The organism is Sapientia aquatica (assembly GCF_004358105.1).
In the GTDB taxonomy this organism is placed as follows: domain Bacteria; phylum Pseudomonadota; class Gammaproteobacteria; order Burkholderiales; family Burkholderiaceae_D; genus Solimicrobium; species Solimicrobium aquaticum.
Map to the genome: position 1 here is coordinate 173,015 of NZ_SMYL01000004.1, position 172,719 is coordinate 345,733.

Here is a 172,719-nt window from a genome sequence, read left to right on the forward strand (position 1 = left end):
CTGAACACGCCGTCCACGCCAGCGCGATAAAAGGCGATGTATTCGGCTATCGGGTCGCCTTTGTATAGTCCGGCTAAATACTTCGCCTCATTGCGGAAGGTAAACACATGAACGAATAGGCCAAGTTTGTGCGCGTCATTAATTACCGTACTTGGTTTGATGAGATTTACCTCAGCTAGCCCAGTCTTGTTAGCAGCGCTATTGCTTGGCACAATAAGGTGCAACATTGCCTCTGGCTTCCAGATCCCAATCCCATCGGCATACGTTTTCACTTCAGCCAAACCTGCTGGTGTCAACATCACGCCAAAGGTACGCGGGTCGCCTGCCAAGGTCCAACTATAGGGACGCCCGCTGACGAAAGTATCTGGGGTTGGCGTGATAAAAATGGTTTCCCCGGTTTGAAAGTTAACCGCGTTTCCATCGACGAGTTGCACTACTTTTGTGGCCAGGCCAACCGAACGTAGGTATTTCAAACTGGCTGGGTCAAAACTCTGAACGAACACCGGCGCATTTTTATGATTAAGTTGATTGTGAACGATCACTTGCAAAATCGCGTCTTCAAACGGGTGTCCACCGGGGACGCCGCAGCCATTAGCGATGGCTTGCGCGTTATTCCAAATCGGGTTCTTACTTTCGGGATAAGTACTAATTACTCGTCCGGTAGCGACACTTTTCGCTTTGGCGATATCGATGACTTCTTGAAACGTCAAAATCGGCAACTTACCGTTAAACTCTGCCGGACGTTCGTCACGCGCATCATAAGTGGTGCCGCCTATCCATTGCTTTAATTCAGCGAGCGTGAAGTCGCTAATAGACCAATCGTTAATGTGCGCTTCACCATCAACAATTAACGCCTGTAATGGCGACTTTGGGTCGTTAGGATTAGTTACATCAGTCAGATATTGCGCTGGTCCATTCTCGGGCAAATTCGGATAAGCCACGTCCCGCAGCACGCCAGTACCGATGCGCTTGCGCGCAGCAACGATGGGATTCGTTTTTGCCACCTCTGCCACGTTGGTGTTGTCGCTCATCCACGGATTATGGCGAGCCACCAAAACGCAATCCTTGGTCATGTGCAAATCTAACTCGAGTGAATCTGCACCAGCATCGGCGGCCTGCGCATACGACATCCGCGTTTCTTCTGGATACAAACCGGGCAAACCACGATGTCCAATGACTAGCGGAAGATTTCCATCTAATGTGTTCCACGCGGTCGGTAAAGTCTGAATGGGATGAGCGGAACCAATGCTGACACTGCCACATCCGCTGACAGCTAAAGAGCCAGCAATCAACGTGACTTGAGTAATTAATTTGAAAAATAATGAAGGACTTGGGCGTGGGGACATAAACAGCCGATTGAAGTGATAGGACATACTAACTACGCGTACAGCACTGCGGGTAAAACATGGCCGGAACCAATCATGGCTCCGGCCGATGAGTTTACAACTTACCGCTAAACGTCAAGAACAACTGACGTGGAGCACCTGACAATATGGTCTGGTTAGTTCCATTTGGATCGGTTTCAGGGAAACCGTTTGAACCGATTGTGGAATAGTATTTTTTGCCCAATACATTATCCACATTGAGTTGAATCGTCACATCGTGCAAGCCAACCAACGATGCTTGTTTGTAGCCACCCGATAAATTGGTCACCACAAACGAAGGCACTTGACCGTCATTGGTATAAGTGTAGAAACGCTTGTCAGTGAACTTGCTTTCTACGCGACCAAACCAGCCAGCCTGTTCGTACGACAATTCTGTCGTGAACATTTTCTTTGGTGAATCCACGACTTGCTTTCCGCTGACAGGAACAATCACGCCGCTATCGGAGTAGTTGTCTTTGTATTTGGAATCGTTGTAAGTAAAGGAGTTGAACCACGATACTTGTGGACTAATTTTCCACACTGCAGCTGCTTCCAAACCATTTGTTCCGACTGAACCAACGTTGACGAATGTGCTTGGGCAGCCAACGATACCGGCGCAAGTTGCTACGCTGATCAGACGATCTTTAAAGTCGGCATGGTAGACGGTCAACGAGCCAGACAAAGTGCCGCGGTTAAAACGATAACCTAAATCAAACGTGGTTGAAGTTTCTGGTTTGATCGAACCTTTGCTCAGGTTGAAAGCAGTTTGTGATTGCGAAAACGGACCACTTACACCTGGTTGAAACGCACGCATATTTTCCGCTACCGATGCAAACAATTCGTCTTGCTTATTCACGGCATAGCTCAAACCCAATTGCGGCAAAAAGTTCTTCGAAGCGGTCAAAGTACCTGCGGCGCGAGTTCCAACGATGTCAGTCGCATCGATAGTAACCCTCGGCGACTTAAAGCCGAAGTTTGCAGTCAAACTGTTGTTGAGCATCGAAACCGTGTCTTGCAGATAAAACTGTGTTGTTGTCGTGGTGAAGTCTTGTTGGAAAGCAGTCGCCATCGGGTTCGACAAGAAAAAGTCGGAATTGTCAGGGCCTGTGATGGCGTAGTAATTACGTGTCAAGGTGTGCAGACTGCGTTCTGCCCAGATACCACCATTAACGGTGTTTTGTCCTGCATACCAAGTCAAATCACTCGTCACACCATCGCGTCCGATTGAGTATTCGGTAGTACGAATTGAAATAGGAACGGTTGCAGACGATGGTGTATAAGGCGTGTACCAATGTCCTTGACCTTTGTCGCTGTGGTGATAGTAAGTCGTTTTTAAATCGGTTGATTCGGTTAATTTATTATCCAGTGACACACCACCTAAGTAGTCTTTGCGCAGACCACGTCCCAAATAATAAGCGTCATCCAAACTATTTACACCGCCAGTGAAGATGCCTTTAGCTGCATTCACCGCACGTTGCCAATCCGGCGCGTAATTGTCCCAATTCCAGCCCAGACGACGTGTCATGTCGAGCGACATATCTTGGTAATCTGTTTCATCGCGATTGGAGTAATCAAAGAACACGCTCAGTTTATTGTCGCCAAAATTGTGTACCAATTTAGCGTTAACCATGTCTTGATCTTGCGGACCATCGCCTTTCCATTTTTCGGCGCGTTGACGTGTCACGCTGATGTAGGCCTTGGTACCCGAATCCAACAAGCCAGTATCATAACGTGCGAACGTGCGATACGTGCTGTCGCTACCAAATGTTTGCGCGCCAGTGAGTTCCATTTTATTGCTAGGATCGCTGGAGAAAAATTGCACAGTACCACCCAAGTTACTCGTTGATGCTGTACCTACAGCACCAGCGCCTTGGGACAAGGTGACACGACCAATGTTTTCAGATGAGATTGCGCGGCTGATGTGCAAACCGTTGTTATTGCCATAGCTCATATCGCCCAACGGAATACCATCGAGCGTAAAACCCATTTGATTTTGGTTAAAGCCACGCACGCTAAAGCGTGTAGACCACTCATACGATCCGAATGGATCGGCTGAAGTAAAGCTCACACCAGGCAATTTTTCCAAGGTCTTTAACGGGCTAGTTCCTGGCAGCGCTTTAGCTAAATCTTCTTGCGTAATATTTTGAACTTGGCGAGTTTGTCCTTCACCAAAAACAGTAACAACTGCTGGCGCATCGACAGCAGTATTGGCATCGCTATTAGCATCAGCTACTGGTGCGGAAAACGCATAGCCAGCTAAGGCTTGCAACACGCAGAAACATAGCGTCTTTAAACGGTATTGATTGACCATAGTAGAAATCTCTCAGTAATTTTTTTAAAAAATTGACGAATAAAAAGTAGGAATAATTTGACTGTCGAAGAAATGGTTCACACATTGCAACTGTCAAGGCCGCGACTATATAGAAGAAATATGACGATAAGATGAATGGCGAATTAACGACTGTGTACTTTTTGCGACGGTATGCGCTTAAATGTCAATTCGACGCATTCGATGTATTAAAGGAGTGATCGCCAAAAGCATAAAGCGTGAACTATTCGAAAAACATTCCGCGTTAAGAAAAGATATTTAACAGTTGACCAGCATGTCAACGCGCATAAATTTATCGTGATCAGCGAGGGAAAAATCGAATAGCCATGCGGCACAATGCGCAGTTCAGTGACGAATTTGGTAGAAGCAGATGCAGTAATTCGAATTCATTTTTTATTCGCAGGATAAATTTAGTTAACCCAATTACTCGAAAGCCGAATTGATCGGCGCAGTAATTAACAAACATAGGACATCAATTAAAAAGGCACCCACAAGGGGTGCCTCTACAAAATTCGCGTTAATCAACCGTTCGACGATTACGTCAGGCTTGCACCGTTCACACCGCAATCCGCGTCTCGAACTTGCTGCGCAAGATCGAAAAAAAACTTCGCACATTACGCACATTGGCGTGAGCAGCAAATAATCGATGTGCCAGCGCGTGGTAGGCCGGCATATCGGCCACCTGCAAAATCAACACAAAATCCGGTCCGGGCGATACGCGATAACATTGCTGTACCGCCGCTTCCTTGGCGACCAATTGTTCAAACTCGATTAGGCGCTCAGTACTTTGCACATCCAAGGTAATTTCCACAATCGCACTCAAGCCCGCACCGACTTTGTCGGGATTCAAAATCGCGACTTGGCGCGCAATCACGCCTTGCTCGACTAATCGTTTAACTCGACGCAAACAAGTTGGTGCTGAAGCATGCACTAATTCAGCTAATTCATGATTAGTGCGCGCCGCATCGTCTTGTAACGCGACCAAAATACGCTTATCCAAATCGTCCAATTGCCAGTCATCGTTTTGCATGAATTTATATTCCATATTTAATCAACCAATGAAATTATATTCCATTACCTTTACCGTTCGATTATGTATTTCATTTGTATCAGAATTTCGACCAAAAATTTCATTTTACATACATTAGGATGCACACATTCTCTATTTTTAATGAGGTTCACTATGTGTGGCATCGTCGGCGCAGTAGCACAACGCAACATCACCCCAATTTTGCTGGAAGGCTTAAAACGGCTCGAATACCGTGGCTATGACTCCTGCGGCATCGCCTTGCACACCAATGGAGAGCTGCAACGCTCGCGTAGCACAGCACGGGTAGCGGAACTAGAAAAGCAAATCGAGCAATCCGGCTTAAGCGGCTACACCGGCATCGCGCACACGCGTTGGGCTACCCACGGCGTGCCATCGACCGACAACGCGCACCCGCATTTTTCACGCGGACGAATCGCGCTGGTACACAACGGCATCATCGAAAACCACGACGAACTACGCGCCGAATTACAAGGCTTAGGCTATGTATTTGAAAGCCAAACCGATACCGAAGTCATCGCCCATTTAGTCGATCATCTGTACCAAGGCGATTTATTTGAAACGCTGCAACAAGCAGTCAAACGCTTGCATGGCGCCTATGCCATCGCCGTCTTCTGCCGCGACGAACCGCACCGCGTAGTCGGTGCTCGCCAAGGTTCGCCCTTAATCGTCGGCGTAGGCCAAGGTGAGAACTTCTTAGCCTCAGACGCCATGGCTATCGCAGGCACAACCGATCAAATTATTTATTTAGAAGAAGGCGATGTCGTCGATTTGCAATTGCAACGCTGCTGGATAGTGGACGCCAACGGTCAAGCAGTACAACGCGAAGTACGCACCGTACACGCGCACACCGGCGCAGCCGATTTAGGCCCATATCGCCACTACATGCAAAAAGAAATCTTCGAACAACCACGCGCCATCGGCGACACGCTCGAAGGCGTCACCGGCATCATGCCTGAACTATTTGGCGACAAAGCCTACGGGATTTTCAAAAAAATCGACTCGCTATTAATCCTCGCCTGCGGCACCAGTTACTACGCTGGCTTAACCGCCAAATACTGGATTGAATCAATCGCCAAAATCCCCGTTCAAGTCGAAGTCGCCAGCGAATACCGCTACCGCGACAGCGTGCCAAATCCGAATAGTTTGGTCGTCACGATTTCACAAAGCGGCGAAACCGCCGATACCTTAGCCGCGCTCAAACATGCGCGTTCGCTGGGCATGGAACACACACTCACCATTTGCAACGTATCCACGAGCGCAATGGTGCGCGAATGCGAATTGGCCTACATCACCCGCGCTGGGGTTGAAGTCGGCGTGGCATCCACCAAAGCCTTCACCACCCAATTAGCCGCCTTATTTTTATTGACGCTAGCACTGGCGCAAAGTAAAGGCCGCATCACCGAGCAACAAGAAAGCGATCACTTAAAAGCCATGCGCCACCTGCCCGTTGCAATCAGCGCAGTGCTAGCGTTAGAGCCACAAATCATCGCGTGGTCAGAAGACTTTGCGCGCTATGAAAACGCGCTGTTCTTGGGTCGCGGCATGCATTACCCGATCGCATTAGAAGGCGCATTAAAGCTCAAAGAAATCTCGTACATCCACGCCGAAGCCTATCCCGCCGGTGAACTCAAACACGGCCCGTTAGCTTTAGTCACCAAAGAAATGCCGGTCGTCACGGTCGCACCAAAAGACTCGCTGCTAGAAAAACTAAAATCCAACATGCAAGAAGTCCGCGCCCGCGGCGGTGAGTTATACGTCTTCGCCGACGCTGATTCCAACATCATTTCTAGCGAAGGCGTGCACGTCATTCGCCTGCCAGAAAACTACGGACAGCTCTCACCCATCCTGCACACAGTAGCGCTGCAATTGCTGGCTTATCACACAGCATTAGCAAGGGGAACGGATGTAGATAAGCCTCGAAATTTGGCTAAGAGTGTTACGGTGGAGTAGGGATTTGAAGCGAGGAATTTAATATTCCTCACCATTAAAGTCGTAAATTAATGAAAAAGAAAAATGCCCAACTTAAATCCCTATTTGGGCATTTGCATTTGCTGGCCGTCAAATGAAGGTGAACTGACACATCAACGTCTTGGACAGTCCGCTACTGCGATGTTCATTTTTGCTGTCTAGATCCTGATAGGCATCATCAAAATCATGATGCTAAATTCTTGGAAGTGATGCGATACCGAAGGACCGTTGTGTGCCCATACGCGACGGTCGATGTTCTACAAAGCAGACTGTCAAACACTATCTTGGACGCAAACTTGCGATGTCGTCCCTAGAATTTTTTTCCTATTTTAAATTTAATTTCTGCATATCTAGAACAAACTGGTGGATGTTCTCTAACCAATTTTGCTGAACAACGATGGAAGTTTCAGAAACCTTTAAGAATACATAGAGGGCATTTTCCCCGAATGCTGGCAAATTACGACCTCGAAGCTTTTTAAACGGCGTTGCAAGCAAATATGAACCATCGACCTTCAAGACCGTTCCACCGGAGAGCCTAACAAGAAAAATTTCATTGAGGCACTCAATTTCAATTAGTGAATTTGTACTGGCAAATCTGAGTTCCCAAAATACAAAAAAAATATGAATAGTTAAGATCGAACCCAAAAGTCTTACAGCCACCTCTTTGTTCGCCAGTCCAAATTGCGTTAAGGGTGCAACCAATGTCGCAAGGCAAACTAATAACATCAGTGCTGTAACCACCAGCAAAAAAGTTGCTTGAAATCGACTTTGTTTCATCGCGCCTTTATCGTAGGGGCTAATCGTTAGTTTATTGTTTTCTGTAAGCATTGAATATTAGCTTGTTAAAAATTGAGGACGCTGTGTCCGCTTCAAAACCTAAGTACTTCAATTTATGCAAATTAGCTGACTCGCTCGCCGGCCGGATTGTGCCGCCAAACGACATTTTTCAACTTTACCTACATGGAACCCAGTCAGGCGGAAGCTGGTGATACGGCATGTTTGGAGCCCGCCTCGCTGATTCCTCCTTTAACCGGCGCTCTCGTCTAATTGGACCACCAATCATTGTGTTTGAATCATCACCCTCAAAGTCAACTCTTAGTCTTCCCGGAATATGATAGAAAGCGTCCCAGCCTGCGATAATTTCAAAATCCTGAATCTTCGGGTCTTCGACCCTTGTTTCACCACTTTTCTTGCCGTCCGTCCAAATTGTCACCGTCAATGTCCCAACAGGCCACTGAACGACCGAAAGTGAATGAAGTAGTTCTTTGTGAATTGCGCCAATTCCGAGAAGCTTCCAAGAACCTTTACGAAGCGCGGAACCAATCGATGAATACACGACATTGACCCTCGACATTACTGTGTTGGTAAGAATTTCTTCATTCAAGACGAGTTGCTTTGAACGGAATCGAAAGAAACCTATTTTCTTGCCTTGATCCACTTGACCGTAATAGATCCAATCGTCCTCACCAGCAATTGCATATAGTGTTCCCGGCTTTAAACTACCCCGCGCATTTGGTGCTGGTGAAAACATAAAATAGTTCCCAATATTTTGTGAATCAATTTAAGTAAAGAAATTTTTCAATTGAAATTTTTGATGAGAAATCCAGTTTTTAAGCCCGAATTGGACGATCCTTCGAATGTCGGTTACGTGCCGCAAACTGCCATCTGCTGAAGCGGCGCGAGATAAAAGTGGTGTTTTTTGTGTGATATTCGGTTATTAGTAAAGTTACACCTACCGAAATTTAATTACAAAACGTGGATGGTTCGTACAAAGAGGATGCATTTGCATGCTCTTTTAGGTTCTTAGTCGAATTGTGTTTGGGATTTGTCGGCTTTAATTAGCCGCCTTCATTAAGACTTTATGGCTGTCTTTGTTGACTAGGACGAATTCGTTTGGGCACGTGTCGAAGGTCGCTTTGTACAGTTTCGCGCATTGGTCTACCTTTGGTTCGTCCCATAATGATGTCACGCTGTCTAGAAATGACATTCTTGGTCCCATATTTTTTCCCCTGCTGACGTCGAGCACTAAATCTATTGAGTCATTTGTCGATTGGGTTGAGCAGGCGTAAACGCCGGCTGTTGAGATGTTTTTTATTTTTTCTGGGAACGGGTTGCAGGACTCGTTTAATTTAAAAAGTAGGTTCACTGCTTCTACGTGTGCTTTTTGTAAATCATCATCCGCTGCCCTACTCGCGAGCATTGTTGATCCAAAACTGACGGCAGTCAAAAGTGTCGCGACTAGTTTTAATTCTACGGACGTTAGTGATTCTACAAAACCAATTTGAATGCACAAACTGACAAACAGTCCCCAGCTCAATGTGTTGTAGGCACCAATATAGTTACCCGAATAAAGATAACAAGCGGTAACAATAACAGTTAGGGCTAATACTGAGAGCGAAAAATACAGTTTATTCATTTAATGTGGATTTGGCCGCCGTTGGAATTGTAAAGAACAAGGCCGACTGCTGCGGCCTTGAATTACAGCTTTCAACTGAGTTGGCTAGTTGTACCTTTCAGTCAATATTAATATTCACATAAAATTAGAATTCATGCTTTAAATACCTAGCGATCCACGCCACGACTTGCGGACAGACGGCGTTTCCAGCAGCGTGAGTTTCCGCAAAGTTGGACGCATCCAGTCCGAGGCAAAGCCCATGATCGTCAGTCGCTCGCTGCCGGTTAACCATCTGATTCCGTCCGTAGGCTTGAGCTGCGAGGCTCGAACCACTGATGTCAATTTGGCTGACAGCCGATCCTGCGAGTAAGGTAGGACTAGGCCATAGGTCGATTTGGCAAGGGAACTCTGACGGGCCCGTCGTGCCAGAAAATTGTCCCACTGTCGCGGCGTCAGCCAGCAACTCAATGGGAGGATGTCGACCTCTACCGGCGACCAAGAAAACGCGACGACGTTTTGTGGGGACGCCGAAATATTGAGCATTAAACACTCGCCAGTATCCCAAATACCCGCGCTCGGCAAGGGATTGGATGACCGTCTGGAAGTCTGTGCCATGGTTGCTATGTAGCAGCCCTGTGACGTTCTCAAGCACCAGCCATTGGGGCCGTAGCTCGTCGATGATGCGGGTGACTTCAAAGAATAATCCGGTTCTGTGTCCGGCAAGCCCACGCTGTTTTCCCATTGTGCTGACGTCTTGACATGGGAAGCCTCCAACGAGGACGTCAACGTAACTGAGGTTATGTTGACCGCAGGTTCGCACGTCGCCGAATTGCTGGGCGTGTGGGAAACGGTCGGCGAGCACGGCACGGCATATTGGGTCGATTTCGACTTGCCATGCGGTGGTGAATCCTGCGCTTTCAAATCCAAGGTCGAATCCGCCGATACCGGCGAACAGGCTTCCGACTGTGGGTGTTTTAGGTTCTTTGAGTGGTGTTTGGTTGGCATACATGGGCATCCTCTAAAGTTGCGTTTAGGCGGGATGCGCGGTGGCATGCTGGGGGTGTGCTCTTGGCACCGATGTGGTTATAGGTGTTCATGGTTTTGCAGCGTGGACATTTTATGGAAAGTTGAATATAAATTCCTTCACCTAGTTTTCGATGGCAATTGCCACAGCGAATTTCCTGCATTTTTTGTAACTTTCTTACAATTATGCTACGCTTCGTGCGCCCTCCGGAGGGTGGCGCGGCCTTGGCTGTAGCTGGCAGGTGTTGCTGCTGGTGCGGGGCAAAAGCGGTGTTGCTGCACCGGTTTTGTCGCCGCGTCTTTTTTACTGACGTTAGCCTTTGTTGGCTAGTGCTGGTAGGCCAGTGGCTAGGGCTAGTAATTGGTTGCTGGTCTGGTTGGCTTGTACCATCTCATTTCTGAATGATTCTACCGCGGCGCTGGTGTGGTGTTGCTGCTTTGAGTTTTCGATTAGCAAAATGGGTATCCAACTCATTGCGCAGCCGCGCTCGTTGACTTGCTCGCCTGTATTGGGATTGGTGCCGGCGAGTTCGATAAACCATGCGCATCGCTGCATCACTGCGTCCTTAATTTGTTCGCACTCGGACCCGAGAGGGCAACTGGTCACGGTCTTAATTGCCATCGATTACTCCTTGTTTAACTTGCAGTTCGGCTTGCTGCATTTCTTGTAATTTGGATTGTTCAATTTCCTCCTTGCGTCTGGTTTCCTCCAACGCATAAGCTTCCATCGCGGCAATTTCCTCGGGGCTGGGAATTACTCGGTCTGGTAAATACGACAGCGTTAGGTTTCTTGTTGCCCATTTTGCGCCGTCAAAATAGGCTTCTTGATCAACAGGGACGTCTAGCGGTGGCGCAATTAAGGTGATTCCTTTTCGTAAATAGACTTCGTCGCTGTCCATATTTTTCTCGAATTGATAGGGGCCGACATAGGTGCCCTCGTCGTTGTATTGGTAGCCTGTTAGCAGAATGGGGACGGCTCTTGTGCTCCGTTGTGGAGGTGTATTGGTTGGCTTGCTGTCCGCTGCTGGATTCGTGTTATTACTAATCGTGGTCATGTTGGGCCTTTACTGTTTTTGACAGATGATGAGGTTGATATAACGCGGTTCCCAGTTGGTTTGGGATGAGCCGTTGTCGGTGGCGCCGTCGTGCGTGTGGTTGCTCGATATACCGCCTGTCCATATGCCAGTGGTGTTGCCGATGATGCCGATGCCGGTCTGGGTGCTCCCGATTTTTCTGCCGGTCATCCCATTGACGAATTGTCTTGGTGGCCCAACTGTGTAGACATAATTTGCACCATAACCAGTGTAATAGTCCGATGACGTTGGCAATCCAAATTGATGATCATGCCCTGGGTCGTACACGCCATGCGAGTGGCCCGGATCGCCGATGCCGTGGGTGTGGTCGTTACTGACGTGTCCGGTTCGAAACCAGTGGGTATGAGCAGGAACAACATTATTGACGACCGGATCGTGGTACCCGCCAGTGTCACCGCCGCCGCCGTGAACGACCTTGAGCATACGATTATTGGTGCTATCGTCTTGCACGGTGAACCATCCTGTAGGCGCCCAATTTTGCGCAAAAGGTATGCGGGTTCCGGGTGGGAATCGGTCTTCTTTGCTCCTAAGAAGGTCACCTAGGGTAAATAGTGTGCCTTCGAAAACGCCTGCTTTCACACCTAATACGTAATAGGGGACTTCATTTGGATTTTCGTCAAAACGTAAGGGCAGCCCGTTCCATCTCTCCGAACTTACCGAGGATGAAGCCCAGTAAGCACTTTCAGCACTTTTGGCTGTTCTGGCATGGCCAACGCTTAAATTACTCGTGGCGCTCAAACGGGCCGAGCCAGCGTCGTCACTTCCCCAAACGTATCCAGTTTGTCCGCCGGGGTCATGCCAATAAAACGCCATGAGCTCAGTGCCGTTAGTGATGCGTGCCGCTATATTTGCCGTATTGGCGTTCTGCGCGTAGTAGGACCTTTCGGCTGATTCGGCGGTTTTGGCGTAACTTACTCGCAAATCTGCCGTTTTGACTAACCGCACTTCACTGCTGTCGTCACTTCCCCACAGGTAGATGGTCTGGTCGCCTCGATCAATCCATTTAAAACTGGCGTAGTCTTGTCCGTTATGAATAGTGCCCGACGCGTAGGAGTAGGCAGCGGTGTTTGCGTACTCTGCTACGTCAGACTTCCATGCGTACGTTGCGTGATTTGCCGATTCAGCGATCGTGGCGCTGTTGGCGTGGTAGGCGCTTTCGGCGGAGGTGGACGTGTCTGAATGGCTGACGTGAAAGTTCGCCGGATCATAGACGCCGCAGTCGCCGGGGACTAGGCCGCCAAATAGCCAAGGCGGCTGGCCGGTGCGGCCGACCCAGTTCAGCCAGATGTCATTGCCCTTAGCTTGCCTTACGTACATTGGGTGTGGGTTGGGGTCTTTGAGGTGGTCGAACATGACCTGATCGACATACTCGCGCGATGCCAGCGCGATGCTGGAGTCGATCAACAGGTTAACGGCTGCGGTGTTGGAGACGGCTAGCACCATGCGCACGTAGAGTTGTTTGTTGGAGCCGGCTTGCAGTGTTGGTTTATAGCTGTCGGGGAAATTGCCGACCGCAATGAGCGCGTCAAATTCATCGAATAAACCAACTTCGCGTATGGTGAAGCCGCCGACCTCTAAGGGAATAATCAGCTCTGCGACGAGACGCTTGGGGTCGTCGCGGTCGACTTGCAGGCTATTGATGTTGCCGCGCCAGCGCTCTGTTTTTAATTGCTGTTGGTCCTCGGTGGGAATGTAATAACCTTCGCGTTCGCCGCTACCTACGGCCATTTTGGTCAAGGAGAGCGGCGTGTTGACGGCCATTGCGCTTGCTAGTTTAGCGCGACCTGTTGCTGTTAGGATGGTAGAAAATTGCGCCGCCATGCTGTGTTCCTTTTGTGGTGAATCTAGTTGATTTTGTCGATTAGTCGCGTGGATAAACGGCGGCAATTTCGCCGACCATGGTGCACAGCCCTACGATGGGAATTTGGCTACTGACTGAGAGTGTTATTCGCAACTCTTGCAAGACCGAGCGCACGTTTTTGTATTCGTTGATGAGTAGGACCAAATTGTCGAACGTTTGCGCGTCGATGCCGCGATCTGGAACCGTAATATTCATCTTGAAGTGGTAAGGCTTGCCGCCATAGTCAAACCATTCGCTAATGTTGCCCTCTAGCGCTAGGGTTTCTAGCACTTGGAGGATGGCCCAGCGCGTGCCTTTGTGACGGTGCAGCTCCATGCCGCGCTTGAGGATGGCGCGCTGCTCGGCCTCATTTTGCGCGAACTGCCAGCCTTCACCGAGTAAATGAAATTGGTCAGCTAACTGCGCTAGCGCCGACGTCGGGACGGTGTCGATCATATAGACTAGTAAGGGCAACAAATCGACATTGCTAATACGTGCGGCGATTTGGGCTAGCGCGATACAGCGTGGGTCACTGGCTAATGGCGGCGGCAAAAGCGCGTCGACCAGTGGCGCGGATGTCATGCGATTATCCATGTACCATCCCAGTAATGTGTAGCCGGATCGATGTGCATTGCGGCCATTCGTTTTCGACTAACACGCGGTGTTGGGGCGCTAGGACTTTGACTTGATAGACGCCCGATACCGATAAGGCGCTGCTAACTTGACTTGGCACTAGGTCGCGTCCTAGGCCGGCCGCGCGTTCGTCGCGGTAGGCTTGCGCGGCCGATTGCGCCATCATCAATACGCTGTCGGCGTCGGTATTGTTATAAAGCTCTAGCTGCGCTTCGATCTGGTATGGAACCGCTACCGGCGCAACTACGCGCACGTAATCGGTGAGCGGCCGCACCCGATCGCTGTTTAATTTGGTCGTGATGACGTCTAAAAGATTGGCGTCTGGCAGTCCTGATTTGGTTAGCGGGTAGACCATGACAACGCCGGGTGGCGTGTCGTTGTCCGACGCTAATTCTCCATTCAATAGCGTTAGTTGCGGGCCAATAACGCCTACGTCCGCTACGGCTTGGTGCGCGCTTTTGGCATGGAAGACGTAAGCCAATTTGCTGCCCGCCGTGCTGAAGGCTTCGGGTGCTAGTCGAATCCGTTCGCGCAATGAATCGTCTTGCTCTTCCATGTCGCCGCCGCTCGTCGTGGTGATGTTGGTCACTTGCAGGCCGGCTGCGCTCATGACTTTGGAGACTAATTTTGTAATTTTATTTTTGGTGTAATCGTTGCCGCTTAGGCCGATTTGTTCGCACGTCGCGGTAAGGTCAATGGATGATTGACCGGCTCCCAAGATAGCGTCGATATCGGTGGCAAAAGTTGCGGTGCCGTCGTCGCTTTGGGCTAAGGTGCCCGCTGGGATGGCGTAGGAAGTGGATGCCGGCTTGGGGAAACTAAAGCGCAGAATGGTTTTGGCTGGTTGCTCTGGCAGACGATACACGCCGACTAACTCGCCTAAATAGTCGAGCATAGGCGCGCGCGCGAAGGCTAACAGGTTTTGCTTCGCGGCTTCTTGGATGCCTACCCGTACTAGTGTTTCGCGGTAGGCGATGATGTCGATTAATAGGCGCTCTACCTGCGCGGGATAGAGCGGCTTGCCGGTCGCGGCTTCGTATTGCGCGACCATGTCGTGGACGATGGTATCGGGGTCCCGGTCAATAAAAGCGGGTTCTGGCAAGGTGTTGAAGATGGTCATAGCGTGACCCGCGTTTCTAATTTGACGCCGTCGGCTAAGCGCGAAATTACGCGTAAAACGGCGTGGCCGATGCCGATGGCGTCAACTAGCACGCGCTCGACCGTTACCCGCGGCTCGCCATGTATCGGGTCGTTAATAGCTTCAACAACTTCGCGCACGATATGGGGGCGCGCGCGGTCGATGGGACGGTCTAAATAGTTGTAGAGATAGCAGCCGAATAGCGGGCGTAAAGGCAATGCCCCTTTGGGTGTGCCGATGATGGTGCGGATGCACTGGTTGATGTCGTCGTAGTTGGTAACAACCTCATCGGCGCCTAGTTTTGGCTGCCAGTGGATGGAGGTAATATCGGATAGCTGGGTCATGCGGCCAGAGTAGATTAACTCTGGCTTGGGGTCGTTTGCCCTAGTTCAAATTGAAATCGATAGTTAGTCGATTCATTGAGTATATTCACTGCGAGCGCTTTGTCGTGGCGCTCATTCGATGTCAATATTCTGTTCCGCTACGTGTTTCTTTAAATTGTCCGGCAAATTAGGTAGTTGGGCAATTGCATGTCTTTCTTGGATGACTATTTTCTGCACTTCATAATCTGGGCAGAAGATTTCCACAAGGACCCTATTCAACGATTCGAATGCTTTTATATATCTACTTTCATCGTGGGCTAACTTAACCACGATACCTCGCAACTGGTCCCTAGTTCGCGCCACCAACTCCACGCCAATATACCTTTCGATTTCACCTAAACTAGCGAAATTATTCTCTCCTAATTGGGATGTCGCCATTTTTTTTTGCTTTTCTAACGCACTTTCATTAAATTCTGAAAGGCCAGACATTAGGTCTAAATAGGCGCGTTCTGCAAGCTGCAATCGGGTAAAAACCTCTCTGCCGCTTTGTATCGATAAAAGAAAAGCCAATGATTTGTAGTCAAATACATTGGATGAGTTGAAGTCATAACTAATCGGTTTGGCTAGCACCCATTCTGGTTCGCCATTCAATTTGGTATTGATATCGTCGAGAGATTTATACATTGCTCTTCGAACGTTAAGAAAGTCGTCTAGCTGGGACCGAATTAAGAACAGAGCGCGGTATCCGGCGGATAGGTTGTCTCTGCTAATTGCTTTGTTTTGAAAGTACTGATTCGATATAAATGCGAGGAATGCACCGGCAAAAGACCCAATTAAGGTTTTTATGACGTCCCACTGAAAAGAGCTGGGCAAATTATCTTGTAGGCCCAACATGGATTGCGACAGCGTTAATATCGTCAGCGAATCAATGATCGCGCAGATGCAGAAAAATAGAAAACACGATACCTCGATAACTTTCATATGGCCCGATAGTCTCGCTGGATAAATTACTGGTTTTTATTAAATGGGAGTATGAAGCGCTTTCATGTTACCGCGCCGCGTTTTGTTATTGGATTGTAACCCGCAACATTACAAAATGGAAACTATACTGGTTAGCTCTTATTTGCCGCCCAGGTATTTTCACTACCAGACCTAACCCCGCCATGGGAGTGCTTGGAAACGCTCACGCCATTTGCCACGACATCGCCGTTAGGCGCTTTTAGACTGCCGTTGGCGATGGTAATGTCACCTTTTTCGATGGTGACATTGCCAGTCACTTTAATGCCGCCGTCTGCGGTAATTGACATCGTCGCGCCTGCCGGTAGTCTTAAGTCGAAATGATGAGTCTGGCGGTCATATTCGATTACTGCGCCGTCGGCAAAGGTCACGTTGCGTTTGTCTTTGGAGGTGACGGATGGCTTGTCGATGTCAGAGAAGACCGCGCCTAGGACCCAGCCGTCTTCGCCAAAGGCGTCCATTAACACGGCTACTTGCTCGCCTACGTCGGGTAACCAGTAGTCTTTATCTTTTAGTGATTTACGCGCTAGGACGCTAAGCCAGAACGATTCTAGGTTGTCTAGCTCGGGGAATATAACGCGGACTTTGTGCCGCGCTGGGTCGATGTCGCTGACGAGGCCGTTGCGGGCGGTGACGCCGAATTCTTGTTGGGTTGAGCTCATTGTTTCCTGATTAGTTGGTGCCGCACTTGCTCGACAATTATTTTTTGACCTTGGCGATTTGGTCTACTACTTTGACCTCGCCGCCGGATTTACCGTAGACCTTGAGTGTGTTTTTTGCGCCTGCTTTGCCGGCGGCTTCGCCGGGTACGACGCGCTTTAATTCCAGCGCCATGGTGTAGCCGTTACTGCGGCTAATCGTGTGGGCGGCTTTGGTGCAGGTGTATTTACCTGAAAGGAGGCCTAGTCCATGTAAGCCGATCGCCATACCGGCGCGCAGCAATGGGTCGCCCGGTAAGGTGATGTTGGCGACGGTGCGCTCTAGTTGTTTGAGTTCCAGGTGAGATTGGGCTAGCGATGCGGCGACTTCTTTGGTGGTGGCACGTTGTTTTTTTTGCGCGTGGTCGGCGCTGCTGGTTTTGCCGGCGGATTTGTCGCCGAGGACTGTAGTCTGGCCATCTTTGACGCCGTAGGTGACTAATTTTTTGCTGTTGGGGTCGTGATAGCTGGTCGAGCCGCTGGCTGGGACGTCGCCGACTTGGTCGGTCACGTTCCACGTTGTGAGGTCACTAAGCGCGTAACTGCGCAGCGCGTCTTTGGTGTGCAGCGCGGAGCGCTTGATAAAAATGAGTTCTTTCTCCACCGCTTGGACGCGCACCGCGTAGCCGTGTTGGGTGGCTATTTTTTGCAAGAACGCCAAATCAGTTTGACCATATTGGGTGACCCGATCTAATGGCAAAGGGTCGATTTCGCCGATGAGTTTAAAGCCGTGTTTTTGGGCTAATTGCTCAGCAATTTTCTTTAGCGTGGTGTTTTCAAAACCCTGATTGCTGCGGGTGCGCACGGGTGTTTGTGAGGAGGCTGAGCGGGCGCGAATGGACACCGTAGATGGCGGGCCAGATAGACTAATTTCGTCAATGGTGGCGCTGGGGACTGGTATTAATGCCTCGCCAGCGTAGCCAAAAGATAGCTTTAGAGCTGCGCCTTTTTGTGGGTAAAACGGCGTATTGAGCCAGCGTCCGTCGACGTCTTCTAGCTCGACTTCAAGTTCGTCCGACTCGCCCGATAGTTGATGCGTCCACGTAATTTGAATTAAGTTACTGGAAATATCCTTGGTCATGTTTTTGCCGTTATAGAGCAGCAAAAAATCTGGCGCTTTGGGCTTGGTATTGTTGCTCATTAGCGCGCCCATTCGGGGATGTTTTCCGCGGTTAACTCTTGTTGCTCGACGATGGGAATGGATAGGCTCAGGCCCGCGGCTAAAGTGGTGCCGATGGGAATATGCGGGTTAGCTTCGATCAGTAATGGCGTGAGGCTGACGCGTCGGTAATAGTGCCACGCTAGTTGGTCCCAGCGTTCGCCCTCGATGGTGATGTGGGTTAGCTTCATGATTAATGGCGTAGGATGACGTGGGTGGCTAGTGCGGCCAGCGGGGATTGGATTAAGGCCCCTGCGGTATTGAGTTGGCGCGTGATTGCGCCGATCTGACCGCCTAGTGACGCATTGAGACTAAGGCTTTTAATTGCGCCTAGGCCGCTGTTGATATTGGACAATTGCTGGCTGATGGTGCCGGCGTCTGCGCCGATGGTGGATGCGCTGCCGAGCTGCGCAAACGCGCCGATTGTCGCCGTGGCCGAACGACAGGTCGTTTGAAGGTTGCTGCTCCATCTTTGAACGTCAGATAATGCGCCGCTGGCGCTGGCGAGTTGATTTGTGTTGGCGGCGGCTTGTTTTAATTGATCTAGGCTGGCGCTGATCGCGCCCGCGCCCGATAGCGTGGCTTTGGTTTGCGCGATACCTAGTGCTAAGCCATCTACGCGTGGCAGCGGCGCGCCCGGCGGTAAGCCCGCAAGTGATGCACTAATTTGCGGTAACGATGGCGGCGCTGGCCGCCTGGTTAGTTCGGTTGGCAGCGGTAATGGCGTGCCGGCGACGACGACGGCTGGCGGAGCGGCGCTGCGACCGTCGCCGACAAATTCGCGCAAGGTGAGCGTCGCCTCGACGGATTGGAGCGTGCCGCCCATATCGGTTTGACGCGCCGTGGCGGGCAGTTCGGTGATCACAAAACGGCCTTTGTAGTCGCCATTGCCGAAGGTGAGCGCCATGGCTTCGTGGCTGGCTTGCGCGGCTTTTAGTCGCAGTAGCTCGGCTTCCGGGTTACAGAAGCCGATGTCGAAGCGGCAGTCTAGTTTGATTTCATCAAGGGCGTCGCCGACAAATTGCAAGCGTGGCTTGCGGCCGATCAACGCATGCTCGGCGTAGTTGGCGGCGAACTTGATTTCAAAGCCGTCAAAATAAGTTAGTAGGTCAAATTCAATATCGCCCAGGGTTGCGTAGAGCGCCATTAGGTTTCTCCATAGCCGCGCCGGCGGTTGCGGGTTTCGTATTGCTTCATCATGGCTTCGAATTCAGCAAACGAGATCGCCATGGCGGATTTGACTTGATCTGCCACGTCCGCGCCGCCGGGTATGTTGATGACGGGGGCAAAGGTAATTTGAGTCGCGCCGCCTGCTGGGGTAGCGTCGGGGAAATTAAGTGCGTCATTAGCCGCGCCGTAAGGAACGGCGGTTAAGGCGGATAGATCGATGCCTGGGGTGTCTGAGTTGGGCTTGCTGAATTTGGTCACTTCCGTTTGCGTATACCGCATTGACGGCGGGTTCAGCGCGCCCAGATCGTTGCGCTTATCTACGTCTAGATTTGGCGCGATCGGTTGACCGTAACCATCAAGCGTGGCTTGCGCTAATTGCGCCGATGCCGTGGCGGCTAGGTCGATGCCGTCTCGAATGCCAGCGGCCGCGCCTTGAGCGATAAACAAGCCTAACCCGGTAAAAACGACCGATGGCGACGCAATACCTAGGGCAGATTTAAAGGTACCGACTACGCTGTCGGCTAGGCTCGACAACACCTCACCGACGCGCGCAAAACCGGACGTGATCCCGCTAATGAGCCCGTCGATAAGCATGCCGCCCATGCTTTGGAACTTGTCGGGAAGCGAACTGAACCAGCTCATTAGATCGTTGAAGCCAGTTTTTAGGCCGGCCCATAGGTCGCTAATTAAATTGATCGCGCCTTTGATGACTATGCCTAGGCCGATAACGGGGCTCAGTAATACTTTAAACGCCGTGCCTATCCATTGTCCTACTGACTTCCCTTGTTGGCCAAAAGCGGCCAGTTCCTCGGTCGCGTATTGGGTCGGACCAAACAACTCCTTAACCCAATTGATTACGCTAGAAAATAGTTCGCCTATCGGCGCTAAGGCGGTGCTGATGTCCCCAAATAGATCACTAAAGATGGCGGACACAGGCGCTAAGGCTTCGCTGATGCCGCTCATGACGCCGCTAAAAAATGCCTTGATCGGTTCCCAATATTTATAAATTAGGAGCGCGGCTGCGGCGATGCCGGTGATCATGAGTCCGATCGGATTTAGGCGGAAGATGTTACCGACCTGCGCCATGGTAGTGCCTGCGACCTTTAATCCCGCGGACAAGGAGCCTGAGGCGGCCGCGCCAGCGCGTCTCATTATGTCGCCCATACCAGCCCATTGTTTGGCGGGCGCGGCTGTGCCGCCTAGCGAACCGAACCCGCTGGCGGCGATGCTTTTGGCCTTAAATAAGTTGGGGATAAGGTCAGAGCGCAGCGCGGTCGATGAGGCTAGTGAGGCTGCTTTAAACGCGACTATGCCTAGCGTTAGCGCGGCAATGGCAGTGACGCCGCCCTTATGCTGATCAACGAAGCCAATGAGTTTTTCTATGCCGGCCGACAATAGGCCAGCTATCGGCGCTATGGCGGGTAGAAAGACGTCGCCGACGGTTTTACCGAGATTGCTTAATGTGCGGCCAAGTTGTCCTATTTGCTCCGAGGCCGATTCCGTGCGTAGGTCAAAGATACCGTCCAACGCGCCTTTGGATTGCTCTGGCGAGGCATTGGCTAGTGCTTTGGCCTGGTCTTTTTGACCGTAGTTGGAGAGCGCGAAGCGCGCGGTATCGGCGTCCCGAAAAATCTCACCTAAGCCTAGTTGTTCGATTTGGCGTTTGACTGAGCCGTCTTTGTCGCCTGCCATTAATTTTTGTTGCTGGGTTTTGTCTAGCTTATCGCGCAATACCGAGCCGGCCAGCTCAATTGAGGCTTCGTATTTCGACATGCCGTCGGCTTGCAGCGTCGCCATGGAGCCGGCATAGTCCACGCCAGTGTTAGCGTAGGAGCTGGCGACGCGGGCGCTGTCCATGCTCTCTAACCAGCCTTTTAAGCCTGCTTTGGCGCTCTCCGCGCCCATGGTTTTTTCCGCGATTTGCAGACCTGCTGCTAACTCGCCTACCGCGTTCTCGCCGGTGATGCCAGATTTCTTAATGGTTTCTTCTAATTCGGCAAAAGTAGAGACCAGCATCGACGGCGAGAATACGCCTTGCTGACCGATGTGGACTAACTTGTCCATGCTTTCTTGCATGGCGACTTGGCCCGAGACGCCCATCGTGCGCATAGTAATTACCGCGCCGGCGGCCTGATCCATGGTAGTGCGTAGCGCGGTGGTGGTCTTACCCAGTAGGCCGATGTAGGCGGCGTTTTCTTCGGCTGAGCCGCCGTCCTTGGTCAGCGCATTCACGCCGCTCGCTAGCTTGTCGCGGTCTTGGTAGGTGGCGGTAGATTGAGCCGTGATGGCGTTGCCAATCATGGCTTCTTGCTCAACGCTGATTTGGCCGTTGATGCGAATGTCGCGCAATTGATCGGCAAAATCCACAGACGCGCGGATTGCGCTGACTAGAGATAAGACCGACGTTAAGCCGGCAATTAATGGCGCGACGGTATTGCCGGCGAATGCGTTTTTTAGACTACTGCCTAAGGCCGTCGATTCGGCGCTAACGCTGTGCATGGTTGCCCCGACGTCGGCGACTTGGCGTTTGACGCCGCCCAAGGCACTGCCGACCGATGACGCTGTTTTTGCGCCTATTGTTAGTCCGACGTTGAGTTCTTTGGTCATGGCTTTTGTAGGGCTCTCACTTGTTGAGTTAACGCGGGCAAATTGGGGGCGATGCGCTTTGGCGTGATGCGTAGTGAAGCTAGTTTTTTATTTCGCGGGAAACTAGCAAAACCCTCCTCGCGGTTTATCTGCGGCAACCAAATCACTACTGAATGCGTTACTTTTGTTTTGCCTTGGTAATGGCTTTTTGGCGTGCGTCGTTCTGTTGTTGCGCTACGCTAAACCAATGCCAATAATCTTGCATATCGAGCGCGTCAATTTCCGACGGCATCAGTTTGAGCACTAGCAGAAGCCATTCGTCCATCAGTTGAAACGTCTTTGGGCTTTTCAGTTTGGTCACGCATTTGTCGAAACGTTTTGGCCAAGACTTCGTTATCGGCGACATCGAGTTTGTCTAAATCTTCGGTGACGAGTCCGGTCAAATTCATAAATAAAATGTCTTCTTGATCGATGGCATCTTTGCCACTGCGCTGGGCTAGTTTGATGTCGCGTCGCGTCGGCCGGCGCATGGTGACTTCGTGGATCATCTGGCCTAACCCAGAGAGAAACGGATAGTGCAATGGGATGGTGATGGCCCCGGCTGGCTTGGGTGGATTGGCTGGGTCGTACATAAAAAAAGCTCCCTTCAATAAGTGAGCTTTGATGATGCCGCAATGAACGAGGCGCGTCGTTTGAACGCGGGCAAATTTGGTTCTTACCTATTACCCGCCGATATTATTGCGGTAAGCGCCTAATTGATCGACGCCGCCTACCTTGTAGATGTTGGATAAAAAGTCGATTTCTAAAATTTCTTCGCCGTCGAAAATTTGCTTGACGAAGGTCGCAGTATAGGAGGACGAAAACTCGGCATTCTCTAAATGTTTAAAGTCGCCTAGCGGATTTTTATGAAAAGACACAGTCATGATAGTGACGAGTTCTTTTTCGGCGCTGCGTCCAGTGGAATCGAATTTGTCGACGCTGGAGCGGCATTGAAGTTGGACGCTTTGCATTGGGTTGGCCATGTGCTTGGCGGCTTCAGGATAAAAACTGTTCCAGACGATGTCGCCTTCTAAAGGCTCAAAGCCTCCCGATGGTAGTTTGAGTTTGCCGATCATACCCAGGCTTTTGCGCTCTGCCATGATGGCGGTCACTTCGGGTAGTTTGATCGAGGCGGCGCGACCTAAAAGGTTGACGCCGTCGATGTAGACGTTGGCATTACTAATGTTGTTGAGTGAAATTTTTGACATGGTGTCTGTCCTTGATTAATGGTTGGTGCGTAGCGTCATCGCCGCGTCGATTGTTCAAGACGCCCGATGGGGGCGTCCCTTTTGTCATTCGCCTAATGAGGTAATTTTGACCAAGTATTCGTCCGTGATTTCGCTCTCATAACTGAGCCGCTCTAACGCCGGAGGTGGCGTGAATTTATAGCTGACCAACAGGTGGCCCTTGGAGAGCTCTATGGGCGGGTTGCGGTCTTTGTTCATCCATGCTTTAAAGCCTAGCACCGCGCCGTCGCCTTCTAACTTGCGTCCGAATGCGTTGACGCTTTCGATGATGGAGGTAAACAGCGCGGGCGTTAGCGGCTTATCGATGAATGGCAAACTGGCGTAACGGATGGACTCGTTGATGATGTCGGCCGTACGTCGAACCGCCTCGAAGGTTTTCATATCGGCTTCTATTGGGAAGGCGGCGGTACGATTGCCCCAAAGTCGCAGGCCAGTGCCGTAGCTGCTAAATACCGTGGTGATGCCTTTTTCGTTGAGCAAATTGACTTCGGACTGCGGGTCATCAATGCGGGCCGACAAGGGGCGTTCTAGACCCAATACCCCGACTAATTCATGGTTGGAGGTGGAGTACCAAAAGCCTTCGTTTTGATCGACGGTGGCGCGTAATGCGGCCGCGTGAGTAGACAGCGGCGACAAAGTAACGCCGCCGCTAACGCGATGAGCCATCTTCACATTGGGGTAGCACAACATGGTGCGCGGGTGCGATGTGTTGAAGTTGTTGATGCCGGATGGACCGCGCCCTTTTAGCGCGTCGGAGAATAAGGTTCCAGTTGGCGCGTCAATGTAGGCGACGGCGCCAATTTTACTTGCCATCGCCTGCAGCGCCTGCGCATTGGGCGTGTAGTTGGTATAGCTAGGGATCACTAAGATTTTGGCGCAAAAGCCGAAATCGTTGTACGTGTCGGCCAATAACTGTAAGCCAGTGCGACGACCGCTGGCCTCTACCTTTCCGATGATGTCGCTGGAATCGACTTTTTTATAATCAGCATAGTAGTAACTCGCATTGACGGTGGCGCCGACTGGAATGCTGCCATTGGGTAAGCGCTGACAGTGGCCCGTTAAAAGATTGGCTTCGTAGTCTTTACCTTCTTTGAGTGCTTTGCCTTCGTAGGTCAATACCAAGTTCGATAAGCCGCCCCGAAGCATGCCGCGGTCGTTGTCGGCGCTAAAGGTCAATGTCGCGCTGGGTTCTTGTGTGCGGTGAATGGCGGGGTCAAGCACATTGACGGCGATGACGGTTACGTTGCCGTAGCCATATATGGTCGTTAGCGCTTCGGTTAGGGAATACCAGCCGCGTACTTCGGGACCAAAAACGGCGGCGTCGCGGTCCGACAGGAGCAATGTTGGCGAGTTGACGGGTCCCGTCGGAGCGCAGCCTACAATGCCGATGACGGCGCTTTTAACGACGTTGATGGGTCGCGCGCCTCTGGATACTTCGATTGTCTCTACGCCGTGCAAAAAGTTAGCGGCCATGTCAGGTTCCTTTCGTTTTTTTCTCGGTGGCTGGGGCTGGCGCTGGCGCTTCGCGCACTGGCATCGAGTTTTGAGTTTCTTCGGGTGGTAAATAAAAGAGTCGCATCAGTCCGAGATCGATTAAGTTTTGGACGGTGGGATGATCGGACGGCAGTTCTACCCGACTATCGGGAAATAGGATTTTTTCGGTGACTTTTCCATCGACCTCGATGGGGACGCACGTTAAGGGGCCGTGGTAGTCGTAGAGCATAGTTGTCATGGTTTAAGACTCCTTTATGTCAATCGGTGAATCATTATTGGTGCAGCTCGCGCACGGCGGACGCTGCGGATTGGTTGGCTGAGTTGGCTGATTTGGTTCGTCTGCGCTCTCTACCCATGTGATCTGGGTAAGCCGCGGCGCGTCGTCCACAATGTCGTCTTGTACCAGCACCGATTGCGCGCCAAAGCTAATTGCGTATTGCGCCGTGCCGGCGGTCGCGCCTAAAAAGGTATCGGACATGGCGGCTAATGGAGTGCGACAGAACGGCAATTTAACGCCGACCAAACTGTGGCGCACCTTGTCCAACACGTCGACCGCGCCGCCTTGGCCGTTTAACTGGCGCAGGACGACCGTAACCGTGATCTGGAGTTGGCGCGCCTGGGCAATAATCCGCGTGTCTTGGGTTCCGTCGTAGGTGCTGCCCGCGTAGCCGACTAATAGCGCGCCGGCCGGATGATTGAGTCGATAGGTTTCCGCGTTTATCGGAAAATACTCAACGGCCAAGGCCGGCAACTTTTGTTTGAGTCGTTCAATGACCGCTTCTAAGATCCGTAGTGTTGTCATGGTCTGTCCCCAAAGTTGCTCTTTTTTGCCGCGCGTACTTTGAACACGCCCGGTTCCGGCTGAGCTTGGCCGCTGTCTAGTCCTATCGTTAAGCGACCGTCGCGGATGTCAGCTAATACTTTTAAGGTGGCTTGGTAACTATCCGAAATCGCTTTCGGCAAATCGGCGCCTTCTGGACGACGACTGTAGAGCTGATGGCGCACCAGCACGACAGTGGAATCGCGTATCACTGTGGGGACGTTTGTTAATGGCAAAACGTAGCGGCCGCGCAGGTGGGCGTCGATTAATTCCTCGGTCGACGCGGCAGCGCGTTCGATGACCGCGATGTCGATGTCTTGCGCCAATGGGTCATCCGACGATAGCGCGATGAGTGTCGCCGTTGGTATGGCTAAGCGGATGTCGTCTATTGTTAGGTAGCGCAAGGTTAATCCTGTTTTTTGCGATGATCGTTGATCGACTATGAACGCCCGCTAGGGGCGCTCCTATGGGTTGATTAGGTTAGTTTTAATTCCACTAATGCTTCTGGATAAAGGCATAAGGCTAGCGGATTCGATTGGGCTTCTAAGTCCCAGCCTTTGCCTAGACGGCGCTCTTGTGCTTTGGCGTAAAACGGTAGGCCAATGGTGTTGGTCGTTTCGTTGTAATTGGCGGGAGCGTTGTACATGCGGAAGACGTTTTTGGCGTTGGGGAGTATGCGGGCTACGTCAGGACTGATGAAGGGTTGGCCGTTGACTTCGCCTGCGTATTCAATAAACGTGATGCCGCCGAACGTAAAGCCGCTGCGCATGTCGCCGCCCAAACGGTCTTGGGCGGCTTGCCAGTTGGCAAAGGCCGCGCGCACGCGGTCATGACCGACTAGCGCGTCATAAAAATCCGCGCCCACGAAGGCTTGCACGCCGTTAAGGATCTGGCCGCGGACGTTTTTTTCTACATGGCGTTTGAGGTTATTACATTCTTTGAGTACGTCAGTATTTTTATTGGCTAAGGCAATATTGACGCGGTGCTGTTCGATGTCGAACTCTTTGTATAAGTCATAAATAATGGAGCCGTCGGCGTCCAAAATCTGGCCTTTGATTGCGCCGATGCGCTGCCATTCGCGGGTCGCTTCTAGGCTGGCCTTCATTTCTTCTAATTTGTCATTGATGATGGTGGCTTGCGGCATTGCGCCGCCGTCTGCGCCAAACGGGGCAATGTCTTGCAGCTCAGACGGTAACAGTTGACCGGCGACCGGCAAATGCGGAATCTCAAACGAGCGGCGTTGGCGTTTGCCGCTTTTGACGATGGTTGGGTCGGCATTGCGGTCTATCGATTGGACTAAGTGCAGTTGCCCCGCGCGTTGCTCGACGACAATCGAGCTGGTGGTGACGCCTTTTTCTTCAAACAATCCGGTGGCGCCCGCCAGACCTGGCACGCTGGGTAATTTGTTGATGGCGTCGGTTAAGGTGGTGACGGTAAATAAATCGGCTAAGTTCATGGGAGTCCTCTAGTAATGGTGTGGGTGGCCGCGGTTACTTAGGCGTTAATTACAGTAGCAGCGCTGCGCGCGCGTCGATGCCGCGTTCGTCGAGTTCTGCTAGGGCGTTGGCTTTTTGCGCCGGCGTTATGCCGTTAGGCCAAATCAGTTCGTCGATGGCAACCACCGCGCCGCGAGCGATGACGATGGCCTGCGTGTCGGTGGTGCTGGGTTCGAGGGATTTTGCTAAGACGGCGGCCGCTTTTTTGGCGGTGGCTGATCCAGCTAAGTCGAGCGGCGCATAGACGCCATTGGTGACAGATAGCACCGTTCCCATCGGGTAGCGCGGACCGGCTTTGATTGGGGCGGTTTTTTTAGACCAGCCTGCCGAGACTTCAATGAGCAATAGATCGGCAAGCGTTTTGGGTTGAATTTGAGTAACCATTATTTAAGCTTTCTTGGTTGGGTGGCGGCGTAATGCGTCCGCAGCCAGCGGGTTGGTTGAGGTTTCTAATACGCGGTCCTTGGTGACGTTCTCGCCAAAGGACACGACGGGCGGCAATTGCGTTAGGAACGATTTGAGCGCGTCGGATAATGATTGCTGTTGGCTGCCTTCGCTGAACGATGCGGTGCCCTTAGCGTCTAGCGCTGCGGCGTTGTCCAATAAATCGATGACGGTGTGTTTATGTTTTGGTGCTAGCTTGCCCAAGGCGAGTTGAGATTCGGCAAAGGCGACGTGTTGGGCGTGACGGGCGGTAATGTCGCGCTGTGCGTCGGCGTGCTGTTTATCCTTGAGGAGTTTTTTTAGGCGGTTGATTTCGGTGGTTTGGGTGGCGTCGTTGACGGACTGGGCCGTGTTGGTTGCGCTGGCCGCGGATTCGGCAAAGGCGTTGTTGGGCGGTTCGTCAGCGCTGTCGGTATTGTCCGTATTGACGGCGTCCTGCGCTGCGACGATTTCGTCGATGACTTCGGCGTTGTGCTTTTCGTCCTCTTGCATGTTTTGTAGTTGCCACTCGGGGATGAGGTTATCGGCGACTTCTTGGCCTTCGCGACCGATGAGCCATTCTCTGAGGCGACGCCAAAGGGATGATTGCATTGCTACTCCTTGTGATGTGGGTGCTTCGTTAAACAGAACGACGCCGCTGTCGGTCTCATTAAATGCGGCTTGGCGTAGTCCTTTGATGGCGGGCGGCATGGCGCCTAGCGCGCCGATGTGGCGCAAATACCAGACGCCGGGGACGGGATTGCTGGGCGAGTTGGGTTCGTAAAAGCAGGCGGAAATTTTCTTGTAGCGGCCTGCGTTGAAATTCTCAGCAAAGGCAACATCGACTTGCGCTGGCTCGGCGTACAGGTCGCCGTTATGGACTCGCAAACTCTGGGCCCAGCCCCATGCTGGCGCGTTGTGGGCCGGATGACCGATGACAATTGGCGCTTCGTGCAGCGCGGCGTTGTAAGCGGCGGCCGATGCGTTGAGATCGTCACTGGTGATGGTGACGGCGCGACCCGATGTGTCGGTGTGAGTGCCAGCGGTAAAAATGTGGATTGGGTTCATGTCGCCATGATGGCGCGCGGTTGACGTGAGGTCGTTTGAACAAGGGCAAAATGAAAAATGGGCCGACGATCTGTCAGCCCATTACGCAAATTGGAAGCAAAACGCGCTTACTTCCAATCTGTAGACCAGCGCTGTTGGTCTTTGTTGAGTACGCGCGCGATGATGGGCGTTGGAACGTTTTCTGCGCGCATGAGATCGATGGCCGATTGTAGATTGGCGAGGATGGCAACGGCAAGTCCGCGATTAATTGCGCGCGATAAATCCGTATCCGTGCGTCGTGTTGGCGTATGGTCTAAATGGTGATTGGTCATGGCGTTCCCCAGCAATAAAAGTGTCTTGTTTGATTAGCTTGGGCGTCAAAGTTCCTTTTTTGTGCGTGCTCGGCCTAGCAAACGGTTATCTGTCGGGGCGCTTGCGCTAATGGTGGCGCTGTAAAGGTTTTACGGGGCTTTACGGACGTTGTTGGGTGACTAGTTGCGGCAAGGTTCCCAATACGCGATTTAAAAGGCGTGGTGGGCGTATTTTGGTGTTTGGGGAAATACCCGGATGCTGGTTGACTTTAGCATCCGGGCAATTGGTGGACTAACGCAATGCGTTGTGTGCTTCGACTAAAAATAAAATGGTCGTTGCGGTGAGGTTGAGAACGTAACGCGCGTAGTAGGCGGGAACCTCAACCGGATCGGGGCCTTGGCCGTGGCCGCCGTTTTTGTTGCGTAATGTAGGGATGCCGCTTTCTAAAAGTATTCTGATTGAGGAGGCTTGGGTTTCAAAGTAGTCAGGTAAGAGCCCATTGCTTAGACAGGTTGCAATGAGTGCTTTGGCCGTGTCGTTGGGCTTGGTCTGCCATCGGCGCAATTGAATGATGGCTTTCATGGTGCTTTCAAACGCTTTTAATGCGTCGACCAAAGATTCTTTGTGACGGCCGTGACGGTAATGCTCATGCGCGGCCAGAAATTCTTGATTGGCGCCCGCGAATCCTTCGCCGCGCAATACCGTTAAGGTCGGCTTCACCGCCTCAGCATGCAAGAACTCTGAATCAACTCGGATTAGTTCATTGGATTCAAATTGGTAGCCGATGCCGTGTTCTTTGAAGCGGTTGTTAAGTTCTACTATTGCGTCTTCTGGGGAAATCGTTCTAATGGTATTACGTGCGTACTCTCGATTGTTTTGAATATTGCCCACCATAACTCTAAAGGAAAGTTCGATTACATCAAGTGCGCGCTCGACGGATTGTTCCGCTAAAAAAAACTTGAAGACTGAATCCTCATCAGATCGCGGGTGGGGAACCAGTTCAAATAACCCATATTCTCTACAAAGTATGTCCTTAACTAGTTGATAGCTTTTTTTCGCATAGTTTGATGAATAATGATCTATGCCGAAGGCATCGCGAATGATGTGAACTACTTGAACTCGGAATGGTTGAGGTAGTGAATCGTAAGTATAGACATCCGGCACCTCACCCCTAGCTTGTTTCTGCCGCTTAGAAAATAAATTGAATACCGCCATGATTCCCTTATTTAGCGAACTGTTGATTAACGTTAATTTTAATTCTATCAACTATTCTTGCATTAAGGTAAAAACTTGAAGGGAACTTGTGTGGCCCGCGGCCGCTTGCCGGTCGGCGCTAGTTAACCAGCTGTTGCAGATAGTTGTGCGCTAGGGCTAGCATGGCGGATTCGGTTTTGGGCGGCAACTTGCCGTCGGCGTCAAATGGCAGGTATCGACGGGCTGGGATGGTGGCTGCCCGACCGCGTCCAGCTGTGCCGCCCAGTTGATGGATGGCCGCGTAAATCACGCCGCCTACGCCGATGGTGGCGCTGCTGTGGGTGGATTGGGCGATTATGCCGCGACCGATGCTGCCGTCGACTTGCAGTTTTTTACCAGGCCATGTCCCAACGCGAATGCGTTGCTCTAATGTGGCGGCGGCTAAATCTTTCCATGCGGAGCCGGCAAAACTTTCTGCTTCTAGATTTTCTTCGGCGGCGCTGCGTAGTTCTGCGCCGATACTTTTCATTAACGGCGTGAGGTCGGTAGTGCCAATTTGTAGCGTATTGAGCGCCTTGGTGAGCGCTTGGCTTTCAATTTTTATCTCGATCATTTATGATGTTCTCATAGAGAGCGTGCTTAGTTTCCAATTGGAATGGTTAGGGGCCTCGGTCGCTATTATCCGGTTCGAATCCGGCGTAGCACACTTTCTACCTTATCCTCGTGTACATTCCGCTTTTTAGTCCGCTTTGAATATCTGCGTTTTGTACAATAAACACAGTCGCGGCATCATCAATTTGTTGGCCTCCCATTTTGTTTTTTGAAAACCTGACCACTGTTTTGGTGGTTTTTGTTTGACTGTTGCCGCCCGCTGGACCTATCACATAAATCATCGTCTGGCCGTACCTATCCCATAGCACCATCGCTGGATTGGCTAACTTTGCAGGCAGTGCCTTCCATTCTGCGGCAGACAGCGCATTGCCCGCGGCGGTATGACGGGCGGCTTTGGCGCTAGCTAACAATCGATCCCCTACGTAAATAATACCCGACGCCACGTCGGCGCCCTGGGCTTTGGCGTAGGCGATTTCTGCCGGATGCATGACGCCTATGCTCATGGTTTGGCCGCTGGCGAATCCCGTTTTAAGACTACGTTCGATAAGGCTTTCCCACGCGGCTTGGCGAACTGGCGATAACAACGTTTGCTCAATGGCGGCGAATACTTGGGCGTCGTTGGCTAGTGCTTCTTGGGCGCGTTTATAGAGTAATTCATCCATCACGTGCGAGGCCATCGGGCCGCTGTTGAAGCCGGCGTCGGGGCTGAAGATGCGGAATTTACGGCCCTCGGTTGGTACGCGCACCCGGGTGATGGTGTCTTGGTAGGTCGCGCCAGTTTTGGGGTCGCGGCCTATCGGGACGATGTCTTCGGTGATTTGACCGGCGCTGGAATTGACCGTCCAGCCATTGCGCTTGACTGCGTCGGCCGAGACCGCCACGAAGCGGCAGCGGCAGTTAAACCCGTTGGGGGGCGCAATGCTATCCCAGACGGGGTCGTCATGTCGGTAAATCTTGTTATGCAGCGCCGCATGACTGCTACGGGTGCGACCGTCTAATACAGCGATGTAGCGCCAATAGGGGTGCGTGTCGGTTTCCTCTTTCATTTCGGCGTAGCGACCGGCCATGTAGGCCGATTGCAGATTGGTTTGGTAGATCGTTGCTAAGCGTCGTGGGCTGCCTAATTGCACCGGTTGGGCGTTACCCGCGCTGTCAACGACGATCTGTTTGCCCCACCAGCCTTTGGCTTGTAAGATGGGGGCGATATCTTGGATGAATTGCTTCTTGGGGTTGCCGTCGGCCATGGCGTTGGTTAAGCCGTTACGAATGTCGCGCAGGATGTCCATGCGCGTAACTTTGGCGACGGTGAAGGCGCGTGCGTGGGCGGCGCCTAACGTTTCGCGCCAGTCCCAGCCGATGTGGTAGCCTTTGCCGCGCAGATAGCTAATCGCGCGCTCTGGCACCATGGTCAGTACGGCCTTTAAATCGGCTGGATTGATTGTATTAGTCATCAGTCAATCCGATTGGCGTTGGCGGACAGTCGGCCCCACGTATCGGCGATGAATAGCATGTTGGTGAGCGTGTTGACTAGCGCGTCGTCGTTCATGTGCGGATAGGCTTCGGCTAACAAGCCTAACATTTCGGCCTCGGATTGGCCGCGTTGCATGGCCGTGATCACGGGCGTTAATAAATCGCTGGCTTGGTCGTTTAATAGCACGTTCGAAAGTCCGCCTACGGCCGCGTCGATGGCTTCTTGGTCGGGGTAGCTGTTGGGTTGACCTTCGGCGAACGCAAACGGGGTGTTGACGCCTTGGGCGGGGGCTTCGCCAATGTCGTCGTCCTGCAATTGGTAGGCGCGCTTGAAATATTGCCGCGTCAGATTGGCGCCGGCGTTTTTTAAAATGGCGTCGCGCTCGGCTAAGGTCTTGTCGACCGATTCTGGTTCCCAGAAACTAAAGACCGGTGGCGCGTCGTTGAAGTTGAGTTCCGCTATCCAGCCGATGAGTTGATTAATGGTGGCGGCGACTAAGCCTGCGTCAGCGTCTCTGATGTCGGCCGAGACGTCTTGCCCTGCTTGGGCGCTGGCGTTGGTGGTGTCGGCTTCGGTGGTTTGGTTTTGGCCTAGCAGCGCAATCGATACCTCTGAGCGCAAGTGCATTAAAAACTTTTCAAACACGTCGGCGGACGATGATTTGCCGCCGGCTTCGACGATCTCGACCGAGGCGTCGTCGGGGATGACGGCGACGGCGTCTTGCACCATGGCTTCTAACATATCCAGTAGGCTGTCGATTTCATGGTCGGGCGTGCTGCGGGGAGCTTTGCCGACCAGCCACGGTGTGCCGTATTTTTCGACGAATTTAAACCAGAAATCGATGCCGCCCTGTTTAAACTTGGTCGGCCAGAAGCAGCGCGCCAAGTCGGGGACGCCGTAGGGATTGTCGTAGCTGGCGTCTTGGCGTGGTAGCAGGTGGCTGCGCTCTGGCAGCAGTTCGCCGTCTTGGCCGGCGCTTTTGGATTTAAAGCGAAGCCGGTTTTGTTGATCGAAGAAATACCACTCGGCCGGCTTGCCGATTACATCGACCGGTACGATGTAGTTGCCTACTTTGCCCCAGACGACCTCTAGTGGCTGGTAACCGTAGAGTGGCGCGTCGAGAATTTCGGAGACGATGCGGCCCATGTCTAGGTCGGCCAAGATGTCGGTGATGTCGTCAGCGTGGCGGCTCGGTTCTAGGTTGCGATCTAGCCCGCTTTGCAGGCTTTTGACGGCGGCTTTGCGGCGGCGAATACAGCCGCCTACGTGTCCGTCTGAGCGCAGGTCGCGGTAGGCTTGAATGCTTTTGCCTAGCTTGCGTAGAACTGGGTCGGGATTGGGTAAGGCGCTGCCGACGTTGCTAATGCCTGCGGCGGTGGCGCGGGTGGCAATTTGTTTGCCCTGTTTGGGGGCGGTTTCGGCAAAGCGTACAAAGCCGCCGTTGGGAAGGTAGATGCCGGTGGCGTTGGATTTCATAACCATTTGCTTCCTGTGTTTTGTTGACGTGGGCGGCGCGATTTGACGGTGATGGGACCGCTGGGGCCGTCGCTGGCAGACAGCGCTAAGAAGCATGCCCAAGTTCGGTCGGCGTGGCCGTTGGCGTCCGATTCAGCGATGAAGCGCGGTGCCCCAGTGGGGCCGGAAATCTTTTGCAGTTTGTGTAAATCGGAACGTAGCGCGGTGTCGCCCAAGGGGATGCGAATTAATTTATCTTCGAACATTTCTTTACCGCGGGTGGCTAGTGTTAGCTTGCTGGCGACGCTGAAAATCACGCCTTCTACGCGCAGTGAGCCATAGCGGGCTTTGGCGTCTTCGACGGGCTTTTCGCCCATGCCGGTTTGATCCATGCACATGCGCAGAACGCGATAACGGGTGAACACGTCGTCTAACAAGGCGTCTTGTTGCGCAAACTTGGCGCGCTTGGCGGTAATAATTTCGCGCGTCCAATAGACGTCGCCTACCTGCTCAACTACCCAAATCACAAACAAGTCATTGCGTAGGCCGATATCGACGCCTACAAAACAAGGCCCGCCCGCGTAGTGGGTAGGATCGCCAGCGCGGTCATGCTCTACGCCGTCGATGAGGTCAAAGGATAGCCACGCGCTGGCTTCATCTAGCCATCTGAGTTCAAATTCTTGGCCCCACGCGTCTTCGTCATTTAAGGCTAATTTCATGGCGTCGATGTCACGCGGCAGGCCGTCTTTGACGGCTTGGTAAATATCGACGACGTGACGTGACCAGACGCTGTCTAACTTTTTGTCGGTCATTAGTTCATAGAACTTGTTACCTTTGCCGTTGGGCGTGGCGGTGACGCGCAGCTTCCAGCCGTTGGATATGACGGGGAATAGCGCGGTCCATATTTTGCGGCTGTCGGCGTGGAAGGCAAATTCATCTAAAAACACGTTAGCGGAAAATCCGCGCGCCGTGTCGGGATTAGCTGGTAAGGCAGTGATGCGAGAGCCGCCGGGCAGCACAACATCGAGCATAGTGTAGCGCTCGCCGCTGGCGCCTTTGAATTCGCCTTCGATTTCTTTGACGCCTAGACTGTAGGCTTGGCAGTGCTTCTTAACGCCTTCCTCAATCGCTTCTTTGGCTTGGCGTTCGCCGCGTGACAAGATGACCCAGCGCGTGCGACCGCCGGCGGCTTCGGCGGCAAAACAATCGTCGACCAATTCCAAGGTGCTGGTAAAGGTCTTGCCGGTTTGACGAGCGAACATGCCGATCTTAAATCGGCTGGGGTCGAGTAGCCATTTCTTTTGGTAGGCGTAAAGTGGGACGGCTGCGCTGGATTTGGGTGACATGTTTTATCCTGTGATGCCGTAAATTTCTTCACGTATGCGTTGCAGTGTCTCTGGCGCTAATGCGCCTGTTTTTGCTAGTGTGTCTAGCTTATTTTGTTGGGCTTTGAGTAGTTTTAGTTCGGCGGCTTTCTCAATTTCTTGGCGCTCTTTGATGCTCATGGTGCGGGCTTGCATGGCGGCGCGCGCGGCGCGGGCGAGTTCACTAATTTCTTTGACGCTGACGTCGTCGCGGTCGTGCGCATTGAGGGCGGCGTTGGTAGCTAAGGTGGTGACCGCTTGGGCTAATAACGCGCCGGCTTTGTCGCCCATGCCGTCGCCCAATTCATCGACTAAGGCGCCGGCAGCGGTGTCGATTTCGCGCATGCGGCCGACCATTTCGTCAAAGCCTGCTTTGTAGCGGTGGATGCTGGAGCGGCTGGGAGTGTCGACCTCGGGAAAGGTTTGCCGCAGGTTGGCGATGAGTTCGTCTAGCGTGAGCCGGTCTTGGCGTAGTAGCTTTTCTAGGTGGGCGCGGACGTCGGGCGCTAGTTTCTTGATGTTGGATTTGCGGCCCACGGTTATGCTCCGGGCTTGGCCACGCCGGGGACTTGCGAGCGGCCGCGGGCTGCGTCGGTGCCGCGCTCGGTCAACGTGGCTACTAGCACGGCGTCAAGGTCTTCTATTGTTACGAGGCCTTGCTCTTCTAGCCAGCGCAGTTCGGTTTTGACTTGATCGCGGGTGATGGCGTGGCCAAAGCGCTCTAGGGCCATGCGCAGTACGCTGGAGTTGGCTTTCATGGCGGGTAATTCGGCGAGTACGCGTAGAATCAATAGGCGAATATCGCGGCGTAAATAATCGGCAAAATTAGGCATGGTGGCGTCTCTAATTGATGGGGGTTACTTGTGGTTAAGTAGGTAGTCATTGACGCGGTCTACGCTGCGAGTGAGCGGCGTGATGCTGTCGCGCAAGGCTTGCAGTTGGCTTTGCATGGACTTCATATCGCCGGCTAATTCTTGGACAACGTTAATGTCGGGCAGATGGCGGATTTTTTCCTCTAGGCTCAAGATGCGTAATTGCAGCTCCATAACCTCCTTGGCGGTGGCCGAATAACGGCCGATCACCCACGTATAGATGCCGATGACTAGCATGACGCCGGTTTGCATTTCTTGCAGGCCGAACTGGAGTTGGTCTAGCGTCATTAGCGGTTCCAGATTTGAGTGCGTTGGCGTTCTAATCGTTGCTGGCAATCGACGCAATGGCGACAGCCTGGCACGGCTTGGCGGCGGGCCTCGGGTATGGGCGCGCCGCATTCATCGACGGTGCAAAATTCGGCGGAATCGGCGGCCGTTTTGCCGGCGGTGTGGCTGCGTTGGCGTTGGGTGTCTAGCGCCAATTGGCGGATAAATTGCTCTCGCTCAGAGGCGATGTCTAGTGGGTCACTCACGGTCTATCCAGTTCAAGAAATCAATCATCCTGCCGGCGCAGATGCCGTACAGGTCGTAGGTTAGTTTTAGCGCTAGCGCGATGTCGTCGGCGTGGTTACTGGCTGGCGCTGGTGGCGTTGGACAGCGGGTAGCGTATTCCGCTGGCACTGCTGGTGGCAGCGCGGTCACGGGCGGCGTTAAGTTGGCGCATGACGTTGTCATCAAAGCGGCAATCAACACGGTTGGCGGCAGTTTGTGTAAGCGCATTGGTTAGCTCCTTTGTTGCGTCGTCGTCGGTGGCGCTGCGTGCGGCTAGCGCGGCGCGCATGGCGCGACTGGCCGCGTTGGCGTCGGCGATTAATTTTTTATGCGCGTCGACGATGGCGGTAATGTCGGTGATGGTTTTGCTCGATTGGTCGGCGCGTTCTAGTTGGCGTCCGACGGCGCGGCCATCGATACTGCCGGCGACCCAACCTGCGCCGGCTCCTAGGCAAAATACGATCAGGGCCGCGGCGATGGTGATCCAAAATGTTTTGCTCACGATTGACACGCTCCTTGGCCCCAGCCCGCGGCGTAATAGATGGGCTCGTGCTTGAGCAAGATACGCCGCGGGTAGTGGCGATTTTCTTGCCAGTTGGCGGGCGATCTGCCTGCGTTGACGAGCTCGACGGCATTGAACCATTGCGATGCATTACGCCCTTGGGCTGCGGCTAACTTGGCGTCGCGCTGCGCCCAGCCTAGGCCGCCGTTATAGGACGATAAGGTAAAGGCCATGCGGTTGCACTCGTCGGTGCCAGTGACGCGTTGGTAGAGCCAGCGGTCGTAGTGCAGCATGGCGCGCATTGCCCATGCTGGGTTGAACGGTTGCGCGTTGGCTAGGGATTGCGGATAGAGCGCGGCGATCCATTGTGTGGTGGCTGGCATAAACTGCGCCATGCCTTGCGCGCCAACGCGAGACACTGCATCGGGTCGCCACGCCGATTCTTGGTGGATTTGGGCGGCGAAGGTGGCGACCGGTGCGTCCATGCCCCATACCATGCGCGCGGTACGGGTTAGTTCGGCGCGGTATGGGTTGGCGGCATGGGGGACCTGAGCAAAAGAAGTTGCGGGGATCAGCAGTGCAATCAGGATGCGCCCTAACTGGCGGGATGAGGCGTTCATTACAGCCCTAACGCTACGCCAATAACGACGGCGGCAACGACGATGGCGCGCCTAAGCATGGCGGCGGCAAATACATATCGGTAGCCGTCGACGACGGCGAAATCGACTTGGTAGGCCGGTTCGTCGGTGCCGTAGCGCCAGTCCTCTTGCAGGTAGCCGTCGGGTCGGCTGTAGGGGAAGATTGAGCGATCGACCCAATAACCCACCGCCGCCGCTAACGAGATCAAGGATAGCTTGTATAGGGCGACCGGAATTTGGACCGGTGACAGCAATGCGACGGCAGTTAGCAGCACTGATGCGACGAGAAGCCAGCTTGTGGCGCGCGGTGCGCGCCGATATAACGGGATGGTTGGTGTGGTGTAGGAAAACATGACAGCTCCAAATCGCTCGATGGGTTACGGTGATAAGCCATTGTGCGATTTGGGTGCTGGGGTGTCATATGAACGAGGGCAAAAGGACTGCCGCTCGTCGCGCTTGGTGGTGCTTAAAACTCGGTAATGGCGTTGTGTAATTTGTCTGCGGTGGCAGGCGCCAAGCCGCTATTGAATTGGGCGACGAGTAAGCCGCTTTTTGATTGGTAGAGATAGGGACCTGCAATGCCTTTGAGGCTGTTGAAATAGGCAAATAAGGCGTCGCAATGGGCGCGCTCGGCACAGGTGAAGACTTGGCCGCCTTTGGGCGCGGTTTCGGTCACGCTGAAGGTAATTTGCTCTTTGAAGGTTGACGGCATGGGGCCTTTGCCGTTACGCGGTGGCGTTTGTATGTTGGTCACGCTGACGTCGGTTTGGGTTAATTTGGCGATGACGTTGTCCATCACCGGGACGGTTGGTTTGTTGCAGGCCGCGAGTGCTGCTAATGCGGATAACGAAATTAGTTTGGTTAAGGTGGGGCTCATCTTTTCTCCTAGTACGCGCCAGTGCGATGTGGTGATGTGAAAAGGCCACCCGATTGGGTGGCCTTAGCTGGTGTTGGGATAGGTGATTGGTGGGAAAGTTCAATATAGCCTTTTGTGAGCCCCGTGTTAAATGTTTAACCTATCATCAGACGCAGAGCGCTTTTTAAATTAATTTGAGGATTTTCATATTGGTCTCAATATCCTTTAAACCAGCGTAAATGTCATTAAGATACGACATGGCGACAGACGGAGCGGCAAAGCCAGGCCCACTTGATGGGTTCTCAACATAAGTATGAGCAAGCGAATCTCTGGCGGATTTAAGTAAGTTTATAGCTGCCAACATTTTTGCGTGTGTCCCAGCGTTCAATCGGCCTTCCAATTCTTCAACGCTTACTAGACCAATGACCCTCATCAACATTGAGCGAAAATGCTTGTCATATTCGAATCCATATGTCCTTTGTATGATTTGGGAATCGAGATGCTTGATGTTTAAAGGCTCTTTGATAGTTTTTCCAGCTCGCTTAATTAGCTCGTCCATAGACATTTCAACCCATCCAGCCACCTCAATGACGACTAACTTTGCGTACAGGATAGTCATTAGTTGTTTGGTAGATTTGTTGTATTGCTTCTCCAATGCAGCGGCGTTTCGTTTTATATAAGTAACCGGGATCATGAGATTTCATTGAAAAGTAACTATCGCTGCATTTAGGCGGCCATGAACCCGTGCTGTCTTGGAAAGGCCCTCCACAAGCTTTGCCTCGGCGAATTCTTCGTGTGACCTAAGAGCTTGAAATTTTTCAACGACTTCAGCTTCGGTTAAGGTCTCAATCTTGTCAAGATTGCGGGAAAATCCAACCATAACTGCCTCAAATAGCGATAAATTTAGGCGCTCATTTTTTATGGTATTACCTAATTTTTCTCGAATCGCTATTACGACTCTTTTGAATAATCGTTTTTTCTCGTCAATCGAGTTTTGACCCAAATTGCGGTTTAAGCGCATGTAGTTATTTAGAAATTTAGCTAATCCGACCGAATAATTTTCGAAGTTATCGGAAAAGGAGAAAAATCTAAGAATCATCTCTTGCCTTTTAAATCGATCATCAGTTGGTGCCGTTAAGTTATTGATCGACAACCAATCTTGATCTGAGTCTAATACTCTTAAGAGCTTATTGAATTCCCCTGAAAAAATACAATTCCGAATCTCCTGATTATTTAATTTTGTTCCACCAGTGTTTAAGCGATGGAAAATCGTAAATAAATAATTGCTATGCGACTCTAATGAAGGGTCGCAACGTAAAACTGTTATGGGCAGTATTGCATTCTCAATCCGCCGTTTAAGTTTATTTAAATCAGTTCCCTTTTTGTGAAACTCTGCGACACTCTTATTGGCTATCCGTTGATCGACGTCTTCTAAGGCTGACAACACCCATTCAGAGTCTTTGGATAAAAATTTAATTACGCTAGAAATTCGTTGGAGACCATCAATAACTTGCCAGTCTTCTTTTTTGTAATCGTAGGAAAAACAGAGACTAGGGATTGGAAGTTGTTTAATTAACGAATCAATAAACCTCGTCTGCGCTGGCCCTTTCCACACGACCTCTCGTTGAAAAGCTGGACTAATATTTAATGAATCATCTTCGTACATGCGGAACAGATCTGCACAAGATCGAAGTTCATTATAGGCGACGATGTCTTGTGGCGGGACATCTTGAAAGTCATCCTCTTGGAAACTTTTATTTTCGGCTTCTTCCAGAATATTTAGTGGCTCCAAAGTACCTCCGGCGTATGTGATGACTGCTTAATGAGTAAGTAGATTTCAAGCAAAAAGTTTGGGTTACTTCGCGCTCGACACTGATTCAAATCCAAGGCGATGACAATAATTTAGAACATGACAAATTGCAACTTTATTGTTTATAGACGCAAGCCCAAGTGTTGAGAATAATTAAAAAGCGGAATGCAAGTGATTAGCAAACTAAGCAGCGTCTTTTGATTTTTTCGATTGCGCCAGCGCAATCCCAGTCGACATTAATGCCGCTTGTCCCTCCTTACTGGAATTCCGAAAGTGGTCGACTAATGCTGCCTCGCGTTGGGTAAGCTCGGTAGTGACCGATGTTTGTCCTAGCGCGACTTCTTGCATTATTTGTCCCGGCAATACGCCGTCTGCTTGCATTTCATTGATAACGTTGGTGCTGATGACGCCGCTACGGTTGCCGGTCAACAGATAGTTGGCGTCGGCGCCGGCGTAGGTGAAGGCGATTAATACTTCTGTGCCTGGCATGATCTTGCCGGACTCATACCGTCCCCATGTTTCGCGATTGACGCCCACTAATTCGGCCGCGTTGGCTTGCGTTAGTCCCAGGCGCTTGCGCTCCTCTTTCAAACAGTTAGCAAAAAGTGATGTATTAATCATAAAAAATGGTTGACTTAGTGATCTATAGATCACATAATTACTGCAACAAATAACAAATTAACCACAAATTACACCGCAACAACTGTTAAACAACTTGCACAAAGGAGTCGACGCAATGACACCCGAAAAACAGGCTAGAGCCGATTCGATTAAAAAGAAATTCCGTGAGCGCGGGATAACACTGACGCAGTGGGCGAAGGAAAACCAGTTTCGACCTAATGCTGTGTCACGCGTACTCAATGGCTTCGATAAAGCGCACTACGGTATTGCGCACGACATTGCGGTCAAGCTGGGCTTGAAGCAGTCGCCCGACCAATCCTTGTGATCGCGTTGATCATGCCCATCGGCAACCTGCTCCCTGCCGCGCGCTTACCCTTGCTCTGCGCTGCCGACTGTCGTTTAGCGCTGCCGCAATTTCTTGCATTGTTCTTTTTGCGGCGGGCTGGCTGGGTGCGTTGTAGGCCAATTGATCTGCAATCCGTGCGACTGTGGCGGCGTAGCGTGGTCCGTCTAAAACGCCGCTCATCTCTAGAGTGGATGCGAGTAACAGTAAAGACCGCACGGCGCCCTCAAGTCGACCGGCTAGTTCTGCAAAATTTTGTCCGTGGTCACTCATCTTTCGCTCCTAGGTTGCTTGGTTTTGGAGCTGCCAGATTAGGTGTCGGACATCTGTTTGCATAGTACCAGAAGCAATATTTGTTTGGAAACATTAGTTAAGAGAAATAGTTTATGAGCGCAAAACTACGACGCAATTGGAAACGCCTGCAGCCCGATACGTTACGGCAATCGATGTTGCTTTGTAAGGAGTATGCGCAGCAGCGACGTAACCTTTCGGTCGAGGGTATCGCGGCGAAGATGGGTCTGGCCGATCATTGGTCGCTCTATAAGTGGATTGAGAACGGTCGTATGCCGGTGGTGTTGATTCCTGCTTATGAGAGCGCGTGTGGGATTAGTTTTGTTACCGGTTGGTTGGCGGCTAACGACCATAAATTGTTAATTGAGATGCCGACTGGACGTGATTTATCGACCGACGATGTGGTGGATTTGCATGCGGGCTTTGCGACGGCGTTGGGGCTGTTGACGGACTTTTATTCTGGCAAGGCGGAGTCGGTGGCGACGCTGGAGGCGTTGTACGCGCATTTGCAGACGGTGGCTTTTCATCATGCCAATGTGCTTAAGTACGGTCAGCCAGAATTTGAATTTGGGGAGTAGGACATGGGACAGAAGACGGATTACACCAACGCGGGCCAGCAGCGGATTTTGAAATTGGTGGTGCTGCTATTTGGCCATGAGATGCACGGGGCTACATTGACCGACGTGGCGAAGTGGATGGGCGTAAAAGCGCCCGTTGCCTTGCGTGATTTAGATAATTTGCAGACGGCGGGGTTGGCTGAGCAGACGGAGACGAATCGATGGCGGCTTACGCCGCGTCTGCCGCAAAAAGCGCTGGCGATGTTGGAGGCAATGGAACGTGCGCAACAGCGCATTAGTGAGACGCGGCAGCGTTATACGCGCGGCGGTAATTAATTAGGTAACGGGAGAAGATGATGGGACGTAAGACAAGTAAGCCGACAGAAATCGAACAATTGGATGCGCACATTGATGACGAGCAATTGGCCGCGGGAGCTAGTGCGATGTCGGTATTGGGGCGGCAGTCGCAGCAAGTTAGCGATCAATTGGGCTATGAGTTGCCGTATGAGCGTGAGCGCGTTTTTCAGGAGGCGCAGTTCTTTATGACGCAGAGTGCGGAGGCGATGCTAGAAGCTGGCCAGCGCGTGATTCTGATGAAGGAAAACGAGCCGCATGGAACTTTCTTGGAGATGCTGGACCGTTTGGGTCTACACGAGCGGACGGCGCAAAAAATTATGCAGGCGACGGCTAAATTTTGGTCGCCTAAATTGAAATCAAATGCGAAAGCGATTTCGCATTTGGGTAAAACCAAGTTGTATGAGTTGATGCTGGAGGACGACGACGAGCTGATTGCGTTGACGCAAGGCGGCACGATTGCCGGTCTGACCTTGGACGAGATTGATCGAATGACTAGTCGCGAGTTGAAAGAGGCGTTGCGTGAGGAGCGCGCTGAGCATCGTGCGACGGCCGAGGTGCTAAATGAGACGACCTCGAAATACAACAAGCTCAAAACAAAACAGGCGCGGATTGCGCCGCCTAATGAGGACGATATTGCGGCGCAGTTGCGCAGCGAAACGGGGGCGCATGCGTTGACGGCGGAGTCGTACATACGTGGTTCGGTTCGCGCTGGCTGCGTGGCGCTGCAGGAGCACGCGCTGGAAAACGAGACCAATCACGATGAGGTGATGGCCGGCATCTTTGCTCAGTTGGAGCGGGCTATTGTTGAGGTGCGTAGTGAGCTCGGTATTAAGGCGATCGCCGACGGTAATCCGTTGCCGGAATGGGCGCGCGATGCGTCGGTGCCCTTAGCGGAGCAATGACATGAGCGCGGCGATGATTGAGCGCTTGGTCGCCACGGCGCAGTCTGCGCGCGCGGCGCCTAAAGGGGCTAAGGGGGAGATCTATGCCGCAGCGTGTGCGGAGTTGGGTATTTCACGCAATACCTTGCACCGTAAGTTGAAGGATGTGGCGGTGACTGGACGCCGTAAGCAGCGCTCGGACTCGGGCAAGACGGCATTAACGCGCGATGAGGCGGTGTTGATTTCGGCGGTATTGATTGAGCACATGCGTAAGAACGGTAAGCGTTTGAAGTCGGTTGAGGAGACGATTGATATGTTGAGGGCGAATGAGTTGATCGTGGGGGCGCGCACGGATATGTCGACCGGCGAAGTGGTGCCGTTATCGACGGCGGCGATTAGTCGGGCGTTGCGCACGTATAACCTGCATCCGGATCAGGTGTTGCGACCGGAGCCTGCTATCCGGTTGGCGTCTAAGCATCCTAACCATGTGTGGCAGATCGATGCGAGCCGCTGCGTTCTGTATTACTTGAGGGTAGCGCAGGGCGATAAAAAGGCGGGATTGCAGGTGATGACGCACCATGAATTTTATGCCAACAAGCCGGCGAATTTGAAGAAGGCCATGGACGATGCGTGTTGGCGTTATGTGGTTACTGACCATACTAGCGGGGTTATTTTTGTGATGTATGTGACGGGCGGCGAGACCGGGGCGAATTTGGCAGAGGTGTTGAATACGGCGATGGTGGCGAAGGATAGCGACCCTTTTCATGGAGTGCCGTTCATGGTCATGCTTGATCCTGGGTCGGCCAATACCGGGGCGGTGTTTAAAAATCTATGCCATGCGCTACAAATTCGGGTGCAAATTAATAAGCCGCACAATCCGCGCGCCAAGGGGCAAGTTGAGAAGGCGCAGGACATGGTTGAGCGGTCGTTTGAGTCGGGCTTGCGCCTGTTTAACGTGGAGTCTTACGAGCAGTTAAATGAGTTGGCGTGGCGTTGGATGCGTCATTTTAATGCGACGGCGATTCATTCGCGAACGGGTAAGACTCGCTATGCGGGGTGGATGCAGATTCGACCCGAGCAATTACGCATTGCGCCGCCGCTCGAAGTGTTGCGCGAGTTGGCGGTGTCGGCTCCCCAGGAGCGGATTGTTTCGACCTATTTAACGGTGCAATTCCGTGGCGCGGAGTGGGACGTGGCTAAGATGCCGAATGTGCTGGTGGGGCAAAAATTATTGATCTGTCGTAATCCGTGGCGCGCCGATGGGGCTCAAGCAATCGGTATCGGGGACGATGGGCATGAGGTGTATTTTGTGTTGGATCGGGTGGAGAAAAACGAGTATGGCTTTGATGTGAATGCGGCGCTCATTGGTGATGAGTATAAGCGCCACGCGGATACGCCAGCGCAGTCGGCGCGCAAGGAAATGGAGATGTTGGCGACTGGTACCGAGAGTGTGCGGGCGGCCGAGGCGGCGCGTAAGGAGATGGCGAAGTCGAAGGCGTTGCCGTTTGGCGGGAGGATTGATCCGTTTAAACGTATTAACGACACGCCGATGCCGGCGTATTTGCCGCGGTTGGGTGAGGCTCTAAAGGTGACTAATCCTGTTCAATTTGATGTGCCTGTGTTGTCGGCGACGGCGGCGATGTTGCGGATTGTGCAGTCAATCGGGCGGCATTTGTCGGAGGAGGAATATGCTTTTATTTCTGGGCGTTATGCAGATGGTGTGCCGGAGGATCAATTGGACGCGTTGATTGAGATGTTGTTGAAGCCGGTGGCTGTGCCGATGGCGGTCGGCGGTGGGCTGCGGGCTGTTTAGTTGAATTAGTTGGGGTGGATTGGGGGTTGTTATGGCGTTGAAATTGAAACGGGTATTGAGTCGGCTTAGGTTGCCGCAGGCGGCCTTGGCGTCCAAGGTGATCTTGGCGAATGGGCGGCCGATGAGTCAGGGGACGCTGTCGTTGATTTTGAATCACGATGAGTGGCCGCGTTTGACTGACAAGGAAATTATGACGTCGCAGATTATTGGTTTTTTGTTTGCGCATGGCGCGACCGATGACGACGTCGTTGATGTATTTAAAGAATCCGGCGCGCCGACAGACTTGGCGGAACGTGGCACGCTGGATGAGCACGATTCCACTATTGAAAAGGAGCCTTCCGATATGTTACTACGAAAACACACGTTGAACGCTGAGGCGCGTCGACGTTTTAAGATTCCGCGCGACCCGTTTACGGATGAGATGACGTGCGATGCCGATGTTTTTTTGTCCGAGGACATTCGGTATGTGCGGGCGACGATTCGCCAGACGGCCAAACATGGCGGCATGTTGGCGGTGATTGGTGAATCGGGCGCGGGTAAGTCGACGTTACGCCACGATTTGATCGAGTGGATTAATGCTAACCATGAGCCCATTACGGTCATTGAGCCTTATGTATTGGGGCTGGAGGATAACGACGCTAAGGGTAAGGTGATTAAGTCGATTGATATTGCGGCGGCGATCATTACGACAATCGATCCGAATGCGAAGCCGCGTCGCGGCGGCGAAGCGCGGGCTAAGCAGATGCATGAGTTGTTGAAGGCGTCGGCGCAAACCGGTCGCACTCATGTGTTGATGATTGAGGAGGCTCACGGCTTACCTATTCCTACGTTGAAGCATTTGAAGCGCTTCTTTGAGTTGCAGGAAGGTTTTAAAAAGTTGTTGGCGATTGTGTTGATTGGTCAGACGGAATTGCGCTGGAAGTTGAGCGAGAGCAATCCTGAGGTTCGCGAAGTGGTGCAGCGCTGCGAGACGATTGAACTGCCGCCTTTGGATAATCATGTGGAGGCGTATTTGCGTCATAAGTTTGCGCGCGTGGATGTGAATTTTGATGCGCTGTTTGAGGCGAGCGCTGTCGAGGAGATTCGGAATCGGTTACGTCGCGCAGATAAGGACGATACGCGCAATGGTCGGTTGGCTAAGTCGAAGTCGCTTTGTTATCCGTTAGCCGTTAATAATTTGGTGGCGGGCGCGATGAATGAGGCGGTGAAGATTGGGGCGTCGAAAATTACGGGCGAGTTGATCGCCGCTGCTGTGAGGGCTTGAGAATGAAGAGAATGATGAAGCGTTGGTGGTTGACGTGGCGGTTGAATAGTTTGGTGCGACGTCAGGAAAATATGGATGCTTTGCTGCTGGCGGCGGAGTTGGAGACGATGAAGCTACGCCGCTTGCATCGGGATTCTTCTCAGGTGTTGGGGCAGCGCCGTACTGAGCTGCGCACGGCGTTGATTCGGTTGGCATGAATGGTTGAGAGGTGAATATGGAAGTGGATAAGGCGGCGTTAGAGAAGTTGGTTAGTGCGGCAATCGCTTGTGCGTCGGTGGTCTATTCGCAGGGGATGTTTGATTTGTCGGAGCAGCTTGCGTTTGAGAGCGCTGAGGAGGCGTTAAAGCCATTCGGTGGCATGCCTTGGACGCCGGCAATGATTGAGGCGGATACGTGGACGAAGGTGGACGGCGAGAGCATTGCGGCCAGCGATGCTGATTCGATTGGTTTGTAGTAGCTAGTGCTATTTTTTTAGGAGGTATTTATGGATGCTGCGTTGGAAACACAAAGTGGGTATCGAACCGATGCGCAGGGCCGGCTGGTGCCGGAGTCGCTGATTAAGCCTGTAGATAAAATTCGGGATGAATTGGTGGTGGATATTGTTGAACGGGCGAAGGAGTTGAGCATCAGGTTGGCGAAATTTAAGGTGTCGGTGCTGCAGGATTCGCGGGCGTTTGTTCAGTTGTCGGCCGAGCAATATGGGGTGAGCTTGGGTGGGAAAAAAGGCAATGTGACGCTGTATAGCTTTGATTCGAAATACAAGATTCAATTAACGGTGGCTGAAAATATTCAGTTTGATGAGCGCTTGCAGGCGGCTAAGGCGTTGATTGATGAGTGTATCAATGAGTGGGCGCGTAATAGTAGCGATGAGATTAAGGTGCTGGTACAGGATGCTTTTCAAACGGATAAGGAGGGTCGGATTTCTACTGGTCGGGTGCTTGGCTTGCGCCGCTTGGAGATCGTCGATGAGAAGTGGTTGCAGGCGATGCGGGCAATCGGTGAGTCGGTGCAGGTGATTGGGTCGAAAGAGTATATCCGTTTTTATGAGCGGGTTGAGGGAGCCGATCAGTACTCGCCTGTTAGTTTGGATATTGCGGCGTTGTGATGCGAAGCCGTGCACAGTTGATTCAGTTGATCCATATTGCTAAGTCGCAGCTCGGCTTGGATGACGCGACGTATCGGGCGGCGTTGGCGGGCTTGGAACTGCCTAGTTCTAGTAAGCACATGACGTTGCCACAATTGGAGCGGGTTTTGGAACACATGAAGCGGTCGGGCTTTAGGGTGCGTTCCAAGGCGAAAGATCGGGCGCAGGCGGATGATTTGCAGTCCAAAATGTTGCGCGGGATGTGGATTGAGATGCATAAGTTGGGCTATGTGGATGACGCCAGAGAGGCCGCGCTGGCCGCTTGGGTGAAGCGGGAGACGGGTGTGGATGCGTTGCAGTGGCTTGATGCTGAGCAGGGGCAATTGACGATTGAGAAGCTTAAGCAATGGCGTTGGCGTGATGAGCGCCGGGCTAAGCGGTTGGCGGCGGCGTTGCATGCGGGCGGCCGTTTGGCGTCGCCTGATATTGCGGTGCTGGCTGAGCATTGGTTTGGGGCGGCGGTGCTGACTAAGGCGGTTGTTAAGCAGCTTTTGGAACGTTTGAAGGGGTTGAAATGAGCGTAACTCTGAGCAGAATGGAGCAAAAGCGCCATGAGTTGTTATCTGACTTGGCGTCGCACGGGACGGCTATTTTGATCGAGCACGGTATTGACGATGCCGTGGCCGATCAGGTCGCTACGGCGATTGCTGATTTTTTGGCGCAGCATTGGGGCGGTCAGAATATTACTATTCCTAAGGATTACCACTTTAAGTTGAGTAATCGCGATATGGTGATTTATCAGGAGTTCGCGCGCGGGGTGCCGTATGATGCGCTGGCAATTAAATTTGATATGACCGAGCGTGGGATGCGGAAGTTGATTGAGCGGGTTACGAAGCGGGAGATTAGTAAGCGACAAGGGAAGTTGTTTTGATGGACGGGCTCTAAGTTTTGCGCGCTTTGGTATTTCAATTGAGATATTATTTTAATATGACAATACTATCGGCGAGGATTTGGTGATTTTTGATATTAAGGAAATTGGTCCTTGGGGGACTTTTGTTGGGGCGATCATTGCTGCCCTCTGTTCGCTGGTAAACCTAGTTTGGACCTATAGGGCTAAGGCCGATAAGATTAAAGTTAATTTTGGTTATCTGCGGCCACAGACAGGACCTGGCGAAGGCTTATGTCACTAGCTGTTGCGACCATAAGGTGACGCTGAGCGACTACGGGTTTGTCGACAAATTGGGTCGACGAATCTCGCTTCTGGATGGTTATAATGAAATTTACCCTGATGAAGGTGATATGTGGAGCATCATCGGGAAAGCAGAATTCGGGCAGCGCGGCGATATATTTTCGGTCTCGGAAGTAAAGCTAAAGAATCGCCAAATAGCGGCCTACGCCGTAACAGCCGGAAGTGAAACCTGCGTCATCGGGTTTAACAGCGACATATCGAGGATACGACGAATTTACTTGCGGCTAAAAATTAAGCTGGTTCGGCGCTATCAATAATGTAATCTTTTTACAATTCATTTCGATACGTGCCGATATTTACCGTTTAATTTCGGTATTTATATCGGCAATTAATATCTGTTTATCTCAGTTCCTCTCAATCTGCCAGGCTAAAGACTGTAGTTACATTTCGAGTTCTTTAATTACGTAATCTGTTTTATTCTGACCAATGCTGGAACTAGTCGTAAAATACCATTTGTAGTCTTCAAGAAATGCATAGTTACGGACCAAATCATTGCCATTGTCCGCTTTACCGACGCATGTGATCAACTGGGCACTACCTGAAAAACTTGGATGAATAGTGCTAGCTTCCACCTTTTCAGTTGTTTCGCATTCCATAGATAAATGTTGTGAAATTGATTTATGGCCCGGTTCGATCCGAATGTCTTTGGACGTGGAAAATCGCCATTGTTGGCCGACTGCAGGGCTGGCTGCCTGCGCTAAATTAAGGTCCAACGTTTTTAATCCCTCGGTGTGGGCAAAAGTCTTTGTGTTGGAAGTTGAGAATGGCATAGGGATCTTCGGAATCCCAAGCAATGCCCCAATCAACCCGAACGCTTGGAGTCCATTATCGACCTTAATTCCTGAAGTTACCGAAGTTCCAACTACAACCAAACCAAGGTAAGAAATGTTTTGCATGTAAATTGATATGCCGGACGGTATGTTTGGTGATGGAATATGGACCATTACGGCTGAGTATATTAATCCGCCTTGAAGCTGCGAAATTGTCTGTTCCTCTTTGCGAACGTTCACGTTGCCTAGTTGTGGCGAATTCGTGTAAGCAGTAGCTTCAGTTACGATTTTTCTTGGTAGCTGATTGCGCCGCTCGATTTCTGGTGACTCTTTGGAAATTTTAGTGGTCACGCTTTGATCTACGCCTGTATTCAACAGGAAATCACTAACGCTGAGATTTTCTTGCGCTTGGCACGGTGCAACACCCCAAAAACTGACAAAAATAAGAAGTACGAACAAATACTGGATTAATTTCTTCATTAAATTAAAGTTCCTCAAATTTAAATTGGCTGCAACTATATGGCAGCTTAGTGCAGTTAGGTGACTCGCATGGATTCCAATTCAACCGTACACTTTCTCGTCTCGCACCACGCCGTCAATTTTTCTGAGAGTACGGTGACTGTCTAAAAACAAAATATCTCGATTGTTTTATAAAAACTCGCGTTTAGGCAGACCATTCCCACGCTCTACGCCGATGTTGATTTCTACGTTTAAGGTCAACCTAGAAGTCAACATCGGCGTCACTGGACTGAAGATGATTTATTTAAACAAACAGCTCCTACTTTGCTCTTGCTTGAATTCCATTCGCGTTGGTGTGCCACCCGGCTCACTTTGGAACATCTCCAACTTGCATTGCGATCCGTTGAGCGTATAGCGCACGACATGCAGCAGGGCAGGCGCTGGCATAAACGAAAATTCGCCTTCACAAGTATAGGTGGCGCTAGGCGTTCTAAATTTTGCTTGTATATGGAAAAAGGTTGTCTTACCCGATTGAACTTTGACCTGCTTCCCACTCGGCGAAGCAATCTCGGTGCGGGTGCCGCAGTAGTCTTCCTGTCCAATATTAAACGTATCCGCATCACCCACGACGGCTACGATTGATTTTGGAATCTCTTCGGCGCTGAAGACGGTCGAGAAAATTAGTGATAAAACGACTGCGATTGCGACCGCCCATTGTCGGCGCATGGAGGTTGCAGCAGGTGCTTGGACGCTTCGATTACGTCTGATTTGGAGGTAACCATTAGTCAAATAATTATTCATCTTTTCCTTTGAGCCTTAAGGTACGAAGCTGCTGTGTTTTGACGTGCGTGAATGAATGGAGTCGCATTGCTAACAATTGCTGTGCCCGATTTATATCGCTGTACCGAACTTGCTGGGCTTAATCGTCAGATCTGCTTGACCAATACCGGAATTCTAAAAATTGTTCTAACCAAATCCAACGCGCTTCTCATCGCTTTACAAAGTTGCGTATCAGAATCTTTTGCCACACTATAGATTAAGCAACAGTTTGTAAATGCCCTAAATAGGGCATAGGCGCGAGTTGATTCATTCAATCGGTTTCGTTACTGAATCCCGCGCATGTCTGCCGTAACTTATCTTGATCAAAACAACTGCTGCTGCCGACTAATCAACGCATCAAAATCATCCTGCAACAGCGGCAAAATGGCATCGGCAATCGGTTTAAGTTGGGTGGAAATATAGTGCGCGTAATCGATGTTGGCGCGTCGCGTTTCTAGTGGTTCGGGGCCAGTTAAGGTGATGACGTAGCTAATCCAGCCGCCTTTTTGGTATTGCAGCGGTCGCTGATGTTGGCGGTTAAATTCATCTGCCGCACGCGCTGCGCGGACATGCGGTGGCACGTTGCGTTGGTAGTCGGTTAGTGGTCGGCGTAGGCGTTTTCGGTAAACCAGTAAGTCGTCAAATTGACCATTTAGTGTGCGGTCAATATAGTCTTTAACGAATTCTTTGTAAGGCTGTTTTCTGAAGATGCGCTCAAACAGCGACTGTTGAAAGCGCTGAGCCAACGGCGTCCAATCAGAGCGCACTGTTTCTAAACCTTTGTAGATAATTTCATCGCTACCATCAGCGCGCATAACTTGGCCTGCGTAGCGCTTTTTGCTGCCCTCTTCGGTGCCACGAATGGTCGGCATAAAGAACTGGCAAAAGTGTTTTTCAAATTGCAGTTCTAGCGCGCTGGTTAAATTAAATTCTGATTGCAGATGTTGCGCCCACCATGCATTGATGTGGGTAACTAAGCTACGCCCAATGTGCGCGGCTTGCTCTTCGCTGTGAGCGTGCTTTAACCAGACAAAGGTGGAATCGGTGTCGCCATAAATCACGACGTAACCTTGTTGCTCAATAAGTTCGCGCGTCTTGTGCATGATCTGGTGGCCGCGCATTGTGATTGAGGATGCAAGCCTTGGGTCGAAGAAGCGACAACCGGTGGAGCCAAGCACGCCATAAAACGAGTTCATGATAATTTTTAGCGCTTGGGATAACGGCGCATTGTTATCGCGCTTTGCGGCTTCGCGAGCTTGCCAGATTTGATTGACGATGGCGGGCAAACAGTGCTTGGTGCGCGAAAAATGGGCGCCCAAAAAGCCCGGCACCGACTCGTCAACATCAGGATGCTGCATGCCTTCAATCAAACCAACTGGATCAATTAAAAAGCTGCGAATAATCGATGGATATAGGCTTTTGTAATCCAGCACCAACACCGATTCGTACAAACCCGGTTGCGAGTTCATCACAAATCCGCCCGGACTCGATTCCGCCACCACATCACCAATATTGGGCGCGACATAGCCGACGCGGTGCATCAAAGGCAAATAGCGGTGGGTAAATGCAGCCACCGAGCCGCCGCTGCGATCGGCTTGTAGGCCGGTAACTGTGGCACGCTCCAGCAAAAACGCGATGAGTTCCGTTTTAGCAAAAATGCGCGTCACCAGCTCGCAATCTTTGAGATTGTATTTGGCCAGTGCTGGTTTATCTTCCTCAAACCGACGTTGGATTTCATCCATGCGCTGATAAGGCGTGGCGCTGTCTTTGCCTTCACCCAGCAAGGTTTGCGAGACGTATTCCAAGCTAAACGATGGGAAATTCCATGTCGCCGATTTCAAGGCTTCAATTCCATCGATAATTAATCGCCCCGCGATGCTGGCGAAAAAATGTTCTTGCCGATTGTGCTTGCGCCATTCCATCGCGCTGCCATCGCGCCCCCACGTCAGCGGGATTTTATACAGATCGGAATGCTGCGCCAAAATACGTAAATCGAATTGCACCACATTCCAGCCAATGATGGCATCCGGATCGTGCTGCTGCATCCAGGTATTAAGGCGCTCTAATAATTGCTGCCTTGATTCACAATATTCCAGATCGAAATTAAGGCCACTCGCGTCGCCGTTTTTGGGGCCGAGCATATAGACTTGGCGCTGGCCGCAACCTTCTAAGGCAATGGAATACAATTCGCCGCGAATACTGGTTTCAATATCGAGCGAGACTAGACGCAACTGAGGGCGATAGTCGGTGGCGGGCTTTAAATCGCTATTTTCAGCATCGTTCAACAAAACCGGAGCGGTGATAAAACGCTCCATCAAATAGCGATCCGGCGGCAGAATATCGGCTTCATACACGTCAACGCCCGCCTCGCGCAAACGTCGCTCCAGCCCGATTAAATGCCGATATTGTTTGCAATACAGACCAAGTACTGCGCGACCTTGAAAATCTTGTAGCGCTAGTTCACGCAGCTCGCCTTGTTTGTGGGTGGATAAAACCAACTCAGCCTGCGCCCGTTGATTCGCGGGGATGAAGGCAATCGACGGTTGCTCATGCAAATGCACATGGCGCGGCCCATCTTCGGTAGCTAACCAAAAATCCAGTTCCGTTCCGTTGTGGGTATCGCGCCATTGGCGTGTGAGTAAAAAGCCCTGCGCTGCCATGCTGAAATTATGGTCTTTCTGTGATGAAGATTGTGACGCCCTCAAGGGGCTGCATTGACTGGTTTGAGGCCAAGCACCGCAATTATAACGGTCATAGCGCTCAATATTTATTTGCGAGACATCCGGTTTATTAAACACGACAAGTTTGAAACTGCTCGCTTCATCGACTAAAGTAAATCAGTGGTGTCAACAGTCCATGCGTTGGATAACTAATCGTTTTGTCATGGTTTTTTGCTCACCGATTCCGCAATACGCTCAGCACTATTAATTTTATGGAAAGCACTATTAATGACTCGCTCACGTACATTACTTATTAACGCCATCGCAGCGATTGCAACACTGACTGCGGTCAGCGCTTCGCCCCGCGCTTTAGCCGACGATGAAAAATGTTTTGGTATTGCTAAGGCCGGTCAGAACGCCTGCAATAGCAATCCCAACCAACATAGCTGCGCGACACGCTCCAAAGCCAACAACGACCCGAGTGATTTTGTCTTGACGCCTAAAGGGACCTGCACACAGCTAGGTGGCAAATTAGAATCACTTGATGCCAAAGCGACCACCACTAAAGCGAATTAAATTGACGGTAGCGTTGGCAGGCTTGGTTATTGTGTGCCGCCATAGATTAAAAAAAAGGGCATGTAATGCTGCAACGTAGAATCTGGTGGGCCTTTGTTTTGGTACTCGCCGTCGGTATCGGCATCTCGGTGAGCATCGTGATACTGGGTGACAAGGTGCAGGCGATCAATCGCATCTTTATTGCAGAAAAGCTGCCGCAGTCCCGCAGCCTGGGCGAATTGCGCGGCGCGATTGGGGACCAAGAGCGAGTTTTATACGAATACTATTCATTCACTGCGACCAAAGCATCGTTCCAATCTCAACTAGCAAGCAACAATCAACATTTAGCCAAGATCCTGGCTGAACTCGATAAAGACAAGAGCGCGGCTCAACAGGTACAACAATTGCGTGTTCAATTAGGCGCACTCGATGATTTGTCCGAAAAACTGGCAACCATTCTTGGCGCAGCCGACATTGATTGGGACGGCGCGCGGGTCATTCTGGCCTTAGTCAAACTCAAAGTGCGCGAGATCGAAGGCACCCTCGGTAACATTGCCACTGCCAACCAAACAGCGGTCGATAAATTGTCGGAGGATTCCCAAAATATCGTCGGTATGATGGTCAATTGGACGGTAGGATTTTCAGTATTCGTATTTTGCGTGTCGTTTTTTGTTGGGTACTATGTTGTGGCAATTTTGCGCGAAGGACTTGAGCGCCGCCGATTGTCGATGTTCCCAGAGCGTGATCCCAATGTCGTGCTGCGACTCAGTCAAAGCGGCGATATTTTATATGCCAACCCATCGACCTTTCATCTGCTCGCTGAACTGCAACTCGACACTAAAGATGCACGGAATTTGCTCCCCGCTGATTTTTGCAAAAAATTAGATGAAACCGCATCGTCACCGATTTCTAACTCGCAGTTTGAGCAAGCGCGCGGTCAACATACGTTTGAATATACGGTGTCCTATCTCAACGATTTTTCGGAGTTTCACGTCTACGTGAAAGATGTGACGGCGCGGAAAAGGGCTGAAGCAAAACTGGTCTATCAAGCTTTCTTTGATGAAGAAACTGGCTTGCCGAATCAATACAAACTGCAGCAAGAATTAACCATCGCGCTGAGCAATAAGCACTCTGGAACACTATTGATGATCGTGGCCGATCATGAGCAAGAAATATTTGAAACCTACGGCGCCGCCATTACCGCCAATTGGTTAGCCAAAATCGCGCAACGACTTAGCACGGTATCGCAGCAGTCGGAGCTTACTCTGTACCGCTTTAGTAACAATGCTTTTATCGCTGTGATCGAGAGCGACGTACTCCATGTTGCCCAAGAGCGCGCGCAGCAATTTCTGTCGGCATCTGAACAACCGCTGCAAGTGGATGGTTACGAACTACTTTCAACCCTATCAATTGGCGCGGCTGTCTTACATTACGACGACGCCCATGCTCCTGATGTGGTGGCGGAGGACACCGTCAAGCAAGCAGCAAACGCGTGTAACCGTATCCGAAGCAGCGGTGGCAATGGCATCGGGCTGTACGACGAAGCGATGGGCAAGGCGGCGGCACATTATTTGAGCCTATCCACTGACTTAAAATACGCGGTGCAAAATAACGAGCTGCGATTACATTATCAGCCCAAGGTAGAAGCAGCCACAGGCCGCTTAGTTGGCATGGAAGCGCTAGTGCGTTGGATGCATCCTAAGCGCGGCATGATTTCTCCTGCGGAGTTCATTCCTATTGCCGAAGACACTGGCTTAATTGTAGAAATTGGGCGATGGGTTTTGCATGAAGCCTGCCGTCAAAATGCCGCGTGGCAGCGCGATGGATTGCGCGCATTGCGGGTTGCCGTTAATTTATCAGCACGCCAATTCCGATCAACCAATCTATTAAGTGAAATCGACGCTGCGATTGCCCAAACAGGATTGCCGGTCAATGCGTTGGAATTAGAAATTACCGAAAGTATGGTGATGGACGATCCGGATACTTTGATTGAACTACTTAACGCGATCCGGCAACGCGGTATTTATCTGGCCTTGGATGATTTCGGCACCGGTCATTCCTCGTTATCGTATCTAAAGCGCTTTCCAATTGATTGCATCAAAATTGATCGGGCCTTCATCAAAGACTTGCCCGACAATCTTGACGACGTCGCCATTGTGAAAACTATCGTCGCGATGGCGAAGGCTTTGGATATGTCCACCGTTGCGGAAGGTGTCGAAACTGCCGAACAATTAGCGCTATTGAACACCATCGATTGCGATCAAATTCAAGGATTTTTCTTTAGTCGCCCTTTAGCCGCCGACGATTTTCTGGCCTTCTATCGCAAGCATAATTAGGCCACGCAATTAATAATCAATGTACAGATCAACGACTGAGCTAATCGGTCGTTATTGCAACCAAAAAGACTTCGTTAGTCACGAGTCACCTGCGCCATAAAACAACCGCGGCGCGCTGTGTGAACTTGGATAAAGGCAACCGCACTGTGCGCCAGGGCGGCTTCAATCCAACGCGCTAATTCGATACCTTCCAATACCTCGGCGTCGAGCATCAAACAATCGTGGTCAAATGAGCGCACCGAGAGCAGACGGTTTTTGAGCGCATCGGGAATCGTGTTGCTAAAAATGGATGCCTGCGCAGAACGTTCTGCCACAAAAATCGCATGTTGGCTGCGATACGGACCTGAGCTGGGCAGATGTTCATAATTGACTAACAGCGCAGTATCACCGATGGCCAAATCAGTCACGCTGACACGATCAGGATACGCATTGTCAGCGTCCACGATATAACGCTTCGCGCCATGCTGCTGAAGTTCTTGGTCCGACAATCCAAAGAGATGTTCAAACGGTGCGGAATCGATTCCGCGAATAATGTAGCTCATGCTCGCCTCGCTTAACAACTTTGTTTAGTAGGCGCGCATCGTAGCTGAACGCGGGTCGGGGCGTTAGCCGTTTTGCGACGTGACATGCGCGCGCATAGCCATGCTAGGTGAAGCGACGCTTGCTTGCCACATTAAAATTTATAAAACCCAATCCCGGCCAAAATAATTCCGCATAGGTCTGCAAGCAATCCGGGCAGATACCATGGCTATAAAAAAACTTGGGCTAGGTGATTCACGACATAATCATCGTTCCAACACAGATAAACGTAGGCACACCAATTTCCTATGAAGCAGAATGCAGTAGTCAATACAAATCTATTCCAGAAAATCAGAATGGTACAAAGTGCCAAAACGAACGCCACAATAAAACTAGACACACTTTGCTTGCATTTACGAACAACAAAATTAAGTCGACCGATGTTCCGTTTAATTCAGCTAAAGCGACTACAGCGTCGCTAGATTGCAAAGATTGCCGCCAAGCATTTTCCATAAAATAAGCGTTACCCTGTGGCTTGTAAATGCCCTAAATTGGGTATTCGCCGCGCGGCTCGTTGCCTTAGCTGCAGCCTATCGACTCTTCTAGCTATTCGCCAACCGATGTAGTCGTCGCATATTTCCACCAACCAACAGCAATCAAATTTACTAGCCAAATTAGAACGCGGTTACCACTTGGAATTGATCCGCAGCGCGTTAGACGGTTGCACATCAGCGAGTGGCGCCCGCGAAGCCCCTACACCGATTGTGGGCTCTGTTAATTTTTAAATATAACCTTTGGATTTTTTCAATCTATTACCTATAAAGAAAGCATGTAACAGTTCAAGCGAACGTTGTTCAAACAATTGATGTGCATGAAACGCCCTGCGCGCCTAGCGAATCAGTTTGGCGTCACCCTCAGCTAACCGGAGTAGTCAGATGCATTCGAACATCGTGTTATGTGTTGATGATGACAGCACAGTCCTTGCAGCACTGCGTATCGTATTGGGAAAAATATTGGGTAGCGAAGTCATTGTTGAGATCGCCAGTAGCGGGAAAGAAGCGCTGCTTTTGTGCGCGGAATTGGAGGCCGAAGGGCGCGAAGTAAGCGTGGTGGTGTCGGATTTTTTGATGCCACAAATGCGCGGTGACGAATTGCTGGTGCGAATACATCAACAGTATCCCAACACGGTCAACATCATGCTCACGGGTCAAAGCGACTTGGAGGGCGTCAAGCGTGCGATTAACCAAGCCAATCTGTATCGCTTTTTGGAGAAGCCGTTTAACAACGCTGATCTGGTGCTGACGGTGCGCTCGGCGTTGAAGTCGTACAACCAACACAGAGAACAAATTGAGAAAATCGACACGCTGCAACGCCGTATTGCCGAATTAGAGGCCAAGCTGGGTGTTGGCGTCGGTGATCAGTAACAGCACGCACCAGATTAATATGTTGGCTCGAGCTGCGCTGTTCATCGTTCTGTTTTCCTTCGCCCCGTGGCAATTTGCGTGCGCTAAATCTGCGCGAGCGCCGCTGGAAGTCTCGACCATCGCCCAAGAACCGGCTGATCTGACCGATCATTTTATGGTGCTGGAAGACAAACAGCGCACGATCCAATTAGAACAACTATTAACGCCTGAAGGCGCGCAGCAACTCAAGCCCGCTGTTGCGGTGGGCGGCGCATTAAATTATGGCGTGACTCGCTCCGCTTATTGGTTGCGCTTTGAATTGAGTAATCAGTCGGAAGCGCCAGTGACTCGCATGTTAGAAATTCACTATGCACGCATCGGTGAAGTGGATTTTTATCAAACGAATTCGGATGGTCATTATTACAGCCAAGCAGCCGGGCTGGAATTTCCCTTTTCCTCACGCGCCTATCCGAATCGTTATGTGGTTTTTCCGATTACTGTCGCGCCACATTCAACGCAGATTTATTTCCTCAAAACGCAATATCGCTCTGCTGGTTCTATCGTCATTCCCGCGCGATTATGGGAACCGAATGCTTATCATTATTACGAGCGCAACGATTACTTTAATCAAGCGTGGTACTTCGGCATCGGCTCGGCCTTGTTGCTGTTTAATTTGCTGGTGTATCTAATTCTGCGCGAACGCAGCTACTTGCTCTATGTGCTGTATGCGGGCAGCACGATCTTGGCGATGTTTTCTGAAGGTGGCTTAGGGGCGGAATTTTTGTGGCAGGAGGCAACGGCGTGGTCAGAGATTTCGACCATGGTGTTATTCGCTTTATTACTGGGCACCTCGTATTTATTCATCCGCGAATTGCTTGGCATACGCAAGTTTTCTAAGACGCTGGATCGCATTTTGGTATTCATTTGCGCGGCGCTTTTCCTGTGTCCAATTGCCTTTGTTATCGACTTTGGTGATGCACTCACGCCGGCTACTCTGCTGTTTATTGTGTCGTGTTTGTATGCGCTCATGTTAGGGATTTATGCTGCCTATAAACGTCAACGATTTGCCTATATTTTTCTACTGGCTTTTGGCACATTGATCGCTGGTGGCATTACCTATGCCCTGCTGGTGTTAGGAGCAGTGCCGACCAACTTTGTCACACTGCATGGGATGCAAATTGGTTCAGCGATTGAAATGATTTTGCTGGCCTTGGCACTGGCGGATCGTTTTAACGAAATTCGCAAAGCCAGTGCGCGCGATCAAGACGCTTTATTGGCAGCGCAAAAGCAATTAGTCGAATCGCTGCAATCGTCCGAAAAAGTATTGGAGCAACGGGTCGAGCGTCGCACCGTGGCTTTGGAAGCAGCGCGCGCCGAAGCGCTTAATTCCTTAGCCACGATACAAGCCATTTTGGACACCGCGCCGGTTGGGTTAATTTTGTTGGATACCAATGGTAGGCACACGCAAGTCAATAAAAAATATCAGCAGCTTGTCGGCTATAGCGCTGAATCACTTTTGGGTACAACCCATGAGCGATTTTTTGCCAACAGTGCGGATTATCGGGCTTTCTTGCAGCGTGTGGTTGCCACGATTGCGCAAGGAAGCCTGTTCGACGAAGAAGTGCAAATCAAGCGGAGCGATGGCCAATTGCGCTGGGTACATTGTTTGGTCGATACCATCGCCGTCGGTGAACCGAATAAAGGTTTAGTGGTAGCGATGGAGGATGTTTCTGACCGAATTCAAAACGAGCAAACGATTAAAGAAGCGAATCTCAAATTGGAGCAACTGCTGCGCGATTTGCAGACCTCGCAAGCCTACATCATTCAATCTGAAAAAATGGCCTCGCTCGGCCAATTGGTCGCTAACGTGGCGCATGAAATTAACACGCCTATCGGCGCAGTCAAATCGAGCGGAGCAAGTATTGCCGACGCCATGGGGCAAGTGCTCACCAGCTTGCCCGATGTACTTGAACTACTCAACGCTCAACAACGCACCATTTTTACCCAATTAATCGCGCAAGCCAGTAACGCCGCAGCCGCATTAGACAGCCGCGAAGAACGCGAATTAGTGCGCGTCGCTAAAACGGTGTTGGAGCAAGCGGGCATTGCTAAGGCCAGATATTTCGCTGGTCTGATAGTGCAAATGGGGCTGCATCGCGAGATCGATATTTATCTCCCCTTATTAGCCCATCCCGAAGCAGAAGTAATTTTTGAAACTGCCACCGGCATCGTTTCGATTATGCACAGCACTAATAACATCAATACGGCGGTTGAACGCGTTTCCAAAATCATCTTCGCGCTCAAATCGTATTCACGCTCGCCCGAAGAAGAACAGCGCATCGAATCAAGCGTGCGCGATAGTATCGAAACCGTCTTGACGATTTATAGCAATCAATTCCGTCACGGCGTGGAGATCGTGCGCAATTATGAGGACGTGCCAACCATCCAATGCTATCCCGATGCGCTCAATCAAGTGTGGACTAACTTAATCTATAACGCGCTGCAAGCGATGAACAATAGCGGCACGCTAACCATCGGTATTCGACGGGTTGCGGATAACGTTGAAGTGTCGGTGCGTGATACCGGAAGTGGGATTCCGGAGGATATTCGCTCAAGAATATTTGAAGCGTTTTTCACCACTAAACCTATCGGTGAAGGCAGCGGATTGGGCTTGGATATCGTCAAAAAAATCGTCGAAAAGCACAACGGCACGATATCCTTAGAGAGTGAAGTCAACGTCGGCACCACATTCTTTGTGCGTTTGCCGATCTCATAAAAAACGGGAGCCATTAATGTGCTCCCGCTGTCCGAACCTCACTAAAACCAATCTATCTTACTTAGCGGTGCGCGCTAACCACGCCTTGACGCCGGCATGATCGGCCACCGATTGATAAACGCGGTTCAGTTTTGGGCAGTCATCAAAAACCGTCGTCACCACATGATCCAATACGCCCGATTTAAACCAGCGCACTATCATGTAGAGCTTGATATCAACAACGCTAATCGTTGCACCGCCAAAGAAAGGCTGATCGCCCAACATTTTTTCGACATTACTGCCCCATTTAGGCAAATAGTCGCTGCCAAGCGCTCTGCGTTCGGTGATTTTTTTAGCCTCATCGGTGATACGCAAAATCGCGCTAACGTGATGACGCAAATCTTCAACATAGTTCATCAGCGCCAGATGCAAGGCAGCTTCGTAATCCTCTTTCGGCAGCATGCCAGCTTGGCGACCGACATAAGTCAGAATGGCATTAGAATCAGCAATCGGCGCTTTGCCCGGCAATTCAAACACCGGCAACGCGCCGGAGGGAATTTGCGGTTTGAGTGCGGGCCAATCGGCTCCGGCAACACGCACATCGTCAAAGTCAATACCAGCTAAATGCAAAGCAATGCGACATTCTTCGCCGCGGCTGCCGGGAAAATCAAAGTAAATCAGTTTTGGTTTGGTCATGGTATCTCTCGCTATTCTTTGGTTTTAGTCAACTAGGTAAAGGATGGAGTGTTCATTGCGCAGAACTACTTTTAGCCATTAAAAATAGAGCTGTTGCGGCACAGATGGTAACCTAAATTGCGCCTTGTCCAGCGCAGCTTACGCATTTGCGCGCAAACGTTTTGCCAAGTTTTGTTCACGAAAGGCGCTGACCATAAAATCCACAAAGGCTCGCGTTTTTGCCGGTAATAATTTCGTCCCCGGGTAATACAACGAGATTGCACCAGCGTTGCTATACCAATGGGGCAAAATGCGCACTAATTCGCCAGTTTGCAGATACGGCAACGCATGCAACATCGCCACCAGCCCGACACCCAATCCTTGCGTCACCGCTCGGCATATCGCCTCTGGATCGCTCATCGTCATGCGCGGTTTCAGTTGCACGGTTGATTCTTGCCCCTTGGTGGTTTGTAACCGCCAAGGACGAATCCGACCCGTCGTGGGTGAGCGCCAGACGATGCCGTCCATGCCCAGCAACTCGTCGGGATTATTGACCTTGGCGCGTCCCGCGAGGTAGCCGGGCGTTGCGACCAAGACCAAATCCAAACTGGCTAATTCTCTGGCAATCACGCCCGGTGCCAAGGTAATCCCACCGCCGATGGCCGCATCGAAACCGTCATTAATCAAATCAACCTGCCGGTTATCGAAATGCAAATCCGGTGTGACGCCGGGATAGCGCGCCAAAAATTCATTAAGTAAGGGCAGAAAATAATCCCGCCCAAACGCGGGTGCCAAACTCACTTTGAGGATGCCAACAGGCTTGCCCACCGAGTCCGCCAAATTGGTCATCGCGCCTTGCAAGATACTGAGTCCAGACGTCGCTTCGGCCAAGAACTGCTCACCCGCTTCCGTGAGCGCCAAACTGCGCGTGCTGCGCTGAAAAAGTCGCACACCCAGGCTGGCCTCAAGACTGGCGACATTTTTACTCACCGCCGCTGGCGTCACCCCCAAACGACGCGCCGCTGCAGAGAAACTGCCGTGCTCGGCACTGCGTACAAATGATTCGATACTGGCCAGTGTTTCCATAATCCCCCTAACTTTCAACCATTAGTTGAAAAAGATTATAGCAATTACCCACTTATAAGCAGTAAATTATTCACCCATAATGCACTCCATCAACCAACTTTAAAGGAGTAAATCATGTCAAATTCAATTCTCATCACTGGCGCTTCTGGCAACATCGGCACGCAACTCGTTCAACAGTTAAGCGCCGATGGCATCAACGTCATCGCCGGCTCATCCTCTGGAAAATCGATCAACGGCGTGCCAACTCGCCATGTGGACTTTGCCGATGAAAAAAGTCTAGCAAGCGCTTTTGCTGGTATCGATACCTTATTCTTGCTGTTGCCGTTAGTTCCAGAAAAATTGCAGTTAGCGCGCAATGCCGTAGCAGCCGCCAAAGCCGCTGGCGTTAAACACATCGTGCGTTCGTCCGGCGCTGGCGCTGATCCGCAAGCGGGCTTTGCGTTACCGCGTTTGCAAGGCGAAATCGACCAATTAATCATTGATTCGGGCATTCCATTTACCCTGATTCGTCCTGCAACCTTCATGCAAAATTTTGCGACCTACTTCTCTGGAATGATCAAAATAGGCGCATTGTATTTACCGCAAGCCGATGGGCGCGTGAGTTTTATCGATGTACGCGACATCGCCGCTGTAACCGCAGCCGTATTAAAAAATCCAGCCGCCCACGATGGCCAGATGTACACCTTAACTGGCGGTGCAGCAGTATCGAATGCGGAAGCAATTAGCTTGATCGCGCAAGCCACAGGCAAAGCAATTAGTTATGTCGCCGTGGACGATAAATCGGCGATTGAGTCGATGAAATCAATGGGGATGGACGACTGGTCTATCGAGCAAATGATGAGCTTGCACCAACTAACCGCCGCCGGTTATGCCGCTGGTACGACAGACACTGTGCAAAACATCCTTGGCCGCGCACCAATTACCTTTGCAAGCTTTGTGCAAGATTATCGTCAAAGCTGGTTGTAAAAGTAGGCGGTTTGACTCACCGAGAATGTCGATAAACAGCAAGGCCCAACCTGCAAAACAGGTTGGGCCTTGTACCATAGTCATTGCACATATCAGACAGCGCCCCGCGCCAATTCCGACTGCCTGACTCGACCCTTCGAATACCGGACTACATGCGCCTTAATGCAGCGCCCAATGATTAAAACCCAGTATTGCCAACAAGCCGTAAATAATCAGAAAAAATGCAACGATGTAATGGAAGGCTTTTGGGACAACCAAAATCAAAATTCCAGCGATGATGGCCAAAATCGGTATCAAGCTCAAATGCAGGTTCATGTTGGGGGTTTCTTTATGTTGATTTAAAGAAATAAATTTTACCTGACAATCCGATTCAGAGGTGCGTAAATTAGCTTATGTTGAAGTTGATCAGGAAGGTTTCTTGAATCCGCTTGGCAATGTCAACTCTGGTTCGCGCATCAACTATGTATCCAATTTCCGCAAACTGAACGCCGCCGCATCGGCGACCATTTGCGAGATTAAATCAATCGCCTTAGATTCAATTCTCCAGCGATGCCAATACAACGGAACATCCAAAAAATGCTGCTTGTTTAGTTGTACCAATTCGCCCGAATCCAATCCTTGGTTCGCGATTTGTTCTGGCATCATGCCCCACGCTAAACCGCGTCGCGCTGCTTCGTAGAATGAGCGGGTTGTGGGGATTGCGTGGATCGGCGGCTCGATTGCTTGGTCGGTGAAGCGCGCAATAAAGACTTGTTGCAGCGCGTCTTTGCGGTTGAAGGTCAGCATCGGTGCGGCATTTAACGCTTTGGCAGTCACACCGCGTGAAAAATATCGTTTGCGAAAACTGGGCGCGGCTACTGCCAAATAGCGCATTACGCCTAAGGCTTCAACTTTGCAGCCTTGAATTGCGTTGGGGCTGGTGCTGATGCCTGCCATCACGTTACCTTCGCGCAGCATGGCGAGCGAATGATCTTGATCTTCGGCGCGAATATCCAAGACCATCGTTCCATCTAGCGCAACTGATTCCAGCACCAGCGCGAACCAGCTATCTAACGAATCAGCGTTGACCACAATCGGGATACGCACTTTGGTCGATTGAAGTTCTTTCTCAATTCCCAGCGCGGAAAACACTTCGGATTCGAGTAACGCTACTTCTTCCGCGTAGCGCCACAGCATGCGACCGGCGGCGGTGGCTTGGCAGGGAATGGTGCGTTGAATCAGGATTTGGCCGATGCGATCTTCTAATAATTTAATCCGTTGACTGATGGCAGATGGCGTCACGTTGAGCTTGCGCGCTGCTAGATCAAAGTTCCCTTCGGTGAGCACGGCGGCAAAGGCGGCGAGTTGGGCGTTATCGATTTTCATGATTAGCCATTCTAATGGTTCATTAGAAAGATTAGTTTTACTAATTTTAACGCAGGAAATACAATTTGCTAAAACTACTAACTTATTCACATCATGACTAACGATATTATTGCTGGCTTCCTCTCGGGCGCCGTTCTCATCATCGCCATCGGCGCACAAAATTCCTTCGTACTGCGCCAAGGAATTCGGCGTGAGCATGTCTTGCCCGTAGTGCTGATTTGCGCGTTGGCGGATGCCTTGTTGATCGCAGCGGGGATTGCGGGAATGGGCGCCTTAATTCAATCTGCGCTGATGGTGGTGACAGTTACTCGTTATGGCGGTGCGGCATTTTTACTGGCTTATGGCTGGATTGCGGCCAAGCGCGCCTTGCATCCACAACCGCTGACGGTTGATGACAAAGTGGGCGCGTCGCTCGGCGTGGCGATCGCGACCTGTTTGGCGTTTACTTTTCTTAATCCGCACGTGTATTTGGATACGGTGATTTTGTTAGGCTCGTTGGCGAATAATCGTGGCGCGGGTAAATGGTATTTTTGGCTGGGTGCGGTGCTGTCTAGCTTTACCTGGTTTTTCTCCTTGGGATTTGGCGCGCGTTTGCTGCGCCCACTATTCAACCGCGCTGCCGCTTGGCGCGTGTTGGATACGCTGATTGCAGCGACCATGTTTGGGCTAGGAATTTTGCTGCTAACCGGCGCTTAAAAATCAATCGGGCTGCTGCGACGAAAAGCCGATACGTCCTGCTCATCGCGCAATTCGCTCGCCGTCTCTATTTGAATACTTTGCTCGACACGTTTCACGTCAGCGATATTAATGGCGGCTGCTTGCGCCATCGTTGTAATCAATTCAGAGCTAACTATTCCCGTTAAGGTCACCACTCCATCTTTCACAGCGACCTCAATATCGCTGCCTGCTAACAGCGCATCGGCTTTCAATGCGGCGATGACATCTTGCTGAATTTGCGGATCGGTTTTCATGGTTATTCCTTTTGTTATCGCGTTTACGATGCGATAAGTAAGCCACAAGGTACGAAACTGATCGGTGTGTTCGGTCACATTGGAAGTAAAAATAACTGCGCAATATCGCGCCGAAACTAATTTCTGCAAAAACCCTTAAACTACGCCTTTCACATTTGAGCCCCTTTCGCCGCCCGTCGGCTTTTTGAACATTGCGAGAAATACCATGACAGATTCCGTAGAATACGTCCCACCAAAAGTATGGACTTGGGTAAAACCTAACGGCGGCACGTTCGCCAGCATTAATCGCCCGATTGCTGGCGCAACCCACGACCAAGAATTGCCGATTGGTCGCCATCCGCTGCAACTCTATTCACTGGCCACACCTAACGGCGTCAAAGTCACCATCATGTTGGAAGAGTTACTGGCGCTCGGTCACAGCGGCGCAGAATACGATGCGTGGTTAATCAAAATCGGTGACGGTAATCAGTTCGGATCAGGCTTTGTGGACGTCAATCCTAATTCTAAGATTCCCGCACTAATGGATCGCAGCAGCGACAAGCCGATTCGGGTATTTGAATCGGGTTCGATCTTGCTCTATTTAGCTGAAAAGTTTGACGCATTTTTACCGAAAGACATTGCCACTCGCACCGAAACCTTAAATTGGTTGTTTTGGCAGATGGGCAGCGCACCGTATTTAGGCGGTGGCTTTGGTCACTTTTACGCTTATGCGCCGACTAAGATTGAATACGCTATCGACCGTTTTGCGATGGAAGTTAAACGTGAACTCGATGTACTGGATCGCCGTTTGGCGGACAACCAATTCCTAGCCGGGGACGAATACACGATTGCGGATATCGCGGTGTTTCCTTGGTACGGCGGATTGGTCAAAGGCTGGGTTTATAATGCCGCCGAATTTTTGAGCACCCATGAATACAAACATGTGCAGCGCTGGGCCGATCAAATTGCTGCGCGTCCCGCGGTCAAACGTGGGCGCATGGTCAACAAGGTCAATGGCGAGTTGTCCGAGCAACTGCATGAACGCCATGAGGCCAGCGATTTTGACACCAAGACGCAAGACAAGCTCAATCCAGCGTCATAACATTTAAATTTTGGCTTGATGAATTTCGTCAACCGACTATGCATTAAAAAATGCCCGCTGCAGTTTTTTTGCAACGGGCATTCTTATTGATTCAAGCAACAGTCAGACCACGAAAAAGCAGCAGGTTAATCCGCCAACCTTTCCTTCGCCTGACGCACCTTATATTTATACAACGCACCAATTGCCGCGGTAATAAAACCCGCCGCTGCGCCGACGCCTAATGCCCAACGCGGCCCGAACGCGTCAGCCACCCAACCCACCAGAGGTGCGCCCAACGGAGTGCAGCCTAAAAATATCCCCATATATATCGCCATCACGCGCCCACGCATGGCGGGGTCGGTTGAAAGTTGCACGAAGCTGTTGGCCGTGGTGGTAAACATTTGCGTGGTCAGCCCAAGCGCGACCAAAAAAGCACCGAACAACATCGCGTTCGGCATCACGGCAGCTAGCGCCGCGACCACGCCAAAACCAAACGCACTCAGGGTTAAAAACGATAAACTAGGCGCAGATTTACCCGCCACATGCAGCGCACCCATGACAGAGCCAATGGCCATCATTGACGACAACATTCCATACAAGTGCGCGCCACCATGAAAGGTCGTGATCGACATCGTGGAAATAAATACCGGAAAATTCAGCCCGTAAGTTCCCAAAATGAATAGCATTAGCAGGGCCATGATTAATTCTGGCTTGGTGCGAATGTAGGACAGTCCAGCGAAGAAGCCGCCGCTGGAATTGAGCTTGCTCGATTTTTGACGTAGCTCGCTGGTACGCATTTGAGTTAGCGACGCAATCACGCCAATAAACGAAGCGGCATTCAACACAAACACCCAACCAACCCCGATCAACGAAATCAACACACCGCCGATAGCCGGTCCGATCAATTGAGCGCTATTAAATAAGGAGGAATTGAGCGCCACCGCATTCGGCAAATCGTCGTCGCCCACTAATTCTGCGAGAAAGGTTTGGCGCGCCGGGGAATCAAACGCGGTGATGCAGCCCATGATTCCGGCAAAAGCGTACACATGCCACAAGGCGACATGACCGGATAACACCAACAACCCAAGCGCCAAGGCAGTCAAGCCCAATGCCGACTGAGTGATGATTAACAATTTGCGCCTATCGTATTGATCTGCCAAACGTCCCGCTACCGACATCAACACAATCGGCGGGCCAAACTGCAACGCCATTACTACTCCAACCGCGGCCCCGCTGTGATTGGTTAGCTGAGACATGACCAACCAATCTTGCGCGATGCGTTGCATCCACGTGCCCACATTTGAGACTAACGCACCCATGCACCAAATGCGGTAATTGTAGGTGCGCAGGGAGCGGAAGGTATTTCTAAAGCGTGAAGTTGGCATTAACGAGTTTGGGCGGCGAACCAAGGTTGAAGACGTTCAATCGCTTCGACGACTTGTGGCGTCGAAACAGCAAAACTAATACGGAAAAAATGCCGGCCATCGACCGGATCAAAATCAATACCGGGCGCGGTGGCGACTCCGGTTTCGCGCAATAATTTTTCGCAAAATTGCAAGCTGTTGTCGGTCAAGTGACCGATGTTGGCGTAAATATAAAATGCGCCATCAGGCGGTGCGATGGCAGTTAAACCTAAGGCGGGTAAGGCATTCAACAACAGGCGGCGATTTTCGGTATAGACCTTCACGTGTTCATGCAACTCGTCTTGGTTATTCAATGCGACCAATGCCATGTGCTGGCTTAAGGTCGGCGGAGTTAGATACATATTGCTGGCAAACGCCGCCGCCCGTTCGGCCAATTTTGGCGGCGCTAATAACCAACCTAAACGCCATGCCACCATGCTAAAAAATTTAGAAAAACTATTGATCACTATTGCGTTTGGTTCGAACTCCAACATTGACCGCGCAGGACTTGTGTAAGACAGCCCATGATAAATTTCATCCGAAATAATTTGTATTCCACGCTCGCGGCACACAACGGTGATCGCCGCCAATTCGTCGGCCTCGATAATCGTGCCGGTGGGATTGGCTGGGCTGGCAATAATCACACCAGCCGGTGCAGGAATGAGTTCGGCTAAATGCATGGCAGTGAGTTGGAAGCGGGTGGTCGCATCGCAGGCGATTTCGACCGGAACTAGGTTGACTGCTTTGATTACGTTGCGATAAGCCACATAACCGGGGCGCGCTAAGGCTATTCGGTCACCAGGTGAAAAAGCCGAACTTAGCGCCAACACTAGCGCAGGCGATGCGCCACAAGTCAGCACGAATTGCTCAGCACTGACCTGCACTCCATAGCTATCCAAATAATGCTGCGCCAGCCGCGTTTTTAACGGCACGCTATCAAAATAGCCCATTCCGTCGGTATCGAGAATGTCATGCGCGCGCGCAATTGCCGCTTGTGGCGCACCGGTCGAAGGTTGACCAAATTCCATGTGAATGATGGAACGCCCCTCGGCTTTTAGTTGGTGTGCGATTTTGCTAATGCCAATGGCGTAAAACGGATCAATTTGTGCGCTCATGCTGGTGCTTTCCAACTCATTAGTTATTGCCAGTTAAGTACTGGTGAAGTGTTTTGGTGTTAGTGATTTTTGGTGAGATAAAAGTAGTGCTTGAGCTACGCATCCCAAAAAACAAGGCTGACATAGTAGCACTCACAAATAAAGCGTGTTTATAGCACGAGTTAAAGCCGAGCTGAAGCTAGTTTTAAGCACAACCAACGCGCAAGCAAAGTCGGCACCGCACTTAATCAGAAGCTAATTTTCGTTCCCCTATTTTTTATCTCTCGGGCAAAGGAATAAAGTCACTTTCACCCGGCACCATCGGGAAAGTACCGGACTTCCAGGCTAACTTCGCCGCTTCGATTCTGTCGTTAGAACTCGCGACCAAATTCCACCAAATGAGTCTTGGACTCGCCAACGGTTGACCACCGAATAACACCAAGCGCGAACCTGCTTGCACCGTGACTGCGCCGATATTGCCATCGTCAAATACCAACAATTCATTGGTCACCAGCGATTCGTCAGCATGACTTGCCTGACCAAGCGCCACATACAAGGCCAACTCAAATCCAGGGTAAGAGAAATTCAATGCAAAGTCTTGCTTGGCGTCGATGATAGCCAACACCAAAGGCGATGTCGTGACAACTGGCGACGTGAGCCCAAAGGCGGAGCCAGCCACGACCGTGATCGTCGCGTTGATCGTGTCGCTAGTTGGAATATCCGCCGCGGCATAATGCTGAAAGCTTGGCGTAATATCCTCCTGTCCGTCAGGTAGAGCGACCCAAAATTGCAGTCCCTCCAGCATACGCGCCACCGATTTATCATCAGGGTGGGTGCGTTCGGAATGCGCGATGCCATTCCCTGCGGTCATCCAATTCACATCGCCCGGACCAATCAACACTTCATTACCAAGGCTGTCGCGATGCACCATGCGACCATTGAACAAGTAAGTCAGCGTGGATAGGCCGATATGCGGATGCGCCCTGACATCGGCATCTTGATCAGGCTGCGCGATTGCGGGGCCCATGTGATCTAAAAAGCAAAACGGACCAAGCAAGCGCTTACGGCGCTCAGGCAAAATGCGGTGCACTGTTAATCCGGCGGCGATATTGGCATTACGCGCTGCAATTTTTAAAGTCATAAGGCCTCACTAGGGATGAGATTTGACATAAACTCGCGGTTGCAAAACTAGTTCAACAAAAGCAAACGGCGACACGCATTGCACTCCAGCGTTAGCAACAATATACAAAGGGCTAAACATGGTCAACGGAAAAAGACAAACTAAGCTAGTGGCCGACATGACGGCTGGAATTCACCGCATTATCGCCGATGCGCCAGTGGCACTCGGCGGCAGCGATCAAGGCCCCGGTCCGCACGAAATCTTTGAGGCGTCGCTGGTCGCTTGCACCATTATCACGTTACAAATGTATGCCGACCGTCATCAATGGAATTTGGACAGCGCCGAAGTGACGGTGAAGATTGATAAAGAAGGGGCGGAATCGCATTTGACGCGCGAGGTGAAATTAATCGGTGATTTAAGCGATGAGCAGCGCGACAAGTTGTTTGAGATCGCGGATAAATGCCCGATTCATAAACTCATGTCCAGCCACATTTCTATCTCAACTGTTCGCCATTAAGCGTCAGTTTGAATGCATTATTGATCGTATTCAAAGCCATCGGATTTTGATTTTTTGCTCGCTCCAAACGCGTAATTAAAACCAACATACGCGATACGTCCATATTGAAAACGGTTATAGGTTTCTTGCAGGGTGGGCGTATTGACTGTGCGGATTGAACGCTGACAGTTGAACACATCAGAGACGGTAACCACCAACGCTAAATTAGACTTGAGTTGGCGCTTATAGCCCATATTGACCAAATTAATGGCAGCAATCGTGCCTTGCGGGGTGAGCTGTTTATCGGTGCGATTGAATGAAATCTGCGCGGTGTCGATGGCGCTTGGTCGGTAATCCAAACTGGCCTTGAGATTAATGCCCGTAGTTGAAGACAGCGAACTGCTGGCGCTCTCGGTATCAACTTGGGTGTAGTACAAATTGCTGCTAAATCGATAGCTCAGCGCAGACAGCAATGCCCCGTCGCTCATCAATTCCAAGCCACCCGAGCGTAGCAATGGAATATTCGTCTTTTGTGTCAATACCACATTGGGTGCGACCAAACTCGTCAATACGCTAAAGCCATTGTTGATTTGCTTCACATAGACATTTACACCAACACTGCGCGCTTCTTGCTCGACGCGATAACCGGCCTCCAGCGTTTGGCTTTGTTGCGGCAACAAATTAGGATTGCCGCTTTGCAGATTGTGCGGATCGCGGTAGTCGATGTAGGGATCTAAATCATCGGGATCGGGCCGCGCTAGCCGCTTGCTGTAGGCCAGCGACAAAGTCGCTTGCTTGTCTAACTGACGCTCGATATGTACGTTGGGATAGAAGCCCGAATAATTATGCTGATTAATTTGATTGGATGTGATTTGATCGCCTTGGCTTTGTGTCAATTCGGCGCGCAAACCGGCCAAGATTTGAACGACGCCAACCGTTTGCTGATAAGAGCTATACGCCGATGTGATTGTGCGTTGGTAGCGGAACTGGCTATTGAGTGACGGACTAGCCTCTAATTGGCCGTTAGCTGGATTGATGTCGCTACCGGTATTATCGAATTGATCGTGATCGCGCTTAACGCTAATACCCAATTTAATCGTTTGCCGTTCCGAGATCGCGTTGCGGTAATCGGCACTAAAATCCCCGGTAATAAAATGATGATTTTGGTAGAGCTGATTGCCGCCAAGTTTGCCCGCAGGGATAGTAGCCATGGTCGTTAATAAATAACGCTCGCGCTCCTTGTCGGTGCTGCGATGCAGGGTCAATTCCAACACTTCATCGGACGACGAGAGATTGTTCTTCACATTTAAGCGTTGCTCGCCGCTCAAACTCCATTCATGTCCATCGCTGTGCCCCAATGTGTCGCCCGTTATGCTGCCATCGGACAGGCTAGATATATCTTGCGAGTTATAGAAACGATAGCCGCTGCGTTGGCGCAGTTTGAAATCAAATCCAACTGATTGATCTTCATCGACGCGGTAATTGAGAGCGCCTTTTAGCGATGGAATTAAGCGACGGGCATTTTCATTTAAGGTCTCGGCACTGTTGCCAATATTCACACCATCAACGAGCGTAGCAAAATTGGTTGTGATATTGCGCTGCCTATCATCTTGACGCAAACCTAGGCCACCCGACAAATTAAGCTGCGAGGTATTGAGCGCGCCGCTCAGATCGGCCACATAGCGTCGGACATTTCCCGCGTTCAAAGCTAGCGCGCCGGACGAGCCGGGTTGGCGATTGCGCTTGGTAATAATGTTGATCACGCCGCCTGTGCCATCCGACATGTATTCGGCGGGGGCGTTGGTCATCACTTCCACCTTTTCAATATCGCTGGCGGAATATTGCAACAAACCTTGACCCGCATTGGCGCCCGATAACTGCGCCGATGGTTTGCCATCAATCAGAATCGTGATCTTGTTATCACCACGCAGCGCCACGTTGCCGTCGCCATCGACTTGGACTGATGGAATCGAATTAAGAATATCGGCAGCCGTTCCCGTACTGCTTTGCAGATCGGCCGCGACGTTGTATACCTTGCGATATAAATCAACCCGGGTCGGTTTGATTTTTGAACTAACGGTAACGGTATGCACCGCTTTATCGTCGGCACTAGGTTGATCGATGATGGGTTTAACTGCTGGGCTTGACGCGGATGGAACTTGCTCATCCGCTGCCCAAACGTACTCAGAACAAACCAGCAATAACGCTGCTGGCAAGGCTAATAATTGAAGTGGCTGCACGTTAAGCAATCTGTTTTGCCTGCGGTATTTTGACGCTAACAATCGTGCCGGTTTGCGCCACCGGATCAGAGAACGCTAAAGAGATGTCACCGTGCACGGTTGTGACAATACTTTTAACGATTGACAAGCCCAAACCAGAACCGGATTGCTCGGTACCCAACACACGGTAGAACGAATCAAACACACGCTCACGCTCTTGCACGGCAATGCCGGGACCATTATCGATGACGTCAATCGTGATTTGGTTTTCATCGGCTGCGACCGCGACTTCGACTCTTCCTTGCGCGCTGCTATAACGGATGGCGTTGTCCACCAAGTTGCGCACCAAGGTAATCCAATCGGTTTGGGTTGCGCCGCTCAGCACGGGCGACATGGTGCTTGGTTGGGTAAAACTTAAACGGATTTTTTTGGTATCTGCGAATGGGATTAATTCTTCAAACACGACTTTGACGATCTGCTCTAACGATACCTGAGCGATACGCTGCGGCTCGGCTAATTGGGCGCGTGCCATGGTTAATAATTGATCGACTAAATCGTTGGCACGTTTTAAACCACGATCAAATTCTTCCACCCGCTGATGCGCTTCATCCGACATTTCCTGCAGCGTTAAATTTTTGGTCTGCAAGGTCAAGGCTGTCAGCGGTGAGCGTAATTCATGCGCCGCATCGGCCACGAAACGGCGCTGCTGCTCTAACACCACCGCAATCCGATTCAAGACGGTATTGGTGGAGGAAACAAACGGTAGCAATTCTGTCGGCAAACCTTGATCGGAAATGGCGCGTATATCTTCTGGCGAGCGGGAATTGAGCTCGGCGGACAATTTGGAGAGCGGCGACAACATCCAGCGCAACATCAGCACCAACAAAATAATCATGAATGGAATGACCGCCAAAATTCTGTGCAGCGTATTGTTGCCAGCATGACGCGCAATTTCGTCGCGCGCTTCGGTTAATTGCGCGACCACCAATTTGCCACCGGCGGGCCACGCTTGGACAAAGGCGCGCCACTCGTTTTGTTGGACTTGCAAAGTCTGCAAACCATCCTTGAGATCGCTCGGAAAACGTAATTCTGCGTTGGCACGGTTGTCGGGTTCATCGGTCCCGACGAGTTGTACCACGACGTGCGAATCGGGGTCTTCTAACGGATCGACTTTTAAGCCATGCGTTTGATTGACTGCCACGCGACCGGTGTTGACCATGGAAGCAATGTCACGCAAATGATCATCCTGCGTTTGATGCACGTCGCGCATGGTGGAATCGTAGCCAATGGCGCTAATGGCGATGGCCGCGATAACCATCGTGATCGACAAGGCCAGCGCCAAGCGGAACTGCAAGGAATTGATCAAAAAAGTCGCGAGCGACTTCAGCTTTGCTTGGAGACCATCCATCCCAACCCTCGCACATTTTTAATCGATTGCGCGCCCAGCTTTTTGCGCAAACCGTGGATTAAGAATTCAATCGCATTGCTCTCGACTTCTTGGTCCCATTGATAAACCCGTTCTTCCAATTCGCTGCGCGACAGGATTGCGCCGGGTCGAATCAGCAGCGCTTCTAGCAAGGCGTATTCACGCGCTGACAAACGCACCGCAACGCCATCCACCGTCGCTTCGCGGGTAGCGAGATCTAAACTTAGATTGCCGTTTTCTAATACCGAATTCTTGTGTCCACTTTTACGCCGCACCACCGCGCGGATACGGGCCGAGAGTTCATCCATCTCAAACGGTTTAAGCACATAATCGTCCGCGCCCAAATCCAGCGCGGCAATGCGGGTCGCCACCGCGTCGCGTGCTGAGACCACCAACACCGGCGTGTCGTTACCGGATAGCCGCAAGCTACGCAGCACTTCAATTCCGTCCACCTTTGGCAAACCCAGATCGAGCAGCACGGCGTCGTAATGTTGTGTTTTGGCGGATAGCAGGGCGCTGTTGCCGTCTTTGACCCAATCCACGGCGTAATGCAATTTATTGAGGGAATACTGCAGCGCCTCGCCTATCATGGCATCGTCTTCGACCAATAATATCTTCATGGCTTACTGAGCACAGTCGTTAGGAAGGCTAGATTTTATCTGGGATACGAACGAATCTAACTCGCACGATGAAGAATTTTTGCACAACGCAGGATTTAGCTCGACACTATGCAACGGCTGGTCCAAGAGTTGTCGAACTTGCTCCAATCCCTGATAAAACACCCGCATTTTTACAACTACCTGACCCGTTTTCGCATTGCGCCAACGTTCAAACGCCAACGTAGTGCCGGGCGCGGTGCTGTCTGGTTGATCGGGCAATTGCCAGGCTAAGCCGAATACTCCCGCCAAGTTCGACAAATTAGTGTCGTGTCCCGCTAAGAGAATCAAGTTTTGCTGCGCGGTGATTGCGGGCGTGGTTGAGCTAACACTTTGCTCGCTGAGTGCGGCTAAGATAAATTGCACCAAACGAAAAGCGCGACGCTGCGCGATATAGGGCGTGCGGCGGGTTAAATTGGAGGTGTGTTCGTGGATGCTGAGTAACTGACCAATATCAGCGGCATTGGCGCGACCAAAGGCCACTTGCTCCATCGGCAAAGCGTTTTCATATTCCAGCAAAAACGCTTCGGTTACGGTAGCAGCGGTGGATAAGGGGCCAGAAATTTTAACTTCGCGCTCAGTCGCGACGAGCTTATTGGGATTAGCGAAACAGGTTCCTGCGCCGCCTTGGCAGGCTTGTGGCGCCAAGATCGTTTGCAATTTAGCTAAGTCGGCGCTGAGTTCTGGCGCATCTACCGCACCTTGAGCTAGCACTGCTTTTTTCGCGTCATCGGGATTTAATTTGCACACTTGCGCGCCCAAGCTATCGATCATTGGGTCGATTTCTTGCTCTGACCATCCAACGGAAATCGGCGCACCGATTTTTGCACTACTCGTTTGATTTAGCGCCACAGCAAAAGTCTTGGCGGTTTCGCGCGTGCGTTGATCGGCACCATCGGCCCAGATTACTGTTTGATTAGCAATCGAACCTGCAACGGGCAGCAAACCAGCTTGGGCGTAATAGTGACGCAGTTGGCGGCCCAGTTGAGCAATAGCGAGCGCACCGTGCGGCGTCAACTCTGCTGGCGCAGCACCCCACGCTTGATCGTCGGGCCAAGCCTTGTCCGAATACGCGCCCATGGCTTGTGCTGATTTAGTTGGTGGGCGTACGCCATGACGGGCGAACAATACTACCCGTTCGATCGCAAATCCGCCTTGTTCCGATGAGGAAGTCATTGGCGCTTCGCTCGCCTCGGCACTACCGAGCAACAGCCCGAGCAACAACGCGGCACAAGTTTTAGGCATGAACAGCATCATTTTTCTCGCCGTGGAAATATAAAATGTCCCACGTGGATTAAACCACTTCGCTCAAACCCAAACGAAGTCGTTCAATCCACGGGAACTAGGACACCAACAACGACTTTTATTGTTTTTGTAAAACTAAAACGCGGAATGAATCAGCGATACCTTGACGCTTTTCTTTACCGACCGCTGGCTGAAAATCGGCCGTTGGCAAATACAGTGTGTGCGTTGCTGGATCAGCGGCAATCGTGCGTGCGCCAAGTTGGGTTGGAATCGTCGCAACCACGTCAAATTTGCCGTTGACTAAACCAACCACGGTCAAATTAGCATCCGCGCCGTTAGCACTGAATGCATAACCGTCCATGTACGCCACGCCGTCTGGGCCACTACCGATTTTGAGCTTAGCGATATTTTTACCCGCGGTGCTGGTAATCATCATCAAGTTGTTTTTGCACACCGAGAACAAGTTTTGCTGCTCATCGATAGCCAAGCCAGTCGGCTCTTCGCAAGGCTTTAACGAATGCACAGCGCGCAGCTTATTGGTACTCAAATCGATGGAAGTCAGTTTGCCGGAGTCTTCCAAATTGAAGTACACATTGCCATCCGCGCCCAAGACTGAAAACTCTGGGTTACTAGGCAGGGCAACAGTAGCAACAACTTTCAATGTAGTTACATCAATGATGCTGGCATTGTTGGAGTGGCCGTTAAATACCACGACTTTATGTGTGGCTTGCGAGTAGATCACCGCGTCTGGCTTGGAGCCGACTTTGATCGAGTCTTTGATTTTTAATGTCACCAAATCAAAAATGCCAACGCTATCGGTACCGCCTTGGGTGACAAAACCTAACCCGACATCTTTGGCGATCGCCACGCCGTGCGAACCGGCGGTATTAGCGATGGTGGCAGCGACTTTATTGGTGGTTGTATCCACTACTTCGGTCTGGTTGCCGTGAGTGACATACAAACGATGTGCTTCGCTATCCACATACAGATAGTCCCACTTTGCTTCGCCACCAATTTTGATGGTATCGACCAATTTGTAATCTGGCGCAGCAGCAAAAACGGAGCCGCTTAAGGCCAACATTACAGCGGAGAGTGTTAAGCTGAGTTTAGTCATGTTATTCATGATTCATTCCTTTAATTGAACTTCACTAGGAGCGGTTGCGGCATTCAACATGCGCCTTAGATCAACCTATGCCGCTATCTTAGTAAGCGAAACTTAGGCCGTACTTAGGCATTAGTCGTAAAAATTAGGACGAAAAAATACCTAGACAAGGCAATTGCGGCACTTATCTAGGTATCGGTACTTACGTACTATTAGAAGCTAAAGTTCACGCCAGCTTGAACAGTCGCACCATAATACTCACGCTGAATAACACGGTTGCTGTAACCTTCGTAGAAAGTCAACGGTGTGTTGGTCAGATTTTTTACGTTGGCATAAACCGACCAGTTTGGATTGATCGCATACGAGCTACCCAAATCCATGGTGAAGCGACCATCGTTGTACACGTCAGTATCTTTGCTGCCGCCCACTGCCCACAAATCATGCGATACATAGTAACCACCCAAACGCACATTGATGCCGTCACGCTCGTAGAACAAGGTTACGTTGGCCGTGTTTTTCGAGGTGGATGGCAACAAGGCTGTTTCGCCCGGACGAATCTGGAAGCTTGATTTAACGTAGGTGTAGTTGAATCCAGCACCTAAGCCACCCCAAGCACCTGGCAAGTAGTTGTTAAAGCGTTGTTCGTAGTTGAACTCCGCACCGCGTGCATACGATTTATCCGTATTGGTGAATGTCTGTACGTGCACCGCGCCGACTAAACCTGCGAACAAACCATTGTTTGGATAGGTCGTGGTGGTTTGGTTGGTGATGATGTAGTTCGACAATTCTTTGTCAAACAAACCGAAGGAAATAATTCCGGCATTTGGCAAATAATGTTCGTACGACAAATCCAAGTTTTGTGAGGTGATCGGCTTCAGATTTGGGTTACCGGTAGATACTGTATTAGCACCAGTATCGACTTGCAACGATGGATTAACTTGTGGGAAGCCTGGACGTGCAATCGTGGACGAGAACGCCGCACGCACTTGGGTATTATCGTCTTGCTTCAAACGGCCTTGTAACGATGGGAACCAGTTGGTGTAGGTTTTGCCGCCTTCGACTGGAGAGAACCCGATATTGCCGCTTGCGTCGGTTACTGAAGCGATACCGTCGTAGGTTCCTGAAGTATGTTCTGCGCGCACACCGCCGACCATTTCTAAGTCGCCGCTTTCCCATTGATACTGGCCATACACCGCGCTGACATCTTCTTTATCACGCGAATAAGCGAGCTGGGTATTTTTGTAGTTCGATGCAGATTGAACCATGTCTGCGCCATACAAACCTTGTAATTGACCGATATTAATTTGCGGTAAATTTTGGTATTGGCCGTGATAGAAACTCACATTGTCGCCCGAGATTGCCGAAGTCAATGGCAAGCCCAAGAAGCTCGATGGTAACGAGTATTGTGGGTTGTCCAATGAGCGATTACGGTCACGAACCGACGCACCAACTTTCATCGATTCTTCTTCGCCGCCAAACCATTTGGTTGGGAATTTGAAATTCACGACCGCCGATTTTTCGTTATCGCGAATGGTTTCGGTCGAGTTGCGGAAGCTCACTAAATTGTAGTTAGCCGGATTCAAATACGCTGCATTGGTAACGCTAAACAAGGGCGTTCCACCAGCGCCACCTAGGTTGTAATTGATGGTTGGGTTAGCACTTGCTGCTGGTGTGAAATTGAAGTCGGAACTGTAGTCATACAATTTATCGAACGTGCCGCGGGTATAGCCTACGCGGTAGTCCAGCACGCTGCCGTTAAATTTATTTTTACCGCCAACCATGAAGACATCGTTACCGATTTTTTCTTTTTCGTCGCGCAATGTTTTATCAAAGCCGTTAGCGCTCAATCCATCGGTGAAGCTATTTCCGTTTTGGGTTGGATTGCCATCTGGCGTAACAGTCAAACGTTGACGGTGCACTGTCTCGGTGTAACCCGCATTAAAGCCACGCACGTAGTAGCTGTTATTGGCATCGGGCTGGTAACCAAGATCGAGTCCCAAACCGTGACGTTGACGGTGGTATTGATACCAACGCTGATCCCATCCACCCAAGGCTTGCGAAGGCGACACGAAATTGCCCGAATCTAAAAACGCTGGTTCCACGTCATTGATACCGCGCTTGTCTTCGTAATACGCCGCTGTCGCAACAACCGAGAATGGGCGATCTTTGTATGCGCTGATTGTGGAATCAGTTGGGCCACCGCCACCGAAGCGACCACCAGCCGAAATCGTCAAATCCGTAATTGGTGTACCGCGCAATGGCTCGTAACCTGTTCCTACGTGACCTTCAACAAACGAGCGACCGTTGGTTGGCGCTGTTTTAGGTGTGATCTCAATCGTGCCGCCAATTGCTTCTGCATCTTGTTCGGGCAAGTTGGATTTGGTTACTGTCAACGCACCAACCAAACCGTTAGGAATTGCATCCATCGCGACAGCGCGGCCACCAACTTGTGGTGAAGCGTTGTTCGAAGCGGGCAAACGCATACCGGCAAAAGTTGTGCTGTTCAAATCGGAATCGATACCGCGAATATTGATGTAGCGACCTTCGCCGGTATCAGTTTCCAAGGAAATACCAGGAATACGGCGTAACGCTTCACCGGCGCTGACGTCTGGTAATTTCTTGATATCTTCGGCGGTCATCAAGTTAATTAAGTTAGCCGCTTCTTTTTGCGCGGCACGTGCCAACGCGTTGGAAGAACGTTGGGCTTGAATGACGACTTGTTCTACTGCTGATTCAGTTTCTGTTGCAGCAGGTGCGCCGGATGCTGCGGATGCAGGCGCGTCGGCTAACACTTCTGGTTTTTCGGATGCAACAACAGGTTCGCTAGCAAAAGCGGCGAACGGCAATGCCATAGAAAAAACTTGGGCAATCGAGAGCGCAATCATCGTCTGCGCGAAGCGTGGGGATTTCATTTAAGCGTCCTTTGATCGGATTAATTATTAATAGGGTTTCGGTCTAAATTAGCTTGCATTTGGTCGCGCCAATTTAGTTAAAAAATTAACTACATGCTTTAGCAAGGTCGTACAACAACAGGCGGTACTTTGACGTCCGTATGTGACAGATTGATGTCAAATCGGCGCATGATATGAAAAAGCGACAGTTTTAAAAATATAGTTGAGCGCTAAGTTTTGGCTAATTTTTGTGCGGTATTTACGCAGGCTCGAGGCCCCAAATGCGGATTAATTTGTGCTGAGTTAGTTGGCCAAAAACGCGCCGCGCCAAACCGAAGTATCAGGATGTTGTATCCTAGGCGACTTTCAAACCGACGCGCTTATTGCCAAGTTTGTACGCAATTTGTAGCCACTTTCCGCCGCCCATCAAGGCGCGCCTTCCAATGTCTCAATCCGTCCGTCTCAGTACCACTCAACTCAGCAGCACGCAACGCAGTGCGCTCATTGCCGTTTTATTGGGCGTCATTCTTGCCACGCTCGATACTGCGATCGCTAACACGGCCTTGCCGACCATTGCCACCGATCTGCATTCCAGCGAGGCACATTCAATCTGGATTATTAATGCCTACCAATTAGCAGTCGTTGCGACGATGTTGCCGTTTGCTGCGCTGGGCGATTTAGTTGGTCCGCGTAAGGTATTTATCGGCGGCATCGGGCTGTTTGTGGTTTCTTCCTTGGCTTGTGTTTTGTCCGACACGGTGCCATTACTGGCCGCGGCGCGCGCCATCCAAGGCATCGGCGCAGGTGCGATGATGAGTGTCAATATTGCGCTGATCGGCTTGATTTACCCGGCGCAACAATTAGGGCGCGGCGTTGGGATGAACTCGTTAGTGGTGGCCTTAGGATTTGCTATCGGGCCATCGGTCGCCTCGTTGGTTTTATCGGTGGCGTCATGGCAATGGCTGTTTGGGATCAACGTGCCGCTCGGGATCATCGCGATTGCTTTTGCACTTCCGGCACTACCGCGCCGCGCACCGATTTTGCGGGAATTCAGCTATTTGACCGCATTACTGACCGCGCTCACCTTCGCCGGATTGATTTTTACCTTGTCTAGCGTGACGCAATTTCAACCGATGTCGGTGGTGCTGCCGGCGCTAGCGCTGACCATCGTGAGCTTAATTACCTTATTGCAGCGCGAAGCAGGCAAGAGCGCGCCGATGCTGCCGGTCGATTTATTTCGCCGTCCAATGTTCGCGCTATCGACCATCACCGCGATTGCGGCGTTTGCTACGCAAGGTTTGGCGTTTGTGTCATTACCTTTTTTCTTTGAAAAAGTCTTGCACTGGAATCCGATAAACACCGGCTTCATGATTACCGCTTGGCCGGCCTTGGTTGCTGTGTCTGCGCCGATTTCTGGCCGCTTGTCGGACAAATATCCGCCTGGTTTGTTGGGCGGAATTGGTTTGGCGATTCTTTGTATCGGCATGGGATTATTGGCCTTCTTTCCTGCCGCACCGAGTAATCTGGCGATCATTATTTATCTAGGTTTATGCGGAATTGGTTTTGGTATGTTTCAAGCACCGAATCTAAAAGCCTTAATGTCGAGCGCTCCACCGGATCGTGCGGGCGGCGCCAGCGGTGTGATTGGCGTCGCGCGTTTATTGGGACAAACCAGCGGTGCGGCATTGGTGGCGCTATGTTTTCATCTGACTGGAATGCAAGGTGCGGTGCTTGCGCTGGAACTAGGCGCGGTGTCAGCGGGCATTGCGTCGATTGCTAGTTTCTCGCGGCTTTGGGTTTAGTACGGGCAATTACTCCAACGCGCTTTGTTCCATCTCAGTATTTTTTGCCAAAGCTTACGTACAATTGCGCTTCACACTCATCGTTACGTTTCTATGACTACCTTGCGAATTAGCGCCCTAGTTTTATTCCTATACGCAGCCCAAGTCCTTGCCGACCCTGCGCCAGAAATTCCGCCATCGAATTCAGCAATGGACAGCGACACGGCGATGAATAGCCACATGATGTCGGGCATGTATGGCAACCATCCTATGTCGCGTGAAGCATCGGGCACCAGTTGGCAACCAGATTCATCGGTGCAGGAAGGCATCCACAATATGGATGGCGATTGGATGACAATGGTGCACGGCTTCGCCAATGCAATTTACGACAACCAAGGCGGGCCGCGCGGACAGGCTAAATCGTTTAGCAACAGCATGTTGATGGTGATGGCGCAGCGCGATGTTGAAGGCGGCACGATTGGACTACGCAGCATGGTGTCGCTCGATCCCTTAATGGGTAAAAGCGGCTATCCAGAATTATTCCAAACCGGTGAGACTGCCGACGGCAAAACATATCTGATTGATCGCCAGCATCCACACAATCTGTTTATGGAATTGGCAGCCACCTATTCCACCCCGATATCAAGCAGTAGTTCGATATTTATTTATGCGGGATTGCCGGGCGAGCCAGCATTGGGGCCAGCAGCGTTTATGCATCGTTTTTCGGGACAAGATAATGTGGAAGCACCGATTACTCATCATTGGTTAGATTCCACGCATGTGACCAACGGCGTGGTAACGGTAGGCTATGTGGTTAAAAATTGGAAGTTAGAAAGCTCGGTGTTTCATGGGCGCGAACCAGATCAGTACCGCTATCAAATTGAACCCGGCAAACTGGATTCCAACTCCGTGCGCCTGAGCTACAATCCGACGCCCAATTGGTCTATGCAAGTCAGCTACGGCCACATCACCAGTCCCGAAGCGCTCGAACCAGACGTCAACGTCAATCGCACCACCGCATCAGTGACGAGCAATATTCCCGGCGACGACACTAACTGGCAAACCACCTTGGCGTGGGGTCGCAATGCGCCCAGCGCGGGACTCAGTTCCAATGCATATTTAATCGAATCGGCGCTTAGCCTAGGTCACACGCATACTTTTTTTGGACGCGGCGAACTCGTTGATAAAGACGAATTGTTTGCTAACACACCGACATCGCCCTTAGCGGGAGAAAATTTCAGAGTGGGTAAAGTTAGCGCAGGTTATATCTACGATTTCCCATCCGATTTCAATTACAAAATCGGCGTTGGCGGCTTACTCAGCCGTTATTCCATACCGACCGAATTAACGCCGACTTACGGTGCTAATCCAAGCTCGATGATGCTGTTTGTGCGGGTGAAAATTCAATAACCACAACCCAACATCAAGCGAGATAAATCTCGCCTTCAAGATACTTTTTGGCATAACCCGAAACAAATACGCGCTCAACCTCAACCCGGCATTGCAACACACCGCCGCGCTTAGAGGCTTGCAGCGCGATTAAATTAAGCGAACCAATTTGGGACGACCAATACGGCGCCAGCCCCGCGTGGATGGAACCCGTTACAGGATCTTCTGCACCACCATTGGCAGGCCAAAAATAACGTGACACAAAATCAAACTTGCTGCCACGCGCCGTCACCACCACATCGAGTGGCCCTAAACTAGCGATCTGTGCCAGATCAGGTACAACGTCCAACACTTGCTGCTCGCTGTCGTAAATCGCAAAGTAGGCTTGCTGATTGACCAACACCTTGGCTGGCGTAATGGATAAGCCATTGAGCAAAGGTAGCGGAATCGTCTCGACCGGCACTGGATCACGCCGCGGGAAGTTCATTTCTAAGCGACCATCGAGCTGCTTTTTAACACTCAAATTGCCCACCGCTGGCGCATGTAATTTAATCTCGGTAAGGTTGAGATTCTGTTCAAAAATCACAAAGGCACTGGCCAGCGTCGCATGACCACAAAATGGCATTTCGGTCAGCGGAGAGAACCAACGAATGTGATACACACCGTCGCTGTCTTGCACAAAGAAAGCCGTCTCGGATAAATTGTTTTCGCTCGCAATCGCCTGCATGGTTTGCTCCGGCAACCAATGCGTCAACGGTACCACTGCGGCTGGATTACCTTTAAATAATTCCTTGGTAAAGGCATCGATAATGTGGAGCTTTAATTTCATGATGGTGGATTTACCGTGATTCAATTAGGTTGGTTCGGTTCAGCGCGTTATGCTAACACCGCTTAACTTTTTCCGGCGCGGTCACGCTTCTTAATTGCCTTGCTCTTGCGCGGCTTGTCTAAAGCGCTGAATGCGTGCCTCGTCAGACGGATGGCTGGCACTAAAATCGGTGGCGACTCGCATCCAACTGGGCATGTCGCCTAAATCATCTTTCGCTGATTTTTTATGCAATAGCTCAAATAAATTCGCCATCTGAATAGTTGAATAGCCAAGCTCGTGGAAGCGCTTGATCGCGAATTCATCCGCTTGCGCTTCCATATTGCGCGAATATTCACTATGAATCAACGCGACCGGCATCGCCGTTATCACCGCGCTAAAGTCACCGAATAGACTAGCCGAAATCACCGCCAAGGCCGAATTGGAGAGCAACGCTTTGAGCGTATGTTTGTTCTCGACATGGCCTATTTCATGGGCAAAAACACCGGCTAATTGAATCGCTTGATCGCCTTTCAAATTGCCGGTCTTGGCGGTAATAGCGGCAATCATTTGATCTGTTACTACTATCGTGCCACCCGGCAGAGCGACGGCATTGGCGCCCAAACTAGGTGCTCTGCGAAATAACAGCTTCATCGGAACGCGTGGGTGCGCGGGCGTAATGGCATCAAAAATTTTCTGTGCTTGCTCCATGCGCTGATCGCTTAAACCGCTTGGCGTAAAAAAGCCATTTTCGAGCGTGGGAATCAACTCTGCGCCAAGTTGTTGTTCGACCGAATCAGGAATGCGAGCCACCACTATTTCGGTCATTTTTGGGATACCCCAAAAATAAGCGCTCAACAACAACCCGATCATCACCCCAGTGGCGATTAACGCACCGACCCATTTTTGCTGCCAGCGCACGATTTGCGATGGTTGAAAATCGAGCGCCTTCTGCAAAGCAGCTTTCCCTTCGCTCGAGGCGACTTCAATATGAGCACCATTGCCTAATTCTAAAAAACTAGGCGCAGCCAAAAATGGCTCGTTTAAGCGGAGCTGATCGATAGTGAAAAAGAGATTTATACCCTTTCCCAACAGATTAATAACATCATCTTTTATGTGCAGTTCAACCGATTGCGCTGCGGCACTTCGACCATCAAAGTAAGTTGCTGAAATCATAGTTAGCCTTAAAAAGAGAGATCGATATCGAATAAATCCGCTGCGCTGTCACCGCTGGCGGCCACGCTTTGCGCATGGTGCGATTGTGTGACCAAGTCGAATGAACTACCCGTCAACGACATGTGCGCTAGGCGATATTGGTAGGTGCGAATCACAGCGAAAGGGCGATACAAACCCAAGGTCAATAAAGTCAGGACGAGGTTGATGGTTTGTAACCATAGGAACGAACCAAACTTTAATTCCGAGCGTATCGTAAAGCCCGGAAACTGGGTGTTATTCCAGACCAAATTCCAAATCCGCACTTGCAAAAATGGGCCTGCAATTAAATACATTGTGTAGGCGCAGAGTAGACCAAATCCGAATCCGCTGACCATCATCCAAGTCGTCGACGTATTGACATCTTTATGGAAAATCGCGCTCAGAATTCCGATTGATACGAAGAATAAAATAAACATCCCAATGAGCAGGCCGATGCCAAAACCAAAGGACACCAGATACGGTTTGATCAAGGAGAAAATAGAACCGCTATAGCTAGCCGGTTGATCGCCATACGCCAGATAAGACTGTTGAAACCGCTTCATGCTGGCATGAATGATAGGCCACGACAGATACAACACGATCAGCATCGATCCCAAAACAATTGGCTCTTCGGGAAACAGCGCTCCAGCCAAAGCAGGCAATAAAAATATCGCTAGCAACGGCGCATAGCTCACATACGCGCCCGATAAATGACCGGTGAAATCAAATCGTACTCCGCGATAACTGGTGTTGCGCAAACGGAAGCGCAAGGCATTGCGCAATAGCCAAGGCATGATAACGAACAACACGCTGATCACGACAACGCCAAAAATTTTTGAAAATCCAAATGCGTAGTGGTAGGCAACCAACAGCAGCACTGCGATTAATCGGCCTTTTAAAATCGCCATCGGGTTACCGTGGAAGTTCATCACCGCGCCAGCGATTTGCGTGTTGCGATCAAAATATTGCAGCCTTCGGACTTTGGCCCATGCGGAATAAATTCCCAGCGTTGCCAAGGTCAGGCACAGATTAACTATCCAAATCTTAAAATATTCGGCACCCGAACCGGTAAAGTGAAAACGATGGATATTGGATGGGGCAGGATTCGTCGCTTCCTGCTCGGCCGCTGGATCAGCCACCGGTGTCATAGGCGGCGAATTTTGAGAAGAATCATTCGTAGTGGCCTCCAGCGTGTCGGGCCGCAAAAATTGAGCGACTTGCTCGGGCGATGCATCCGCGGGACATAAACAGACTAAACAGTAATGGGAATCTAAATTATTGGATTGGCCGCACGCAGCACATTTCCAGTCATCATTTGGCATGAATTTATCCTATTCGAATAGGTTGTGAACTATTGGGCAGAAACGACTCGGTGCTCGGTTAGACGCACTGCTGTTATTAGCGCGGCAGTACTGCTTTAGAACAAAAGTTGCTATTTGGCATCGTCATCGAGCGTAGCGAGTAAATATCGGCTTGTAAATGCCCTAAATAGGGCATTAGCGGCTAGCAGGTCTTGATGTACCGCTTATTGTTTAAACGGCGCGGGACGAAAATGTTATCTCGTTAAATTCAAGGCATAACAATTCCAATAAAGCTCTACAATATCGCCCGAACGCGCCCCGCACCATCGGGGCTGCTAACAAAATAACAACCCCGCCCATAACGTGGAGATAGCATGATCCCATCGGATATAGACATTGCCCAGGCCGCCAGCCTTACACCGATTTTGCAGTTAGCCCAAGACAAACTTGGCATTCCACCCGAAGCGCTTGAGCCCTACGGCCATTACAAAGCCAAAATTGACTTAACTTGGCTAGATAAGCAAACCGCGCCGCAAGGCAAATTAATTTTAGTCACCGCCATCAGCCCAACTCCGGCGGGCGAAGGTAAAACCACCACGTCGATTGGATTAGCCGATGCGTTGAACCGCATTGGTAAGCGCACATTGGTCGCGCTGCGGGAGCCGTCGCTCGGGCCGGTATTTGGTATGAAGGGCGGCGCTGCTGGTGGCGGATATTCGCAAGTCGTTCCGATGGAAGACATCAACCTGCATTTCACTGGCGACTTCAACGCGATTGCATTGGCGCACAATTTATTGGCGGCGTTGATTGATAACCACATCCATCACGGCAACGAATTGGGGTTTGATTCACGCCGTATTGTGTGGCGGCGCGTGATGGACATGAACGACCGCGCACTGCGCTCAACAGTCGTGTCGCTCGGTGGCCCGGGTAACGGTTTCCCGCGTGAAGATGGTTTTGATATTGTGGTCGCCTCCGAAGTGATGGCGATTTTTTGTTTAGCCACATCGCGCAAAGATTTAAAACAACGTCTAGGCAACATCATCGTTGGCTACACCCGCGCACAAACGCCGATCCGCGCACGCGATTTACAAGCCGAAGGCGCGATGGCGGTGTTGCTCAAAGACGCGATCAAACCCAACTTAGTACAAACTTTAGAAAACACGCCCGCTATTATCCACGGCGGCCCGTTCGCCAATATCGCGCATGGCTGCAATTCCGTTACCGCGACCAACGCGGCACTCAAATTAGGTGAATATGTCGTCACCGAAGCAGGTTTCGGTGCGGATCTAGGCGCGGAAAAATTCATCGATATCAAATGCCGCAAATCCGGTTTGCGTCCCGACGCAGTCGTTGTGGTTGCCACCTTGCGCGCGCTGAAATACCACGGCGGCGTGCAAGCCAACGATTTCAACACGCCCAACCTCGCCGCGCTACAGCAAGGCGTGAGCAATCTAGAGCGCCACGTTAACAATATGAGGGAAAATTTTGGCTTACCGTGCACCGTCGCCATCAATCACCGCACCACCGACACCCAAGAAGAATTGGATTGGCTGATTAATCACATGGGCCAACTTGGCGTGCAAGTGGTCGTCACGCGCCACTGGGCCGAGGGTTCTGCCGGAGCGGTTGAGCTAGCCAACACCGTGGTCAAATCGATCGAATCCAAGAGCGCCGATTTACAATCTGGCCTGAAATTTCTGTACCAAGACAGCGACACACTGTGGGACAAAATGCATACCATCGCTACCCGCATTTATGGTGCCGCCAATATTTCCGCCGACGCCGCCGTGCGCGCCAAAATCGACAAGCTGCAAGCCGACGGTTTCGGCCACTATCCGGTATGCGTCGCCAAGACTCAGTATTCGTTCTCGACCGATCCCAAACTGATCGGCGCACCAAGCGGCCACACGATTAATATCCGCGAAGTGCGCCTAGCTGCCGGTGCGGAATTTGTCGTGATGATCTGCGGCGATATCATGACCATGCCCGGTTTGCCCAAAGTACCGGCGTCGACTCGAATTGATATTGATGACGAGGGACGGGTTACTGGCTTGTTTTAACTTGGACTATTGCAATGAGCGATTTAAATCACGACACCTTACCAACTGACACAGACTTTGCTGTCGCTGCCATCAAAAGCACGCGCAAAGACACCAAGAATTTGCCCGCCAAAGCCGTGTGGCAAATTCAGTTTGATGCGGATAAGGTCGATGTGCAAACCTTCAAACCCAAAGACTTTGTGCCGACGCTTGATCACCAAGGTACTCAGTGGTTGCACTTTGTGGGTATACACGATGGGGCAACGTTAGAACGCGTATTGCAGCCTTTTCAAATTCACCCGCTGGTGATTGAGGACATTCTTAATAACAAGCATTTACCCAAGATCGAAGCCTATAGCGACTTTTTGTTCTTTGTCGGCCAAGCGCTGATGTATCACAAGCAGCGCTTGGTGGTCGATCAAATTTGTATGATTGTTGGCAAAAATTATGTGCTGACTTTTCAGACTCGACCCTTAGGGATTTTTAGTTTGGTGCGAGAAAATTTACAAGCCAATCATGGAGCGCTGCGCAGCAAGGGTGCAGACTTTTTGGCTTATACCTTGATCGATTGTCTGGTCGATGATTATTTTGCGGTACTGGGGCAATTTGAAGGCAAAGTAGAAGAGGTCGATAAGATTTTGTTCGAGCCTAAGCAGGATAAAATTTTGCAGCGTATTCATAGTTTAAAACACGAAACCACGCGTTTTCGCCATGCGTTGTTGCCTTTGCGTGAAAGCCTTAATCAAATTGTGCGCGGCGACTTTAATATGTTTAACGCAGAAACCCGTTTGTTCGCGCGCGATGCGTATGACCACACGGTGCATTTGATCGAGTCCCTGGACAGTGCGCGCGAGATGGTGTCGAACATGACCGATTTGTATTTATCGTTTCAATCGCACCATTTAAATATTCAAATTCGCTTGCTGACCGTGATTACGATCATGATGATGCCGCTGACCTTGATTGCGGGGATTTACGGCATGAATTTTGACAATATGCCAGAGCTGCATTGGAAATATGGTTACTTCATTATTCTCGGCGTGATGGCATTAATTAGCAGCGCGATGTGCTGGATTTTTTATAAAAAAGGCTGGCTGTAAGCGGCTTTAAATATTAACTGCACAAATAAAAGGGCGACCTCAACTGGGCCGCCCTTTTACTTTTTTACTCAAGAGTTTTTAACTACACTAATCTTTCTCAATATCCTGATTCGCATCGTTCTTAATAAAGCCCTCGTCATTAATCACAAAGACTTTTGGAGAGATCGGATGACGCTCTACTTTGGTTACTGTCCAGACTGCTTTGCCATCTTGATCCAAAATCAACAACGGAATGCGGGAACGCTCGCTCCAGCAAATTTGGGTAGTGCGGTCTTGCTGAGTTAAGCCGTACCACTTGCACGCATCCAGCGCCTTGGGAGCGTTGGCAGGTGCAGCAATCGCAGCCAATTGGTAATCGCCTTTGGGATGACGCAGTCCGTGCGCTAAGTCATACCAATCGGTGAAGTTACCGATGCGATACAAGTTGGTGCGATCAACGCGCGTATGGATTTTCTTTTTTAAATCCAAGACCGACATTTGAAACTCCGCCTCGCCCGCAGCGCGGGTCGCGTAGGTTTCTAAACTATCGTCGGTGCGGCGTTTTAAGCGTTGCTGTCCGTCGCGCCAGACTTCCAATTGATGCTCACCGCTTTGGTTCTGGTAAGTTGCTTGATAATGAATCGAGCTTGGTTCGGCTTTGTCGCTAAAGACTTTATCAAACGTGAGATCTTTGGCAAACGCTACGTGGGCTACACAGCTCGCCGCACACAACACGGCGAGCTGGCCTCCGAACGCTTTTGCATTACTGAGGAAAGAAAACTTCATTATTGACGAACCGCCTTTGCTGAATCGAAGTAACGGTAGGTCTTACCATCGATGGTCAAATCTTTGACATTCAAGTTAATGGTGTAAGAACCGACAGTCAACGCTGAATCGGCCGTCGCACCTGTTGGGTCGGTTGGCAATTCAAAGCGCAGACCAGTTGCCGCAGCCGTTGGCGTGACGACCGACGGTACTACTGTGGCTGCCGACTTGCTCGCTGGCGTCACCAAGGCTTCGTTCAAAATACGACCATCGGCTTGTGGCATGGACAAACCTAACAAATACGCCACTGTTGGCGCAACGTCCACGTTACCCGATGGATTGCTGATTGTGCCAGCAACAAACGATGGGCCGTTAGCGATCAAGGTATTGTGTACGTCAGTCACACCGAAACTACCGTGCATACCGTGCTGACCTGCGCCGAAGCTTTCAAACTCGATACCTGGGTAACCTTGGATTGAGACTGTGCTGTCCCAGTTGAAGCTCACCACTACGTCAGGTTGGCCGTTGTTTTGGCGGGTCGTATTTTCTAAATTGACTTGCGCCATTTGCAATGTACCTGGGATGGAACCGTAACGGCTGTCGACAAAAATCGCACCGTATTCTTCACGTTGCTGCAAGAATTTAACCAAGTTCTGCACCGTCGTTGCATCGTGACCTGGGACGTAGAAGTAGTCCGAACCACCGTTAGCAGCAACAACGATGCCGTTAGTTGGCAAGCTACCTGGGGCTGGTACTGGGAAAGATGCGACGGGTGTTGCTAAGGTTGAGCTGATCGCTTGGTATTTAGTACCGGCTGTGCCGCATAACGCGCCAGTGGTATCAATCTTGACTGGCACTGTTGGTACACCCGCGGCGTTTAAACCGTACATGGAATCGGTGGCGCACTTGCTACCGTCGAATGCTTTGAAACCACGGAAGGTCAACAAATCTGCTGAGCGCACGTCGCCAGAGAATGAATAACCACCAGAGGTAGCTACCGCGCCAATCGCAGCGGTGTTGGTACCGCTAGTCGAGCCGTTGACCAGCGGGCCGTTTGGCACTGTGGTCGAGGCTGTGATGTTACGCAACGGGTACAAGCTCAATGGGCCAGATACGCTGCTGTGACCGTGATCGGATACAACGATGATGTTCGTTGTGCTATCCAAACCATTGGCGCGCAACGCGGTAATCAATTCACCCAAACGTTGATCTTGCGAATGCAAGCCGGCTTTCATGTTAGCGGAACCTGGGCCATAACCGTGTTCGACGTTGTCTGGCGTACGGAACCAGATCAAGGACAACATTGGTTTTTTGACTGGCAGGATGTAGCTAGTAAAGACCGACATCATGTATTTGTTGGCCGCATCTTCTGGCGCACCTTGTGTGGTATCGCTTGCATCGCGCGCTGGAATCGTGATCACGCCATTTGGATCGTAAGCTGCTGTATTGAATTGGATGTAACCTGCGCGGCCAGTTGGATTACCGTTAGTAGAACTCAGCGTTACCGTGTTAGCACCGCTATAACCATGCACCACGTTAGTTGGCAGAGCGTAGCCGTTGGTTTGCAAATCCGTTACCAAGCTGTAAGGAGCTGCGGTGTTTTCATCTAAGAAGTATCCACCTTGGGCCAAATCTTGGATGTAGGCGGCACCGGATTTACCGATAGTCGCGGTCACCAAGCCAGCGCTTTGCGCCGTAGCGAACAAGGATTTAACTAACAGCAGTTGGCCGCCGTAGTAGGTATTGAGTGTGGAGAGGACTTGATAGTCTTCGGTAAATACTGGATCGACGTAGTCCTGAGCTGCGCCATTCGCACCGGCACCAGCAGGAATCGTGTTACCGGAACCTTGTGGTGGAGTCCAGAACGTGTTGCCGTAGAAGCCGCTAGTTTTTGGGAATGAGCCAGTTGCAAACGACGAACCATTCATCATGGTGAACGTTGGGTAAGTCGAATGGTTGTCCGAGAAATTCGCACCCGATTGACGCAAGGCGTACAAATTCGGTGTATCGGTTTGATTGATCGCGTCTGGGCGCATACCATCCCACACCATCACGATGGTACGCACTGCCGCAGCCGCTGGAGTTGATGGAACTACCGGTGCGGTATTGCTGGAGCTGCCACAGGCGCTCAGTAGAACGCTGCCGCTGAGTGCGGCAACAAGAGTAATCATAGATTTCATTTGCTAGTCATCCTGAAAAGTAAGTAACACCATTAATGAACGAACGAAACATCGGCGCAGATCGAGGATTTGCAACAAGTTCCGACCATCCCTAATCCACATTATCGAGACCCATTTACAGCGAGCTAGTTGGATCTCATCTAATCTATTTAAAACAAAAACTACTTCTGCCACTCCACCAATCAAAACCGATGAAGCAGTCAGATTGGGCTGGAATTAACCGCCTTACTTCTTAGTGGTCTCGCGTCCTGTGGTGTAAGGACGATTGCCCATCAAACCTTGCCAGAGGATTTTGTTGTAGGCCACGGCATCCAACTTATCTTCTTCAGCAAAATTAAATTTCTTGGTTTTTTGCGCCCAATATTTACTGTCATGGGTTGGCTTCAAGGCGAGCGCAGGCGGGTTGCTAGCTGCCAGCGGCAGCGCCGAGCCGACTAATAAAGCAGAAGGCGTGGCGGTGAAAGACCAGGTTGTTTGGGTTAAATCAAACACGTCTGTCATCGGGCCTTGGGTCGAATCAAACAAACCCAAATGATCGACGCCAAGAATGTCAGTAATGGTGCGCAACATATTGACGGTGGTGTAGTGCGTACTGACGAGTGCTGCTTTCTTCACATACGGACCAACGACATAGGCCGTGCTGCGATGCGCATCCACATGGTCAGGGCCATCTTGCGCATCGTCTTCCACGATAAAGATCAAAGTGTTACTGGCGTAGGGGCTATTAGCTACAGCTTGGATAATGCGACCAACCGCATAGTCGTTATCGGCCACTTGCAATTCTGGCGTGTTGATACCATCAATGGCTGTTGCGAAACTACCAGTGTGGTCGCCCATCATGCGCACCAAACTTAGGTTCGGTAAATTGCCGTTAGTGACGTAAGCACTAAATTCCCGCTCCCATTCCTTTTCACGATAGAAGTCAGGGAAACTGGTATCGAAGCCTCGGAAATATTGATCGGTCAGGGGAGCCAAATCTGGGTTGGCAGCATAGGCCTGCACCTTGCCGTGTTCGAACGGATTACGATCGATTGGAATTCCTAAGGCAGCGTAAGGAGTGCCGCCTAATGCATAACGAGTGAGGTCAATAAAGAAGCCATAATTACGTACCGTTTTACCAGCACGTAATGCCGAGTTCCATAAATAGCCTTGTTGCACTTCGCCATCCGGCCCGTCTGGGGCAGCCACGTTGCTCACTCCGGGCAATACGTCGTCATCCAAATCCTTGGACAACGGATTGGCTGCCACTCGCGCTGCTCCTGCTAAGCCCACGTTGACATTACGGTTGGTGCCTTCCCAATCGTAGGAACCACCGCCGCCGTTTTCTGCATAGTTTGATGGCAGCATGCGCGCGCCAGCATCCGATTCACGACCTGTCGTACTCCACGGCCAACCATTGCCGCTCACATCCGCTGGGTCGTAAAAATTGTCCAGCGCCACGAAATTATTCGCTAAGGCATGCAGATTAGGCGTGGTTGCTTTCGGAAATTCCGTCAACGCTGGATTGCCATTGCCTTTACCCAAATCACCGAGGACTTGATCGTAGGTGCGGTTTTCTTTAACGATGTAGATGATGTGTTGAATTTTGCTGCTCAGTACCGCCATCGTTTGCGCATCGGCTGCACTAGGCAGCTTACCGAAGCTATTGTTGCTCGCGACTTGGTCGGTCAATAAACTCAGATAGGCAGCATTTGGCGTTGGCACGGCTAACAAGGCTGAGCCAGTGATATTCAAGATGTATTCGTTCGGTGCGAAAGTAACTGGAGAATTTTTTACTGGGCAAGGCACAGTTGCATAACCCAAGCAACTACCAACGTTGGGGCCAGGAGGCGTTTTCTCGTTACTGACGTAAATCATTGTTCCATCTGGAGAAACGCGCACATCGGTTGGATACCAGCCGGTTGGAATCAAACCCGTTACCGTTGGTGTCGAGCCGGCTAGTGACACAACCGCGACAGAATTGGTACCGCGGTTAGCGACATATAACGTTTTTTCATCGGGCGACAACGCCACTGCGGAGGGCGATGCACCTTTGTATCTGGCTTGCGCTGCGGTCAATACAGAGCTTGGTGCAACGGTGGACACTGTGCTGGTTACGGCATTTTTGGTGGTATCAATTACCGAGACAAGATCAGCAAAATCCGAGGCGACAAATAACCTTGATTGCGCTTTGTTCAAGGTCATCTTATTTGGGCTGCCTTGAACTGGAATACGTGCTTTAACCGACGGGGACGCGGCTGAAATATCGACCACCACAATTTCACGATCACGTTCGCTGCTGATATAGGCTGTGTTGTTGCCGACGATGGCGATGGAATTCGGATATTCGCCACCGGCTTGACCGCTGGTGCCGCCGCTCTTACCGGGACGCAAATCTTGTTCCGCAATGACCTTCCCGTTAATCAAATCGACCAAGGTAACCGAATCGTTGTAACGGTTGGCGACCAATGCGCGCTTGCCATCCGCGGTGATAGCGATGGTCGTTGCCGTTGGCTTTTGCGCCAGTCCATATCCCGCGGTGTGACCTAAGGCGATGGGCGCACCGGATTCAGCCCAAGTGCCGTTGGTGAAGGCGAACACATGGATGTTATCTTCGCCAGCACCGGGTACATAAAACTTCGTTCCATCAGGCGAAAACGCGATGCCGACATAACTATTGGTGACCGACACAACTTGTTTTTGAACAGGCTTGTTGGACGATACGTCAAACACAAAAATAAATTGGGTTGAATCGGCGGGCACTTTTTTACCGTTAGCATCCACCACTAAGTTATAACCGCTAGTAAGTACCAACAAGGTTTTGCCATCCGGACTAATGGTCTCTGATTGGGCGTAACCAGCGGGTATTGTTGGATTGGTTGTTAAGCCAGGCACTAATGGAATATAGGTTGAACCGGGCATGGCGGTCGGCGACATTGCTAAGCCTGTTGGCAACAGCGTAGTAACTACTGTACCTAATGACGCTGGTGGGGTTGGCATAGCAATGTGTGATGTGCTCGATGAACAACCCGCGATGAGCGCTGCTAGGAGTAACGGCGTTGCTGCGGCAGAGAAATTTTTTACCACGATGGCTTTCCTGAAATTAGACCCGCAAAGAAAGAAGTTTGGGAATCAATACAACACCGATCTCAAACAAATATAGCGAGACACATTGACTCACCTTTTGGTAGAGCGGATTAAGTGGGGACCGCAAATCCAGGCGTAAGCCCAGGCCGTCGATTCGATTTGCTTGGCGCTATCCGAGCGCAAGCTAGCTCGGACTTCCACGCACTTCAGAGACCGAATTTGGCATCGGAAATCTGTTGCATTAATTACTTTGAACGAAGCAGAGTTTAGTGTTGGATTGTTACGATAGGATGACGACAGCGCCGATCGAAATCGGGTCAGGAGTCATTGAATGAACCGGAATTATTTATTCACATTTGCGCGCCGGCAACTTGGTTGTTGAAAAAAAGCGGACGTAAAAAAACCAAGCAGACTTGTGGTGCTTGGTTTTGTGTTGACGGGGATCAGGCAAGTCCAGCGCAGAATTAATTTTCTGCGCGACTAAACACAATGAAGCCAGTTTGCTTAAGCTTCGTCGCCATCGTGGGCTAAGGAATATTTACTACGCAAATCAATAATGAACGGACGAATATGATCGGCCGCGGATTCCCAGTTCTTGCTGCGTTCAATCGCAATACTCCAATTGCAGCCGGTCTCATCGGGATTCGCTAAATGAAAGATTTTGCCAAGTTTGGTCTTCTTGTGATCTTTAAATTTTTTGTATTCGGTCTTGATCAATTTTTGCAAAGCTTTACGTTTTAAAGTAGCGCGACTCATAGTTACATCCTTACAAATTGGTTGAACACCTAGTAAGCATAATCCTATTTCGCTCGTTGCACCGCAAAAATTTTACCCACAGCAATAAAGGCTAGTTAAGCCCGCTTCGTGGCTCCGGCTTCACCGCCCAAAGGGAGCTAGCCCACAAAATCAATCCTGTGGCTAAGCAGCCCAACGGATTTTGTGGCCCATTTTGCAATACCAGCGGATAAACGGCGGCAACCAACATCAGCGCAATGCCAGTTATATAGTGCGGTGGATTAAAAAAGATGGCGGCCAAAGGAATAAAGTGCAAGCCGATAATGAATATCGCTAACGGAATTGCCCAGTGCGGATAACCGAGATTATTGAGTACATTGACACCCAGCACTATGAGAATCCACTGTCCAGCATTGACCAGATTAAAAAGCTGATCTCGGCGTCTTTTGTCTGGGTCGTCTGGTTGCGCCGCCAACGCGGGTCGGTAACGTAGATATCGCCGCAAGACTACGATAAAAAGAGCCAGCGTAATAAGTGCAATCACCGCCCGATAGAGCACAACATGAGGAAAAGCTTGGTAACTCCACAACCCAATCCAAAGCCCACCAAAAATCGTGAAAAACATTGCACCGATTGCTCGCGATGCGCGTTTTGCGTCGTCGGGATTAGCTTGTTGGGTCGTTGGCATAGGGTAGCTCTGTTTGGGCACAGCACAATGTGGACTGGCAATTAGCCAGTCCAATTCAGTCAATTAGTGCGGACTAACTGACACACCTGGAGCATTAAAGGTTGACAAGGTACTGACCTCTGGGCCGACCAATTCCGCGTGAATTGGTAACTTCATTGCGCACGGTTGGCCAGAGCAAACTGCAGGCTTATATTTTTGGTTCATCAGCGCAAAAGTAGCTGCTTTGGAAATATCTTCGTTCGGTGAATTCATGACATCAACGGATTTTGGATTGCCTTCACCATCGACCAGCACATACAAGGTCAAGCTGCCTTTATAGGCCAATTCGAGATTTTCGTGTGCATGAGCAATAGCGCGGTAAATCGGATTTAAGCCTTTGACTGGAAACGGTGGTTCGTCGCCCTCAGGCATATTGTCGTATTCCGCTTTAATCGTGTTTTTTTGGTCTGCTGTTAATTCATTGTAGGGTTTATTCAACGGTACAGTGCCAGCTTTGACGATCTCTTTAGTCATGTTGGTGCCGACCGAAGGATTAGTTTGTTTAATACCGTAATGTCTAACTTCGTCGGCCAATGCGCCTTGCTGCACAGCCGCGACAAGCATGATAATCAGTAACGAGGAAGCGATTTTTTTATTCAACATTCTGGTAATCCTTGGCAATTATTATAAAAGGCAGATATACGAATCTGATCGAAATACGATAATTTATTAATCGTTCACAATTAAATAAATGCGGGAAAGTGTATAGACAGAAACATTTTTTTACAATGCCCTAAATAGGGCATTTTTGTACTTTCGCGCCAAATATGGGCTGATATACAACAGATTGGCTGGGACAAACGCCGTTTTGAAAGCGATTGAACTAGTCAGAAGTTACAAACGGCCAGCGCAAATGGAAGCTGGCCGTTAAGGAAAACTAACCGCCGCGAGAATTATCGGCGAGCCCGCATGCTATAGAACAGCACCGGCATCACCAACAAGACCAGCGGTAATTGAAAAATCAAGCCAGAAATAATCGCAATAGCCAAGGGCTGCTGCATTTCCGAGCCTTGCCCAATGGCCAGCGCCAGTGGCAACAAAGTCAGCATCGCTGCGGTGGTGGTCATCGTGATCGGTCGCATCCGATTGATGCCAGCATTGACGATTGCGTTGGCTAAATCGTCGTGCTCGACTAATTCTTGTTGTTCGGAAAAATAGAAAATCGCCACTTCCGTCACCATACCGATAATCATCGTCATGCCCATCATGGCCGAAATATTTAACTCGGTTTTGGTCACCCACAAACCAATAAACACCGTCGATACTGCCAACAAAGCCGTGACCAAAATCGAGATCGCCAAGCGGAAGCTTTCATACATAAATAGCAGTAACAGGAACACCAACGCGCTAGCCGCTGCAAATACCGCCATCAAGCCTTTAAACGCGATTTGCTGTTGCTCATACAAACCACCGAGTTGGTAGTACACGCCCGCCGGTAACAACTTATCCTGCGCCATGACTTGTTTAACATCGTCAATTACCGAACCCAAATCGCGCCCGCTGATGCGGCCAGTTACCGCCACCATGCGCTTCAAATTCTCACGCGCAATTTGCGGCTGACCGATTACCGGCGTAATGCTAGCCACCCGTTTAAGTGGGAACAAATGTCCGTCTGGGGCACGCACCATCATATTGGCCAAATCGGTATCGGACGTGCGTAGCGACTTGGGCACCCAAACCCGCACGCCCACCATTTTGATGCCGCTCACCACTTGGGTCGCGACATTGCCGCTTAAGATGCTCTCAATGTTTTTGGTAATGGCATCGACTTCCATTCCCTCTAGCGCCGCTTTAGTCGGATCGACGTGAATCTCTAAAGCGTCGCCAGCCGGATTAATGCCGTTCTTCACATCGACCACGCCAGTAATCTTAGCGATGCGCTCGGCGACTTTATCGGCCACGGCAGACAACTGTTCGGGATTATCGGAAAACACTTTGACTTCAATCGGCTGCGGCACGGCGGTTAAGTCACCGATTAAATCTTCCATCAATTGCGCCATTTCGATTTTTAAACCGGGCACATTGGCTTCAACCTTGGTGCGGATATCGTCCATCACTTCATCGACCGGGCGGCGCGGAAAGCCTTTTAGGCGGATAAAAAAATCGCCTTCATTCGCTTCACTCAATCCACCACCCAAGCCGCTGCCAGTGCGACGTGAATAGGTTTCTACATCGGGCGTGGCTTTAATAATGGCTTCAACTTGGCGCAACAAGCGGTCGGTTTCCGACAATGCCGTGCCCGGCTCGCTGCGGTAATCCAATACAAAACCGCCCTCGTCCATTGATGGCATAAAACCGGAACCCACTTGCTGAAAAGCGAACAACCCCACTAACAACATCGGCACCAAGCCAAGCAATAGCAAAACTGGACGCGCTAATAAACGCTGCATCAGCGAGCGATAGTTGCGATGCAATGCTTGCAGCAATTTGCTCTCGGTTTTTTCTTCGGCGTCTTGCAACGTCAAAAACCGATCAGCCAACAACGGAACCGCCAACCAAGTAATCAAAAACGAAATCAACAACGCCGCCGCCATGGTGAGCGACAAGGCTTTAAAAAACGCACCCGTGACGCCAGTCAAAAACGCTAGCGGTGCAAAAATGATTAAGGTTGAAGCGCTGGAGCCAACCAAAGGCCGCATAAATTCTGCCGCCGCTTTTAGCACCCGCTCATGCATCTGACCCGCGCCACCTTGCAAGCGCCGCATGATGTGCTCAATCATCACAATTGCGTCATCGATAATTAAACCGACCGCCGCCGCCATGCCACCCAAGGTCATAATATTAAAACTCATCCCCAGCACGTATATCAGCACAACCGTGGTCGATAACACTGCTGGCACGACCACAATCGCGATCACAGTCACTTTGAAATTGCGCAAGAAAAACAGCAACACAAGGGCTGACAATACAATCCCGATTAACACCGCATCCCGCACGCTAGAAGCCGATTGCAACACGAGTTGGCTCTGGTCATACCAATTCGAAATCGTCACACCAGCAGGCAATTGGGCATGGGCGGCGTCCAGTTTTTTCTTAATATCGCTAACAATTTCCACGCTGTTACTGCCGGGTTGCTGATAGACCGAAAACAGCACCGCGTTTTTACCGTCCGCTGTCACGCGCGTCCATTCGGGCGCAGTAGCTTGTTCCACCGTGGCGATGTCACCCAAGCGCACCACACCGTTACCTTGATTTTTAAGCGCCAGTTGGCGAATTTGATTCAGGTTTTTTAAGCGGCTGTCCGAAATCGCCAAAAACAATTTGTAATGATCTTCTAACTTACCGACTGCGGCAATCACGTTGGCATTGGTCAGCGTGCGTGCTACGTCGTCGAGCGTTAAATCCAAGGACCACAGTTTTTTCGGATCGATCGTGACGCGGTATTCTTCCACTGCGCCACCTTGGACTTGAATGTACTTAACGCCGTCAATACTGGATAACAAAGGTCGTAGTTGATACTGTGCCAAATCACGCAGTTGAATCGGCGTCAAACTATCGGACGTAATGCTGTACGCGGTAATTGGGAAAACAGTCGGGTCCATTAACCGGGTCGTGACTTGCATGCCCGCAGGGAGCTGCGACTGAATCTGGGCGATGGCAGCATTAATCTGTAAGGCCGAGGTCGCCATCTCGCGCCCCCAATCAAAATTGACCGAGATTTCGGCCGAACCGCGCGACGTCGTTGAGCGCACCGTGCGCACACCCGGAACACGGCGCACCGCATCTTCAACGGGGCGAGTTACTTGCATTTCCATTTGCTCAGCGGGTTGATCGCCTACATCAATCGACACCACCGCGCGCGGAAAATCAACCGTTGGAAACAGCGACACCGGCAGCTTTAAGGCCGCCACAACGCCGGCCAAGGCCAGCATCAAAAATAGAAATAAGACCGAGCGGCGATGCGCTTGAATCCATGAGCCGATAGTCATTTACCTGACTCCCGCACAGCCATATCGTCTTCCAGTTCGTAATTACCTAACACAACAACGGGGAGTTTTGGATCAATCTCCCCGTCGATGCCAAAGTGGGTTGCGCTCTCGTTGACTTTGGCCACTTCGACGCGATGCGCTTTACCGTCAGCGACTTGGAAAATAAACGTCCCTTTTTCATCCGACAACACCGCTTGACGCGGCACTAACCACGCTTGTTGCTGACCTAGATGTATCGTCGCTTGCACATGCATGCCCGCGACCAATGTCGGCGCGGCTGAAGCCGGCAGCAGCACAATCGCGCTGACCAATTGTGTTTTGGGATCCACGACATTTTGCACTTCGTTGATCTTGGCGTTAATAGTCGTACCGGCATCTTCGACCGTGGATAGAATCACCTTCATCCCGGCATGTACCATGCGGCGCTGCGCTGGCTCAATTCCTAGCGCAATGCGTAGCGTGTTGGTTTCGCCTACTTGTACAACGGTCGCACCAGCGGCCAAACGATCACCTTGCGCCGCCACCAAAGCGGTAACGACGCCATCCACCGGAGCCAATATCTTAGCCGCTTCGGTTTCGCCGCCCAGTTTTTTTTGCGAAGCGAGCATGGATTCCGCGTCTTGCAATTGCTTTTTGGCTGTATCAAGCTGTGTTTGGGTGAGCAGTTTTAAGGCGAACAATTCTTCTTCGCGCTTTAATTCGGCACGCGCAAAATTAGCCGCCGTTAACGCTTGTACGTAAGCGGTTTGCGCGTTGGGATCGCTCGTTAATATTGCCAAAGTCTCGCCGCGATGGACTTGCTGTCCGGGCAAAACCGATAACAAGGTCAATTGACCGGCTTGCGGAAAGCTCAAGGAATTAATCTTGGCGCTAACTACGTCGCCATAGGCGATCAAATTGCTTTCCATCGCTTGCTGACCAATTGGCTGTGTTTTAACCAAGGCACTCACTGCTTCGGCGGCGGGCTCGGCGCCATCTTTGGCATCGGAGGCAGCGCTGTGCTGCTTTTTCCACCAATATGCTGCGCCCAATATCAATGCCGAGCCGACGATCAGCGCCAAAATCAAACTTAGTTTTTTTTGTTTCATGATGAATGATTTTCTAAAGAACGTTGAGCAGGAGTTGGCGGTACCAGCACATCTCCACCAAGTAACAGTTGTAGCGCAATGCGCTGTTCAAATATCGATTGCTGCAGATTAAGCTGTTCAAGCTGCTTGGCTAGCAAGCTACTGTGTGCATTAGCCACCACAAGGCCATCAATCGCATTGTTGACATAGGCGCTATCGGCGTTGGTCACCATCAAATTAAATTGGGTTAGCGCAGTTTGGATTTCAGCGAGTTGGCGCAGATTCACCGCTTGATCCAAGAGTAATTTATGAATGTCGCTATTGGCAGCGTTAAGGCGTTGTTGATAATCGTTGATTAGTTTTTCGCGCGTTGCTAACTCAACGGCGATAGCGCCGCGATTGCGATTCAACAGCGGCAACGATAGCGTCACACCCACGCCGTTGGAATAAACGCTACTGGAATCGCGCGCACGCGTGAAGCCAATATTAAACGATGGAAATTGCGATAACAGCGCAGCGCGGTAACGCTGATCTTCTGCTTCAAATCCCGATTGCAGCGCAATCAAATCAGGACGCCGTTGCGCAAGCTGCTTGGCATCGCGCACGATCAGGGATTCGTCCAATTGAATTAAGCTCGCAACGTTGGGTTCTTGCAGTTTGACCTCCGCATCGGGACTCAGGCCCAACAACGCAGTGAGTTCATGTTGTAGCTGGTTGACCTGGCGTTCGCTATCGTTGCTTTGGCGTTGCAAATCTTGCAGGGCAGTCAGGTCAGTTAGATAGGCATCGTTGCTAATGTAGTTTTTATCGAATGCTTGTTGGCTGTTGGCGACGCGTTTGGCAAAGAGTGCGCGATTGGTTTCGATTAGTGCGGCGGCTTTTTTGGCGAAACTCAGCTTCACGTAGGTCAAGCGCGCTTGCGCAATCAACTGCCATTCTTGCCAGAGCAAATTCATGTCGGTTTTTTTAATCTCAGCCTGCGCTGCGGCATCCACCGCGCCGTAAGTGACGATAGAGATTACGTCGTAGCTCAGTCCTGCGCTGAATGCCTTGGATGAGCCAGGACCGCCAGTGTTGGACAAATCGCGGCTGAGCGACAATTGCGGATCGGGTAGCAAGCCAGCGGCAAATGCTTGGGCATGCGCCACTCCGGCATCGTCACGCGCGAGTTTGATGTCAGGATTATTCAGTACCGCCAACATCGCAACTTGGTCCATGTCCAATCCAGCGCTCAGATCAAGTTGATGCGGCTGCGCTGAGATACGCGACCACGTAGCGTCCGACGATGTTTGCTCCGGCGTTTGCCCCTGTGCACGGTCAAGCACTAAATGGGACACATTATTGGGTAGCGAAAACTCGGTTGGCAGCGTTTTAGGTTGGTACAACGCGCACGACGCCAGCAGGCAGCTTAGCGGCAAAACAGCATATTTTTTCAAACCAAGCATGATGATCCAAGCGGGTAATTTGTCGTTTAATTAGGAACTCGGCAACAGAACAACGGACTCAAAAAAACGGCGACCCACTGTACATGGGTCACCGTAACTCACTCATAAACCGTTTTGACAGCACATCTGAACGACAAAATCGTTATCTGCCCAGTATAGGATAGTTATCAATCCTTAGGACAGACTTAGACAGACTGCCTATCGGCGGTCCTCAAAAACGGTTTGAGTTACACCAATTTACATTAAGCAGCGCAGGGCGCAGCAAGCGTCAACCATTGTTACGGCGCGACAAAGTAGGCTTTACTAATTTGCACAAAACCAAGCGTGTTGCTACATTAGCGCTCTGTCGCCCACCTATTTTTGACGCTCGCCATCGCCTCCCAACCCAAATCAATCATGCTAACCATCTGTCCCGATTGCGATCTAGCGCAAGAAGTTGACGAACTGCAGTCCGGTCAGCAGGCGCAATGCGTGCGCTGCAAGGCCGAATTAGCGGCCAGCTTTGGGGATCAATTGGATATCGCGCTGGCGATTCTTTTGACTTCGGCCATTCTATTATTGCTGATGAATGTGTTCCCTTTGCTGGAGATGCGGGTTCAAGGCGTGTCGCGCCAGACCACGATCTTGGGCGCGGCCTATCAGTTATATCTGCAAGACATGGCGCCGCTAGCATTGCTGGTCGCCTTCACCACCGTGATTGGCCCGTTGGTAGAGATTATTTTGTTGGGCATGATTTTGCTGCCGGTCAAAGTAGCTAGGTTTGAGCGCGCCAGCACAGGACTGGTGAATTTGGTGCAAAACATTCGCCCTTGGAGCATGGTGGAAGTGTTCATGCTGGGCGTATTGGTATCGCTCGTGAAGCTGGCTGCGCTGGCTGAAATCATCACCGGCCCGGCGTTATGGGCCTGCGCTGGTTTAATCGTAACGATGTCGTTTCTTAAAGCGATGATACGACCAGAAGATTTGTGGGTCTGGTCAAGGAAAGATCAGCCATGAAACCCGCCACCGGAAAATCCCTTGGGGTAGGCATTTGCCATCGCTGCCGCCAAGTGGCGCGACTACCTGAGGCCACAGAAGATGCCAGCGAAATCGATTGCCCAACTTGCGGCGCGCCCATGCACCAGCGCAAAAATAACAGTTTGTCGCATTCCTTGGCCTATTTAATTGCAGCCTCGGTGTTGTACATACCCGCCAATGTATTACCGGTGCTCCGAACTCAAACCATTCTCGGATCGGAAGACGACACCATCATGAGCGGCGTGATCGTGCTGGTTGATTCTGGTTCGTGGCCTTTGGGCGCGTTGGTATTTTTTGCCAGCATTGTGGTGCCCTTACTCAAGCTAATTTCGCTGAGCTTGTTAATCGCGACGGTGAAAACCAAATCGCGTTGGGCGCCGCTGCAACGTACCCGTTTATATCGTTTGGTGGAATTCGTCGGTCGCTGGTCGATGCTCGATATTTATGTCGTCACGCTGCTGGTTGGTTTAGTGCAGATTCAATCGCTAGCCATTATCAAGCCGGGCGGCGGCGCGCTGGCGTTTGGGGCGGTGGTGGTGCTATCCATGCTCTCTGCCATGAGTTTTGATTCACGATTAATTTGGGACCCAATACAAGAACACGATGAAGGAAATCCATGAGCGATAAATCAGGTGTTGACGCGCCTGCAGCGCAACCAGCAGCCTCAGCACAAATCCGCAAGGCGATCATCAAACTACCCAGCAAACGCAAGCTACCTTTGGTCTGGATTGTGCCGATGGTGGCAGCCATTATCGGCATCTGGTTGGTCGTGCTCAACATCATGCACGAAGGCCCAACGGTGACGATTCGATTCAACAGCGCCGAAGGTATTGAACCAGGTAAAACCAAAATTAAATACAAAGACGTCGATATCGGCGAAGTGAAATCAGTCGGCTTATCCAAAGACCGCAAGCAAGTTATCTTGACCGCCAAACTGATCAAGGAAGCGAGCGACTATTTACATCAAGACACGCGCTTTTGGGTAGTGCGTCCGCGGATTTCGGCGGGAACGGTGTCGGGCTTAAATACCTTGTTATCTGGCGCATACATCGGCTTAGATATTGGCAAATCCGACGAATCAGAACGCGACTTTGTGGGGTTAGAAGTGCCGCCTATCGTTACCGGCGATTTGCCGGGGCGGCAATTCATTTTGCATAGCCCAGAAATCGGCTCGCTCGATGTGGGCGCGGTAGTGACTTTTCGGCGTTTAAACGTCGGTCAAGTCGTGGCCTACAGCCTCGATCCAGACGGTAAAGCAATTACGCTCAAAGTTTTTATCAACGCGCCTTACGATCAATACGTGACCGACAACACGCGCTTTTGGCACGCTTCTGGCATCGATTTATCGTTGGATGCCAACGGCCTTAAATTAGAAACCCAATCGCTCGGCTCCATCATTCAAGGTGGGGTGGCATTTCAAACGCCGCCCGACAGCATTCCCGGATCACCCGCACCCAAAGACGCGGCATTTAAACTGTATCGCGATCGAGATTTAGCGATGCGCTTACCGGACAAAAACGTCATTCCCTACACCGTGTATTTCAACGATTCGTTACGCGGTTTAACACCGGGCGCGCCAGTGGATTTCCACGGCATTGTGGTGGGTGAAGTCAAATCGATTAACGTTGAATATGTGCCGCAACATGGCGTGTTTCACTTCCCAGTGGACATTAATATTTATCCTGATCGCATGCGCTCGTATTACACGCCCGGCTCCAAACGACCTGTGGAACCAAGTCCGGCTCAGAATCGTGAACTAGCTAACCAATTGGTCGCAGCAGGAATGCGCGCGCAACTCAAAACGGGCAATTTATTGACGGGTCAGTTATATGTATCTTTGGATTTTTATCCCAAAGCACCCGCCGCTTCGGTGGATTGGAACCATGTTCCGGCCGTGCTACCGTCAATGAATGGCGGCTTAGGCGAAATCCAAAATTCGCTCGCCAGCATTCTGTCCAAAGTGGACAAAATCCCATTCGATCAATTGTCAGGCGAATTAGTCACGTCGCTTAAGTCGCTCAACAAAGCACTGGACAATACCGATCAATTAATCAGCAAATTAAATAGCGACGTCGCACCAGAAATCAAAGCCACGCTGACCGATGCACGCGGCACGCTCAACGCTGCGCAGCAGGTATTAAACAACGACGCACCGCTGCAACTCGATTTGCGCGAAGCTCTGCGTCAAGTCGCCAAATCAGCACAAGCGGTAGGCAGTTTGGCCGACTATCTTGATCGCCATCCTGAAACCCTCATCCGTGGCAAACCCGCACCTAAACCACTCAACAGCGAAGAAGGAAAAGCGCCATGACAATCAAGCGATATTATTTAATAACGATTGCTGCGCTGGCGCTGTTAGCCAGCAGCGGTTGCGGCACCGTCGCGCCAGAACAGTTCTATACCTTGGCTACCGCGCCAACCCAAGCAGCGCCGTTAAACAGCACCTTTAATCGCGACATCGTAATCATGGTGAGCGAAATACCGGAAGTCATTAATCGCCCTGAGTTAGCTATTTTTACATCACAAAGTCAACTCGCCATTCTGGACAACGATCGCTGGGCGGAACCGGTCAAGGGCGCGATCAACAATGTATTGGCGCGCAATATCGGCAGCGCATTGCCGGCAAGTTGGGTCGCCAAAAGTACGCTCGATCAAAAGAGTAATCCCATTAAAGTCATGGTCAGAATTGACGCCATGGACGCGCGCCTGCAAGACAAGGTGCGCCTAGAAGCCAGTTGGGTCATTAACGATGGCGATAAAAAACCAGCACGCAAAGGCCGATTAACGCTGGAGCGCAAGGTCGATCAAAACACCAAACCGATAGACATCGTCAACGCATGGTCCGATCAATTAAACCAACTTAGCACGGCAATTGCTCAAGATATTATTCAATAGTTAGCCGCTACCAAGTCGCCAGTTTGGGCCAAAACTGGCGGCAACGTTGACGCTGATTCTTCACAAGCCAATCTCCCGCACCACACAACTGCATTAAAAACAACATCGTTAACAATTGTTTGCACAATTTGTTAAATGGCGTTTTGTTGGGTTAAATCGCTTGATCTAAAATACCAAGCGAAAAATCGCAACTCGCCATTTTTCAGCCTTCTGCCCGTGCGCGTTGGGCGCAAGGGCGTCGCCAAATTCATCGCACTAATCTGGCTGACGCAAGCCACAAAACTACAGCAAAAATCACTTCAAAAAGGGAAACGACCATGTCAACCAAGCGCCGCATTACGCTCTTCGCCGCCACACTATTTAGCCTCGCTACGGCTCAACTCGCGCATGCCGCCGACCCAGTTTTAGACGACCAATGGCGCGGCATCGGCACATTAAGCTTTGTGAATGCGTCGGGCAATACCGAATCATCGAGTTTAAATTTTATGTTGAACATGGATCGTCAATCGGTGCAGGATAAATGGTCGTTTTATCTGCAAGATTTGAATTCCAAATCCAGCACCACAACCAACGGTGTCAAAGAAACCTCCACCACCGCCGCAATGTGGCGCACCGGCGGTCGCTACGATTACAACTTCGACGGCAGTTTATTTGCCTTCGCTGGGCTGGCCTTAGATCACGACAAAATTAAAGATTTATCGCTGCGTAAAGCCGTCAATCTGGGTATCGGTGACCACTTAATCAAAGACAAAGAAACCACCCTAGATATCTACGGCGGTTTGAGCTTACGTAACGACAAATACAGCGATCCGGGCGTCGTTGTGGGCAACGAATTAAAGACTTCGTATAACGCGACCGAAGTCATCTTAGGTGAAGAGTTAAACCACAAATTTAACGAATCCACCACCCTCAAACAAAGCTTGGTGGCCTACCCCAACGTAACCACAGGCGGCAAATTCCGCTCGGTATTGGATGTCGCGTTATCGGTTGCGATGACCAAAACATTGAGCTTAACCGCCAGCTTCCAAGATCGTTACGACAGCTTAGCGGTAGAGCCAGTGAAGAAGAACGATACCTTGCTCATGGTTGGTATTAGTGTGAGTTTGGGGCCGAAGTAAGTTGGGATGATTAATGGATGAAACGAATCACTGTGCTAGCGATTCGTTTTATTGCAATCTAAAAGTCAACCTAGTAACGATGATCGACACTGCGGCATACTGAACTCGGCCCAAGTTCAAGGTACCGCATCCAAATATGCATACACTTTTGGAAGTCGCTTGCGCCAAATACCGGACGCGAGATCAGCGAAATATTTTCTGCAATAGACTTGAGCAATTTTCTTTTGCCCCGGATTAGCCGAATCGTGAAAAGGCAATTGGGGCAATGTGTTAATGAGCGCCAACGATGACAAAGAGGGGGCTGTCTTGCTTAATTCATCCCATTTTTTTTGCGCTTTATTGATCGCTGCTTCCTCACCAGTTTTCCACTTCAGCAGATTTAGCTCGACGTCCGACTGTAGCTTGGGATCAAGCTCACTACAGGTCGATTTTAGGTGATCGGCAATATGCAAGGTCGTGATCATCATCGCCACGGCCTCCAACTCAGAATTTGCATCGGGCTGCGGATTGGATTCGTACTGCTTGTCCACGGAATCTGAGATAGCTTTCTCAAACGGCTGCAATGGTAGCTTACTCTTAGCAATCGTATCGCCTTGATCAGCGGCCAATTGCAGCCATTTTGCCGCTTGCGCATCGTCCTGCTCGACTACCTTGCCGATGGCATACATAAGACCAAGCTGCCGTTGGGATTGCGCATTCCCTTGATCAGCGGCGAGGCGCAGCCATCTCAGAGCTTCTTGATCATTAGCAGTCACACCTCGACCGACTAAATAAGCGCCGGCCAATTGGCTTTGTGCATGAACATTACCTTGCTCAGCCGCTAAGCGGTACCATTTGACCGCTTCGCTCTCATCTTTGGGGACGCTCCGACCAAACCAGTACATCGCGCCGAGGCTAGTTTGGGCATCGGCATTACCCTGCAGCGCCGCCAATTGCAGCCATTTAAGGGCCTGCTGATCGTCCTGTTCCACGCCGATACCATTGATATACATTCGCCCAAGCTGATTCTGCGCACGCGCATCACCTTGCTCAGCCAAGGGCCGCCATTCTTTTAACGCGGTCGCATAATCTTTACTTTTTGCCGCAGCCATTCCCGCTTCAAAATCGGCGTTAGCCATAGATGAAATCAATATTAATGGAGCGAAAATACAAGTCGAAATAAGACGCACAGAAGAGACTTTACAAAAGAAAAATAATGGGATTGAATGTTTGCGCTTGAGCTCAGAACTTAGTTCTTCGCTGATTTAAATGAACGATTAATCCACAAATTACGCCACAAAATTAAGGGCTTAATAATTAGTGCGACGAGGTGCCCGATTGCAAACAAGCACAGATAGCCGATCACGAATTGATAAATATTATTAGTACCAAAGTTAAATTCAGCGGCGATCAGTAATTTGTAATGCAAAAAAACAGTCAGCCCACCAACTAATACGATGTACCACCATTCACGTTCTGGGTTCTTCATTAAATCTCCTTGCGATACTAAATGAATTCAATGCTTGGCCGATCGGATTTGATCTTAAAAGGATACTATTGCAAGCTTGTGACCGCTCAACAGGGTCACCCTCAACGCTTACTCAACGTCATATTCCCACTAGCCGTCGAAATAGAAAGCTGGCTTAACGCGCTCATGCCGATGAGTGTTGGCACGTTCGGCGTGATGGAAATTTCGACGTTGTACAGTTCGATATTGGCGATCTTTAAGATGGGTACTACTTTGTTGGCGGCTCGGACCATGCCGTTGGCGGTGTTAATTAATCTGGGCTGGAATTCGCCCTCCAATAAATGCATTTTTTGCGCGAGGTCAGTGGAAATCGCGACATAGGTTGCGCCGGTATCGATCATGGCGGGAGCGCTCACGCCGTTAATGGTGACTGTGGTGGTGTAATGATTGGCGCTGTTGGCGACCAAGATGACATTACCGGGGCCGATGGGATTCTTGGCAACGGTGCGGCTTTGCGTGGAGCCGGGGCAGACGTCCTGTTGGTAGGTTACTTTTCCGTCGGGCGCGGTGCATTTTTGAATGGTGGAGTCGGCGTGGGCTGGCAGGGCGTTGAACAGCAGCAGACTAACCAAGCTGGCGCTAAGCACTCCATTGGCTAACGAGTTTGGATGAATAGTCATGCTGTTTTTCCTGACAGGTCAGGACTTGGTCGTCAATTTTGCGTTACTGCCATTAACGACCAAATCAGGTTTGTTCCGATTCAACAAGGTTAGCCAACAGCGCTACCACTTCACGCCATAACGCGCATATTCTTGCTCCACACGCGGATCGAGCAGACGCGCTCCGGCGATGGCTTTGGCGCTTTCGGCCTTCTTGCCTAATTCACGTTCGACGACGGCTTTCATAAACAAGGAACCTGATTGGTTCGGGTTTTCTTCTAGCGCGGCGTTGATGTCGGCGATGGCATCGGTGTAGTTATGCTGCTTGTAGTAAATCATGGCGCGGCTATCCAACGCGGCGGCTGCGATCTGGTCGCCTAATTGGATGGCGTGCGCGCAGTCGTTTTTGCCTTCGTCTAAATCCACGTTAGCAATTCCGCGCAGCCAGCAACGCATGTTGTAGAGCGAGGCGTTGCGCGGCCATTTTTCAATTGCTGCATTGACTGATTCGATGGCTTCGTTCGATTTATCGGCAAAAAACAAAATCTCTGCCTTGCTTTGCACCAGCGCGGCTTCTTGCGCGCCGCCGTTGTCGATGGCGGCGTCCATGCGCGTGATGGCCGAGTCGAATTGATACGTTAAGGCTTCCAAGCGCGATAAGCTGGTGATGGCGGCATCGTCCACGGGATCAAGCTCTAAGGCGGCGTGCAAATCGGCCATGGCTTTATCGTCTTGACCAAGTTCGCGATAGAGTTCGGCGCGGGCTAGGTAAGTCGGTTTGTCTGCTTGCAGCGTGAGTGCTTTGGTCATGTCGGCTAATGCTTGTTCGCGCTCAAAAATGATGGTCAGGAATGCCGCGCGCGTTAGGTAACGTTTGGCCTCGTCCGGTTTGGCTTGGATAGACTGACCCAAGATGCGCAATACCTCATCGTATAAATGTTCTTTCTTGGCCTTTTCGACTTGCGCCCACGGTTGCGGATAATCGGTGCTGGTGCGCACTTTGACGGGATGGCGCGCTAACTCAGCGATTTTTTTGCGTAGATCAGGCAGATCGGCCGCGCTGATTTCTCCGCCTGCGTGATTCAATTTGAAATTAATATCGAGCACGCCGTCTTTGATACTGACGTCGTATTGATATCGGCGATTGCCGGGTAACTCGATTTGTTTTTGTTGATCGCCATCCAAACTAATGCCCTTGCCTTTATCGGGTAAAAGCATGACCATTCGGCCACTCATAAAAGGCGTTGGCGGGATGAAAACGGGAATGTCTTTCCAGATCGCGCGTGAACGATCGGGCGGTGGCGGCGCGGTGAAGCCAACTGGATCAAACTCGTAGCGGTTATTGGAGCGGCTCCAGTTTTGTTGGAACACGCCATCGACCGTAATGGTGGCGGTGGCTTTGGCTTCGTCGAATTCAAATTCGGGCGAGGTTGCGCCGTTAAAATTAGGCACTTGGCGGATCGCACCGATCAAAAATTTCTCCCGACCTTCTTTATCCAGTCGGTTTAAATTGGTGTTCATCATGCCAGCCATTGGACCGCGATAGGTGAACTTGAGCTTGGTCGCTGCGGGCAAATTAATGCCGCCGCGCATATCGATGGTGGAAATGAATTCAATCATTGGTCGTGCGGGATATTGATCTGGTACTTTCAATAAATCCGCGCCATTGGCGCTCACTGGCAGCACCCAATATAGATGTGGAACATCGTTGAGATCTTCGGGCATGGAACCCAAACCGGTGCCGTCTAAATACAAATCTTGTCCATCAATATGCGCCAGCACCAAAACGTGATTAAACGCTGCCACCGAAGGAATGCGAGCGGGGATCATATCGCCATTATTTAAATTCGCGATAATCGGTTCGGCCTCCACACCAAGTTGATGCAACACCGCTAACAATAGCAATGATTTCGCTTTGCAATCGCCAAAACGCGTAGCCCAAGTTTGTTCCGGTGCTTGCGGTACGTAATTGCCGCCATCCATCGCTTTTAAAAAATACCGGACTTTGTTCTGCGCCAGTTGCAACGCTAGAGCCGCGCGTTGACGTTTGTCGTTAGTACTTTGAGCAATCTTTTGCACTTCTTGATCTAATGAACCGCCGGGCTGAATTAGGCCATCGGTGACATACAGCGGTGCCATGATTTTGGACACCGTTTTCCAGTCAGCAAAGCTAGATAATTCAATCGCCTGCGGCTTGTAATAGCGCCCCGGTGCACCAGCGGCAGCATCGGGCTGCTTGGCAATTGGCAGCATCACACTGATTTCGTGCCAATCACCCATGCGCGATTCTTTTGGCGTTGCGCCTGTAAGATACAGCTTCCAATTAATTGCATCGCTGTCTTGCCACAACGCGCGCACTCGACCAAAACCAACTCGCACAGGCTCCACCACCAAACCCGCGCTGGCCGAAACGTTGCCTTGCAGCGTTGCATCACTAAACGTCGTTGAATAACGCAGATCCAGTATGTCACCGACCCGCAAACCCTCGGCTGCCAAGGTCGCGGTTAGCAAGCCATCCAACATCAGGTTTTCTAAATTCGCTTCGCGCCGCAACACGGTAAATTTTTGCCCTTGCGCTAAAACGTCGATCCGATGTCCGTCACGAATAATATCGACGCCATGAATAATCAAATCCCCATGATCGGGCCACCATTTGAGCACGATCGAACCCATCTTATTAAGGGCATCGGCTGAGGTAACGCGCTGCGCGGATTCGCCGTAATTCCAAACAATACCGTTTTGAACACGAATTTGATTATCCAACACCACCGCTTGTAATTTGTCGTCGCTGGCGGCGATTTTCTCTGGCGGGGTCGCCATAAGCACCCAGTCTGGCGTGGGCTGATACAGCGGCGTATCGCCCGCATAACTCGATCCAAATCCAGCCAGCAAAGATAGCGACAACAAAGAACAACTGAGGAATTTACTCATAAATAACGATCCATCCTTGGCCAGATAAAGCGAGTGTGTCAAACCCGAATTGGGTTGAACCCGATGTAGAAATAGTTGTGCCAAAACCCAAGCAGCGCGCAGCGAATTTACTTAAAAACAGCGCAAACTCGGCGGACATGTTGAATCAAAAAGTTGCCAATAAACATCGTTTAGCAGCCTATAGCTTTATGACCCATTTGTAAATGCCCTAAATAGGGCATCGGTATAGGTAGGTTTATTGAAAGGAGGATTTGGTGCGGAAAACGATCAACTGGTTAAATTAATCTGATCGCCAGATGGTAACTGAGTCAGCGCAGGATCAATTTATCAGCACGTTCTGGTCGGGTGACAGCGCTGCGTTAGCTTGCTCAATGCGCGATTAAATGACGCAAACGAAAACGGCGTCGCCAAGAAAATTCCGGACGACGCCACTAGCAAATTAACAACTAGTGAATCCCGTTAATCGGCCCTGTCACCGTGGTTGCAGCGGTTCCACCTAGTCCGGTTCCTGGCGCTGTTTTGGAGTTGAACAGGAAATACATTTCGCGGCCATAGAAGAACGATAAACCGTAAGCGACGTAGGAGCCGTTGCTCAAGGTTGAGCTACCGCTTGTTTGACCTGCGATATTGCTGAACGCCATCGCGCTAACGGTGTTGATTTGATCGGCATTACCGACTTGGTAGTTGAATGTACCAGCAGTGACTTTTGAGCCAGCGTTAGCCACAATTAGCGGCACAGTCACCGGCGTTGCGGGACAATAAAATCCGGAGTTAGCATTACTGGTACACAAGGCTAGATTGGCTGCTGGGTCGTTGAAGAACATCACAAACGTACCGCTATCGATATAGGCGGGATTCCACGTACCACCAATTTGAGTCTGGAACGAGCCCGTGTTGTCGTTCACGATCGCCACCGTGCTGGCAGCAGGCGTGTTGTTGGCTTGCGTGCTAACACCGAAAGTTAATGTGCCCACGACAGGGCTACTTAATCCAGCGGATGAAACCGAAGGTAAAGCGATCACAACGCCGTTGTTGTCCGAGGAAAATTGGGGAACGATGTTGGGCACTCCTGCATAGGCGCTAATGGGAGTTGGTGAACAAGTATTAATTGCCGAATTTTGACAGTCATAAAAATCACCTTGATCAAGAAGATCAAAACCCACACCGATTAGGCCATTACCGCCAAAGGCTTGAATGGTGTCAGTCTCGGCACCGCCTTGACCGATGCATGAAGTAGGAGGTGTATATCCCGACGCACCAAAGACCTGCATATTGGCATTTTTTACCTGCTTGCCTGCGATATAAATATCCGCGGAAACTACCGGCCCATAGACATAGGAAGAAACATAAATCTCGCATTCAGTGAGTGAATGTCCTGCTGTACTTCCCGCCACTAAAGGCAGGCCGTTACTGCCCGGTTGCAAACTAGCAGGCAGCGCAGCGGCCGCCATCCGGATTCCGCTCGAGCCAGTATCCACGCTGACGTGATCGATAATTTGGCAATTGGTCGTGCTGCCAGGAGCGCAAATTTTTACGGTCACGTACGGGACGTTGGCATTATTGGCCGCCCCCGCCGTGCCACCAGCAGCGCAAGGAAACCCATCAATCACTAAAGGCGCAACGTTACCGGTGCCAATCGACGTGGCGCCACCACATGCCATTGCCACTTGTGGCACTAACGCACATGAAACGGCAACATTGCTTACATTGGCGCTCGCCACTGAACCAGTGCCATTGGCGACAGAACAGGTGTAGTAATTCGGTAGCACGTTGGTCGCGGTAACCGAATACTGACCGCCCGAACTTAAGGCCGTCGGGAAGGTGAATGATCCATTGGCAGAAACGGTAATCGTATCGCCGCTATTGTTTTGTAAGCTCACCGAGCCATTGAGTCCGGTCACCGTGCCGCCTACCGTAAAGCTTGTCGCTGGAGGTGTAGGGGTTGGCGTTGGTGTTGATGAGCTACTTCCGCCGCCCCCGCCGCCGCAACCTGCGATTAAGCCGCAAGCGATCAATATCCATGCATATTTATTCATTTTCGTGCCTCGAAATCGTCAGAATTTAATGTGTACTTCAAGCATTATTGAGCTTGATTTGCCGCTTTAGGAATGGGCGATTCCATCGGAACTCCGATTGGGCCAGTCAATGAAGCAGGTAGCTGCGAAGGCAGGTGGGCAGTGCCGGTAAAGATGCGGTTGTGCACTGCTGAATGCATTTCAAAATCGGCAGCAACTCGGTCGGCACGACGCGCGGTGGCGTGTTTATCGTTGCGCGCTTTTTGACTGACTGGCGCGTTGAATTTATCGAAATGGGTACCAAGAATTTGGCGCATATCTGGGCGCTTGCCCTTGCCGTTCCAAGTCACTTCAAATACTTGTCCGGCTGGGTTGACGAACTCATGTACGATGATGCCGTTTGGTAGAGTCAAGGCGTAATCGGTATAGCCGGCGTTGGCCGTTTTGACCAAGGTTGCGTTCAGGGCGGCCTGATCCGCAATGACGCTAGCCTCATCACCGCCCAAGGTTGCCCAAGCCGGCAGTGCTACCAATACGGCGGCAGCGAGCGCTACTTGGGTCGCTGTTCTGGCTGCGCGATGACGGGAATGTCCGATAAGTTGTACAAAGTTGTTCATGTTTTATTCCTAATTTGCATGTTACAAAACTGGACTGGTATTACAGCGTATTGACCTCGTTGATTTTACATTGGCGTGAATTACGCGGGCTTTAATTCACAAATTGCCACAGGTATTGCAATACGAAACGTCTTCAAACGGCCCTTACACAGAATTTAACTATTGGTCTTGGTTCCCCAAATTCGCACATTGAGGCCTAGATCTTCAACTAGGCCTGTGATCATCTTCAGATTAGTCATTATTTTTTTAATTTGCTGAGAATCAGCTAACGATTCATTCATCGCGGGCTCAAAAAAATTCTGCGGCAGATTAATCGCCATGAACAAGCGACCTTGAATAAAGCACGCTTGGAAATCGCCGACTTTGTCGTGCAGCAGTTTAAATTTATCCATCAAGGATGGCGTCATGATGTAGCGCCCTTCGACTTGGTCGGTCGATTGCACGGTGAATAATTTGTTAAATTCAGGGTCTTCTAAGGTCAAGGTTGAACCGAATAATTTGTCAAAAATATTCCAGCTATGCGGTTTGACTAAGGTGCGACCAGCGAAATTTTTGTTGAAGTCGGCGATGAAAAACAAGCCTTTAAAAATCGTCACATACGTGGTCGTGGTCGATGTCCTGCCATCGGAATCGGTGCTGGTGTGCTGACGTTCTTCTTCGGCATCCACGAGCGAAAATTTAATCGCCGTTTGCCCTATCGTGCCTTGCACCACATCTTTGCCCGAGAACCGATCTGGCTGAGTAAACATACCCGGTTGGTTGAATTCGTCCAAATCGATGCTGCCGTCAAAGTAGTAACTCAACGAAGGATCAATGTCCTCTAACAGAATCGGCATGATTTGTTGTTTAAAGCGTTTAACTACCTTGCTAATTAAATAGTTGTACACGATGGCGGCAAGGATGATCCCGACCACCAATGCCATGATCGTGCCGCCGGTGCTGTGATGACCGTGGATGACCAAGGCGGCAAAGCCCGCCAGCAGCAAAATCGGCGCGGCCCAAAAACGGGCTTTGGAAATCGATGCATGACGCTCTTCTTCTAACGTGACCAGCGTGCGTAACAACTCGTTGGACATCGCCATCGTTATCTCCAGATTTTGACGGCTTCGCGTTCTTCTGGCGCGGCTTCAAACCACGTGCGAGTTTTGTAGCCCATGATGTTGGCGGCGATATTGGATGGGAACATTTGCACTGCGTTGTTGTAATCCGTGACGGCGGCGTTGAAGGCGCGGCGCGAAGCGGATAATTGTTCTTCGACTTCATTCAACGACATTTGCAATGTGGTGAAAGAGTCCATCGCTTTCAGGTCCGGGTAGTTTTCCGCCAACGCAAATACCGAACGCAGTTGCGAGGTGATTTTGCCGTCCATAGCGACTTTGGCGTTATCGCCGCCGGACATCGCTTGCGAGCGCGCCTCGGTTAATTCTTTCAAGACCTTTTCTTCATAGCCCATGTATTTTTCGCATGAAGCCACTAAATTAGGAATCAGATCAAAACGTTTTTTGAGTTGCACATCAATTGAAGCGAAAGCGAATTCAACTTGATTCTTTTTCCCAGTTAATGAGTTGAAAAGCACAATAATAAACAGCACTACTAAACCTAGTACTAGCCAGCCGATCGGTCCCATGATTGTTCCTTTTGTTTCGTTACTTTGATTAACGCTAGCGGCACGGCTAGCTGATTGTTTTCAAACGAGCACAACTTTAATTTAACCTTTCGGCCCAAGAAACGGTAATCGCATTGGCTTATTACCGTGCGATTGGTGTAAAGCGACTCAGCTTGCTTTGTCACTTTATGGGCCACTGACAGTAATGCAAATATTGAAATTAAGCAACATTATGTCCGCGCTTGTCGCGCTTTTGTTACGACCAATAGCCAACTAAACGTAGGGAGTTGATTGTGGCAGCGCGCAGAACAACGGCGCTTAAGCAGTCTTGGCAACCAGTGGAATCGAGACATAGAACGTCGTGCCGACGGCCAGTGCGCTTTGAAAACGTATCCGTCCGCCCAATAAGCCAGTGACAATATTGTAGATAATGTGCAAGCCCAAGCCGGTGCCGCCCAGATTGCGTTTCGTGGTAAAGAACGGCGTATACACTTGCGCTTGATGTTCCTCAGAGATGCCGTTGCCATCGTCACTAACGATTAATTCCAACCAACCGGGTTCGGCTTCGTGCGCGGAAATATGAATCGTGCCGGTGCTGCGATCCTCAAACGCGTGGATCAAGGCATTGTTAATTAAGTTGGTCACTACTTGTCCCAACGGCCCCGGATAGCTGTCCATCATCAAGCCAGGCTGAATCCGTTGCACTACGTTGATCGAGGTGAGTTTGAGCGAAGGCTGGAGCGTGAGCAAAACATCGTTCAGATAATCTTCCAGCGCAAAAACCCGTCGTTGCGAACTGGTTTGATCGACCGCGACTTGTTTAAAGCTGGCGACCAAATCGGCGGCGCGTTTTATATTGTGTAGCAACACAGTGCTAGAACTTTCGACGTTCTCGATATAGTTTTCCAACTGCGAACGCTTCATGCCGGTTTTATAAGCAGCGACAAAATTCTGCGTCTTATCTGCCATGGTGCTCGCCGCTAACAAGCAATTGCCGATGGGCGTATTCAATTCATGCGCCACGCCCGCGACCAAGGAACCGAGTGCAGCCAGTTTGTCGCGCCGCAGCAGTTCCTCTTGGGTCACGCTCAAATTGTCTAATGCAGCGGCCAGTTCTCGATTCGCACTAAGTAGTTCGCTAGTGCGCTGCGCTACCAAGTCTTCTAAGTTCTCGCGGTGGCGGGTTAATTCGCGTTCGCGTCGCTCGCGCTCAATTGCGATGCCCGCAATGTGGGTCGCGAATCCGATTAATTCCATGTCTTCGGCAATCGGGCTGCGGACTTCGCGGTAATACATCGCAAACGCGCCCAAGACCTTGCTTTGATCTAAAAAAATCGGTGTGGACCAGCAAGCCCGATAACCGTATGGTTCGACCAATCCTTTATAGGGCGCCCATAAGGGATCGCTCATCATGTCGGTCACGATGACTTGTTTTTTGAGGTACATCGCGGTTCCGCACGAACCAACCATGGGCCCAATCGACAATCCGTCGAGCTTTTGGCTGTATTCGTCGGGCAAATTTGGCGCAGCTCCAGCGCGAATATGGATTCCATCTTCATCAAGCAATAAGGTGGAACAGGTTACGCCATTGGATTGCGATTCGATCAGCAGCATCAAGGCCGACAAGGTCGCTTTCAAATCGACACCTTTGGCAATCATCTCCAACAGCTTGCTTTGCCCAGAGTTAAGCTCATCCGATTTGCGCCGCCCGTATTGTTCTTTCTCCAATAAGGTACTTTGCTTTTCAACCAAAGTTTGCAGTTCACTGATCACCACAGCCGCGTCACTACCGGCCACATAATCGGCACTGGTATTCGTTAAATTACGCTGATCATGCAGGGCTGACATGACTTTCTCCTAGGGCGCAAGTAACGGGAATGTTACTTTGGCACAATAAGAATAAGCCATATTCTTGAAAACACAATGACATTGCAACGTTAAATGCGTGAAATAGGCACACTAAAATCTAACATCGCGCTTGGGGCGCGCATAAGCGTGGTTATGTTGGCAATGCAGATGGTAATACGTCGACGGCAAAAACGGCAAAATCGGAACACGAGGAGCGGGCCGATAAATAGCGCTCATGTTTAGCGCAAATTCCATCCTCTCCGCGCACGCTGGCATAGGCCGAACTCATGCTGGATAAACCGGGAATGGCGCGCTCTAAATATTCCGGTTGGTTACGAAAATGAGTGCAATGCGCGCAGCTATTATTGGTCGTTGAATTCGTTAGGCTGCTCATGCTGTTCTCACCGTTGATTGCTGTGCAAATTAACTGGCTATCCTTCCCTGATTTGACTATCAGGGAAGAGCCAGCAACTCATCAATGCACTAAATTAGTCCAGTGCGATGCAAACACATAGACCGACAAAATAAAGCCCAAAATCACATTAATCACCACACCAGCGCTAAAGGCCAAGAACGGCTTTTTACCCGCATGCGCCAACTCGCTAAAGCGGGTCGTCAAACCAATGCTAAAGAAGCAGAAAATGAATGACCAGGTACGCAGATTTTTAATCGGATCGGATAAATTCGGCGCAACCAATTTACCAAAATCGGCCAAGCTATAGTGCTGCGCTACCCAGGTAATAATCAGTGAAGCGATCACAAAACCAATCACAAATTTAGGAAAGCGCCACCAGATTTCGGCGGCATCGGCCTTGCGACCGGATTCGCTTTTCTCCCAACGCGTGGTTGCGATCACGGCTAGTACAAAAGCCCAAATCCCAATCCACACATCGCGCCCTACGACCTTCATCAAGGTAAATGCCCAGACCGCTTGATCGGCGTTTCCGGTAATGCCCGGCGCCTGTCCTGCATAGCCACCGTACGCTTGCGCTGCGGCGAAACCGGCGGCGTCAGCAAACTCTGATGTGCCTATCCACGCACCGGCTACGCCGGTTGGTAATTCCAAATAACGGGAAGTTAGCGGCAACACAAAAATCATCACAATCGCCCAAATAATGACCACCGTAATCGACACCGAAGCGTGTTCTTTTTTGGCGCCCACGGCACCCGCAATCGCAATCGATGCCGACACACCGCAGACCGCACCACCGGCGGCCAAGGTCGCGGCAAAGCGGCGATCTAAACCTAAACGTAAGGCCACATTAAAGATCACCAAAAACGTCACGATAGAAACGATAGACGCTTGGAAAATCGCCACTGGCCCGGCCCACAACAACAAGGTAAACGGCAAGGTAGCGCCCAGCAAAATAATGCCGACCTTAACGTAAAACTCAACCCGAAATCCACTCTTTAACCACGCGGGCAAAATCGCGCTATTCGAGATAACCAAGCCCAATAACAACGCCACCAAAGGCGGTTCCAGATTGTATTTATTGGCTTGCGTCCATTGACCAATTGCAAAAATCAGAATCGAAAAAGCGTACAAGAAAATAAACGAAGGAATGAATTCGCGCAGCTTGGCTCCCAAGGTTTTTAGCGCTACCGAAAACAGTACCAGCCACAACGCAAACTGCGCCACATAGCGATCCGCATTGCCCGCAAAGTGCTTACCTAAGTCTTCAAAGCTGGTCCATTTGGCGGGCGTGACGGCAATCCACTTTAGGCTGCTGCCGTTGAGGAATAACAAATAGCCCACCAGTACCAAACCAACACCGACCCAAATCGCCCACCAATCTTCTTTCAGCCACAGCTCGCGCCAACCCAATGCTTTGGCTGGCGCGGGCTGCGCTGCTGCATCTACCGCAATTGAACTCATGTTGCTTCCTTCTCTTTTGTTGTTGTCACTTCAAATTAAACAGCCGCTAAAGCTTGTTCTAAATCGGCAATCAAATCGTCGCTGTGTTCAATCCCAATCGACAAGCGCACGGTGTCTTCGGTCACGCCTGCTTTCGCCAATTCTTCGGGATTGAGTTGGCGGTGCGTGGTAGAAGCGGGATGGCAAGCCAAGGATTTGGCGTCGCCGATATTGACTAGGCGGGTGAACAATTGCAGCGCATCTTGGAATTTGGTTCCGCCCACGATGCCGCCTTGGACACCAAACGTTAAGATGCCGGATGGACGTCCGCCTAAATATTTTTGCGCCAAGGCGTGATCGGGATGATCGGGCAGTCCAGAATAATTCACCCACTTCACTTTGGCGTGGCCTTGCAAATACTTGGCAATCTTGATCGTGTTTTCAGTAATGCGATCCATGCGCAGGGCTAAGGTCTCGATGCCTTGCAAGATCAAGAAAGCATTAAATGGCGAAATGGCTGCGCCGGTATTACGGAGCGGGACAACACGGGCTCGACCAATAAAGGCAGCTTCGCCTAAGGCTTCGGTGTACACCACGCCGTGATAAGACACATCCGGTTCATTTAAGCGGCGGAATTTTTCTTTGTGCTTGGCCCACGGGAATTTGCCCGAATCGACAATCACACCGCCAATCGAATTACCGTGGCCGCCCAGATATTTGGTCAGCGAATGAATCACAATATCCGCGCCGTGTTCAAACGGACGCAACAAATAAGGCGTAGGCACGGTGTTATCGACAATCAACGGAATCCCGTTGTCATGCGCAATCGCGGCAATGGCAGCGATGTCGGTCACATTGCCTAAGGGTTTACCAATCGATTCGACATAAATTGCTTTGGTTTTATCGTCGATTAATTTTCGAAACGACTCCGGATCACGTTGATCTGCAAAGCGGGTAGTAATGCCAAATTGCGGAAAAGTGTGGGCAAATAAGTTATAGGTTCCGCCGTACAAGGTCGCAGCAGAAACGATATTGTCGCCCGCTTCCGCGATCGTTTGAATCGCATACGTGATCGCTGCTTGACCGGATGCCACCGCTAACGCGGCGATGCCGCCTTCTAATAAGGCCACCCGTTTTTCCAGCACATCTTGGGTCGGATTCATGATGCGCGTATAGATGTTGCCCGCGACTTTTAAATCAAACAAATCCGCGCCGTGTTGCGTGCTATCAAATGCGTAAGACGTGGTTTGATAAATCGGTACCGCCGCTGCCTTAGTGGTTGGGTCAGGTGAATAGCCGCCGTGAACAGCAATCGTTTCAAGCTTCATGTCTGTTTCCTTTGTGAGCACAAAATGGTCAGAGTGACCGAAATTAGTTTGCGCTATGGTAGAAACAAGCCATGAATCTGAGCAACGAATTAATTGCTATATCGATAGTTAGTTTTTCGCATAAGAAAATAGCGAGCACATGCAAAATGTGAATTGTGGCGATTGTCTTTGTGAAAGCTGCTGGAGCAATGATTGACCACCCAACGTCGCGCGTCGGCACGCTGGGTGGGTGGAGCAAAACAGGAGTTATTGCACGATTGAGGCAACCACCAGGGTTGCCCCTGCGACGCAAATGCAGTGCAGCTTACAACGCCACGTCGCGCGTTTCGCGCATCGATGTCACCGCGATAAAACTCAATAGCGCCGCAGCAGAAACATAATAGCCAACCCAGCTTAAACCGCCGCGTTCAACCAACATTTGCGCGATGAATGGCGCAATTGACGCGCCAATGATGCCGCCGATGTTGTACGAAATCGACGCGCCGGTGTAACGCACCGCGGTGGGAAAAATCTCAGGCAGCAAGGCACCCATCGGGCCGAAGGTAAAGCCCATCAAAAATAATTCGATAATCAAAAACAGCGCGACCAACAGCGTGCTGCCACTGCCCAGCAAAGGCTGCATCGCAAAGCCGGACAAGAAGGCGCACAATGCGCCCAACATCAACACCGGCTTGCGTCCCCATTTATCGCTCGCCCACGCCGAAATCGGGGTAGCCAATCCCATAAACACCACCGCCAAACACAACAAGCCCAAAAACTCGGGCTTGGTGAAATGCAGATTTTTAACACCATACGACAAGGAGAACACGGTCGAAATATAAAACAAGGCATAGCACACCACCATCGCTAATGAGCCTTGCAATACCGGTTTGAAATGCCGACTAAAAATCGTCGCAATCGGGAATTTGACTTGTTCCTTGTGTTTCACCGCGGCCATAAATACCGGCGATTCGTGCAATTTCAAACGCACATACAAACCAACAATAACCAGCACCGCACTCAACACAAAGGGAATACGCCAGCCCCAGCTTTTAAATTGCTCGTCGCTCAAACTCAGCGCCAAGCCAAAAAATAAACCGTTGGCTAGCAAGAATCCAATCGATGGGCCCAATTGCGGAAACATGCCGAACCACGCGCGTTTTCCGGCGGGCGCATTTTCGGTAGCTAATAGCGCCGCGCCGCCCCATTCGCCTCCTAAACCAATTCCCTGCCCGAAGCGTAAGACGCACAACAAGATCGGCGCTAACGTACCGATGCTGTCGTAACCCGGCAGAAATCCAATCAAAGTGGTCGAAATCCCCATCACCAATAAAGACGCGACCAAAGTCGATTTGCGTCCTATCCGATCGCCAAAGTGACCAAACAAGGCCGAGCCGATTGGTCGCGCTAAAAACGCAATTCCAAAGGTCAAAAACGCATTCAAGGTCTGTGCGGTAGAAGAATCGTGTGGGAAAAACGTCGGCCCAATCACCAGCGCGGCGGCGGTGGCAAACACATAGAAATCAAAAAACTCAATCGCGGTGCCAATAAAACTCGCCACCGCAACGCGGGTTGGCGAGTTGGTCGGTGCGAGCTGCGCTGGGTTGGAATGGGGAGTTGGGTGGCTTGATTGGTCGCTCATAGTGGTTTGTTGTTAGTGATGATTATTAATGCCGCGGCTGGTTGATTTTTTTGCACGCCAAATAGTGCCACGGATGGGATACGGCGGCAATAAACCGGCCCACGCGCCAAGAAAAATAATGGAATTGAAATTGAATTTGGCAATGTGTTGTGAGAGCAATTGATTGGCGCATTGATTGGCCGAAGGAACGGAAAACAGCGCAGCAAATTTAACGATTTTCGATTTTGAATTGTTAAATTTAATTGAATCGCAGCAATAGTTAAATATTTCAAGGATAATTCCGAAAATTGTGTCTTTGCGTCCATCGCTGCTAGGAAAATTGTGTTCGACACGGAACCGACGGCAAGTCGGATTCCTGTAAATTCTTTAACCAAGACAAGGCAAATCAGCGCCGCAATGTCGCCCTCCATTTAACAATGCGGACCAGCCAACAACGCGCCGCCGATCTGCCAAGGCGCAGCACAGTCGCAGCCCAATGTAGCCCAAATTAGTGAGTCAATGAGAGTGCTTAAACGTCGTCAATTTCTCAGAACTCGTGCAATGATTCTGTCTGGTTGTTTTATCTTGCACGCTTCTCAAGCAGCCGTCCTGCAGAAAGACTACGACCTCGTCATCGCTTCCACCAAAGGTAATTTGAACGCTGCACAACTGGCGCCGGCAATTGATCAACTACGTCAGTGGCATGAGGACGAGCCGCAGAATCTGCATATTGTGTTTGACTTAATCGCGCTGCATGACAAAGCTGGCGACTTTGCGGCTGCCGCAACCTTGGTGCAACAAATTGAATTAACCAAAGCGCCCGATTACGCAATCCGCTCGGCAGCACATGCATTGCTCAAAACCGGCCAATTCACTCAGGCCGAGCAAGCCTATCAATTGTTGCTCAGCAAAACACCGAATGAGCGCGAACTACAAGCCGGTTTGGTGTATGCGTGGCTGGGCCAACAGCGCAGCCAAGAAGCGCTCGATTATCTCGACCACATTTTGACCGCGGAACGCGATCCCAGCGCGCCGCCGCTGGCGAGTAATTTGCCGATCATTATTGCGCTGGCCGAAGTCCATGAGCAGCGCCATGAGTGGTTGCAAGCGGCGGGTGGTTTTCACCAAGCGTTGCAGATTAATCCCGATTTTCGCTATGCCAAACGCGGTTTAGTTTTTATGCTCGACCAAGCTGGGGCGATTTATTTAGCCAATTATTTCGCCCAACTTTATCGCGATGTATTTAGTCCAGAAGAACAGTACAAATTTGCCCATGCGGATTCGGCGCTCACAATTCGTTACGGCAAAGCGCAATTGGCTACCGATAATACCCGCGCTCGCTTTACTACTACCGACATTGCGCTCGATGAAAATACCGCGCTGTCACAGCAATACGGCGTCACCAACAAAGCCAAATTTGACCGCATCATTGCCTTGGATGACCGCGCTGCGATGCAGGAAGTGATTGCGCTGTATCAGCAACTGATCGCCGACAAAGTGGAGATTCCGAACTATGTGAAATCATCGGTAGCCGATGCGTATTTGTATTTACAGCAGCCAGAAGCGGCGCGCGATATGTATGTGGATTTGATTGACCATTGGGATTCATCCGATCCATCGGGCTTAATCGATCTGCAAGCTATGTTGATTTATGCCTACGGTGACGCAGGACAATACGCGCAAGCCGAAGCCTTAGCTCAGCAAATGGTGCAGCAGCAAGCGCAGCGAGTTCCTAAGGGGAAGAACGCGCCGCGAACCATGAGCGCGGCGTATTTACGCGCCTTGATTATTCATGCCAATCTGCAAAAAAATAACGATCACTTGGATGCTGCGCAAAGCCAAATCACCGCTTTGTATAGGGATGCGCCGTTTAACAATGATCTTCGTTCTTCTTGGGCGTCCTTGCTCTCGGCACGCGATCATCCACGCGCTAGCTTGGACGAATATACGCTACTGCAAATTGATCAGCCCAATTCCATCGAAGCGGCTTTGGGCCGGGCGGAATTGTTATTGTCCTTGGACGAATTCAATCAATCGAAAGCGCTGCTACCCGCGTTGATCGACAATTTTCCTGAAAACAAACAAGTACAAAATCTGGCCCAACGCATCGCCAATTACGACCAACCGCTGTATCGCTTAGAGACCACGCTAGGTCATGGCGCGGCTAAAAGCGGGGCGGATTCGATATCGAGTGCGGTGGTGTACACCGCGCCATTATTGTTAGACGGACAAAGCGATCAACCAAATAACACGTCCGATTGGTGCAGCAATCATCTACGCTTGTTTGCGCGGGTCGATCATAGTTCTGGCAACACCATCGATGGTACCTCGGCAAACCGCAGCCGCGCTGGTGTCGGCATCGATTATCGGGCCGAGAATTTGAGCGCCGAGGCGCAGTTCAATCACACCTTAAACAGTATCCACAATAATGGTGTCGCTCTCGCGCTGAATTGGGCAATCTCGGACAACTGGCGCACTCGCGTCTTGGTCGATACCAACATCATCGATTTAGCTCCGGTAGCGATGAACTTAGGTATCTCGGCTAAGCAAGAAAAATTCGGGCTTGATTGGAGTCAAAACGAAGCGCGCAAAGCTGGTGCGGAACTATCGAGCACACAGTATTCCGACACCAATGTCCGCAAAGCCGTTTATAGCTGGTGGATGGAGCGTTGGGTCAGCGAACCGATTTATAAAATCAATACCGTACTGGGTTTTGCTAGCTCGCGTAATAGCTTAGCGAATCGCGCTTACTACAATCCAAGCCAAGACCAAGAACTCGACCTCGACATCAAAGCGGAGTGGCTCACTTGGCAGCGCTATAAGCGTTCGTTCCGCCAGCGCGTCGATTTGACCTTGGGACATTATTGGGAAACTGGTTATAGCTCGGGCGCCACGTCGGGATTGCGCTACGAGCACGAATGGAATTTTGAAAACGAATTCGGATTTAGCTACGGAGTTGGGAGGAATTTCCATCCCTACGACGGCACGCGCGAATACCGCAATTATTTTTACTTGAATTTAACGGGAAGAATCTGATGAATTGGCCTGCTGTTTCCTCCTTCACAACGATTAGGCTGCGCGCTGCGTTGCTCGGTCTGTGCTTAACACTGGCGGCATTATTACCGAGCGCACCAGTGACCGCTCAAGACCAGGCAACGCCGGCAGAACGACTGCTCAGCGCCGTGCCGCCAGCTAACGATCCGGCGCAAAGTTTTCGGGTGCTGTGTTACCACGACATACGCGACAATTTACCCGAGACGTTTAAAGACCATGTCGAACCAACGGCGGTGGATACGATTGAATTAATCCGCCACTTTACTTGGCTCAAAGAAAACGGTTATCAGCCAGTAAGCTTGCAGCAAATTATTGACGCGCGCGCTGGTAAAACGCCATTACCGGACAAAGCGATTTTGCTGACCTTTGATGATGGTTATAAGAGCGTGTACACCAAAGTTTATCCGCTGCTGCAGTTATTTCACTTTCCAGCGGTAATTGCAATTGTGGGCGATTGGATCGAGACACCCGCCGATAAAAAAGTCATGTTTGGAGACAATTTGCTCGGGCGCGATCAGTTTGCCAATTGGGACGACATCCGCGTGATGGTGGCGTCAGGCTTAGTCGAGGTCGCTTCCCATTCGCACGATTTACACAAAGGGATACAGGCTAATCCGCAAGGTAATTCGCTGCCTGCGGCGATTACCCATCGCTACACGCCCAGCGATGCGAGCTATGAAACCGACGAGCAATATACCAAGCGCATCAACACCGATTTACAACGCAATTCCGATTTAATTGAGCGCAAACTGCATAAACGTCCGCGCGCCATGGTGTGGCCTTATGGACGCTATAACTTAGCAACCACCAACTGGGCGGCCAGTGCGGGTATGCCGATTACCATGAACTTAGAATCCGGCCCCAACCGACCGACCGATACGTTGGCGCAAGTGCGGCGCACCTTAATCAACTTCAATACCGGCATCCCAGATCTCATCAATATGCTGCATGAACCGATCGATTATTCGGGTCGCGCCGTGCCGCTTGAGCGCGTGATTCACGTCGATCTGGATTACATCTACGACGCCAATCCTGCACAGCAAGAAATCAATCTATCGCGCTTACTCGATCGCATCAAACGAATACACCCGACCACCGTGTATTTACAAGCCTTTGCCGATCCAGACGGAAAGGGCGTTGCGACGGCGTTGTATTTCCCGAATCGGCATTTACCGATGCGCTCGGATTTATTCTCACGAGCGGCGTGGCAGTTAAGTAATCGGGTTGGCGTTAAAGTGTATGCATGGATGCCAGTAATGGCGTTCGATTTACCTGCCACGAATCCTGCCGCGTCCAAGCTGGTGCAACTCATGCCCGACGCACCCGCCGCCGCTGCGGTCAATCGCTATCACCGCTTATCGATCTTCGATCCGCTGGTACAAAAAACCATTACAGAGATTTACGAAGACTTAGGCAAAGCCGCGATCTTTAACGGTGTGCTGTTCCATGATGACGCGACGCTGTCTGACTTTGAGGACGCTAATCCCGCCGCCTTAAAAACCTATCACGACGAATGGCAGTTGCCCGATTCAATCAGCGACATTCGCAATGCGCCGGAAATGCGTCAACGTTGGATGGAACATAAAATCGCCTATATCGACGCATTCACCATGCGCTTAGCCGCCACGCTACGCGCTTACCAACCAACGCTGCACACAGCGCGTAATTTGTACGCCCAGCCGGTATTAAATCCAGCATCGGAAGAATGGTACGCGCAAAGTTTGCCGCGCTTTTTAGCCAACTACGATTTCACCGCCGTTATGGCGATGCCCTATATGGAAGGCGCATCCGATCCAGAGGGTTGGCTGAAAACCTTGTTTGAAAAAATACATTCGATTCCCGGCGCGCTCGACAAAACCGTTTTTGAATTGCAAAGCCGCGATTGGAAAACCAATCAAGCTATTCCAGCCGACACCTTAGCCGCGCAAATGCGTAGTCTGCATTTACAAGGTGCGCGGAATTTTGGTTATTACCCGGATGATTTCCAAGCCAACGTGCCCAACGAAGACATTATAAAGCCCGAAATTTCTGTTGAAACTAACGTGCCGGTGCCCGTGAAATAGTCATGAATATCGACATTCTCTTATTCGATTTTACGTTTTACTACCCGTTATTCATGGCCTATCTATGGATGATTGGTGGCATTACGTATTATTTCCGTTATGAGCATAAAAGCCATAGCATCAAAGACCCGATGACGCTGCTCAACAGCACGCCCTTGGTGTCGGTGATCGTGCCGTGCTTTAACGAAGAAGAGAATGTGCACGAAGTCGTTGATGCCTTATCCAAACTGAATTACCCCAACTACGAAATCATTTGCGTCAACGATGGCAGCAAAGACAATACCGGTCCGATACTCGACGAGTTGACCAATACTTACCCCAAACTGCGGGTAATTCATCAAGCTAAAAATCAGGGTAAAGCGGTGGGATTAGACACCGCCGCCTTGGTGGCACGCGGTGAATTTTTATTGTGCATGGATGGGGATGCGATTCTGGATCCCGATGTGATTCCTTGGATGTTGCAGCATTTTGAAGCGGGCCATCGAGTTGGCGCAGTCACTGGCAATCCGCGCATCCGCACGCGCTCCACCTTGCTAGGGCGATTGCAGGTGGGTGAATTTTCTTCGATTGTTGGCTTGATTAAGCGCACGCAGCGCATTTACGGGCGCATCTTTACCGTCTCGGGCGTGGTGGCGATGTTTAGGCGGCGCGCCTTGCTGCATATCGGATTTTGGAGTCCCGACATGCTGACCGAGGATATCGACATCAGTTGGAAGCTACAAACCAATCATTGGGATATTCGCTTTGAACCACATGCGCTGTGCTGGATTTTGATGCCCGAAACCTTGGCCGGTTTATGGAAACAACGCCTACGCTGGGCCATGGGTGGGATTCAGGTCATTCGCAAATATCTACCAACGCTGTGCGCGTGGCGTATGCGACGCATGTGGATTATTTATGCCGAATATTTAACCTCGGTGTTTTGGGCCTATGCCATGGCGACGATTTTGGTAATTTGGTTGCTGGGCTTTGTTATCGACATGCCGTTGCGCTGGCAGATTACCTTAGTTCCCGGCTGGCACGGCGTGCTGATTGGAACAACGTGTTTGCTGCAAATTTTGATCAGCATGTTTTTGGATAGACATTACGACCACCGTATTTTTCGGCATTTTTTCTGGATGATTTGGTATCCGCTGGCTTATTGGCTGCTCAATATGTTCACCACCATCTATGCGTTACCGAAAGTATTTATTCGCAAGCGCGGTCGGCGCGCTGTGTGGGTCAGCCCCGATCGTGGTTTGCGCACGCCGTCGCGCCAAGCCGAGATTAAACCAGCGCCGTTCGTCAGTGCGGATAATCCCGACATTGTGATCCGCGAGCAAAAGAATCGTGAACGGTAAATGCAGATGAAACAATTAATCTTCGAAAAACCCCACTTAGCTCCGCTTCCCAGCCGAATCGGTTGGGCGTTTTTTACCGCGGCGTTTTGGATTATCTGGGTTTATCTGTGGATGCCGCTCATCACGCTGTTAATGTGGGCGCTGGGCTTTCGCTATTACGATACTCATTTTTTGCATAATTCGCCGACCGAATTAATGGATTTGCGTAATATTTTTGTGCTGTATCTATCGATTATCGTCACACTTGGCGCAAGCTTGTTGGCGTGGGCCAGAACCGAATATCTGCGCTTTCGTAACGTTAATCGCCGCACCCGACCAACGGCGGTGACGACCGACGAATTAGCCGAATTCGCCAAAATCAAACCCGACACCATGGCCACCTTGTCCCGAGTGCGCCACATGACGGCGCATCACGATGAACACGGCAAATTCTTGTACGCGACCTTCGATAAGGCGGAACATCTCTTGCCAGAGCTGCCCAAAGACAAGTAGTCACCAAGCCCGATGCTAAGAAATTGATTTCGTCATGCGCGCACCGGGCAAGATAACGCCGCTCGAAGTCGGTATCTGCAATCGCTCAGTCACCACATAACCATATGCGCTGTAGAGCGGCTCGCCCGCAATCGTTGCCATCAACTCTAGGCTGCTAAAGCCTTCCGCCTTGGCCGCCACTTCGCACAATCCTAAAATCAGCCGGCCAATTCCGCGGCGTGCAAAGTCAGGATGGGTGTACATAGCCCGCACCCGCGCCGCTTCGCTCAAGGGATTGAGCAAACGCGCATCGCGCCCGCGCGAATGATCGCCGCCATACAACGTCGCACGCCGACTCCAACCACCGCAACCAACGATGCGCCCATCGAGTTCGATCACAAAATAGGTCCCGTCTTCTACCAAGCTGGTATCGACGCCCATGATTTCGAACGACGCTTGTACGCCCGCTGAGTCGAGGAAATTTCCAACCAGCTTGGTGATCGCTTGCGCCATTAATTCGCGCAAAACGGGTAAGTCGGCAGGTACGGCTTTTCGGTGGCTAAAGTTCATAAGGCTAGTCAAATTAGTAAATCCAGTGGGGTGCACGAATTTTGATTATTCGTTATTCCAAAATACCCTATTTAGGGCATTGCCGATGACTGAAATACGCGCTACAGTCATACGGCGTTGCATGTTAGCAACTTTTAACCATCCAGTACCTACAGCGCACAGTTGCATTCCTCCATCGTATCTAGAGGCAAGCCATCCGACCAATCTCGATAAGATAACAACGATCTCTACTTAGAAAGTAACCATGGCAAACGAATACGTCAGCGCACTGAGCAACTACGCCAACTTTAGCGGCCGAGCGACTCGCAAAGAATACTGGATGTTCACTTTATATAATTTGTTGATTTCAATCGGCCTCATGGTGATTGGACGTTCCGCCTTTCATTCTGACGCGCTCTACAACTTGTATTCCTTAGCCATGCTCATTCCCTCAATTGCCGTCGGCGTGCGTCGCATGCACGATATCGGACGCAGCGGTTGGTGGCTGCTCGTGCCGATTGTGAATTTGGTGTTCGCCTGCACCGCAACGGTTGATCTGGAAAGCAATGAGCGCCCCAAACTATCGGGCCTTGCTCTGGCAGCGGGCATAGTGCTAATACTTATTCCCATCATCGGGATTCTGGCCGCGATTGCAATTCCGGCCTACCAAACCTACACTGTCAAAGCGAAAATGGTCGAAGTAATGGCGGTGGGCAAACAAGCAGAAACAAGCGTCGCAAACTATATCGATAAAAATGGCCTAGCGCCGACAAATTTAAATCAAACTGACTTTACCGGAACATCGAAATTTATTAGCGATATTGCGGTAGAACCGGTCAACGGCGACATCACGCTGACCTTGAATTTTGTGCCCTTAAAGGATAAAAAAATCATACTACGTCCTTTCCGAGGAACCGGCACGACGATGTGGTCATGCAGCGGGTTGGGGATACAGCAGCAGTATTTGCCGTCGAATTGTTTGTAAGCGACTTATTGGATCGTTGTTGCCGACTATGCCTGCATTCGGCATCCGTTAGCCAACCAATAAGTCAGCTAGCAACTATCCACAAATAAAAAAACGGACATCGCAAAAATGTCCGTTTTCTTTTTTCTACTCAGGGAATGCTCACAGCAAATTCCCCCCATCTCATATCAATAGAATTTATAGTTAGCACTTAAATTCAAGATACGACCTTGAGCATCTTGCAGGTTGGTACCGTAAGTTGCGCCAAGACCAAAGCCCTTAATATCAATCGGCGCTTTTTGTTGGAACACGTTAATTACGTTCAATCCTAAGGTCAGGTTTTTAATCCCGTTATAAGAAATCGCATAATCAGTAGTTCTGTGCGAAGCGACATGACATTGAGCCGGAGTCAGATTATTGGCGGCGCAACCAGCAGCGTTCCAATTGGTATCTTGTTGTCCAGCTTGCTCACTAAATCCGCCGGTGTAGTTATAGCGCAAAGAGTTAGAGAAGCTCTTGAAGTCCCACACCAAAGTGAAGTTTGCAGCGAAGTGTGGAATATAGTAACTGCCGACCAAATTGTCACTCAAGGTGCTCACTGAGGTGTCATAAAACTTCAGCGTGTAGGTACCATCCAAGGTTTCACGTAAGCTACCGAACTGACCCAGACTTTGCTTTCCAAGGAAAGCGATGTCGATTCCGCTGGTTTTTTGTTCAGAGATATTCTGCATGGCGCGAATAATATCTTGAACTGCTCCAGCAGTAACGCCGTAAGTCGTAAAATCGTTTTGACCTCCGAGAGCTGCATCGTTGCTCAGGAAGGATTGATCGGCAGCGGTGTTGAACGGCCGACGATTAACGATAGAACCCGCTGGCGTTGCGCCGACCGAGGCTTGGTTGAGCAATTGCTGCGCACCTTGCAAACCAATTACGTTGGAGCGATCAATGCTGAAGAAATCGAGCGTCGTCGCGTAACCTTTAACTGGTTCAAAAACGATACCCAAGGAATAGCTCTTCGATGTTTCTGGTTTGAGCCCAGGGTTGTTTTTGACTTCATCAGGAATAGACGCTGAACATTCATTACCCTGAACTGCCAAAGCACGCGCCGAAATCAATGCAGCTTGTTGTGCAGTCAGTGCGGGGTTAGCCGCTGCTTTGTTCAAGTCATTCTGTAACTGGGTCGCTGCCGCACAACGCAGTGGATCTTGCACACCCGGATCAAACGCAAATTTCAACGAGTTAGCGCTTTCAATCAGATTCGGTGCGCGGAAACCGTGTTCGATGGTCGCGCGAAATTTCAATGAATCGGTTGGCGAGTACAGAGCCGCTAATTTAGGTGAAAAATGCGCCGATAAATTAGGGAATTTATCTAAACGCAGCGCTGGTGTGACCTCAAGGTTTTTCAACACAGGAATACTAAACTCGGAATAGACCGACTCAATATTGCGGGATGAATTTGCTTCGCTGATTCCGTAACCGACGATGTCACCGGTTTTTAAATTGTTACTATCGTCTAGGACCATGCTTTCATGGCGTAACTCAGCACCAAACGCTACGTTGATTGGGCCAGCGGGTAAGTTATAAATCGGACCCGAAATTTTTGCATCGGCGAATTCAGCCTGTGTCTTACCCGTGCTGAAATACACGGGGAACAGAGTATTCAAAACTGACGCGCTGTTAGTTCCACCTGCGCGATAGCCACCGGGTTGGTTGAAGAAGTTTGGATCGGTAGCGTTATACGACAAGCCAACATTAGGATTGGTATTGCCGTAAAAATTATTGTAGTCACCGATTTCTTTAATAAAGCCAGAACTACTAAAGGTTCCCTGCGATGTCGAGGTGACCTTAGAACCCATCACACCAGCGGCCGCTTCCCAGTCGAATGCCTTGAACGAGCCACGTAATCCACCTAAAACACGGTATTGAGTGCCTTCAACATTGTTATACGAAGGTGCATCTAAAAAGCGCAGACGAATCTCAGCACCATCATCACCCGTGGTATTAATCGGGTCGTTGGCCGCCAGTCCGAGATAATTAAAGGTCAGTGGTTGACCAGTCGATGGATTACCCCATGTTGTTGGACTCTGAGCGCCATACAACGGAACGGGAGAAATATAATTTGTTTTCCCTTTGGAGTAGCTCACCTCAGCAAAAGCCTGTGTGCCATCGCCTAAATTGAACGTACCTGTGCTGTAAAAGTTACTGCGAGTGGCTTCAGGAATGGCCTGATATTGTTGCGACCGATTGTATTTACATAAGCCACCACGAATCAGCCCTGGATCGCAACCCGGCAAGGGTGTTGAATTGGCACCATCAATCAAGTTACCGTGCGAGTAGGTCGATAACGCCCCAAAGTTAGGCGAAGTCGCGATCAAAGCGGGATTGGTGTATTGCTGCACCTCACTCCACATAACGCTCTGGCGTTTAAATAGATCGGCATTGACTAAAACATTAAATCCGTCATTCGCATAGTCACCAAAGCCCGCGGTAATCGATGCCTTGCTAGTGCCAAACTTGTGACTTTGGATCGATTTTTGGGTATCAGCGCTGACCTCAACGCCTTGATAGTTTTGGCGGGTAATGATGTTAATTACCCCGGCCACAGCATCCGAACCGTAAATCGCCGATGCACCGCTTTTTAACACTTCGACACGCTCAACAGCATCGATAGGAATCGAATCGACATTGCTAAATACTTCGGTGAAGTTGGCAAAGCCAAAGGTCGCGATGCGACGCCCGTTGACCAGCACCAACGTTGACTGCGCGCCCAAGTTGCGCAATGACGCTTCTGTGCCGCCCGGCGCAAACGAGTTGCTGCCGCCGATATCGGTTAAATTCCCTTGCGATGACGATGCCGAAATATTGGCAATCAAATCGGAAACATTGGTTACACCTTGGCGAACGATGTCTTCACGTTTGAGAATTTGCAGCGGTGAAGCAGTCTCGGAATCGATGGTTTTAATATTTGATCCGGTGATAAACACCTTCTCCACTTGCTTATCGGATTCCTGAGCTTGCTGCGCGTAGGCCCCAACAGCAAAGCCGCCTACCAACATTGCTACAGCCAATTGTATCGGCTTCATTTTATTATCCCTGCGGTATTGATTCATTCCGACTCCCCGGTTAATAACGTTAGTTAAATAATTGTTTTAGGTAAGCAACCATTGGTCATCGCGCGATTTGCGATGCCATAAAAATGCTGCAGTAGTTGACTGAGTTCAGCTGCCTATTTTTTCGGCACATGTTTTTTGGCCGAAAGCAACACCTTCGATTGCCCTTCGACTGTAACGAAAATGTGACTTGCTGAACAGCAAGTTGTTGTGGGGAAGTAACACTAAAGGGGGAATTTCGGGACAAAAATTAGAATGTTTTACGATAAGGAAAGAAGAAAGTTAAATAATGCCAATTAGCCGTCAATCCGCGCAACAAAATACAGCGATTGAACGCCCAGTTGCAAGAACCGATCGCGCTATCAACGCGGTTAAACGTGGATAGGACTGCGCTGTTTAGGAAGTCGACGCGATCCCGTAGTTGATCGCCGCAGCAAGAACCTCCATATCGATATCCGCGCGCTTTTTGAATTTAATACAGTAACTCGTCACGCTAGCTTTACCGATGGTTTTACCAAAAGTCTGTGTCAAATAATCCTTGTCTTTGAGTCCCATAATGTAGACCGAAATGCCCGCGGTATTGGCGCTCAAACCGATCTGATAAAACGGCTTGGTCGTACCATCCGCATAGTGCAAAGTTTGCTGTCCGTAACCAATGTTGGGATTGGAAACGATCTTGCCGTCCTCGTTTTTACCATCGAGAAACCACAATTTTGCCGCGGGCATGAGCGCTAAAATCGTCTGATGTAAGCTCACCATATCGTCCGCTTTTGCCGCTGGTTGGCTACCGATATAGGCTTTGATTTGCTCTTCAATTTTCATGTTGGCTGCTCGAAGGTTTTTTTGAATTGAGTATTCTCGAATTGAATACGGACGTCATTGGGCGCAGTTGCCTTACAACGCTTGATTGCAAAAGGTATTCACAAGCGGCTCAAATTTAACCATATCTGATCAAGCAATGGACAACATTTCGCAGACGAAACAATCGCTGTGTCCTTGTCACTAAAAATTGCTAATTTGAAATTTTTAATTTATTGTCGTTCCATTCTGCGCGGTCGCAGTCATTTGTTTAGGTTTAAACGACGCAAGGCTGCACCGCCGCTAACGTCCCGCATCTGCGTCACCAATTTAACGAAAGCAAACAATGAACTCCGAGAGAATCGATGAATTCGAATCGCTGCGCGGCCTGATGGCGCTGTGGGTGGTGATCGGGCATGTTCTGCTGTCGTTCCAAGCACCTGCATCGTTGGACGGGGTGGTTTGGCGACTCTTGGAAGCAAATGGAAAAGCCGTTGACGTATTCATTATCCTCAGCGGCTTTATTATTTTTTATCTGCTCGGGCACAACCCTGAGCACTACAGTCGATACATTGCGCGGCGTTTCTTGCGCTTATTTCCGGCCTACGCCATTTGCCTACTTATTTCAATCGCCATGCTGCCGCTCACCGATGCTGCGCTGCATGCGATGCATCCAGCCACCCAGCGCACACTGTCGAGAATCGCTATTCTGCAAGCCGGTTCAGACCAATTTTGGCCGCATCTTTTAGCGCACCTAACAATGCTGCATGGGCTCATACCGCAAATTATGCTACCGATGACCGACTACGTTTTCCTTGGTCAAGCATGGAGTATTTCGGTGGAATGGCAATTCTATCTGCTCGCGCCTTTCGTGTTATGGATGTGCACCTTGGCAAAGCGATGGATAGGCTTGGTGATGTTGGGGATTTTTTGCGCCGCAGTGTTTAATGCGCGGCTGCGATTCGGCGAAGGTTTTATCGGCGCACACATCGCTTACTTCGCGCTCGGTTGCTGCTCTTATTTTTTCTGGCAAGCCGATAAAGATAAACTTGCCAAAGTAGCGCGACACACGGGATGGCTCATCGCCGCTGCCGGCCTTGCTGGCGCGCTGCTATTCCCAAACCAAGGGCAGGCAGTGATTTGGATTATCGTTTTGTTGAGTTGCAATAGCATGCGATTTTCGACAATACGCCAACCTGCGCAACTCATATCGTCCCTGCTGCTATCACCAATTCTGCGCTGGTTGGGACGAATTTCTTATTCGGCCTATTTGGTGCACATGATTATTCTGAATTTGATGTTGTGGCTGTTAGCAAACGCAGGGCTAGAACCCATTCCAATGCTAGTAGCAACTTTAACTGGAACCTTGATCGGCACATTGATTGCTGCCGATGTTTTACATCGAGCGGTTGAGCTGCCCTGCATCAAGTTTGGTCGCAGGCTGCCAGAACGGCTTTTTGTGGTCGGTACTAAATCAATCAAACCGGCAAAATCAAACTCACCACCAGCCCGCCACCATCGCGATTAGCCAGCAAAATTCGGCCATCGTGCGCCTCGATGATTTCACGCGCCAAGGCTAATCCCAATCCGGTTCCACTGCGCTTAGTGGAATAAAACGGAATCAAGGCATTCATCATCACAGCTTCACTCATGCCTGTGCGCGGTCCATGACATCGATGCGAGATCAGGCATAAAAACAAGCCAGATTGCGGGAATCTGAATAATGAATTTTTATTTAAGAATGAAGTCTAGCTATGAAGACATATTTTCTATTTAAAAGCTCACAAAGGAATTTTCATGGCACAGGATATATTTTTAAAAATTAATGGTGTAGATGGTGAATCGAACGATTCCGTTCACAAAGATGAAATTGAAGTGTCTCATTGGGAGTGGGATATCAAACAAACCGCAAGCATGCACTCTGGTAGCGGGGGCGGGGCTGGTAAAGCAACTATTAGCGATTTATATTTTGAGCATGGAGCTGATCGATCAAGTCCAAATTTAATGAAGTACTGCCTAACCGGAAAACACATTCCCGAAGCAATTTTAGTCAAACGCAAATCGGGTGGTAACCCACTTGAGTATATGAAGATAACAATGAGGGATGTTATCGTCACAGGCGTCCACCCAATATGCAGTGAGCACGGCGAAGGAATTAGGGAGCAAGTTACTCTTTCTTTCTCTAAAGTCACCCAAGAATACAAGCTTCAAAATGCTCAAGGTGGTCATGCTGGGACCGTTACGGCGAGCTTTGATATTAAAGCGAATCAGTCAGCGTAATCATGGGTGATCGTTACGCAAGCGAACGCTACGCCCCGACAATTCCACGCTGCGCCAGAGCTTCAATATCATTAAACTTTGATGGCAAGTATCTTCGTGGATCAGGCATCGGCGGTTTCATGCAATTCTCTGGAGTCTCGGGGCGAAAAATTAACGGCGTTTTTGAGTATTCAATTGATCGCCAACGCACGCCCGATCATGGGCCGATACCAGAAGGTGAATATTGGATTCAGCCTAGTGAGTTACAAGAGAATTCGTGGTATCGACTGCGAAATCCACGTATGGCTTGGGGAAATTACTGGATTACTATTCATCCCTATCCCGATACCCAGACTTATAAGCGCGGGGGATTTTTCATTCACGGCGGAAGCACTCAAGGTAGTGCGGGGTGCATTGATTTGACCGATCAAATGGATCGCTTCGTTTTGGCGCTACGAAAAGCGATAGCAAAACAGCCCGAGTGCTACATTCCGCTCACAGTTTCGTATTCAAAATGAAAAGATATATCTTTTTTTTCGTTTCTATTTTTTATACAGCGATTATTTTGGCTGTTTTATATATCAACTTCGATACAGTTATTGGTGCATTCGGCGATGGGCCACCCTATTATGGAAGGACAACAAATATGGATAAATGGGAGAACCCAATTCCACTGCTATTGCTAATTGATGTCATCACCCTTTTTCTACTGGTAGCTAGCGCTCGAGGGATCTACAAATATTTGAAATAGGTCCGATCCCAGAACTGGGCAGTTATCGAAATTTGACAATCAACACATTTACTCAAACCGGCAAAATCAAACTCACCACCAGCCCGCCACCATCGCGATTAGCCAGCAAAATTCGGCCATCGTGCGCTTCAATGATTTCACGCGCCAAGGCTAATCCCAATCCGGTTCCGCTGCGCTTGGTGGAATAAAACGGAATCAAGGCATTCATCATCACAGCTTCACTCATACCTGTGCCGCGGTCCATGACATCGATGCGGAAGCTGTCTTGAATCTGTCGCACTGACACTGCCACAGCGTTTTGTTCACCGCCGGCTTCGTGCGCATTTTTTACCAGATTTAACATCGCTTGCTGCATTTGGGCTGAATCAATCCGTACCGGCTTTTCGGGTAAGTCGCCAACCAAATCAAAATGAATTTGTCCCTGCAATACATTGATTAAATACGACCACGAGACAGGGGCTAAGCGCGGTGATGGTAACTTGGCGAAGCTGGCGTACCCTTGGATAAAACTTTCCAAATGATGGCTGCGCTCGGCAATGGTTTCTAGAATTACCGGCAATCGCTCTAGCTGTTCGCGCCGCACTAATTCAATGCCGGAATTGGCTAAGGAGGCAATCGGCGCTAGGGAATTGTTGAGTTCATGACTAATTACGCGAATCACTTTTTTCCAAGTTTTAACGTCTTGGCGACGCAATTCATTGGTTAATTGACGCAGCAAAAATAATTCATGGCTGCGCCCATTTAAGGTGAACAAACGCCGCGCCAGGTAGTACACATCTTCTTCTTGCGCCTCATCGTCCTGCACATGAAACAAGCCATCGGCACCGCGATTCACGGCGTCGATGAGCGCTTGGTTGGCATTTTTTAAAATGCTCGAAAAATCGTAGCCTTCGAGCTTTTGTCCATTGTTCAATAGTTTGCACGCGGCCACGTTGCCATACACAATCGGACCATTATCACAAACTAGCAACATCGCTACCGGCGTGTGCTGCACCATATTGTCGAGCAGCAGTTCACGCTGCGCTAAATTCAACCGTTGCTCGCGCAGCACTGCGCCTAAGTCGTTATGCGCGGCGACCAATTCGGATAATTCGTCGTTGCGTGGCCAATACAGTCCAAACGAATAGTCGCCATCTTTGTAGCTCGATACCGTTCCATTCAGGGCGCGCAGCAGCGACAAAAACGGTTCAATTTGAAAGTGAATAAATAAGGCCGTCAGCGGCAACATCACCAAACAGGTGTAGAGCAAACTCATTTTTTCGCTAAAAAATTGTTGGAATAAAAAATGAGTGACTAGCGCGCTCAATTGAAAAACGCACGCGTAAATAATGTAGCGCGTGGTGATGTGGAGGGAATAAAAAAATTTCATCCGTTACGACTAATGCCAAGTCGATCCATGCGCCGATACAGCGCTTGACGGCTTAAACCTAATTGCAGCGCCGCTTGCGAGACGATGCCTTGGGCATTTTTGAGCGCGCTTTCGATCATGGTGCGATCGAGTTCGGGCTCACCGAATTCATTCATCTGCGTCGAAGGTTGAGGCAATCCCAAATCTTGCACGGTAATTTCTTCACCATGCGCCAACAAGCAGGCGCGTGTGATTTTATTTTTTAGCTCGCGCACATTGCCCGGCCAGTTATAGCGTTGCAGAGCCGCTTGGGCTAGCGGATGCAGCGTTTTTTGGCCATCTAAAAATTGTTGCGCCAGCGGCAAAATATCATCCGGACGTTCGGCTAAGGATGGCACGACTAACTCGATTAAATTCAAACGGTAGAGCAAGTCTTCCCGAAAACTCCCCGCCTTAATCATTTCGGGCAAATCGGCATTGGTGGCGCTGATGATGCGTACTTTTACTTGCTGTTCTTTGTTGGAGCCGAGCCGCGCGAAACGGCCTGTCTCCAAGACGCGCAATAATTTCATTTGGCCCGACAAAGGCAGGTTGCCGATTTCATCCAAAAATAAGGTGCCACCGTTGGCCGCTTCAAATTTGCCTTCGCGTGATTTGTTCGCGCCGGTATACGCCCCTGCTTCGGCACCGAACAATTCCGCTTCAATTAATTCTGCTGGAATCGCGCCGCAGTTGAGCACCACAAAGGGGCCATCTTTGACACTGGAGTTGGCTTGGATAATTTCTGCGATGCGTTCTTTGCCCGAGCCATTCGGGCCGGTGATTAGGATCGGCACATTAGCGCGGGCGACTTGGCAAGCCATGCTTAATAAGCGCTCAGACGCGCTGTCTTGCCAAACAAATTGGCGTAAATCGTATTTCTTTTCTAGCGTGCGTTTTTGTAACCGTTCGCGGATAACTTTGTGATGCAATACGCGACTGCTTTCACCGAGTTCCATCAAGTTTTGCACTGTGGTGATCAGGCGCTGGTCATCCCACGGCTTGGCGATGTAGTCGGCGGCGCCCGCTTTGATCAAACCGATGGCGGCATCCAAATGAGTCCACGCGGTCAATAAGATGACTGGCAAGTCGGGATACAGTTGTCGAATTTGCTCGAACAGTTGTATGCCTTCTTCGCCCGAAGTCGTCTCGGCGCTGAAGTTCATGTCTTGAATCACGAGATCAATCGGAGCAGATTGCAACACCGCCAAACCTTCTTCGGGTGAAGAGGCGGTGATGGTGCAGATTTCGTGCAGCGAGAACAGTACTTCTAGCGCAATTGCGACCGATTGGTTGTCGTCGATGATCAGTATATTTGCCATGGAGCAAGGATAAACTTATGCGCCATTAGTTGCAACAGATGGCGAGATAATCGAGGCGCGCCACGCGGGCACCAACACAGCGCCAATTCCCAAGGCAAAAAACACCGCAGCACCAAGCAACACGTAACTAATCGGCAATTTAGCGTACTCGCTGTAGTTTTGTAGCCATTCGTTCAAGCCAATCGCAATTACGCTGCCTAGCCCAATGCCGATGCTGTTAAGCAGAATATTTTCAATCACAAACTGGCTAACAATATCGCGCTGACTCGCTCCCAAGGCACGGCGAATTCCAATTTGCTTGGTGCGTTGATTCACCCAAAACGTGGTCATACCGACGATACCGATCACAGTAATAAACAGCAACAGCACACAAACCGAGGACAGCAACCAAGTTAGTGTTACTGCTTCGCCGTAGTAGGTTCGGTGTTCTTCATTGACTGTGTCGATTTTGATATCGAGTGGACTTTGGACGGCTAACCGCAGCGCGGCCTCGACATTTTTCATCACTTGTTGGCGCGCTTGCTCAGTGGTTCGAACGATAAATTTGGGGGCATTGGTAATGCTGTGGCGGGCAGTAAAAACGGCATAATTTTCAGAGTCTTTAAACTGCACAAAAGGCATTTGAAATTGCTCGATAACGCCAACAATCTCTGTTTCAACTAACTGACCAGTCGTGCCCCACCACAGCTTTTTGCCGACATATGTGGTCGCATCGGGGAATAAAGCCCGCGCCAAGGCTTTGCTCAAAATAAGGTGCTGGGCGTATTCCAGTTTGTCGTCTTGCGCTTGGGTCTCTGCATCGCTCGGCACAAAATCACGCCCTTCCACCAAACGCAAACCCAGCACATCGATCAATGAACCAGAGGAAGAATAGGGCGTCACCGTGATGGCATTGGAGACTTGTTTGGACGTTTGTAAATAATAATAGTAGCCCTCACTAACAAACGGAATTTGCGAACTGTCGGAGAGCTTCAACACACCCGGCACTGCGGCAATGATCTGGCGGTAACGATTTTCTTGCTCGAGCGCTTGTTGGTCTGTGCTAGTTTCGGCGGAAGTAATCTGCAAATAGAACAGCCCATTTTCTTCGTTGATGCCGCTGACTTGATGGGTTTTATCGTAATAAAAGCTAATGACACAAGCAGTGTTGAGCATAATCGCCAAGCTAATGGCGATTTGCAAAACTAGCAGCAAAGCGGGCGCTTTGTTACGCATCAAGACTGAGAAAACAGGGCGTATATCCATGGTGGTGTTCTAAACGCCTTATTGGGATTTGAGTTGAATAGCCGGCGTGATCTGGCAGGCACGCCAAATGGGAAATAACCCCGCCAAGACGCTCGCCAACACCGAGAATGCAAACGCAATCAATAGCATCTGCACGTCCATGTGCGCCACGACCATGAATTGTTTGGTCTGCTGCGAAATAATCCACAGCGCGCTATAACTCAATACCACGCCGAGCAAGCCACCGGCTAGGCCAATGACCAAGGTCTCGATGAGGAATTGGCTAAAGATATCCAACTTCGACGCACCCAAAGCACGGCGCACGCCAACTTCAGTAGAGCGAGAAGAAAATTTAGCCAACAGCAAACCTATTGTATTGACCGTGCACAAGGCTAAAAAAGCAAACGATAATCCGGTAGAAATTTTGTAGCTGCTATCGACCAAATCTAAATAATCCAACCATTGCATTACGTTGAGTAGTTTATTTTCGGCCCGCCGCTGAAAGCGCCCGTGCTGCTGTTCCTGCGCGGTGTATTCGTTGATCTGTGCTTTTAGCTGCGCTATTTTTTGAGTTGATTCTACTTCAAACCAAAATTGAATCCACGTACAGCTGGTACTTAACCAACCGTCAAAACCAGCTTCGGGTACGGTGCCACTGCAATCAAAAAAACCAGCGAAGGGATCAATGCGATTGGCGATCGCGGTTTGGAAAGGAATGTATATCTGATCTTCGCCGGTGAATTCATCGTCATTGAGCAGCACATTGGTGTAGCGCGGCACGGGATTCCATTTTCCGACGACGCCCACGATGCGGTATTCGTCGGAACCAAGCTGAATTACTTTTCCCACTGGACTTTGCGGTCCGACTAATTTGCTCGCCGTTTGGGAATTGATAACGACCACCTTAGCGCGGTTTTTTTCGTCCTCAGCGCTCCACGCTGCGCCGAATGCAAATGGCACATCAAACATCGCAAAATAACTATTCGTGGTCGCAATCCCGTCAACGGTGATTAATTCCGTAGCGGCGTTGTTGCCGATCGGATGAAACTGTAGGCCGCGCCGAATCGTATAGATTGCGGTTCTATTCGCGGCCCAATGACTGTCTAAAAAATTGACGCTATCGCGGTAATTGAGCAGATGAGAACCAGTGCGATCCGCTGGGATGTATTTGCTTGGATCGCTATTGTCGATAATGGGAACGAGCAGGCGCTCACTTTTTTGCGGAATCGGGTCTTGCGACATCATACGCAGAATAGTTAGCGTTGAAATACTTGCGGCAATACCGACCGCCAAGGTCAGCACCATCAATGCCGTCAACACCGGATTGCGGCGTAGATTATGTAAGCCGATCTTAAAATAATAGAAAAACATTGACCGCCTTAGCCTGCAACCAAGGAAGAATGACGGCGCACCAAATCGCTAACTTGACCATCAACAATGTGCACATTGCGCTGGCTACGCAGCGCTAATTCGGGATCGTGGGTCACCATCAAAATCGTGGTGCCTGCTTGATTAATTTTCTCCAACAATTCCATCACGGTGCGCGCCATTTGCGTATCCAGATTGCCAGTTGGCTCATCGGCTAATAACAAACGCGGCGAGCCAGCCAAGGCACGCGCAATCGCCACACGTTGCTGCTGACCACCGGATAATTCAGAGGGAAAATGCGCCTTGCGCGCGGTCAAACCTACTTGCGCTAAAACGTGATCAATACGTTCTTTGCGCTCGGCGCGGGAAAAGCCACGATAGCGCAGCGGTACGTCAACGTTTTCAAAAACGGTTAGATCGGGAATGAGATTGAAGCCTTGAAAAATAAAACCCAGCTTCTCATTACGCAGACGCGAACGTTCTTTGTCACTCAATTGCCCGACATTGACGCCGTCGAGTAAATATTCGCCGCTCGAGGATTCTTCTAACAATCCCGCAATCGAGAGAAAGCTGGTTTTGCCCGAGCCGGATGGGCCAGTCACCGTGACAAATTCGCCTTCTTTAACGTGAATAGCAAAGTCGCGCAGCGCATGCGTTTCTATCATGTGCGCGCGATACACTTTGCTGATATTTTTCATTCTAACCATCGGTCTTATTCTTTTTGTTGAACGTGGATTTTGCCGTAACCAGACCATTACGCGGCAACTACTATATTAGTGCAGGCGGGCGAGGAATTGAAACCGCTTTTTACGTTTCCGAACAACTTATTTTGCCATTTAAGCTGGCGCAAAGCCGGCGAGTTTCCAAACCAGCAGAATGCAAAAGACGCAACCGAGGCTGCGTCTTTATTCCATTGCTAGGTTGCGCCCTAGGCGCGCACTGCGTCTGACGTATCTGGCCACTACATAATGACGATTTTTAACTTGGTGTCTTTGTTATCGACGCTACGCATCGAGTTAGCCGCTGGCGTCAATGTTTCCTTGGTGGACAGCTCGCGCTTTTTGTCTTGCGCATCTTTGCTGGCCGTGCCTGAGGCGGCTGTCGCCGATTCGGTGCGTGGTGCAGTGGCCGAATTCGCTGGATTGACTGGTTCAGTTTGGACTAAGGCGACTTCGATCAACGAGCCAATATTCATCATAAAAATGTCGTGTGCAAATACATTGCTTGAGCCAACGGCAGCCAACACCAAGGCTAACTTTAGCAATTGTTTGCTCAACAAATTAGGTGCCCGTTGAGTGAATTGAGCAGGTTGTGCGGCAAATTGAGCTGATACGGTTGGAGTCAGACGCATGGCAAATTCCGGTAAATAACAAGATACCAGCAATAATGCACAAACCGTGCCACAAGATAAGTAACTGATTTTAAAAGAAATGTTAAATCCGAAATTGTCCGATCTGTCCGATGTGTCCGCTAATCCACGCAACCCAAATCGTATGCGCGTGAGAGCAGCGTGATAGATCAAACAACGTTGTTACAGTAGCTTGCGGGTCAACACGGCGAAACCGCAGATAGCGATGTAAAACTGTTCGGTTAAGGAATACACTTAGCCTCTATTGTTGGTGCCGTTTCAGTCTAAACAGTGGTAAGGAGACAATGATGCGAACATTTACTGCATTGATGGCGATCGTGGCCTTAAGCTCGTGTTTGCTCAGCGGCTGCGCCACAAGTGTTGCCACCGGATCAGCGAGCAAGCCAAATTTGCCTGTGCCTTGGCGCGATGACAGCTTTGCTTACGCGCCAGAATTGGTCAGGTTGAAACAAGCTGATTTGTTTGTGTTGCCACCCGATTTACAAGAAAAAATTGTCGGCAGTGTGCAAGCAGGTAGTCCGACTAGCGCGCGGCTCAAGCAAATGATGGTCGTCTTGTTTGGCAAGGATTTACTGATTTATCCCTACGCGTCCGGACACTCCACGGCCGTGGCACAAACCTGGAATAACAAGCGCGGCGATTGCATTTCCATCACCATGTTGGCCTACGCGGTGGCCAAGGAAATGAATATCGACGCGCAAATGCAAGAAGTCTATACACCGACCTTATTCGATCGGCGCAATCACATTGATTTCATCAACGGTCATGTCAATTTATTGGTAAAGAATTCCACCGAATTTGAAATCACCAATAAAACGCTTAGCGCACACGATTTTGTGATCGATTTTGAGCCTGAGCAAAAGGTGTTTCTTGAAGGAACAGCGCTGAGTGAAGCTGCTATTGCAGCGCGTTTTTATAATAATCTCGGCGCGGAATATTTAGCCAACAACCAAACCGCACTGGCTTATGCTTACTTTAAACAGGCAGTCTTGACCGACCCTAGGTTTGAAAAAAGCTACACCAATCTGGCGCAGCTGTACAAATCAAGGCAGCTTCTTGCCGATGCCGAAAACATGTTGCTCTACGCACTGTCGATTGCGCCCAAATCCGAGACCACGCTGCATTCCTTGATGGAGTTGATGGCAGAACAAAAGCGCACAAGCGAACAACAATACTACGCAACGCTCCTACAAGAATCGCAGAAAAATGATCCGTATTATTGGCTGGCGATGGGGATAGATCAACTCAAGCAACAACGCTACAAGGATGCTATCGCGTCGTTAAAACAGGCCAAGCAAATGACCCATGGCTTTGATGAAGTCCATGCCAATCTGGCGCTAGCATATTGGCGTGATCAACAGCCTGAAAAGGCAAGAGAAGAATTGGCTATCCTGGCGGAACTACAACCAGGAAGCCAACGAGTTAGTGCGTTAAATGCGAAATTTCAAACACCCGCTAAGGTTACCGACGCTGCCACCGCTAAATAATTCGTGCTTGGTTGACTGAGGCTTTAGCGGCCTACTTGGTGGCCTAATTATTGGCCTACTTAGTAATTTTTTAGTGATTTTTCAGAGCCATTTTAGCGACTCAATATCCAGCCGCTAAACCGGTATTTCGACGTGGATCATTGGCACCGTAGAACTTGTTATTCGCTACCGGCTGACCGCCCAAAGAAGGCGCGCCGACTAGAATGGCAGCGATATGATTCGCTGGTTGCGCTTGGGCCAAATGATGTCCCATGCCCACCAAAATCGCCCGTGTATCGGGGCTTAAGCCAAAGTTTTCGACATAGGTTACATCCGGCATCCACTGCTGATGGAAACGCGGCGCATCGACCGCTTCTTGAATATCCATGCCGTAATCAATCACGTTGATCAAGGTATGCAATACCGTGGTCGGAATACGGCTGCCGCCGGGCGTGCCGGTGACCATGACGAGTTTATTGTCGCGCAAAACAATCGTTGGGCTCATCGAACTCAAAGGACGTTTGCCCGGCGCAATGGCATTCGCTTCGCCTTGCACTAAACCATACATATTGGATGCACCGACTTTGGACGTGAAGTCATCCATCTCATCGTTTAACAACACGCCGGTTTTTGCCGCTGTTACGTGCGCGCCAAACCAGTTATTGAGCGTATAAGTGACAGACACGGCATTGCCGTCTTTATCAACGATGGAATAGTGCGTTGTGTTGCTGCCTTCGTGCGGCGCAGTGCCGATTTTGAGTTCACTGGAAACGCCGGCTTTTTCTTGGCTGATACTGTCGCGGATTTTAGCGGCGTAGTTTTTATCGATTAAATGCGCGACCGGATTTTTCACAAAATCAGGATCGCCTAAATAACTGTTGCGGTCTATATACGCATGGCGCATCGCTTCGATTTGAACATGCACACCTTTCGCAGCACGGAAGCCCCATTCTTTTAGCGGGTAGCCTTCGAGGATGTTCAGGACTTCACAGATCACCACACCACCAGAACTTGGCGGCGGCGCAGACACGATTTGGTAGCCACGGTAATTGCATTCCAAGGGCGCTAATTCACGCGCTGTGTATTGATCTAAATCGGCTTGGGTAATGATGCCTTTGTTGCGCTGGCTCGATTCCACAATCGCGCGGCCCACAGCGCCTTGGTAAAAGCCTTTGCTACCTTGCTGGCTGACCGCGGTTAATGTTGCCGCCAAATCTTTTTGTACTAATTTTTCACCCGCTTTGTATGGCTGACCTTTGTTTAAAAATATCGCTGCGGTCGGCGCGTCTTTTTTAAATCCTTCGGTACCTGCTTCAAGCATCTCCACATCGCCTTGGCGCAGCACGTAACCTTCTTTGGCTAAACGAATAGCCGGTGCGATCAACTCAGCGCGTTTTAGTTTGCCGTATTTATTCAATGCCAATTCCATCCCCGCCACCGTGCCCGGCACCGCAACGGCCAGATGGCCCATTTCACTCAAGCCAGGAATCACATTGCCGTTGGCGTCCAAATACATATTGGCGCTTGCAGCGAGTGGAGCTTTCTCACGAAAATCAACAAACGTTTTGCGCCCATCGGCCAAGGTAATCGTCATGAATCCGCCACCGCCCAAATTACCGGCTGCGGGATAGACAACGGCTAAGGCGTAGCCAACCGCCACGGCTGCATCAACTGCATTACCGCCTTTTTTAAGCACATCGACACCGACTTGCGTGGCTAAATGTTGCGCGGTCACGACCATGCCATGTTCAGCGGCAACTGGCGCGACTGAGGCTGCTTGCGCCAAAACGCTGGCAGAAATTCCGAACACAAATACACTGAGTTGACGTTTGAGAGACAAATTCATGGATAGCACTTTCAAGAAACGTAAGGAAGATGGCATTCAACGGAAAGATTGCGACGAGTAGTCTAACTGAATTGCGTAACGAAGGAGGATAGACAAGAAGCTGCTGTTAATCAAAGCATAAAACTGAATAAGCATGATCAACATCAGCGGATTCCCATCCTCAGCATAAGGAGCATATGAGCTTAGATTCGTTCCATCTCTTCGGGATCGAGCGCAATAATGTGCGTTTGCAGATTGCCAGCCTCGTCATGCCATTCTTTGCTGACCCACGGTTGGCCGAATTCATCAATGCCGTAAATTTTGAAAAACTGACCAATCATGGATTCGATTAAGGGCTGTTCGTCTTCGGGGAAGTTATCAATGAATTCTTGATTAAGTGAGACGATACGAACGATATCGCCGACGGTCACTGGTTTACCGTGGCAATCAATTAATTTGGAATCTTGCATAGGGATAGGCTCTTTCAAATGGTCTTCAGCGGGCAATCGATTCCGCACAAGCCGCCATGATACTAGATCGATGCCCTAAGCCGAACAGAAGGTATGCACAGATTCGTCATTGGAACCCTAGGAGCTGGCCACGCCATCAAACATGGCGTGAATTTCATCGGCGATATCGTCGGCATCGTGTTGACTAATACCTAAATAATTACGCACATCCTCACCACCAATAAGCCATTCACGCATGTCTTGTTGGCTGTGATAGCGGTGGATTCCATGGTCAACTAATAATGCCACGGCAATCAACCCGCGCACTATGGCGGCGGTATTTTGATCTTTCAGCACGGCATATTGATGATGCAAAAGAATCGCATCGACCACTTCATCCGGCAATCCCCAGGTGCGCGCCATCAAGGCACCGAGCGCCGTATGACTGGTGTGGAACAGGTCATTTTCAATGGCCGTAATTATTCGCAAATCGCTCGGATCGTGCGCGGCCATTTGCGCTTCATAGTTCGGGAACTTAGTCATCAATAACGGAACTCCGATATTGCAAAATAAGCCAACCGTGTGCGCCACGTCGCTGCGACAAATACCAAATTTCTTTGCGTAGAAACTCATCGCTTTGGATCGCTTGGTAGATTGATCCCAAAAGCTTGCCAGCGATACGCCTTCAATTTGCACCGTTTCACGCGCCAAAATTCCGGTCAACAGCAAGCTGCATTGGTCCATGCCTAAGCGCATGACTGCTTGCTCTACCGATTTTGCTTTGAGTTTTAAACCAATGTAGGCCGAATTGGCCAACTTCAATAACGCCGCCGACATCGCGACATCTTGACCAATAATTCCAGCAAGTTTTGGCGGAGAAGGTTGGCTGCACGATAATTCTTGCTGGACATCGGTGAGCAAACTAGGGCGCGGCGGAATCCTAATCGTGTTCAACATTTTTTCGATTGACTGTTCCGAAGCCAAATCGGTAGCAATTGTTGGGCGTGAATTCTTCATCAATGATGTTTTATGTAAGGTTTGCGGTCGTGCCGGATGCGATCGATGGCGTCGCACTCATGGGTTATCCAACATGATAAAAATTGCCATTGTTTGTTGTTGCTGCCGACTATTGGTGAATTCTTAAAGTTATTACAAGGCCAGATAGGGGTAGCGTTGCCTGTTCAGTATAGTGAGGCTTTGGCAGAAATCTAGGACGAAGCGAGGATTTAATTCGACGTGGCGCTAGAGAATGTGGGACTGCAGAATTTGGTAGGCCATCCATGCGGCCACTGCGCCATACACCAGACGCGGCAACCATTCGGCTAGCATGGCTTGACGTTGCGCGACCGATTCGGATTCGCCATCGGCAAAGCGCAATAGCATTTCTGGCAAAGTGCCGCTGGCCTCGCCGGTTTGAATGTAAGGATGTGCTGGGTTTTTAGTTTTGTAGTGCAAATTTACTACTGCTTGTGACAACGGCGCGCCGCGCGTCACGTGCGGCAGCAATTGAGCAAAATCAGTCCGTATTGTGCATAAGCTCACTGTTTTAGTCGCTTTGGGTAAGGCATCCAACATCGGCACGCCCGCTTCTAACAACAGCGCTAAATTTTCATAAAAATCACGCACATTGGCCTGCACCAACAATGTCCCTATCACAGGCAAACTCGCCAGTAATCTCGTCAGCGAGATTTGAATCGAAGTCGGTTTGTCCGTTTGGTTCTGTAAGCGCTTCCAACTAAAGCGGCCAACAAAAAACAATCCCGCCAACGCTAAAAAAGGGCGAATCACGCCCCACAAATACGCCGACCCAGTAATGCTGCCTGCCACCAAAGCTGGTAAGGGTTGAATCAATAATGCGGCCAACAACATCAACGTCGGCAACGCCAATCGGGATTTGATTTGCGACGCGGCACGCGCTTTTTGCTCATACCGTTGCGCTAGTCGTTGGTAAGTTAGTGCGGGGCTGCCAGCGTCGGTCGCGGCGCGCAGCAACTGGTATTCGATTTCAGAAAACAAGCCCGATGTAAAGCCGGCGGTGGCAATGTCTTTGCCGCGAGTAATGAGCTTGCGCGTCGCTACAACTCTGGGTTGAAGCGCCGCAGGCAGTTGCAAATGAGCGAAGGATTTATCGGCCGGCAGTCCGGCTTTTTCCATTGCTGCCAAATGCACGAACATGGTTGCGCGCACTTGGATAGCAATCGGGGAATGCGCCATTAGAAATGACGGGTCGGAGTTAAATTACGCACCGTACTTCGCACGATAATTTTTTACCGCTTCGGTATATTGGGCAAATTGACTGGCTTGGCCGCTCGATAAGTATTCAAACAAATCGGCTAAGTTAGCAATACAAATGACCGGCATGTTGTAAGTCGAGGTGATTTCTTGCACGGCCGAATTGACTGTTAGCGCATCGTCTTTGCCAGAGCGCTCCATGCGATCTAAAGCGATCAACACCGCGCTTGGCGTGGCACCCGCTGCCCGTATCATATCGACCGATTCACGCACCGAGGTTCCGGCTGAAATCACGTCATCAATAATGACCACTTTTCCGGCCAATTTTGCGCCAACAATCGTGCCGCCTTCGCCATGATCTTTGGCTTCTTTGCGGTTGTAAGCAAACGGCACATTGCGCCCCATACCGGCCAAAGCCACGGCGGTCGATGAAGCCAAGGTAATGCCTTTATAAGCGGGGCCAAACAACATGTCGAATTCGACGCCCGAGTCCAATAAAGTTTGTGCATAAAACTGCGCTAGCTTGCCCAAGTTCGCGCCTTCATTGAACAAGCCCGCGTTAAAAAAATACGGTGAAGTGCGACCAGCTTTGGTGACAAATTCACCAAACGACAGCACGCCGGATTGGACGGAGAAAGCGATAAATTCTTGACGTAGATTGTTCATATTTAGATTCTGTGGATAATTTCCCGCTATTTAATCATAATCACCTGCTTTGGGGTATTCTTAGCCCCGTTTTGGACGCAACTTAGCCCTTAGTTCGCGCTTTCGTTTTCAATTTATTACTATTCTTAACCCAGCTACCCAACATGAAAATTATCTCGGCCAATCTCAACGGCATCCGCTCCGCTGCCAAAAAAGGTTTTTTTGAATGGATGGCAGCGCAATCCGCTGACTTTGTGTGCGTGCAAGAATTGAAGGCGCAATTCGACGATATGCAGCCCGAATTTTTAGCACCGGAAGGCTATTACGGTCATTTTCATTACGCGCAAAAAAAAGGCTACTCGGGCGCAGGCGTGTATAGCAAACAAAAGCCCGATGCGGTGTTTATCGGTTTCGGCAACGAAGAATTTGACAACGAAGGTCGCTACGTGCGCTGCGACTTCGGCCCGCTCACCGTTATCTCGGTCTACTGCCCCTCGGGTTCCTCCAGCGAAGAACGTCAACAAGCCAAATTCCGCTTTATGGAAGTGTTCTTAGAACATTTGATCGAACTCAAAGCCAGCGGACAAGAAATCGTGATCTGCGGTGATTGGAATATCGCGCACAAAGAAATCGATTTAAAAAATTGGAAAGGCAATTTAAAGAATTCCGGTTTCTTGCCCGAAGAACGCGCATGGTTTTCCAACGTCATCGGCGAAGTCGGCTATGTCGATGCTTTCCGTTGCGTAGAACAGGGCGCCGAGCAATACACGTGGTGGAGCAACCGCGGACAAGCGTGGGCCAAAAACGTCGGGTGGCGCATTGATTACCACGTCACCACGCCAGCACTGGCGGCCAAAGCAAAACAGGTCGCAATCTACAAAGAACAGCGCTTCTCGGATCATGCACCGTTGACGATTGTGTATGGCTAAGCCCCACAACACGGTGGCGTAACTGCCAAGCCAAATAAAATAACGAGGTCACACATGATCGTCACTGAACACATTTCCACCATCTTGCTGGTCACAGGCAGCATTACTGCGCTACCGCTTCTGCAATTTTTGTTTCCAGCAAAATTCTTGAAATGGATGAACCAGATTGAGATTTCGGATGAAGCGGGACTGTTTTATGCGCGCCATTGGGGCTTGGTGGTGTTTAGTCTCGGGGCGCTACTGATCTTTGCTGCGCACCACGCCGAGGCGCGCGAGGCGATTATGTTGTGCGCCTTGATCGAAAAACTCGGTATTGTGTTACTGATCGCGTCGAATAGAAAACGCCCATTTACCCGCGGCTTGGTTGTCACTGCAATTTTTGACAGTGTTTGCTCGCTGCTTTATTTGGCGTATCTGGCTGGCTGGGCGTAATAAAATCGAACGATATGGATTGGTGCGGAATAAGTGCCATCAAGTTGATTCGACATCACAAAAAACTAGCTAACTGATGCCCGCTATTTCTCTTTCTTGCTCGACTTCGATTTAGGCTCTTTGCTGTCTTTGGAATCTTTATCTTTCGATTCCTTCGCTTCTGGTTCTGGCGCAGGTGGTGCTTCTGCTTCGGACTTCACGCTTTCCATTTTATTTTCACGCATGTAGTCGTTCATGTCCTTCCAACCGGCAAAAACCGCGGAACGTTCGGCTTTCGGATTAAGTGTGTAGCAATCCTCAATCCCGCGTCCTGCGTGACGACACGCACCGCCCGTCGCTTTGGCGTCGGCTTCTTTCTTGGCATTTTCTTTGTATTCGTCGGTTTGAGTTGGGTCAACCTTGTCGCCGCACGCGACGAGCAAGGTTGTGCCAGCGATGAATACCGACAAGAACAATTTGCGCAAGATGATTTGCTGAGACGCCATAACGTTGTTATTCCATTCTGTTGTGCGCGCCTCAATGCAGTTTGATGCGCGGATTTTTCACTCGATTAATCGTTTCTGCCCAAGTCGTAAGCCATGTGTGAAACCAGCCATTAACAGCGACTTGGTGGTGCTTATGCAGCGACCAGTACATCAATTTGGCAATCGTGCCTTCGATAAAGACCGACCCGCTAGCAAGTGAGCCCATCAGATTGCCGACTGTGCTGTAGTTACCCAGCGAAACCAAAGAGCCGTAATCTTGATACACAAATGGCAATAGCGATTTGCCGCTAAATTGCCGAATCAATGATTTGGCCAATAATTCCGCCTGTTGATGCGCTGCTTGGGCGCGGGGTGGAACGCTCGGTTTGCCTTCGCCTTGGGGGCACGCCGCACAATCTCCTATAGAAAAAATAGCAGGGTCAAGCGTGGTTTGCAAGGTTGGTAACACGACTAATTGATTTATTCGGTTGGTTTCTAGCCCGTCGATCTCTTTCAAGAAATCGGGTGCCTTAATCCCAGCCGCCCACACCACGATGCCGCTGGGGATGAAGGTGCCGCTAGCCATTTTGACGCCTTCTTTAGAGACTTCGACGACTTTTTCATTGGCGTAAATCTGCACGTCGATGCTGCGTAATTCCTTCTCAACTGCTGTGGAGACGCGTTCGGGTAACATGGACAATAACCTTTTGGCGGCATCAACAATGACGATTTTGAGGTCTTTTTCGGGATGAAAATTAACTAAACCATAACTCGACAAGATTTTAGTCGTCATGTGCAGCTCAGCCGCCAGCTCTACTCCGGTTGCGCCGCCGCCAATAATGGTGACCGTAAATCGACCTTGACCGGGCGCGGGGGCTTTGGCTTGAGCGCGCAGGCATTGATTAATTAGCAGGTGATGAAAGCGCTCGGCCTTTTCTGGCGAATCAAGCATGATGCAATTCTCACGCGCGCCGACTGTACCGAAATCATTGGTTTGACTGCCTAAGGCAATGACTAACGTGTCGTAGCGCAAAGTCGAGCGCGGCAATAACTCTTCGCCATCCTCATCCAAAACCGGGGCCAAGTACAATTGTTTGTCAGCGCGGTTTAAGCCGTCCATGCGCCCTAGGCGAAATTCAAAATGATGGCTGCGAGCCAAGGCGAAATACTCGCGTTTATCCGCATGGCTGTCCATGGTGCCGGCAGCGACTTGGTGGAGCAATGGTTTCCATAAATGCGTGGGAGATGCATCGACTAGGACTATCCGCGCTTTCTTGGACTTGCCTAATTTTTTGCCTAAACGGACCGCCAATTCTAAGCCGCCCGCGCCGCCGCCAACGATCACTATTTGGGGAATTGCGGGCACTTGGTCGAGATTATTTACTGATTGAGTCATGCTGGTTCCTTAAACGCTATTTAAAATCTGCGAAAAAACCCAAAGACTCCATCAGCTAAATCTTGTTCTATTTTTTATGCCAAGGTGCGACTTTGGGCAGTAATAACATGCCGGGAATCGTCAATAAAAAACAGACGATAAAAAACCAAAACCAGCCAGTTTGCGCCACAATAAATCCGGTAATGGCGTTAAAAAATGTGCGCGGCACGACGGCTAAGCTGGTGAACAATGCATATTGCGTGGCGGTATAGCGCGGGTCGGTTGTAGTGGCGATGTAGGCGGTGAAAGCGGCGGTGCCTAAGCCAATTGCAAATGTATCGGCGGCCATCACAAAACCCAACATCCAAACACTTAAGCCAACTTTCGACAAGAGCGCAAATCCTAAAATGGCAATCGCTTGAATCGCGCCAAAAATCCACAGTCCCCGATGCACGCCCGTTCTCATTAACCACATCGCACCTAAAATACCGCCTGCTAATCCTGCCCATAAACCGGATGTTTTTGCGACCACGCCGATTTGAGTGCGGGTAAATCCAAGGTCCATAAAAAACGGCGTTTGAAGCGCGGTGGCCATTGAGTCACCTAATTTATACAGAAAAATAAAACTCAAAATCAGCAAGGCATTCGATACGCCTTTGCGCTGGATGAATTCTTTAAATGGCAGCACCACCGCTTCGCGCAAATTCTTAGGCGGTGAGCCGTACAACTTCGGCTCGCTGATTAAAAGAGTGGTGAGCAAACCCGGCAGCATAAATAAGGCGGTCACGATGAACACGATATCCCAGCCAAAATGGTCGGACAAAATCAACGCCAACGAACCCGGCACCAATTGAGAAAATTTATACGCATTGACCGACAAAGCCACTCCCGGCGCTTGCTGCTGATCGGACAAAAATTCACGTCGATAGGCATCAATCACAATATCCTGACTGGCCGAGATAAACGACATCAAGCCACACAACCACATCACGGTGACCAAATCCGCCCTGGGCGACAACTGCCCCATCGCCATAATCACGGCCAGCAAACCCAATTGCGTGAGCAACATCCAACCGCGCCGCCGACCTAAAAACGGCAGCGAATAGCGATCCATGAGCGGCGACCAGAGAAATTTCCACGTGTACGGAAACTGCACCAAGGACAGCAAACCAATCGCTTTTAAATCGACGCCATCGGTTTTCATCCAAGCGGTGAGCAGATTAATCGAGATGAACAATGGCAAACCAGAAGTAAAGCCCAACACAATACAAATCAGCATCGAGCGATTTAAATAGTGCTGCCAACCGGTAGGTTCGTTGTTATTGATATTCGTTGGTGACGTGGTTGGCATGTAGAGTTTTTGATGATCGATTTAGGACTAGCTGCAATTATGCGCCTGTTTATGAAACTGCTGACGCCTTACGCTTTGCGGCGCAGGCGAAATACCGCCAAGCTTCCACGCCAATTTGGCAACCAATTAATCGGCTCGCCATCGTGTAAAGCCACGCATTCCAGTACTTCCAGGCCGACCGAATTGGCCAACTCGGCAAAATCCCCAATCGTGGCGCAACGCAAGTTAGGCGTGTCGTACCATTCATAGGGCAACGATTTGGACACCGGCATGCGGCCACGCAACAACGCAACGCGGTGCGGCCAGTAAGCAAAGTTAGGGAAAGACACGATCGCTTCACGACCAACGCGCGCGATATCGGTGAGCAAGCCTTCGACATTTTTCATCATCTGCAAGGACGACAAACACAACACGGTTTCAAACGCTTGGTCATCAAATAACGCTAAACCGTTTTCCATGTCCTGCTGTATCACTTGCACGCCGCGCTTGGCGCAGGACAGCACTTTATCGTCGTCGATTTCAATGCCGTAACCTTGGCAAGCTTTATCGGTTTGCAGATAATCCAGCATCACGCCATCGCCACAACCCACATCGAGCACGGCAGAATTGGGCGCGACCCAATGCGCAATGAACGCCAAATCCGGGCGCAATTGATTCAATTCGTTAAAGTTCATGCTGCCACCTTCAGTTCCAAACGAATGCGCTCAAAATAGCTGCGCACCAAATTCATATAACGCTCGTCGTCCAACAAAAACGCATCGTGCCCGTGCGGCGCGTCGATTTCCGCATAGGTCACTCGGCGGCGATTACTAATTAGGGCGCGCACAATTTCGCGGCTGCGCTCAGGTGAAAAACGCCAGTCGGTGGTGAACGAAATCACCAAAAACTGGGCTTTTGTCATGTGCAAAGCTTGCGTCAAATTGCCATCATAACGCCGCGCTGGATCGAAATAATCTAAGGCTTTGGTAATGAGCAAATAGGTGTTGGCATCAAAATAGGACGAGAATTTATCGCCCTGATAGCGCAGGTAAGATTCGATCTCAAAATCCACACCAAAACCGAATTGATAGTCATCGCTTTTTAAATCGCGGCCAAATTTCTCAGCCATGTCATCGTTCGATAAATAGGTGATATGACCAACCATACGCGCCACGCGCAAACCACTTTTTGGTACTACGCCATGCGCGTAAAAATCCCCGCCATGAAAGTCAGGATCCGACACAATTGCTTGGCGCGCTACGTCGTTGAACGCGATATTTTGTGCCGACAATTTAGGCGTGGACGCAATCACCACACAATGACGCAAGCGGTCGGGAAACATCGTGCTCCACGACAAAGCCTGCATCCCTCCAAGCGAGCCGCCCATCACCGCCGCAAATTGAGTAATCCCCAACACATCCGCTAAACGCGCTTGCGCATTAACCCAGTCCTCGACCGTCACCACCGGAAAATCTGCGCCATAAGGCTTGCCCGTTTCGGGATTGGTGTGCATCGGTCCAGTCGATCCAAAACAAGAACCGAGATTGTTAACCCCGATCACAAAAAAATGATCGGTATCCAACGGTTTGCCCGGCCCGATCATGTTGTCCCACCAACCCAAATCATCCGGCGCATCCGCATAAACACCTGCCACATGATGTGACGCATTCAACGCATGGCAGATCAGCACAGCATTCGAGCGATCGGCATTGAGCTGACCGTAAGTCTCGTACATCAAACTGTAATCGGCGATCATCGAACCACTTTGCAAGACCAGCGGCTCCGAAAAACGGTGCGTTTTGGGGGCAACAATTCCAACGGAAGGCATGATTTTTCCTAAATCTAAATAATGTTGAAGCTAACTTTCGGCTCAAGACGCGCAAGCCTGATGCGATTTGTACAAGCTAGTGGAGCAAGCAACGATGAGTTGCAGGGGAAACCGTGACGCAGGAAGAGGGTCTGGCAGAGAGGAAGAAAGACACACATGCCGACGCTTTAGCCAAATTTATCACGCGCCCGCAAGCTGATCTCAAATCGGCGCAAAGCGTAAGGATAAACAAGTATCGAAAGTCCGTCAAACGAGTTTGATCATTCATTTAGGTCAGAAAATTACATTTCTGCGACCCGAATCATCTTGCGAAAGGCGCACCACTTTTCCAAGAGCTTGCACCAATTTTTGAGCAAAGACTTCAAACGAATTTAGTTATAAAAATATATTGTAAAAATTAACTTATTTTTTTATTTATGTTATAGAATTTATATTTATTATTAATTTATTCACATAGTTGACTAATGAAAGTACGTCGTGATGGCAATCAATAGGCATGTTCTCTTCGGTAAGCTAAACCTGACGCTATTCAAAAGTATTGAGTCGGCTGCGGCATTTTGTAAGTTGCGCGCAAATCCCTATGTGGAACTAGTTCACTGGTTACATCAACTCAATCAATTGGCCGACAGCGACTGGCAACGCATTCTTCGGCATTTCGAAATTTCAGCCGAAACAGTCGAACATCATCTGAGCAATGCTATTCAAGCCCTACCAACCGGCGCTAGTTCCATTACGGATTTTTCACATCACATCGAAACATCGATAGAGCGTGCTTGGGTTATTGCAACCCTTAAGGCAAGCGAGCAACGTATTCGAGGGGCAAGCCTTATCATTGCCTTGCTCCAAACACCAGAATTGCGTCGGGTAACACTACAAATTCTCCCATCACTAACAAGAATACCTGCAGATGAAAAATGGGAGACCATCGCCGAGATCATTCACGGATCACCCGAAGACCATCAAGACGCTTACAGTCGCCCTACTAATGGTATTGGAATCGCCAGTGATAGTGACGATGCACTATCCTCTAACGGTAAATCATCCCTTGCTCGCTACTGCACCGATCTAACGGAGCAAGCCCGTAACGGCAAAATTGATCCTGTCATTGGTCGCAACAAAGAGCTGCGCACCATGATCGACATCCTCTTACGTCGCCGACAAAATAACCCACTTCTCACAGGTGAAGCAGGTGTAGGAAAAACAGCTATAGTCGAAGGGCTAGCTGTCGCGATTGCAAACAATCAGGTACCTCCCGTTTTACAAGGATCTCGCCTCCTCAGTCTGGATATTGGGGCGATGCTTGCTGGAGCCAGCGTAAAAGGAGAATTTGAGACTCGACTAAAGGGCGTACTCGAGGAAGCAGCCAAGGCCACAAATCCAGTGATTTTATTTGTCGACGAAGTACACACCTTAGTAGGGGCTGGCGGGCAAACTGGCACCGGTGATGCAGCAAATCTTCTGAAACCCGCTCTTGCGCGCGGCACTCTACGCACCATCGGCGCAACCACTTGGCACGAGTATAAACGCCATATAGAAACGGACCCGGCGCTTACTCGGCGATTTCAAGTATTGCAAGTCATGGAGCCAAGCGAATCGGCCACCACAGATATGGTGCGTGGATTGGTCAAAACATTTGCCAATCATCACAAAGTTTGGGTCACTGATGAAGCCGTAAGAGCGGCCGTAACCCTCTCACATCGATACATTCCTGCTCGCCAATTGCCAGATAAGGCCATCAGTTTACTTGACACGGCTTGCGCCAGAATTGCGTTGTCTTTACATATGCCACCTGCTCGAATTACCTACCTAAGGGAACAGCTAACTGCGAGCCAAGTTGAACTTGATCTACTGGGACACCTAGCCCGTGTTGGCAACAACACGCCAAGACTAGAGCTCCTAACAGACCAAATCGCCGCTAAACAACAGGAACTCAAACTTTTAGAGGATCGCTGGGCCCAGGAATTGCATCTCACACATACGATCATCGCACAGCGCCTCGAATTGTTGAGACTAGACGATAACGAGGACGCAACTGATTTCCGACCAACAGAAGTTCAATCATTAAAAGCGTTGGAGCACACACTTCATGAGTTACAGGACGACGAACCCTTAGTCCAATCAGAGGTTAACGAATCTGTTATTGCAGCTATTGTCGCAGAATGGACTGGGATACCAGTTGGAGAAATGGTAAAGGACGAGATTGTCGCCATCAAACAACTTCCTTCGCTACTTAAGCTACGCGTGATAGGCCAAGAATATGCGCTGCAAACTCTAGCTCAGAGAATTCAAACCGCACGAGCGCACCTAACGGATCCGAATAAACCGATTGGCGTGTTTTTACTAACAGGACCATCGGGTGTAGGAAAAACAGAAACCGCACTAGCAATCGCCGACGCGCTCTATGGAGGGGAGCAAAATCTGATCACTGTTAACATGAGTGAATTCCAGGAGCCACACACGATCTCAACTCTCAAGGGATCGCCGCCGGGGTATGTCGGTTACGGAGAAGGCGGTGTTCTCACAGAAGCGGTGCGCCGTCGTCCATATAGTGTCGTGCTGCTAGATGAAATCGAAAAAGCTCATCCAGATGTGCACGAAATTTTCTATCAAGCTTTCGACAAAGGCTGGATAGAAGACGGTGAAGGTCGGCACATTGACTTTAAAAATACCATCATCCTACTAACAAGTAATATTGGGGCAGATTTAATCGCCAAGAAGTGCAAAGAGTCGAATTCGATTCCGGCGCCAGAAATTCTCCGCGATGCTTTGCAAGAAAAATTGTTGCAAGTTTTTCCTGCAGCCTTTTTAGGCCGGCTGACAACAATCCCGTTTTACCCATTAAATGAAACTGAATTATCGGAAATTGTCCAAATTCGTCTAAAGAAAATAGCACTGCGAATGCAATCGCATCATGGAATTGCCCTAACCATTGCAACAGAGGTCGTTAGACACATCGTGAATCAAGGCGGGATGCACAAGACCGGGGTTAGGCATTTAATCAGCTATATCGAGCAACAGATCCTGCCGCAACTTGCCAACTGCTGGTTAAGTGCCACAGAAACCAAGCGCATTATCAGCGGTATTACGCTTGGCTTCGATGCAAATACCGCTCAAACAACCTACGAAATTACCTACCAATAAATATTTTATTTTAGATGATTTTCGAAGCAACTATTTTTACTTAACCAGTCCTTAATCGAATGGAGAATTTATGAGCATTAGTAACAATTCACAAAAGTTTATTGCACGCAACCGAGCACCGCGAGTTCAAATCGAATACGACGTCGAAATTTACGGCTCCGAAAAGAAGGTGGAGCTTCCGTTTGTAATGGGAGTCTTAAGTGACTTGTCTGGCAAGCCAGTCAACGAGCTACCTCAAGTTGGAGAACGCAAATTTCTTGAAATCGACATCGATAATTTCGACGAACGTATGAAGGCGATACAACCTCGGGTCGCGTTTTCAGTTCCAAACACCCTTTCTGGCGAGGGGCATTTGATGGTCGACATGACCTTTGAGAGTATGGATGATTTTTCTCCTGCTGCCGTCGCGCGTAAAGTCGACGCACTCAATCAATTACTCATAGCTCGAACCCAACTATCTAATCTGCAAACTTACATGGATGGAAAATCGGGGGCAGAAGGATTAGTGCATCAACTTCTTCAGGATCAAGCATTAATGGAAGCTTTAGCTACTTCACCAAAGCCAGAAGCTCCGAAAAGCGATATTGAATGACACCTTTAGTAATACTTGAATTGAAGGAAGTACCATGACCAAAAATGAACAAGTAACAAAAAGTCAAGCAGTAGCCCAATTTTCGAACGCCAATGAATTCTCTGCATTGCTTGACCGTGAATTCAAACCTAAAACCGAGCAGGCACGAGAAGCTGTCGAATCGGCTGTTCGCACGTTAGCAGAACAAGCGCTCATTAACTCTCTTACTATCAGCGATGACGCATATTCAGCAATTGAAGCGGTGATCGCTGAAATTGATCGAAAACTCTCTGAGCAAATTAATTTAATTTTACATAAAGAAGAATTTCAACAACTGGAATCAGCGTGGCGTGGATTAAGCCATTTAGTTTCTAATACCGAAACCGATGAACAACTCAAAATACGGTTCATGGATATTTCAAAAGACGAAATGCGCAGAACCGTGCGACGCCATAAAGGAATAGCCTGGGATCAGAGTCCAATCTTCAAGCGAATATACGAAGAAGAATATGGACAACTCGGCGGAGAACCTTACGGTTGTCTAGTAGCTGATTATTATTTCGACCATACGCCACCAGATGTCGAGTTATTAGGAGCAATTGCCAAGATCTCCGCAGCGGCACATTCACCATTTATTGCTGGCGCATCACCAGCAGGTCTCCAAATGGATTCATGGCAAGAGCTGGCTAATCCGCGCGACCTTGCCAAAATTACCTCCAACTTAGAACACGCTGCATGGAATTCACTTCGAAGCACCGAAGACGCACGTTACATTGGCTTAGCTATGCCTCGTTTCTTGTCACGCTTGCCCTATGGGGCAAAAACCAATCCTGTAGATGAATTTAATTTTGAGGAACAGACGGATGGCGCTGACCATCGCAAATACGTTTGGAACAATGCCGCTTACGCCATGGCGGTCAATATTAATCGAAGCTTCAAGCATTATGGATGGTGCACGATGATACGCGGCGTCGAAAGCGGTGGAACAGTTCCAAATCTTCCGTGCCATACGTTTCCAACGGATGACGGCGGCATTGATATCAAATGCCCCACCGAAATTGCCATCTCTGACCGACGCGAAGCTGAATTAGCGAAAGCAGGATATATACCATTAGTTCACCGAAAAAACACAGATCACGCCACATTCATTGGCGCGCAATCATTACAAAAACCAGCCGAATATTACGATCCAGACGCGACCGCAAATGCCAATTTATCGGCACGATTACCCTATTTATTCGCCAGCTCACGCTTCGCACATTACCTCAAATGTATCGTCCGAGACAAAGTTGGCGCATTCAAAGAACGCGATGAAATGCAACGATGGCTCAACGAGTGGATTATGGAGTACGTCGATGCAGATCCAACAAATTCATCCGAAGAAACCAAAGCGAAACGGCCACTTGCCGCGGCCGAAGTTGTTGTCGAGGAGATTGAAGGGAATCCTGGTTTTTATGCTGCTAAGTTTTTCTTACGTCCGCACTTTCAACTCGAAGGTTTAACGGTTTCACTCAGATTAGTTGCCAAGCTCCCGTCGATTAAGCAAGCCGCCTAAATCGACATTATATTTTTCGGGGTCATTACTCATAATGTATTGACCCCACAATATTAACAAAAGGGAACCAGCAGGAGGAAATCATCCAGCTGCTATTAATTCAATTTGAACAGCGGCATGTGCCAAGTCCTCACGACAATGACGCTTTATTTCAACACTTTGATCGAAACATTGAATCGAATGGTAAGCCTTTGTGACATTCAAAAATATTGCCACACTATTCGAAATGGTGTACTTCCATTATCCATGAGTGAACAGGCTATTTGTATTTCATCCAAAAGGAAGATTTGGTTTATTCAGCAATCGCCAAAGCTGCCAAACGTAACTATGTTTTATGCATTACCGAATAGGTCATATCGCGACATGAACAATCTCTTCAAAATAAATCAGCGCGATGTAAACAATGCGATATTCAGCAAAACATCATTTTGAAGAGGTCATTAATAAAGCGCGGTACAACATTAGTGATAAACAAAGCCGTCGAGATTACGACTAGCTAAATTTAATAACTGGATTAAATCAGCAGACTCTTTAATTCAAGAAGCTGCAAAGTGCGTGCGATTTGAATTGATCTCATCGGTGAGCAGTATCAAATTCAAACAGGGAATATATCAATCGATGAAATCTTCCGCAGAGTTGATTGGGCATATTTGCCGAAATTTTATTCATCAATCTAATTTTAGGAGTTTTGTATGGCACAGGATATTTTTTTAAAAATTAACGGAATCGAAGGGGAAAGTAAGGATGATAAACACAGCAATGAAATCGAAGTTCAAAGCTGGGATTGGAAAATTTCCCAACAATCTAATATGCATTCCGGCAGTGGTGGTGGAGCAGGCAAAGCGACCGTCGGTGATTTAACCTTCGTTCACTCAGTAGATAAATCTAGCCCTAATTTAATGAAGTACTGCCTAACCGGTAAGCACATTGATAGTGCCGTGCTAACCGTACGCAAAGCCGGCGGTAACCCATTGGAATATTTAAAGATAACCATGAGTGATGTCATTGTCACTAAGGTTCAACCGAGCGGATCCAACGATGGTGATGGAATTCGCGAAACAATTAGCCTTGCATTCTCTAAAGTCAAACAGGAATACGCTGTTCAAAATGCCCAAGGTGGTTCTGCCGGCGCTATTACAGCCAGCTATGACATCAAGGGAAATAAAGAGTCCTAATCTTTTGCGCTTCTCAATCATGCGGTGACAAAACATAACCGCTGCTGCCCCCCTGCCCTCAACGCAGGGGTAAAAATGGATTTTTTAAACCGTATCTATGAATTGTCCTTTCCCTCGCTCCTCCATTTTTGGCGCATCGTTAAAGCGATTCGCCTTACTCATTTTATGCGCAGTGATAGCGACTACACTGATGACCGCTTGCGCCAGTGGAACCGGACCAATTCCGAGAGAGCCCAGCAAATTGGACATTACTGTTGAGGCAACCAATGCGATGAACTTAGATGAGAAAGGACGTGCCGCTCCAATGATGGTGCGAATTTATGAATTGAAATCTAAGCAGGCGTTTCTCGAAGCTGATTTTTTTTCCTTGCAGACCAAGGATAAAACTGTATTGGGGGAGGATCTACTTCAAAAAGACGAATTCATTCTGCGTCCAGGCGAGACGAGAAAAATTAAGCGTCCATCCATGTCTGAGACAACCGCTCTTGGTGTACTCGCGGGATATCGGGATTTACCTAATTCGCAATGGCGAGTCGTTCATGAGCTTCCGACCGCCCCACCTGCTGCTTGGTACCAGATCGGTAACACGGTAAAACTATTTCTTAGCTTAGAGAGCGACGCTATCAAAGTCACCGAACAAAAATAGTTCGACTAACTAACGCAGAATACATCTCGAAAATCGCACCATTAGAAGGAAGTTCACAATGAGCTGGCACAATAAAGTCGTCTGGTCAGAAGGGCTATTTTTGCGCCCTCAATTATTTCAACAGCAAGAACGCTATTTGGAGATGCATGCACATAAACGGGCCTCCTCGCTTTCTCCTTTTTACTGGGGCTATAGCCGGTTCGTCCTTGATACTGAATCGCTTTCACTAGGTAAGTTGGTTTTAGCAAGCGGCAGCGGCGTCTTTAACGATGGCACTTTTTTTGACACTCCGGAACAAGCCCCACCCCCACCACCATTAACTCTGCTGCCAGAACATTTAGATCAACTTATTTATTTAGCTGTTCCCATTCGAAGTCCAAATGCAGAAGAAACCACCTTTTCTAACGAACAGGGTTCATTGGCGCGATACACCGCGATGGAACAGGAACTGCGCGACTCAAACTCCGTCGGACAAGGTCCAAAATTAGTTCAATTAGCACAATTAAGATTACGGTTGGTGCCACAAAAGGAACTTACGGATGCATGGTTAGGACTGCCAATTGCAAGAGTCATTGCGCTCAATTCAGATGGAAGTGCCGAACTTGATTCCAATTTAATTCCTCCCGTTTCGAGTATTGGCGCTAGTAGTCTGCTAACGAATTGGTTAATCAACATCCATGGATTGGTTCATTTACGCGCGGAAACCTTAGCGACACGCCTTTCCGGCTCAGGCGGAAAATCGTCCGATGCAACAGAAGTATCTGACTATTTACTGCTTCAAATTCTAAATCGATATGAGCCACAGTTAAATCATCTACTATCGATCAAAGAAACCAACCCAGAGGCGTTATACACGTTACTCATAACTCTTGCCAGCGAACTGGCGACCTTTGTCCGCACCGCGACCCGACGCCCAATAAAATTTAGACCGTATTTACATCTCCATCCTTACCAAACGTTTAAAGAGTTAGTAAATGAAGTGCACAACATGCTTAATGAAGTTCTGGTTCGTAGTGCACAACAGATCGAATTGGAACTGCGCCATCACGGCGTTCGCTTAGCCGCGATTGATCCCGCTACATTACAGAGTTTTGGCTCAGTCGTTTTAGCTATTGGCGCAAATATGCCATCAGACCAACTGGCGCAACAATTTTTAGCGCAAAGCAAAGTAGGCCCTCCCGACCGGCTACCAGAATTAATTCGATCACATTTACCTGGAATTAATCTTTCGATCTTGCCTGTGCCTCCCCGGCAAATTCCCTTTAACTCTGGCTATGTCTACTATGAACTCGGTCGCAATACACCTATGTGGCAACACATTCTCAAATATGGCGGCATTGCCATACATATTGCGGGAGATTTCCCAGGTCTGCGCGCTGAATTGTGGGGCGTCAGAGAAAAATAACATGTTCATCAAGTGCTCAAATTTCAAGATTCCTTGCATTCATTAAAGGACAACAATGTCAATCAACGCCCGCACATTGACTGCCACCAGCTCAGTTATACCTAACATCCTAGATCAACCAGCTTTAATTCCAGTCAGCCTGACAGGTATCGACGGACTCAACACACTATTTAATTACTGCTTAGTATTAAAGACTCCAAGTGCCTTAAATCATTTGACCAGCCTCGGCGCTAACTTTGAGCTAGACAACTTCATCGGCCACGCGCTAACCGTTTTTATTCAACTTCCCAGTAATGAAAATGGGTCGACTACCGATCATGGTGAGATCAACGTTGGCGAAGTCACAGCAAGTCGGCGAGAAATTTCGGGCATCATCGCCGATGCTAAATTGCTTGAAGAGCGAGACCGCCACGTATTCTATGAAATCACATTATCTCCATGGTTGTACCTAGCGACATGTAATTGCGACTGCAGAATTTTTCAAAATATGATGCTTACAGAAGTACTCGACGAGCTTCTCAGTAGATATCCATTTTCAGTCGAAAGGCGATTAGTGGAGTCATATCCGCAGCGTGATTTCCAAGTCCAATATAACGAAACTGATTTCCAATTCTTTTGTAGGCTATGCGAAGAGTGGGGTGTAAATTGGTTTTTTGAGCACAGCGATGGCAGCCACAGGCTCGTACTCATTGATAACATGTCCGGGTATAAAAAATTTACCAACCGTAGCTATCATGAGGTTCGCTTTAATTCAGACAACCAATACATTGACGAAGAATCTATCCATACTTTTCACGACATACGCCAAATCACAACCGGTCATTACACCACCAGCGATACCGATTACACCCGTCCTAACGCCAACCTGAAATCCACTCGCAGCAATCCGCGTGCAACTGCCCATTCAGAATTAGAGCAATACCAATGGCATGTTGATTCAAACTACAGTCAACCACGTGCTGGTGTCGACAAAACCGACAATGATCCGCTCGCAGAAGGTAGCTTCATTGCAAGTCTGCGGATGGAATCTTTACGATCCATTGGACACCGCGCTCTGGCTTCAGGAAATTTACGCGGTATGGTTCCAGGATGTTGGTTCAGTTTAAATAACCACCCTAGCGATTCGGCTAACACCGATTACCTGATTCTATCGGCGCACCTAACAATTAAGGAAGTCGCACAAGCCACGCAAACACCGGACAACGGCCAGCACTACGAAGTCAAATCTACATGCGACTTGCATCCTCTCTCAGAAGTTTTTCGACCTGCACGGATCACCCCTAGACCTTGTGTCAACATCACCACTGCCAGAGTAGTCGGCCCAGAAGGTCAAGACATTTGGACCGACGAGTTGGGGCGCATTAAAATCCAATTCCCTTGGGATAGAGTTGGTCGTGTAGATCAGAACAGTAGTTGTTGGATACGAGTTAGCTCGGACTGGGCTGGCAACCAATTGGGCGCCATACATCTCCCTAGAGTAGGGCAAGAAGTCCTCATTAGTTTTATGGAAGGCGATCCTGACCTACCTGTATGCATCGGCCTTGCATATAACCAAATAAACCTGCCTCCGTGGAATTTACCCAGCCAGCATAGCTTACTTGGCTTTCGTTCGAGGGAACTAGTCGACAACAAAGGTAACTCGTCCGCAGGACGAAGCAATCATCTCATCCTTGACGATACGGATGGCAACATGCAAAGCCAGCTCAAAAGCGACCATCATCACAGTCAACTCTCGATGGGTCACATTACTCGTATTGAAGATAACAACGGCAGGAAAGATTTTCGTGGCGAGGGCTTCGAACTACAGACAGACGGACACGGAGTATTGCGTGCAAAGGACGGATTATTAGTGAGTTCTCAACAACAAGATAATGCGCACTCTCACATTACGGACATCCAAGAAACCATTCAAAGCTTAATAGACTCACAATCCGATCATGCCAGCCTGACGCAGCCATTAGAACAAATAGGCTCGTCACAGGGTAACATCAATGGACGTGGGGCGATCAAAGCGATAGCAGAGCAAAACCGCGATATTAAGGGGACTGAAACAACTCCAGTTTCAGCTCAGTTTAAAGAACTATCACAACCACATCTACTTATTGCTAGTCCGGCTGGCGTGTTAAGCAACACCCCTAAAACAACCCACATTGATTGCGGAGATCACATCGCACTTACTAGTGGCTCGAATACATCGTTTTCAATTGGCAGCTCACTATTTTCAGCAATCAAAAATCATTGGTCTGTATTTGTGCACAGTCTAGGCATCAAGCTGGTCACCGCACAAGGCCCGGTAACCATTCAGGCACACGATGACCAGATAAATCTAATAGCGATGCGCGAGATCCAAATTACCAGTAGCCAAGATTCCATCTACCTGAACGCAAAAAAGAAAGTAGTCATTAACGGAGACTCAAGTTTTAGCGACTGGAGTGCCTCGGGAATAGTGCACGGTACTTCCGGAACTTGGTTAGAGCAAGCCAGCAGTCGTGGTTCGCCCTCAAAATTAGCGCTCCCGACGCTAACTAAACCCGCAGTGTGCATGGAATGTTTGGCTCGCGCCAATGCCCGCGCGATGCCCATAGTCGCGACCGCAGAAGCAGCAGTGGCCTAATGCGGAACCTAGTCGATCCAAAAGTATCTTTTATCCAGCGCTCCACGCACTACACGGTCTAGAAGCTTGATGCCCTCAGAACAGCTAGTCGTTCAATCAACTAGCTATTTTAAATAAATGATATCGACGGCATTTTGCTTAACTAGCTCGCTACGTGGCCATGACTCTAACGAAAAGACCGATCATGCAAAACTCGAATAACTCCACCGCTGAACTTCAAAATAGCCCGGCGCTCATCGACTTTAATGCCGCACTAAACAAAGCAATAACAGCTGATTTGAATTACCTTTTCACAGCAACGGTTCCGGCTACCAGCAACTGTTTTGTTCTCATCAACGCGGGGCAGTGTATTCCTAACGCAGTAGAGCAATTCGTGTCAGAACATGCACTTGAGGCAGAACCGCTTTTTTTGACCATGCCCGAAGCAGAATCAGCAGCGATTGGTCCGTGGCTAATCAGTTTGCCAAAAACTCCAACATCGGATCTGATCCACAGGATTGTCGAATTCAGTGTTAAACACCAGGCCGTTAGCCTATTTAGCAGTCCATTTAAGGGATATGCGCTATACCCTCATTTACGTTCCTTCATGCATTGTGAGTTCGAGGACGGAAGCACGGGAATGCTCCGTTATTTCGATCCGCGCGTTGGCTTTGAACTGGTCACTAATTGGCCACCAGAATTACAACAACAATTTATAGCCCCATTTGATTTTTGGAGTAGTTGGGATCGCTCGTTTACTCCAATTATTCGCCTTGGAAAATCACTGAAAAAAGCGTTAGCGCCAGCTGACCAAATCACCATCAGCAACGACACGGTTATACATCTGCAACAAAGTAACCAAGCTGACTTGCTGCTGGCATTGAATCATGAAGTCAGAAGCAAGATCGAACAACCTAGTCCCATCGAGGATATAGCGCCGTGTTTGCAATACGCACTCGCCGTAGAAGCATTGGAATTTGCCAAGGAACGTCAACTCCATTCTCAAGAAGAACGGCTTAGCCTGATAAAAAATGCGTTAGCGATTCATCCCAGCTTTTATAAAAATCCGAGATTTATATCCGAGCTACGCCGTCTTGTGCCAGTCGGGAACCGTGTCGAAGCGGCACTGAAAAACATGTCCCAAAACACGATCAATGATTGGAACAATCAGCGCTTAGCGCGATTAAACGATTACTACCGACATCTCACCGAAAGAATTAGCACACGTCAAATCCACAGCATCATTAAGGACGCGCCATGACCCAGCAGCCCCAGAATACCGAATTTCATATTGCGATCCACGTCAATCAACAACCACAAAACGAGCCACCGTGTACCGACGGATCGCCGCCTGCGCCCGTGGAAGCGATTATTTTGTACCCTAGCCTAGGCACTCCCTTAGTCCTTAGCCCAGATCAGAAATACTGCTGCATCTACTTAGCCGCACCACCCCGAGTCGCGGCGCACTTTGGGGTAGAAAAGCGGACTCCGCTGACCGTCTCGGATGGCGCAAGTTCAGTCAACGCCAATGGTATTCACTTTGCCCCGTGTGCCTATTCGCTCATTGATCGCCACTTACGACTTGTCTCCATGCAGTGCGACAAACCCACCGATGCCAATATGGAGCTGGGGATGCTCTATGGTGGCAGCTACAAGAACAGTTACGACCTTGCGCGCCAAGCGAT

The 172,719-nt window shown here is 50.1% G+C and carries 159 protein-coding genes (1 of these 159 running past the window's edge); 49 read left to right on the forward strand and 110 right to left on the reverse strand.

The window, feature by feature from the left end:
- The 3 genes from E2I14_RS10195 to E2I14_RS10205 form a co-directional block, all read right to left on the reverse strand.
- Nucleotides 1-1,346 carry the 5' portion of a glycerophosphodiester phosphodiesterase family protein gene (locus E2I14_RS10195; RefSeq protein ID WP_133328069.1) on the reverse strand. 49 nt of this gene lie to the left of the window's left edge, so the window shows 1,346 of its 1,395 coding nt (coding positions 1-1,346); its start codon is at nt 1,344-1,346; its stop codon lies off the left edge, out of view.
- Nucleotides 1,347-1,440: 94 nt separating this feature from the next.
- Nucleotides 1,441-3,675, reverse strand: a complete 2,235-nt coding sequence (locus tag E2I14_RS10200; protein WP_133328071.1) for a TonB-dependent receptor — start codon at nt 3,673-3,675, stop codon at nt 1,441-1,443.
- A 574-nt stretch (nt 3,676-4,249) separates the two neighbouring features.
- A complete protein-coding gene (locus tag E2I14_RS10205) occupies nt 4,250-4,723 on the reverse strand; it encodes an Lrp/AsnC family transcriptional regulator (RefSeq protein WP_227544698.1) in 474 nt (157 codons plus the stop codon).
- Nucleotides 4,724-4,876: 153 nt separating this feature from the next.
- Here E2I14_RS10205 and glmS point away from each other — a divergent pair, with 153 nt between their 5' ends.
- Nucleotides 4,877-6,694, forward strand: coding sequence for a glutamine--fructose-6-phosphate transaminase (isomerizing) (gene glmS, locus E2I14_RS10210; protein ID WP_133328075.1), 1,818 nt, complete (start codon nt 4,877-4,879; stop codon nt 6,692-6,694).
- Nucleotides 6,695-7,036: 342 nt separating this feature from the next.
- On the opposite strand, the gene E2I14_RS10215 is transcribed toward glmS, so the two are convergent.
- From E2I14_RS10215 to E2I14_RS10425, 43 genes are all read right to left on the reverse strand, one after another.
- Nucleotides 7,037-7,540, reverse strand: a complete 504-nt coding sequence (locus E2I14_RS10215; RefSeq protein WP_133328077.1) for a hypothetical protein — start codon at nt 7,538-7,540, stop codon at nt 7,037-7,039.
- 124 nt (nt 7,541-7,664) lie between these two features.
- The gene (locus E2I14_RS10220; protein ID WP_133328079.1) at nt 7,665-8,243 is read right to left on the reverse strand and encodes a hypothetical protein; all 579 of its coding nucleotides are present in this window, start codon (nt 8,241-8,243) and stop codon (nt 7,665-7,667) included.
- 303 nt (nt 8,244-8,546) lie between these two features.
- The gene (locus E2I14_RS10225) at nt 8,547-9,128 is read right to left on the reverse strand and encodes a hypothetical protein (RefSeq protein WP_133328081.1); all 582 of its coding nucleotides are present in this window, start codon (nt 9,126-9,128) and stop codon (nt 8,547-8,549) included.
- Nucleotides 9,129-9,252: 124 nt separating this feature from the next.
- Entirely contained in the window at nt 9,253-10,116 is an 864-nt protein-coding gene (locus E2I14_RS10230; RefSeq protein ID WP_133328083.1) for a DNA cytosine methyltransferase, read from the reverse strand.
- Nucleotides 10,082-10,294 (reverse strand): Com family DNA-binding transcriptional regulator, encoded by a 213-nt coding sequence (locus E2I14_RS10235; protein ID WP_133328085.1) that lies wholly within the window; start codon nt 10,292-10,294, stop codon nt 10,082-10,084. Before E2I14_RS10235 ends, E2I14_RS10230 begins: the two co-directional genes overlap by 35 nt.
- Before the next feature lie 149 nt (nt 10,295-10,443).
- Nucleotides 10,444-10,752 (reverse strand): hypothetical protein, encoded by a 309-nt coding sequence (locus E2I14_RS10240; protein WP_206105620.1) that lies wholly within the window; start codon nt 10,750-10,752, stop codon nt 10,444-10,446.
- Nucleotides 10,742-11,185, reverse strand: a complete 444-nt coding sequence (locus E2I14_RS10245; protein WP_133328087.1) for a hypothetical protein — start codon at nt 11,183-11,185, stop codon at nt 10,742-10,744. Before E2I14_RS10245 ends, E2I14_RS10240 begins: the two co-directional genes overlap by 11 nt.
- A 9-nt stretch (nt 11,186-11,194) precedes the next feature.
- Nucleotides 11,195-13,045, reverse strand: a complete 1,851-nt coding sequence (locus tag E2I14_RS10250) for a phage tail protein (protein ID WP_133328089.1) — start codon at nt 13,043-13,045, stop codon at nt 11,195-11,197.
- Between the two features lie 40 nt (nt 13,046-13,085).
- A complete protein-coding gene (locus tag E2I14_RS10255) occupies nt 13,086-13,646 on the reverse strand; it encodes a phage tail protein I (protein WP_133328091.1) in 561 nt (186 codons plus the stop codon).
- Nucleotides 13,647-13,650: 4 nt separating this feature from the next.
- On the reverse strand, nt 13,651-14,817 hold the full coding sequence (locus tag E2I14_RS10260) for a baseplate assembly protein (RefSeq protein WP_133328093.1): 1,167 nt from the start codon (nt 14,815-14,817) through the stop codon (nt 13,651-13,653).
- Nucleotides 14,814-15,179, reverse strand: coding sequence for a GPW/gp25 family protein (locus tag E2I14_RS10265; RefSeq protein WP_133328095.1), 366 nt, complete (start codon nt 15,177-15,179; stop codon nt 14,814-14,816). Before E2I14_RS10265 ends, E2I14_RS10260 begins: the two co-directional genes overlap by 4 nt.
- A gap of 111 nt (nt 15,180-15,290) precedes the next feature.
- Nucleotides 15,291-15,842, reverse strand: coding sequence for a hypothetical protein (locus E2I14_RS10270; RefSeq protein ID WP_133328097.1), 552 nt, complete (start codon nt 15,840-15,842; stop codon nt 15,291-15,293).
- Nucleotides 15,843-16,270: 428 nt separating this feature from the next.
- Complete coding sequence (locus E2I14_RS10275; RefSeq protein WP_133328099.1) at nt 16,271-16,837, reverse strand: phage baseplate assembly protein V; 567 nt, start codon at nt 16,835-16,837, stop codon at nt 16,271-16,273.
- Between the two features lie 37 nt (nt 16,838-16,874).
- Nucleotides 16,875-18,014, reverse strand: a complete 1,140-nt coding sequence (locus E2I14_RS10280; protein ID WP_165967811.1) for a phage late control D family protein — start codon at nt 18,012-18,014, stop codon at nt 16,875-16,877.
- The gene (locus E2I14_RS10285; RefSeq protein WP_133328103.1) at nt 18,014-18,223 is read right to left on the reverse strand and encodes a tail protein X; all 210 of its coding nucleotides are present in this window, start codon (nt 18,221-18,223) and stop codon (nt 18,014-18,016) included. The genes E2I14_RS10280 and E2I14_RS10285 overlap by 1 nt, the downstream gene beginning before the upstream one ends.
- Nucleotides 18,224-18,225: 2 nt before the next feature.
- Nucleotides 18,226-19,179, reverse strand: coding sequence for a phage tail protein (locus E2I14_RS10290; protein ID WP_133328105.1), 954 nt, complete (start codon nt 19,177-19,179; stop codon nt 18,226-18,228).
- On the reverse strand, nt 19,179-21,809 hold the full coding sequence (locus tag E2I14_RS10295) for a phage tail tape measure protein (RefSeq protein ID WP_133328107.1): 2,631 nt from the start codon (nt 21,807-21,809) through the stop codon (nt 19,179-19,181). Before E2I14_RS10295 ends, E2I14_RS10290 begins: the two co-directional genes overlap by 1 nt.
- A 254-nt stretch (nt 21,810-22,063) precedes the next feature.
- The gene (locus E2I14_RS10300) at nt 22,064-22,420 is read right to left on the reverse strand and encodes a phage tail assembly protein (RefSeq protein WP_133328109.1); all 357 of its coding nucleotides are present in this window, start codon (nt 22,418-22,420) and stop codon (nt 22,064-22,066) included.
- 90 nt (nt 22,421-22,510) lie between these two features.
- A complete protein-coding gene (locus E2I14_RS10305) occupies nt 22,511-23,035 on the reverse strand; it encodes a phage major tail tube protein (protein WP_133328111.1) in 525 nt (174 codons plus the stop codon).
- A gap of 84 nt (nt 23,036-23,119) precedes the next feature.
- The gene (locus tag E2I14_RS10310) at nt 23,120-24,547 is read right to left on the reverse strand and encodes a phage tail sheath subtilisin-like domain-containing protein (protein WP_133328113.1); all 1,428 of its coding nucleotides are present in this window, start codon (nt 24,545-24,547) and stop codon (nt 23,120-23,122) included.
- Between the two features lies 1 nt (nt 24,548).
- Nucleotides 24,549-24,806, reverse strand: coding sequence for a hypothetical protein (locus tag E2I14_RS10315; RefSeq protein WP_133328115.1), 258 nt, complete (start codon nt 24,804-24,806; stop codon nt 24,549-24,551).
- Between the two features lie 3 nt (nt 24,807-24,809).
- Complete coding sequence (locus E2I14_RS10320; protein WP_133328117.1) at nt 24,810-25,370, reverse strand: Gp37 family protein; 561 nt, start codon at nt 25,368-25,370, stop codon at nt 24,810-24,812.
- Complete coding sequence (locus tag E2I14_RS10325) at nt 25,367-25,792, reverse strand: gp436 family protein (protein ID WP_133328119.1); 426 nt, start codon at nt 25,790-25,792, stop codon at nt 25,367-25,369. The genes E2I14_RS10320 and E2I14_RS10325 overlap by 4 nt, the downstream gene beginning before the upstream one ends.
- A 71-nt stretch (nt 25,793-25,863) precedes the next feature.
- Nucleotides 25,864-26,844: a major capsid protein gene (locus E2I14_RS10330; protein WP_133328121.1), complete on the reverse strand. Its 981-nt coding sequence runs from the start codon at nt 26,842-26,844 to the stop codon at nt 25,864-25,866.
- A gap of 49 nt (nt 26,845-26,893) precedes the next feature.
- Complete coding sequence (locus E2I14_RS10335) at nt 26,894-27,268, reverse strand: head decoration protein (protein WP_133328123.1); 375 nt, start codon at nt 27,266-27,268, stop codon at nt 26,894-26,896.
- Between the two features lie 3 nt (nt 27,269-27,271).
- Entirely contained in the window at nt 27,272-28,375 is a 1,104-nt protein-coding gene (locus tag E2I14_RS10340; protein ID WP_133328125.1) for a peptidase, read from the reverse strand.
- A gap of 107 nt (nt 28,376-28,482) precedes the next feature.
- Nucleotides 28,483-28,686, reverse strand: a complete 204-nt coding sequence (locus tag E2I14_RS10345) for a hypothetical protein (RefSeq protein WP_133328127.1) — start codon at nt 28,684-28,686, stop codon at nt 28,483-28,485.
- A gap of 271 nt (nt 28,687-28,957) precedes the next feature.
- Nucleotides 28,958-29,881 (reverse strand): STM4504/CBY_0614 family protein, encoded by a 924-nt coding sequence (locus tag E2I14_RS10350; protein ID WP_133328129.1) that lies wholly within the window; start codon nt 29,879-29,881, stop codon nt 28,958-28,960.
- Nucleotides 29,882-29,999: 118 nt separating this feature from the next.
- On the reverse strand, nt 30,000-30,473 hold the full coding sequence (locus E2I14_RS10355; protein WP_133328131.1) for a phage virion morphogenesis protein: 474 nt from the start codon (nt 30,471-30,473) through the stop codon (nt 30,000-30,002).
- A gap of 97 nt (nt 30,474-30,570) precedes the next feature.
- The gene (locus E2I14_RS10360; protein ID WP_206105621.1) at nt 30,571-31,923 is read right to left on the reverse strand and encodes a phage minor head protein; all 1,353 of its coding nucleotides are present in this window, start codon (nt 31,921-31,923) and stop codon (nt 30,571-30,573) included.
- Nucleotides 31,923-33,419, reverse strand: a complete 1,497-nt coding sequence (locus E2I14_RS10365; RefSeq protein ID WP_227544699.1) for a DUF935 domain-containing protein — start codon at nt 33,417-33,419, stop codon at nt 31,923-31,925. The genes E2I14_RS10360 and E2I14_RS10365 overlap by 1 nt, the downstream gene beginning before the upstream one ends.
- The gene (locus E2I14_RS10370; RefSeq protein WP_133328135.1) at nt 33,416-34,744 is read right to left on the reverse strand and encodes a terminase large subunit domain-containing protein; all 1,329 of its coding nucleotides are present in this window, start codon (nt 34,742-34,744) and stop codon (nt 33,416-33,418) included. Before E2I14_RS10370 ends, E2I14_RS10365 begins: the two co-directional genes overlap by 4 nt.
- Before the next feature lie 3 nt (nt 34,745-34,747).
- Nucleotides 34,748-35,299, reverse strand: a complete 552-nt coding sequence (locus E2I14_RS10375; protein ID WP_133328137.1) for a phage protein Gp27 family protein — start codon at nt 35,297-35,299, stop codon at nt 34,748-34,750.
- Nucleotides 35,300-35,301: 2 nt separating this feature from the next.
- The gene (locus tag E2I14_RS10380; RefSeq protein WP_133328139.1) at nt 35,302-35,595 is read right to left on the reverse strand and encodes a VpaChn25_0724 family phage protein; all 294 of its coding nucleotides are present in this window, start codon (nt 35,593-35,595) and stop codon (nt 35,302-35,304) included.
- Between the two features lie 24 nt (nt 35,596-35,619).
- The gene (locus E2I14_RS10385; RefSeq protein ID WP_206105622.1) at nt 35,620-35,922 is read right to left on the reverse strand and encodes a DUF2730 domain-containing protein; all 303 of its coding nucleotides are present in this window, start codon (nt 35,920-35,922) and stop codon (nt 35,620-35,622) included.
- Complete coding sequence (locus E2I14_RS10390) at nt 35,922-36,167, reverse strand: TraR/DksA C4-type zinc finger protein (protein WP_133328141.1); 246 nt, start codon at nt 36,165-36,167, stop codon at nt 35,922-35,924. Before E2I14_RS10390 ends, E2I14_RS10385 begins: the two co-directional genes overlap by 1 nt.
- Nucleotides 36,168-36,262: 95 nt before the next feature.
- On the reverse strand, nt 36,263-36,688 hold the full coding sequence (locus tag E2I14_RS10395; protein ID WP_133328143.1) for a hypothetical protein: 426 nt from the start codon (nt 36,686-36,688) through the stop codon (nt 36,263-36,265).
- Nucleotides 36,685-37,308 (reverse strand): transglycosylase SLT domain-containing protein, encoded by a 624-nt coding sequence (locus E2I14_RS10400; RefSeq protein WP_133328145.1) that lies wholly within the window; start codon nt 37,306-37,308, stop codon nt 36,685-36,687. The genes E2I14_RS10395 and E2I14_RS10400 overlap by 4 nt, the downstream gene beginning before the upstream one ends.
- On the reverse strand, nt 37,308-37,679 hold the full coding sequence (locus E2I14_RS10405; protein WP_133328147.1) for a putative holin: 372 nt from the start codon (nt 37,677-37,679) through the stop codon (nt 37,308-37,310). The genes E2I14_RS10400 and E2I14_RS10405 overlap by 1 nt, the downstream gene beginning before the upstream one ends.
- 113 nt (nt 37,680-37,792) lie before the next feature.
- The gene (locus E2I14_RS10410) at nt 37,793-38,203 is read right to left on the reverse strand and encodes a hypothetical protein (protein WP_133328149.1); all 411 of its coding nucleotides are present in this window, start codon (nt 38,201-38,203) and stop codon (nt 37,793-37,795) included.
- Nucleotides 38,204-38,366: 163 nt separating this feature from the next.
- On the reverse strand, nt 38,367-38,876 hold the full coding sequence (locus E2I14_RS10415; RefSeq protein WP_133328151.1) for a hypothetical protein: 510 nt from the start codon (nt 38,874-38,876) through the stop codon (nt 38,367-38,369).
- 6 nt (nt 38,877-38,882) lie between these two features.
- Complete coding sequence (locus E2I14_RS10420) at nt 38,883-39,974, reverse strand: DUF262 domain-containing protein (protein ID WP_133328153.1); 1,092 nt, start codon at nt 39,972-39,974, stop codon at nt 38,883-38,885.
- A gap of 201 nt (nt 39,975-40,175) precedes the next feature.
- Nucleotides 40,176-40,613 carry a helix-turn-helix transcriptional regulator gene (locus tag E2I14_RS10425; protein WP_133328155.1) on the reverse strand — a complete coding sequence of 146 codons (438 nt, stop codon included), beginning with the start codon at nt 40,611-40,613 and terminating at the stop codon, nt 40,176-40,178.
- A 115-nt stretch (nt 40,614-40,728) separates the two neighbouring features.
- Between E2I14_RS10425 and E2I14_RS10430 the strand changes: the two genes are divergently transcribed.
- A complete protein-coding gene (locus tag E2I14_RS10430; protein ID WP_133328157.1) occupies nt 40,729-40,938 on the forward strand; it encodes a DNA-binding protein in 210 nt (69 codons plus the stop codon).
- 9 nt (nt 40,939-40,947) lie between these two features.
- Here the strand turns inward: E2I14_RS10430 and E2I14_RS10435 are convergent, their stop codons facing one another.
- Nucleotides 40,948-41,229, reverse strand: coding sequence for a hypothetical protein (locus E2I14_RS10435; protein ID WP_133328159.1), 282 nt, complete (start codon nt 41,227-41,229; stop codon nt 40,948-40,950).
- 113 nt (nt 41,230-41,342) lie between these two features.
- Here E2I14_RS10435 and E2I14_RS10440 point away from each other — a divergent pair, with 113 nt between their 5' ends.
- The 10 genes from E2I14_RS10440 to E2I14_RS10485 are packed head-to-tail and all read left to right on the forward strand — an operon-like array spanning nt 41,343 to nt 48,134.
- The gene (locus E2I14_RS10440) at nt 41,343-41,825 is read left to right on the forward strand and encodes a hypothetical protein (RefSeq protein ID WP_133328161.1); all 483 of its coding nucleotides are present in this window, start codon (nt 41,343-41,345) and stop codon (nt 41,823-41,825) included.
- 3 nt (nt 41,826-41,828) lie between these two features.
- Nucleotides 41,829-42,140 (forward strand): IclR family transcriptional regulator, encoded by a 312-nt coding sequence (locus E2I14_RS10445; RefSeq protein WP_133328163.1) that lies wholly within the window; start codon nt 41,829-41,831, stop codon nt 42,138-42,140.
- A gap of 17 nt (nt 42,141-42,157) precedes the next feature.
- Nucleotides 42,158-43,063 carry a DUF3102 domain-containing protein gene (locus E2I14_RS10450; protein ID WP_206105623.1) on the forward strand — a complete coding sequence of 302 codons (906 nt, stop codon included), beginning with the start codon at nt 42,158-42,160 and terminating at the stop codon, nt 43,061-43,063.
- 1 nt (nt 43,064) lies between these two features.
- Nucleotides 43,065-44,855: a DDE-type integrase/transposase/recombinase gene (locus E2I14_RS10455; RefSeq protein WP_133328167.1), complete on the forward strand. Its 1,791-nt coding sequence runs from the start codon at nt 43,065-43,067 to the stop codon at nt 44,853-44,855.
- Between the two features lie 31 nt (nt 44,856-44,886).
- A complete protein-coding gene (locus tag E2I14_RS10460; protein ID WP_133328169.1) occupies nt 44,887-46,119 on the forward strand; it encodes an ExeA family protein in 1,233 nt (410 codons plus the stop codon).
- 2 nt (nt 46,120-46,121) lie between these two features.
- A complete protein-coding gene (locus E2I14_RS10465; RefSeq protein WP_133328171.1) occupies nt 46,122-46,316 on the forward strand; it encodes a hypothetical protein in 195 nt (64 codons plus the stop codon).
- A gap of 17 nt (nt 46,317-46,333) precedes the next feature.
- Nucleotides 46,334-46,573 (forward strand): hypothetical protein, encoded by a 240-nt coding sequence (locus tag E2I14_RS10470; RefSeq protein WP_133328173.1) that lies wholly within the window; start codon nt 46,334-46,336, stop codon nt 46,571-46,573.
- A 30-nt stretch (nt 46,574-46,603) separates the two neighbouring features.
- Nucleotides 46,604-47,224, forward strand: a complete 621-nt coding sequence (locus E2I14_RS10475; protein ID WP_133328175.1) for a DUF3164 family protein — start codon at nt 46,604-46,606, stop codon at nt 47,222-47,224.
- Nucleotides 47,224-47,781 (forward strand): gp16 family protein, encoded by a 558-nt coding sequence (locus E2I14_RS10480; protein WP_133328177.1) that lies wholly within the window; start codon nt 47,224-47,226, stop codon nt 47,779-47,781. The genes E2I14_RS10475 and E2I14_RS10480 overlap by 1 nt, the downstream gene beginning before the upstream one ends.
- The gene (locus tag E2I14_RS10485; RefSeq protein ID WP_133328179.1) at nt 47,778-48,134 is read left to right on the forward strand and encodes a Mor transcription activator family protein; all 357 of its coding nucleotides are present in this window, start codon (nt 47,778-47,780) and stop codon (nt 48,132-48,134) included. The genes E2I14_RS10480 and E2I14_RS10485 overlap by 4 nt, the downstream gene beginning before the upstream one ends.
- A 698-nt stretch (nt 48,135-48,832) precedes the next feature.
- Here the strand turns inward: E2I14_RS10485 and E2I14_RS10495 are convergent.
- The 3 genes from E2I14_RS10495 to E2I14_RS10505 all read right to left on the reverse strand — a co-directional run bounded on the left by E2I14_RS10495 (nt 48,833) and on the right by E2I14_RS10505 (nt 53,160).
- Nucleotides 48,833-49,702: a hypothetical protein gene (locus tag E2I14_RS10495; RefSeq protein WP_133328183.1), complete on the reverse strand. Its 870-nt coding sequence runs from the start codon at nt 49,700-49,702 to the stop codon at nt 48,833-48,835.
- Between the two features lie 279 nt (nt 49,703-49,981).
- Entirely contained in the window at nt 49,982-50,482 is a 501-nt protein-coding gene (locus E2I14_RS10500) for a hypothetical protein (RefSeq protein ID WP_133328185.1), read from the reverse strand.
- A gap of 341 nt (nt 50,483-50,823) precedes the next feature.
- Nucleotides 50,824-53,160, reverse strand: coding sequence for a DNA polymerase II (locus E2I14_RS10505; protein WP_133328420.1), 2,337 nt, complete (start codon nt 53,158-53,160; stop codon nt 50,824-50,826).
- 288 nt (nt 53,161-53,448) lie between these two features.
- On the opposite strand from E2I14_RS10505, the gene E2I14_RS10510 reads away from it, so the two are divergent.
- Entirely contained in the window at nt 53,449-53,736 is a 288-nt protein-coding gene (locus tag E2I14_RS10510; RefSeq protein WP_133328187.1) for a BufA1 family periplasmic bufferin-type metallophore, read from the forward strand.
- 65 nt (nt 53,737-53,801) lie between these two features.
- A complete protein-coding gene (locus tag E2I14_RS10515; RefSeq protein WP_133328189.1) occupies nt 53,802-56,051 on the forward strand; it encodes a putative bifunctional diguanylate cyclase/phosphodiesterase in 2,250 nt (749 codons plus the stop codon).
- Nucleotides 56,052-56,125: 74 nt separating this feature from the next.
- Here E2I14_RS10515 and E2I14_RS10520 read toward each other — a convergent pair whose 3' ends face one another.
- Nucleotides 56,126-56,593: a DUF1203 domain-containing protein gene (locus tag E2I14_RS10520; protein ID WP_133328191.1), complete on the reverse strand. Its 468-nt coding sequence runs from the start codon at nt 56,591-56,593 to the stop codon at nt 56,126-56,128.
- Between the two features lie 912 nt (nt 56,594-57,505).
- Between E2I14_RS10520 and E2I14_RS10525 the strand changes: the two genes are divergently transcribed.
- Nucleotides 57,506-57,994 carry a response regulator gene (locus E2I14_RS10525; RefSeq protein ID WP_133328193.1) on the forward strand — a complete coding sequence of 163 codons (489 nt, stop codon included), beginning with the start codon at nt 57,506-57,508 and terminating at the stop codon, nt 57,992-57,994.
- 19 nt (nt 57,995-58,013) lie between these two features.
- On the forward strand, nt 58,014-60,749 hold the full coding sequence (locus E2I14_RS10530; RefSeq protein ID WP_133328195.1) for a 7TM diverse intracellular signaling domain-containing protein: 2,736 nt from the start codon (nt 58,014-58,016) through the stop codon (nt 60,747-60,749).
- Between the two features lie 57 nt (nt 60,750-60,806).
- Here E2I14_RS10530 and E2I14_RS10535 read toward each other — a convergent pair whose 3' ends face one another.
- Both E2I14_RS10535 and E2I14_RS10540 read right to left on the reverse strand, forming a co-directional pair.
- Complete coding sequence (locus E2I14_RS10535; protein ID WP_133328197.1) at nt 60,807-61,424, reverse strand: glutathione S-transferase family protein; 618 nt, start codon at nt 61,422-61,424, stop codon at nt 60,807-60,809.
- Between the two features lie 138 nt (nt 61,425-61,562).
- Nucleotides 61,563-62,489: a LysR family transcriptional regulator gene (locus E2I14_RS10540; protein ID WP_133328199.1), complete on the reverse strand. Its 927-nt coding sequence runs from the start codon at nt 62,487-62,489 to the stop codon at nt 61,563-61,565.
- A gap of 114 nt (nt 62,490-62,603) precedes the next feature.
- Here E2I14_RS10540 and E2I14_RS10545 point away from each other — a divergent pair, with 114 nt between their 5' ends.
- Nucleotides 62,604-63,455 carry an SDR family oxidoreductase gene (locus E2I14_RS10545; protein WP_133328201.1) on the forward strand — a complete coding sequence of 284 codons (852 nt, stop codon included), beginning with the start codon at nt 62,604-62,606 and terminating at the stop codon, nt 63,453-63,455.
- Between the two features lie 159 nt (nt 63,456-63,614).
- On the opposite strand, the gene E2I14_RS10550 is transcribed toward E2I14_RS10545, so the two are convergent.
- Both E2I14_RS10550 and E2I14_RS10555 read right to left on the reverse strand, forming a co-directional pair.
- Nucleotides 63,615-63,770 carry a DUF3096 domain-containing protein gene (locus E2I14_RS10550; protein WP_133328203.1) on the reverse strand — a complete coding sequence of 52 codons (156 nt, stop codon included), beginning with the start codon at nt 63,768-63,770 and terminating at the stop codon, nt 63,615-63,617.
- Between the two features lie 144 nt (nt 63,771-63,914).
- Entirely contained in the window at nt 63,915-64,820 is a 906-nt protein-coding gene (locus E2I14_RS10555; protein ID WP_133328205.1) for a LysR family transcriptional regulator ArgP, read from the reverse strand.
- 93 nt (nt 64,821-64,913) lie between these two features.
- Here E2I14_RS10555 and E2I14_RS10560 point away from each other — a divergent pair, with 93 nt between their 5' ends.
- Nucleotides 64,914-65,516, forward strand: coding sequence for a LysE/ArgO family amino acid transporter (locus tag E2I14_RS10560; RefSeq protein WP_133328207.1), 603 nt, complete (start codon nt 64,914-64,916; stop codon nt 65,514-65,516).
- Here the strand turns inward: E2I14_RS10560 and E2I14_RS10565 are convergent.
- Nucleotides 65,513-65,791 carry a BON domain-containing protein gene (locus E2I14_RS10565; protein ID WP_133328209.1) on the reverse strand — a complete coding sequence of 93 codons (279 nt, stop codon included), beginning with the start codon at nt 65,789-65,791 and terminating at the stop codon, nt 65,513-65,515. The genes E2I14_RS10560 and E2I14_RS10565 overlap by 4 nt on opposite strands.
- A 205-nt stretch (nt 65,792-65,996) precedes the next feature.
- Here E2I14_RS10565 and yghU point away from each other — a divergent pair, with 205 nt between their 5' ends.
- A complete protein-coding gene (yghU, locus tag E2I14_RS10570; RefSeq protein ID WP_133328211.1) occupies nt 65,997-66,872 on the forward strand; it encodes a glutathione-dependent disulfide-bond oxidoreductase in 876 nt (291 codons plus the stop codon).
- A 125-nt stretch (nt 66,873-66,997) separates the two neighbouring features.
- Here the strand turns inward: yghU and E2I14_RS10575 are convergent, their stop codons facing one another.
- The 3 genes from E2I14_RS10575 to E2I14_RS10585 form a co-directional block, all read right to left on the reverse strand.
- Nucleotides 66,998-68,236, reverse strand: a complete 1,239-nt coding sequence (locus E2I14_RS10575) for an MFS transporter (RefSeq protein ID WP_133328213.1) — start codon at nt 68,234-68,236, stop codon at nt 66,998-67,000.
- Nucleotides 68,236-69,369, reverse strand: a complete 1,134-nt coding sequence (locus E2I14_RS10580) for a pyridoxal phosphate-dependent aminotransferase (protein WP_133328215.1) — start codon at nt 69,367-69,369, stop codon at nt 68,236-68,238. The genes E2I14_RS10575 and E2I14_RS10580 overlap by 1 nt, the downstream gene beginning before the upstream one ends.
- Nucleotides 69,370-69,625: 256 nt before the next feature.
- Nucleotides 69,626-70,489 carry a pirin family protein gene (locus E2I14_RS10585; RefSeq protein ID WP_133328217.1) on the reverse strand — a complete coding sequence of 288 codons (864 nt, stop codon included), beginning with the start codon at nt 70,487-70,489 and terminating at the stop codon, nt 69,626-69,628.
- A gap of 118 nt (nt 70,490-70,607) precedes the next feature.
- Here E2I14_RS10585 and E2I14_RS10590 point away from each other — a divergent pair, with 118 nt between their 5' ends.
- Complete coding sequence (locus tag E2I14_RS10590) at nt 70,608-70,985, forward strand: OsmC family protein (protein WP_133328219.1); 378 nt, start codon at nt 70,608-70,610, stop codon at nt 70,983-70,985.
- A 17-nt stretch (nt 70,986-71,002) separates the two neighbouring features.
- On the opposite strand, the gene E2I14_RS10595 is transcribed toward E2I14_RS10590, so the two are convergent.
- From E2I14_RS10595 to E2I14_RS10620, 6 genes are all read right to left on the reverse strand, one after another.
- Nucleotides 71,003-73,204, reverse strand: a complete 2,202-nt coding sequence (locus E2I14_RS10595; RefSeq protein ID WP_133328221.1) for a TonB-dependent receptor domain-containing protein — start codon at nt 73,202-73,204, stop codon at nt 71,003-71,005.
- A gap of 1 nt (nt 73,205) precedes the next feature.
- Nucleotides 73,206-74,591, reverse strand: a complete 1,386-nt coding sequence (locus E2I14_RS10600) for an ATP-binding protein (RefSeq protein WP_133328223.1) — start codon at nt 74,589-74,591, stop codon at nt 73,206-73,208.
- Entirely contained in the window at nt 74,567-75,229 is a 663-nt protein-coding gene (locus E2I14_RS10605; RefSeq protein ID WP_133328225.1) for a response regulator transcription factor, read from the reverse strand. Before E2I14_RS10605 ends, E2I14_RS10600 begins: the two co-directional genes overlap by 25 nt.
- A gap of 3 nt (nt 75,230-75,232) precedes the next feature.
- Nucleotides 75,233-76,522, reverse strand: coding sequence for a histidine-type phosphatase (locus E2I14_RS10610; RefSeq protein ID WP_133328227.1), 1,290 nt, complete (start codon nt 76,520-76,522; stop codon nt 75,233-75,235).
- A 106-nt stretch (nt 76,523-76,628) separates the two neighbouring features.
- Nucleotides 76,629-77,633, reverse strand: a complete 1,005-nt coding sequence (locus E2I14_RS10615) for a YncE family protein (protein WP_133328229.1) — start codon at nt 77,631-77,633, stop codon at nt 76,629-76,631.
- Between the two features lie 191 nt (nt 77,634-77,824).
- Nucleotides 77,825-80,524 (reverse strand): TonB-dependent receptor, encoded by a 2,700-nt coding sequence (locus E2I14_RS10620; protein WP_133328231.1) that lies wholly within the window; start codon nt 80,522-80,524, stop codon nt 77,825-77,827.
- 422 nt (nt 80,525-80,946) lie between these two features.
- Here E2I14_RS10620 and E2I14_RS10625 point away from each other — a divergent pair, with 422 nt between their 5' ends.
- Together E2I14_RS10625 and E2I14_RS10630 are read left to right on the forward strand one after the other, a co-directional pair.
- Nucleotides 80,947-82,305: an MFS transporter gene (locus E2I14_RS10625; protein ID WP_133328233.1), complete on the forward strand. Its 1,359-nt coding sequence runs from the start codon at nt 80,947-80,949 to the stop codon at nt 82,303-82,305.
- A 93-nt stretch (nt 82,306-82,398) separates the two neighbouring features.
- The gene (locus E2I14_RS10630) at nt 82,399-83,694 is read left to right on the forward strand and encodes a hypothetical protein (RefSeq protein WP_133328235.1); all 1,296 of its coding nucleotides are present in this window, start codon (nt 82,399-82,401) and stop codon (nt 83,692-83,694) included.
- Nucleotides 83,695-83,707: 13 nt separating this feature from the next.
- Here E2I14_RS10630 and E2I14_RS10635 read toward each other — a convergent pair whose 3' ends face one another.
- From E2I14_RS10635 to E2I14_RS10645, 3 genes are all read right to left on the reverse strand, one after another.
- Nucleotides 83,708-84,502, reverse strand: coding sequence for a PhzF family phenazine biosynthesis protein (locus E2I14_RS10635; protein ID WP_133328237.1), 795 nt, complete (start codon nt 84,500-84,502; stop codon nt 83,708-83,710).
- A gap of 90 nt (nt 84,503-84,592) precedes the next feature.
- Entirely contained in the window at nt 84,593-85,654 is a 1,062-nt protein-coding gene (locus E2I14_RS10640) for a M48 family metallopeptidase (protein ID WP_133328239.1), read from the reverse strand.
- Between the two features lie 8 nt (nt 85,655-85,662).
- A complete protein-coding gene (locus tag E2I14_RS10645) occupies nt 85,663-86,994 on the reverse strand; it encodes a YjgN family protein (RefSeq protein ID WP_133328241.1) in 1,332 nt (443 codons plus the stop codon).
- Nucleotides 86,995-87,350: 356 nt separating this feature from the next.
- Between E2I14_RS10645 and E2I14_RS10650 the strand changes: the two genes are divergently transcribed.
- Nucleotides 87,351-89,036, forward strand: coding sequence for a formate--tetrahydrofolate ligase (locus E2I14_RS10650; protein WP_133328422.1), 1,686 nt, complete (start codon nt 87,351-87,353; stop codon nt 89,034-89,036).
- A gap of 14 nt (nt 89,037-89,050) precedes the next feature.
- On the forward strand, nt 89,051-90,115 hold the full coding sequence (gene corA / locus E2I14_RS10655; protein WP_133328243.1) for a magnesium/cobalt transporter CorA: 1,065 nt from the start codon (nt 89,051-89,053) through the stop codon (nt 90,113-90,115).
- An 87-nt stretch (nt 90,116-90,202) separates the two neighbouring features.
- On the opposite strand, the gene E2I14_RS10660 is transcribed toward corA, so the two are convergent.
- The 9 genes from E2I14_RS10660 to E2I14_RS10700 all read right to left on the reverse strand — a co-directional run bounded on the left by E2I14_RS10660 (nt 90,203) and on the right by E2I14_RS10700 (nt 104,008).
- Nucleotides 90,203-90,880 carry a hypothetical protein gene (locus E2I14_RS10660; protein WP_133328245.1) on the reverse strand — a complete coding sequence of 226 codons (678 nt, stop codon included), beginning with the start codon at nt 90,878-90,880 and terminating at the stop codon, nt 90,203-90,205.
- A complete protein-coding gene (locus tag E2I14_RS10665) occupies nt 90,880-93,030 on the reverse strand; it encodes an alkaline phosphatase family protein (RefSeq protein ID WP_227544700.1) in 2,151 nt (716 codons plus the stop codon). The genes E2I14_RS10660 and E2I14_RS10665 overlap by 1 nt, the downstream gene beginning before the upstream one ends.
- A 234-nt stretch (nt 93,031-93,264) precedes the next feature.
- The gene (locus E2I14_RS10670; RefSeq protein ID WP_133328424.1) at nt 93,265-96,018 is read right to left on the reverse strand and encodes a beta-propeller fold lactonase family protein; all 2,754 of its coding nucleotides are present in this window, start codon (nt 96,016-96,018) and stop codon (nt 93,265-93,267) included.
- Between the two features lie 591 nt (nt 96,019-96,609).
- Nucleotides 96,610-96,861, reverse strand: a complete 252-nt coding sequence (locus E2I14_RS10675; RefSeq protein ID WP_133328249.1) for a hypothetical protein — start codon at nt 96,859-96,861, stop codon at nt 96,610-96,612.
- A gap of 91 nt (nt 96,862-96,952) precedes the next feature.
- Nucleotides 96,953-97,528, reverse strand: coding sequence for a hypothetical protein (locus E2I14_RS10680; protein WP_133328251.1), 576 nt, complete (start codon nt 97,526-97,528; stop codon nt 96,953-96,955).
- Nucleotides 97,529-97,591: 63 nt separating this feature from the next.
- Nucleotides 97,592-98,170 (reverse strand): energy transducer TonB, encoded by a 579-nt coding sequence (locus E2I14_RS10685; protein ID WP_133328253.1) that lies wholly within the window; start codon nt 98,168-98,170, stop codon nt 97,592-97,594.
- Between the two features lie 290 nt (nt 98,171-98,460).
- Nucleotides 98,461-101,496, reverse strand: coding sequence for an efflux RND transporter permease subunit (locus E2I14_RS10690; protein ID WP_133328255.1), 3,036 nt, complete (start codon nt 101,494-101,496; stop codon nt 98,461-98,463).
- Entirely contained in the window at nt 101,493-102,584 is a 1,092-nt protein-coding gene (locus E2I14_RS10695) for an efflux RND transporter periplasmic adaptor subunit (protein WP_133328257.1), read from the reverse strand. Before E2I14_RS10695 ends, E2I14_RS10690 begins: the two co-directional genes overlap by 4 nt.
- Nucleotides 102,581-104,008, reverse strand: coding sequence for a TolC family protein (locus E2I14_RS10700; protein ID WP_133328259.1), 1,428 nt, complete (start codon nt 104,006-104,008; stop codon nt 102,581-102,583). Before E2I14_RS10700 ends, E2I14_RS10695 begins: the two co-directional genes overlap by 4 nt.
- Nucleotides 104,009-104,404: 396 nt before the next feature.
- Between E2I14_RS10700 and E2I14_RS10705 the strand changes: the two genes are divergently transcribed.
- The 5 genes from E2I14_RS10705 (at nt 104,405) to E2I14_RS10725 (ending at nt 109,038) form a co-directional block, all read left to right on the forward strand.
- Nucleotides 104,405-105,004, forward strand: coding sequence for a paraquat-inducible protein A (locus tag E2I14_RS10705; protein WP_133328261.1), 600 nt, complete (start codon nt 104,405-104,407; stop codon nt 105,002-105,004).
- Entirely contained in the window at nt 105,001-105,645 is a 645-nt protein-coding gene (locus E2I14_RS10710) for a paraquat-inducible protein A (protein ID WP_133328263.1), read from the forward strand. Before E2I14_RS10705 ends, E2I14_RS10710 begins: the two co-directional genes overlap by 4 nt.
- A complete protein-coding gene (locus E2I14_RS10715) occupies nt 105,642-107,336 on the forward strand; it encodes a PqiB family protein (protein WP_133328265.1) in 1,695 nt (564 codons plus the stop codon). Before E2I14_RS10710 ends, E2I14_RS10715 begins: the two co-directional genes overlap by 4 nt.
- The gene (locus tag E2I14_RS10720) at nt 107,333-107,920 is read left to right on the forward strand and encodes a PqiC family protein (protein ID WP_133328267.1); all 588 of its coding nucleotides are present in this window, start codon (nt 107,333-107,335) and stop codon (nt 107,918-107,920) included. The genes E2I14_RS10715 and E2I14_RS10720 overlap by 4 nt, the downstream gene beginning before the upstream one ends.
- A 317-nt stretch (nt 107,921-108,237) precedes the next feature.
- On the forward strand, nt 108,238-109,038 hold the full coding sequence (locus E2I14_RS10725; protein ID WP_133328269.1) for a DUF481 domain-containing protein: 801 nt from the start codon (nt 108,238-108,240) through the stop codon (nt 109,036-109,038).
- 116 nt (nt 109,039-109,154) lie between these two features.
- Here the strand turns inward: E2I14_RS10725 and E2I14_RS10730 are convergent, their stop codons facing one another.
- The 13 genes from E2I14_RS10730 to E2I14_RS10790 all read right to left on the reverse strand — a co-directional run bounded on the left by E2I14_RS10730 (nt 109,155) and on the right by E2I14_RS10790 (nt 124,965).
- Nucleotides 109,155-110,156, reverse strand: coding sequence for a tetratricopeptide repeat protein (locus tag E2I14_RS10730; RefSeq protein ID WP_133328271.1), 1,002 nt, complete (start codon nt 110,154-110,156; stop codon nt 109,155-109,157).
- A 110-nt stretch (nt 110,157-110,266) separates the two neighbouring features.
- Entirely contained in the window at nt 110,267-110,506 is a 240-nt protein-coding gene (locus tag E2I14_RS10735; RefSeq protein ID WP_133328273.1) for a hypothetical protein, read from the reverse strand.
- Nucleotides 110,507-110,607: 101 nt separating this feature from the next.
- A complete protein-coding gene (locus E2I14_RS10740) occupies nt 110,608-111,165 on the reverse strand; it encodes a retropepsin-like aspartic protease family protein (RefSeq protein WP_133328275.1) in 558 nt (185 codons plus the stop codon).
- Nucleotides 111,166-111,267: 102 nt separating this feature from the next.
- The gene (locus tag E2I14_RS10745; RefSeq protein WP_133328276.1) at nt 111,268-114,075 is read right to left on the reverse strand and encodes a DUF3857 domain-containing protein; all 2,808 of its coding nucleotides are present in this window, start codon (nt 114,073-114,075) and stop codon (nt 111,268-111,270) included.
- 446 nt (nt 114,076-114,521) lie between these two features.
- The gene (locus E2I14_RS10750; RefSeq protein WP_133328278.1) at nt 114,522-116,111 is read right to left on the reverse strand and encodes a DUF3443 family protein; all 1,590 of its coding nucleotides are present in this window, start codon (nt 116,109-116,111) and stop codon (nt 114,522-114,524) included.
- Nucleotides 116,112-116,155: 44 nt separating this feature from the next.
- Entirely contained in the window at nt 116,156-116,707 is a 552-nt protein-coding gene (locus tag E2I14_RS10755) for a DUF2844 domain-containing protein (RefSeq protein ID WP_133328280.1), read from the reverse strand.
- 155 nt (nt 116,708-116,862) lie between these two features.
- On the reverse strand, nt 116,863-117,789 hold the full coding sequence (locus E2I14_RS10760) for a DUF3137 domain-containing protein (protein ID WP_133328282.1): 927 nt from the start codon (nt 117,787-117,789) through the stop codon (nt 116,863-116,865).
- Between the two features lie 2 nt (nt 117,790-117,791).
- Nucleotides 117,792-118,334 carry a LemA family protein gene (locus tag E2I14_RS10765; protein ID WP_133328284.1) on the reverse strand — a complete coding sequence of 181 codons (543 nt, stop codon included), beginning with the start codon at nt 118,332-118,334 and terminating at the stop codon, nt 117,792-117,794.
- 297 nt (nt 118,335-118,631) lie between these two features.
- On the reverse strand, nt 118,632-120,161 hold the full coding sequence (locus E2I14_RS10770; RefSeq protein WP_133328286.1) for a GAF domain-containing sensor histidine kinase: 1,530 nt from the start codon (nt 120,159-120,161) through the stop codon (nt 118,632-118,634).
- Nucleotides 120,162-120,312: 151 nt separating this feature from the next.
- Nucleotides 120,313-120,555, reverse strand: a complete 243-nt coding sequence (locus E2I14_RS10775) for a hypothetical protein (protein ID WP_133328288.1) — start codon at nt 120,553-120,555, stop codon at nt 120,313-120,315.
- An 81-nt stretch (nt 120,556-120,636) separates the two neighbouring features.
- Complete coding sequence (locus tag E2I14_RS10780; protein WP_133328290.1) at nt 120,637-122,037, reverse strand: YeiH family protein; 1,401 nt, start codon at nt 122,035-122,037, stop codon at nt 120,637-120,639.
- A gap of 35 nt (nt 122,038-122,072) precedes the next feature.
- Entirely contained in the window at nt 122,073-123,344 is a 1,272-nt protein-coding gene (locus E2I14_RS10785) for an O-acetylhomoserine aminocarboxypropyltransferase/cysteine synthase family protein (RefSeq protein ID WP_133328292.1), read from the reverse strand.
- A 304-nt stretch (nt 123,345-123,648) separates the two neighbouring features.
- Nucleotides 123,649-124,965: an MFS transporter gene (locus tag E2I14_RS10790; protein ID WP_133328294.1), complete on the reverse strand. Its 1,317-nt coding sequence runs from the start codon at nt 124,963-124,965 to the stop codon at nt 123,649-123,651.
- Between the two features lie 540 nt (nt 124,966-125,505).
- On the opposite strand from E2I14_RS10790, the gene pgaA reads away from it, so the two are divergent.
- Genes pgaA through pgaD form a run of 4 tightly spaced genes read left to right on the forward strand, consistent with a single transcriptional unit; the run spans nt 125,506 to nt 131,893 of the window.
- Nucleotides 125,506-127,980, forward strand: coding sequence for a poly-beta-1,6 N-acetyl-D-glucosamine export porin PgaA (pgaA, locus tag E2I14_RS10795; RefSeq protein ID WP_206105624.1), 2,475 nt, complete (start codon nt 125,506-125,508; stop codon nt 127,978-127,980).
- Nucleotides 127,980-130,061, forward strand: a complete 2,082-nt coding sequence (pgaB, locus tag E2I14_RS10800; RefSeq protein WP_133328298.1) for a poly-beta-1,6-N-acetyl-D-glucosamine N-deacetylase PgaB — start codon at nt 127,980-127,982, stop codon at nt 130,059-130,061. Before pgaA ends, pgaB begins: the two co-directional genes overlap by 1 nt.
- A gap of 2 nt (nt 130,062-130,063) precedes the next feature.
- Nucleotides 130,064-131,401 (forward strand): poly-beta-1,6-N-acetyl-D-glucosamine synthase, encoded by a 1,338-nt coding sequence (gene pgaC / locus E2I14_RS10805; protein WP_133328300.1) that lies wholly within the window; start codon nt 130,064-130,066, stop codon nt 131,399-131,401.
- 6 nt (nt 131,402-131,407) lie between these two features.
- Entirely contained in the window at nt 131,408-131,893 is a 486-nt protein-coding gene (pgaD, locus tag E2I14_RS10810) for a poly-beta-1,6-N-acetyl-D-glucosamine biosynthesis protein PgaD (protein WP_165967812.1), read from the forward strand.
- A gap of 15 nt (nt 131,894-131,908) precedes the next feature.
- Here pgaD and E2I14_RS10815 read toward each other — a convergent pair whose 3' ends face one another.
- On the reverse strand, nt 131,909-132,442 hold the full coding sequence (locus tag E2I14_RS10815) for a GNAT family N-acetyltransferase (RefSeq protein WP_133328304.1): 534 nt from the start codon (nt 132,440-132,442) through the stop codon (nt 131,909-131,911).
- 244 nt (nt 132,443-132,686) lie between these two features.
- On the opposite strand from E2I14_RS10815, the gene E2I14_RS19905 reads away from it, so the two are divergent.
- A complete protein-coding gene (locus tag E2I14_RS19905; RefSeq protein WP_133328306.1) occupies nt 132,687-133,406 on the forward strand; it encodes a DUF805 domain-containing protein in 720 nt (239 codons plus the stop codon).
- A gap of 167 nt (nt 133,407-133,573) precedes the next feature.
- On the opposite strand, the gene E2I14_RS10825 is transcribed toward E2I14_RS19905, so the two are convergent.
- Nucleotides 133,574-136,468: a TonB-dependent receptor domain-containing protein gene (locus E2I14_RS10825; RefSeq protein ID WP_165967813.1), complete on the reverse strand. Its 2,895-nt coding sequence runs from the start codon at nt 136,466-136,468 to the stop codon at nt 133,574-133,576.
- 423 nt (nt 136,469-136,891) lie between these two features.
- Nucleotides 136,892-137,317: a DUF1801 domain-containing protein gene (locus tag E2I14_RS10830; protein ID WP_133328310.1), complete on the reverse strand. Its 426-nt coding sequence runs from the start codon at nt 137,315-137,317 to the stop codon at nt 136,892-136,894.
- Nucleotides 137,318-137,639: 322 nt separating this feature from the next.
- Here E2I14_RS10830 and E2I14_RS10835 point away from each other — a divergent pair, with 322 nt between their 5' ends.
- Nucleotides 137,640-138,821: an acyltransferase family protein gene (locus tag E2I14_RS10835; protein WP_133328312.1), complete on the forward strand. Its 1,182-nt coding sequence runs from the start codon at nt 137,640-137,642 to the stop codon at nt 138,819-138,821.
- Here E2I14_RS10835 and E2I14_RS10840 read toward each other — a convergent pair.
- Nucleotides 138,772-138,945 carry an ATP-binding protein gene (locus tag E2I14_RS10840; protein ID WP_227544702.1) on the reverse strand — a complete coding sequence of 58 codons (174 nt, stop codon included), beginning with the start codon at nt 138,943-138,945 and terminating at the stop codon, nt 138,772-138,774. The genes E2I14_RS10835 and E2I14_RS10840 overlap by 50 nt on opposite strands.
- Nucleotides 138,946-139,090: 145 nt before the next feature.
- On the opposite strand from E2I14_RS10840, the gene E2I14_RS10845 reads away from it, so the two are divergent.
- Entirely contained in the window at nt 139,091-139,573 is a 483-nt protein-coding gene (locus E2I14_RS10845) for an Hcp family type VI secretion system effector (protein WP_133328314.1), read from the forward strand.
- Between the two features lie 119 nt (nt 139,574-139,692).
- Complete coding sequence (locus E2I14_RS10850) at nt 139,693-140,070, forward strand: tlde1 domain-containing protein (RefSeq protein ID WP_227544703.1); 378 nt, start codon at nt 139,693-139,695, stop codon at nt 140,068-140,070.
- A 285-nt stretch (nt 140,071-140,355) separates the two neighbouring features.
- Here the strand turns inward: E2I14_RS10850 and E2I14_RS10860 are convergent, their stop codons facing one another.
- The 6 genes from E2I14_RS10860 to E2I14_RS10885 all read right to left on the reverse strand — a co-directional run bounded on the left by E2I14_RS10860 (nt 140,356) and on the right by E2I14_RS10885 (nt 146,955).
- The gene (locus tag E2I14_RS10860; protein WP_227544704.1) at nt 140,356-141,558 is read right to left on the reverse strand and encodes a sensor histidine kinase; all 1,203 of its coding nucleotides are present in this window, start codon (nt 141,556-141,558) and stop codon (nt 140,356-140,358) included.
- Between the two features lie 110 nt (nt 141,559-141,668).
- Nucleotides 141,669-143,012, reverse strand: coding sequence for a sigma-54-dependent transcriptional regulator (locus E2I14_RS10865; RefSeq protein ID WP_133328322.1), 1,344 nt, complete (start codon nt 143,010-143,012; stop codon nt 141,669-141,671).
- Between the two features lie 15 nt (nt 143,013-143,027).
- The gene (locus tag E2I14_RS10870) at nt 143,028-144,257 is read right to left on the reverse strand and encodes an ABC transporter permease (protein WP_133328324.1); all 1,230 of its coding nucleotides are present in this window, start codon (nt 144,255-144,257) and stop codon (nt 143,028-143,030) included.
- 18 nt (nt 144,258-144,275) lie between these two features.
- A complete protein-coding gene (locus E2I14_RS10875) occupies nt 144,276-145,607 on the reverse strand; it encodes an ABC transporter permease (protein WP_133328325.1) in 1,332 nt (443 codons plus the stop codon).
- Between the two features lie 8 nt (nt 145,608-145,615).
- Nucleotides 145,616-146,311, reverse strand: a complete 696-nt coding sequence (locus E2I14_RS10880; RefSeq protein ID WP_133328327.1) for an ABC transporter ATP-binding protein — start codon at nt 146,309-146,311, stop codon at nt 145,616-145,618.
- Between the two features lie 254 nt (nt 146,312-146,565).
- A complete protein-coding gene (locus tag E2I14_RS10885; RefSeq protein ID WP_133328329.1) occupies nt 146,566-146,955 on the reverse strand; it encodes a hypothetical protein in 390 nt (129 codons plus the stop codon).
- A 302-nt stretch (nt 146,956-147,257) separates the two neighbouring features.
- On the opposite strand from E2I14_RS10885, the gene E2I14_RS10890 reads away from it, so the two are divergent.
- Nucleotides 147,258-148,460 (forward strand): tetratricopeptide repeat protein, encoded by a 1,203-nt coding sequence (locus E2I14_RS10890; RefSeq protein WP_133328331.1) that lies wholly within the window; start codon nt 147,258-147,260, stop codon nt 148,458-148,460.
- Nucleotides 148,461-148,560: 100 nt separating this feature from the next.
- Here the strand turns inward: E2I14_RS10890 and ggt are convergent, their stop codons facing one another.
- The 5 genes from ggt to pyrE form a co-directional block, all read right to left on the reverse strand.
- A complete protein-coding gene (gene ggt / locus E2I14_RS10895; RefSeq protein WP_133328333.1) occupies nt 148,561-150,285 on the reverse strand; it encodes a gamma-glutamyltransferase in 1,725 nt (574 codons plus the stop codon).
- Nucleotides 150,286-150,467: 182 nt separating this feature from the next.
- On the reverse strand, nt 150,468-150,734 hold the full coding sequence (locus E2I14_RS10900; RefSeq protein ID WP_133328335.1) for a hypothetical protein: 267 nt from the start codon (nt 150,732-150,734) through the stop codon (nt 150,468-150,470).
- A 117-nt stretch (nt 150,735-150,851) separates the two neighbouring features.
- Nucleotides 150,852-151,730: an HDOD domain-containing protein gene (locus tag E2I14_RS10905; protein WP_133328337.1), complete on the reverse strand. Its 879-nt coding sequence runs from the start codon at nt 151,728-151,730 to the stop codon at nt 150,852-150,854.
- A 225-nt stretch (nt 151,731-151,955) separates the two neighbouring features.
- A complete protein-coding gene (locus E2I14_RS10910; RefSeq protein ID WP_133328339.1) occupies nt 151,956-152,927 on the reverse strand; it encodes a type II secretion system F family protein in 972 nt (323 codons plus the stop codon).
- Between the two features lie 24 nt (nt 152,928-152,951).
- Entirely contained in the window at nt 152,952-153,611 is a 660-nt protein-coding gene (gene pyrE, locus E2I14_RS10915; protein WP_133328341.1) for an orotate phosphoribosyltransferase, read from the reverse strand.
- Between the two features lie 143 nt (nt 153,612-153,754).
- On the opposite strand from pyrE, the gene E2I14_RS10920 reads away from it, so the two are divergent.
- Both E2I14_RS10920 and E2I14_RS10925 read left to right on the forward strand, forming a co-directional pair.
- The gene (locus E2I14_RS10920) at nt 153,755-154,519 is read left to right on the forward strand and encodes an exodeoxyribonuclease III (protein WP_133328343.1); all 765 of its coding nucleotides are present in this window, start codon (nt 153,755-153,757) and stop codon (nt 154,517-154,519) included.
- Between the two features lie 54 nt (nt 154,520-154,573).
- A complete protein-coding gene (locus E2I14_RS10925) occupies nt 154,574-154,951 on the forward strand; it encodes a hypothetical protein (RefSeq protein WP_133328345.1) in 378 nt (125 codons plus the stop codon).
- A gap of 83 nt (nt 154,952-155,034) precedes the next feature.
- Here the strand turns inward: E2I14_RS10925 and E2I14_RS10930 are convergent, their stop codons facing one another.
- The 5 genes from E2I14_RS10930 to metX form a co-directional block, all read right to left on the reverse strand.
- Nucleotides 155,035-155,436 (reverse strand): hypothetical protein, encoded by a 402-nt coding sequence (locus E2I14_RS10930; RefSeq protein ID WP_133328347.1) that lies wholly within the window; start codon nt 155,434-155,436, stop codon nt 155,035-155,037.
- 31 nt (nt 155,437-155,467) lie between these two features.
- Nucleotides 155,468-156,811, reverse strand: coding sequence for an NAD(P)/FAD-dependent oxidoreductase (locus tag E2I14_RS10935; protein ID WP_133328349.1), 1,344 nt, complete (start codon nt 156,809-156,811; stop codon nt 155,468-155,470).
- A gap of 67 nt (nt 156,812-156,878) precedes the next feature.
- On the reverse strand, nt 156,879-158,141 hold the full coding sequence (locus tag E2I14_RS10940) for an AmpG family muropeptide MFS transporter (RefSeq protein WP_133328351.1): 1,263 nt from the start codon (nt 158,139-158,141) through the stop codon (nt 156,879-156,881).
- Between the two features lie 68 nt (nt 158,142-158,209).
- On the reverse strand, nt 158,210-158,815 hold the full coding sequence (gene metW, locus E2I14_RS10945; RefSeq protein WP_133328353.1) for a methionine biosynthesis protein MetW: 606 nt from the start codon (nt 158,813-158,815) through the stop codon (nt 158,210-158,212).
- Complete coding sequence (gene metX, locus E2I14_RS10950; RefSeq protein ID WP_133328355.1) at nt 158,812-159,948, reverse strand: homoserine O-succinyltransferase MetX; 1,137 nt, start codon at nt 159,946-159,948, stop codon at nt 158,812-158,814. The genes metW and metX overlap by 4 nt, the downstream gene beginning before the upstream one ends.
- A gap of 480 nt (nt 159,949-160,428) precedes the next feature.
- On the opposite strand from metX, the gene tssH reads away from it, so the two are divergent.
- The 9 genes from tssH to E2I14_RS10995 form a co-directional block, all read left to right on the forward strand.
- Nucleotides 160,429-163,089, forward strand: coding sequence for a type VI secretion system ATPase TssH (gene tssH, locus E2I14_RS10955; RefSeq protein WP_133328426.1), 2,661 nt, complete (start codon nt 160,429-160,431; stop codon nt 163,087-163,089).
- A 70-nt stretch (nt 163,090-163,159) separates the two neighbouring features.
- Nucleotides 163,160-163,681, forward strand: coding sequence for a type VI secretion system contractile sheath small subunit (tssB, locus tag E2I14_RS10960; protein WP_133328357.1), 522 nt, complete (start codon nt 163,160-163,162; stop codon nt 163,679-163,681).
- Between the two features lie 34 nt (nt 163,682-163,715).
- A complete protein-coding gene (gene tssC / locus E2I14_RS10965; protein ID WP_133328359.1) occupies nt 163,716-165,215 on the forward strand; it encodes a type VI secretion system contractile sheath large subunit in 1,500 nt (499 codons plus the stop codon).
- A gap of 692 nt (nt 165,216-165,907) precedes the next feature.
- On the forward strand, nt 165,908-166,390 hold the full coding sequence (locus E2I14_RS10970) for an Hcp family type VI secretion system effector (RefSeq protein WP_133328361.1): 483 nt from the start codon (nt 165,908-165,910) through the stop codon (nt 166,388-166,390).
- A gap of 97 nt (nt 166,391-166,487) precedes the next feature.
- Complete coding sequence (gene tssJ / locus E2I14_RS10975; protein ID WP_133328363.1) at nt 166,488-167,036, forward strand: type VI secretion system lipoprotein TssJ; 549 nt, start codon at nt 166,488-166,490, stop codon at nt 167,034-167,036.
- 58 nt (nt 167,037-167,094) lie between these two features.
- Complete coding sequence (tssK, locus tag E2I14_RS10980) at nt 167,095-168,441, forward strand: type VI secretion system baseplate subunit TssK (RefSeq protein ID WP_133328365.1); 1,347 nt, start codon at nt 167,095-167,097, stop codon at nt 168,439-168,441.
- Between the two features lie 55 nt (nt 168,442-168,496).
- Nucleotides 168,497-171,055: a type VI secretion system Vgr family protein gene (locus tag E2I14_RS10985; RefSeq protein WP_133328367.1), complete on the forward strand. Its 2,559-nt coding sequence runs from the start codon at nt 168,497-168,499 to the stop codon at nt 171,053-171,055.
- A gap of 184 nt (nt 171,056-171,239) precedes the next feature.
- A complete protein-coding gene (locus E2I14_RS10990; protein ID WP_165967815.1) occupies nt 171,240-172,295 on the forward strand; it encodes a DUF4123 domain-containing protein in 1,056 nt (351 codons plus the stop codon).
- Nucleotides 172,292-172,719 (forward strand): hypothetical protein (locus E2I14_RS10995; protein WP_133328371.1); only part of this gene is annotated, 428 nt, incomplete at its 3' end. The genes E2I14_RS10990 and E2I14_RS10995, both read left to right, overlap by 4 nt.

Excerpts from the sequence above, each read along its gene's own strand:
- E2I14_RS10200 (WP_133328071.1), bottom strand. The coding sequence starts at position 3,675 with ATGGTCAATCAATACCGTTTAAAGACGCTATGTTTCTGCGTGTTGCAA.
- E2I14_RS10205 (WP_227544698.1), bottom strand. The coding sequence starts at position 4,723 with ATGCAAAACGATGACTGGCAATTGGACGATTTGGATAAGCGTATTTTG.
- glmS (WP_133328075.1), top strand. The coding sequence starts at position 4,877 with ATGTGTGGCATCGTCGGCGCAGTAGCACAACGCAACATCACCCCAATT.
- E2I14_RS10215 (WP_133328077.1), bottom strand. The coding sequence starts at position 7,540 with ATGCTTACAGAAAACAATAAACTAACGATTAGCCCCTACGATAAAGGC.
- E2I14_RS10220 (WP_133328079.1), bottom strand. The coding sequence starts at position 8,243 with ATGTTTTCACCAGCACCAAATGCGCGGGGTAGTTTAAAGCCGGGAACA.
- E2I14_RS10225 (WP_133328081.1), bottom strand. The coding sequence starts at position 9,128 with ATGAATAAACTGTATTTTTCGCTCTCAGTATTAGCCCTAACTGTTATT.
- E2I14_RS10230 (WP_133328083.1), bottom strand. The coding sequence starts at position 10,116 with ATGTATGCCAACCAAACACCACTCAAAGAACCTAAAACACCCACAGTC.
- E2I14_RS10235 (WP_133328085.1), bottom strand. The coding sequence starts at position 10,294 with ATGCAGGAAATTCGCTGTGGCAATTGCCATCGAAAACTAGGTGAAGGA.
- E2I14_RS10240 (WP_206105620.1), bottom strand. The coding sequence starts at position 10,752 with ATGGCAATTAAGACCGTGACCAGTTGCCCTCTCGGGTCCGAGTGCGAA.
- E2I14_RS10245 (WP_133328087.1), bottom strand. The coding sequence starts at position 11,185 with ATGACCACGATTAGTAATAACACGAATCCAGCAGCGGACAGCAAGCCA.
- E2I14_RS10250 (WP_133328089.1), bottom strand. The coding sequence starts at position 13,045 with ATGGCGGCGCAATTTTCTACCATCCTAACAGCAACAGGTCGCGCTAAA.
- E2I14_RS10255 (WP_133328091.1), bottom strand. The coding sequence starts at position 13,646 with ATGACATCCGCGCCACTGGTCGACGCGCTTTTGCCGCCGCCATTAGCC.
- E2I14_RS10260 (WP_133328093.1), bottom strand. The coding sequence starts at position 14,817 with ATGACCATCTTCAACACCTTGCCAGAACCCGCTTTTATTGACCGGGAC.
- E2I14_RS10265 (WP_133328095.1), bottom strand. The coding sequence starts at position 15,179 with ATGACCCAGCTATCCGATATTACCTCCATCCACTGGCAGCCAAAACTA.
- E2I14_RS10270 (WP_133328097.1), bottom strand. The coding sequence starts at position 15,842 with ATGTATAAATCTCTCGACGATATCAATACCAAATTGAATGGCGAACCA.
- E2I14_RS10275 (WP_133328099.1), bottom strand. The coding sequence starts at position 16,837 with ATGAGCTCAACCCAACAAGAATTCGGCGTCACCGCCCGCAACGGCCTC.
- E2I14_RS10280 (WP_165967811.1), bottom strand. The coding sequence starts at position 18,014 with ATGAGCAACAATACCAAGCCCAAAGCGCCAGATTTTTTGCTGCTCTAT.
- E2I14_RS10285 (WP_133328103.1), bottom strand. The coding sequence starts at position 18,223 with ATGAAGCTAACCCACATCACCATCGAGGGCGAACGCTGGGACCAACTA.
- E2I14_RS10290 (WP_133328105.1), bottom strand. The coding sequence starts at position 19,179 with ATGGCGCTCTACGCAACCCTGGGCGATATTGAATTTGACCTACTAACT.
- E2I14_RS10295 (WP_133328107.1), bottom strand. The coding sequence starts at position 21,809 with ATGACCAAAGAACTCAACGTCGGACTAACAATAGGCGCAAAAACAGCG.
- E2I14_RS10300 (WP_133328109.1), bottom strand. The coding sequence starts at position 22,420 with ATGTACGACCCAGCCAATCCACCCAAGCCAGCCGGGGCCATCACCATC.
- E2I14_RS10305 (WP_133328111.1), bottom strand. The coding sequence starts at position 23,035 with ATGTCAAAAATTTCACTCAACAACATTAGTAATGCCAACGTCTACATC.
- E2I14_RS10310 (WP_133328113.1), bottom strand. The coding sequence starts at position 24,547 with ATGGCCGCTAACTTTTTGCACGGCGTAGAGACAATCGAAGTATCCAGA.
- E2I14_RS10315 (WP_133328115.1), bottom strand. The coding sequence starts at position 24,806 with ATGACAACTATGCTCTACGACTACCACGGCCCCTTAACGTGCGTCCCC.
- E2I14_RS10320 (WP_133328117.1), bottom strand. The coding sequence starts at position 25,370 with ATGACAACACTACGGATCTTAGAAGCGGTCATTGAACGACTCAAACAA.
- E2I14_RS10330 (WP_133328121.1), bottom strand. The coding sequence starts at position 26,844 with ATGAACTTAGCCGATTTATTTACCGTCACCACCTTAACCGACGCCATC.
- E2I14_RS10335 (WP_133328123.1), bottom strand. The coding sequence starts at position 27,268 with ATGGTTACTCAAATTCAACCCAAAACGCTTGCCGATCTATTGCTCATT.
- E2I14_RS10340 (WP_133328125.1), bottom strand. The coding sequence starts at position 28,375 with ATGAACCCAATCCACATTTTTACCGCTGGCACTCACACCGACACATCG.
- E2I14_RS10345 (WP_133328127.1), bottom strand. The coding sequence starts at position 28,686 with ATGACCAATCACCATTTAGACCATACGCCAACACGACGCACGGATACG.
- E2I14_RS10350 (WP_133328129.1), bottom strand. The coding sequence starts at position 29,881 with ATGGCGGTATTCAATTTATTTTCTAAGCGGCAGAAACAAGCTAGGGGT.
- E2I14_RS10355 (WP_133328131.1), bottom strand. The coding sequence starts at position 30,473 with ATGATCGAGATAAAAATTGAAAGCCAAGCGCTCACCAAGGCGCTCAAT.
- E2I14_RS10360 (WP_206105621.1), bottom strand. The coding sequence starts at position 31,923 with ATGACTAATACAATCAATCCAGCCGATTTAAAGGCCGTACTGACCATG.
- E2I14_RS10365 (WP_227544699.1), bottom strand. The coding sequence starts at position 33,419 with ATGAAATCCAACGCCACCGGCATCTACCTTCCCAACGGCGGCTTTGTA.
- E2I14_RS10370 (WP_133328135.1), bottom strand. The coding sequence starts at position 34,744 with ATGTCACCCAAATCCAGCGCAGCCGTCCCACTTTACGCCTACCAAAAG.
- E2I14_RS10380 (WP_133328139.1), bottom strand. The coding sequence starts at position 35,595 with ATGCCTAATTTTGCCGATTATTTACGCCGCGATATTCGCCTATTGATT.
- E2I14_RS10385 (WP_206105622.1), bottom strand. The coding sequence starts at position 35,922 with ATGACGCTAGACCAACTCCAGTTCGGCCTGCAAGAAATGCAAACCGGC.
- E2I14_RS10400 (WP_133328145.1), bottom strand. The coding sequence starts at position 37,308 with ATGAACGCCTCATCCCGCCAGTTAGGGCGCATCCTGATTGCACTGCTG.
- E2I14_RS10405 (WP_133328147.1), bottom strand. The coding sequence starts at position 37,679 with ATGTTTTCCTACACCACACCAACCATCCCGTTATATCGGCGCGCACCG.
- E2I14_RS10410 (WP_133328149.1), bottom strand. The coding sequence starts at position 38,203 with ATGAGCCCCACCTTAACCAAACTAATTTCGTTATCCGCATTAGCAGCA.
- E2I14_RS10415 (WP_133328151.1), bottom strand. The coding sequence starts at position 38,876 with ATGATCCCGGTTACTTATATAAAACGAAACGCCGCTGCATTGGAGAAG.
- E2I14_RS10425 (WP_133328155.1), bottom strand. The coding sequence starts at position 40,613 with ATGATTAATACATCACTTTTTGCTAACTGTTTGAAAGAGGAGCGCAAG.
- E2I14_RS10430 (WP_133328157.1), top strand. The coding sequence starts at position 40,729 with ATGACACCCGAAAAACAGGCTAGAGCCGATTCGATTAAAAAGAAATTC.
- E2I14_RS10435 (WP_133328159.1), bottom strand. The coding sequence starts at position 41,229 with ATGAGTGACCACGGACAAAATTTTGCAGAACTAGCCGGTCGACTTGAG.
- E2I14_RS10440 (WP_133328161.1), top strand. The coding sequence starts at position 41,343 with ATGAGCGCAAAACTACGACGCAATTGGAAACGCCTGCAGCCCGATACG.
- E2I14_RS10445 (WP_133328163.1), top strand. The coding sequence starts at position 41,829 with ATGGGACAGAAGACGGATTACACCAACGCGGGCCAGCAGCGGATTTTG.
- E2I14_RS10450 (WP_206105623.1), top strand. The coding sequence starts at position 42,158 with ATGATGGGACGTAAGACAAGTAAGCCGACAGAAATCGAACAATTGGAT.
- E2I14_RS10455 (WP_133328167.1), top strand. The coding sequence starts at position 43,065 with ATGAGCGCGGCGATGATTGAGCGCTTGGTCGCCACGGCGCAGTCTGCG.
- E2I14_RS10460 (WP_133328169.1), top strand. The coding sequence starts at position 44,887 with ATGGCGTTGAAATTGAAACGGGTATTGAGTCGGCTTAGGTTGCCGCAG.
- E2I14_RS10465 (WP_133328171.1), top strand. The coding sequence starts at position 46,122 with ATGAAGAGAATGATGAAGCGTTGGTGGTTGACGTGGCGGTTGAATAGT.
- E2I14_RS10470 (WP_133328173.1), top strand. The coding sequence starts at position 46,334 with ATGGAAGTGGATAAGGCGGCGTTAGAGAAGTTGGTTAGTGCGGCAATC.
- E2I14_RS10475 (WP_133328175.1), top strand. The coding sequence starts at position 46,604 with ATGGATGCTGCGTTGGAAACACAAAGTGGGTATCGAACCGATGCGCAG.
- E2I14_RS10480 (WP_133328177.1), top strand. The coding sequence starts at position 47,224 with ATGCGAAGCCGTGCACAGTTGATTCAGTTGATCCATATTGCTAAGTCG.
- E2I14_RS10485 (WP_133328179.1), top strand. The coding sequence starts at position 47,778 with ATGAGCGTAACTCTGAGCAGAATGGAGCAAAAGCGCCATGAGTTGTTA.
- E2I14_RS10495 (WP_133328183.1), bottom strand. The coding sequence starts at position 49,702 with ATGAAGAAATTAATCCAGTATTTGTTCGTACTTCTTATTTTTGTCAGT.
- E2I14_RS10500 (WP_133328185.1), bottom strand. The coding sequence starts at position 50,482 with ATGAATAATTATTTGACTAATGGTTACCTCCAAATCAGACGTAATCGA.
- E2I14_RS10505 (WP_133328420.1), bottom strand. The coding sequence starts at position 53,160 with ATGGCAGCGCAGGGCTTTTTACTCACACGCCAATGGCGCGATACCCAC.
- E2I14_RS10510 (WP_133328187.1), top strand. The coding sequence starts at position 53,449 with ATGACTCGCTCACGTACATTACTTATTAACGCCATCGCAGCGATTGCA.
- E2I14_RS10515 (WP_133328189.1), top strand. The coding sequence starts at position 53,802 with ATGCTGCAACGTAGAATCTGGTGGGCCTTTGTTTTGGTACTCGCCGTC.
- E2I14_RS10520 (WP_133328191.1), bottom strand. The coding sequence starts at position 56,593 with ATGAGCTACATTATTCGCGGAATCGATTCCGCACCGTTTGAACATCTC.
- E2I14_RS10525 (WP_133328193.1), top strand. The coding sequence starts at position 57,506 with ATGCATTCGAACATCGTGTTATGTGTTGATGATGACAGCACAGTCCTT.
- E2I14_RS10530 (WP_133328195.1), top strand. The coding sequence starts at position 58,014 with ATGTTGGCTCGAGCTGCGCTGTTCATCGTTCTGTTTTCCTTCGCCCCG.
- E2I14_RS10535 (WP_133328197.1), bottom strand. The coding sequence starts at position 61,424 with ATGACCAAACCAAAACTGATTTACTTTGATTTTCCCGGCAGCCGCGGC.
- E2I14_RS10540 (WP_133328199.1), bottom strand. The coding sequence starts at position 62,489 with ATGGAAACACTGGCCAGTATCGAATCATTTGTACGCAGTGCCGAGCAC.
- E2I14_RS10545 (WP_133328201.1), top strand. The coding sequence starts at position 62,604 with ATGTCAAATTCAATTCTCATCACTGGCGCTTCTGGCAACATCGGCACG.
- E2I14_RS10550 (WP_133328203.1), bottom strand. The coding sequence starts at position 63,770 with ATGAACCTGCATTTGAGCTTGATACCGATTTTGGCCATCATCGCTGGA.
- E2I14_RS10555 (WP_133328205.1), bottom strand. The coding sequence starts at position 64,820 with ATGAAAATCGATAACGCCCAACTCGCCGCCTTTGCCGCCGTGCTCACC.
- E2I14_RS10560 (WP_133328207.1), top strand. The coding sequence starts at position 64,914 with ATGACTAACGATATTATTGCTGGCTTCCTCTCGGGCGCCGTTCTCATC.
- E2I14_RS10565 (WP_133328209.1), bottom strand. The coding sequence starts at position 65,791 with ATGAAAACCGATCCGCAAATTCAGCAAGATGTCATCGCCGCATTGAAA.
- yghU (WP_133328211.1), top strand. The coding sequence starts at position 65,997 with ATGACAGATTCCGTAGAATACGTCCCACCAAAAGTATGGACTTGGGTA.
- E2I14_RS10575 (WP_133328213.1), bottom strand. The coding sequence starts at position 68,236 with ATGCCAACTTCACGCTTTAGAAATACCTTCCGCTCCCTGCGCACCTAC.
- E2I14_RS10580 (WP_133328215.1), bottom strand. The coding sequence starts at position 69,369 with ATGAGCGCACAAATTGATCCGTTTTACGCCATTGGCATTAGCAAAATC.
- E2I14_RS10585 (WP_133328217.1), bottom strand. The coding sequence starts at position 70,489 with ATGACTTTAAAAATTGCAGCGCGTAATGCCAATATCGCCGCCGGATTA.
- E2I14_RS10590 (WP_133328219.1), top strand. The coding sequence starts at position 70,608 with ATGGTCAACGGAAAAAGACAAACTAAGCTAGTGGCCGACATGACGGCT.
- E2I14_RS10600 (WP_133328223.1), bottom strand. The coding sequence starts at position 74,591 with ATGGATGGTCTCCAAGCAAAGCTGAAGTCGCTCGCGACTTTTTTGATC.
- E2I14_RS10605 (WP_133328225.1), bottom strand. The coding sequence starts at position 75,229 with ATGAAGATATTATTGGTCGAAGACGATGCCATGATAGGCGAGGCGCTG.
- E2I14_RS10610 (WP_133328227.1), bottom strand. The coding sequence starts at position 76,522 with ATGATGCTGTTCATGCCTAAAACTTGTGCCGCGTTGTTGCTCGGGCTG.
- E2I14_RS10615 (WP_133328229.1), bottom strand. The coding sequence starts at position 77,633 with ATGAATAACATGACTAAACTCAGCTTAACACTCTCCGCTGTAATGTTG.
- E2I14_RS10620 (WP_133328231.1), bottom strand. The coding sequence starts at position 80,524 with ATGAAATCCCCACGCTTCGCGCAGACGATGATTGCGCTCTCGATTGCC.
- E2I14_RS10625 (WP_133328233.1), top strand. The coding sequence starts at position 80,947 with ATGTCTCAATCCGTCCGTCTCAGTACCACTCAACTCAGCAGCACGCAA.
- E2I14_RS10630 (WP_133328235.1), top strand. The coding sequence starts at position 82,399 with ATGACTACCTTGCGAATTAGCGCCCTAGTTTTATTCCTATACGCAGCC.
- E2I14_RS10635 (WP_133328237.1), bottom strand. The coding sequence starts at position 84,502 with ATGAAATTAAAGCTCCACATTATCGATGCCTTTACCAAGGAATTATTT.
- E2I14_RS10640 (WP_133328239.1), bottom strand. The coding sequence starts at position 85,654 with ATGATTTCAGCAACTTACTTTGATGGTCGAAGTGCCGCAGCGCAATCG.
- E2I14_RS10645 (WP_133328241.1), bottom strand. The coding sequence starts at position 86,994 with ATGCCAAATGATGACTGGAAATGTGCTGCGTGCGGCCAATCCAATAAT.
- corA (WP_133328243.1), top strand. The coding sequence starts at position 89,051 with ATGAGCGATTTAAATCACGACACCTTACCAACTGACACAGACTTTGCT.
- E2I14_RS10660 (WP_133328245.1), bottom strand. The coding sequence starts at position 90,880 with ATGAAGTTTTCTTTCCTCAGTAATGCAAAAGCGTTCGGAGGCCAGCTC.
- E2I14_RS10665 (WP_227544700.1), bottom strand. The coding sequence starts at position 93,030 with ATGATTACTCTTGTTGCCGCACTCAGCGGCAGCGTTCTACTGAGCGCC.
- E2I14_RS10670 (WP_133328424.1), bottom strand. The coding sequence starts at position 96,018 with ATGCCAACCCCACCAGCGTCATTAGGTACAGTAGTTACTACGCTGTTG.
- E2I14_RS10675 (WP_133328249.1), bottom strand. The coding sequence starts at position 96,861 with ATGAGTCGCGCTACTTTAAAACGTAAAGCTTTGCAAAAATTGATCAAG.
- E2I14_RS10680 (WP_133328251.1), bottom strand. The coding sequence starts at position 97,528 with ATGCCAACGACCCAACAAGCTAATCCCGACGACGCAAAACGCGCATCG.
- E2I14_RS10685 (WP_133328253.1), bottom strand. The coding sequence starts at position 98,170 with ATGTTGAATAAAAAAATCGCTTCCTCGTTACTGATTATCATGCTTGTC.
- E2I14_RS10690 (WP_133328255.1), bottom strand. The coding sequence starts at position 101,496 with ATGACTATCGGCTCATGGATTCAAGCGCATCGCCGCTCGGTCTTATTT.
- E2I14_RS10695 (WP_133328257.1), bottom strand. The coding sequence starts at position 102,584 with ATGAAACAAAAAAAACTAAGTTTGATTTTGGCGCTGATCGTCGGCTCG.
- E2I14_RS10700 (WP_133328259.1), bottom strand. The coding sequence starts at position 104,008 with ATGCTTGGTTTGAAAAAATATGCTGTTTTGCCGCTAAGCTGCCTGCTG.
- E2I14_RS10705 (WP_133328261.1), top strand. The coding sequence starts at position 104,405 with ATGCTAACCATCTGTCCCGATTGCGATCTAGCGCAAGAAGTTGACGAA.
- E2I14_RS10710 (WP_133328263.1), top strand. The coding sequence starts at position 105,001 with ATGAAACCCGCCACCGGAAAATCCCTTGGGGTAGGCATTTGCCATCGC.
- E2I14_RS10715 (WP_133328265.1), top strand. The coding sequence starts at position 105,642 with ATGAGCGATAAATCAGGTGTTGACGCGCCTGCAGCGCAACCAGCAGCC.
- E2I14_RS10720 (WP_133328267.1), top strand. The coding sequence starts at position 107,333 with ATGACAATCAAGCGATATTATTTAATAACGATTGCTGCGCTGGCGCTG.
- E2I14_RS10725 (WP_133328269.1), top strand. The coding sequence starts at position 108,238 with ATGTCAACCAAGCGCCGCATTACGCTCTTCGCCGCCACACTATTTAGC.
- E2I14_RS10730 (WP_133328271.1), bottom strand. The coding sequence starts at position 110,156 with ATGGCTAACGCCGATTTTGAAGCGGGAATGGCTGCGGCAAAAAGTAAA.
- E2I14_RS10735 (WP_133328273.1), bottom strand. The coding sequence starts at position 110,506 with ATGAAGAACCCAGAACGTGAATGGTGGTACATCGTATTAGTTGGTGGG.
- E2I14_RS10740 (WP_133328275.1), bottom strand. The coding sequence starts at position 111,165 with ATGACTATTCATCCAAACTCGTTAGCCAATGGAGTGCTTAGCGCCAGC.
- E2I14_RS10745 (WP_133328276.1), bottom strand. The coding sequence starts at position 114,075 with ATGAGTAAATTCCTCAGTTGTTCTTTGTTGTCGCTATCTTTGCTGGCT.
- E2I14_RS10750 (WP_133328278.1), bottom strand. The coding sequence starts at position 116,111 with ATGAATAAATATGCATGGATATTGATCGCTTGCGGCTTAATCGCAGGT.
- E2I14_RS10755 (WP_133328280.1), bottom strand. The coding sequence starts at position 116,707 with ATGAACAACTTTGTACAACTTATCGGACATTCCCGTCATCGCGCAGCC.
- E2I14_RS10760 (WP_133328282.1), bottom strand. The coding sequence starts at position 117,789 with ATGGCGATGTCCAACGAGTTGTTACGCACGCTGGTCACGTTAGAAGAA.
- E2I14_RS10765 (WP_133328284.1), bottom strand. The coding sequence starts at position 118,334 with ATGGGACCGATCGGCTGGCTAGTACTAGGTTTAGTAGTGCTGTTTATT.
- E2I14_RS10770 (WP_133328286.1), bottom strand. The coding sequence starts at position 120,161 with ATGTCAGCCCTGCATGATCAGCGTAATTTAACGAATACCAGTGCCGAT.
- E2I14_RS10775 (WP_133328288.1), bottom strand. The coding sequence starts at position 120,555 with ATGAGCAGCCTAACGAATTCAACGACCAATAATAGCTGCGCGCATTGC.
- E2I14_RS10780 (WP_133328290.1), bottom strand. The coding sequence starts at position 122,037 with ATGAGTTCAATTGCGGTAGATGCAGCAGCGCAGCCCGCGCCAGCCAAA.
- E2I14_RS10785 (WP_133328292.1), bottom strand. The coding sequence starts at position 123,344 with ATGAAGCTTGAAACGATTGCTGTTCACGGCGGCTATTCACCTGACCCA.
- E2I14_RS10790 (WP_133328294.1), bottom strand. The coding sequence starts at position 124,965 with ATGAGCGACCAATCAAGCCACCCAACTCCCCATTCCAACCCAGCGCAG.
- pgaA (WP_206105624.1), top strand. The coding sequence starts at position 125,506 with ATGATTCTGTCTGGTTGTTTTATCTTGCACGCTTCTCAAGCAGCCGTC.
- pgaB (WP_133328298.1), top strand. The coding sequence starts at position 127,980 with ATGAATTGGCCTGCTGTTTCCTCCTTCACAACGATTAGGCTGCGCGCT.
- pgaC (WP_133328300.1), top strand. The coding sequence starts at position 130,064 with ATGAATATCGACATTCTCTTATTCGATTTTACGTTTTACTACCCGTTA.
- pgaD (WP_165967812.1), top strand. The coding sequence starts at position 131,408 with ATGAAACAATTAATCTTCGAAAAACCCCACTTAGCTCCGCTTCCCAGC.
- E2I14_RS10815 (WP_133328304.1), bottom strand. The coding sequence starts at position 132,442 with ATGAACTTTAGCCACCGAAAAGCCGTACCTGCCGACTTACCCGTTTTG.
- E2I14_RS19905 (WP_133328306.1), top strand. The coding sequence starts at position 132,687 with ATGGCAAACGAATACGTCAGCGCACTGAGCAACTACGCCAACTTTAGC.
- E2I14_RS10825 (WP_165967813.1), bottom strand. The coding sequence starts at position 136,468 with ATGAAGCCGATACAATTGGCTGTAGCAATGTTGGTAGGCGGCTTTGCT.
- E2I14_RS10830 (WP_133328310.1), bottom strand. The coding sequence starts at position 137,317 with ATGAAAATTGAAGAGCAAATCAAAGCCTATATCGGTAGCCAACCAGCG.
- E2I14_RS10835 (WP_133328312.1), top strand. The coding sequence starts at position 137,640 with ATGAACTCCGAGAGAATCGATGAATTCGAATCGCTGCGCGGCCTGATG.
- E2I14_RS10840 (WP_227544702.1), bottom strand. The coding sequence starts at position 138,945 with ATGAGTGAAGCTGTGATGATGAATGCCTTGATTCCGTTTTATTCCACT.
- E2I14_RS10845 (WP_133328314.1), top strand. The coding sequence starts at position 139,091 with ATGGCACAGGATATATTTTTAAAAATTAATGGTGTAGATGGTGAATCG.
- E2I14_RS10850 (WP_227544703.1), top strand. The coding sequence starts at position 139,693 with ATGCAATTCTCTGGAGTCTCGGGGCGAAAAATTAACGGCGTTTTTGAG.
- E2I14_RS10860 (WP_227544704.1), bottom strand. The coding sequence starts at position 141,558 with ATGAGTTTGCTCTACACCTGTTTGGTGATGTTGCCGCTGACGGCCTTA.
- E2I14_RS10865 (WP_133328322.1), bottom strand. The coding sequence starts at position 143,012 with ATGGCAAATATACTGATCATCGACGACAACCAATCGGTCGCAATTGCG.
- E2I14_RS10870 (WP_133328324.1), bottom strand. The coding sequence starts at position 144,257 with ATGGATATACGCCCTGTTTTCTCAGTCTTGATGCGTAACAAAGCGCCC.
- E2I14_RS10875 (WP_133328325.1), bottom strand. The coding sequence starts at position 145,607 with ATGTTTTTCTATTATTTTAAGATCGGCTTACATAATCTACGCCGCAAT.
- E2I14_RS10880 (WP_133328327.1), bottom strand. The coding sequence starts at position 146,311 with ATGGTTAGAATGAAAAATATCAGCAAAGTGTATCGCGCGCACATGATA.
- E2I14_RS10885 (WP_133328329.1), bottom strand. The coding sequence starts at position 146,955 with ATGCGTCTGACTCCAACCGTATCAGCTCAATTTGCCGCACAACCTGCT.
- E2I14_RS10890 (WP_133328331.1), top strand. The coding sequence starts at position 147,258 with ATGATGCGAACATTTACTGCATTGATGGCGATCGTGGCCTTAAGCTCG.
- ggt (WP_133328333.1), bottom strand. The coding sequence starts at position 150,285 with ATGAATTTGTCTCTCAAACGTCAACTCAGTGTATTTGTGTTCGGAATT.
- E2I14_RS10900 (WP_133328335.1), bottom strand. The coding sequence starts at position 150,734 with ATGCAAGATTCCAAATTAATTGATTGCCACGGTAAACCAGTGACCGTC.
- E2I14_RS10905 (WP_133328337.1), bottom strand. The coding sequence starts at position 151,730 with ATGAAGAATTCACGCCCAACAATTGCTACCGATTTGGCTTCGGAACAG.
- E2I14_RS10910 (WP_133328339.1), bottom strand. The coding sequence starts at position 152,927 with ATGGCGCATTCCCCGATTGCTATCCAAGTGCGCGCAACCATGTTCGTG.
- pyrE (WP_133328341.1), bottom strand. The coding sequence starts at position 153,611 with ATGAACAATCTACGTCAAGAATTTATCGCTTTCTCCGTCCAATCCGGC.
- E2I14_RS10920 (WP_133328343.1), top strand. The coding sequence starts at position 153,755 with ATGAAAATTATCTCGGCCAATCTCAACGGCATCCGCTCCGCTGCCAAA.
- E2I14_RS10925 (WP_133328345.1), top strand. The coding sequence starts at position 154,574 with ATGATCGTCACTGAACACATTTCCACCATCTTGCTGGTCACAGGCAGC.
- E2I14_RS10930 (WP_133328347.1), bottom strand. The coding sequence starts at position 155,436 with ATGGCGTCTCAGCAAATCATCTTGCGCAAATTGTTCTTGTCGGTATTC.
- E2I14_RS10935 (WP_133328349.1), bottom strand. The coding sequence starts at position 156,811 with ATGACTCAATCAGTAAATAATCTCGACCAAGTGCCCGCAATTCCCCAA.
- E2I14_RS10940 (WP_133328351.1), bottom strand. The coding sequence starts at position 158,141 with ATGCCAACCACGTCACCAACGAATATCAATAACAACGAACCTACCGGT.
- metW (WP_133328353.1), bottom strand. The coding sequence starts at position 158,815 with ATGAACTTTAACGAATTGAATCAATTGCGCCCGGATTTGGCGTTCATT.
- metX (WP_133328355.1), bottom strand. The coding sequence starts at position 159,948 with ATGCCTTCCGTTGGAATTGTTGCCCCCAAAACGCACCGTTTTTCGGAG.
- tssH (WP_133328426.1), top strand. The coding sequence starts at position 160,429 with ATGGCAATCAATAGGCATGTTCTCTTCGGTAAGCTAAACCTGACGCTA.
- tssB (WP_133328357.1), top strand. The coding sequence starts at position 163,160 with ATGAGCATTAGTAACAATTCACAAAAGTTTATTGCACGCAACCGAGCA.
- tssC (WP_133328359.1), top strand. The coding sequence starts at position 163,716 with ATGACCAAAAATGAACAAGTAACAAAAAGTCAAGCAGTAGCCCAATTT.
- E2I14_RS10970 (WP_133328361.1), top strand. The coding sequence starts at position 165,908 with ATGGCACAGGATATTTTTTTAAAAATTAACGGAATCGAAGGGGAAAGT.
- tssJ (WP_133328363.1), top strand. The coding sequence starts at position 166,488 with ATGAATTGTCCTTTCCCTCGCTCCTCCATTTTTGGCGCATCGTTAAAG.
- tssK (WP_133328365.1), top strand. The coding sequence starts at position 167,095 with ATGAGCTGGCACAATAAAGTCGTCTGGTCAGAAGGGCTATTTTTGCGC.
- E2I14_RS10985 (WP_133328367.1), top strand. The coding sequence starts at position 168,497 with ATGTCAATCAACGCCCGCACATTGACTGCCACCAGCTCAGTTATACCT.
- E2I14_RS10990 (WP_165967815.1), top strand. The coding sequence starts at position 171,240 with ATGCAAAACTCGAATAACTCCACCGCTGAACTTCAAAATAGCCCGGCG.